168 protein-coding genes and 53 pseudogenes (1 of these 221 cut by a window edge) are annotated in these 230,686 nt (G+C 60.2%); 112 read left to right on the top strand and 109 right to left on the bottom strand.

The window, feature by feature from the left end; translation table 11 throughout:
* A protein-coding gene (locus NLN62_RS51105) for a transposase (RefSeq protein ID WP_371933178.1) crosses the window boundary here: on the top strand, positions 1–755 show its 3' portion. The gene continues 625 nt to the left of window position 1, outside the view; only the last 755 of its 1,380 coding nucleotides appear in the window; its start codon lies off the left edge, out of view; the stop codon is at positions 753–755.
* Here NLN62_RS51105 and NLN62_RS51100 read toward each other — a convergent pair.
* Complete coding sequence (locus tag NLN62_RS51100) at positions 743–1,288, bottom strand: transposase (RefSeq protein WP_254114235.1); 546 nt, start codon at positions 1,286–1,288, stop codon at positions 743–745. The two genes, NLN62_RS51105 and NLN62_RS51100, sit on opposite strands and share 13 nt — an antisense overlap.
* 1,465 nt (positions 1,289–2,753) lie before the next feature.
* Between NLN62_RS51100 and NLN62_RS51090 the strand changes: the two genes are divergently transcribed.
* Both NLN62_RS51090 and NLN62_RS51085 read left to right on the top strand, forming a co-directional pair.
* Positions 2,754–3,005, top strand: coding sequence for a hypothetical protein (locus NLN62_RS51090; RefSeq protein ID WP_254114234.1), 252 nt, complete (start codon positions 2,754–2,756; stop codon positions 3,003–3,005).
* Between the two features lie 1,793 nt (positions 3,006–4,798).
* A complete protein-coding gene (locus NLN62_RS51085) occupies positions 4,799–6,262 on the top strand; it encodes a DUF4041 domain-containing protein (protein WP_254114233.1) in 1,464 nt (487 codons plus the stop codon).
* Positions 6,263–7,259: 997 nt separating this feature from the next.
* Here NLN62_RS51085 and NLN62_RS51080 read toward each other — a convergent pair.
* A pseudogene (locus tag NLN62_RS51080) lies at positions 7,260–8,660 on the bottom strand (trehalose-6-phosphate synthase); the annotation flags it as partial.
* Between the two features lie 384 nt (positions 8,661–9,044).
* Here NLN62_RS51080 and NLN62_RS51075 point away from each other — a divergent pair.
* Entirely contained in the window at positions 9,045–9,497 is a 453-nt protein-coding gene (locus tag NLN62_RS51075; protein ID WP_371933177.1) for a DUF2169 domain-containing protein, read from the top strand.
* 141 nt (positions 9,498–9,638) lie between these two features.
* Here NLN62_RS51075 and NLN62_RS51070 read toward each other — a convergent pair.
* Positions 9,639–9,863 (bottom strand): annotated as a pseudogene (locus NLN62_RS51070) (transposase); the annotation flags it as partial.
* 145 nt (positions 9,864–10,008) lie between these two features.
* Between NLN62_RS51070 and istA (NLN62_RS51065) the strand changes: the two are divergent.
* Together istA (NLN62_RS51065) and NLN62_RS51060 are read left to right on the top strand one after the other, a co-directional pair.
* Positions 10,009–11,119 (top strand): annotated as a pseudogene (gene istA, locus NLN62_RS51065) (IS21 family transposase); the annotation flags it as partial.
* A gap of 708 nt (positions 11,120–11,827) precedes the next feature.
* A pseudogene (locus NLN62_RS51060) lies at positions 11,828–12,274 on the top strand (reverse transcriptase domain-containing protein); the annotation flags it as partial.
* 6 nt (positions 12,275–12,280) lie between these two features.
* On the opposite strand, the gene NLN62_RS51055 reads toward NLN62_RS51060, so the two are convergent.
* The 3 genes and pseudogenes from NLN62_RS51055 to NLN62_RS51045 all read right to left on the bottom strand — a co-directional run.
* On the bottom strand, positions 12,281–14,122 hold the full coding sequence (locus NLN62_RS51055; protein WP_254114230.1) for a recombinase family protein: 1,842 nt from the start codon (positions 14,120–14,122) through the stop codon (positions 12,281–12,283).
* Between the two features lie 33 nt (positions 14,123–14,155).
* On the bottom strand, positions 14,156–16,219 hold the full coding sequence (locus tag NLN62_RS51050; protein ID WP_256575945.1) for a recombinase family protein: 2,064 nt from the start codon (positions 16,217–16,219) through the stop codon (positions 14,156–14,158).
* A gap of 375 nt (positions 16,220–16,594) precedes the next feature.
* Positions 16,595–16,975, bottom strand: a pseudogene (locus tag NLN62_RS51045) (recombinase family protein); the annotation flags it as partial.
* Between the two features lie 368 nt (positions 16,976–17,343).
* Between NLN62_RS51045 and NLN62_RS51040 the strand changes: the two are divergent.
* From NLN62_RS51040 to NLN62_RS51025, 4 genes and pseudogenes are all read left to right on the top strand, one after another.
* A complete protein-coding gene (locus NLN62_RS51040) occupies positions 17,344–17,553 on the top strand; it encodes a hypothetical protein (protein ID WP_254104199.1) in 210 nt (69 codons plus the stop codon).
* A pseudogene (locus tag NLN62_RS51035) lies at positions 17,547–18,326 on the top strand (reverse transcriptase domain-containing protein); the annotation flags it as partial. The gene NLN62_RS51040 and the pseudogene NLN62_RS51035, both read left to right, overlap by 7 nt.
* Positions 18,327–18,578: 252 nt before the next feature.
* Positions 18,579–19,619 (top strand): IS110 family transposase, encoded by a 1,041-nt coding sequence (locus NLN62_RS51030; RefSeq protein WP_254106570.1) that lies wholly within the window; start codon positions 18,579–18,581, stop codon positions 19,617–19,619.
* Positions 19,620–20,017: 398 nt separating this feature from the next.
* Positions 20,018–20,680 (top strand): annotated as a pseudogene (locus NLN62_RS51025) (HAD family hydrolase); the annotation flags it as partial.
* Here the strand turns inward: NLN62_RS51025 and NLN62_RS51020 are convergent.
* The 3 genes from NLN62_RS51020 to NLN62_RS51010 all read right to left on the bottom strand — a co-directional run bounded on the left by NLN62_RS51020 (position 20,643) and on the right by NLN62_RS51010 (position 22,564).
* Positions 20,643–21,656 (bottom strand): serine protease, encoded by a 1,014-nt coding sequence (locus NLN62_RS51020; RefSeq protein WP_254114229.1) that lies wholly within the window; start codon positions 21,654–21,656, stop codon positions 20,643–20,645. The pseudogene NLN62_RS51025 and the gene NLN62_RS51020 overlap by 38 nt on opposite strands.
* Before the next feature lie 251 nt (positions 21,657–21,907).
* Positions 21,908–22,174 carry a hypothetical protein gene (locus NLN62_RS51015; protein WP_254114228.1) on the bottom strand — a complete coding sequence of 89 codons (267 nt, stop codon included), beginning with the start codon at positions 22,172–22,174 and terminating at the stop codon, positions 21,908–21,910.
* A 33-nt stretch (positions 22,175–22,207) separates the two neighbouring features.
* Entirely contained in the window at positions 22,208–22,564 is a 357-nt protein-coding gene (locus tag NLN62_RS51010) for a hypothetical protein (protein ID WP_254114227.1), read from the bottom strand.
* Positions 22,565–22,614: 50 nt separating this feature from the next.
* Here NLN62_RS51010 and NLN62_RS51005 point away from each other — a divergent pair, with 50 nt between their 5' ends.
* From NLN62_RS51005 to NLN62_RS50990, 4 genes are all read left to right on the top strand, one after another.
* Positions 22,615–22,863, top strand: a complete 249-nt coding sequence (locus tag NLN62_RS51005; protein ID WP_371933183.1) for a tyrosine-type recombinase/integrase — start codon at positions 22,615–22,617, stop codon at positions 22,861–22,863.
* Entirely contained in the window at positions 22,860–23,009 is a 150-nt protein-coding gene (locus NLN62_RS51000) for a hypothetical protein (protein ID WP_254114225.1), read from the top strand. Before NLN62_RS51005 ends, NLN62_RS51000 begins: the two co-directional genes overlap by 4 nt.
* A gap of 172 nt (positions 23,010–23,181) precedes the next feature.
* Positions 23,182–23,496: a hypothetical protein gene (locus tag NLN62_RS50995; RefSeq protein WP_254114224.1), complete on the top strand. Its 315-nt coding sequence runs from the start codon at positions 23,182–23,184 to the stop codon at positions 23,494–23,496.
* Positions 23,493–23,933 (top strand): FAD-linked oxidase C-terminal domain-containing protein, encoded by a 441-nt coding sequence (locus NLN62_RS50990; protein WP_254114223.1) that lies wholly within the window; start codon positions 23,493–23,495, stop codon positions 23,931–23,933. The genes NLN62_RS50995 and NLN62_RS50990 overlap by 4 nt, the downstream gene beginning before the upstream one ends.
* A 572-nt stretch (positions 23,934–24,505) precedes the next feature.
* Here the strand turns inward: NLN62_RS50990 and NLN62_RS50985 are convergent.
* The 3 genes from NLN62_RS50985 to NLN62_RS50975 all read right to left on the bottom strand — a co-directional run bounded on the left by NLN62_RS50985 (position 24,506) and on the right by NLN62_RS50975 (position 26,419).
* Complete coding sequence (locus NLN62_RS50985; protein WP_254114222.1) at positions 24,506–25,060, bottom strand: AidA/PixA family protein; 555 nt, start codon at positions 25,058–25,060, stop codon at positions 24,506–24,508.
* 303 nt (positions 25,061–25,363) lie between these two features.
* Positions 25,364–25,867: an inclusion body family protein gene (locus NLN62_RS50980; protein ID WP_254114221.1), complete on the bottom strand. Its 504-nt coding sequence runs from the start codon at positions 25,865–25,867 to the stop codon at positions 25,364–25,366.
* Between the two features lie 270 nt (positions 25,868–26,137).
* The gene (locus NLN62_RS50975) at positions 26,138–26,419 is read right to left on the bottom strand and encodes a LexA family transcriptional regulator (protein ID WP_254113978.1); all 282 of its coding nucleotides are present in this window, start codon (positions 26,417–26,419) and stop codon (positions 26,138–26,140) included.
* Between the two features lie 38 nt (positions 26,420–26,457).
* On the opposite strand from NLN62_RS50975, the gene NLN62_RS50970 reads away from it, so the two are divergent.
* A complete protein-coding gene (locus NLN62_RS50970) occupies positions 26,458–27,588 on the top strand; it encodes an IS630 family transposase (protein ID WP_254113977.1) in 1,131 nt (376 codons plus the stop codon).
* 792 nt (positions 27,589–28,380) lie between these two features.
* Here the strand turns inward: NLN62_RS50970 and NLN62_RS50965 are convergent.
* Positions 28,381–29,469, bottom strand: coding sequence for a medium chain dehydrogenase/reductase family protein (locus NLN62_RS50965; RefSeq protein WP_254114220.1), 1,089 nt, complete (start codon positions 29,467–29,469; stop codon positions 28,381–28,383).
* A gap of 412 nt (positions 29,470–29,881) precedes the next feature.
* Here NLN62_RS50965 and NLN62_RS50960 point away from each other — a divergent pair.
* Positions 29,882–30,109 (top strand): annotated as a pseudogene (locus NLN62_RS50960) (transposase); the annotation flags it as partial.
* 3 nt (positions 30,110–30,112) lie between these two features.
* Here NLN62_RS50960 and NLN62_RS50955 read toward each other — a convergent pair.
* A complete protein-coding gene (locus NLN62_RS50955; RefSeq protein WP_254114048.1) occupies positions 30,113–31,579 on the bottom strand; it encodes an IS4 family transposase in 1,467 nt (488 codons plus the stop codon).
* Between the two features lie 116 nt (positions 31,580–31,695).
* Between NLN62_RS50955 and NLN62_RS50950 the strand changes: the two are divergent.
* Positions 31,696–32,802, top strand: a pseudogene (locus NLN62_RS50950) (DDE-type integrase/transposase/recombinase); the annotation flags it as partial.
* Between the two features lie 760 nt (positions 32,803–33,562).
* Here NLN62_RS50950 and NLN62_RS50945 read toward each other — a convergent pair.
* Positions 33,563–33,979, bottom strand: a pseudogene (locus tag NLN62_RS50945) (transposase); the annotation flags it as partial.
* Here NLN62_RS50945 and NLN62_RS50940 point away from each other — a divergent pair.
* Positions 33,968–34,888: pseudogene (locus NLN62_RS50940) on the top strand (IS1380 family transposase); the annotation flags it as partial. The pseudogenes NLN62_RS50945 and NLN62_RS50940 sit on opposite strands and share 12 nt — an antisense overlap.
* Positions 34,889–35,102: 214 nt before the next feature.
* On the opposite strand, the gene NLN62_RS50935 reads toward NLN62_RS50940, so the two are convergent.
* From NLN62_RS50935 to NLN62_RS53115, 7 genes and pseudogenes are all read right to left on the bottom strand, one after another.
* On the bottom strand, positions 35,103–37,565 hold the full coding sequence (locus tag NLN62_RS50935; RefSeq protein WP_254114219.1) for an AAA family ATPase: 2,463 nt from the start codon (positions 37,563–37,565) through the stop codon (positions 35,103–35,105).
* The gene (locus NLN62_RS50930) at positions 37,562–37,759 is read right to left on the bottom strand and encodes a hypothetical protein (RefSeq protein ID WP_254106432.1); all 198 of its coding nucleotides are present in this window, start codon (positions 37,757–37,759) and stop codon (positions 37,562–37,564) included. Before NLN62_RS50930 ends, NLN62_RS50935 begins: the two co-directional genes overlap by 4 nt.
* Before the next feature lie 380 nt (positions 37,760–38,139).
* Positions 38,140–38,787: a hypothetical protein gene (locus NLN62_RS50925; RefSeq protein WP_254106433.1), complete on the bottom strand. Its 648-nt coding sequence runs from the start codon at positions 38,785–38,787 to the stop codon at positions 38,140–38,142.
* A complete protein-coding gene (locus NLN62_RS50920) occupies positions 38,762–39,676 on the bottom strand; it encodes a DNA-processing protein DprA (RefSeq protein WP_254114218.1) in 915 nt (304 codons plus the stop codon). Before NLN62_RS50920 ends, NLN62_RS50925 begins: the two co-directional genes overlap by 26 nt.
* A gap of 314 nt (positions 39,677–39,990) precedes the next feature.
* Positions 39,991–41,247, bottom strand: a pseudogene (locus tag NLN62_RS50915) (IS256 family transposase).
* Positions 41,248–41,410: 163 nt separating this feature from the next.
* Positions 41,411–42,820, bottom strand: a complete 1,410-nt coding sequence (locus NLN62_RS50910; RefSeq protein WP_254114217.1) for a DUF2130 domain-containing protein — start codon at positions 42,818–42,820, stop codon at positions 41,411–41,413.
* 196 nt (positions 42,821–43,016) lie between these two features.
* Positions 43,017–43,151, bottom strand: coding sequence for a hypothetical protein (locus tag NLN62_RS53115; protein ID WP_256576117.1), 135 nt, complete (start codon positions 43,149–43,151; stop codon positions 43,017–43,019).
* A gap of 250 nt (positions 43,152–43,401) precedes the next feature.
* Here NLN62_RS53115 and NLN62_RS50905 point away from each other — a divergent pair, with 250 nt between their 5' ends.
* Positions 43,402–44,442: an IS110 family transposase gene (locus NLN62_RS50905; RefSeq protein ID WP_254106570.1), complete on the top strand. Its 1,041-nt coding sequence runs from the start codon at positions 43,402–43,404 to the stop codon at positions 44,440–44,442.
* A 290-nt stretch (positions 44,443–44,732) separates the two neighbouring features.
* Positions 44,733–45,502: pseudogene (locus tag NLN62_RS50900) on the top strand (IS110 family transposase).
* A 496-nt stretch (positions 45,503–45,998) separates the two neighbouring features.
* Here the strand turns inward: NLN62_RS50900 and NLN62_RS50895 are convergent.
* The 4 genes from NLN62_RS50895 to NLN62_RS50880 all read right to left on the bottom strand — a co-directional run bounded on the left by NLN62_RS50895 (position 45,999) and on the right by NLN62_RS50880 (position 51,838).
* Entirely contained in the window at positions 45,999–47,453 is a 1,455-nt protein-coding gene (locus tag NLN62_RS50895) for a GntP family permease (protein WP_254114216.1), read from the bottom strand.
* A gap of 1,401 nt (positions 47,454–48,854) precedes the next feature.
* Positions 48,855–51,068 (bottom strand): ATP-dependent RecD-like DNA helicase, encoded by a 2,214-nt coding sequence (locus NLN62_RS50890; protein ID WP_254114215.1) that lies wholly within the window; start codon positions 51,066–51,068, stop codon positions 48,855–48,857.
* Complete coding sequence (locus NLN62_RS50885; RefSeq protein WP_254114214.1) at positions 51,065–51,316, bottom strand: hypothetical protein; 252 nt, start codon at positions 51,314–51,316, stop codon at positions 51,065–51,067. The genes NLN62_RS50890 and NLN62_RS50885 overlap by 4 nt, the downstream gene beginning before the upstream one ends.
* 366 nt (positions 51,317–51,682) lie before the next feature.
* Entirely contained in the window at positions 51,683–51,838 is a 156-nt protein-coding gene (locus NLN62_RS50880) for a hypothetical protein (RefSeq protein WP_254114213.1), read from the bottom strand.
* A 480-nt stretch (positions 51,839–52,318) separates the two neighbouring features.
* On the opposite strand from NLN62_RS50880, the gene NLN62_RS50875 reads away from it, so the two are divergent.
* On the top strand, positions 52,319–52,615 hold the full coding sequence (locus tag NLN62_RS50875) for a hypothetical protein (protein ID WP_254114212.1): 297 nt from the start codon (positions 52,319–52,321) through the stop codon (positions 52,613–52,615).
* Positions 52,616–52,927: 312 nt separating this feature from the next.
* Here the strand turns inward: NLN62_RS50875 and NLN62_RS50870 are convergent, their stop codons facing one another.
* The gene (locus NLN62_RS50870) at positions 52,928–53,512 is read right to left on the bottom strand and encodes a hypothetical protein (RefSeq protein WP_254114211.1); all 585 of its coding nucleotides are present in this window, start codon (positions 53,510–53,512) and stop codon (positions 52,928–52,930) included.
* Between the two features lie 30 nt (positions 53,513–53,542).
* Here NLN62_RS50870 and NLN62_RS50865 point away from each other — a divergent pair, with 30 nt between their 5' ends.
* Complete coding sequence (locus NLN62_RS50865; protein ID WP_254114210.1) at positions 53,543–54,385, top strand: IS5 family transposase; 843 nt, start codon at positions 53,543–53,545, stop codon at positions 54,383–54,385.
* A complete protein-coding gene (locus NLN62_RS50860; RefSeq protein ID WP_254114209.1) occupies positions 54,382–54,816 on the top strand; it encodes a hypothetical protein in 435 nt (144 codons plus the stop codon). Before NLN62_RS50865 ends, NLN62_RS50860 begins: the two co-directional genes overlap by 4 nt.
* Here the strand turns inward: NLN62_RS50860 and NLN62_RS50855 are convergent.
* The 3 genes from NLN62_RS50855 to NLN62_RS50845 all read right to left on the bottom strand — a co-directional run bounded on the left by NLN62_RS50855 (position 54,804) and on the right by NLN62_RS50845 (position 56,834).
* Complete coding sequence (locus tag NLN62_RS50855) at positions 54,804–55,904, bottom strand: hypothetical protein (RefSeq protein ID WP_254114208.1); 1,101 nt, start codon at positions 55,902–55,904, stop codon at positions 54,804–54,806. The two genes, NLN62_RS50860 and NLN62_RS50855, sit on opposite strands and share 13 nt — an antisense overlap.
* Before the next feature lie 12 nt (positions 55,905–55,916).
* Positions 55,917–56,057: a hypothetical protein gene (locus tag NLN62_RS50850; protein ID WP_198024887.1), complete on the bottom strand. Its 141-nt coding sequence runs from the start codon at positions 56,055–56,057 to the stop codon at positions 55,917–55,919.
* 108 nt (positions 56,058–56,165) lie between these two features.
* Complete coding sequence (locus NLN62_RS50845; protein WP_254114207.1) at positions 56,166–56,834, bottom strand: DUF6088 family protein; 669 nt, start codon at positions 56,832–56,834, stop codon at positions 56,166–56,168.
* 166 nt (positions 56,835–57,000) lie between these two features.
* Here NLN62_RS50845 and NLN62_RS50840 point away from each other — a divergent pair, with 166 nt between their 5' ends.
* Both NLN62_RS50840 and NLN62_RS50835 read left to right on the top strand, forming a co-directional pair.
* The gene (locus NLN62_RS50840) at positions 57,001–57,252 is read left to right on the top strand and encodes a type II toxin-antitoxin system prevent-host-death family antitoxin (protein WP_027556463.1); all 252 of its coding nucleotides are present in this window, start codon (positions 57,001–57,003) and stop codon (positions 57,250–57,252) included.
* Positions 57,245–57,652 (top strand): hypothetical protein, encoded by a 408-nt coding sequence (locus tag NLN62_RS50835; protein WP_254114206.1) that lies wholly within the window; start codon positions 57,245–57,247, stop codon positions 57,650–57,652. The genes NLN62_RS50840 and NLN62_RS50835 overlap by 8 nt, the downstream gene beginning before the upstream one ends.
* Before the next feature lie 95 nt (positions 57,653–57,747).
* Here the strand turns inward: NLN62_RS50835 and NLN62_RS50830 are convergent, their stop codons facing one another.
* Entirely contained in the window at positions 57,748–58,161 is a 414-nt protein-coding gene (locus NLN62_RS50830; protein WP_256576116.1) for a TfoX/Sxy family protein, read from the bottom strand.
* Between the two features lie 439 nt (positions 58,162–58,600).
* Between NLN62_RS50830 and NLN62_RS50825 the strand changes: the two genes are divergently transcribed.
* The 4 genes and pseudogenes from NLN62_RS50825 to NLN62_RS50810 all read left to right on the top strand — a co-directional run.
* The gene (locus tag NLN62_RS50825; protein WP_254114204.1) at positions 58,601–58,744 is read left to right on the top strand and encodes a hypothetical protein; all 144 of its coding nucleotides are present in this window, start codon (positions 58,601–58,603) and stop codon (positions 58,742–58,744) included.
* 331 nt (positions 58,745–59,075) lie between these two features.
* Complete coding sequence (locus tag NLN62_RS50820) at positions 59,076–59,606, top strand: DUF1269 domain-containing protein (RefSeq protein ID WP_254114203.1); 531 nt, start codon at positions 59,076–59,078, stop codon at positions 59,604–59,606.
* Between the two features lie 437 nt (positions 59,607–60,043).
* Entirely contained in the window at positions 60,044–60,325 is a 282-nt protein-coding gene (locus NLN62_RS50815) for a hypothetical protein (protein ID WP_254114202.1), read from the top strand.
* A gap of 181 nt (positions 60,326–60,506) precedes the next feature.
* Positions 60,507–61,031: pseudogene (locus NLN62_RS50810) on the top strand (patatin-like phospholipase family protein); the annotation flags it as partial.
* A gap of 25 nt (positions 61,032–61,056) precedes the next feature.
* On the opposite strand, the gene NLN62_RS50805 reads toward NLN62_RS50810, so the two are convergent.
* Positions 61,057–61,341 carry a hypothetical protein gene (locus tag NLN62_RS50805; RefSeq protein ID WP_254113946.1) on the bottom strand — a complete coding sequence of 95 codons (285 nt, stop codon included), beginning with the start codon at positions 61,339–61,341 and terminating at the stop codon, positions 61,057–61,059.
* A gap of 169 nt (positions 61,342–61,510) precedes the next feature.
* Here NLN62_RS50805 and NLN62_RS50800 point away from each other — a divergent pair, with 169 nt between their 5' ends.
* Both NLN62_RS50800 and NLN62_RS50795 read left to right on the top strand, forming a co-directional pair.
* Positions 61,511–62,596, top strand: coding sequence for a transposase (locus tag NLN62_RS50800; protein ID WP_254114201.1), 1,086 nt, complete (start codon positions 61,511–61,513; stop codon positions 62,594–62,596).
* A gap of 15 nt (positions 62,597–62,611) precedes the next feature.
* Positions 62,612–63,825 (top strand): IS3 family transposase gene (locus NLN62_RS50795; protein ID WP_254107226.1). Its coding sequence is split into 2 segments (ribosomal slippage): positions 62,612–62,888 and positions 62,888–63,825, totalling 1,215 coding nucleotides; the frame shifts between segments, so codons are not numbered across the junction.
* 1,053 nt (positions 63,826–64,878) lie between these two features.
* Here NLN62_RS50795 and traG read toward each other — a convergent pair.
* The 3 genes from traG to NLN62_RS50780 are packed head-to-tail and all read right to left on the bottom strand — an operon-like array spanning position 64,879 to position 67,280.
* Complete coding sequence (traG, locus tag NLN62_RS50790; RefSeq protein ID WP_254114200.1) at positions 64,879–66,810, bottom strand: Ti-type conjugative transfer system protein TraG; 1,932 nt, start codon at positions 66,808–66,810, stop codon at positions 64,879–64,881.
* Positions 66,797–67,012 carry a type IV conjugative transfer system coupling protein TraD gene (traD, locus tag NLN62_RS50785; RefSeq protein ID WP_254114199.1) on the bottom strand — a complete coding sequence of 72 codons (216 nt, stop codon included), beginning with the start codon at positions 67,010–67,012 and terminating at the stop codon, positions 66,797–66,799. The genes traG and traD overlap by 14 nt, the downstream gene beginning before the upstream one ends.
* 4 nt (positions 67,013–67,016) lie before the next feature.
* Positions 67,017–67,280, bottom strand: a complete 264-nt coding sequence (locus tag NLN62_RS50780; RefSeq protein WP_254114198.1) for a TraC family protein — start codon at positions 67,278–67,280, stop codon at positions 67,017–67,019.
* Between the two features lie 248 nt (positions 67,281–67,528).
* Here NLN62_RS50780 and traA point away from each other — a divergent pair.
* The 4 genes and pseudogenes from traA (at position 67,529) to NLN62_RS50760 (ending at position 72,473) form a co-directional block, all read left to right on the top strand.
* Positions 67,529–70,827: pseudogene (gene traA, locus NLN62_RS50775) on the top strand (Ti-type conjugative transfer relaxase TraA).
* The gene (gene traF / locus NLN62_RS50770) at positions 70,824–71,357 is read left to right on the top strand and encodes a conjugative transfer signal peptidase TraF (RefSeq protein ID WP_254114197.1); all 534 of its coding nucleotides are present in this window, start codon (positions 70,824–70,826) and stop codon (positions 71,355–71,357) included. The pseudogene traA and the gene traF overlap by 4 nt, the downstream one beginning before the upstream one ends.
* Positions 71,358–71,376: 19 nt before the next feature.
* The gene (locus tag NLN62_RS50765; protein ID WP_254114266.1) at positions 71,377–71,811 is read left to right on the top strand and encodes a hypothetical protein; all 435 of its coding nucleotides are present in this window, start codon (positions 71,377–71,379) and stop codon (positions 71,809–71,811) included.
* Positions 71,754–72,473 carry a nitrilase-related carbon-nitrogen hydrolase gene (locus NLN62_RS50760; protein ID WP_254114264.1) on the top strand — a complete coding sequence of 240 codons (720 nt, stop codon included), beginning with the start codon at positions 71,754–71,756 and terminating at the stop codon, positions 72,471–72,473. The genes NLN62_RS50765 and NLN62_RS50760 overlap by 58 nt, the downstream gene beginning before the upstream one ends.
* 122 nt (positions 72,474–72,595) lie before the next feature.
* Here NLN62_RS50760 and NLN62_RS50755 read toward each other — a convergent pair whose 3' ends face one another.
* Positions 72,596–73,831: a sedoheptulose 7-phosphate cyclase gene (locus NLN62_RS50755; RefSeq protein WP_254114196.1), complete on the bottom strand. Its 1,236-nt coding sequence runs from the start codon at positions 73,829–73,831 to the stop codon at positions 72,596–72,598.
* An 809-nt stretch (positions 73,832–74,640) separates the two neighbouring features.
* Here NLN62_RS50755 and NLN62_RS50750 point away from each other — a divergent pair.
* Positions 74,641–75,046: pseudogene (locus NLN62_RS50750) on the top strand (DNA methylase); the annotation flags it as partial.
* Positions 75,047–75,194: 148 nt separating this feature from the next.
* Complete coding sequence (locus tag NLN62_RS50745; protein WP_254114195.1) at positions 75,195–75,602, top strand: cupin domain-containing protein; 408 nt, start codon at positions 75,195–75,197, stop codon at positions 75,600–75,602.
* A gap of 190 nt (positions 75,603–75,792) precedes the next feature.
* Here NLN62_RS50745 and NLN62_RS50740 read toward each other — a convergent pair whose 3' ends face one another.
* Positions 75,793–76,059 carry a hypothetical protein gene (locus NLN62_RS50740; protein WP_254114194.1) on the bottom strand — a complete coding sequence of 89 codons (267 nt, stop codon included), beginning with the start codon at positions 76,057–76,059 and terminating at the stop codon, positions 75,793–75,795.
* 219 nt (positions 76,060–76,278) lie between these two features.
* Here NLN62_RS50740 and NLN62_RS50735 point away from each other — a divergent pair, with 219 nt between their 5' ends.
* The 4 genes from NLN62_RS50735 to NLN62_RS53850 all read left to right on the top strand — a co-directional run bounded on the left by NLN62_RS50735 (position 76,279) and on the right by NLN62_RS53850 (position 78,006).
* Positions 76,279–76,785: a Spy/CpxP family protein refolding chaperone gene (locus tag NLN62_RS50735; RefSeq protein WP_254114193.1), complete on the top strand. Its 507-nt coding sequence runs from the start codon at positions 76,279–76,281 to the stop codon at positions 76,783–76,785.
* A gap of 323 nt (positions 76,786–77,108) precedes the next feature.
* Positions 77,109–77,495: a hypothetical protein gene (locus tag NLN62_RS53860; protein ID WP_371933184.1), complete on the top strand. Its 387-nt coding sequence runs from the start codon at positions 77,109–77,111 to the stop codon at positions 77,493–77,495.
* A gap of 157 nt (positions 77,496–77,652) precedes the next feature.
* Positions 77,653–77,787 carry a hypothetical protein gene (locus NLN62_RS53855; RefSeq protein WP_371933176.1) on the top strand — a complete coding sequence of 45 codons (135 nt, stop codon included), beginning with the start codon at positions 77,653–77,655 and terminating at the stop codon, positions 77,785–77,787.
* 84 nt (positions 77,788–77,871) lie between these two features.
* On the top strand, positions 77,872–78,006 hold the full coding sequence (locus tag NLN62_RS53850; protein ID WP_371933175.1) for a hypothetical protein: 135 nt from the start codon (positions 77,872–77,874) through the stop codon (positions 78,004–78,006).
* Here the strand turns inward: NLN62_RS53850 and NLN62_RS50720 are convergent.
* Entirely contained in the window at positions 77,998–78,687 is a 690-nt protein-coding gene (locus tag NLN62_RS50720; RefSeq protein ID WP_254114191.1) for a hypothetical protein, read from the bottom strand. The genes NLN62_RS53850 and NLN62_RS50720 overlap by 9 nt on opposite strands.
* 758 nt (positions 78,688–79,445) lie before the next feature.
* Here NLN62_RS50720 and NLN62_RS50715 point away from each other — a divergent pair.
* Positions 79,446–79,784 carry a hypothetical protein gene (locus NLN62_RS50715; RefSeq protein ID WP_254114190.1) on the top strand — a complete coding sequence of 113 codons (339 nt, stop codon included), beginning with the start codon at positions 79,446–79,448 and terminating at the stop codon, positions 79,782–79,784.
* The gene (locus tag NLN62_RS50710; protein ID WP_254114189.1) at positions 79,768–80,004 is read left to right on the top strand and encodes a hypothetical protein; all 237 of its coding nucleotides are present in this window, start codon (positions 79,768–79,770) and stop codon (positions 80,002–80,004) included. The genes NLN62_RS50715 and NLN62_RS50710 overlap by 17 nt, the downstream gene beginning before the upstream one ends.
* A gap of 358 nt (positions 80,005–80,362) precedes the next feature.
* Here NLN62_RS50710 and NLN62_RS50705 read toward each other — a convergent pair whose 3' ends face one another.
* From NLN62_RS50705 to NLN62_RS50695, 3 genes are all read right to left on the bottom strand, one after another.
* Positions 80,363–80,692: a type II toxin-antitoxin system RelE/ParE family toxin gene (locus NLN62_RS50705; RefSeq protein ID WP_256576114.1), complete on the bottom strand. Its 330-nt coding sequence runs from the start codon at positions 80,690–80,692 to the stop codon at positions 80,363–80,365.
* On the bottom strand, positions 80,655–80,930 hold the full coding sequence (locus NLN62_RS50700; protein ID WP_254114187.1) for a type II toxin-antitoxin system ParD family antitoxin: 276 nt from the start codon (positions 80,928–80,930) through the stop codon (positions 80,655–80,657). The genes NLN62_RS50705 and NLN62_RS50700 overlap by 38 nt, the downstream gene beginning before the upstream one ends.
* Before the next feature lie 93 nt (positions 80,931–81,023).
* The gene (locus NLN62_RS50695) at positions 81,024–81,248 is read right to left on the bottom strand and encodes a hypothetical protein (protein ID WP_254114186.1); all 225 of its coding nucleotides are present in this window, start codon (positions 81,246–81,248) and stop codon (positions 81,024–81,026) included.
* A gap of 778 nt (positions 81,249–82,026) precedes the next feature.
* Here NLN62_RS50695 and NLN62_RS50690 point away from each other — a divergent pair.
* Together NLN62_RS50690 and NLN62_RS50685 are read left to right on the top strand one after the other, a co-directional pair.
* Positions 82,027–82,956, top strand: a complete 930-nt coding sequence (locus NLN62_RS50690; protein WP_254114185.1) for an AMP-binding protein — start codon at positions 82,027–82,029, stop codon at positions 82,954–82,956.
* The gene (locus NLN62_RS50685) at positions 82,931–83,251 is read left to right on the top strand and encodes a phosphopantetheine-binding protein (protein WP_371933174.1); all 321 of its coding nucleotides are present in this window, start codon (positions 82,931–82,933) and stop codon (positions 83,249–83,251) included. Before NLN62_RS50690 ends, NLN62_RS50685 begins: the two co-directional genes overlap by 26 nt.
* A 296-nt stretch (positions 83,252–83,547) precedes the next feature.
* Here NLN62_RS50685 and NLN62_RS50680 read toward each other — a convergent pair whose 3' ends face one another.
* The gene (locus NLN62_RS50680; RefSeq protein ID WP_254103045.1) at positions 83,548–83,754 is read right to left on the bottom strand and encodes a cold-shock protein; all 207 of its coding nucleotides are present in this window, start codon (positions 83,752–83,754) and stop codon (positions 83,548–83,550) included.
* 744 nt (positions 83,755–84,498) lie between these two features.
* Between NLN62_RS50680 and NLN62_RS50675 the strand changes: the two genes are divergently transcribed.
* The 5 genes from NLN62_RS50675 (at position 84,499) to NLN62_RS50655 (ending at position 89,983) form a co-directional block, all read left to right on the top strand.
* Entirely contained in the window at positions 84,499–84,846 is a 348-nt protein-coding gene (locus tag NLN62_RS50675) for a hypothetical protein (protein ID WP_254114183.1), read from the top strand.
* Positions 84,847–84,895: 49 nt separating this feature from the next.
* Positions 84,896–85,339: a DUF1842 domain-containing protein gene (locus NLN62_RS50670; protein ID WP_254104121.1), complete on the top strand. Its 444-nt coding sequence runs from the start codon at positions 84,896–84,898 to the stop codon at positions 85,337–85,339.
* Between the two features lie 370 nt (positions 85,340–85,709).
* The gene (locus tag NLN62_RS50665; RefSeq protein WP_254114182.1) at positions 85,710–86,915 is read left to right on the top strand and encodes an HlyD family secretion protein; all 1,206 of its coding nucleotides are present in this window, start codon (positions 85,710–85,712) and stop codon (positions 86,913–86,915) included.
* 122 nt (positions 86,916–87,037) lie between these two features.
* The gene (locus NLN62_RS50660) at positions 87,038–88,885 is read left to right on the top strand and encodes a glycosyltransferase (protein WP_254114181.1); all 1,848 of its coding nucleotides are present in this window, start codon (positions 87,038–87,040) and stop codon (positions 88,883–88,885) included.
* A 9-nt stretch (positions 88,886–88,894) separates the two neighbouring features.
* Positions 88,895–89,983 carry a cache domain-containing protein gene (locus tag NLN62_RS50655; protein WP_254114180.1) on the top strand — a complete coding sequence of 363 codons (1,089 nt, stop codon included), beginning with the start codon at positions 88,895–88,897 and terminating at the stop codon, positions 89,981–89,983.
* A 789-nt stretch (positions 89,984–90,772) separates the two neighbouring features.
* Here NLN62_RS50655 and NLN62_RS50650 read toward each other — a convergent pair.
* The 3 genes from NLN62_RS50650 to NLN62_RS50640 all read right to left on the bottom strand — a co-directional run bounded on the left by NLN62_RS50650 (position 90,773) and on the right by NLN62_RS50640 (position 96,338).
* Positions 90,773–92,356, bottom strand: coding sequence for a bifunctional diguanylate cyclase/phosphodiesterase (locus NLN62_RS50650; RefSeq protein WP_254114179.1), 1,584 nt, complete (start codon positions 92,354–92,356; stop codon positions 90,773–90,775).
* A 1,008-nt stretch (positions 92,357–93,364) separates the two neighbouring features.
* Positions 93,365–94,768: a GGDEF domain-containing protein gene (locus NLN62_RS50645; protein WP_254114263.1), complete on the bottom strand. Its 1,404-nt coding sequence runs from the start codon at positions 94,766–94,768 to the stop codon at positions 93,365–93,367.
* 937 nt (positions 94,769–95,705) lie between these two features.
* A complete protein-coding gene (locus tag NLN62_RS50640; RefSeq protein ID WP_254104139.1) occupies positions 95,706–96,338 on the bottom strand; it encodes an HAD-IA family hydrolase in 633 nt (210 codons plus the stop codon).
* A 122-nt stretch (positions 96,339–96,460) separates the two neighbouring features.
* Here NLN62_RS50640 and NLN62_RS50635 point away from each other — a divergent pair.
* Positions 96,461–96,775 (top strand): annotated as a pseudogene (locus NLN62_RS50635) (transposase); the annotation flags it as partial.
* Positions 96,776–96,987: 212 nt separating this feature from the next.
* On the opposite strand, the gene NLN62_RS50630 reads toward NLN62_RS50635, so the two are convergent.
* The 3 genes and pseudogenes from NLN62_RS50630 to NLN62_RS50620 all read right to left on the bottom strand — a co-directional run bounded on the left by NLN62_RS50630 (position 96,988) and on the right by NLN62_RS50620 (position 98,097).
* Positions 96,988–97,188 carry a hypothetical protein gene (locus NLN62_RS50630; protein ID WP_254104141.1) on the bottom strand — a complete coding sequence of 67 codons (201 nt, stop codon included), beginning with the start codon at positions 97,186–97,188 and terminating at the stop codon, positions 96,988–96,990.
* Positions 97,189–97,218: 30 nt separating this feature from the next.
* Positions 97,219–97,344 (bottom strand): annotated as a pseudogene (locus NLN62_RS53845) (transposase); the annotation flags it as partial.
* A 399-nt stretch (positions 97,345–97,743) separates the two neighbouring features.
* On the bottom strand, positions 97,744–98,097 hold the full coding sequence (locus tag NLN62_RS50620; RefSeq protein WP_254114178.1) for a transposase: 354 nt from the start codon (positions 98,095–98,097) through the stop codon (positions 97,744–97,746).
* Between the two features lie 436 nt (positions 98,098–98,533).
* On the opposite strand from NLN62_RS50620, the gene NLN62_RS50615 reads away from it, so the two are divergent.
* The 7 genes from NLN62_RS50615 (at position 98,534) to NLN62_RS50585 (ending at position 110,533) form a co-directional block, all read left to right on the top strand.
* Positions 98,534–99,493 carry a calcium-binding protein gene (locus NLN62_RS50615; RefSeq protein ID WP_254104143.1) on the top strand — a complete coding sequence of 320 codons (960 nt, stop codon included), beginning with the start codon at positions 98,534–98,536 and terminating at the stop codon, positions 99,491–99,493.
* Positions 99,494–99,679: 186 nt separating this feature from the next.
* Positions 99,680–100,294, top strand: coding sequence for a methyltransferase domain-containing protein (locus NLN62_RS50610; RefSeq protein WP_254114177.1), 615 nt, complete (start codon positions 99,680–99,682; stop codon positions 100,292–100,294).
* A gap of 133 nt (positions 100,295–100,427) precedes the next feature.
* A complete protein-coding gene (locus NLN62_RS50605; RefSeq protein ID WP_254114262.1) occupies positions 100,428–102,662 on the top strand; it encodes a peptidase domain-containing ABC transporter in 2,235 nt (744 codons plus the stop codon).
* Positions 102,652–103,995, top strand: coding sequence for an HlyD family type I secretion periplasmic adaptor subunit (locus NLN62_RS50600; RefSeq protein WP_254104145.1), 1,344 nt, complete (start codon positions 102,652–102,654; stop codon positions 103,993–103,995). The genes NLN62_RS50605 and NLN62_RS50600 overlap by 11 nt, the downstream gene beginning before the upstream one ends.
* A 59-nt stretch (positions 103,996–104,054) precedes the next feature.
* Positions 104,055–106,061, top strand: a complete 2,007-nt coding sequence (locus tag NLN62_RS50595; RefSeq protein WP_254114176.1) for an SEL1-like repeat protein — start codon at positions 104,055–104,057, stop codon at positions 106,059–106,061.
* Positions 106,062–106,203: 142 nt separating this feature from the next.
* Complete coding sequence (locus NLN62_RS50590) at positions 106,204–109,752, top strand: rhamnan synthesis F family protein (RefSeq protein WP_254114175.1); 3,549 nt, start codon at positions 106,204–106,206, stop codon at positions 109,750–109,752.
* Between the two features lie 19 nt (positions 109,753–109,771).
* Positions 109,772–110,533, top strand: coding sequence for a class I SAM-dependent methyltransferase (locus NLN62_RS50585; RefSeq protein ID WP_254114174.1), 762 nt, complete (start codon positions 109,772–109,774; stop codon positions 110,531–110,533).
* Between the two features lie 81 nt (positions 110,534–110,614).
* On the opposite strand, the gene NLN62_RS50580 is transcribed toward NLN62_RS50585, so the two are convergent.
* The gene (locus NLN62_RS50580; protein WP_254114173.1) at positions 110,615–111,346 is read right to left on the bottom strand and encodes a hypothetical protein; all 732 of its coding nucleotides are present in this window, start codon (positions 111,344–111,346) and stop codon (positions 110,615–110,617) included.
* Positions 111,347–111,421: 75 nt separating this feature from the next.
* Between NLN62_RS50580 and NLN62_RS50575 the strand changes: the two genes are divergently transcribed.
* On the top strand, positions 111,422–112,783 hold the full coding sequence (locus NLN62_RS50575; protein ID WP_254114172.1) for a BNR-4 repeat-containing protein: 1,362 nt from the start codon (positions 111,422–111,424) through the stop codon (positions 112,781–112,783).
* Between the two features lie 75 nt (positions 112,784–112,858).
* Here the strand turns inward: NLN62_RS50575 and NLN62_RS50570 are convergent.
* Positions 112,859–113,029: pseudogene (locus tag NLN62_RS50570) on the bottom strand (dTDP-glucose 4,6-dehydratase); the annotation flags it as partial.
* 139 nt (positions 113,030–113,168) lie between these two features.
* Here NLN62_RS50570 and NLN62_RS50565 point away from each other — a divergent pair.
* Entirely contained in the window at positions 113,169–113,606 is a 438-nt protein-coding gene (locus NLN62_RS50565; RefSeq protein WP_028339957.1) for a hypothetical protein, read from the top strand.
* Here NLN62_RS50565 and NLN62_RS50560 read toward each other — a convergent pair.
* From NLN62_RS50560 to NLN62_RS53840, 4 genes and pseudogenes are all read right to left on the bottom strand, one after another.
* Positions 113,607–114,119, bottom strand: a pseudogene (locus NLN62_RS50560) (transposase); the annotation flags it as partial.
* Between the two features lie 127 nt (positions 114,120–114,246).
* On the bottom strand, positions 114,247–115,059 hold the full coding sequence (gene istB, locus NLN62_RS50555) for an IS21-like element helper ATPase IstB (protein ID WP_254114171.1): 813 nt from the start codon (positions 115,057–115,059) through the stop codon (positions 114,247–114,249).
* The gene (gene istA, locus NLN62_RS50550) at positions 115,056–116,525 is read right to left on the bottom strand and encodes an IS21 family transposase (RefSeq protein WP_371933173.1); all 1,470 of its coding nucleotides are present in this window, start codon (positions 116,523–116,525) and stop codon (positions 115,056–115,058) included. The genes istB (NLN62_RS50555) and istA (NLN62_RS50550) overlap by 4 nt, the downstream gene beginning before the upstream one ends.
* A gap of 150 nt (positions 116,526–116,675) precedes the next feature.
* The gene (locus NLN62_RS53840) at positions 116,676–116,957 is read right to left on the bottom strand and encodes a transposase (RefSeq protein ID WP_371933172.1); all 282 of its coding nucleotides are present in this window, start codon (positions 116,955–116,957) and stop codon (positions 116,676–116,678) included.
* Between the two features lie 11 nt (positions 116,958–116,968).
* Between NLN62_RS53840 and NLN62_RS50540 the strand changes: the two genes are divergently transcribed.
* A complete protein-coding gene (locus NLN62_RS50540) occupies positions 116,969–117,994 on the top strand; it encodes an IS110 family transposase (RefSeq protein ID WP_254097556.1) in 1,026 nt (341 codons plus the stop codon).
* Positions 117,995–118,085: 91 nt separating this feature from the next.
* On the opposite strand, the gene NLN62_RS50535 is transcribed toward NLN62_RS50540, so the two are convergent.
* From NLN62_RS50535 to NLN62_RS50510, 6 genes and pseudogenes are all read right to left on the bottom strand, one after another.
* Positions 118,086–118,628 (bottom strand): IS66 family transposase, encoded by a 543-nt coding sequence (locus NLN62_RS50535; RefSeq protein ID WP_254114170.1) that lies wholly within the window; start codon positions 118,626–118,628, stop codon positions 118,086–118,088.
* Positions 118,629–118,773: 145 nt separating this feature from the next.
* A pseudogene (locus NLN62_RS50530) lies at positions 118,774–119,199 on the bottom strand (IS66 family transposase); the annotation flags it as partial.
* Between the two features lie 168 nt (positions 119,200–119,367).
* The gene (locus NLN62_RS50525) at positions 119,368–121,455 is read right to left on the bottom strand and encodes a recombinase family protein (RefSeq protein WP_254108388.1); all 2,088 of its coding nucleotides are present in this window, start codon (positions 121,453–121,455) and stop codon (positions 119,368–119,370) included.
* Between the two features lie 357 nt (positions 121,456–121,812).
* The gene (gene tnpB / locus NLN62_RS50520) at positions 121,813–121,971 is read right to left on the bottom strand and encodes an IS66 family insertion sequence element accessory protein TnpB (protein ID WP_254114169.1); all 159 of its coding nucleotides are present in this window, start codon (positions 121,969–121,971) and stop codon (positions 121,813–121,815) included.
* Between the two features lie 37 nt (positions 121,972–122,008).
* Positions 122,009–124,099, bottom strand: a complete 2,091-nt coding sequence (locus NLN62_RS50515; protein ID WP_254114168.1) for a recombinase family protein — start codon at positions 124,097–124,099, stop codon at positions 122,009–122,011.
* Complete coding sequence (locus NLN62_RS50510; protein WP_254114167.1) at positions 124,077–124,232, bottom strand: hypothetical protein; 156 nt, start codon at positions 124,230–124,232, stop codon at positions 124,077–124,079. Before NLN62_RS50510 ends, NLN62_RS50515 begins: the two co-directional genes overlap by 23 nt.
* 357 nt (positions 124,233–124,589) lie before the next feature.
* Between NLN62_RS50510 and tnpB (NLN62_RS50505) the strand changes: the two genes are divergently transcribed.
* The gene (tnpB, locus tag NLN62_RS50505) at positions 124,590–124,787 is read left to right on the top strand and encodes an IS66 family insertion sequence element accessory protein TnpB (protein WP_254114166.1); all 198 of its coding nucleotides are present in this window, start codon (positions 124,590–124,592) and stop codon (positions 124,785–124,787) included.
* A gap of 50 nt (positions 124,788–124,837) precedes the next feature.
* The gene (locus tag NLN62_RS50500; protein ID WP_254114165.1) at positions 124,838–125,791 is read left to right on the top strand and encodes an IS66 family transposase; all 954 of its coding nucleotides are present in this window, start codon (positions 124,838–124,840) and stop codon (positions 125,789–125,791) included.
* Positions 125,792–126,008: 217 nt separating this feature from the next.
* On the opposite strand, the gene NLN62_RS50495 is transcribed toward NLN62_RS50500, so the two are convergent.
* The gene (locus tag NLN62_RS50495) at positions 126,009–127,034 is read right to left on the bottom strand and encodes an IS110 family transposase (RefSeq protein WP_254103513.1); all 1,026 of its coding nucleotides are present in this window, start codon (positions 127,032–127,034) and stop codon (positions 126,009–126,011) included.
* On the opposite strand from NLN62_RS50495, the gene NLN62_RS50490 reads away from it, so the two are divergent.
* The gene (locus tag NLN62_RS50490) at positions 126,978–127,688 is read left to right on the top strand and encodes an IS66 family transposase (protein ID WP_254114164.1); all 711 of its coding nucleotides are present in this window, start codon (positions 126,978–126,980) and stop codon (positions 127,686–127,688) included. The two genes, NLN62_RS50495 and NLN62_RS50490, sit on opposite strands and share 57 nt — an antisense overlap.
* On the opposite strand, the gene NLN62_RS53835 is transcribed toward NLN62_RS50490, so the two are convergent.
* From NLN62_RS53835 to NLN62_RS50480, 3 genes are all read right to left on the bottom strand, one after another.
* On the bottom strand, positions 127,594–127,794 hold the full coding sequence (locus tag NLN62_RS53835) for a helix-turn-helix domain-containing protein (protein WP_256576122.1): 201 nt from the start codon (positions 127,792–127,794) through the stop codon (positions 127,594–127,596). The genes NLN62_RS50490 and NLN62_RS53835 overlap by 95 nt on opposite strands.
* Positions 127,795–128,051: 257 nt before the next feature.
* A complete protein-coding gene (locus NLN62_RS50485; RefSeq protein ID WP_254114163.1) occupies positions 128,052–129,671 on the bottom strand; it encodes a recombinase family protein in 1,620 nt (539 codons plus the stop codon).
* A complete protein-coding gene (locus NLN62_RS50480) occupies positions 129,668–129,841 on the bottom strand; it encodes a hypothetical protein (RefSeq protein WP_254114100.1) in 174 nt (57 codons plus the stop codon). The genes NLN62_RS50485 and NLN62_RS50480 overlap by 4 nt, the downstream gene beginning before the upstream one ends.
* Positions 129,842–130,162: 321 nt before the next feature.
* Here NLN62_RS50480 and NLN62_RS50475 point away from each other — a divergent pair.
* Both NLN62_RS50475 and NLN62_RS50470 read left to right on the top strand, forming a co-directional pair.
* A pseudogene (locus NLN62_RS50475) lies at positions 130,163–130,354 on the top strand (transposase domain-containing protein); the annotation flags it as partial.
* Positions 130,355–130,401: 47 nt separating this feature from the next.
* Positions 130,402–131,001: a UPF0149 family protein gene (locus tag NLN62_RS50470; RefSeq protein WP_254114099.1), complete on the top strand. Its 600-nt coding sequence runs from the start codon at positions 130,402–130,404 to the stop codon at positions 130,999–131,001.
* Between the two features lie 40 nt (positions 131,002–131,041).
* Here the strand turns inward: NLN62_RS50470 and NLN62_RS50465 are convergent.
* Positions 131,042–132,527: pseudogene (locus NLN62_RS50465) on the bottom strand (IS66 family transposase); the annotation flags it as partial.
* Positions 132,528–132,658: 131 nt separating this feature from the next.
* A pseudogene (locus tag NLN62_RS50460) lies at positions 132,659–133,141 on the bottom strand (transposase); the annotation flags it as partial.
* Positions 133,142–133,209: 68 nt separating this feature from the next.
* Here NLN62_RS50460 and NLN62_RS50455 point away from each other — a divergent pair.
* The 4 genes from NLN62_RS50455 (at position 133,210) to NLN62_RS50440 (ending at position 137,272) form a co-directional block, all read left to right on the top strand.
* Positions 133,210–134,256: an AMP-binding protein gene (locus NLN62_RS50455; RefSeq protein WP_254114162.1), complete on the top strand. Its 1,047-nt coding sequence runs from the start codon at positions 133,210–133,212 to the stop codon at positions 134,254–134,256.
* Positions 134,257–134,492: 236 nt separating this feature from the next.
* Positions 134,493–134,774 carry a helix-turn-helix transcriptional regulator gene (locus tag NLN62_RS50450; RefSeq protein WP_254114161.1) on the top strand — a complete coding sequence of 94 codons (282 nt, stop codon included), beginning with the start codon at positions 134,493–134,495 and terminating at the stop codon, positions 134,772–134,774.
* The gene (locus NLN62_RS50445; RefSeq protein WP_254114160.1) at positions 134,771–136,126 is read left to right on the top strand and encodes a type II toxin-antitoxin system HipA family toxin; all 1,356 of its coding nucleotides are present in this window, start codon (positions 134,771–134,773) and stop codon (positions 136,124–136,126) included. Before NLN62_RS50450 ends, NLN62_RS50445 begins: the two co-directional genes overlap by 4 nt.
* A gap of 225 nt (positions 136,127–136,351) precedes the next feature.
* A complete protein-coding gene (locus NLN62_RS50440; RefSeq protein ID WP_254114159.1) occupies positions 136,352–137,272 on the top strand; it encodes a 3'-5' exonuclease in 921 nt (306 codons plus the stop codon).
* On the opposite strand, the gene NLN62_RS50435 is transcribed toward NLN62_RS50440, so the two are convergent.
* The 7 genes from NLN62_RS50435 to NLN62_RS50405 form a co-directional block, all read right to left on the bottom strand.
* Positions 137,247–137,753: a hypothetical protein gene (locus NLN62_RS50435; protein WP_254114158.1), complete on the bottom strand. Its 507-nt coding sequence runs from the start codon at positions 137,751–137,753 to the stop codon at positions 137,247–137,249. The two genes, NLN62_RS50440 and NLN62_RS50435, sit on opposite strands and share 26 nt — an antisense overlap.
* A gap of 64 nt (positions 137,754–137,817) precedes the next feature.
* Positions 137,818–138,168 (bottom strand): hypothetical protein, encoded by a 351-nt coding sequence (locus NLN62_RS50430; protein WP_254114157.1) that lies wholly within the window; start codon positions 138,166–138,168, stop codon positions 137,818–137,820.
* Between the two features lie 365 nt (positions 138,169–138,533).
* On the bottom strand, positions 138,534–138,884 hold the full coding sequence (locus NLN62_RS50425) for a hypothetical protein (RefSeq protein WP_254114156.1): 351 nt from the start codon (positions 138,882–138,884) through the stop codon (positions 138,534–138,536).
* 189 nt (positions 138,885–139,073) lie between these two features.
* Positions 139,074–139,784, bottom strand: coding sequence for a recombinase family protein (locus tag NLN62_RS50420; protein ID WP_254114155.1), 711 nt, complete (start codon positions 139,782–139,784; stop codon positions 139,074–139,076).
* 17 nt (positions 139,785–139,801) lie between these two features.
* Positions 139,802–141,859: a recombinase family protein gene (locus NLN62_RS50415; protein ID WP_254114154.1), complete on the bottom strand. Its 2,058-nt coding sequence runs from the start codon at positions 141,857–141,859 to the stop codon at positions 139,802–139,804.
* 115 nt (positions 141,860–141,974) lie between these two features.
* Positions 141,975–142,313: a DUF6788 family protein gene (locus tag NLN62_RS53830; RefSeq protein WP_371932974.1), complete on the bottom strand. Its 339-nt coding sequence runs from the start codon at positions 142,311–142,313 to the stop codon at positions 141,975–141,977.
* 55 nt (positions 142,314–142,368) lie between these two features.
* On the bottom strand, positions 142,369–142,641 hold the full coding sequence (locus tag NLN62_RS50405) for a DUF5372 family protein (protein ID WP_256576112.1): 273 nt from the start codon (positions 142,639–142,641) through the stop codon (positions 142,369–142,371).
* 17 nt (positions 142,642–142,658) lie between these two features.
* Between NLN62_RS50405 and NLN62_RS50400 the strand changes: the two genes are divergently transcribed.
* Together NLN62_RS50400 and NLN62_RS50395 are read left to right on the top strand one after the other, a co-directional pair.
* Positions 142,659–143,897: a reverse transcriptase domain-containing protein gene (locus NLN62_RS50400; protein ID WP_254114152.1), complete on the top strand. Its 1,239-nt coding sequence runs from the start codon at positions 142,659–142,661 to the stop codon at positions 143,895–143,897.
* 64 nt (positions 143,898–143,961) lie between these two features.
* Positions 143,962–144,429: pseudogene (locus NLN62_RS50395) on the top strand (transposase); the annotation flags it as partial.
* A 623-nt stretch (positions 144,430–145,052) separates the two neighbouring features.
* On the opposite strand, the gene NLN62_RS50390 reads toward NLN62_RS50395, so the two are convergent.
* Positions 145,053–146,182 (bottom strand): IS3 family transposase gene (locus tag NLN62_RS50390; protein ID WP_254095161.1). Its coding sequence is split into 2 segments (ribosomal slippage): positions 145,053–145,930 and positions 145,930–146,182, totalling 1,131 coding nucleotides; the frame shifts between segments, so codons are not numbered across the junction.
* 739 nt (positions 146,183–146,921) lie between these two features.
* Between NLN62_RS50390 and NLN62_RS50385 the strand changes: the two genes are divergently transcribed.
* On the top strand, positions 146,922–147,653 hold the full coding sequence (locus NLN62_RS50385; protein ID WP_254114151.1) for a hypothetical protein: 732 nt from the start codon (positions 146,922–146,924) through the stop codon (positions 147,651–147,653).
* 44 nt (positions 147,654–147,697) lie between these two features.
* Here the strand turns inward: NLN62_RS50385 and NLN62_RS50380 are convergent.
* Positions 147,698–148,911, bottom strand: a protein-coding gene (locus NLN62_RS50380; RefSeq protein WP_254114101.1) for an IS3 family transposase whose coding sequence is annotated in 2 segments (ribosomal slippage) — positions 147,698–148,635 and positions 148,635–148,911 — 1,215 coding nt in all. Because the reading frame shifts where the segments join, the coding sequence is not laid out codon by codon here.
* 72 nt (positions 148,912–148,983) lie between these two features.
* On the opposite strand from NLN62_RS50380, the gene NLN62_RS50375 reads away from it, so the two are divergent.
* The 3 genes and pseudogenes from NLN62_RS50375 to NLN62_RS50365 all read left to right on the top strand — a co-directional run.
* Positions 148,984–149,244: a hypothetical protein gene (locus NLN62_RS50375; protein ID WP_254114150.1), complete on the top strand. Its 261-nt coding sequence runs from the start codon at positions 148,984–148,986 to the stop codon at positions 149,242–149,244.
* Positions 149,245–149,452: 208 nt separating this feature from the next.
* Positions 149,453–152,053: a hypothetical protein gene (locus NLN62_RS50370; RefSeq protein WP_254114149.1), complete on the top strand. Its 2,601-nt coding sequence runs from the start codon at positions 149,453–149,455 to the stop codon at positions 152,051–152,053.
* A gap of 72 nt (positions 152,054–152,125) precedes the next feature.
* Positions 152,126–152,608: pseudogene (locus NLN62_RS50365) on the top strand (transposase); the annotation flags it as partial.
* A 20-nt stretch (positions 152,609–152,628) separates the two neighbouring features.
* Here NLN62_RS50365 and NLN62_RS50360 read toward each other — a convergent pair.
* The 3 genes from NLN62_RS50360 to NLN62_RS50350 form a co-directional block, all read right to left on the bottom strand.
* Positions 152,629–153,099 carry a hypothetical protein gene (locus NLN62_RS50360; protein ID WP_254114148.1) on the bottom strand — a complete coding sequence of 157 codons (471 nt, stop codon included), beginning with the start codon at positions 153,097–153,099 and terminating at the stop codon, positions 152,629–152,631.
* 451 nt (positions 153,100–153,550) lie between these two features.
* Positions 153,551–155,245: an NEL-type E3 ubiquitin ligase domain-containing protein gene (locus NLN62_RS50355; protein ID WP_254114147.1), complete on the bottom strand. Its 1,695-nt coding sequence runs from the start codon at positions 155,243–155,245 to the stop codon at positions 153,551–153,553.
* Positions 155,246–155,321: 76 nt separating this feature from the next.
* A complete protein-coding gene (locus tag NLN62_RS50350; protein ID WP_254114146.1) occupies positions 155,322–155,585 on the bottom strand; it encodes a hypothetical protein in 264 nt (87 codons plus the stop codon).
* Positions 155,586–156,082: 497 nt separating this feature from the next.
* Here NLN62_RS50350 and NLN62_RS50345 point away from each other — a divergent pair, with 497 nt between their 5' ends.
* A complete protein-coding gene (locus tag NLN62_RS50345) occupies positions 156,083–157,942 on the top strand; it encodes an NAD(P)-binding protein (protein WP_254114145.1) in 1,860 nt (619 codons plus the stop codon).
* 249 nt (positions 157,943–158,191) lie between these two features.
* Here the strand turns inward: NLN62_RS50345 and istB (NLN62_RS50340) are convergent.
* Positions 158,192–158,889, bottom strand: a pseudogene (gene istB / locus NLN62_RS50340) (IS21-like element helper ATPase IstB).
* A 13-nt stretch (positions 158,890–158,902) separates the two neighbouring features.
* Positions 158,903–159,682, bottom strand: a pseudogene (locus NLN62_RS50335) (IS21 family transposase); the annotation flags it as partial.
* 47 nt (positions 159,683–159,729) lie between these two features.
* Between NLN62_RS50335 and NLN62_RS50330 the strand changes: the two are divergent.
* Both NLN62_RS50330 and NLN62_RS50325 read left to right on the top strand, forming a co-directional pair.
* Entirely contained in the window at positions 159,730–160,185 is a 456-nt protein-coding gene (locus NLN62_RS50330) for a DUF5372 family protein (protein ID WP_254114144.1), read from the top strand.
* Between the two features lie 228 nt (positions 160,186–160,413).
* Positions 160,414–161,510 (top strand): annotated as a pseudogene (locus NLN62_RS50325) (IS110 family transposase); the annotation flags it as partial.
* Between the two features lie 4 nt (positions 161,511–161,514).
* On the opposite strand, the gene NLN62_RS50320 reads toward NLN62_RS50325, so the two are convergent.
* Positions 161,515–162,227, bottom strand: a protein-coding gene (locus NLN62_RS50320; RefSeq protein ID WP_371933171.1) for an IS5 family transposase whose coding sequence is annotated in 2 segments (ribosomal slippage) — positions 161,515–161,886 and positions 161,889–162,227 — 711 coding nt in all. Because the reading frame shifts where the segments join, the coding sequence is not laid out codon by codon here.
* 324 nt (positions 162,228–162,551) lie between these two features.
* On the opposite strand from NLN62_RS50320, the pseudogene NLN62_RS50310 reads away from it, so the two are divergent.
* Positions 162,552–163,153: pseudogene (locus tag NLN62_RS50310) on the top strand (IS630 family transposase); the annotation flags it as partial.
* Positions 163,154–163,619: 466 nt separating this feature from the next.
* Here NLN62_RS50310 and NLN62_RS50300 read toward each other — a convergent pair.
* Together NLN62_RS50300 and NLN62_RS53825 are read right to left on the bottom strand one after the other, a co-directional pair.
* Entirely contained in the window at positions 163,620–165,623 is a 2,004-nt protein-coding gene (locus tag NLN62_RS50300) for an HrpF/NolX family T3SS translocon protein (protein WP_305881691.1), read from the bottom strand.
* Positions 165,624–166,328: 705 nt separating this feature from the next.
* A complete protein-coding gene (locus tag NLN62_RS53825; protein ID WP_371933170.1) occupies positions 166,329–166,502 on the bottom strand; it encodes a TIGR02391 family protein in 174 nt (57 codons plus the stop codon).
* Positions 166,503–166,937: 435 nt separating this feature from the next.
* Here NLN62_RS53825 and NLN62_RS50295 point away from each other — a divergent pair, with 435 nt between their 5' ends.
* The gene (locus NLN62_RS50295; RefSeq protein WP_254114142.1) at positions 166,938–168,290 is read left to right on the top strand and encodes a hypothetical protein; all 1,353 of its coding nucleotides are present in this window, start codon (positions 166,938–166,940) and stop codon (positions 168,288–168,290) included.
* 270 nt (positions 168,291–168,560) lie between these two features.
* On the opposite strand, the gene NLN62_RS50290 is transcribed toward NLN62_RS50295, so the two are convergent.
* Positions 168,561–168,950, bottom strand: coding sequence for a DUF2958 domain-containing protein (locus NLN62_RS50290; protein WP_254114141.1), 390 nt, complete (start codon positions 168,948–168,950; stop codon positions 168,561–168,563).
* 271 nt (positions 168,951–169,221) lie between these two features.
* Positions 169,222–169,794, bottom strand: coding sequence for a hypothetical protein (locus NLN62_RS50285; protein WP_254114140.1), 573 nt, complete (start codon positions 169,792–169,794; stop codon positions 169,222–169,224).
* Between the two features lie 262 nt (positions 169,795–170,056).
* Here NLN62_RS50285 and NLN62_RS50280 point away from each other — a divergent pair, with 262 nt between their 5' ends.
* Positions 170,057–170,827, top strand: a complete 771-nt coding sequence (locus tag NLN62_RS50280) for a hypothetical protein (protein ID WP_254114139.1) — start codon at positions 170,057–170,059, stop codon at positions 170,825–170,827.
* Positions 170,828–171,127: 300 nt separating this feature from the next.
* On the opposite strand, the gene NLN62_RS50275 is transcribed toward NLN62_RS50280, so the two are convergent.
* Together NLN62_RS50275 and NLN62_RS50270 are read right to left on the bottom strand one after the other, a co-directional pair.
* Complete coding sequence (locus NLN62_RS50275; RefSeq protein ID WP_254114138.1) at positions 171,128–171,460, bottom strand: hypothetical protein; 333 nt, start codon at positions 171,458–171,460, stop codon at positions 171,128–171,130.
* A gap of 22 nt (positions 171,461–171,482) precedes the next feature.
* Positions 171,483–173,243 carry a methyl-accepting chemotaxis protein gene (locus NLN62_RS50270; RefSeq protein WP_254114137.1) on the bottom strand — a complete coding sequence of 587 codons (1,761 nt, stop codon included), beginning with the start codon at positions 173,241–173,243 and terminating at the stop codon, positions 171,483–171,485.
* Positions 173,244–174,427: 1,184 nt separating this feature from the next.
* Between NLN62_RS50270 and NLN62_RS50265 the strand changes: the two genes are divergently transcribed.
* Positions 174,428–174,613 (top strand): hypothetical protein, encoded by a 186-nt coding sequence (locus tag NLN62_RS50265; RefSeq protein WP_254114136.1) that lies wholly within the window; start codon positions 174,428–174,430, stop codon positions 174,611–174,613.
* Positions 174,614–175,110: 497 nt separating this feature from the next.
* Here the strand turns inward: NLN62_RS50265 and NLN62_RS50260 are convergent.
* A pseudogene (locus NLN62_RS50260) lies at positions 175,111–175,968 on the bottom strand (IS66 family transposase); the annotation flags it as partial.
* 115 nt (positions 175,969–176,083) lie between these two features.
* On the opposite strand from NLN62_RS50260, the gene NLN62_RS50255 reads away from it, so the two are divergent.
* On the top strand, positions 176,084–177,427 hold the full coding sequence (locus NLN62_RS50255; protein WP_254113927.1) for an IS1380 family transposase: 1,344 nt from the start codon (positions 176,084–176,086) through the stop codon (positions 177,425–177,427).
* Between the two features lie 128 nt (positions 177,428–177,555).
* Here the strand turns inward: NLN62_RS50255 and NLN62_RS50250 are convergent.
* From NLN62_RS50250 to NLN62_RS53820, 4 genes and pseudogenes are all read right to left on the bottom strand, one after another.
* Positions 177,556–178,305 (bottom strand): annotated as a pseudogene (locus tag NLN62_RS50250) (transposase); the annotation flags it as partial.
* Positions 178,306–178,358: 53 nt separating this feature from the next.
* The gene (tnpB, locus tag NLN62_RS50245; RefSeq protein WP_254106366.1) at positions 178,359–178,712 is read right to left on the bottom strand and encodes an IS66 family insertion sequence element accessory protein TnpB; all 354 of its coding nucleotides are present in this window, start codon (positions 178,710–178,712) and stop codon (positions 178,359–178,361) included.
* Complete coding sequence (locus tag NLN62_RS50240) at positions 178,693–179,166, bottom strand: transposase (RefSeq protein WP_254106365.1); 474 nt, start codon at positions 179,164–179,166, stop codon at positions 178,693–178,695. Before NLN62_RS50240 ends, tnpB (NLN62_RS50245) begins: the two co-directional genes overlap by 20 nt.
* 82 nt (positions 179,167–179,248) lie before the next feature.
* A pseudogene (locus NLN62_RS53820) lies at positions 179,249–179,342 on the bottom strand (oleate hydratase); the annotation flags it as partial.
* 164 nt (positions 179,343–179,506) lie between these two features.
* Here NLN62_RS53820 and NLN62_RS50235 point away from each other — a divergent pair.
* From NLN62_RS50235 to ltrA, 6 genes and pseudogenes are all read left to right on the top strand, one after another.
* Entirely contained in the window at positions 179,507–179,734 is a 228-nt protein-coding gene (locus NLN62_RS50235) for a hypothetical protein (protein WP_254114135.1), read from the top strand.
* Positions 179,735–180,001: 267 nt separating this feature from the next.
* Positions 180,002–181,876 carry a molecular chaperone HtpG gene (gene htpG / locus NLN62_RS50230; protein WP_254106363.1) on the top strand — a complete coding sequence of 625 codons (1,875 nt, stop codon included), beginning with the start codon at positions 180,002–180,004 and terminating at the stop codon, positions 181,874–181,876.
* Between the two features lie 311 nt (positions 181,877–182,187).
* Positions 182,188–182,352 (top strand): annotated as a pseudogene (locus NLN62_RS50225) (IS5/IS1182 family transposase); the annotation flags it as partial.
* Positions 182,353–182,425: 73 nt separating this feature from the next.
* Positions 182,426–182,605 (top strand): annotated as a pseudogene (locus NLN62_RS50220) (IS110 family transposase); the annotation flags it as partial.
* Between the two features lie 125 nt (positions 182,606–182,730).
* Positions 182,731–183,763: pseudogene (locus NLN62_RS50215) on the top strand (IS110 family transposase).
* A gap of 622 nt (positions 183,764–184,385) precedes the next feature.
* A complete protein-coding gene (ltrA, locus tag NLN62_RS50210) occupies positions 184,386–185,861 on the top strand; it encodes a group II intron reverse transcriptase/maturase (protein ID WP_254106362.1) in 1,476 nt (491 codons plus the stop codon).
* 216 nt (positions 185,862–186,077) lie between these two features.
* Here the strand turns inward: ltrA and NLN62_RS50205 are convergent.
* Positions 186,078–186,894, bottom strand: a pseudogene (locus NLN62_RS50205) (IS701 family transposase); the annotation flags it as partial.
* Positions 186,895–186,992: 98 nt separating this feature from the next.
* Here NLN62_RS50205 and NLN62_RS50200 point away from each other — a divergent pair.
* The 5 genes and pseudogenes from NLN62_RS50200 (at position 186,993) to NLN62_RS50180 (ending at position 202,579) form a co-directional block, all read left to right on the top strand.
* Positions 186,993–187,262 carry a hypothetical protein gene (locus NLN62_RS50200; RefSeq protein ID WP_254114134.1) on the top strand — a complete coding sequence of 90 codons (270 nt, stop codon included), beginning with the start codon at positions 186,993–186,995 and terminating at the stop codon, positions 187,260–187,262.
* Positions 187,263–187,394: 132 nt separating this feature from the next.
* Entirely contained in the window at positions 187,395–188,558 is a 1,164-nt protein-coding gene (locus tag NLN62_RS50195; protein ID WP_254113964.1) for an IS110 family transposase, read from the top strand.
* Between the two features lie 404 nt (positions 188,559–188,962).
* Positions 188,963–190,183, top strand: a pseudogene (locus NLN62_RS50190) (IS256 family transposase); the annotation flags it as partial.
* Positions 190,184–190,992: 809 nt separating this feature from the next.
* Positions 190,993–201,816 (top strand): annotated as a pseudogene (locus NLN62_RS50185) (amino acid adenylation domain-containing protein); the annotation flags it as partial.
* 67 nt (positions 201,817–201,883) lie between these two features.
* Entirely contained in the window at positions 201,884–202,579 is a 696-nt protein-coding gene (locus NLN62_RS50180) for an SOS response-associated peptidase family protein (protein ID WP_254114131.1), read from the top strand.
* A gap of 368 nt (positions 202,580–202,947) precedes the next feature.
* On the opposite strand, the pseudogene NLN62_RS50175 reads toward NLN62_RS50180, so the two are convergent.
* From NLN62_RS50175 to NLN62_RS50150, 4 genes and pseudogenes are all read right to left on the bottom strand, one after another.
* A pseudogene (locus NLN62_RS50175) lies at positions 202,948–203,126 on the bottom strand (IS256 family transposase); the annotation flags it as partial.
* 77 nt (positions 203,127–203,203) lie between these two features.
* A pseudogene (locus NLN62_RS53815) lies at positions 203,204–204,914 on the bottom strand (IS66 family transposase).
* A gap of 44 nt (positions 204,915–204,958) precedes the next feature.
* The gene (gene tnpB / locus NLN62_RS50155) at positions 204,959–205,279 is read right to left on the bottom strand and encodes an IS66 family insertion sequence element accessory protein TnpB (protein ID WP_371930196.1); all 321 of its coding nucleotides are present in this window, start codon (positions 205,277–205,279) and stop codon (positions 204,959–204,961) included.
* A 29-nt stretch (positions 205,280–205,308) separates the two neighbouring features.
* Positions 205,309–205,710 carry a transposase gene (locus NLN62_RS50150; RefSeq protein WP_254106358.1) on the bottom strand — a complete coding sequence of 134 codons (402 nt, stop codon included), beginning with the start codon at positions 205,708–205,710 and terminating at the stop codon, positions 205,309–205,311.
* Between the two features lie 70 nt (positions 205,711–205,780).
* Here NLN62_RS50150 and NLN62_RS50145 point away from each other — a divergent pair.
* Positions 205,781–206,098 (top strand): annotated as a pseudogene (locus NLN62_RS50145) (ribonucleotide-diphosphate reductase subunit alpha); the annotation flags it as partial.
* A 654-nt stretch (positions 206,099–206,752) separates the two neighbouring features.
* A pseudogene (ftsZ, locus tag NLN62_RS50140) lies at positions 206,753–207,805 on the top strand (cell division protein FtsZ); the annotation flags it as partial.
* A 205-nt stretch (positions 207,806–208,010) separates the two neighbouring features.
* On the opposite strand, the pseudogene NLN62_RS50135 reads toward ftsZ, so the two are convergent.
* Positions 208,011–208,661: pseudogene (locus NLN62_RS50135) on the bottom strand (Tn3 family transposase); the annotation flags it as partial.
* 779 nt (positions 208,662–209,440) lie between these two features.
* Here NLN62_RS50135 and NLN62_RS50125 point away from each other — a divergent pair.
* The 9 genes and pseudogenes from NLN62_RS50125 to NLN62_RS50085 all read left to right on the top strand — a co-directional run.
* Positions 209,441–210,214: a MobA/MobL family protein gene (locus NLN62_RS50125; RefSeq protein ID WP_371933169.1), complete on the top strand. Its 774-nt coding sequence runs from the start codon at positions 209,441–209,443 to the stop codon at positions 210,212–210,214.
* A 427-nt stretch (positions 210,215–210,641) separates the two neighbouring features.
* Positions 210,642–210,956 carry a hypothetical protein gene (locus NLN62_RS50120; RefSeq protein ID WP_254106353.1) on the top strand — a complete coding sequence of 105 codons (315 nt, stop codon included), beginning with the start codon at positions 210,642–210,644 and terminating at the stop codon, positions 210,954–210,956.
* 348 nt (positions 210,957–211,304) lie between these two features.
* Positions 211,305–212,807 carry a DUF459 domain-containing protein gene (locus NLN62_RS50115; protein WP_254114129.1) on the top strand — a complete coding sequence of 501 codons (1,503 nt, stop codon included), beginning with the start codon at positions 211,305–211,307 and terminating at the stop codon, positions 212,805–212,807.
* A gap of 2 nt (positions 212,808–212,809) precedes the next feature.
* A pseudogene (locus NLN62_RS50110) lies at positions 212,810–213,442 on the top strand (IS66 family transposase); the annotation flags it as partial.
* A 163-nt stretch (positions 213,443–213,605) separates the two neighbouring features.
* Positions 213,606–214,418, top strand: a complete 813-nt coding sequence (locus NLN62_RS50105; protein WP_254114128.1) for a hypothetical protein — start codon at positions 213,606–213,608, stop codon at positions 214,416–214,418.
* Positions 214,315–214,845 (top strand): site-specific integrase, encoded by a 531-nt coding sequence (locus tag NLN62_RS50100; RefSeq protein WP_254114127.1) that lies wholly within the window; start codon positions 214,315–214,317, stop codon positions 214,843–214,845. Before NLN62_RS50105 ends, NLN62_RS50100 begins: the two co-directional genes overlap by 104 nt.
* Positions 214,842–216,233, top strand: coding sequence for a tyrosine-type recombinase/integrase (locus NLN62_RS50095; RefSeq protein ID WP_254114126.1), 1,392 nt, complete (start codon positions 214,842–214,844; stop codon positions 216,231–216,233). The genes NLN62_RS50100 and NLN62_RS50095 overlap by 4 nt, the downstream gene beginning before the upstream one ends.
* Entirely contained in the window at positions 216,233–217,207 is a 975-nt protein-coding gene (locus NLN62_RS50090) for a site-specific integrase (RefSeq protein WP_254114125.1), read from the top strand. The genes NLN62_RS50095 and NLN62_RS50090 overlap by 1 nt, the downstream gene beginning before the upstream one ends.
* Before the next feature lie 87 nt (positions 217,208–217,294).
* Positions 217,295–217,993: pseudogene (locus tag NLN62_RS50085) on the top strand (IS66 family transposase); the annotation flags it as partial.
* A gap of 79 nt (positions 217,994–218,072) precedes the next feature.
* On the opposite strand, the pseudogene NLN62_RS50080 reads toward NLN62_RS50085, so the two are convergent.
* The 3 genes and pseudogenes from NLN62_RS50080 to NLN62_RS50070 all read right to left on the bottom strand — a co-directional run.
* Positions 218,073–218,435: pseudogene (locus NLN62_RS50080) on the bottom strand (IS66 family transposase); the annotation flags it as partial.
* A gap of 47 nt (positions 218,436–218,482) precedes the next feature.
* On the bottom strand, positions 218,483–218,824 hold the full coding sequence (gene tnpB, locus NLN62_RS50075; RefSeq protein ID WP_254114124.1) for an IS66 family insertion sequence element accessory protein TnpB: 342 nt from the start codon (positions 218,822–218,824) through the stop codon (positions 218,483–218,485).
* Complete coding sequence (locus tag NLN62_RS50070) at positions 218,821–219,216, bottom strand: transposase (protein ID WP_254114123.1); 396 nt, start codon at positions 219,214–219,216, stop codon at positions 218,821–218,823. The genes tnpB (NLN62_RS50075) and NLN62_RS50070 overlap by 4 nt, the downstream gene beginning before the upstream one ends.
* 50 nt (positions 219,217–219,266) lie before the next feature.
* Between NLN62_RS50070 and NLN62_RS50065 the strand changes: the two are divergent.
* Positions 219,267–219,635, top strand: a pseudogene (locus tag NLN62_RS50065) (IS21 family transposase); the annotation flags it as partial.
* A gap of 18 nt (positions 219,636–219,653) precedes the next feature.
* On the opposite strand, the gene NLN62_RS50060 reads toward NLN62_RS50065, so the two are convergent.
* Together NLN62_RS50060 and NLN62_RS50055 are read right to left on the bottom strand one after the other, a co-directional pair.
* Complete coding sequence (locus tag NLN62_RS50060; protein WP_254114257.1) at positions 219,654–220,694, bottom strand: hypothetical protein; 1,041 nt, start codon at positions 220,692–220,694, stop codon at positions 219,654–219,656.
* Positions 220,695–220,850: 156 nt separating this feature from the next.
* A pseudogene (locus NLN62_RS50055) lies at positions 220,851–221,096 on the bottom strand (recombinase family protein); the annotation flags it as partial.
* Positions 221,097–221,727: 631 nt separating this feature from the next.
* Here NLN62_RS50055 and NLN62_RS50050 point away from each other — a divergent pair.
* On the top strand, positions 221,728–223,791 hold the full coding sequence (locus NLN62_RS50050; protein ID WP_256576110.1) for a recombinase family protein: 2,064 nt from the start codon (positions 221,728–221,730) through the stop codon (positions 223,789–223,791).
* Positions 223,792–223,808: 17 nt separating this feature from the next.
* Here NLN62_RS50050 and NLN62_RS50045 read toward each other — a convergent pair.
* The 4 genes and pseudogenes from NLN62_RS50045 to NLN62_RS53810 all read right to left on the bottom strand — a co-directional run.
* Positions 223,809–224,186: pseudogene (locus tag NLN62_RS50045) on the bottom strand (recombinase family protein); the annotation flags it as partial.
* Positions 224,179–224,460 carry a hypothetical protein gene (locus NLN62_RS50040; RefSeq protein ID WP_254114121.1) on the bottom strand — a complete coding sequence of 94 codons (282 nt, stop codon included), beginning with the start codon at positions 224,458–224,460 and terminating at the stop codon, positions 224,179–224,181. The pseudogene NLN62_RS50045 and the gene NLN62_RS50040, both read right to left, overlap by 8 nt.
* Entirely contained in the window at positions 224,457–224,930 is a 474-nt protein-coding gene (locus NLN62_RS50035; RefSeq protein ID WP_254114120.1) for a helix-turn-helix domain-containing protein, read from the bottom strand. Before NLN62_RS50035 ends, NLN62_RS50040 begins: the two co-directional genes overlap by 4 nt.
* Before the next feature lie 164 nt (positions 224,931–225,094).
* Positions 225,095–225,277, bottom strand: coding sequence for a DUF5372 family protein (locus NLN62_RS53810; protein WP_371933168.1), 183 nt, complete (start codon positions 225,275–225,277; stop codon positions 225,095–225,097).
* Between the two features lie 126 nt (positions 225,278–225,403).
* On the opposite strand from NLN62_RS53810, the pseudogene NLN62_RS50030 reads away from it, so the two are divergent.
* From NLN62_RS50030 to NLN62_RS50020, 3 genes and pseudogenes are all read left to right on the top strand, one after another.
* Positions 225,404–226,174, top strand: a pseudogene (locus NLN62_RS50030) (IS21 family transposase); the annotation flags it as partial.
* A gap of 14 nt (positions 226,175–226,188) precedes the next feature.
* Positions 226,189–226,944, top strand: a complete 756-nt coding sequence (istB, locus tag NLN62_RS50025) for an IS21-like element helper ATPase IstB (protein WP_254114119.1) — start codon at positions 226,189–226,191, stop codon at positions 226,942–226,944.
* 128 nt (positions 226,945–227,072) lie between these two features.
* Positions 227,073–227,390: pseudogene (locus tag NLN62_RS50020) on the top strand (transposase domain-containing protein); the annotation flags it as partial.
* 16 nt (positions 227,391–227,406) lie between these two features.
* Here NLN62_RS50020 and NLN62_RS50015 read toward each other — a convergent pair.
* The gene (locus NLN62_RS50015; RefSeq protein ID WP_254114118.1) at positions 227,407–227,733 is read right to left on the bottom strand and encodes a transposase; all 327 of its coding nucleotides are present in this window, start codon (positions 227,731–227,733) and stop codon (positions 227,407–227,409) included.
* Positions 227,734–228,088: 355 nt separating this feature from the next.
* Positions 228,089–229,228 (bottom strand): YncE family protein, encoded by a 1,140-nt coding sequence (locus NLN62_RS50010; RefSeq protein ID WP_254114117.1) that lies wholly within the window; start codon positions 229,226–229,228, stop codon positions 228,089–228,091.
* A gap of 390 nt (positions 229,229–229,618) precedes the next feature.
* Between NLN62_RS50010 and NLN62_RS50005 the strand changes: the two are divergent.
* A pseudogene (locus NLN62_RS50005) lies at positions 229,619–229,825 on the top strand (transposase); the annotation flags it as partial.
* Positions 229,826–230,686 lie beyond the last annotated feature (861 nt).

Genomic DNA, 230,686 nt, shown 5'->3' with positions numbered 1-230,686 from the left:
TCGCCGACAGCGCCTTTGCGGCCATCGAATTCCTTGCCGCAGTCCGCAAGCACGTCTGCGTCGTCACCCGCCTGCGCCTCGATGCCAACCTGTTCGAATTTCCCCGACCAAAGCGCAAAGCTCGTGGCCGCCCTCCAATTCGAGGCAAGCCCCACAAAAAACTCTCTGCCATCCTCAAGGATCGCAACGTGTCCTGGACGCGTTATCGGGTCAGTCTCTGGTACGGCCGAACCAATCGCACCGTCGAGATCGCAACCGGCACTGCGCTGTGGTATCGCGGCGGTGTTCCGCCGGTGCCGATCCGCTGGCTGCTCGTCCGCGACCCAACCGGCGAACTCGACCCACAGGCTTTCCTGGCGACCGATCTCAACGCTCATCCCCGCGACATCCTCGCTTGGTTCGTCAGTCGCTGGCAGGTCGAAGTCACCTTCGAGGAAGTTCGCGCTCACCTCGGTGTCGAGACCCAGCGCCAGTGGTCGGACAAAGCCATTCTGCGCTCCACCCCGATTTTGCTCGGCCTCTACTCCATCATCACTCTATGGACCCACGACCTCGCCAAGGCACGAAAGCTGAAGCCCAGAACCGCAGCTTGGTATCCAAAAGCCACCCTGACCTTTAGCGATGCGATCGCCGCCGTTCGACGCCAAATATGGGCTCATCAGATTTCTTTCATGTCCCGGCCGCGCCGTGACAGCATAGAAATTCCGCGCCATATCTGGCGCCGGATGGAGAATGCGCTCGCCTACGCCGCATAAATCGGCCAAAGTCGAGCTGAGGGGCATAAAAGCGTCAAGACTGGTAGGGCCTTGATGCATTTGGCCCATGGGACCGGGGCAAGAACCATGAAGCTCAACCAGCGCAAGCCGCTGGCTTTGACGAAGTGACCATGACTGGAGCGCACCGGATCGCGATAGATGCCACGGGCGGCAATCTTTGGTCCCCATCGGCGCTCGATAGTGTCATCCATGCCAATCACAATGGGACCGTCGGGTACGAGGCTAGCGACAACGACCGATAGCAGCCGCGAAGCCAGCGTGCGCGGATTCCAACGCGCTCGATTAAGGAGCTGATGGTAGAGGGAAAACTTGCCAGCCTCAGCGCGGCCGGTGATCCGCAAACAGGACGTCACCGTTCGTTTGCCTGGAGACAGGATCGCGCCCATCACCAGGACCAGCAGATGCTCCCAACTGGGTGCGGTGAACCAGGGACGAAACGACGACAGCCACTGGCGAAGGATGTGCGGAACAGGATCTCCAGACCCGACGCAGTTCTCGTTATGATCGGTCATACACCGGTTCGAATCCGGTCAGGCGAAGTAGGCAAGTCAGTGAGAGTGAGACTGCGGCGAATTGATTCACCCCGTTCAAATTGCCACAAAATGAGAGGACCGCGCGCACCTCACGCTGCCAGTACGCGGAAGATCAGCGCCGCCGCTACAAACCTGAAATGCCCAAGGGATTTTGTACAAAGTCAAGCTTAGACTAAGAAACTAAACATTCCCGCCGACTTCTCCTGCGGGAGCGTCAGCCAGCGGAAACTTCGATATCAAATCCCAAGAAGTTTCCGTGAAATAAAATCGTGAAGCGCAACTGTAGGTGCCATCGCGGGCCGCGCGTAAAACTTGACTCCGGTCCTGGCGGTGTCGGCCGCGTCGAGCGCGTTCTTCATCGAGGCGGCTGCGAAGACGGTGATCGAGGCCTGACCTGGAGAGCGTTCGCTTGGCGCGCACGATCTCGATTCGGACGCGCTTAGTTTTCTTCGATTGAGCTTGAGGCTTCCTTCGTCCGATCTGTCCGGTCTTGCGCAAGGAGGTATCGGCCCATCGATGGACAAGAATCGCCGGGGACTTTGAACTCGCGATGCGCGACTGGAGTTGGCAATCAAGTCTTCGACGCTCCCGGTGGCTTTCGGTGGGGGCCGGGACCAATCATAGATAGGGAAAACAGGGCTCGAAGCTGACGCATGTCGCGATCCGCCGCGCGATGATCCGCCGAATCCGCCGAGACCTGCCTCTCTGGCTCGATCTGGTGCGTCCTTACGGCTTCTTGGGAATTTTGCCATGGGAGCGCGTGCTGAGCAAAGCTGCTTGCACGTCCCCTTCTCAGACTTCCGGATTTCCTGGTGCGTCCGCGCGAAAACACGAACGTGCTGGAAGCGGCCATCCTGTTCGATCCGCCGCCCTCGATAGCGCCGGATACCCGCAGGAGAGCCTGAGAAATTCGAAGACGTTGCTCATTGCTGCACGGTCCTATCATGCTGTTCGGCAAGCCGTTCCAGCTGTTCATCGATCTCTGAGGCGGATAGGCCGCGATGCCTGCCATCTTGGTAAACGGCAAGCATGGGGTCGGCCCGCTGGTGGGAGTATCCTGGTCGTGGAGAACCTCGAGGCGACAGACGCGGGAAGAGCGCGAGGTAGGCCGCAGGCTCTTCTTGCTCTTGCAGACGTGTTTGAGTGGCGTGCTAAAACCTAGCTAACACGCGGATCAGGCCCCTCGATCATGTGAAGTGCCCTTCGTGGTTGCGGGAAGCGCTAATTCGCGTTACCGCTTAAAACTAAGCGCGATCGCCTGCGGAGAACAGGTAGGGGCGTCCAGATCGGCGAGCGGTGGCATGAAGCCGAGCTTGCTGCCAGCGACGCATGGATCGCGAAGAGCGGCGAGAGGATAACGTGCGCCAGGCCGTGCCTCGGCTAGTCGAGCTCGGGCTGAGGACGAAGAAGTGAGCAGGAATGCATTGAACGATTTGAGGTGACCATGAAGCTGCTGATCGCGCTAATCACGCTGTTTTTTGCGAACGGCGTTTTTGCTCAAGCTGCTCCACCCGGAGCAGCAAAGATGCCATCCACTCATGTTAAGCCGCAGGCGCCGCTGGGTTGTAAACTAGTCGGGACGGTCAGAGGCACGAAGATCTGGGCAGGTGATTGCGTTGCTGCGACACCCCCAGTGGACACGCCAGCGCCGTCATCCCCGTCAGCCGAAGGCAATGCGCCCGCAGAGAAGCAGTGATGGGCTCAAAGGCGCTCACGCGAGTCGCCGGCTTCGGGCTGAAGGCGAGGAAGGGCTGAAAGGGAGCGATTAGAGCTCGTCATTGGGCCCCCCGGATATGTTTGGTTGGCTTCATAAATCTGCAATCATAGCGTGCTATGCTAATCATCTTGACTTCAAGTTCGGAGTGAAAAAGAGGGCGCAGGTTTTCTTAGTTAGAGACTTATCAACTGGATAATCGGCATATGGCCTACGATTTGGCTACGGTGCAGATGCTCCGCAGAGTCCTTGAGTACTTGTTAGCCCCAGGTTCACTCGGCAGAAAAACCGCTCTGCGCTCGAGATGGCTGAGTACATTCTGTGGCTTGCCTCGCGGGGGGAGCGCGAGCCATCAGCGATCAAACGGCGCGTGCTGGATGAGTTTTTGACGAACGCTAGTAGCTGCAGCGCAAAGCCAAGACTAGTGGGCACGGCTTCGGTAGCGGCTCAGGCGACGGCTGGCCCCGTAAGTTAGCGTGTGGTAGCAAAGCGCCTGATCCCCATACGGCGTTCTGAGCGGCTGCCGTTTCGGCTGTATCCCTATCACGCGGGATTGGCCAACGATGGTGAGAGGATCCACGTCTGAACGGGACTTCCTCGAGCGCGGTCTTTCTGGTCAACAACTAGCAGCTCTGAAAAAGCGCGCGGATAGCCCGGCTGACCATTGGTGGAAGGAGGTACTGGAGAGCAAGGATCTCTTGCAGTCAGAAATGGAGACACCTGAACGCTTGTGTCAAAGGTTAGAGCGTCTGCAAAATTGCTTTCGAAAACGGCGGCAGCAGCGATTGCAGCCAGCTTCCGCGATCCACTAAAAGTATGGTGAAGCTGGAACTTGAGATTAAGGACCCATATGTGTCGTAGCGGTCCAGCGCCGCCGGCGGCGAGCAGAGTGCCGCAAGGGCAAGGGCGAGTTGGCGGCCAAGCGCTTTCGAGCCACTGTGATCACGCCAATGCCGCACGACCGTCGCATGCGGCACACGATCAGGTGACGTGATTGGGATCCGGTCGGATCGTTGGGCGATCGGCGGATGTACCTGATCTCAACGATCCGGGAGAAGCCCCGGCGGGCTCGTTGTCAAGCCGATCGGTTTTAGCCCGCCGGTGCTCGCGAGGGACGGCGACGCTTGTTGAGTGGATAACGAAGGCCGCGACACAACGAGCCCGCAGCCAGCGCGCCAGCCAAAACCATCGCGACCGGCCTCAAAGGCGACCGCTATGCGTGTGATCGCGTGCTAACGAGACGGTAACGTCTTCCTGCACGCGCTGGCGTATACGCAAGTGCACTTTCTGCACCGGATCCTGAAGCAGCCTGGCCTGTTGCCTCGGTATCACCGAGAGCCAGGGAATTGGACGACGTTGCTTTATTGCTGCGCGCTTCCATCATGCTGTTCGGCGAGCACCCACACCTGCCAAACCTAGAGAGCCTGGGCAACTCGTCCGAGCAGATGGCCGGCGGACGTCAAAACCCCCGAGACTCTAACCGTCGCTGGATGAAAACTCAGTGGCAGCTCAGATGTCCTCGTCGGCCACCTTTCCCACCACTGCTTGGTTTCTGCTTTCACAGTGCGCCACCCCTGATCTGCGCCAGCTGCGAGTCGGCAAAATGATCCGCACTTGCGAGCGCTTCGGGCCTCTCGGGCGGCTTCTCCGCTACGCCCAAGGTCGCAAGTCGCAAACACACAACTCTGCTTGAAAGCGGAATGTTGCTCTGGAATTATCCATCAACCTGAGGTCGCGTTGGCGCGGTCCAGATTTTGATTCTTTGGGGTATTTCGATGCAGGAAGTTGCGTACAAGCCAATCCGGACCGTGCCAATGTTCGGTGCTCGCGCCTTTGCCCGCAAACTTCTGGCGGAGGTGGATCAGCTCAACTCACACCTTCTATCCGCCGAGCGGGAGCGGGAGGAAGTTCTGTCGAAAAACGCCGACCTCAGCGCGACTGTCGAACAACTGAGGACCCAGATAGAGCAAGTTCGAGCGGAGCGCGATCTCGGGCGGAAGCAGCTTGAGTCAATCGGAGCCGCTCCGCTCCTCGACATCGACGCGCGGCGACGGGAATTACAGGTGCAGGTGGATGCACTGAACAAACAGCTTGCACAGGCTCGCGCGGACATTGCTGCTGAACAAGCCGCCTTGCGGAAAGAGGTCGAAGAAGCTCGCCAAACTATCGTCGAAACGAGGGAGACTGCCCTGCTTCAAGAAATTGGAATCTATGATTACCGGCACCCTCTCACAGATACGCTGGCTTACAAGAAAGCGTTGGATCGGCTCCAAGATGCCACCAAGGCAACGGCAAAAAAGGATGGCAGCGCGGTACTCGCTGCCACTAGCTGGACGGTCGGCGGCTCCGAAGCTGAAGGCCGCAAGATGACGCTAGAAGTTTCCAAGCTCATGTTGCGCGCCTTCAACGCCGAAGCTGACAACCTTGTGCGGGGCCTGAAACCATACAAGCTGCAAAGTGCAATCGAGCGGTTGAAGAAGGTAGAGGAGACCGTGAGAAAGCTGGGTGCCACGTTGCAGGTGAGCATCTCGCCCGCGTACGTTCAACTGCGAATCGACGAACTCGAACTCACTGCCGATTTTCTCCAGAAGCAAGCTGAAGAAAAAGAGGCTGAACGGCAGGAACGCGAGCGGATGCGAGATGAGCGGAGAGCGCAGCAAGAGATCGAGCGCGAGCGCGCAAAACTGGCTAAGGAGAAGCAGCACTACCAGAATGCGCTGGAAGCAGTTACCATAAATGGCGACCAGCACGGCATGGAGCGGCTTCGGGAGCAAATCGCCGACGTGGATAAGGCAATCGAGAGCGTGGAAGCTCGCGCAGCCAATACACGCGCAGGCTATGTGTACGTGATCTCCAACATTGGGTCATTCGGCGAGAGGATGGTAAAGATTGGAATGACGAGACGGCTCGATCCAATGGAGCGCATTCGGGAACTAAGCGACGCATCGGTGCCGTTCAACTTTGATGTTCATGCACTCTTCTTCTCTGATGATGCTATAGGAATCGAAACTTTGATGCATGATCGGCTGTCGGGCTGCCGCGTGAACGAGGTGAACCGAAGGCGAGAGTTCTTTCGGGCGACGCCCTCAGAGGTGAAGACGCAACTCGGTCAGTTAACTGGGCAACTATTGGAGTTTCGCGAAGTAGCTGAGGCTATCGAATATAGACAGAGCTTGCGGATGCGAAGTGGTACGAGCGGATCAGCTGCGAGCCAGACGGGTGAGCGACCTGCCGATTGACGGGCAACTTCTGGATCTGACATCTGCGTCCTCTTGCGGTCGCGGTAATGCTCCCGCGTGGCATTAAGAACATAGGAGCTTGCGAGAACGCATTGAAAAGTCCAAACACGTCGCTGTCGCTCATCGCGAGCTATCTGCAATGGAGATAGGCTGTTAGCAATTTGGTAGAAAATCGTTAAATGGGACGGTCCCAGAATTATTGCTTCACGCTAATGTCGAATACGGCCTCGATCGGTCCTGTCTCATTTCTCGGGAGAGGGAACGATCCGTGAAGATAATCACCACCTTGTAGTTGCCGGCGTCTCTCAAAGAGAGGCTAGCCGTTGCATGATTGCGGAAATATTCCGCGTCGAATGGAAAGCGTTGCGTCGAGTTACTGTGTTTCGGCGTGGGGTCTCAACCATGATCGGCGTGGGGGTCCCATCATTTCAATTCAATGAAATCAATGGCCTGAAGGGGTCCCGACGACGCCGATGGGGGTCATTTTTCGATCAGCATTCACACACGATGTCGCCAGATTTACGCGGTTCTCGAAAGCCATCGACAAGGTGACGGCAGATAACGACATCGATGACCGACTTTGATAGTAGACCGTTCAAGCAAGAGGTGCCAACTATAACCCACGATGCGTTCAGCCGCCCTTAAGTCGAGGTATGAGAATAACGTTGACGCCTAGCGGATTGTTGGGGGTCACCTCCCTTATCCCTGCAGCCAACTGCGCGATGTAGGGATGACCGTGGATGTAAAAAACTGTCGTGGGCTGGAACGACCTCGGGAAGGCGTCGAATCTATTCAGCACGCCGAGCAGGACGTCCGGGGCCGGTTGAGGACCGTGATTCCAGTCCGAGCCTACGATGTGCGTGAAATCATGGTTCAATCTCCTTGCCCGCAGATCGAACGGCAAATATGACAACTGCCGCGGCAGGTCGTCTTGGCTAGTGCCTCCGGCTAATTTGCCTTCGGTCTTCTCTTTCGAACCGCTGGGTTCCCCCGCATCCTGCGCACTGAACGGCTCCACGAGTTTTTCGGCTCGAATTTTCTCCAACTCCGCAATGAAGTGCGCAGTCCATCGCTGGATGGGATACGCGCGAAGCCTCCCTATCATGTCTCGCCAGCGCCTGTGGCGCTCGCAGGGCGACATCGAAATTGCCGCCTCAATCTTATCTGCTATGTCATCAATGTTGTTCGGATCGACGAGCAGCGCCTGGTCCAACTCTTTCGCCGCGCCGGCAAATTTTGACAAGATCAGCACGCCGGGATCGGTCGGATCTTGCGCCGCAACATATTCTTTCGCCACCAGATTCATACCATCGCGCAAGGGCGTAACCAAGGCGACCTTCGCTGCGCGGTACAGACTCGCAAGTTCGGCTTGGCTGAAGCCCTCTTCGACATAGCTAATCGGAGTCCAGTCGCCTTCACGATAACGGCTGTTAATATCGCAGATGAGGCGGGCGACATTCTTCTGTAGATCGCTGTAAGCTTTAATGCCGCTGCGCGATGGGATCGCGATCTGCAATAGCGAAATAGTGTGCGTGAGATCTGGCCTTTGGGTCCATAAGCGATCTAAAGCGTTGAGGCGCTTGTCGATACCCTTGGAGTAGTCGATCCGGTCGACACCGATTGCAATCTTTTCACTGTTGAGACCGCGCCGTATCCCCGAGATCCATGGCTCCGACGCGGCGACCGCGCTCCATAGCGCGAACGTGTCCACATCGATGCCGATCGGAAACACCTGGCATCGCGTCACGCCGCGACTTGGTGAGAGCACGACACCGTCTCCGCTGACTGTCAGCTCGAGGTCGGCACGAACACAGGCGAGGAAATTCTTCCGGTCATCGTCGGTCTGAAAGCCGATCAAATCGTACGCAAGCATCGATTCGACCAGTTCGCATTGATGCGGCACAAGCAGCATCACCTCAGGCGCCGGCCATGGCGTGTGCAGGAAGAAACCGATCGGCTGCTTGATGCCGAGCTTACGCAGCTCGGCGCCGAGCGTGAGGAAATGATAATCATGCACCCAGAACGCGGTCGGCTCCTTGAACTGGAGCAGTTCTCGCGCCATGATGGCGCTGATCTTGCAATAGCTGACATGGTCCGCTTCCGACGCGTTGATGAGGTCGGTGCGCGAATGCAACGCCGGCCATAGTGCCGAATTAGCAAATCCCTCATAATAGCGGCGATGATCCTCCGCAGGCACATCCACCCTCACAAGCTTGCCTCCGCCAAGTTCCCTGACAGGCGGCTCTTTCTCTTGACCAACCTCCAATGGAGGTGAAGGCCCCACCCAGATTGCTCCGGATTGTTGCACCACGGGACGCAGCGCCGCCTCAAGCCCGCCTATCTTGGGTTCATTGGCATCGCCGCTGGCAACCCGGTTCGACACGACGACGAGAGTCACACGTCGTCCTTTCCCCGTTTGCCCGGCGTTCAATCACCTTGCCAAGGTTGATCGCCGAAGATTTGCGGTCTGACACCCGACTGGCCTCGACGACTTCATGTGCGCTTCGTCGGCTGTTACGAAACACAACGAGCCGGCTCAAATAGCGGGCGTGCCACGCAGGCCGTCGCTGACCCGCAAGACAAATGTGGTCATTCAGGCGCCCAATGCGCCAATGGCTTCGTCTCGCGAAGGCAGCCTGCCCAAGGCCAACCAACGCATTACTAGTTTTCGCAGACAAAACGGCCTGTATTTTTTCGGCGACGCACAAGCCCCTACGCGTCGTCCATCTGGCCGCTCGAGCACCTCCGAGCCGCGCCGCAGGAGAGAATCGCTGTCTCGACGATGAAACCGTCGCGGTGCGGGACGGCCATTTACACAACGCTGAGCTCAATTACTGCCTACCTGACTTGGTATGTGACACAAGGACGCGCTCGCATGGTAGGACCGAACGTCTGCCACGCTCGAGAAATATTGTTAAGAGACAAAAGGCGTCTCGCCCATACCGCAAGCCGAACTGCTCATCGGTGGACATGCGGCGGCGCCGAACGGTCGGCCAACCGAGCTTTGTCACTCGGGCCGATCCAGAAGCATCTTCTGGTGACCGGCGACCGCTATTGGCAGATGACAGGGGCCGGCTGGCGACCGACAGCCGTACAACCATTCAAGCAAATGCCGCTAACGCGACAACGCGCGTTTGGCGGGCCAGACTACGCGGCGAACCAGGTCGGCGCCGGCCATGAGGCGCTCCGCCGCAGTAGGGCCGGCGAACTAGCCCGGATTTCTCACGCTGTCTGACGGCTCCCGGGCGAGCGTTGAGATCGGCGGCGGAACAACGCGCGGCGGTCATTTGGGCACGACTTCTCGCCCGCTGTGGCGGGTTGGCCATGGGCATTCAGAGGATCATGAGGGGCGGAGGTTCTCCTGTGGGCCGGGGGTTCAGAAAGCCGCGCTGTCAAGCGCGGCCCATGCCGTTCGAAAGACATCGGTGTAGGGGAATGCCGACGCCATCGAGAACTTGATCCTGCGAACGCTGATGCGGACCTGAGCGCCGATCTTGAACAGCTTCAGGCGGATGGTACCGCATGTGGCATCAGCGAAGCTGGTCGTGGCCAGGGCGATGCGGCGCAGTGCGCTGATAAGAATGAGAGCGGCGGTGCAAAAGTCGGCCACGGTAGCGGCGGGATAATCCTGCTGCGGGCGGAGTAAAATCCGGCCACCTATTTCTCTTCTGCAATGAATGCAGGAGGGACAGGGGATCTACACCGTGGAATTATATCTCAAGGTTCGCCTGGCGGTCTCGGAAGGGATGACGCAGCGTCAGGCAGCGAAGCATTTCAACATATCTCGCGACAGCGTAGCCAAGATGCTGTCGTATTCGACACCGCCCGGCTATCAGCGGCGATCCCTGATCCGGCGGCCGAAGCTGGATGCGTTTGTTCCGACGATCGAGCATTGGCTGGATGAGGATATGAAGGTGGCGCGCAAGCAGCGGCATACGGCCAAGCGTGTGTTCGAGCGCCTACGCGACGAATGTGGGTTCAGCGGCGGCTACACGATCATCAAGGATTATATGCGCGAGCGGGATCAGCGCCGCCAGGAGGTGTTTGTGCCGCTATCGCATCCGCCCGGCCATGCGCAGGCTGACTTCGGCGAGGCGATGGCAGTGATCGGCGGTGTCGAGCAGAAGGCGCGGTTTTTCGTGCTCGATCTTCCGCATAGCGACGGCTGCTATGTGCGGGCCTATCCCGCGGCGGTAGCCGAGGCCTGGGTCGACGGCCACATCCATGCATTTGCGTTCTTCGGGGCCGTGCCGCAATCGATCGTCTCTGACAACGACCGGTGCCGTGTGGCGAAGATCCTGCCCGACGGCACCCGCAAGCGGGCAGCGCTGTTCAGCGGTTTTTTGTCCCACTACCTGATCCGGGATCGCTATGGCCGTCCGGGGAAGGGCAATGACAAAGGGAACGTCGAGGGTCTCGTCGGATATGCCAGGCGCAACTTCATGGTGCCGATCCCGCAGTTTCCAACATGGGAAGCGTTCAACGTCTGGCTGGAAGAGCAATGCCGGAAGCGCCAGCGCGACAGATTACGCGGCGAATGCGAGACGATCGGCGAACGACTGCAACGGGATCTCGCGGCCATGCGCCCCTTGCCGGCGTCGCCCTTCGATGCGTGCGATCAGGCCAGCGCCAAGGTGACCGCCCAGTCGTTGGTGCGTTACAAGACCAACGATTATTCCGTGCCGGTCGCCTATGGCCATCAGGACGTCTGGATCCGGGGCTATATCGCCGAGGTGGTGATCGGCTGCCCGGGGCGAGGTCATCGCCCGCCACCCGCGAAGCTGGGAACGGGAAGACGTCATCTTCGATCCTGTCCATTACCTGCCGCTGATAGAGCAGAAGATCAATGCGCTGGATTAGCATTACAGTTGGTGCGCCGGGAGACCGGCAAGGAGTAGGTGGTGGAAGTCCACTGCGATGAAGGAATAGCGATCCACATCGGCCCCGAGCCGTGCGCAGGCGTCCGCGAGGATGTCGGCGAAGCGTCGGCAGGGGAGCATGCAGGCCAGCCATTGAGCGTGTGCTGCAGCAGCATAGGAAAGGAGAGTTCGAGATGAACGCCTAGCATGTGCGTAAGCTGCGCGAAAAGATGGGGTAGGCCCCCCGAGATCGGCGTTCAGGCGCGGACCTCAAACCAGTCCAAGCGGCTGCACTCAAAAGGTGTGGTCGTGAGCGTTGGTTCAAAAGTCCGAAGAGAATTCGGGCAGGTGAGCGTTCGCGAGACGAATGAAAATGAACCCTCGATGACGCGTCGAAAGCCGGTGAACGTTGCTAAAACCAGAAGCGCTCAATCTTCTGGGATATGCCTATCGGCAACCTGACTACTGGGTAGGCAGCAACCGGCGTAGAGGGGGCGTGAAGCGGATGCAGGCTTTCGCGTGGAACTGCAGGAACCAGACTCTGGATGCCAAGGGAGAAGCTGAAGCGACCAAAATCGCGAGGCGAGAGCACCAATGCCAAAGTCTGGGGCGGACCGACTCGTAAGAGCTTTGAAGGCTCTGTAATGGGGGCCGGAGCAAAGGGTCGGAACAGGACGGTTGTGATCATGGACCAACTGGAGACAGGATGAATACGACGATCACGATAAACAAGCCGTTTAGCATCGATAAGAGAAGTGTGGTTCGGGCTTATAAAGCGGTTAAATCCAAACGTGGTGCGGCTGGCGTGGACGGGCAGACGCTCGGGGAGTTCGATAAAGATCTGAAGGGCAACCTTTATAAGATCTGGAATCGGATGAGCTCGGGCAGCTACTTTCCACCGTCAGTGCGTGCAGTCTCCATTCCGAAAAAGGGGGGAGATGGCGAAAGGATTCTGGGTGTCCCGACCGTCGGCGATCGCATCGCGCAGATGGTTGTTGCGCAGTACCTTGAACCGATTCTTGATCCACTTTTTCTTCCAGACTCCTATGGTTACAGACCGAAGAAATCGGCCCTGGATGCTGTGGGTGTTACGCGCGAGCGGTGCTGGAAGTATGATTGGGTTTTTGAATTCGACATCAAAGGACTATTGGATGTTGCGTCATACTACACCTTCAGTGTTTTTGAGAGGGTCGAAGAGGTCTGGAGCAACTGCAGGGACTTGAATTCGTATGCCTTTTGCCCGTCCGCGATAGACATGAACGGCCTTAAGCTCGCCGCGCTTTACACGTTGCAAGATGGTTTGCCGCGAGACGCCGAGTAGATTCATGGCCTTGAACATCTTCACGTAACCTTCGGGCGCGCTCTCCACAAAGCGCGACCGCAACTCGTCATTGATACGGATGCGCCACGGCGCACCAGGTGTGATCTGCTCTCCGGCAATGAAGCCATCGTTGAGGCAGCGATGCAAAGTAGAGGGTGCGATCCCGAGAGCGCGTGCTGCTTTCTCGATCGTCATGCACTCGCCGTCCTGCACTTGCTGTTTCGGCTCGAAGCACGGGATCTCCCAGTGCGTCCGCAGGCTCGACACACGATTTGCCGTAAACGACAGTCCTGTGGCCGTTGTACGGCCTTGGCGATTGAGGATGCCGGCGATCTTGGTGTCGGGATAATGTGCAGCTAGTCGCCGCAGCAGATCGATCGTATCGTCGGCGGTGCGGATCGGCGATGGATGCGAGTGCGGCAATGGGACATTAACGTCACTGAAGAGACCGCCGCGCCAACGCAGCGTCAGGTGAGCGTTGTATTTATCGCGCTCAACTCTCAAGGTGACATCGTCGAGCAGCGTGCGGAGCAACTCCTTGCGATCGCGATCGCTCGTCGTGGGAGCTAACCAGATACGCTTGATGTCTTTACCGAGTGCAAGGATCGCGTCGCGTTCTTCCTGCGTAAGCGAGCGCAGTCGGGCATGTTCGCGGTCCGAGAGTTCGGATTCGGCAGTCTTGAGTTCCAGCAGAGCGCTTTCCCATTCTGCTTCGAGTCCACGCGCGACGAGTCTATTCTCCGGGTCCACGGCGCGATAGCGTCGCTCGGCGCGCTGCGCGTTGTAGCGCGCACGCTCGACGTCGCGACGGAACTGCGCGAGAGTCGTCTCGTGATCGGCGTCGAATTGCTCGATCGCCTGGAGCGAGGCTTCCAGGCCTGCGGGCGCGAGAGCCGCAAGGAACGCTTCGGCGACAGCCACATCGATCTGCACACCGCCGATGTTGAGGCAGTACTCGCCCCGGCCGTTGACGATGTTCTTGCCGGCGCAGTGATATCCGGGCGCCGAGAACCGGCCGCTGTAGTGTACGGCCAGGCGCCGACCGCAGTGTCCGCATACGGCGAGGCCTTGCAGGAGTGCTGCGCCTTCTCTCACGGCACCCCCGCTCTGGTGTGGTCGAGGACGGATGTTCTGCGCCAGGCGCCTCTGGTTCGCCTCGAAGTTATTCCACTCGATGTATCCGGCATGATGGTCACGAATGAACACCGGCCACTGCTCGCGGTCGCGTTGTCTGATGCGCTTTCGGATTCGACCGCCCGCATCGAGATAGCATGTCTGCTGGGTGCGGCCATACACATAAACGCCGGCATAGAACGGGTTGGTGAGGACCTGGTGGATCTTTGTGTAAGTGGGGGCGACCCAGCGGAGATCGACAAGGCTGTTGGAGTGCAGCGGAAAGCGCAGGCCCTGCGAGCGGAACCACAGCCACACGCGTCGTGCCGAGCCGAATTCGGCAAAGCGGTCGAAGACAGCATGGATCGCGGCTTGCACCGACTGGTCAGGATGCAACAGCACCTCCCCGTCGGCGTCGCCCCGTACCAAGCCCACCGGCAGCCCGCGGTGCAGTTCTCCGCGTGCGGCCTTGTTGCGGATGCCACCGAGCAGGCGCGCACGCAGCACATGCAGCTCTGCCTCTGACATCGTACCTTTGAGCCCGAGCACCAGGCGGTCATTGAACAAGCCCGGATGATACGATCGATCATGTTGATACCTTCATTTGTTTGCTCTCGGGTCGAAAACGAGGTGATCTCGAGCTCCTGTTTTAAGCTCTCGCAATGCGACAATGCTGGCTTCCGTATCAGGAAAGAGGAATCGCTTGTCCCAAGGATCGCGCTGGATATCAATGGTGCCGCTGCGGATACGTCGCTTGATCCAAGAACTCGAAACTCCCAAACGCTTTGCCATTGCGGTCACCGGCAGCCAGCCAGCAATGTGACGAGCACGCGTTGCGACGCCGTCCTGCAGTACGCGATGGCGCTGCCGCACGATCTGAACGGTTCGTACTGGAACATAATTTCGGCGCGGTGAGCGGTGCCCCTCCTGGGTCAAGGTGTTGGCGATTTCGGCATCATCGAAACCCTGGCGGGCCAGCTCAAGGATCCGTGCTTGCATCTCAGTCCCTCGAGTTAGAGCATGCAGGGCATGGACCCTCGGCTCGACTTCCAATTCGGATATCTCGCCACCACACCAGACGATCCGGACCGCGATTCGATCGCGCGTGATGCGGTGGAGAACAACCTTGTCAATCAGCGTTCGTAATAACTGCTTCTTATCTGCCCGGCTCACATCAGGCCGCCGCCAGAGCTCAGGCAAGTGTGGACCAAGCGCAAGAAACTCATTCTGCTCCTCTGGGGTCAACATGGCTGATTTGCTCTTCGTGGCTCGGCGGGTGGTCAGCGCCTCTTCAGCCTGCCGGAGTTCGCGTAACGCTTTTTCCCATCGTCGCTCCAGCTCAGCGGCGATGAGGCGATTGTCAGGATCGACCCGATTATACTGTCGTTCGGCCAGGAGCGCCTGATAGCGCAGTCGCTCAACCTGCTGCTCTTCGGCGCGATCAAGCGCTTCGTCAGTCTGCTGCCGCGCATTGAGCGCACGCCTCCAGGCCTCCACCTCAGCGGGAGCGATCGCTGCAAAGAATGCAGCCACCACCTGTGCGTCGATCGGATCGGCGGGAAGATGCTGGCATAGCGTCTTGCCTTGGTGGTTCAACAGGGCATTGCAGACGTAGCGAGACCCGCCCTTGTATTGTATCGACATCTTGTGGCCGCACCGGCCGCACCAGGTGATGCCCTGCAAGATAGCGGCCCCCTCTCGGGGCACGCCACGCGTTTGATTGCGTTGGTATTCGGCATGGTTGTCGCGCAACATGGCCTGGATCCGCTCAAAGCCATCCCAATCGATGTATGCAGGATAGCGGTCCTTTACTACTACCTTCCACTCTGCCATTGGGCAGCGGGCCGTCTTCAGTTTACCACTTGCATAGGTCGTGCGGCAGGACCTGGTACGGCCATAGACGAAAGCGCCAGCATAGGCCGGATTCCTCAAAATTCCGGAAATCATGCTGGCCGATGGTGTCCGCCACGCAATATCGCCGAACCGGTCCCGCCGCGGTATGGAGAGCGCACGATCTCGGAATGACCGGATTACCTTGCCTACGGAGCCTCCCTCCAGAAACGTCGTGAAAACCAGTGATATCCGCTGCTGCACCTCCCTGCTTGGATCCTTCGATGCCACGCCATTGGCGTCACGTTCCAAACCCGCCGGTAACAGTAACGTCAACTCGCCGCGCTCGGCCTTGGCGCGCAGCCCCGCCGTCAGACGACCGCGCAGAGTGTGCAACTCCACTTCGGAGATTGTGCCCTTTAAGCCGAGTAACAGGCGCCCATTGGTTGAGCCAGGATCGTAGACGCCGTCGCGATCCGCAATGAGGCATTGCCGGTAGCCGCACAGATCGAGTAGCGGGTACCAATCAGAGCAGTTGCGCGCGAGACGCGTCACCTCGTAGGAGAGAATGATTCCGATTTCACCCAACGTGACGCGAGCGATAACGTCCTTGAAGCCCTCGCGATGCGCTGCTGTCGATCCACTCAATCCAAGGTCGGCATCAACGACATCAACATTGGTATCATCCCAACCGAGATCGGTGGCTCGCTGTCGCAGTGCATACTGCAGTCGCAGGCTCTCCTGGTTGGTCATCACCTGATGAGGCGTGGACTGCCGAATGTAAATTACGGCTCTGCGACACAGGTGGCTCCCCGTCACGAGATCCGACCTCATGGCTCTCCTCCCAGCGAACCACGCGAGCTCGCCAATTTTGATTCGGAGCCGTGCCCTAAAGAATCATTTGTCGGCTGATTCGCCAAGCTCGTCAGCACCACTTCTCTTGAAAGCCGAAGCAAGTCTCGAATGCTTTCGAGCGAAAGCTTGCTTGACGGGACAGACAGCCGCTCGCCATAGAGGTTGGTTGCTGCAGCTCGAACTCTCAGCAAAATGCCGTCGCGATAATGAACGAGAACGCAGCCGCCGGGTCGGAGCGAGCTTCCGGCCGATACCAAATCAAAGCACCGTCCGTATAGTGGATGGGTTGGGTCGGTTACGGTAATCTGCTCCAACTGATCAGATGGCTCCCGAATAGGGGCATCATGCGGTGTGGTCGTAAATCCCATCTCCATCACCGATGAGCGTGTGGGTCAGGCCACATAGATCGAGCAGACGGTACCAATCAGCATTATTGCGCGCTAGTCGCGAGACTTCCAAGCCGAGCACGATGCCAACCTGGCCGAGGCCGACCTCCGCGGTCATACGCGCGAAGCCGGTGCGCTCGGAAAGGCCGGAACCGGAAATACCGAGGTCCTCATCGATGACCTTCACCTGATCGCGTCGCCAACCAAGCCGCGCGGCGCGTTCGGCTAACTCGTACTGACGGGCAGTGGACTCGCGATTATGCTCGACCTGCGTCGTACTGGACTGACGCACGTAGACGATTGCGCATCGGCGTAGGTGCTCAGCGGTGATCTTGCTCAGTTCGTTCATCGTTGTGATCTCCGGCAGTGGCGATTGCTCGGGCGATTAGTCGGGCGAGTCGCAGCACGAGATGTGCGCGCTGCTCTTTATCGAGGGCCTCCCATACGGGTACGGCCCCGCGCTGGGGTGGTGGGTCGAGAAAGCTTAGCTGCTGCATGGCTGTCCTCCGATTCCGGTGGCAGGACAGTATGCGCGGCATCCAATTGCCGCAGCAAAGCGTCGACGATCGTCCGGGCGTGCAGCAGCTCGGCGTGGGAAGCCAGGAATGCCGCTCGAGCGCATTGCGGGCTTGCACGCGGTAAATGTTGTGCGATAGGCAGATCTGTCCACGCGGCCGGTACAAGGGCACGGGTACCATCGGGCAGTACAAGCGTCAGATGAAGTTCGCCGCGTCGATGACACCAGCCAAGCACATTAAGCGCAGATCCCTCGAAGGGATGGCGCGACCGAACGATGGTTACCTGATCGGGATAGTCGTCGAGATGATGAGCGCGGTGGTGGGTAATCTGTCGAGTAGTCTTTCGGGAGTCTCGATCATGATCGGGTCCTCCGGTTTGTCGAACATCGAGTCGGTGATCCGCGCCTGATCAGCTTGATCCGGCGCTGGTTGAAAGCGGGCGTCTTGGAAGACGGAGCGGTGCACCCGAGCGAACAAGGAACGCCACAAGGCGGATCGATCAGTGTACTTTTGAGCAACCTCTACCTTCATTACGTTCTCGACCTCTGGTTCGAACGCGTGGTGAAGGGTCGGTTGCGGGGCGAAGCCCGACTGGTGCGCTATATCGACGACTTTGTGATCTGCTTCCAATATCGATCGGACGCCATCCGCGTACAGGAGGCCTTGCGTCTTCGGTTGGGGAAGTTCGGCCTCACTCTAGAGCCGACCAAGACCAAGTTGGTCGAGTTTGGTCGGTTCGCGCAAAGACACGCGGGCAAACGCGGCAGAAACCGCCCGGAAACAATCTACTTTCTGGGTCTGACGCTCTATTGCACGCGAAACCAAAAAGGCAACTTCAAGGTTGGGATGCGCACCGAGAAATCTCGGCTAAAGCGCAGCCTTATGTCTCTGCAGGAGCTGATGCGGCGAATACGGCATTACAAGATCAGTGACCAGGCCGGTGAAATCAACGTCGTCCTGCGCGGCCACTATGCCTATTACGGCGTCGCCGGAAATCTCCGGAGTCTCGTAAAAGTTTATCGGGCCGTGGAGCGTTACTGGCGCGGAATGCTGCGCAGCCGCAGCTGGGCAGGCCGACGCCTCACTTGGGACGCCTTCAACCAAATCAAAGAACGGACACCGTTGCTGAAGCCTAAGCTGCGCCTCCCTTATCGGGAGCTGCAAGCGCTTGCAGTGCTGTGAACCAACTGTCGAAGAGCGTCGGTGCGGGAAATCCGCACGCCACGTTCTGTGGGAACCGGGGGCGGGCGACCGCCTCCGGTGACCCGGTGGGTGGCGTCGCGAGACGTCCCCCTATCCCGATCAACCGTTCTTATGTGTCGGACGAGATTATGTGGCGGAGGTGTGTTTCGGCGTGTTGGGGTGGACGGCCCCCGACGGCATCGATTGTGCCAGAATGAGGTCGTTGCAGATCTCAGACAAAGGAGACCGTCCGTGGAACAGATTAGCCGAATCGGCATGGATACGTCGAAGCGTTTTTTCCAACTTCACGGGGTGAACGCCGCCGAGAAGGTGGTTTTGCGCAAGAAGTTGCGGCGCAAGGAGATGGTTGAGTTCTTCGAGAAGCTTGCGCCGACGGTGATCGGGATCGAAGCCTGCAGCGCCTCCCACCATTGGGCGCGGCTTTTGCGGTCGTTCGGCCATGAGGTGAAGCTGATCGCGGCTCAACTGGTCAAACCGTATGTAAAGCGCAGCAAGAACGATACGGCTGACGCCGAGGCGCTTTGCGAGGCGATGAGCCGGCCAACGATGCGTTTTGTGCCGGTAAAAACTGCCGAGCAACAGGCGGCCCTGATGCTGGTCAGCCTGCGCGATCGGCTCATCCGCAATCGCACGCAATTGTCGAATGCCATCCGCGGCTATGCCGCCGAGTTTGGCTTTACCGCCGCCAAAGGGATGGTGCACCTCGATCCGCTGTTCGAACACATTCAAGCGGATGAGAGCGTGCCCGACCTGGCTCGCGAGCTGTTCGCGGCCCAGGCTGAAGAATATGCTCAGTTGCAGGCGCAAATCGCCGAAGTCGCCGCCAAGCTCATGGCTTGGCACAAGGCTGATGAATGCAGCCGACGTCTCGCCAAGATCCCTGGCGTCGGTCCGATCGGCGCGGCGCTGTTGATGATGAAGACCCCGGCGCCTGAGCTATTCCGGTCAGGGCGCCAGTTTGCGGCCTGGATCGGATTGACGCCGAAGGATCATTCTACGGCCGGCAAGGTCAGGCTCGGCGCCATCACCCGGGCCGGCGATGAAGCTTTGCGCGCCGTGCTGGTGTCGGGGGCCACCGCCGTGATCAGGCATGCTGTTCGCTGCGGAGGACGCGCCTCGCCCTGGCTCCTCGACCTTCTCAAGCGCAAGCCGCCGAAGCTGGCCGCCGTAGCGTTAGCCAATAAGATGGCCCGTATCGCTTGGAAACTGATGGTCACGGGCGAAAACTACGCCATGACATCCGCGCGCGTCGCTCCGGCGGGCGCGGCATAGAGATCAGCCAGGCACGGGGAGCAACTTAACTGCAACCGTGCTGAGCCGATGCCGGAACTTGCAAGGTGACAAGCAGATGGTGTGATCGATCGATCCTAGACACAAGATACTCCGTGGACCCCATTGACCCCGCAAAGGTCGCCGGCGTGTTTGGAACTCGCGTCGCGGAAACCATCTTGGCCAGCGTTCATGTGCGAGCGCGACAACACGGACATATGGACGCAAGCGATCTGATCAAAACACTGCAAAAAGACCCTTGTGAGGAGAGGGCCGTCCACATATGGGGTCTCAACCATGATCGGCGTGGGGGTCCCATCATTTCAATTCAATGAAATCAATGGCCTGAAGCGGTCCCGACGCCGCCGATGGGGGTCATTTTTCGATCAGCATTCACAAACGACAAGGCCGCGCTCGCGGCGCAGGGCGAGAAGGGTCTGCTTGCGCTACTCGCGGTCTCCTATAGCGGCACGACGACGGACGCCTATGCACAATCGGTCGCCGATTGGCTCGTCCAGGCAAGGCACCCGCGGTTCAATCGTCCCTATAACGAGCTGGTCTATCAGCCGATGCTGGAGCTGCTCGCTTACTTGCGCGCCAACGGCTTCAAGACCTTCATCGTGTCCGGCGGCGGCGTCGAGTTCATGCGGGTGTGGGCCGACAAAGCCTACGGCATACCGCCCGAGCAGGTGGTCGGCTCCTCCGGCGTCACGCAGTTCAAGATTGGCGCCGATGGAAATCCGGTCCTGATGAAACTGGCGAAGATCGACTTCGTCGACAACGGTCCCGGCAAGCCGCCGGGCATCAATCGCTTCATCGGCCGCCGCTCGATCCTCGCCTTCGGCAACTCGGACGGTGACCAGCAGATGCTGCAATGGACCGCGGCAGGACCGGGCGCGCGCTTCCTCGGCATCGTCCACCACACCGACGCGCAGCGCGAATATGCCTACGACCGTCAATCGAAGGTCGGAAAGCTCGACAAGGCCTGGGACGAAGCCGTGCAGCGCGGCTGGACCGCTGTCGCGACTAACTTGATCCCTGCTCTTTCCTACCGCGCTCAATGAGCAAGTTATGGTGGTTCACGGCGGCCACAATACCCGGTCCTTCCAAGATGTCAGTAAGCCGCCAAGCCGGGATTACTCCCATCATTCCCGTATCGGATCGAACATGCATGTTAGGGACGGCGGGACTGCCAGTCACGCTGTTGATCACCGGCACCGTGTCGTAGATATGGCAATAATCGATGCCCAGAAGCCAAGGTCCTAACTGATAGTAGTTCTGCCTTTTCTGATTGTACCCGACCATTTTGAGAAATTCTGGCATCTGCTCTTTGATGTCATCGGATAGGTTCGGATTGACGATGGGCGGCGGACCTGGAGCCGGAGGAATAGTGAGAAAAACGGCAGAGCCACTATAGCCCGGGATAGAACGAGCCTCGATCAAATAGCTTTCCTGCGCAATTCCGTCATCCAAAACAATTGGATCCGCTGGCATTTGCGCAATGGCACCAAATCGAACAGACGGAATATTGCGCGTCTTCCCTTCGCGGCTGGTAAAGCGACCAACAACGAATGTGTCGTCGCCGACGCCCACATCATATTGTTCGATCATCTTCTTGGTGAGAAATGCATCGCTTGAGATGCTGCTGATCTGGTGCAGCGTCGTATAAATGCCAATCGGGCAGACCGCTATATCGTCACCATCCGGATGGTAGTGCCACTTCGCGCCGTCGAGCGGGATGATATCGAACTTGCCATCCGGCGTGTTCACGCGGACGGTGGCCGAGCCTCCGTCTACGACATGCCTGTTGGTGACAACGCACAGCAGTTCCATGTTGGCCGGCCCCAGTCGGATACCGACAAAAAAACCACTCCCGCCCTGTTTCACGCCATCCTCTGCCTCCGCTTCCGAGGGGTAGAGGTACGCCACCGAATTTAGGAAACGGTCGACAATGCGGGGCATTTCAGGCTTCTCAACAAGGTACGGGTATCCCTGCCTTGACAGGCGGAGACCCATTTTGAGGACCGTACCCATGGTCATAGCCTTACTCCTTGTCGTCAAGGCGGTAAATTTGCCCTACCGTCCGCTTAAAACGTTGGCCCCGACGGGATTGCACGTCGGGGCCATTCAAGATCATCGGGCCGGTTACCTCCGCCGTACCTTCCGATCCTTGATGTCGCTGATTGCCTCACGTGCGATCTGTGTAAGTCATGACGGGGCGGAGGCATCTGCGTGATAGTTGGCGGCCAGCTCGCCGGATTGAGCTGACCGCTTATACCGGCGGATGATCTTTACATTCTTGATCCACCGGATCGCGTGAGCAGGCCGAAACGGCGCCGCCACGCGATACGGATCTTCTTTGAGCGTTCGTAGCGCAATTGACGCGCAGTCATGCGAGCGCGAATGCGGTCAATTTCACTGTGACCCTTGAGGGAGGGCATCGCAGCAGCGATCTTCACCGCAACTGAGTTCGGCAGGTGGGTTGGATCATTCCCAACCCAACCGTCAATTCGGGTCAGCGTCCGGTACGGCTCAGCGCCGGGTGGCGCGAATTTCATGAGCTTTCTCCAGATTGCGAGAAGTTAGAACCATTACGATACAAATGCCTTCGGCCGCTTCACGGGATTATAGGTGAAGTGCGGTTCCTGCGGCTGAGCGGGTTCGGGCGCTTGTGCCTGATCATCGCTGCGCGGCAGCGTGGCTGGTGCCGCGCCAGCGACTACCGCATCAGCATGCGCGCGCAAAAGTGTGCTGACTAAGTCCAGCGCCGCAGGCACCTCCGCGCGACAGATCGCCATGAACTTGTCGAGCCCCAGGGCGTCATACACAATCGGAACGGCCTGGTGTGTGTGTTCGGACAGGCGCTCCGCAGCGCGGTTGAATTCTGTGCCGACCTCGGTCAACTTCCGAACGAGCAGTTCGATCTCGGCGGCGGTCTCAGCGCGCACCTTGCACCTCAAATCCCTATTGAAATTGGTGCTGGCGATCGGATGCCCCGATTGGCTCCGCCGCGGTTGTCTGTCGCGCCGCCCATTTCATCCGCAAAGCCGGCATCAGCGTGCCACGAGCCGGTTCGCATGTCCTACGGCACAGTTGTGTGCAGCGCCTGCTAAACGCCAATTTCCCCCTGAAGCTTATCGGCGACTACGTCGGCCACCGCAGCGCCTCGTCCACGCAGATCTATGGGAAGATCGCCGTCGAACAGCTGCGTGAGGTTGCATTGGGCAATGGGGAGGATGTGCTGTGAGCTCCGATGCACATTTTAGTTTTCTCGGCCGCGAGATCGAGGAAATCCTCGCCCACAAACGCTCTTTGCGACGGCGCTATGTTGTCGAAGAGAAGACGCTCGCGCTGTTCGATGCCTACCTGTCGAAGAACGAACAAAATTGGTAGCCTTAGTGAGGTAACCCCGGCAGGCGTCATCGAGAGCCGGCGCCTGCCGGGTTCTGGCGCAGGCCCGAGCCCAGACTGATTAATGATCGGCTCGGAGGGATCGCTCGGGATCATCATAGAAGCGTGGATGCGCCTGCAGACGCGACCGACATTCCGGGAGGGAACGGCTGTCTTGTTCGACGATGTCTTCAAGGCGGCCGAGGCAGTGAGGGTGATCTCACAAGCTTGGCTCTTTCCTGCCAATGTCCGGCTGCTGGATTCGCGCGAGGCCTTCAACAATGGGTTCGGTGACCGGCAACGGTCCGTTGTTGTGCTCGCCTTCGAGAACGCCGATCACCCCGTCGACGCGTGGATGGACCGTGCGCTAGCAATTACAAAGGACTTCGTCGGTAATTCGATCGCGATGATGCAAAGAGCGGCAGCGGACACCGCGCCGGTGCAGCCGAGGCCTGGCGCAACGCCTTTATCCGCATGCCGCACTACATGAAAATCGCCGTAGAGCTGGGGATCATCACCGATACCTTTGAGAGCGCCATCACCTGGGAGCGATTCCCCGAATTCTACAAAGCGATCGTCTCGGCCACGGAGGACGCCTGCCTCAAGGCGAGCGGCCATAAAGGCAGCGTGTCTTGTCGCTTCACCCATTGCTACCCGGATGGGCCCGCATCGTATTTCTCGTTTCAGGCAAAGGGGCGGTACGGCGCACTTGCCGAACAGTGGCTGGAAATCAAGAGTAGCGCGCTTGATGCAGTGATCACTCATGGCGGAACGGTGACGCATCACCACGCGGTCGGACGTGATCACATGCCATGGTACTGTCGTCAGCGGCCCGACCTTTTTGCTTCTGCGCTGCAGGCAGCGAAGGATCGCCTGGACCCGAAGGGACTTTTGAACCCGGGCGTGCTCCTGGCGGCACGGTCCTGAACCGAAGGCGATCGCTTTCGTTCACTGTCCGCTGCGCGCGAAGCCGCGGCGGGCATCAGAGAAACACCAGCATCACGGCTCTCGACCGCCGTCAACTGCACCATCGGAAGCCGCTGGTCGGTCGGTGGCCTGCTTCTTCCATAACGTCTCATTTGCGGATCAGCTGCCGATCGCGACACGCGGGCAATCTCGGATCGCCTCAAGCATATACGCCGCGCAGGGCACAGCCACTCAGCCACGCGACCTTCGCCTTGAAGCCCGGGGTGTGGTTCCGGCGGGTTCTTCTCCTCATTATCGCTCCTGATTCGCAGGCACAGCGTGCCCGCTGTCAGGCAGAAACTCCAATTATCGCCCTGTGCAGAATTCCGGGGCCGGCACTCCCGCGATTAAAGAACATCGACTATTCATTGCTGCGGGTGGCCTTCTCGATCGGCCAGTACCAACCCTCGTCGATACATGAAATTTGAGCCGCTAAACGGGCCGAGCGACATCCCGAGAACTGGCTATTCCAGCAGCTCTCACAGACTCCCAGCCGAGTTCGGGATTGAACGGCCGCGCCGGGAGCGGCCCAACTACGGCACCTCCCTGAGACCCGAGATGTTGATCTGGAGACGCCATCGGAAGTATCCTAGCACCGAGCAGGCCTTGTTCAAGACCATGAAGTTCAGATCGCAAGCCGCCACGCCATCGGCCAACACTTGGCTCCGCCAGAAATGGTCGTCGATGCTTTGGTTACCCGGCTGCAACAAATTCTCGAAGTTGGGCGTCGCGACGGTCAAGGCTTGGCGCAGGACAAGCTCAAAGGGGGAAAGGACATCAGCGTGTTCCTGCGCGATCCCATAAAACAAGACGATATGCTCACCTCTCAAGGCCAAGGCATTTCCACGGATGCGCAGATGGACGCCAGGCGTGACGGCCAGACCGAGATGGCCGTCATTGCTCGCGAGCGGCCCGCCATCGCGCGCGGCCAGGATGTAGAGATGCTCACTGTTGACGCGTACAGGCGCATCGGGCGAGAGACTGACATTCGGATACCGTGACAGCAGTGTCTCTGCGTCTACGATGATGAGAACGGCAACGTGAGACTCGGAGCACTGTCTCTTGGTTGAGGGTCTGTCTTTGGCCATTGCTGTTTCCCTTCCTCCCGACCGCGGGATGCTCGGCAACCGCGGAGCTTGCCAAGTGCTTGGGGCCGGCCGAACTGGATGGTGCTGACTGGCGGATCGGTCTCATTCGAGAGCGACGCGAAAAAAACGACAGCTGGTCGAGAAGGCCGATCCGCCAGGGACGACGGGTGAGGTCGGCACCCGTTTGGACTGCAAGCTCCGCACCTTACCACTTCTTCATGCCACCCTCGGAGTCGACGGTGGTTGGGATCATGGCCGTTGCCCCGCCGCGCCGTTCCTTCGATGCCTTGATGATCATTCGCATCAATTGTGGATGCTGATGAATGGATCCCACGAGAAGTATCCCAACGCGCTGCAATTGCGATCGACGACCATGAAGTTGAAATGGTAGGTGACTCGTCCGATAGCCACAGTTTCCGAGGACCAATAGTAATTGGCGATCGTCTGACATATCGGCACGGACGGATTGCTAGGATTGGGATGCGCGAACGAGGCCTCCGCCTTCCGCAGGGTCGGCGTCGAGAGCAGCTCGTTCCCTACGTTTCCGATGAAGCGGTAGAAGATCACTGACTTCTCGAATCCAAGGGAGAGGCTGGTCTCGCGCCAACGAATCAAATCCCCGACCTGGGCCTTCAGGTCGAGCTCGCCGCCCGCTTGCCCACTGATCACGTTGTCCTGATTGGTGATCATGTAGACATGGCGGAAATCAATGAGAGTGGGGCTGTCCGGTTTTTTGCTCGGATTCGGGTACTTCTGAAGAATGGATTCCGTATCAAAGGCAACAAGAACGTCTGTGACTCTGGACATGATGCTTCTCCATTGCGAAGAGGAATGTTCAGCTTTCGCCGAGCTCAACCCATCGTTGTAGACCATTGCGATGGCTGATAACGCCGTTCGTTGAGTTGCGCTGCTTCGACCGGTTCATCAGGACTTGGCTTGAGCTTCCGCGAGCGGTCCATTCGCGTGATCATAGGATGATTTCTAATCAGGCCGCGCGCGTGCAGGAGAGATGCACTTGCCGTGCCAAAGTGGAGGGAATCAATTGGAGAGCGACAGGATGGCAGCTCTAGTGGTTCATCACAGTGATTTTGACGTTTTGATGCCGAGCCATTGGAGGATGGGCAAGTTTTCGGGTGGCAAGAGGATCTCGATGCTTCGTGCGACGCCAGGCTTGCGACGAATGAACCCGTTGCGTTCGAGGGTGACGATCATCTGGTGAACTGACGGTGGGCTGACGCGGAAGTGGCGCTGGATGTCGGCCTCGGCGGGCGGCTGTCCGAACATGTACGAATAGGTATGGATGAAAGCGAGATAGTGCCCCTGCTTCTCGGTGAAGTGCACGCCTGATTTTTGACTCATAGCTGGATTCGTCCCGGCCTCCGACAAGGAGGCGAAGCATGAATGTACGTTATCGGGTGGAATTGAGCCAAGTCGAGCGGGACGAACTGACGGCGATGCTCGGCGGCGGCAAGCATGCCGCCCGCAAACTCAAACGGGCTCAGATTTTGCTGGCGGCCGATGGGGACAGTTCTGACGCAGAGATTGCCCGAACCGTCCGGGTCAGCCTCTCCACTGTCGGCCGGACCAAGCGCCGCTTCGTGGAAGGCAATCTGGAGCGGGCCTTGAGCGAGGAGCCGCGTCCGGGCGCAGAGCGCAAGCTGACCGGCAAAGAGGAGGCCCTGCTGGTGGCGACCGCATGTGCCAAGCCGCCAGCTGGCCGCAAACGCTGGACGCTGACACTGCTGGCCGACACGATGGTCAAGCTCACCGATCACGACAGCCTGTCGGGCGAAACCGTGCGCCGCCGGCTCACCGAGAACGATCTCAAGCCCTGGCGCAGGGACATGTGGTGCATTCCCCAGGTCGACGGCGAGTACGTCGCCCGCATGGAGGACGTGCTCGATCTCTACGCCGAGGCGCCGGATCCCGAGCGGCCGCTGCTTTGCTTCGACGAGACCCCCGTCCAGCTGATCGGCGAGGTGCGCCAGCCGATCCCGGCCCAACCGGGACAGCGCGAGCGATACGATTACGAGTACCGCCGCAACGGCACCGTCAATCTCTTCGTCACCTTCGATCCGCATCGCGGCTGGCGCAACGTCCAGGTCACCGAGCGCCGCGCCGCCGTAGACTACGCCCACTGCATGCGTGAGCTCGTCGACGTCCATTATCCCGATGCCGCCTGCATCCGGGTCGTGCAGGATAATCTGTCGATCCATACCGCCGGCGCGCTATATCAGGCATTTGCGCCTGCCGAGGCCCGTCGCATCCTGCGCCGCCTCGAGTTCCACTATACCCCGAAACACGCCAGCTGGCTTAATATGGTCGAGTGCGAGATCAGCGTGCTGCAGCGCCAGTGTCTCGGCCGTCGTATCGACGATCCCAAAAGGCTCCGAAAAGAGATCGCAGCATGGCAACGGCAGCGAAACAAAGTCCGAGACCGCATCAAATGGATGTTCACAACCGACAAAGCCCGCGCCAAACTCGGTCGCGCCTATCCGGTTGCTCCCAAAGAGTCAAAACCACAGTGATGAACCACTAGCTGCCATGTCGCATTCCTGAAATCGTCCAATGCGGACCGCGATAATTTCCCGAGAGCAATCAGCCACCCGCCCGACAACAGTTTCCTCTTTCCCACACTCAACAGGGGGCTCGTCCACAGGCACTATGCAACACGGGCAGAAGCCTCACGATATCGAGGGCGTCGTCACTCCCCATCTCGATTCTGGAGCGCTCAGCCGTGGGAGTACTGTAACCAGTGGCTCTGAGCAGGGTAATGTGCCGTATGGATGACAGCTTTCGGTCTTCGTGTTATCCAACTCCGTCGTGTGGGCGCGCATACCACCCCCTCGAGAATGCAGTTAGGCATCGCCGTCACGCGCAAGATGTTCATGTTGTCGCGTTCATGCGTGTCGGACTTAAGACGTTTGGCGGCAAGCGGCCGCAAACGGGCCGCGATTTCACGGTCACGTTACGAAGAAACTGGTTTCGCTCTCGACGCGCGGCCCGCAAAGCGGGGCACGCTACTATTGAAATAGAATAGTGCACCGGCAGCCGTAAACATATCCCGAGAACTTCTGGAAACGGTCCGTGAAGAGCGCCTCACTGAAGGAAGAGCTCCGGCCGTACCAGCGACGATGGCCTCAGCCCTGCAGAAGTAGACCTCGACAGGAGTGAGATTGCCTGCCAGCGTGTCTGGCGCCGAATGTCCTTTAGCACTTGGTCTGCAAGTGCTTTGCCCGGGCCGGATTTCTGCTTCATCTTCGCTCCTGATCGCTACGATGAACCAGAAATCCTCCCTCCGCAAATCCCTTTAATTTGTCTCACAAGACCTGACGGCGAACAAGGTCCTCCACGCCGCGCGCCGTGTCTGGCGGCGCGCCGATCGTGTCGCGTGAAAGATCCGGGCACAGCACGAGCTTGCCCTCGAGACCGCCCGCCTCGAGCCGGCGGTGAGCTTCGGCGACCTCGTCGAAGGCGATCCGCTCGGCGACGCGCGGCCGGATGGCGCCAATTGCCAAGAGCCTGAACAGCCGTTCCAGGTCGTCCTTGAACCAGGTAGGGTGTCGCGCTCGCATCGCATTGACCGAGTAAAAGCGAGCGCGCTTGCCGCTGGGCAACAGTCTCCACAGGCACAGGCGCGCGATCTCCATCAGGATGTGGAACATGCGACGCTGTGCCTGCACGCTCGCAGAGAAGCCGATGGCGCAGAGCAGGCCACCTGGCTTGAGCGCTGCGTATGAGCGGCGATAGCCGTCTTCGCCAACTCCATCGACGACGACGTCGAATCCGTCCGGCACGACGCGCGTGAAGTCCTCATGTTCCCAGTCGATCGGCGTTGCCCCCAGCTCTCGGACGAGCGCCATGTGCTCGCCGCGCACGGTACCCCACAGCTCGAGACCGGCCAGCCGTCCAAGCATGAGCAGCGCCTGGCCGACGGCACCAGCGGCACCGTGGACCAGCAGGCGCTGGCCTCGCTGCACCCGGGCCGCGCGGTGCAGAAGCTGGTACGCGGTCGTCCAGCTCAAGATCAGAGTGGCCGCCTCCGCCGCGTCTACGCCTGTCGGCACGCGGGCCACGTCGTTCGCCCGAAGTGTACGATAGTCAGCGTTTGACCCGACCACCGTCATGTCGGCCACGCGGTCGCCAATCTGAAGATCGTGCACGCCTTCACCGAGCTGATCGATTTCCCCGACGACGTCGTAGCCCATTACGAACGGCGGGCAGAGGCGCATCGTTTGCGGGTATAGATGGCGTCTGATCAATACCTCGGTGTAATTGAGGCTTGACGCAAGTACACGGACCCGCACCTCTCCCCGACCAGCGGTCGGCAGGGGAGCGTCGATCACCTCCAGCCTCTCGGGATCACCGAAGCGGCTGACTTGAACAACTCGATTGCGCGGCTTGATCATGGGTGATCTCCCTGCAATCTCGTAATCCAGCGCAAGCATAGCACCGGTCCGCAGCTATTCTGCGGTCTCATCGTTACGTGACAAAGAATATTGCTGACCTGAAGTTCTGCCTTGATCTGGCTCAAATCAGCCGGTCCGACGCTGTCGCACTAGTCAAGCCAGTCCGCTTCTGTTGGCGCCAAAGCGGGCATGCGGCCGTCCGCGGTTGAAGGCAGCTTCTGACCCCGTGCGGACATTACAGTTGGTGCGCCGGGAGACCGGCAAGGAGTAGGTGGTGGAAGTCCACTGCAATGAAGGAATAGCGATCCACATCGGCCCCGAGCCGTGCTGTTCGCCGTCAGGGCCTGTGAGACAAATTGAATGGTTTTGTGGAGGGAGGATTTCTGGTTCATCGTAGCCACCAGGAGCGAAGATGAAGCAGAAATCCGGACCGGGCAAAGCGCCGGCAGAACAGGTACTGAAAGACATTCGGCGGCAGACCCGCCGGCACTATTCGGCGGAAGAGAAGATCCGCATCGTGTTGGAAGGATTGCGCGGCGAGGAGAACATCTCCGAGCTGTGTCGCCGCGAGGGCATTGCCGCCTCGATGTATTACGGCTGGTCCAAGGAGTTCCTCGAGGCCGGTAAGCGTCGCCTGGCGCTTTCAATTACCCACAATTTTGGGTCCGATCGTGGCGCCCAGCTCGATGTCGGTTAACCGCGATAGCCCGCGCCAGATCACGGTATTTCCTGGAGGCGGATCGCTGGCACGCGCTAAGTACCCTCCAAGCCGCGCGATCTTGACGACATAACGCGAGAGCGTGCTTCGTCGAGAGCGATCGCCACCTCTGTCTTTCACCAAGTGATCAAGAAGCCTGATTTCGGGATCTGTCAGCGCCGTCTGCGGTAGGGTATTCGGCGAGGAACGATTGAGCATCGTCATCCAGAAGACACGCCAACTCACAATGCAAAATACCGCGATCAGATTGACCAGACGCTCAGCGGTTCGCAATTTCGACTCCTCCGCCTTGCAGCCCGATTTGAGGATCTTATGGAAGACTTCGATCTTCCACCTCAACGCGTACCATCCGAGCTTCTCAATAGCGTCCTTGCGCGATTGGACCGGGAGATCAGTGAGGAGCTTCCACTCGATCTTCTTTCGCCGCTTCGGCGTTCCCCGCTCTTGAGCATGGATCACGGTTAGAGTGAGTGCGGGATATTTCTTCTGCTTGCCGATCGGCGGCAGAATTCGAAGCTTGCGGAAACGAATTTCGAGAAGCGCTTCATCCGGATCGCCTTTGTCGTCCTTGACCTCGATCCGATGTAGGCCTTTGACCGTAACCTCGTCCATTTCGTCGGCAATTGTATGATTGCCGTCTCCGGCAAGCCGATCAACACAGGTTCGCACCAGGAAATGCGTTCCAACCTCCTCGGCGAGGCAAAACAGCTCATAGATGTCGCTCTCGCGATCACCGATATGAACACATCGTCCAGGGGCCGCGAGAAGGTCGGTCGATTGCCGTAAATTCTCCAGCCAGCGGATGCTCTCCTTCCGCTCGATCGGAACACGTGTCGGATTGATCTTTCGCTTCAGCGCCGTCGTCCCCTTGAACTTCTTGCGTGTCCAGAACTTGATTGCCGTCAGTCCGAGCGGTAGCCCCTCGGTCGTCACGGCGAGGCTCGAATGCATCAGGATGCCGCACTGTGTACGTACCGCTGTAGGACCTCCTCTGTGTGTTCCAAGGCCGGTCAAGCCCGTAAAGCCAATCAGTTCCGGCCTGTCGCGCTTGAAGCTGAATTCCGTCGTGTCATGGAGCACAAGGATCGGCCCCTCCGTCGTCGTCACGCGACCGCGCGTCGCTTCGAAATGACCGCAAAGAATATCCGCCTCGTTGACCCGCTCGTTGGACAAGAAGCGATAGGCGGCCTTGGTGTTGGCCCAATCCTGACAAACCAGCGGGATGCTCTGACCCATGTCGCTCCCGATTTGTGCGAGCAGTTTGCCGAACCGGCGGCCAAGCCGCTCATCCTTAAACTCGCATCCCGCAACTTCTCGATCAACCCACGTCTCGATACCGGTCCTCGATCGCGGAGCACGCGCCTTCGCGCGCTCCTTCAATACAAAGCCCATCGAGCACCCCGCGCTTCCGAATCAAGTGCTCAACAAGGAATCACAACAGATTCTGCCGATTCAAGATTTTGTCCCGGGAGCGTCGTCTAAATCGGCCGTCAACTGTGGGTAATTGAAAGCGCCTGGCGGGCGACACGGCGCGGGCGGCAACCTCCGGCGAGGTGAAGGATCTCCGCCGGGAGGCCGCCGCCTTGAAGGAGGCCGTGGCCGATCTGACCCTGGAGAACCGCCTGCTCAAAAAAAGCATCAATGGGGCTGGGGAGGAAGAGGCATGAGGTATCCCGCCTCAGAGAAGGCCGAGATCATCCAGTTGGTCGAGCAATCGCATCTCCCGGCCAAACGCACGCTGGACATGCTCGGTATCCCGCGCGCCACGTTCTATCGCTGGTATGACCGCTACCGCGAGGGTGGCGTTGAAGCGCTGGCCGATCACCGGTCTCGACCAAACCGGGTCTGGAATCGGATCCCAGACGATGTGCGAGGCCAGATCATCGATCTGGCACTGGAGCTTCCGGAGCTGTCGCCGCGCGAGCTGGCCGTGCGCTTCACCGACGAACGAAAATACTTTGTCTCCGAGGCGTCGGTCTATCGGCTGCTGAAGGCGCATGACCTTATCACCAGCCCGGCCTATGTGGTGATCAAGGCCGAGAACGAGTTCAGGGACAAAACCACGGCCGTCATTCAAGATCACCGGCTGGGGCTGGTACTATCTCTCGACCGTGCTCGACGACTTCTCGCGCTACATCGTGGCCTGGAGGCTTGGTCCGACGATGTGCGCCTCCGACGTCATGGGCACGCTCGATCAGGCACTCGCAGCGTCCGGCCTCGACCACATCACCGTCACACAGCGACCTCGGCTCCTGAGCGACAATGGGTCGAGTTACGTGGCAGACGATCTGGCCATGTGGCTCGAACAGAAAGGCATGCAGCATGTCCGTGGCGCTCCGTATCATCCCCAGACCCAGGGGAAGATCGAGCGCTGGCATCAGACCCTGAAGAACCGCATTCTGCTCGACAATTACTACCTTCCTGGCGATCTCGAACGACAAGTAGGAGCCTTTGTCGAACACTACAATCACGTTCGCTACCACGAGAGCATCGACAACCTCACACCAGCCGACGTCTACTTCGGCAGGGCCGAGGCGATCCTTGCAGAACGCAACCGCATCAAGCACGACACCATCGCAAACCGACGCTTGCAGCATCGGCTGCAGGCCGCTTAAACTCTAATCCGCGTGAACCAGAGCCTCCCTTCTCAAACCGCCTGATCAGTCTCAAATTATCTGACGACGGACACTCATCGAGATCGACCAGCTTGTATTGACGGCTCGCGATCCAACTCAGGAGCCCACCAACCACGTTGAGGCAACGCCACGTGCCGTGCCGAACGAGTCCCTCTTCGACGAGACGAGCGCCATAGCGCTCGATGAGCAGTCCGTGCGGTCCGCCTCTGAGACGCCGGTACAGCCGGCTTCTGCCCAAGTACTCTTTCGCAATCATACCCTGACCTCCGCTGTTGAAAGCGGAGGTACAAGACAAACTATGCCGAGCCGATTACACGCCGCTCACGGTGAATCTCGGGGAAAACAAGCCCATTCGGCATAGTTCGGCAGTCGGCATAATAGAGAGCGTTTTTAGATTGGCGGCGCGTGGTTCGGTACCCAACACGAGCACTCGCAGGGGCGCCGGTAATCTAAAAACGTGTTGGACGAAGCCGCGGGCACGCCGCTGCAGCTATGGGTGTTGAATCACTGCGCCGTTATTTGTGAAACGTCGTGATCTGAACTGGGGACAAGTCCAAAGCGGACATTATCACGAAAGTACTGGGTGGAAGCGACATCTGGGAAGCGAAGTAGCCGAAAAATGCGAAGCGCCGGAGGTTTGACGTCGGATGAACGACAACAGGGCATCGATCGGCTGCCGCGGCGGCCGATCGAATTGCGAAATGGAAGGTGGTGGTTCTTGGTTGATCGAGGTCTCGCATCAAGAAGTGTCCGGTGAGCGAGCGGCACTGAACGAACCTGGCTGCAAGACCTCGACGCACACCATGTGGCCTTGATGACAGGACGGACATTGACGCAAGGAAGCGGCATTGCAGTGCTCAGCCTTCTCGGGGCAATCGGATGGCGCTTCCGGCTCCGAATGAGCATCGGCGGATATCATTCCGAGCAGTTCACGGCAGCGAGCGAGCTTTTGCTTGCGGTAGCGGTTACCCAGAAATCCATAGTAGCGAATACGTTTGAAGCCTTCGGGCAGGACATGGATGAGGAACCGCCGAATGAACTCCCCGGCGTCCAGCGTCATTACTTTCTGCTGGCTTCCGTGGCGGTAATCCTTCCATCGAAAGCGTACTTTGCCGTCTTCGATATCGATGACACGGCTGTTGCTGATCGCTACCCGCGCGAGCCGGCATCCGTCACGCTCGACATCGATGATACCTGCGATGTCGTCCACGGCCATCAGCAGCTCTCGCTGTTCAATGCTCATTATGACGAACGCTGCTTCCTGCCGATCCACGGCTACGACACGGAGAAGAGCCGGCCCGTGGCGGTCGTGCTGCGGCCCGGCAAGACGCCGGGCGGCGTCGAGGTGCGTGCCCATCTGCGCCGCCTGATACGGCATATCCGGACGCGGTGGCACAAGACGCGAATTACGTTCCGTGGCGACGGGCACTATGCTCGGCCGGAGGCCATGACGTGGTGCGAGAACAACGGCATCGACTACATCTTCGGTCTGTCCGGTACCAAGCCTCTCGCCAGAAAAGTCGACGAGGTCGCCGACGACATTCGCACGCGACGCGCCATCGAGAACCTGCCTGTTCTGCGCGGCTATACCGAGACGCGCCACAAGGCAAAGTCCTGGGATCACGAACGGCGCACTGTCGCCCGTATTGAGGCGACGATGCTCGGCCTCGACATCCGCTTCGTCGTCACCAGCCTCGATGTCGGCTCGGCCGAGTGGATCTACGACAGCCTGTATTGCGCGCGCGGCCAAGCCGAAAATCTGATCAAGCTGCATAAGACGCAGCTCGCCTCCGATCGCACCAGTTGCCGTTCGGCGCTCGCCAACCAGGTCCGTCTCGTTCTCCACACCGCCGCTTATTGGTTGATGCTTACCGTGCGCGGCGCCATTCCCAAAGTCCGGGAATTGGCCACTGCCGAGTTCGCGACGCTGCGTCTTCGTCTCTTGAAAATCGCAGCCCGGGTCGTCGAAACCGCGAGCCGCATTCGCCTTGCGTTCGCCGCGGCATGCCCCGAAGCCGACCTCTTCCGCAGCTTGCCCGGCGCGCTGCTCCCGCTCGGCCCGTAACCGACCGGGCCTGCGCCCGCTCACCCGCCCCACTCCTCCAACGCGTACAAAACAGCTTGATGTAGAACCCGGTGACAAAAGGCCGGACGGTCACCCACGCCAGCCGCCAGCCCCCGTCAGACGTCAAGAACGACCGTGCTCTCGTGAATAGATCGGGCTAAATACGCCAAGAATTGTGTCCTGGTCGATAATTCGACGAGAGCTCACACAGACGTCAGCGCTTACTCAGTGAACGATAGAATTTCTTGGTACCGCCGCCGGGTGGATCTTCGTACATGAAGCATTCGGCGTACTCGTCGATCGCTTGCATCACGCCGAGCAGCGACCCGCTAGAAAAGGCGCTGGTCGATCCGGTAGCGAAGTGAGCGACGAAATTCCCGGTTATGCTCGCCATGTGGGTCTGCAGACCGGCCTCTTGGGCGGCGTCAAGCACGAGGATGCCGGCCGCCTTATGCAGCTTTACAGCGGCTTCGATTGCGGCTGACGCGTTGCCAACCTGCTTATTGTTATCGTCGAGTGCGAAGTCGATCGGCACGGGTATCTTTACCTTCTGGATGACGTCCAATAGCCGATGTTCGAGATACTGCCGAAGGCGCGGTGCGGCATCGTCTACTTGGCCTGCCTGTAGAAAGCGGAGCGTAGCGTCACGAACCCGGTTGACCGCGTCGGACTGCGGCAGCACAGCCGTGCGGGCCGTTCCCTCCAACCGTTGATGTTTCCAGCTTTGGCCGTTGTTCCGGTTGAAGAGCTTCTCTACCAGAGTGTCGTGGCTCAGCAGGATGACTTGCGGGCCGTTGGCTTGCATCGGCCGTGCAAACTGTGTGCGAATGAGCTCCATCAGGTGGAATTGGTGGCCGGCGTCAAAGCTCGAAGTGACGTCGTCAAGCACGATGAAACGCGGTTCGCCGCCATAAAGCGTCGCGGCCGCTAGGTAGACCGACACTGCAAAGGCGTTGCGGAAGCTCTCTGAAAGAAGTGCCTGCGCTGAGACGTTCCTCAAAGTGAAAAACTGCGAAAGCCCGATGGAAAGAGCCTCCGCGCCATCGGCCTTGGCCAGGGACGGTTTGACGGGCTCGTACATGATGGACCCGAAGAACTTCTGGCATAGCGGCTCGACCGCCGCGAGACGCCGCTTTGACAAGTCGGCCTCAGCAGCCGCGAAAGTGTCGCTTGCTTTGTCCAGAAAACCCTTGATGCGATTGATCGCAGCAAGCTTGCTGGTAACCTTGGCGAGGCCGGCCTGTGCGTCAAGAACGTCCTTCCAGGCCTTTTGGAGGCGGCGCGCCGCTTCGACCGCGCTCGTGACGGCGACCAGAGAGGCTGGCAACTCCTTTTCGAGGGCCTCTCGCTTCGTCTTCGTATCTTGCAACGCAGCCGCAGCACGTTCCAGCAAAGTTGAGCGCCACGCCCAGAGGTCGCGCACCTCACTTTCAGTCAACGCTAGCTCCGCTCTCTTGCCGAGCGCCGCGAACATTAGTTGGTCGCCACCTTCAGCATGCGCCTCTTCAAGTTTGCGGAGCTCGCCCCATCCTCCGCCTTTCCATTCGGTCTCAAGCTTTGCTGTACAATCCTCGAGTTCCTGGAACGCCGCCAAACGGGCTTCCAGCCCTGGAAGCAGAGATCCTGCGCTCTCCTGCTCGCACGCCGGGCACTGATTCTTGTTAGGCCACGAATCATCGCACAGAACCGCTCGGCTCGCGGCGTATAGGGCCTTGAGGAGCTTTCCGGCGGTCTGCGACATCGCCTGATCCCGTTCGGTCGCAAGGGAGAGCAGCTTCTTAAAGTTGTCGTCGGATGGGCCTACCGAAATCCGGCTGGCGATCATCGTCTCCTGCCGCTGCAGGCCCGCAAGGCGTGCCGGAGCGTCTCCACCTTCGGCTTTTTTGATGGCCTCGACGCAGTCGTCGATGACAATCTCGCCGAACAGTTTGCCGGTGCAGTGGGGGTTCAGAATCGCAATTTGGTGAAGGGCGTTGTGAGCTTTGAGTACCGCAGCCGCATGATCCTTCTGGTCAAGCAACGACGTCTGGGTCAGCGCCTGGAAGGCGCTGACGGCCTCCGCTTGCTGCTTGATGATCGTCGCCTTCAGTGAGGTATCTTGCTGGTTGAGGGCTTTGACATCGAAATGGTTGTTGAACGCCCTCGTGTTCGAAAGTGCCTGGAGTTCCTGACGAAGCGCCGAGTACGCGGCAAGTCCTAGCAGGCCGGCAAAGGCGCGGCCGCGCTCGAGGGCCTTGTCATCAATGAACGATTGTAGCGTCTTGTGATCTAGGAGCACGAAATCGCGGTTGAGGGAGGCGAGCAACTTTTCGCCGTCAACTCCTTTGGGCGCAGAAACCTTTCGCGCGCCAGCCACGTCGCGCGTGATCGAAATGGTGACGGGCTTACCGGCGCCATCTGGGTGTACGGTCAGCTTGATCGTCCCCGTGCTCTTCGAGTGGAAGCGGTTCAGGTAGTAGCCGTCGCCCCCCTCAGAGGCCGGCAACTCGTCGAGTTTGGGGATACGCTTGCGCAGCGCGTACGTTAGGGCGTCGAAGATCGAGCTTTTGCCGACGCCGTTCGGAGCGGAAACCGAGTTCACGGCGTCGTGGGTGAAATTCAGGACGAGCGGATCACCCTCGTTGTTGATGCCGCGGAAGCCTTCGACTTCAAGACACTCGAGAAACCAGCCGCTCACGACGCCCCCTTCGGGGTCTGCACCAGGGCCGCGAGAAGCTGATCCAGGATCCCGTCGGCGTCGGCGCCGGCGATCAAATCCTCGAGCCGGGCGGCAAGGACAGGTCCTAAGATACCATCGAGCCCGGATACCTCCTTCGCATATGTCGCAAGATTGTCTGGCAACGGTGCGGTGTCGTCGAACTTGAAAGCCATTGATTGCTCCCCCTGCTTCTATCGTCGCTAACCTCAACGCAACTTTCAATAGAACGAAAGGGTTATTGCCCTTCGCCTCGCTGCAGACGGGGTGACCAACGCGACTCGGAGACGGGCGAGCGGAAGCCCATCGAGCATCGAAGCTGTACCAAGATGTGAGCGCTACCGTTAGAGACAGCGCTTGAGGCCACTGGGACTGAAAAGCCTCTGTTAACAACTTTATTAGTCATTCAACTGACTCCATTTGCGACCAAACCTTATCAGTCAGCGAACTGACTCCGTTTGTGTAATTCTCTTATCAGCACCCAACCCGGATGGGCACGTCATTACGATCAGGCCGCGAGCGTCACGCCGGTTCACGGGTCGCCGCGAAGTACCAACTATAACTTCAGCAGATCGTCTTCGGAGAGTTCTTCAAACGGATTTGGAATCGCGCGTCTGGCAACGAAAAGACCGATCACGCGGGCTTGTGGAGCGCGCTCCAAAATCATTTCCTTGATTGCCTTGAAATGGGAGCCGGTCGTGAGAACATCGTCGAAAATCCCGACGATACCCCGCAAGTTTTGCAGCCGATTTTCGACGATCCTATAGTTTTGTTTGAGTTCGGCCGGCGACTTCCTGTGGCCACCCTTGAACGTGTCAGTGGAGGCGATCTGCTCGACTAGCTCCCGAACATCTGGTGGGGTCGCAGCGCGGATTCCTCTGCATACCTGAACCATCCGATCATCGTAAGCCGGGTCGGTCTTCGCCTTCGATGGTGGAATGGGGACAATCGTGGCCTGGTCCAGCCATTCCGCACTCAGAACCGCAGACAAGTCACGAGCACATCTTGCGATCGCTGGCGCCTTGTAATGGTAGCCGCCATCGCCGCGCTTCTTCTGAAGATTGTGGATCAGTTGGTTGGTATCGCCGCCTCGCCAGCCCTTACCTGCTGTGTACTCATAGAGATAATGACAGTCGTCACTCTCGTCGAGGTACCAGTGGTCCCGCCGGTTTGTCTCGTCAATTTGCTGAAGCAGGCGTGCCATCACCTAATACGCCCAAGATATCGGCGAGGTCGCGGACACGAATCGCGCCTCGCTTCTCGAAGCTCGCCGGCCAGGTGATGCCATCCCGCTTGAAGCAAGAATCGAGGATGAACAGCTTGCGGCCCTGCTGAAGTGCGGCACGAGCCTGCGTGAGCGTCCCGCTCGTGTCGCTGGCCTCCACGATAACCGTCCCCTCCGTGAGCGCGCTCATCGTGACATTCCGCTCGGGAAAGAACAGCTTGTTCTGCGGCACATACTGACTAGCGTATCGCAGCACTGGCACCTGCGAAATGAGCAGATGCTGCTCCGCGATCTTGCGTTGGAGAGCCTGGTTTTCCTTCGGGTAATAGATTCCGATCGGCGTGCCGATCACCGCAATGGTGTGGCCCTTCGCCTCGATCGCGGCTGTATGAGCTGCGGTGTCGATACCGGTCGCTAATCCCGACACGACGGTGAAGCCGCGTTCGACCAATGCACGTGAGAGCTTACCCGCACGCAGTTTCCCCTCTTCGCTCGCATTGCGGCTGCCTACGATGGCGACACACCGGGTCTCGACGAGTTCCCAAGCGCCTTGGAAGTACAGCATCTCTACGGGATGCCTCGCGTCTCGGAGCTTCGAAGGATAATTCCCAGTAAGATTCAGCCGGGTGCCAAACCTGCAGATGCCAGCCTTCTTAAGTGCTGCCAGAACCTCCGCAGCGCAAGCGTCAGCTACAGCACCCGGAACGAAATCGGATGGGACGGCAGTCGGATCGGAAGCGAACTTCTCTGCGATCGTTTTGAAGGTCGCGCCCTTCTCGAGCCACAGCGCCTCGTACGCTCCGAGCTCCCTGCGCGGCGAGATCGACCGTACGGCGGGTCCGTCATTCATTCGTGCAAGCAGGTTCATCATCCAACCCTAGCCACCCCCTGCGGCGGCGTCGAATCCACAGTGACGAAGTCCACTAGTTTGAGGAGCCAACATTTGTGGGCAAAAAGTTCAAAAGCCAGTTTAGTGGATGACAAGAACAAATCAAGAACAAATAGATAACTCATTAAGTATCATATGGTTACGTGGTGAACGAGAGGTGAATTCGGTGTCGGGCCCACGGCTTACTGCACCATCATCGCAGCGTCAGTGAAGCATACCAGCTTCGGACACGCGTGATGGGGATGTCCCGATCGCTGTTGAACTAGGTCGGGCCGACGTTGCCGGAATGAATGTTACGCGGCCCTCGTGACGTGGGCAACGGGGTTGATCGTCATGCGATTGTGGCGAGCTTGAAGAGCCGCACGCAGAACCGACAATTGCTTATGCGCCTTCAATCGTCGGAAGCCCTTGTTGGCCTCGATCATGCCGGCTCCCATCGCAAGGCCATACCGGCATCCCGCCAGCGTTTGACGTTGCGCGTGACACGGCGAATGGTGCCCATCATGTTCTCGGCGATGTTGGTACAGGCGAGCGATCGACGAAGCTCCTTCGGCAACTTCAACCGGACGACAGTCAGGATTTCATCGAGGCCTTCGAGGATGCTCGCCGCTACGCCGGGCCGACGCGCGAGATTGCGGATCAGTTTTTCAGCCTTGTCTGCGTCATCGAGCTCCCAGGCCTGGCGCAGCACCCGACGGGTGGCCGCATGATGCTCTTTCGGCAGGCGTTCCATGATGTTGTGTCGCCTTGTGGATCTGGCAGCGCTGGATCGCTGCGGCCGAACCGAAGGTGCGGCGGATCGCCTTCGACAACGCCTTCGCACCGTCGGCGATGAACAGTCTTGGCGCCGTCGGGTCGAGCCCCGCGCGAGACCAGGTTGTCCAGCAGGGTCTGAACCGTTGCGGCATTCTCGGTCGCCCCTTCCACCAGCGCCAGCGGATGCTTGTTGCCTTCGCCGTCAACCCCGATCGCGGCGACCAGCACGAGATCCTCGCCGAGATGCAGCCCGTCGATTTGGACCACCAGAAGGTCGAGCGCGGACAGATCGGCAGCCATGAAGTCGGCCAGCCGCGCCGCCGACAGCGCTACGAACCTCCGCGAGGCCGCCGACTTCGAAACCCCCGATCCGGGCGGTGCCGGCACGTCTCCCTCGGGCAGCCGGACAGCGCGGCCGAACCGGCGCGTCGACACATTGATCAGCATCAGGTTCATCGCCCAGCGACCGAGCCAGTCCTCCTGCGCTGCCGTTTCCCAGCTCGGGATCGTGACCTCGCGGCCGTCCACGCCCCGGACCCGCGGGCGCTCGACCTCGATCTTGCCGCCGTGGAAGCCGATCCGTCCGCGCGTTCGGCCCCAACGGTGCGCCCGCCGCGCCGCATCGCGACCGTGGCGCGGCCCGCAGGCCGCCGTGACATCCGCCTCCATCATCGTGCCGAGCGCCTCGATCCCGCCGCAAGGCAGAACCGATCAAAGCTCGCCCGCACTTCTGTAAACGCTTCGTCGACAGCCCCAGTCGGCGGCCAACCCGCCGGTGTGATATCTCTCGTCATGGCGTTGCTCTCCTTTGAGGAATCAGCACCCCGAGCCTACCGGCTCAAGGTGGGCAACGCCGACCTCTTCAGAAAATCAACAGAACCCGGGACATCCCCGCGACCATCTATTGGTCACCCACAATCTGACGTCACGGTAGTTTCTGCCTGACCTGGCTAGAAATCACTCCGCTGCTTCAGCGGCATGGCTTTTGAGCTCCGCAAACTTCGCTGCCATCGTCGGATTGGAGCGAGTCAACTTCTTGATCGTCACGTCCTGCGCCTTGTCGTTCGCGAGGCGCAGGTTGCGGTCCGCGCCGATCAGCGCATCTTTGGTCTTCTGCAGATGATCAATGGACTTGTCGATCTCGGTGATTGCGGTCTGGAAATTCCTGGAAGCCAGATCGTAGTTCTTCGAGAACGCCGTCTTAAAGGTCTCTAGCTGGCTTTCAAACTGGGTGATGTCGATGTTCTGCGCCTTCACCAGCGCCAGCTCAGTCTTGTACTTCAGCGAGTTGATCGCGGCATTCCGCAAGAGCGTAATCATCGGCAGGAAGAACTGCGGCCGGATGACATACATTTTCGGATAGCGGTGGAAGACGTCGACAATGCCGGCGTTGTAGAGTTCGTTGTCCGGCTCAAGCAAGGAGACCAGGATGGCATACTCACAGCCCTTCTCGGTCCGGTCCCGGTCAAGCTCCTTGAGGAAGTCCTCGTTCTTGCTCTTCGTGGCGGTTTTGTCGCTTTCGTTCTTCATCTCGAACATGATCGAGATGATCTCGGTGCCGGCGTCGTCCGAGTCGCGGAAGATATAGTCGCCCTTGCTGCCGGTCCGCGTGTCATTGTCCTTCTCGAAGTACGCCCGCGGAAAGGCCATCGAGCGCACCCGGTTGAACTCGGTCTCACAGTGCTGTTCGAGGGTCTCGCCAACCATCTTGGTCGAGAGGCGGGCCTTCATGTCCTTCAGGCGCTCGATCGCGTCGTCGCGATCCTTGATCTGCGTTTCGTACTTGTCCTTCAGCGATTGCTCGGAGAGCTGCTTTTCAAGCTGGACCTGCTTGATGCCGTTCTTCAGCTCATCGCGCTCCTTCTCGATGGCACCGACCGCCTCGGTCACGGCGAGTTTCTTCTCAAGCTCAACAGCCTGGAGCTTGGCCTTCAGCTCCTGAATTTCCTTTTCCTTGGCAGCAGACGCCTTGTGCAGCTCGCCGGCCAACAGGGCATCGGCAAGCTCCGAGGCCGCTTTCTTGTCGCGCTCGGACTCGGCCAGCGCGTTTGCCAGCCGGTCACGCTCTTTTTCCACTGTGCTGAGCGCTTCGCTGACGGCGAGTTTCTGGGCGACCTCGCTTCCCTCAAGCTTGGACTTCAACTCCAGGATCTCGGCATCCTTGGTGGCCGCAGTCTTCTGCAGATCGTTGCGGACCTGGGCCTTCGCCAATTCCACGGTGCTCTGCTTGTCACGCTCGGCCAACTCTAGCCGTTCGTGGAGTTGTTGGGCGAAATCGGCGTCGCGGACCTGCTTCAGGATATCCGCGTAGCCGGTCTCATCGACCTTGAAGGCCTTATCGCAATGTGGACAGATGATCTCGTGCATGGTTCCTGTCCGGATCGGGGCGGCTGCAGTTGTGTTCAAATACGGCGCGGCAGAATCGCCCTGTCGCCATGAGAACAGAATTAGAACAAGGAAATTTGGAGGGTCAAGCCGGAAGCAGCGGTTTTGCGCAACTTGCTAGAGGAAATTCTCCACTTCTCGACGCTAATCAGCGGTTTCAACACGGGGATCTCGACGGCTAACGCCAACGTGTCTGCTGATCTTTGAAGCGCTGCGCCGACGTCCGGTCGTCATCTGCCTCTTCGGCCTCTTCGGCCTCCTCGACCTCAAGCCAGAGCATCAACAGCGCGTAACCGTCTTGCTGAGGATACATTTGCCCAAAAAGCTCGGCGCGCTGGCCGGGTTTCAGATCTACCCATTGCTCCGGGCTGATCGCCGAAAGTTCACTTGCGACCCGCTGACGCTGGTCCTTGGCTCGGAAGATCGATGCCCTTGGGACCGGCTTGCCGTACGGGACCGATATCCACGGGTGTGTTTCGGCGTGTTGGGGGGTGGACGGCCCCCGACGGCATCGATTGTGCCAGAATGAGGTCGTTGCAGATCTCAGACAAAGGAGACCGTCCGTGGAACAGATTAGCCGAATCGGCATGGATACGTCGAAGCGTTTTTTCCAACTTCACGGGGTGAACGCCGCCGAGAAGGTGGTTTTGCGCAAGAAGTTGCGGCGCAAGGAGATGGTTGAGTTCTTCGAGAAGCTTGCGCCGACGGTGATCGGGATCGAAGCCTGCAGCGCCTCCCACCATTGGGCGCGGCTTTTGCGGTCGTTCGGCCATGAGGTGAAGCTGATCGCGGCTCAACTGGTCAAACCGTATGTAAAGCGCAGCAAGAACGATACGGCTGACGCCGAGGCGCTTTGCGAGGCGATGAGCCGGCCAACGATGCGTTTTGTGCCGGTAAAAACTGCCGAGCAACAGGCGGCCCTGATGCTGGTCAGCCTGCGCGATCGGCTCATCCGCAATCGCACGCAATTGTCGAATGCCATCCGCGGCTATGCCGCCGAGTTTGGCTTTACCGCCGCCAAAGGGATGGTGCACCTCGATCCGCTGTTCGAACACATTCAAGCGGATGAGAGCGTGCCCGACCTGGCTCGCGAGCTGTTCGCGGCCCAGGCTGAAGAATATGCTCAGTTGCAGGCGCAAATCGCCGAAGTCGCCGCCAAGCTCATGGCTTGGCACAAGGCTGATGAATGCAGCCGACGTCTCGCCAAGATCCCTGGCGTCGGTCCGATCGGCGCGGCGCTGTTGATGATGAAGACCCCGGCGCCTGAGCTATTCCGGTCAGGGCGCCAGTTTGCGGCCTGGATCGGATTGACGCCGAAGGATCATTCTACGGCCGGCAAGGTCAGGCTCGGCGCCATCACCCGGGCCGGCGATGAAGCTTTGCGCGCCGTGCTGGTGTCGGGGGCCACCGCCGTGATCAGGCATGCTGTTCGCTGCGGAGGACGCGCCTCGCCCTGGCTCCTCGACCTTCTCAAGCGCAAGCCGCCGAAGCTGGCCGCCGTAGCGTTAGCCAATAAGATGGCCCGTATCGCTTGGAAACTGATGGTCACGGGCGAAAACTACGCCATGACATCCGCGCGCGTCGCTCCGGCGGGCGCGGCATAGAGATCAGCCAGGCACGGGGAGCAACTTAACTGCAACCGTGCTGAGCCGATGCCGGAACTTGCAAGGTGACAAGCAGATGGTGTGATCGATCGATCCTAGACACGAGATACTCCGTGGACCCCACTGACCCCGCAAAGGTCGCCGGCGTGTTTGGAACTCGCGTCGCGGAAACCATCTTGGCCAGCGTTCATCTGCGAGCGCGACAACAGGCTGATGGAGTGGATGCCCCTCCCGCCGGCATCGCAATGTGCCAATGAGGATATTCGCAATCATCAAGGAAGAAGACATCCATGGAAAATGTTACCATCATTGGGATTGATCTGGCAAAGCGCACTTTCCAGCTGCACGGGGCAGGCGCCGATGGTTCGGTGATCTTCCGCAAGAAACTATCGCGCGAGCGAGTTTTAGGTTTTCTGGACAGCCAGCCGAAGTGTCTGGTGGCGATGGAAAGTTGCGCTACCTCGCACTACTGGGGCCGTGAGATTGCTAAGCTTGGACATGAGGTGAGGCTCATTCCGCCCATCTATGTGAAGCCGTTTGTCAAAAGACAGAAGAACGATGCTGCCGATGCTGAGGCGATCGTTGAAGCCGCCTCGCGCCCAACGATGCATTTCGTCGCCGTGAAAACTGAAGCTCAGCAGGCTCAGAGCATGGTGTTCCGAACGCGAGATATTCTCGTCGGCCAGCGGACGCAGATGATCAATGCGTTAAGAGGCCACCTAGCCGAATATGGTGTGATTGCGCCCCAAGGCACAGTTCATGTGCATCGGCTCGAGCAGGTTATTGAGGATCCAAAGTTCGGCTTACCTGAACAGGTGTCGGAAAAACATCAAAGATGGGCCAGCGCGATATCCGCCGCCTCTTGATCCTTGGCGCAACATCGGTCGTTAATTGGGCTGGACGAACGGGCGTGCCAAAGGGTCCGTGGCTTACCCGGATGCTGGTATGCAAACCGCGCATTCTGGTTGCAACTGCGCTGGCCAATAAGATGGCGCGGATAGTCTGGGCCCTAATGACCAAAAAAGAGAATTACCGCGATCCGGCAGCAGCGGTGGCTTGAGACGCGCCATCCGCCGATAGCGTCGGAATGTGAGAAGGGCAGAAGGACGGGTAAGGGAACACGGTCTTAGAGACGGGATTTGGATAACCAGAATATGTCCAGGAGCTTTGAGCTCGCCAGGCCGATTTGGACCTAATCCGCGTATCGCCATACAGGCCCGCGGCGTGCGAATGCCGCAACTTATGAGGCCGGACACACGACCGCACCTGATCGCATGTTCTCAAGTTCGTCGATAAAAACTTCTTGCATTCCCGGGGGCATCCACACACGGACATATGGACGCAAGCGATCTGATCAAAACACTGCAAAAAGACCCTTGCGAGGAGAGGGCCGTCCACATATGGGGTCTCGACCATGATCGGCGTAGGGTCCCGTCATCTCAAATCAATGAAATCAACGGCCTGAAAGGGTCCCGACGACGCCGATGGGGTCAATGTTCGATCAGCATTCACAGTCGTGATCAAGGAGCCTGCGTCGTGACAAAGCAGGTACCCATTCAAAATGATCCCACTCCGCCGCCGAGCATGATCACGACGGCTAACGCGACGATCGACGGAACGATGCCGACCATGAAAATGTCGAAGTAGCTGTCGTGATGGGTCATGCCGCAGATCGAGAGCAGACTGACCACTGCGCCGTTATGCGGCAAAATGTCAAGCGTGCCTGAGCCGATCACCGCGACACGATGCATCAGAGCGGGGTCGATGCCAGTTTGCGCCGCGATCTCAGCATAAGTCTGGCCGAGTGCGTCGAGCGCAATCGTGAGGCCGCCCGACGCCGAGCCGGTCAGCGCCGCCAGGACATTCGTTGCAACCGCGAGAGAAACAAGGGGGCCGCCCTCGATTGCCAGCACCCAGTCGCGCACGGCTGCGAATGCGGGCAGCGCTGCAATGACAGCGCCGAAGCCGACCAGACTTGCAACGCTCAGCGCCGGCAGTACGGACGCATTCGCGCCGGCATCCATGGTCTGCCGAAGCGCCGGCAGCCGAGGCCAGTTGAGAGCCATGACGGTTATGATGGCAGCGGTCAACGCGACCGCAACCGACCAGACGCCGGCGACGGCTGAAATCGATGTGCCGCCCCAGCGCTCGTCGGCAAGGTAGGAGAAATCAAGCTTCGGCAACACGCCAAGCGACATCAGAAGATTGACGGCGACGACGACCACCAGTGGCAGGATGGCGTTCAGTGCAGGCGGCGGCGCCTTGCTGCGGCGTCCATGCCGGATCTCGGCAGGATCGAACTCGCGGGCGGTGGTCGCACGTTCACGTAACAGCTCATCATCCGGCGTGCCCTCGGTTGCCGCCGGTGCCTCCTCGCCATAACCTTCGCCGGCGGCGCGGGCGGCCCCCTCAGCCCGTCGCAGCCACCACAGGCCGATACCGAGCATGACAAGGGATGCAACGATGCCGTGGCCGGGCGCCGCAAAGGGCGTCGTGCCGAAGAATGGCATCGGGATCACGTTCTGGATCGACGGCGTTCCCGGCAACGCCGACATGGTGAAGCTTGAGGTGCCCAGCACGACGGTCGCCGGCAGCAGGCGGCGGGGAATTGAGGCGGCACGGAACAGCGATTGCGCCATCGGGACGATGACGAAGAAGGCGACGAAGAGGCTCACCCCGCCATAGGTGACGAGCGCCCCCGCCAGCACGACGGCAAGGATCGCGCGGCGCTCGCCGAGGCATCTCGCCATGAAGGCAGCCGCGGAGGCGACTGCGCCGCTGTCATCCATCAGCTTGCCAAAGACGGCGCCGAGCAGGAAGATCGGAAAGAACTGCGCCAGGAAGCTGGCGGCGCTCACCATGAAATTCTGGGTCCAGTTGGCAAGCAACGGCTGTGCGCCGAACGCGGCCGCCACCAGCGCCGCGATCGGCGCGAGCAGCAGGACGCTCCAGCCACGAAACGCAAAGAAGATGAGCAGCGAAAGCCCAACGAGGATGCCCAGCAGTCCCATTCAGCACTCCGTGAGCAGGCTATTCAGGAGCGGGATTCCAGATCGGGCGTCGAGCGCTAGCCGATATCCGTGCCGAAAGCGTCAGTGAACTCCCTTGCTGCGAGCCGTCTTTCCGGGCACATCTCCGGATTTTGGATCAGCCCGGTGTTTGCAGCGGGTTTCCGTCGGCGAGCAGCAGCCCACGCGCGCCCTCGCTGACCGAACCGAGCTTACGGAGATAAGGACTGCACGGACCCGACAGCGCCAACGGCTCGGCGGATTAACTTGTCTGCATTCAAGTTCATTTTGCCTCGCTATGGCGGATTCGACTGCCTTAAGCAAGTCTTCTGCTGCCACCGGCTCTACAACAGCTGCTTATTCTCTCGGATGAGATTGATCTCCGCCACCTGCAAATTCTTGTAGGTTGACCAACATCGTGTTCAGGACTGAATTTCAGGCCTGCACTGGCAGTCATCAGCACAATCAAGACTGAGAAAAAGCCGAAGCGATGTCGCCACTACAAGCAATCGCCAGCTGGCTGGAGTTGGTGATGATTTCGTTGTCCGATTGGCGGCAGAATCAGGGGGCGGGGCGATCATGCACCGATAACGCGGAGTGCGTTGTGCTGACGTCGGGTCGACCTGACCATCCTCTCCGGAATAATAACGTGAGGGAAGCCCATTGTTTTTCATTCAGCCGAAGTCTTCCACTTCACGTGCACCATCTGGAAATGATCAGCACCTCTGCCAGCCATCCACCATCAAATCTGCCAGCATTCCAGATTCGGTGACGACATCTCGAATATTCGCTGGGGCACGCAGCTCTATTAATCGGCGAGCAGTCCTGCGGATCACAGCGGTTGCGGTCTTCGCGTGGCTCTTCGTGCGGCCAGGCCCGAGCGGTTCCCGATTAGCGAAAGCGAGCGCTCCGGCAAGCAGAGCGCTCGTCAATCCGGCCGCTCCTGATGATTTAGACACAAGTTACAGCTCCGTTAACGCTCACTCATTCCCGACCGGACATTGTCGCGTGACGGACTTGGAGTTCAAAAGTGTCGAGTTGGGCTCGAACTATGCAGACGTTGTTTACAGGTTTGGCTGCGCAGGCACTCTCATGTCAAGCGAGATCCAGGAGGGCATCAAGTTTCAGGTGTTTACGTGGAACGACGGGCAGGTCCTGGTGCTCTTCGCCAACGGAAGTCTTCTGATCGCATCACAGTCCGGCTCCTAATGCGAGATTCTGTGACGTAGCGAGCATTTTTTCTGCGGATTGGACGCAAAATGCGGGAGGCGGGCATCGCCAGATGCTCATGCAATAAGTGGGGGAGCCGTCCATGCTGTGATTGTTGTCGTCATCGCCGACCCATCTCGAATTCGCGCTGGCAGGTTGACGATGGTCGGCTCTGTTGCGGTTCGCGCGCCGAGATCAAATGATCGTGCCAATCGGCGCATGGTCGGATGAAGCCTCGCGCAGCCACTCGGCGAGCTTGGACCACCGTCGCCGCCCGGAAACATTCCGTACCGCGATGGCAACGGCCTTCTTCTGTCCAACCAGAACGACCAGCTTCTTGCCGCGGGTGACGCCGGTGTAGAGCAGGTTACGTTGAAGCATCGCGTAGTGCTGGGTCATGATCGGAATCACGACGGCGGGGTATTCCGATCCCTGGCTCTTGTGTATCGTCGCCGCATAGGCCGGGGCCAGAATGTCGAGTTCGCCGAATTCATAAGCAACAATGCGGCCATCGAATTCTGCGGTGAGCTCACCTTCGGCAGAATCGACGTCGACCACCGTGCCTATATCGCCGTTGTGGACCTCCTTATCGTAATCGTTCTCGATCTGCATAACCTTGTCGCCAGGGGCGAAGGTCCAGCCAAACCGTTCGACCTTGCGCTCGCCGGCAGGGTTGAGAGCGGCCTGCAATTCGACGTTCAGAGATCGGGCGCCGACACCGCCCCGGTTCATCGGACACAGGATCTGGATGTCACGAATCGGATTGAGGCCAAATCGCTTGGGGATGCGGGTTTTCACGAGCTCGATGATGCGAGCAACGACCTTCTCTGGTTCATCAGCCTGGACGAAGTAGAAGTCGCTTTCGCCTTCCGGCGGACTGAGATCGGGGATTGCGCCCTGATTGATGCGATGGGCGCTGACAATGATCCGGCTCTGAGCGGCCTGCCGGAAAACCTCGGTGAGCCGCACCACCGGCACGGCGCCGGAGAAAATGATGTCGGCCAGCACCTGGCCGGGACCGACCGAAGGCAGCTGATCGATGTCGCCGACGATCAACATGGCGGCCCCGTCCGGAACTGCCTTCAGCAACGCCCGCATCAGCATGGTGTCGACCATCGAGGCCTCGTCGACGACCAAGAGGTCGCAGTCGAGCAGGTTGTTCTCGCCGCGTTTGAAGCCACCTGTCTTGGGGTCGACTTCGAGCAGGCGGTGAATGGTCTTGGCCTCGAAGCCGGTCGCCTCGGTCATGCGCTTGGCGGCGCGGCCGGTCGGCGCACACAGCAGCAGGTTGGTGCCCTTGGCCGCCAGGATATTCAGGATGCCTTTGACGATCGTGGTCTTGCCCACCCCGGGTCCGCCGGTCATGACCACGACCTTGGATATCAGGGCGAGGCGAACCGCGGCGACCTGGCTTTCCGCGAAGGACATTCCGATTTGCTTCTCCACCCAACGCAAGGCCTTGTCGGGATCGATCGTTGGCCACGGTGGCACGCCGTTGGCCAGATGCAACAGGCGATCGGCAACGGTACGTTCGGCCCGATGAAGAGCGGTAAGGAAAACACACGGCGCATCACCAACCCGCTCTGCGACCACGGTCCCCTCTCGCAGTTCAAGTTCGAGCGCGGCACGGATCAGGCCCGAGGGAACCTCGAGAAGCTTCTGCGCGAGCGGGATCAGTTCGTCAGTCGGTAACCCACAATGCCCGTCATCCATCGCCTCGGTCAGGGCATAGGAGATTCCAGCGCGCACCCGCATCATCGCTGTCTTTTCGACGCCGAGCTTCATGGCGATGGTGTCGGCCGTCTTGAAGCCGATGCCGCGGATATCGCGTGCCAGCCGATAGGGGTTCTCGGTCATCACCTGGATCGCATCGGAACCGTAGGTCTTGAAGATCCGCACCGCACGTGCCGTTCCGACGCCGTGGCTGTGTAGGAACACCATGATCTCGCGGACGGCCTTCTGCTCGGCCCAGGCAGCCAAGATACTGGCGGCGCGGACCGGGCCGATGCCGCCAACCTCGCGCAGCCTGGCAGGGGTCGACTCGATGATGTCGAAAACCTTGTCGCCGAAGGCGCGTACGAGCTTCTTGGCATAGACCGGTCCGACACCACGGATCATTCCCGAGGCGAGATACTTCTCGATGCCGTCAGCCGACGTCGGCGGCGATGTTCGCAGGAACCGTGCCTTGAACTGCTGACCGTGGGTCCGGTCATTGATCCAGTCGCCTGTGGCTGTGATCCACTCGCCCGCGGCGATGGTCGCAGCATGGCCGACGGCCGTCACGAGGTCCCGATGGCCACGCGCCTTGACGCGCAGCACGCAGAAGCCGTTTTCGGCGTTGTGGAACGTGACACGCTCGACGATGCCGGCCAAGACGTCCTGGGATGATGCGTCGCTCTGAGGTCTCAATAATGTCCCCGTTTTAGGGGACTATCGGCTGCGCGTCGGGCCACCTCGCCGGTAGCTTGGCTGAATTGGTGGCGTGGGATATTGATGATGGCGAAGCGTCGGCGCTCCTCCGCCGCTGTCTCTGCGTCCGCTTCGACGAAGATTTCGACAGTCTCCTCGCTCGCATGAATCTCCACGCGAACGGGCGATTCGCCAAAATCGACTTCATGTCGCCGCCCACTTCGACCGCGAATGATCGCAAAGGACATTTGCATATTCTCCTTGGGGATGCCCCGGGTTCTGTTGAATTTCTGAAAAGGTCGGCGTTGCCCACCCTGAGCCGGTAGGCTCAGGGTGCTGATTCCACAAAGGAGAGCAACGCCATGAGGAGGGATATCACACCCATTCAGCATGCAAAATCGATCACGCAGGATGGACTTGTTGGCGGCGAAGCCTTCAGAAAATTGCAGGAAGCCGCCCGTGGTACTTTGGAGACAAAACCCTAATCCGGGATCAACAGAACCTCGCGGCGTCAATCACAGGTTCGTGGCAAAGGCCATCGTGAGAGGCGGTGAATTCTCCTTCAACTCGGCCATGTGGCCCTGCCGCCTCAGCTTGACAATTCGGGCGGCGGATTAGGCGTAGTCAACCAACAGCGGCGCATCGATGGGCTTTAGATGCGTATTGAGTACGAGTGCGGAGCCGAAAATACTTTGCTCAAGCTTCGGCAAGGATGCGATCGGGGTGATCGCCGGTCGCTTGTGGATTGTGTTCGTGAAGGATTTGGTCACAAAGTATCTCAGCGGCTGACCGCATATTCAGCCGGCTGCGACGGCCTTAGACGCGGGCTACGCTGCAGCCCACGTATGACAGCGTGGAATACGGTGAAGCAAAAAACTGGATTGGGTGTCCACCTTCCGGCTGAGAACGAAGCGTCATTGATCGGTCCCTGAACCGTCCCCGCTGCCATCTCCGTCTGCAGCTCCTTCAGCTGATCTGTCACCTGCGTCGCCGCGGCGACTTTCTTCGCCTCGGCTCCTATCTCCCGGAACGCCTTCGCCGGCGCCTTCTTCGTCCTCTTCAGCAACCCAGTAGCGGGGACTAACAGAACTAAGGGGTGTCCACGATGCCTCGATCGAGGGCACCAATGGAGGACAGTCGCTACTTGAAATGACCCTCAGATCTCGGCGCTTCTCAGCGGCGCCCCAATTCGTGAGAGCCTCGCGTGTTAGATAAGTCGCAGCCAATCCATTCCAGGATGTCGCAACACGATGCCAGTTCTCTTTTTGGGCTGGCAAAAGTTGAAGCTTCCTTTGCGCCCTGCGCGCAGCCGCAAACTTTCCGTCGCGCTTAGCCTGTTCCAGAGTCCTGCGCACCAGCTCTTCGGTTCGCTTCCATCCGGCGCCTGCAATTCTACCCTCGGCAAAGTACTCGAAGAAGACTCGGAACGTCAGGGCACGGCCTACGGCGACCCGCGACTCCAATTCTGGCTCGGTCAACCATCCCTGAAGAGCTTCGAGCTGCTCCGGCCCGCCAAGCGTGAGAACGTTACTGTCCCCGAAGATTGAGAATCTCGCGAATGCGGCAACCTCAAGCTGAGTATCCAAGTCTTGTGATTGCAGCCAACGGGTGATTGCTTCTAATGGAGACATGGCTTTATCTCCTTCCTTTGCAGTCCTGGTTGGAGCTTCGCGACTGGCATAAGGGGGCTTGAAAGCGATTCGGCTCATAGAACGCTGCGCTGGTCAACTACAAGAACTTGTAGGTGAGGAGGCCCAGCATGTGTGTGCATCCCAGTCCTACCAATGGTGGACGCTTCGCCCTTGAGGAAACCAGCACGGGATCGTTCCCCACATCCCAGGGGAATCGGGTGAAGGATTTTAGGGTACGATGAGGCTTGCGAGGAAGTCGTCGTCCCAGGCTACGGTCATGCGTTTGAGGCGTTGAGAGTCTTTTCCGGGCACCCTGCGGATCAGATTGTTGGCCATGTGTGTGAATGCTGATCGAACATTGACCCCATCGGCGTCGTCGAGACCCCACGCCGAAACACAGCGGAGGATAGCTACGTCGCCGAGAGCTCCAACACGTCGGCCATCAAGAAGCTGCGCTTCGAGGAACTCGTCGCGCAGCGCACGCCCCACTATCGCCAAGCCGATCTCACCGTCGTTCCGTGCGAAAAGCGAGACAACAGAAACGCAGATGCATGCGTGCAAGCGCTGCACACCCATCTTTGCGAGCAGGGCGCTCCGGACCGGAAACGCCCGGGAGATCAACCACAGGTATAGCGCGACGATCTGGGTAGGAAGCCTGTCTGTTTGGTAAATTCGTGGGTGGATGATTTTGCTGTGAGGGCCAGGAAACGCCACTCGTCGGATTCGCTTGAGTAGCCTGGCCACTTGCCATTGAGAACGGAGGTCTGAGTGTCCGACCGAAAAATAAGTGATATCAGCGAGTTCTGATTCCATTGGTGTTGCGAAGCATCAAAGGGATCGAGAATGTGGACTGATATCACTCGGGCACAGTTTGCCCGAGAGGAGCTGCGTTTGCCAAGCGACTTGACGGATGCGGAATGGGTCGTGCTGGAGAGGTTGCTTCCTGTGCGGGCCAAGCGCGGGCGGCGCCCGAAATGGAGCTATCGGGACATCGTCGAGGCAGTGCTCTATCTGCTGCGCGGCGGGTTGCCGTGGCGCATGCTGCCGCCCACTCTGTTTCCACCAATGACCACGGTGCAGTACTATTTCTACCAATGGCGCGACAGCGGATTGTGGCAATCGATCAACCACGCACTCCTGATGCTGGCGCGCGAGGCGATCGGCCGGGAGGCCTCGCCGACGGCTGGTGTGATCGACAGCCAATCGGTCAAGACCACCGAAGGTGGCGGCCCTCGCGGCTACGACGCGGGAAAGAAGATCAAGGGTCGAAAGCGCCACATCGTCACCGACACCCAAGGGCTCCTGGTCGGCGCGATCGTTCACGCTGCCGACGTCCAGGATCGCGATGGCGCGCCAGATGTCCTGTGCAGCATTCGCTACCGCTTCCCCTGGCTGCGCCATGTCTTCGCCGATGGCGGCTATGCCGGCGAAAAGCTCAAGGCGGTGCTAGAAAAGATCGGCCGGTGGACTGTCGAGATCATCAAGCGCTCCGATGCCGCACAGGGCTTCGAGGTGCTTCCGCGCCGCTGGGTGGTCGAACGAACCTTCGCCTGGCTCGGCCGCAACCGCAGATTGGCCAAGGACTTCGAGCGAACCATCGAAAGCGCAACTGCCTGGCTCTTCCTCGCCTCCGTCCAACTCATGACAAGGCGCATCGCAGCCATAAAAACAGCAATGCAATTTTGAGTCAGGCTCTGAGTGATGCCAACCTTGAGCCGCGGGGAGCTTTCGCGATCACGGCCATCATCGCGGCTAGGATGTGTTGGCTGGAGAGGGCCTATTTCATGCGATACGTTTGCCATATTGAAACGAACGAAGTTCTGCCGATGGATAGGGCGGGTAGGGAATTCACCACCCAACTCGAAGCCGATGACTACGGCGCCCGCGTCGCAAGTGAAGTCGGAATGGATGCTGGCGACTACTCTGACTGCCTGGTGACGGTGGCGGACGAGACGGGCAAAGAGATCGCCCGGCATCCTGTTTATAGATCTCTCGAGCTGACCGTTGTTCGAGCATGCCCTCGCTATGCCTTATGGCTTCGCGCTGATCGCGGCCGGTTGACAGCGACAACGAAAATCCAGATTCTGGCCATCACCCTGTCCTATCAGAAGCCGTAAGACCGCTCGGCCCAGCGCAGCAGCACGCGAGTATCCCGATCAGGTAAGACCACGCGCTGGTCACGCAGGCCCTTGGCGATCGCAAGACCAACCTCTGGCTCGACTCGATTACCATGGGCCATCAAAAAGAACCAACCAAATGGGACACCGACCTCACGGTCGATGGCTTCCACGCGGTCCATCAGGATATGAACCGAGGCGTCGCCAGCGATGAGCCTCTCTTCCGGCAGATGCAGCGGACGCGGCACGAATCCGATCTCGCGCGTGCCTTTGTCGTCATAGTCGTAAATGTCGAGCGCCCAGTGCGCGTACATGCGTTCGGCCAAAGCGCTGGATTCGTCCCAATCCTGGAAAAAGCGATTCTCCCGTGGCACGTACTCGAACCAGTCCGGCACCAATTCCAGGAACGGCGTCTCGGTCGTGCCCTCTCGCGTCACTTCCCGCACCACCCGGCGTTCCATCTCCGGCCGCTGCGCCTCGCGCTTTTCGCGCTCGAGGCGCGCGCACCGCGTCAGGAAGCTCCGGACGTGGACGACGCCGCTTCCGGCGCGGCCAAGCATCCGAAAGACCGGACCTTCGATGACATTGTTATCGGAGATATCGTCGTGCGCGATCCATGACGGGTCAAGCAATTCGTCCTTGCCCCAAGGGCGGTATGTGGGATTGACGATTGGCCCGACGCGCCATTCGACTTCTCGGCCGACACGGATTTGCACATAGTCCGCGGCGCCCGGTCCAGTCGGCGCGAAGGCGTACACGCTGTTGCCGTGCCACTCCGAGATCTGAAGATTGCTCTCGCGCAATCGTGTCCAGAGGGCGCCAATGTCGCCGTTGTCCTTGGCGAGCTCGGCTTCCATCCACGGCCGGTATTCTGCGATCCGTGTCCCGTCGGCGCCGATCACCGAGCGCGTATCGCGCCAATACCGGTCGTCGATGCTGACCGCCGAAAAGGAAAATCCCGGAAATGCCTCCGTCAGCGCGGCGGCCAGCGCCGATTCGTCAGCTCCGGCCGGAAGACGCGCGAGGACCGCCTCGATCGTGGCGGGATCGGGCAGTCGTGCAGGAATATTCTCCGGAACCTCATCCATGACTCAATCCTATCATCGCACCCTGTTCGCCGCGCGCTCGATCTCTTCCATCGACGCCAGGATGTGCTCGAACCGAGGGGCCTCGCCGAAGATCATTGGCGTCGTGTTTGCATAGTCACGCGCGAGCGCGTCGATCATGGCGACGGTCGGCACGAGCGCGAACGATCCCGATCGGCGCACTGAGCCGGTTCGCCGTCGTCAAGAAGAGATCGAGCTTCTCGCCGGGGGCGGCGGAGATGACCTCCGTGTAGGCTGCGCTGCTCACGAGCGATCCTCCGGTTCAGCGTCGCCACGCTCGAGCAACGGTCTAAGGAAATCCTGCATCCAGATCGGCATAGCTGAAAGACCCGCGCGAAGATCGTCGCGAATCTCCTTTCCATGCTGCGGGTTTGCGAACAGCTTGCTGAGGACGTTCTTCGCCGCTTGTCGATCGTCCTCCCTCGTCTTCACGTCCTGCATCCAATAGAGCGCCTGAATGACGCGCATGCCCGGTCGTCCAGCCCAATAGAGGCGGCTGGGCGCCGCCGACTTGAAATGGATGACCTGCTTTCCAAGCTTGATCGGCTTCAGGCGGGCGTCGACCAGGACCTCGATGCGGGCCGGGACAGCCGTGGTGAGGCCAAGATCATTTGCGGCGGTCATACCGTCGACCAGGACGCGGGCCTGGTCGCGACGCGCCACAGCCCTGATTACGGCGCGATAGTCGGGGACCATCGGCTTGCCTGTGAGATTGCTCTTTCGCGGCCCGTCGTAGAGTCCACGGTCGATACGACGCAGCTCGCCAGCCGCGACCAGGCGCTGCAGCGTCTTGTCAACGGCCGCGCGGCTGCCGAGGTCGGCGAAATCGCCGGGTGTCCAAACCTCTGTCGGCGCCGCGTCGATGCGGGCTATGAGCCGCGGTCGGAGATCCGTGATGGGTTGATCAAGCATGTCCGAAATATGATGCAAATTTCGGTCAGTGGCAAGGGCGTCCGAATAATGCAGCATTGTTCGGACGGAGAGTCCGGCATCCTCGATTGCCGTGGCAATTCTAATTCATTCATCTTGCCGAAAACGGCTAATTCACCTATTTTAGGGGGAGAAAAGGAGACGATTGGTGGCCAGCTTCACCCTGACAGATCTCGGTAACCGCTCAGGCGAGGTGGTTGAAGCCGCTTTCAGCGGTCCGGTCGACATCACCAAGCGCGGCAAACGGAAATTCGTGCTGCTGACGGCCGAACAGTTCGACAGGCTGGCCGCCAGCACCGCGCAGAGAGCGCATCGTGTCGAGGATCTCGCCGGCGCCGAGCGCGACGAAATCCTTACCGGCCTCGATGCGATAGCGAAGGACGCGGGCAAGGATGATTGATCCCCGGCACGGGGATGTCATCCTCTATTCTTATCTGTGGGCCCGCGAGCACGACCGGGGCGAGGAAAGCGGCCGGAAGGCGCGGCCCACCTGCGTCATGCTGATCGTGGCGGGGAAGGACGGAAAACCGAAGCCGCTACTGTTTCCGATCACCAGCCAACCGCCGCGAGCCGATGCACGCTCAATCCAGATTCCCGAAACGGAGGCGCGGCGAGCCAAGCTTTACACGCCGGCATGGGTCATCGTCGACGAGTTCAACACTGACGACCTTGCGACGTCCTGGGCGATCGAGGATACAAAACCGCTTGGACAGTTCTCGCGCAAGTTCATGTCGCGCATTGCAGTTGAAGCCGCCGCCGCGATCCGGGCAGGTGCGATCCGCAGCGTTCCGAGGCGCTAGGCGGTCCCCGTTGTGGTGGATGAGAAGGCGGTCACGAGAGCGTAGGATTTCGCTCCCTCTTGCAATCCATTCCAATCGGAAGATTTGCAAAAGCCCTATGATTTTGGGCGACGCGTCCGCTGCTTTCCCGGTTTCCCAGGGCGTCGGTTGCGTCCTGGCGCCGTCCGTTCCCTCTTCACCGCGACCCGCCGCGCTGCCTCCAGCGCCAGTCGCGCCCACGTGACGAGTTCATCGGGCTTGTCGAACAATCGCTCCGGCGCGCGCCAAAAGGAGAGGTCGATGGTGCCGCCCTTCTTTTCGTAGTTGAGGGGCGGAAAGGACTCCGCTTCCTTGAAGGCTGCCCGGCTGTCATCGTCAACCCGGAAATAAAGCGTGTCGTCCCTCACCATGGCGAGCATAAACCCGTCACAGAACACGCCTGTCTTGCCGAACATGCGCCGCATCGCTATGCGCCCGAGTGGAACGAGTTGCTCGCAAAGGAACTCGGCAAAGCTGTCGCTGGAGACCATCAACGTCCCCAAGAAAGAGCGGCATCAAATTCGATGCCGCGCAGATGTTGCGCCTTGCCGCCGAAGATAAGCGACGATCAGCATGATCACTGTAAGCGCTTAGCCGGAACCCTTGCTTCGGGATCGGTATAGCTGTGCGAAAGAAGCCTCCGGCTTGGACGGAGGTTTGGGATGGGATTGGACAGCAAAAAGGACGTCCATTTGGACGGCTCAACGATGGCCCCCGGCCACCAATAATTATCGAGAACAAACATCCTCGCTGCTCCATCGGCAGAACGCCGGAATAGGCTGTTTCATTCTCCGAACGCCTGCGGACGATCACGCCAAGGGAGGCGTACGCACGATCTAGGGTGCAACTACCAACCTTGGCAATTGATGGCAAAGGCGGACATATGGCAATCGTAGTCGTAGAGAAATCGACTCGAACGGGCCAGATGAAATGAAAGACGTCCTGCTCGGCACGGTAGCTCTTATCGCACTCGCCACTTCGGCCTCGGCCGCCGATCTGGCGGCGCGCCCCGACATCAAAGATTTTCCAAGGATCACTCGGATCGACGACCGGAATCGGCAACACGGCAAGTGATCTTCGCATGTGCTCTCGCCGACGGCTTCTGGAATTGACAGCATCATCGACCGTCTGGTCGAACAAGTCGCTGTCAGACTTTCGTAAAGGGCTTGCGGGAAGGACGAACGTTGGCTGGTCACCCTCTTTTGGATGCCGCCGCGCTTTTTTTTGCTCGGCGCGCCAAGGCCGCGGTGCGATCTTGAGAAATGCGAGACGGCAGGTTCGCTCATTCACGTCAGCAGCCCAGGGCTGTTCGGATGCACTGGCTCGCGGCTTAAGCTCGCACTCCCACTATTGAGCGGTTGTCTGGCCCGCGGGCGGCTCCGCCGACAACGCTGAGGAGAGTTTCATGTCTGATCTTGTGGCAATCGTGTACCCGACCGAGGCGGCGGCCGAGAAGGTGCGTCAGCAGCTTCTCGGGCTCCAGAAGGAATATCTGATCAGCCTTGGCGACGCCGTGATTGCGGTCAAGACAGATTCGGGTACCATCAAACTTAACCAGTTGGTGAACACAACGGCCATAGGCGCGGCGGCCGGCAGCTTCTGGGGCCTCCTCATCGGGATGATCTTTCTGAATCCCATCATCGGTGTCGCCCTAGGGGCAGCGTCAGGAGCGCTCGGAGGTGCCTTGACGGATTTTGGCATCGACGATGCTTTCATGAAGGTGTTGTCTGCGAAGCTCGAACCCGGAAACGCCGCTCTTTTCGTTCTGATCAAGAACATGACCGCGGACAAGGTTTTGAAGGAGATCCAAGACGCCGGTGGCGTCGTGCTCAAGACGTCCCTGAATGAGACGAAAGAACAAATTTTGCGCGATGCGCTCGCGAAGGCGGCGCAACCCCTCACCGGGGAGCAACCGCAAGGCGCGGCATCATCCTGAACGATCCTATCGAATTTCGTGGGATGACCTAACCGCATAGACGAAACGGCCTGCAGCCGATTTCTTGCCGCTATTGAAGAGGTGTAGAAAATGAGCGTTCTTAATCGCCGTGCTATTCTTGGCCTCGCACAGGGGGCCCTGGCCGCCGTCGCGGTCGGCGCAATCAGTGTTCATCTTATCGAGAGCGCAGAGGCGATACCGATTTCCACACAATCATCCGGCGCCGAAAAGTCCCCCAGCCGAATGACGTTGGCCCAATGGGGCCCGCCGCCCCACCCGGGTTGGGGACGGTCCCCGCCGCGCCGCCATCGCCGCTGGGTTTGCTGGTGGCATCGCGGCCGTCGAATCTGCCGCTGGCGGTAGGGCCGTTCACGGAGACTGCCGATTGAAGGGCATATCGCGGAGCCTATCCAGCCCTCGCTCAGGGCGGAGCACTTATGCGCAACAAGTCCCAATGGTTTCTCATAGTCATGCTGGCGGCACTTCTCGTCGCCTCGATTTGGTACTGCCTGCAGATCTGGCGCACGACCCCGGCGATGCCGCCGTACGGCAACGTCATTATGAGTTTGACCGCTCTCGTGATGGTCGTGTTCGGATCCGGACTGATCGCACTGATATACTTCAGCGGGCGGAAAGGCCTCGACGAGACGGCACGGATGAGCAGGAGGTCCCGCAAGTGGAGGCCGGCGCGTGATCCGACCCCAGGCCAAGATTCGTAAGCAAAGAGCGAAACATGAGCCTTTCCGACGCTCCGTTCGAACTGGCAGCAATTCTCACCATCACGGCCACCGGCGGTATGGTCCGGACGCAGCCCGGCTGGCCGTCGGCGTCGTGGAAACCACCAGTTCGGATCCAAGTTCGGCAATACGCCAAGTATCAGCCATCCAACGCTTGAGCGCCATGAACCGATCCCCACTCCTGATCGACCTTGCGCTTCAAGGCGGCGGTTCGCATGGCGCGTTCACCTGGGGCGTGCTCGATCGCCTCCTCGAAGAAAGATGGCTTGAGATCGTTGCCATCTCCGGCACCTCGGCCGGCACGATCAATGCCGCGGTCCTGGCCGACGGATGGACGGCAGGCGGCGCCGAGGGAGCTCGCCAGGCGCTTGACGAGTACTGGCGCCGTGTCTCGCGCGCAGCGACCTTCAGCCCACTGCAGCGATCGTCGTTCGACCGACTATTGGGTCGCTGGACGCTAGACACGTCTCCCGCATACATCTTGACCGACCTCGTGTCGCGGCTGTTGTCACCTTACGACCTTAATCCGACAGGCTACCATCCCCTACGCAAGGTGTTGGTTGAAAGCATTGATTTCGAGCGTCTGGCACGCTCACCGATCAAGCTTTTCACCACCGCGACTCGGGTGAGAACCGGGCGTGGGCACATCTTCCGCAACGCAGAGATCACGCCTGACGTGCTCTTAGCTTGACTTTGGCCAATTTTACACTTGTTCATCTTGTACGCGGAACCCTGAACATCGGATCGTTCTCGACGATTTCATGAGCGCTCGTGAGCATGAGTTTCATGCGCCCCATATTGCCAAAGGTCGTCCAGCGCCCCTTCACGTTCGACCAGTAGAAGAGCTCGAAGCGATCGGTATCTGGAATGGGGCGCAGCCGTGCGACCGGATTTGAAGTCCGACGGTTGATAACTAAATAACCGCCACTGCTCTTTTCTATGTCGTGATGCGTGAACTGAGCAGCAATCTGGGCAAGCGTTGGGTCGGATTTTGCCATAGCGCTCAATGTGCTCGATGGGTGCCGCGCGGGCCAGGATGAATCGGTTTGCCGACTCAATTTGTCGCAGCTGGACGAGGTTGCTGCGATTCATCGTGCCGATTCTACCGATGGGATGCAACATGCCCGCCTTCTCCCCCGCTCTTGCGATCCGCTGCCGCCGCGTTTTGTGGCCCGGCTTGCCGTCTTCACCGATCTGTTCACACGCCCCACTTGGCTGAATGTTCTGACGCTGCTCGCCGGCGTTATCCTGGCGCCCGGCCGGCGCACTGTCACGGCGGCGCTGCGCATCTTAGGGCGGGAGCGCGATCGCGATTTCTGTACTTTCCATCGCGTCCTCAACCGAGTGGCGTGGTCGTCGCGGGCCGCGGCAGGCCACCTGCTGCTCCTGCTGATCAAGGTCTTCGTGCCGGCCGGCGAGGCGGTGGTGATCGGGCTCGATGACACCATTGAGCGGCGCTGGGGGCCCAAGATCAGCGCCCGCGGCATCTATCGCGATCCGGTGCGCTCCTCCAAGGGGCACTTCGTCAAAGCCAGCGGCCTGCGCTGGCTTTCTGCCATGTTGCTGGTGCGCGTGCCGTGGGCCGATCGCGTCATGGCGCTGCCTTTCCTCACGCTGCTCGCCCCCTCCAAACGCTTCTATGACGGCAAATCGCGCTCGCCCAAGACGCTGCTCGATTGGGCCCGCCAGGCCGCCCGGCAAATCCGCCGCTGGTTGCCCGATCGATATATCGTACTGGTCGCCGACAGCGCCTTTGCGGCCATCGAATTCCTTGCCGCAGTCCGCAAGCACGTCTGCGTCGTCACCCGCCTGCGCCTCGATGCCAACCTGTTCGAATTTCCCCGACCAAAGCGCAAAGCTCGTGGCCGCCCTCCAATTCGAGGCAAGCCCCACAAAAAACTCTCTGCCATCCTCAAGGATCGCAACGTGTCCTGGACGCGTTATCGGGTCAGTCTCTGGTACGGCCGAACCAATCGCACCGTCGAGATCGCAACCGGCACTGCGCTGTGGTATCGCGGCGGTGTTCCGCCGGTGCCGATCCGCTGGCTGCTCGTCCGCGACCCAACCGGCGAACTCGACCCACAGGCTTTCCTGGCGACCGATCTCAACGCTCATCCCCGCGACATCCTCGCTTGGTTCGTCAGTCGCTGGCAGGTCGAAGTCACCTTCGAGGAAGTTCGCGCTCACCTCGGTGTGAAATGGACCCCGGTTTTGGGACCAGAGGCTAAGTTGGAAAAGGGCCGCTCCGTTTGATAGACGGAGGGCATGATGACGAAGAAGACACGACGGAAGATCGACGCGGCGTTGAAGGCAAAGATCGCGCTGGAAGCCGTGCGGGAGCAGGCGACGGTGGCCGATCTGGCCCAGCGCTATGAGGTTCACCCAAACCAGATCTATGCCTGGAAGAAGCAGCTGCTGGACCAGGCGGCCCGGGCTTTTGACGCGGGTGTCGGGCGCGAGAGCGAGGAAACGCGCGAACGCGAGATCGAGAAGCTGCACGCCAAGATTGGACAACTGACAGTCGAGCGCGATTTTTTAGCGCGGAGGTCCGGAAGATGAGCACGCCGGACCGTCGAGGAATGCTCGATCGCGCCGACCAGGCGCTGTCGATCCGCCGGCAATGCATGTTGCTTGGCATCGCCCGTTCTGGGGTCTACCGGCCGCCACGGCCGGCCAACGACAACGACCTTGCCCTGATGCAGCGGATCGACGAGCTGTTCACCGCCTGGCCATTCCTGGGCTCGCGGCGGATGACCGCGATGCTGAAGACTGAGGGGCTTCAGATCAATCGCAAGCGCGTGCAGCGGTTGATGCGCAAGATGGGCATCGCGGCGCTGGGACCGAAGCCGAACACGACAAAGCCGGCGCCGGGCCACAAGATCTATCCCTATCTGCTGCGCAACATGACGATCGACCGGCCGAACCAGGTATGGGCGGCCGACATCACGTATCTGCCCATCGGCCGCGGCTTTCTCTATCTCGTCGCCATCATCGACTGGGCGAGCCGTGCGGTTCTGGCGTGGCGGTTATCGAATACGATGGAGGTCTCGTTCTGCGTGACGGCTCTGGAAGAGGCGCTGGCGAAGTACGGCACGCCGGAGATTTTCAACACCGACCAGGGCAGCCAGTTCACCAGCGTGGCCTTCACCGGCGCGCTGGCGGCCGCAAAGATCAAGATCTCCATGGATGGCCGCGGTCGTTGGATGGACAACGTCTTCATCGAGCGGCTGTGGCGGTCTCTCAAGCATGAGGACATCTATCTCAAGGGCTATGCCGACGGCCGCGAGGCCAAGGCAGGGATCGCGAGCTGGATCGCCTTCTACAACGATCGTCGCCTTCATCAGTCCCTCGGCTATCGCACGCCGATGGCGGTCTGGCGCGAACGGATGCAGGCCGCGAAGGCTGTGGACATGGTGGACAACGCTGACGCGTTGACCACATGCCCACAGCAACAGCAGCAGACAGAATCTCTGGCTGCGTGATAGAAAGGGATCAGGAGCGATCAGTTTCCAACTAACAAGCCGGTTCAACCGGTCCCGCTTCGCGGGTCCATTTCAGTGTCGAGACCCAGCGCCAGTGGTCGGACAAAGCCATTCTGCGCTCCACCCCGATTTTGCTCGGCCTCTACTCCATCATCACTCTATGGACCCACGACCTCGCCAAGGCACGAAAGCTGAAGCCCAGAACCGCAGCTTGGTATCCAAAAGCCACCCTGACCTTTAGCGATGCGATCGCCGCCGTTCGACGCCAAATATGGGCTCATCAGATTTCTTTCATGTCCCGGCCGCGCCGTGACAGCATAGAAATTCCGCGCCATATCTGGCGCCGGATGGAGAATGCGCTCGCCTACGCCGCATAAATCGGCCAAAGTCGAGCTGAGCGGGCAAAAAATAGACGGCATGCAGGTCGCTGGGCGAGGTGATGATGAAGTCACCGTCTAGAACATTTGGCGGGGCTTATGGATTCACCTTTGGACAATGGCAAGCGTCCGATCACTTGTCCGTCCTTTTTTATCGGGCAGCTATGAGCTCCCTGGGGAACGCGTTGATCGTGGTGCGTTTTGAACAGCCAAAGAAACCTTGACCCAAGCGCAACTGAAGCCGGGTTCTAATAGCCTTGCGGACTGGGGACCGTCATCGCGCAGCGCTCGTTGGCCTATGACCAGCCGCGCAGCAGCGCGCGCATCTGCACATGCGTTCAGAGGGCGTCGGAGCGTGGCTGTCTTCCTCAAACTGAGGGCCGAGACAATGTAAGGAATGATCGGTCACCTCTACGTTCGAGGTTGGTTTTGCACGGGGGACATGGCTTCTTATCGCAAGGCGCGGCGGCCGGTAGTAGCCATGGTAGCGCTGGCTCGCAAACGAGCCGATCGTTGAGCCCGCGGTTGCTGTCGTTGCTGGATGCGCTCCGTCTCGGCTTTCCGTTCCCGGACAATATTAGCTTCGCCGCACGCCCCTTCTTTCTCTGCTTTGGAACCGGCCGGTCTGTTGGAGGCCGGCCACGTCTTTCCCCCCCCATCGCCGCTTTCATGATCATCAGCGACGGCTACTTGCTTCTCGCCGGTAGAACCTGTTCTCGCCGACGCAGGCCCGCATGTCGACGCGCCGGAACCAGATGGCGCGACCGCAGCGTAGCGGCGGGTTGCCCGCCGTGAAGATGATCTGTTCGTCGGTCCGCATGCGCAGCACCTCATGCGGCAGCAGCAGCGGGCGGCGCGCAAGCTGTTTGGACCGCGTCTGGGAGGAACCGGACATCTGCGAGGACCGAGTCAACTGATCAACCTCGACCGTCGTGTCGCCGCAGCGCTTGGAGATGTAGTCGGCAGTTTCGGGATCGTTGATTGCCGCGAAGGAGATCCAGGAGGCGCTCTCGAACCACTTGCTGGTGGCATCACGTCCGCCATAGGCCTCGCGCATTTGGCCGATCGACTGATAGAGCATCAAGAGGGTGATGCCGTACTTACGACCGGCGTCGCGCGCCGTCTCGAGAATGCGTAAGTACCCGAGGCGAGCGACCTCATCGAGCAGGAACAGGGTCCGGCCGGTCGCTTCGCCATTGCGATTGTAGATGGCGTTAAGGAGGGCGCCGATGATGACGCGGGCAAGGCCGGCGTGGTTCTCCAGCGTCTTGAGGTCGAGATTGATGAAGACGTCCGTCCGGCCCTCCGCCAGCTCGGCCGTCGTGAAGCTCGACCCCGACACCAGCGCGGCATAGTTGGCGTAAGAGAGCCAGTGCGTTTCCTTCACGGCGTTGGCGTAGACGCCGCTAAAAGTCTCCGGGGTCATGGCGATGAACGGCGCGACGTTCTCCTTCACGAACTCCGATTCCGAGTTGTCGTAGATCGTCTGAAGCCGCTGGCGCAGCTTCGGCTCCGGCTCGGACAGGTTGGCGCGGACCTGGCGCAAGTGCTGATCTTTCCTGTCCGTATGACCGGACAGACAGACATCGGCGATCAGGGCCGTCAGCAGCTGCAAGGCTGAGGCGCGAAAGAAGTCGTCCCGCGCGGAACCCTGGCGCGGATTGTCGGTCATGATCCATGAGGCGACGGCGGCAATGTCCTCTTCCTTGGTCGCGCCGTGCTGGCCGATCCAGTCGAGCACATTGAAGCCGATCTCTGACGAGCGCGGGTCGAGCACGAAGACCTGCCGGCCTGCGTCGCGTCGGTGCGCGCTTACTATTGGCGCGACCTCGTTGGAGGGATCGAGGACGACGAGGCCGCTGCCCCATTTGAGCGCCGTTGGCACCGTGACGGATACCGTTTTGAAGCCGCCGGACCCTGCAAACACGATGCCGTGCGATGAGCCAAAGGACGCGTCGAAGCAGAGTAGGGGAGATTTGCCGCCGGCGCCCCATGTCTCGGCGTCCTCAGTGCGGAAGGACTGGTCGGCGACTGCATCCCGGTCGACGCGATAGCGCTCCCCGACCACGATGCCGCCTGCCTCCGGGAACAGCCGTGCAGCCTCGGTCATCGCCATCCAGTCGGACTCACCATGGATGGCGCGCCGGCCGCGGATGCGGCGCGGTTCAGCGGCCGCGAAGGCGGCATTGCCTCTCATGGCCACGCGCAACCCGAACACGACCGCGAGCGCCGCGATCGTCGCTCCGATGACGGTCGCGGAATCGGCATAGGCGACAAGCCGGCCTCCGGCCGGCAGAGCATCGGCGAAGGAATGGAGGCGCGTGATCTCGCGCGAGACAGCGATCGCGACCACAACGAGACCGCCGAGCACGACGCTCCAGCCGGCGAAACAGACCGCCGTCGCACCCGCCGCCGCGAACAGGAAGACGACGCCGATCGCCGCAGCTATGAAGTAGGGTAGGGCGATGCCGATCCGGCCGAGCAGCAGGCGCGCGGTCGGCGTGGTCCCGAACTTAGAAAGCCACGCCTCGATGCCGGTGAGGGCCAGGCATAGGCCCACCATCAGCACGGCCGGCGCGATCACCAGCGCGATCTTACTTCCCTTCATGACCAAACGCCTTCGCGCCGATCGCCGTCAGGCGCTCGCGTTCCGCTTCGTTGCCGCGTAAGCGGTTCGAAGCATCGATCAGCAATCCCAGCAACAGCGCGCGCTTCTCGTAGCGCAGCCCGGCCTTGGCGATCAGGCCGCCAAGCTCGATCTTCTCCCGCGTATCCTTCTTTCTGATATCATTGGCATCGAACCTGCGCATGCGCTCAGCCCTTTTCAGCCACGCCCGAAGACGCGCCAGTCGGGACCGTCGCAGGCGCGTTCGCAGGTCGGGAGCCACCACCCTTGCGAAAGCGTTCGGCGATCTCCGCGAACGCTGACAGCAGTGCCCCCTCGTCGACCTCGAACTCCCCGATACCGGCCTTCAGTGCGATCCGGCCGATCCGCTCGGCCTCCCGGATTTCGGCCTGCCTCAGCTGATCCTGCAACCGAGCGATTTCGTCCCTGATCTGCCGCGAGGGCTTTTTCATTCCGAAAGACCTTTCCTTTCAACTTGCCGCGAAGCGTCCGAAGGAAAGCCGGGCTGAGCGCAAAGCGCGACCCGGGTAATTAACGGGGTCGGCGAAGCCGACGCTTTGGAAGATCATCCCGCCGTTCCGAAGGAGCGGTCTAAGGGCGCAGTAATACGTCGCTGACGCGACGTCCTGCTTCTCGCCCCGAATTGGGGGGCCGATCCCGTCGAACGGCATGTTCACTTGTCCGAAGGATCGCTCCAGTCGTGGCTATCACGCATTTCACGCCCCAGCTCATCGGACGCGGCGATGGCCGCAGCGCCGTGCTGGCCGCCGCCTACCGGCATTGCGCAAAAATGGCGTTCGAGGCCGAGGGCCGTACCGTCGACTATTCGGGCAAGCGCGGGATGGTTCACGAGGAATTCCTGGTGCCAGCCGACGCGCCCGCCTGGCTCCGGACCATGATCGCCGATCGCTCCGTTGCGGGCGCGTCGGAGGCTTTCTGGAACAAGGTCGAGGCCTTCGAGAAGCGGGCGGATGCCCAGTTCGCCAAGGAGTTCATCGTCGCACTGCCGGTCGAGTTGACACCTGAGCAGAACATCGCGCTGATGCGCCAGTTCGTGGCCGAGCAGGTGCTGTCGCGCGGGCAGGTCGCGGACTGGGCCTATCACGACGAGCCGGGCAATCCGCATGTCCACCTGATGACGACGCTGCGGCCTCTCACCGAGGACGGATTCGGGCCAAAGCGGGTCGCGGTCATCGGTGAAGATGGGCAGCCGCTGCGCATGCAATCCGGCAAGATCGCCTATCGGCTTTGGGCCGGGGACAAGCAGGAGTTCCTCGCGCAGCGCAACGGTTGGCTCGACCTGCAGAACCAGCATCTGGCTCTGAACGGTCATGAGATTCGGGTCGATGGGCGCTCCTACGCCGAGCGCGGCATCGACGTCGCGCCGATGCCCCATATCGGCGTTGCGGCCAAGGCCATCCAGCGCCGGGCACAGCGCGAGGGGCGCGATCCCGACCTCGAACGGCTGCGCGTGTTTGAGGAGAGCCGGGCCGAGACGCTAAGACGAATCCAGCGCCGTCCGGAGATCGTGCTCGACCTGATCTCGCGGGAAAAGAGCGTGTTCGATGAGCGGGATGTCGGCAAGCTCCTGCATCGCTATGTCGACGATGCCGGAACGTTTCAGCACTTGATGGCGCGGGTGCTGCAAAGCCCCGATGCGCTGCGGCTGGAAGGCGAACAGATCGATTTCGCCACGGGCGCGCGGGCGCCGGCGAAATATACGACACGCGAGCTGATCCGGCTCGAATCCGAGATGGCGCGGCGGGCGGTCCACCTCTCCGGCAGCACGGCTTTTGCCGTGAAGGCACAGATGGTCGCGGCCGTGTCCGCGCGAAACGCCAACCTCTCGGCCGAGCAGCGCACGGCCATTGCGCATCTTGGGTCCGGGCAGCGGATTGCGGCGGTTGTTGGTCGCGCGGGGGCGGGCAAGACCACGATGATGCGGGCTGCGCGGCAGATGTGGGAGGCCGCCGGTTATCGCATCGTCGGCGGCGCCTTGGCGGGAAAGGTGGCCGAGGGATTGGAGAAGGAGGCGGGCATCCAATCCCGCACGCTAGCCTCCTGGGAGTTGCGCTGGAAAAGCGGTCGGGACGGCCTCGATGATCGAACGGTTTTTGTCCTGGACGAGGCTGGCATGGTCGCCTCGCGCCAGATGGCGCTGTTCGTCGAAACAGCGTCTAAGGCGGGAGCGAAGCTCGTCCTGGTCGGCGATCCCGAGCAGCTGCAGCCGATCGAAGCGGGGGCGGCGTTTCGCGCAATCGTCGAGCGCGTCGGCTATGCCGAGCTCGAAACGATCTATCGCCAGCGCCAGCAATGGATGCGCGAGGCATCGCTCGATCTTGCCCGTGGCCGCACGGCGCAGGCCCTGTCCGCCTATCGCCATCATAGACGTCTGTTCGACTCGGAGTTGAAGGCGCAGGCGATCGACAGTCTCATCGCCGATTGGAACCGCGACTACGATCCGTCCAAGTCGACCTTGATCCTGGCGCATCTGCGCCGCGACGTCCGCGCGCTGAACGACATGGCGCGGGCCAAGCTCGTCGCGCGGGGGCTGGTCGAAGACGGATATGGCTTCCGAACCGAGGACGGCGAGCGCCGGTTTGCGCCTGGCGACCAGATCGTCTTCCTGAAGAACGAGGGCTCGCTCGGCGTCAAAAACGGCATGATCGGCAAGGTCGTGGAAGCCGGGCCAGCGCGCCTGGTCGCCGAGATCGGTGAGGGCGAGGGCCGCCGCCGCGTCGAGGTCGATCAGCGCTTCTATCGCAATATCGACCACGGCTATGCGACGACCGTGCATAAGGCGCAAGGCGCGACGGTCGACCGGGTCAAGGTGCTGGCAACGCTGTCCCTGGACAAGCACCTGACCTATGTCGCGCTGACTCGGCATCGTGAGGATGTGGCGCTCTATTACGGCCGGCGTTCGTTCCAGAAGGCCGGTGGCCTGATCCCGATCCTGTCGCAGCGCCGAGGGAAGGAGACCACCCTCGATTAGGAACGCGGCGCTCTCTATCGCGATGCGCTGCGAACCGCGGACTGAACATCGTCAGGGTGGCGCGCACGCTGGTGAACGACCGCCTGCGCTGGACGGTTCGCCAGAAGCAGCGCCTCGCCGACGTGGCGCGTCGGCTGCGGGCGCTCGGCGACAAACTCGGCCTGGTCGACAGTCGCAAGCTCATCATCAGCACCGCACACAAGGAGGCGAAGCCCATGGTCGCCGGCGTGACGACCTTCCCCAAATCCCTCATCGACACCGTCGAGGACAGGATCCTCAGTGAGCCCGCCATCAAGAAGCAGTGGGAGGACGTCTCTACTCGCTTCCGCGTCGTCTTTGCCGATCCCGAGCGCGCGTTCCGCGCGACGAACTTCGACGCCATGCTGAAGGATGCCACTGCTGCAACCTCGACGATCGGCCGTCTCGCCACAAACCCGGAATCCCTCGGAGCGCTGCGCGGGAAGGTCGGCCTGCTGGCGCGCAAGGCCGACAAACAGGAGCGTCAGCGCGCCGAGGCCAATGTGCCCGCGCTCAAGCGCGAGATCGAGCGTTACTTACGCCTTCGCGCCGAGGCTGAGCACAAGCATGAGACTGAGGAACGCGCGATCCGGCAGCGCGTCGCCATTGAGATCCCCGCTCTGTCGCGCGATGCCCGCCGCGTGCTTGAGCGCGTGCGCGACGCCATCGACCGGAACGACCTGCCGAGCGCGCTCGAATTCGCGCTGGCGGACCGGATGGTGAAGGCCGAGATCGACGGGTTCAACACAGCCATCGCAGAGCGCTTTGGCGATCGCACATTCCTGCCGAACGCCGCTAAAGAGCCGAACGGGCAGGCCTTCGAGAAGGTGGCGGCCGGCATGGATTCGGCGCGGCGCGCGCAGCTGAAAGAAGCCTGGCCAACCATGCGCGCAGCACAGCAGCTCGCAAGCGGCGAGCGCACCGCGCAGGCCCTCAAGCAGGCTGAGACGGAGCGTCTAGCCCAACGCCAGGGACAGACCCTGAAATGACCTCTCGACGCTTGCCTGTGATGATCCTGTTGGCTGGCGCCGGTCTCATTGTTGCCCTGACCTGCGCCGGCTGGTGCGCCGGACTGCGCGTCAACATGACGCCAAGTTATCCCCGCGGCCTGTGGCGGATTGAGATGCTGGATCGTGAGGCCGCCGTCGGCGATCTCGTCTTCATCTGTCCACCGCATACGGCCGAGTTCGAACGCGCATTCGCGCGCGGCTACATCCGGCGCGGACTGTGCGCCGGGGGCTTAAGCCCGCTCATCAAGACCGTCGTCGCCATCGGCCGCCAACAGGTCTATGGGGCCAATCGGGTCTCGATCGACGGACGTCCGCTCCCCGATTCCGAGGTCCAGCATGCCGATGCCGCCGGCCGTCCTCTCGCGCCGTTTGCCGGCGGCGTCGTTCCCGCCGGCGAGCTCTATCTCCACTCCGATTTCGCAGGCTCCTATGATTCCCGCTACTTCGGCCCGATCCCGTCATCGGGCATCCTTGGCCTCGCGCGGCCAGTCCTCACTTTCGGCCCATAGCTCCTGGCGGAGCACGGCGATGGCCGTCGCCGCGGCCGTGGTCGGGGCTGTTGCCTGGTGCGGTCATGCGCTCACCCTGCCGCTAGCCTGCGCGTTCCCGACGCTGTGGGCGTTCGCGCCCTCACGGTCGATCTCAGCGGCAGTGAGCGCCGCCTATTTCCTGGCGGCCTCGCGCGGGCTGCCGCAGGGAGCGGTCAATTTTTACGGCACCGATTTCGGCGTCGGCATCGCCTTGTGGATCGGGGCTGCGGCCAGCTTCGTCCTTGTCCACGCCGTGCTGTGGCAAAGCCGGCCGGGATGGGGGAGGGCGCTCTGGTTTGCGCTCGCAGCGATCCTGATGAGCGTGCCGCCTTCGGCATCGTCGGATGGGCGCAGCCGATCACGGCGGCCGGCATTTTGTTTCCGGGATGGGGATGGTGGGACTGGGCGCGACCAGCCATCCTGTTCACCATGACGACGAGAAAGTGGCCCATCGCGGCGATCGTCGGGGCCAGCTTCTGGGCCTGGTCGGCCGCGCACTGGATCGCGCCGTCGCAACCCGACGGATGGGTTGGTCTCGATACCAAGCTTGGCAGCGTGCTTGGCCGAGCTCCGAACCTCGATCAATCCCAGGCGTTGCTCCAGCGCGTGCGCGAAGCGGCCGCGGCTGGAGCGCGCGTTGTCGTGTTTCCCGAGAATGCGGCCGGGCTGTGGACGCCGACCGCGAGCGGCTTCTGGGTGGACGGCCTTCGCGGCAACGACGTCACGCTGATCGTTGGTGCGGCGATCGTCAATCGCGAAGGCTATGACAATGCCATGATGGAGATCAGCGCCGGTCGCGCGCGCCGGCTCTACGGCGAACGCATGCCCGTCCCGGTTTCGATGTGGCAACCTTGGCTCGCATGGACGGGGCAGGGCGGTGGGGCCAGAGCCAGTGGCGGACTAGCGGTGACGCAACTCGTCGAATCGAAGGGCGCCGTCATGATGAAAGACGGTATACCTTCCGGCATCGCGACATCCGGTCGAGTGCTCGTCAAATTCGCCTCCGGCAGCCTGACTGCACTATCGGGAAAGGCGCTCAATTTCAGCAGCAAATCGACCGGCCCAAACAGGTTTGACCTGGAGTTCACGGAGTGAGTGCAGTGGCGCATCGATCCACGAGCATCATGGGAGAGAGACGATGATCGCTCTGATGAATCTGCCCTGCAAGCTCACATGCAAGATCCGTCCAAACTGCCACGTTGATCTCAGCCGTATCCTCAGAGGCTGAGCGCGTTTCGAGCATTTTCGTGCTGATTCCTGATTGCGTCGTCCACTGGCACTCTCGCTGTGGTGTGAGACGCCTTTTGTAGATACTCAATCGTTTCCCCAATGAGAGACATCGAGAGGCAATTGGTGTCCTTTACAAATGTGTGCCGGCCAATCCCGGTGGGCACCACCAAGTTGAGCGCGCCATCTCTGTGTTTCTTTGTGGCCTCAAATGCGCCCTCGACCAGTGATCCGTCCAGTTTTGCATGATAGATCGGCAGCCCCGCGTTAGTGAGCAGGTGAACAATGCGCAGCGCCTCCCGCTCTGTTATCAACGACAATCGCGACGCCAGAATTGCGCTGAACGCAATGTCAATTGCGACGGCGAAACCGTGATGCAGTTGGTAACCTGTCGCTGCTTCCAATGGATGGCTTAAGGTGTGACCAAAGTCGACTGCACGCTCCAATGTTACCGTCTCGAAAGGGTTCTCGCTGAGCTGAGTAAGCATTCCCGAAATCGACCGCCTCAGAACCCTCTTTGCGACGGCCTCTGGCTCTTGAAATCGCGTTCGCGTCAGATCGGTGACCGTCGCCTCAACATCCTCGAACAACGCGCCATCACAAACGCACGCGAGCTTCACGATCTCGGCGATGCCCTGGAGGATGCCATCTTCGCTGAGGGTTCTAAGGAATGTCGGAATGACAGCGACCGCTTTCGGCGGGTAAAAGCAACCGATGTAGCTCTTGAGGACGCCAAAGTTGACACCGCCCTTGAGTCCGATGCCCGCGTCCACCTGCCCGATTAGGGTGGTCGGAATCCGCACATGAGATATACCCCGTCGCAGAAGAGACGCGGCGAGACCAACGATGTCGGAGCACACGCCGCCGCCGATCGAAACAAGAACACCGCGGCGATCGATATCCGCTTCTTGGGCCTGACGACAGACAGCCATGACAGCATCAATAGATTTTGTTATTTCTGTGCATGCCAGCACGAACACACGCGGCTCGACGTCTAGCACCGACCAACAAGCGCTGAGCTGTTGCGAATAAAGGCGATAAACGGTTGGCGTCATAACGACGAGGATACGATGGTCGTTCAGATGAGTCTTGATCCATCGCGTGAAAGAGGCTGAAGTGACATCCTCAAACACGTCGACTCCAAAGCGGCAAGAGCGGCTCGCTTCAAGCTCCGGCGCAGCGACGTCGGGATGTTCAGTCGGCGAAACGGCCAGCGAAGGTTTCATGTCGATCTCCTGGTAGTCCTCTAACTTGGCGATTCTTTCGATCAGTCGCCCGAGAAATGAGCATTGTCACCAAGGGTCCTCCGATGGTGGTGCGCTCCGACAGCTGCGAGCGAAGGTGCCTTGGATGCTCCTTGAGGTGGATGTGCCGCGTGATCCGGTAAGTGCCGTCGTTCAGACAATCGGCTGTGGATCTGACAAGTTCCCGCGTGCAACCGGCACGCTTCAGTGACTGCAAGGATTGAGTTCGCGCGGATTCCTTGCATGGCTTCGAATGCCGCCGCGAACAGGTTGACACGATGTGAGTGTTTTCCAACCTTGATGAAAGGCTTGGCACCAGCGCCAAGCACACGTCCTGGCGCTTGTTTGTCGACACGCAGAATGGAGAGGCAGAATGGAGAGAAGGTGTCAGCCATCACTGTCGGACCTATTGTGGGACAGCAGCCGGACGCAACCCGACGGCTCCACAGCTTGCATGGTACAACGACAGGGGATCGCAGATGTTGGAGATCATTGATGCCGATCTCCAAGTCGCTTAAAATAGATTCCGTCCAATCAAGCCGCTCCTCAACGACACGCAGGCGCAACCGAACCATTTGGGTCGGCGGCTGGGCCTACGCTCTGCGACAGAACGACCAAGCGCTACGTCGTGCATAAATCCTGCTTCAGTTGATCGGATTTCGAGAGCTTCAGCACCTGCAAGATTTGGTAGGCGGAGCCCCAAAGTGGCAAGCGAACCCGATCGCGATTGCCGCGCGCCATGGAAAGTTGTCCCCCCCCCGGCGACATGAGGAATTGCCCCCTCCTTGGATAGCCGAGGAGGCACCGACCGCTGGCACGCCGGCGAGTTGCTCGCCGACGCGCTCAACAGCAGGGTCCCGCCGATCTTCGACACCATCAAGGAGGAGAGGAGCGAGCGGCGCGTGCTCAATGTCGTCGACACCGAGGCCGCGAAAGCAAAGCTGCAAAAGATCAAGGACGCCTTCCAGCGCTGGATCTGGTCCGATCCGGATCGCACCGATCGCCTGGCCAGAGTCTATAACGATCGCTTCAACAACATCGCGCGAAGAGCCCTTCGACGGCTCCCACCTGAAGCTTCCGGGTGCCTCTGGCGCCTTTGTTCCTTATGGGGACCAGAAGCGCGGCATCTGGCACATTGTCTCGGCCGGATCGACGTATCTCGCCCATGCGGTCGGAGCCGGCAAGACCATGCCGATGAAATAAACCCGAACCCGATGACCGTAATACGATTCCGAGGGTTGCGGTCACTTCAAAATCAAACCGCCGTCACGGCGACGATTTTGCCCTCGTTTGCCCTCAGCTTGACATCCCGGTAGTAGTACATATTCAACACAAAGATAACGCGATGCGGTTTGAGAAGGTCGTCATGCCTGACCCTGATCTTTTCCCAAAGACATTTGATCGCTGCAATTTGTTCGAACTGCCTCTCGAGCGAGAATGCGCCCACTGCGGGGAGGGGGACGTGTTTGCGCGTCGCATTGCTGTACCGTGCAATTTTGCAGGCACGTGCAATTATATTGATTACGCAGAAGTCCCTCCCGGCTCGTCCATTGGACGGCATCGGCATGAACCGGATGAGGAGGAGTTCTATCTCGTTCTTGATGGGCATGGTGAAATGTGGAGAGACGGCGATGTCTTTCCTGTCCGCGCTGGCGATCTGATCCGCAACAGCCCAGGCGGAGCGCACGGTCTGAGGAACGTTGGTTCAAAAACCATCCGTCTGTTTGTGTTCGAGCTGGCGGTAGCGCCATGATCTCGCAAGAAGATCGAACGGCGCTTATGGCCGACGCGTAGGAGCGGATTTGTGCCTTTTGGCGCTCGCGCGGACATAAAGACTGAAGTACGCCATGACAGGTGTGAATACTGATCGAACATTGACCCCCATCGGCGTCGTCGAGACCCTTTCAGGCCGTTGATTTCATTGATTTGAGATGACGGGACCCCTACGCTGATCGTGGTCGAGACCCCACGCCGAAACACACCAGTCCCGTCAGTTGTCGATGCAGGCCATATCCGCAGGGGCCGGCTTCGTAACAAAAACTTACCTGCCGGTCGCCCTTGCCAAGCTTCTTCGCCAGCTTGTCGATTTGATCGGCGCTATTAGGGATGATCCCCAAGTTACGAACTTCACCGCCGCGCATCGCTTCGGCCACTGCGACCGAAATCGTCGCCTTGGGCACATCCAGTCCCACAAAAATGCTATTGTTCATCAGGCCCGCTCCCCATGCTTGGGGCTCGGCGCCGGACCATCCGGCGCAACCCTCGATGGAGCTTGCCGCGGGGCGGGCCGCCCGTCACCTCAGAGGGCAAACATAGGGTCTAGAGAGCTTATAGAGGTTCACCAACCTGTGAATGTATTGTTGATCTCTATCAACCAGTTTCCGTCGTCTTAGGTGCAGCGTTCCGTCATGGCAATCCAGGAGTTTGCGATGATCAAGAAAGTAGCCGTTGCAGCAGCTGCGGTTCTCGTAACAGCGTCACCCTTAGCGTACGCGGCAGAGACGTCTTCCTCTGTCGGAGTGACGCATCCTAGCGTTACCGACCTGAACGCCTTGACGGATGTGCGTGTGGCAACAATCAAGGCTGCCTTGCAGCTAACACCCGACCAGGAAAAGTACTGGCCGGCCGTGGAGGATGCCATACGGGCCAGAGCAAAAAACCGGCAAGCTCGATGGGAACGGGTGGCGGAACTGCGCGATAGCAGCTCGCCGGAAGCTCTTCACGAACGCAATCTGGTTCAGCTGATGCAGCGTCGGGCTGAGTCACTGAGCCAACGTGCTTTAGATCTCAAGAAGCTCGCCGATGCTTGGGAGCCACTCTATAAGACGTTAAGCCAGGAGCAGAAGAAGAGGATGGCTTTCGTGACACTCGTCGCCACACGCGGAATACGAGATAGGATTGAACATCGTATCGATTCCGAAGATGATGACGAGTAAGGGTCCAGGAGAAGACTAGCCCGTCATATTCATCAGCGGATTGTTGAGAGGCTGGCGAGCGTGGCGTAAGCCGCTGAGGTGGCGTAGGATTCGGTTGCTGACACCCACCCTCCGCGCATGCGGGCCGCCGCCACACTCGCCATGACCGACAATACGAGTCTACCGTTCTCATTTCCAGCCGTTTCCCGCAAGAAGATCACAGCCGCGTTTGAGGGCGGCAGGCTGACTGTGTTTCGGCGTGGGGTCTCGACCATGATCGGCGTAGGGGTCCCGTCATCTCAAATCAATGAAATCAACGGCCTGAAAGGGTCTCGACGACGCCGATGGGGGTCAATGTTCGATCAGCATTCACAGTCACACCCGCCAACACCGACGATCGCGCCGAGATTGGCCGGATCGCCAAGACGATTCAGGCCGAGACTGGTCAGAGCGTCGAAGGCATCGACATCAATTCGGCTGCGACGACGCAAATGGGCTACACGTCGAAGGACTTCGCGACCGATCAGCCCTTCTCGTATCGGCGGATCGACCAGCAGATCGCAGGCGGCAAGGTCGAGCTGAAGGGCAGCGTCAACATCAAGCTTTGGACCGAGGGCCCGGGCGTCAAATACGACGCCAACTCGGACGGCTTTTTCCAGTCGACCGGCGTGCAGCGCTACAAGCAGATGGAGCGCTCGTCGACCGATAGCGGCGCGAGTGGCGGTGGCTGATGCGAATCCGAGACATCCACAATCCGTGTCGCGATCGATATCAGTCCGCCTCGTTCCGTGGTGCGTTCTTCCACGTTGACACCGACGCCATGGCGAGCGGCCGGCGACCGGTGCCGCACACCAATATCCGACGCCCGACGATCCCTATACCGAGGACATGGGCCGCGCGATGCGGCGCTTCCAGATCAACGGCTATCTGATCAGCCCGAACCATCTCGTACTCAAGGACATCTCGAAGCCGATGGCCCGGGCACGCGGCGCCTGCCACTGCCCTACATGGCGAGGATATTGAGGTGATGGCGGGGCAGTACACATCACCGAGGCGCGCGAGAAAGGCGGCCTCGGCACCGCCGAGATAGAGTTCTACGAGTACGGCGTGCCGGTCTTCCAGACGGTCTTCAATGACACGCAGGGTGCGATCCAGAACTCGGAGAGCGCCGTCGAGCGGCTGACCGCGCAAACCATGATAAGGAGCCTGCGTCGTGATAAAGCAGGTAACCATTCAAAATGATCCCACTCCGCCGCCAAGCATGATCACGACGGCCAACACGACGACCGACGGAACGATGCCGACCATGAAAATATCGAAATAGCTGTCGTGGTGGGTCATGCCGCAGATCGAGAGCAGGCTGACCACCGCGCCGTTATGCGGCAAAATGTCAAGCGTGCCTGACCCGATCACCGCGACACGATGCATCAGAGCGGGGTCGATGCCAGTTTGCGCCGCGATCTCGGCATAAGTCTGGCCGAGTGCGTCGAGCGCAATCGTGAGGCCGCCCGACGCCGAGCCGGTCAGCGCCGCCAGGACATTCGTTGCAACCGCGAGAAAAACAAGGGGGCCGCCCTCGATTGCCAGCACCCAGTCGCGCACGGCTACGAACGCGGGCAGCGCTGCAATGACAGCGCCGAAGCCGACGAGACTTGCAACGCTCAGCGCCGGCAGTACGGACGCATTCGCGCCGGCATCCATCAGCTTGCCAAAGACGGCGCCGAGCAGGAAGATCGGAAAGAACTGCGCCAGGAAGCTGGCGGCGCTCACCATGAAAATCTGGGTCCAGTTGGCAAGCAACGGCTGTGCGCCGAACGCGGCCGCCACCAGCGCCGCGATCGGCGCGAGCAGCAGGAACGCTCCAGCCACGAAACGCAAAGAGATGACCAGCGAAAGCCCAACGAGGATGCCCAGCAGTCCCATTCAGCACTCCGTGAGCAGGCTATTCAGGAGCGGGATTCCAGATCGGGCGTCGAGCGCTAGCCGATATCCGTGCCGAAAGCGTCAGTGAACTCCCTTGCTGCGAGCCGTCTTTCCGGGCACATCTCCGGATTTTGGATCAGCCCGGTGTTTTACCGCGGTTTTTCCGTCGGCGAGCAGCAGCCCACGCGCGCCCTCGCTGACCGAACCGAGCTTACGGAGATAAAGACTGCACGGACCCGACAGCGCCAACGGCTCGGCGGATTAACTCGTCTGCATTCAGGTTCATTTTGCCTCGCTATGGCAGATTCGACTGCCTTAAGCAAGTCTTCTGCTGCCACCGGCTCTACAACAGCTGCTTATTCTCTCGGGTGAGATTGATCTCCGCCACCTGCAAATTCTTGTAGGTTGACCAACATCGTGTTCTGCAGGACTGAATTTCAGGCCTGCACTGGCAGTCATCAGCACAATCAAGACTGAGAAAAAGCCGAAGCGATGTCGCCACTACAAGCAATCGCCAGCTGGCTGGAGTTGGTGATGATTTCGTTGTCCGATTGGCGGCAGAATCAGGGGGGCGGGGCGATCATGCACCGATAACGCGGAGTGCGTTGTGCTGACGTCGGGTCGACCTGACCATCCTCTCCGGAATAATAACGTGAGGGAAGCCCATTGTTTTTCATTCAACCGAAGTCTTCCACTTCACATGCAGCACCTGCGAATGATCAGAACCTCTGCCATCTGAACGAGTAGCCCAACTCATCTTGAACCTGCGCGACAACCCAAGTCGAGTCTGTCGAGTGATAAGGGTTTTCCATCGAGATCATTTTGCCACGCTCCGGCCTGCTCAACTTGTGGTCGTCCATGGTCGTTCGTTCGAGTGGCTGGACATCCGCACCGAGACGGTCGCTCAGCTGCGCGATCCGGTGACGCTCGAACGAGCGTGGGTGCCCCTCGCCGCGATTACCGTTCCGACGCGGCCAAAATGGTCGCCCACGCATCCTGCCGTCACCGAGGCCCATCGTCCGGCTTTTTATCGCCGGTTTATTCATCGGAGAAAATCAACTTCTCGCGCCGAAGCGGACGATGCTGAAGAATGTTGATTACAGGCTACGCAATTTACTCGTCGATCGGCTCACGATCGCCGACTGGTTGCACGACTGGAATGGGCGCCGCGATCACCTTCCCGGATTTACGGCGTTCGGCGCCGTTGCCCCCGAGAACTATCAAGGACAATTGGTCGTTCGTCTTGGAGGCGATCTCGGCGCAGCCGGGGAACCCCACGAGAAGGATCGCCGCAGCTTCGACGCGAACCGCTGGTAACCGGCATGAGGCATCCACCTCGCGATCCTTCGGCTTTGCAATACAGCTTGGCTTGAGCTGACCGGTGGAGGTGGAGCGATGTCAAATGCCATGCTTTGATGCCAGACAGGAAGGTGACTGCCGATTCCGAGATTATCGCACGCACCGTACCGATTTGCTGCCGCGCGGGGTTCCGAAACGATCGCGCGCAGTTTCGCATGGTGTGAGGCCTGATCGTTGAGCCAATTCTCCGGTTGGAAACAGCTTGGAGAATTGGATATGGCGCGGCGATCTGGGTCGGACGAGCACGGCAATCAGGGATTCTTCCGCATATTTGGTGCAGGTTCCTTTTGCTTTTCATCGAGCGCATTGTGCATTATCATCTTTGTAGGTCGTCCTCAAAATTGAGCCCTGCGTAGGCAATGGTAACGATTTCCACTTGAGCTTTCAGGACGCGGAAGGCGATGGTGACGCGACGTTCAAACCCGATTGTGCGCAGGTCGGGCAGAATATCGTCGCGACGCGTGCCACGCTTCGGCAACGTCGCAAGCGCCATGCAGGCTTCCTCGATACGATCGAGGTAGCCGCCCGCAACTCTGTAGCCGGACCGCTCCGCGATGTACTCATAGAGGCCGACCAAGTCGGCTTCCGCTTCGGGACGGAAAACGACCTTAAGCGCCACGCTTGGCGGCCTTCGTGTTTCTTGCATGGCGTGTGCGCAGGCGCTTGAACACGTCGGCTGCTGGGACGCTCGACCGGGGATCCTTGATCGAGGCCTGGACCTTGGCGCGCAGGTAGTCGTCCAGTGCGGCATCCTGGCGGTCAAGGGCGCGAAGGGCCGAGCGCACGACCTCGCTGGCCGAGGCGTACTCGCCTGACTTCAGGCGGGCCTCAAGGCTTGCCATTTGCGGGCCGAGGGTAACGGTGATTGGCTTGCTGGTGCGCATGTCAGTTCTTTCCTTCAGGTCCTTATACCACATTCTGTGACAGTGTCACACACCGTTCGTGATGGGGTGTGGCAGGAATCCCACGCCAGAGGGCTACAGCCCGACTCCGGCGGCAAAGGTGACGGCGTGGCTGCCTGTTATGGCCGCCATTCTCCTTGCCAGCTTGACTTGTCCATTCCCTGTGTGGGGTCTCTCCCGGCTCTGCTTGGCTTTGGAGCGCGCCGCGCGCGCGATGTCCAACACCCGCAGCCTCACGGTCCGGCTACGGTCGGACAGCGCGGCTCCGACCTTGCCAGCGATCGTTGTGATCTTCTTCATGGTGCGGATCAGCACCCGAACACCGTCTCGCCGGTGACCGGCAATTTGCTGGTCAGCTTCTGGCGGGCCCAGAGAGCTTGCTCGCGTTTCATCCGCAAGAATGAATCAGCGGCAGCGACCAACGTCAGCTGCAATTCCGTCCGACCTAGCAGTTTTAAGCCCACCGGCCGATTTCTATTCCAAGGCTAACCGGACCGAATTTTGCGCCGGAAAGTAGAATCGAGCATCCGACGATACCTGCCTCCTGCAGCGGGTTGCGTCCAATGCGCAGAAAAAATGCTCGCCAACATCACAGAATGTCGCATTAGGAGCCGGACTGCGATGCGATCAGAAGCCTTCCGTTGGCGAAGAGCACCAAGACCTGCCCGTCGTTCCACGTAAACACGTGAAACTTGATGTCCTCCTGAATCTCGTTTGACATGAGAGTCCCTGCGCAGCCAAACCTACCAACTACGTCTGCGTAGTTCGAGCCCAGCTCGACAGTTTTGACGTCCAAGTCCGTCACGCGACAATATCCGGCCGGGAATGAGTGAGCGTTAACGGATCTGTAACTCGTGTCTAAATCATCAGGAGCGGCCGGATTGACGAGCGCTCTGCCCGCCGGAGCGCTGGCTTTCCCTGGCCGGGAACCGCTCGGGCCTGGCCGCACGAAGAGCCACGCGAAGACCGCAACCGCTGTGATCCGCAGGACTGCTCGCCGATTAATAGAGCTGCGTGCCCCAGCGAATATTCGAGTCGTCACAGAATCTGGGATGCTGGCAGATTTGACGGTGGATAGATGGATCTGGCGGCGGCGGCGCCGGGGTGGGCAACCCTGCCGGCCACCGATCCGGACCCGCATGCGCTCGGCCTGAGCGCGCGCCATCTCGCCTACGTGATCTACACCTCCGGCTCAACCGGCACCCCCAAGGGCGTCATGGTCGAGCATCGGGGAGTGGTGCGTCTGGTGGCGGGGAACGATTTCGTCGCGATCTCGCCGCAGGATGCCTTTCTCAATGCCTCCTCGCCGACATTCGACGCGACCACGTTCGAGCTCTGGGGAGCCTTAGCAAACGGTGCCAGTGTTGTGCTCTATCCTGAGCGCTACCTCTCGACGGCAATGCTGGCCCAGATCATCCAAGATCAAGGCATCACCATCGCCTGGATGACTGCCCGGTTGTTCGATACCGATATCGGAGAGGGGCACAGCACTGATCGACTGCAGCAGTTGCTGGTCGGAGGCGAAGAGGTCTCCGTCGCTTCCGTCAGAGCATGCCAGAAGCGACATCCGACGCTGCGGATCTCAAATGGCTACGGCCCGACAGAGAACACCACCTTTAGTCTCTGCTATCCGGTGCCTGCTGGCTTCGATGACCAGCAACGAGTGCCGCTGGGCCGACCAATTCGAAACTCGGTGGTCTATCTGCTGGACGGTGATGGTGCGCCTGTTCCGTTTGGGGCGGTAGGGGAGATCTATATCGGCGGGGCGGGGGTTGCGCGCGGCTATCTGAACCGGCCGGCGCTGACGGCGGAGCGGTTCATCGCCAGCCCGTTTGTGGATGGCGACCGGCTGTACCGGACCGGGGATCTTGCGCGGTACCTGCCGGACGGATGGGCCCGAGACAGAATCGAACGAGGCAGATGGCGGCGCGCTGGCGGCCGCCTTGCGCGCGCACTTAAGTGCGCACCTGCCGGACTACATGGTGCCGGCCGCGTTTGTGCGGCTTGAGGCGCTGCCGCTGACGGTGAACGGCAAGCTGGACCGCCAGGCGCTGCCGCCGCCTGCGGATGCGGCCTATGCGCGGCGGAGCTATGCGCCGCCGCAAGGCGAGATCGAGACGGCGCTGGCGCAGATCTGGGCCGAGCTTCTGGGTGTGGAGCGGGTCGGGCGCCACGACCACTTCTTCGAACTGGGCGGCCACTCGCTCTTGGCGGTGCAGTTGCTCAGTCGCGCAGTCGATCTCGGGCTAAAGTTCAGCGCCGCCGACCTCTTCATGTTCACTTGGGTCTTGGCCTGGAAATAGCCGCAGCCCCGGCCGAAGCGCGACGAAACCGCGCGCTCTCGTAAACGGTTGCAAGGCTCGACGCTGACGGAAGACACGTTGGTCGATGAGGAATAGTTCGTGATCCCTTGGGTTTTCGTGCCCACGGTTGCGCTCGGCCTTACAAACCCGAATTGCTCAAGCTCCTCCCGAAAGCGCGGACAACGAACCTGCAAACCGTGCTGCCGTGGCTCTACTGCACCTACCATCAAAAGCCCGACACGGACATAGACGCAAAAAAACGGCGAACAACCGTCAGTCCAACGCGGCGGGCGTGATCAGACCCGCAGGTTTTCAGCGCTGTTCTTGCCACGCTTGGGGTCGACTTTGACTTCATAAGAAATCTTTTGGCCTTCTGCCAACCCAGAGAGTCTAGCGCGTTCTACGGCGCTAATGTGGACAAAAATGTCGTTTCCGCCGTCGTCTGGAGCGATAAATCCGTACCCCTTTTGATCATTGAACCACTTCACAGTACCTGTTGCCATACGATCACGTCCTTTGCCGCTGCGCCCAGTCCGAGCGCGGGTGGGTAATGGTGCCGAGAAACAGAGCAATTGGCGTGCCGGACCGAAAATGCTGATCCCACAGTGATGGTGAGCATCGGGTCGACGTCAATGGACGCAAAGCTGACAACCGTGCGCGACTGCTAACATTCTCAGGCTAGCTCGATCAGTGTCGATTACTCGAAGGCATCACACGGCGGGATCGGTAAACGTCCGGTTCGCCTCACTGGGCTCCCATCACCCGCCGCTCCGGATCAGATCGGTACGTCTTCGAGACCAGCACAGAACGCCGAGTTCTCGATGAATGACATCGAATGTGAATCGGCGATTGCCGCGAGGTTCTGCAACGGCATGATGCGAGCGCCGTGTGCGGCAGTTGAATGTGCTCGACCCGATTAGCTCGCATATAACCGGGTTGTCTTAGGCTGGTCGCGCAGAAGGTTGACGCCGGTGTCGTCGTATTCATCCGTGTCAGGTCGATGACACAATATCCGCAACTCGACGCTGAGCCGCGGGGCTCGCACCAGCGAGACTGCACCTTTCTGTCGCCATTAAAGCTTTCACTGCGCAACTTTTTCAGGTGGCACACTCATTGCTAGTTAGGTCCCAGATCCCTGCTGGAATGAACGCGTTTGCGGCCGCCGGCGGACACCAGCCCAGCGCCGCACTGGTCATTAGGCGGCGGGGATGGCTGCGCGGCGTCGCCAGCTCAGCAGGAGGAGAATCATGGGTTTCTATCAGACGGAGCCGTTTAACACGGCAAAAGCCAGCTTCATCCACGGACCCGACGGATTCGGGCTATTTCTGGTCGAGGTTGGGGGTGATGCGCCGAACTTCACGACAGGAATTGCCCTAGTGCGCGATCCGCATTGGGTCGGCGGCCTGAAGATCGACGTGATGGGCTGGACGGGACCGCTCGGTGAAGGGTCCACGCCCTTTGCGGTCAAGGGCAGCTTCCCCGGCCATTATGTGCCGCAAATCGTCGTGTCCGGTAGCAATGGCACGCGCCTGATTCCGGTGAAGGCGATCCCGGCGGAAGAATCTGACGACTACGTGCGGCAGTTGGCCGGATGACCACAGCCGATCACCCGATCAATCCCCTTAAATAGGAAAGGATAGCTCTATGCCCGATACGACAACCAAAGACCACGTCGGATTGTTTCACGCCTGCTATCAGATTGGCGAAAGCCGCCCCGGAGGCAGAATCTTCAAGCTGGATCTGGTCGTCGACACGCCGAACAGGCGGATCCAAGGCTTCGGCAGCATCACCCAAGCTGTTAATCCGCCGCTCGATGTCACCACCTCCCTGCAAGGCAATTACAGCCAGCTGCCGACGCTCCCGCCGGCTCCGGCACTACTTTTAGTACTCCTTACTGGCTACCCGCCAATCCACTGGCCGACGCATGGCGGGCTTGGACCGCAGATTCTGCCCAACGTCGATCTGCGCATGACCCTGGTCCCGAACTGGCAATCGGGAATCGCCTCCTACCGCTATCGCAGCGGCCACGGCGATTGGCAGGAGATCGAGGCCGCGCCGGTCAAGCTGGTGTCTCCAGCCATCGCATGAACGATGGGCGGCGGCGATCAAGGTGAGAACGACGACTCGCGGCTGCCGTCACAGAAGAAGGCGCCGAGAGTGGCCGACACGGTTTTGTAAAGGACACCAAGCGCCTATCAGCGTCCCTCGTTAGGGAAACGATTAATTGCCTAGAACGGAGTCTCGCACTGCAGGCAAGGCAACCAGGGAACAACACATGTCAATATGGACCACCCAGAACTAGAGTCTTGCGTCCTTTGGGGCGAGCGATGCGATTGTAACGGCAAAACAAAATCGCACTCAAAGTCAGGCTGAATTAGCGAGTTCACTTGCTTGCTTCCACAAGGTCACCTGTAAGTTGCCTTACAAAAGGCGCTGGGAATGCGGTTGGAAGTCTCTCATGAAGCTCGTACGTGTGATCATTGGCTTGGTTCTCCTGGCCGGCGGGCTGTACGTCATCATCGGCGAGCACTTCGCTGGAACTTCGGCAGACGCCACGGTAAATGCTCGACTTTACGTCGTGCGTGCCCCGATCGACGGCCGGGTAACGCTCGCTGTCAAGAGCATTGGGACGCGCATAAACGCGGGGGAACTCGCGGCTGAAGTCACCGATGAGCGCTTCGATATCGCTCGACTTCTTGAGCTTGAGCGCGAGCGGGACAATCAACGCATCGAACTCAAACGGATTGCGGGGCAGCGTGACGCGCTATCGCGGTCGAGAGCCGGATTTGATGCGCAGTCAACCGACTATCAGCGTGGCAGGATTCGGCAGATTGAGGCGCGGATCGCTGAGACGAAGGCGACGCAGGATGCAGCAGCTGCACGCCTGCGCGAGGCGGACGCCGAATTCAAGCGCGCCAATGAATTGAACAATCGCGGCGTTCAGACGGTGGCCAACCTGGATCGGGCGCGCGCGACCTTCGATGTCGCGCAGCAAGACCTGGAAAGCGCGCAGCAGCGGGTCAACTATTTCGAGACGGAACTCGCCTCGGCCCGCACCGGCGTCTTCATAGGTGAATCCTACAACGATGCCCCCTTTTCGACGCAGCGCATTCGGGAACTCGATCAGCGACTGGCTGAACTGCATGTCGACGAGGAGCAGATCAAGGCGCGCATCGCTCAATTCGATCAGCAAATCGATGCCGAGCGTCTGCGCGTCAATCGGCTGACGTCCGCGACGCTCAGTGCCCAGGTCCCGGGTCTGGTCTGGGATATCCTGGTGGACGATGGCGGGTATGCACGGCGCGGACAAGACCTGGTCAAGCTCGTCGACTGCAACAGCCTCGTCGTCACCGCGGGCGTATCCGAATCGCTTTATGACAGCGTTTCCGTCGGCGCGGCGGTGCAGTTTCGGCTTTTCGGCGACGAGCGAATTTTCGATGGAACCGTCACCCGGCTCGGCGGAGCCGGTGCGTCGCCGCTTTACGCAAATCTCGCGGTGGGGCCCAGTCCGCAGCATCTGCAGCGCTTCGACGTGACAGTGACTGTGCCGGGCCTCGCACAACAAGCCGATCTTGGCTGCGCCATCGGGCGCACCGGGCGTGTTGTGTTTTCGAGCGGCCCGATCGCCCAATTCCGTCGCTTTCTCACACGGTACGGCCTCTAATGCTTCTGCTATCGCCACTCCTCGCCGCCCTAGCCTTAGGCGCCGTCATCATCGGGCTCCGCCTGACGGTTCTCCCACTGCTTAACCCAAGTCGATGGTACTGGCGCACCCTTCTGCTTGGAATGGCGGCGCTTCTCTCATGGCGCTACGTTGTATGGCGGTTTACCGAGACCTTGGTGCCGCTTGACTGGACCCCGGATGCCCTGGTCAGTTGGGGCTTCGCAACTCTCGAGGGCCTGACTGTTCTCTCCTCGTCAATCGCATTCGTGATCCTCTCGCGGGTGAGGGAGCGCACGGCAGAGGCCGACGAATACGCAGGATGGTGGTCACCTGGAGAAGCGCCAAGCGTAGACATCTTCATCACGACCTACAATGAACCGCTTGAGATACTCGAGCGGACAATCATCGGGGCCAAAGCCGTGCGCTTTCCAAAACTTCGCGTCTTTGTCCTTGACGATGGCCGCAGGGACTGGCTCCGGCTCGCCTGCGAGCGGCACTCTGTGGGATACATTGCGCGCTCCGACAACGCGCACGCCAAGGCGGGAAACATCAACCACGCACTTGCCGAGCGTGCCCGGGATCCAGATCGATCGGATTTTGTCGCCATCCTGGATGCGGACTTTATTCCACACGTCGATTTCATCGACCGCACAGTGGCACTGTTTCACGATCAAAGTGTTGGCCTGGTTCAAACGCCACAGCACTTTTTCAATCCGGACCCGATCCAGCACAACCTCGGTATCAGCGCCGGGTACCCGGATGAGCAACGACACTTCTTTGACAATGTGGAACCGGCAAGGGATGCCTGGGGAATCGCGATCTGTTGCGGCACCTCGTCCGTGATGAGGGTGCGAGCAATACAACAGATCGGCCTGCTTCCGACGCAAAGCGTGACCGAGGACTTCCTGCTCACGCTCAAGCTCGCCGAAAACGGATGGCAAACCGTCTATCTCAACGAACCGCTGACCGAGGGTTTGGCTCCGGAGGGACTCAAGGAATACATCGTCCAGCGGGGCCGCTGGTGCCTCGGCCTGATGCAGATTGTGCGCAACTGCTACAATCCATTTGGTTCCCATCGATTAGGTTTGATGCACCGAATCAGTGTCATCGATTCCGTTCTCTATTGGCTAACAACCTTTCCCTTCCGCTTGGCGAGTCTGATTTGTCCGCTTCTGTACTGGTGGCTCGGTATTACGATCATGAATGCCTCGCTCGTCGATATCATCAGATACTATGTCCCGTACTACGTCATGGTCCTGGTGGCCCTGAACTGGCTCTCGAAGGGGCTGTTTATCCCCATTGTCAACGATACGGCGCAGGTGATCGCCGCTTGGCCGATCTGTCGGGCCGCGGCGATCGGTCTCTTGACGAGAGGACCGCATAGATTCTCGGTGACAGCCAAGGGCGGCGACAGAACGAGGGTCGTCGTCCAATGGTCATTGATGCAACCGTTTCTAATCCTGCTTGGATTGACCCTTGGTGGCCTGATCGTGCCGCTGAATTCCGATTTCGTCTTCAATACCTCGTCGACAGCCAGCGACGGTGTCGCCATCGTTCTGTTCTGGACGGTCTACAACGTCCCAGTCTTGCTGGTGGCGATCGCGGCGTGCATCGAACGACCCAGATATAACCGACCGCAGCGCCAGGTGCTTGAACCGATCACGTTGACGATCGGAGATGATCGACACCGTGGCTGGCTCGTGAATCTCGGGCCGGAAGGCGCTCGCATCAGCGGACCATTCGGTCTTTCGGTAGGGGCGATAGGCAAACTGACCATCCCAGCTATCGGCGATGTCGAGGCGCGAGTTCTTGCGGTAACTCGTGACGGTTACCGGCTAAGATTTTCGCCGAGCACCGAACAGCAGGCCCAAATTATCAAAAAGCTCCACACCGCCCGGGCCCTTCCGGGATCCGATCGCGGCGACCTCGTTCGCATCATCCGCGAGTTGGCCCGGGCTCTGACCCGTTGAGGAGGCGTGATGGCGAACAGACGAATGAGCTTGCGCACGCTCGTGTTCTTTGGCGGTGCAACGTTGATGCTGGTGCCGGCTATGGTGACTGCGACATTGTACGCCGCGATCTTGGAGCAGCGCGGCGAGGAACTGCAGGTCGAAAAGTTGACAACCCGCGGCGAACTGAGCGCGAACCTGCTGGCGCGCCGCATCTATGGGGTTTGGATGGACGTGGCCCGACTGGCGGAGCTGATCGATCCTACTGACCTCGCGAACGCTCGCGAGCACATCCAATTCCTGAGCCGCCTGGATGGCCGCTACTCATGGCTCGGCATAGCCGATCTTGAGGGAAAGGTGCTGGCGGCCAGGAACGGGATGCTTGAGGGCGCAAGTGTTGCGCAGAGGCCATGGTTCAGACGCGGCCTGGATGCGCCGGCTGCGGTCGATGTCCACGAGGCGCAACTCCTGGCAAGCCTCTTGCCTGCGTCCCCTGAACCCTATCGGTTCGTCGATCTGGCTGCACCCGTGCGGCATGATAGTTCCGTTGTCGGCGTGATCGGAGCGCACCTCAATTGGACATGGGTGGAGGAGGGGATGGCTGCTTTGCAGGCGCCTGGAATCGATGTGCTGCTGCTGTCGCGGGACCGAACCGTGCTGTTTGGCCCGACCGATCTCGTCAACAAGCGGCTAAGCGTCGGCTCAGCGCTTGCCGCCAGCCGCGTCACCAGAGCGTTTTCGAACGAGCGGTGGCCTGACGGCAAAGACTATTTCACAGTGATCGTTCCGAGCATTGGTTTTGCAGATCTTCCGAGCTTCGGCTGGTCTCTCCTGGTCCGACAGAACGCCGACGACGCCATGTCATCAACCCGCGAACTGATCCGATCTTTCTGGATCACTCTCGGCGCTGGCGCGGTTGTCGCGCTGGCGCTGCTCCTATGTGCCGCCCAATGGATCAGAACGCCGCTGCGCCGGCTCTCGGAATCCGCCGAGGCCATCCTGCTCGATCCTGACTCGCCTCCGCCGCACCAGGAGACCAGGTTTGAGGAAGCGGCAAGGCTAAGTGATGCGCTGGCTCACGTGCAGTCCAAGCTGATGGGGCGTCGCTCCAACTCGTAGTTGCAGTCCCATGAACGAGAGTGGAGCAGCGCCGTGACTCGAACGATGATAGGAGGGACCTTTGTCAAGCGCGCTTGACATTGTGGGCCGCGCCTTTCGTTGGATTGCCCCCTGCATGGCAATCGTCGCGCTTCGCGGCCGCAGGAGTGGCCGCGACCAGGCGTATTTCCCGCATCACCGCACGGCCCGCTTGACGTCGGCACGCGCGAACGGCCAGTTCTGGAGCGCATCGTCCGTCAAATCTCCGGCAACGGCCAACGCAGCCCAGCCGCCGCGGCGCGCGTCAGATTGTCCGGACGTTACTGCCGGCGATCCCCAGCATTGCCGCAATCTCGCGGGCGCTGCTTCCGCCTCTGGCACGCCGCAGCACGCAGCATCTGTCTCAATTGTCTCATGGTCAGTCTTCTCTTTGCCGGCATCAAGCTCTCCTCGTTCGCCACGAGGCGCTTGATGCCAAAGTTGCTGACCCAGGGCGGGTTCGCGGCCTCTCCCGCTTCATCGGCTCCGCATCAATGCGAGACCAGACGACGTGCGAGTGTTTGCGCCCAATCTCTTCATGGAAGCCACCCTGTGTTTCTGCCCCCTTTCGCGATGGCCCGGAGTTCATCCGGCGACAGCTCAATCCCTATCGGCCGGTTTGGCGCGTGATGACTGATTTTCGAATCAGTCATCACGCGCTATCTTCTTGTTTGAAACATGACTTTCTCGGAAGGCCGATATCCACCTTTCCGGGGCATGCTCAAGGAGCCGTCATATGCCGATGCTCCCCGAACAACCGAGCACGTCGACTCACCCATGCAGGCTTCTTGTCCCATCTTCAGCAACCACCGTGCGGCCAGACTCGCGATTAAGCAGCGCGTGGATACCGGCGGCCGGGACGGCAGCACTGAACAAGTAGCCTTGTCCTTCTGTACAACCATTGGCCACCAGATAGGCGAGCTGGCCTGCGTCTTCGATGCCCTCGGCCGTGGTCGTCAAGCCAAATTCCTTTGCAAGGCGAAGGATAGCACGAACGATCACCCGGCTGTCGGTACTGTCGTCGAGATGCGACACGAAGCTGCGGTCTATCTTGATCTTGTCGAGACGAAACGAAAGCAGCTTGCTAAGCGTAGCATAACCCGTTCCGAAGTCATCGAGCGCGATGCGGACGCCCGCTTGGCGGAGTACATCAATCACGGTCTTCGCAACCCCGATCTTTTCCACAAACGCGCTCTCGGTAATTTCAATCTCCAGGCGACGCGGACTGAATCCGGTTTGCCCAAGGATCGATAAAATGCGCTGTCCAAGCGCGGGATCACGCAACTGAATGGGCGAAATATTGAAGGCGAGCGTAAGCGTCTCCGGCCACGCATTGGCATCGAAACAAGCGCGACGAAAAAGTTGATCTCCAAGAGCGTTGATTAGGCCCGTTTCTTCTGCAATCGGAATAAACACGTCGGGCGGAATATGCCCAAATGTCCTGTTTTCCCAACGCGCCAGCGCCTCGAACCCGTTAATGCAATTACCCTTGAGCGAAACCAGCGGCTGGTAGTGCAGCTCGATAATATCGGCCGTGATAGCACTGCGAAGTTCTCGCTCGATCTGGATGCGCCGCTCGACATGCATGTCCATCTCTGGTTCGAAAAATCGAACACACGACCTGCCATCGCCTTGTGCGCGATAAAGTGCACGCTCTGCGCGCCTGACCAATTCATGGAGATTGAGGCCGTCGATCGGAGCGATGGCGACACCAATTCCAACACCAAGCTCGGCCATCGCAAAGGTGTCGGCGGCGGACGCCACAATACGGCGCGCCAGATTGGTGGGATCCTCAGGGGAGCTAATGTCTGGCAGGACAATCCCGAATTCGTCGCCTCCAATCCTCGCCAGGACGCCATCCTTGCGCAAGATGTCGGTGAGCCTGTTGGCAAATTCGCATAGCGCCTTGTCCCCAGCTGCGTGGCCATGCGTGTCCTTGATCCTCTTGAAGCCATCAAGGCCAACCATCAGAACGGCGACTTGGTGGTGCGTGTTGCCGGCGATGCCAAGGCACGCATCAAGTTTTTCATCAAATAAGCGACGGTTAGGCAGGCCCGTCAATGGATCGTGTCGCGCCAGATCGCGCGCTTCTCCTTCCGCAATGGCTCGTGCTTTGGTTTCGCGCACGAGATCTCGATAGCGGCGGACACTAAAAATTGTCAGCGCAACGCTCAGGAAGAACGCGACGAATACGATGTCGTCGAACGCCGAATCCGCATAGCCGCGTCCGAGCTGAAACAAAAGAGAGCCAAGCTCATAGACATGCGCCGAGATCGAGGCAAGAACGACGCCCCAAAAAAGAGCAATGAAATCCCTCGCGGCAGAACTACGCCAATCGAACCAATCAGCGCGCAATATCCGTGATCGTGGAGTTGAGAAACTCATTACAGTCGAACCTTCGCTGACGCTGGTTGTTCCAGAGCGCATCCTCAGAGGTCGTATATACGATAACGTACCACCAGAGAATGTGTCGAGTTCGAAGCTCGAGCAACGGCTTCGCGAGCCGCGGCGATAAACGGCCGTCGGATCGCGATAGTCGTTCCCGGCAAGTGTTTTCGAGCGACCCTGCAAGGTGCACAACGCGGCCGAAGCCACGATTCGCACACTCAAGATGCCACTTCAAGCCTTTGAGGGCTCTGGGCCGCGCGAGTGGCAAGAGCGAATGAAGGGCAGCTGCATAATGGCTTACCTGGCGCAGCGCGGCATAGGCGACCTCCAGCAACTGCATGTTCCTAGGTCTTGAGCAGCGAAGAATACGGCGCGCCTGCTCGACCAGCTCCAGCTCGAACCTTGCGACCGCGAGCCATTGTCCTACTCGCGACGTTGATGGATAGGGCGGCTCGCTCGACCGCGAAAAGCAAGACGGGATCTACGATATTCGCCGTCACGGTGGTCCGAAGGCAGCAGGAGCACCATGGTCGCGACCCGCGAACCTTCTCGGTATCGCGATGGTCGACGAAGAACCTTCCGGTATCGTCGATGAGAGTCTTATAGAAGTCGGACGCCACCGGCTCGCTCACACCAAGTTCGCGTGCGACATCCGCGATCGGTCGGGTTAGAGTGTTGTCCCAGTGGCCCTCCGATCCAGAACTTGACGGCGCGACTTGCCAGGTTCTCCGGACCTCGCGATCGACAACAGCCGCTTCTCTCGCCCAAAAGAAGGCGGCTTGCGATCGCGACAAGTTGCTCGCCCTGGATTGGCAGAATCGGAAAGGCGACCCTGCCCACGCCGTCGACATCGATCGCCGGCATGCAGATCTCGCGCTTCCCGCCAACGGCAGAAGTCACCTGAACGCGTGACGGAACGAAAGCTGTTGAACAACGCCGTACCGACTAACGACATGGCAATTCCCGGCAAACAGCCTACGCGACAATCACACGATTGCGACCTTCAAATTTTGCGCGATACAGCCGCTGATCGGCGACGTTCAGGAATCCGTCAAGCGTGTCTCCATCGCGCCCGAACTCCGAAACCCCAACACTGATGGTGAGGCCGACCGACGGTTGAGCTCCGACGTCGAACGCAGCCCCTTCAATGGCCGATCGAAGGCGCTCGGCTACCGTGCAAGCCGCGTCAAGCGTCGCTCCCGGCAGCAACACCATAAATTCTTCACCGCCAACGCGCGCGACAGAGTCGTAAGGGCGGATCGCCTCCAGACACTTTCGCACGAATGCGCGGAGAACCTCATCGCCGACACTGTGGCCACGTGAGTCGTTGATATGCTTAAAATGATCGAGGTCGATCGACAGAAGAGATAATGGAGCACCGCTTCGTTTGGTCCGCGCGATCTCGTCGCCGATATGCTCGATGAAATGGCGCCGATTTCCGGCACCGGTCAGTGGGTCAGTGGCGGCAAGGCGTTCCAACCTTTGATTGCTCAGTTGCAATTGCTGTAGCGCTCTTTGGGTCTCGGCCATCGATTCGGCCAAGCGGGCCGTCATTTCTTCCTGGCTATAGATGGTCGAGAATGATTGCGTCGTTCGGAAAGCCTGGACAACGCCATAGCTTAGCAGGAAGAACCCGCCAGCAAAAATCGCGTGGGCGAGCCACCACATATGATTCCAAGGCGTCGCAAGAATGAATGCGAGCGACGATAACGCAAACCACGCGACCGAAATGCCGAAAATAAGCATGAGCGGGGAGTGAATCCGCCTCGTCAGCATAGCCGCGACGTTCAGCGCGCTGAATACCAGTGCGCCGCCCTCCATGGACAAGCGTACCGAGGGATGTCCCGCATAGGGGGAGTAGGCGATCAGGGCGACGGCTATGTCCATCGTTAAGAACAGGCCGATCCATATCAGCCATGCGCGCGCATCGGAACGCTTCTCAACCTCGTCTGACGGCTGGTTGTAGCTGAGTAGCCCAACGAAGAGCAGAATCGACATCACAAGACGCGACGCTGGCCCATAGAGCAGAAACAGCCAAATATTGCGGTGTGCCATCCCGGTGAAGGCGCCGTGCGGCGAATAGATCAGCACGAAACCGAGAAAACCCAGCGTCAACCAACGCAACAGAGGTTCGCCTGAAGACTGGTAGCAACGCCACGTCACATAGGTGACGAACAGACCTTCGAGGGTGGCGACGGCAATCGCGAATTCGTGGAACAGGTGATTTTCGAAGGTTAGCGTAGGATCCTGATGGAAATACAGATAGGCGGTGAACTGGGCGGGCATCAGGGCGAAAGCGATGAGGAGAAGGCGCATATACGCCTGTGTGACCAGCCGGAGCGCCTTGGTCGGTTCGTGTACAGCAAGACTGGTGTTCATATGCATATACCGTCTCCCATGATGACCTGCGGTCGTTTCATGGACTCTTGAACGTCTCCGAGGGATACTCTGTCCCAGAGCACCGTTGGTCCCTGCTGTACTACCCAAATGAAGGAGCCATGGAGCGTCGCGGTCGGAAGGCCATACATGCCAACGCGCGCGGTCACCACTGGCCGGTGCTTTCCGTCCATCTGCTGCACCCCGTCGAACAGTCGGCGGCGTCGATAGGATCCGCCTTGTCGTCCAGGATCTGCCCAGGTCCCGCCGCTGGGATCAGCAGACCGTAGGCTACATTTGGCTACATTTATGTGTTCGAGCCCATCACGTTCAGCCTGCCCGCTCCGCTGACAGTCAGCGTGTCGTGTGTGTTCAACAGATGGTCCCAGCTGCTGCCGCGAGTTGTTACGGTCTGCGGGGCGTTCGAAAACGCACCATCGTAAGACGAGATAATCACGAGCCCGTTGAGGAAAGGTTCTGTGTATGACGTACTCATCCGTCTGCCCGCCGCCCGCGCCGCGGCGACATCGGTCCGCTACTGGTTCGGCTCCGAACCAACACGTTTGATGAGCAACGCCGTAAGCGTCAGCACACTTGGATTGACAAGTGTCTTGTAGACCATCTGAGGCCTCCTTCGTGTGGAATATGCCCGCATTGCACACCAAGGCTGTTAGCATACCTAAGCCTGTTGAGTTAGCCGCCTGCCAAACCTTGTAGGATTCTAACGCAACGAGATCTGCCGGCAAGCGCTACACTTGCGATGCTGGCACGCAACTTGCTGGGCTATGACGACATCACCGAATTCCTTTCCAGCCACCATCCACCCGCGGTGATGTAGGGCGGCCTCGCCTCAGGCGGGTCCGCTCGCTCAAAGATGCATGCTTGTGTTGCGTGTAAGCGACGTTTTGACCCCACCTTGGGACAAGCGCCTGATAAACTCTCAGGTCCATGTCCGCGCGATTTGCTCATTCAGCTGAGACATGTCGTGAAGCGCCGTCGCGTCTTGGTGGGCGGATGACGGATCGTGTGGTAGGTAGTGGAACGCCACCATTCCAGCCGCGATTGCGGCTTGGATACCAACATCGCTGTCCTCTACCACCGCACATTGGCTTGGCGTAAAGCCCCTTTCTTGTGCGGCATGGAGAAAGAGGCCAGGCTCGGGTTTCCAGATGCCGATATCATAGGAGCTGAAGGTGCGGTCAAAGTAGGATGCAAGTCCGCTTATTTCGAGCGCCTGTAGCATCTTCGCTGGAGGTCCATTGGATGCAACGCACTTGGAATGGCTCAAGTTATCAAGCATCGCTACAACGCCGGGCATAGGCTTTAAATCGCGCGCAAATAACTCTGAGACGCGCCCGCGGTGGTTGTCTTCAAACGTATCGGGCAGGCGTCTGCCGATACGATGTTCGATGTCGGCGAGAATAGCCGAGAGCTTTTTGCCGCGGTATCGTTTGACCAATACCTCGCCAGGATCGCTCAATTCCGGCAGCAGGTCGAGAAAGGCTTGACTACAAAGGGTCTCGCTGTCAACGAGCGTGCCATCCAGATCAAAAATGACGCAGATATCTGGCATCTGCAAAAACTCCCACTGCCGTTTCAAGTCGTCCCAACCTTAGTGTCCGACCGAAAAATAAGTTGAGTGATATCAGCGAGTTCTGATTCCATTGGTGTTGCGAAGCATCAAAGGGATCGAGAATGTGGACTGATATCACCCGGGCACAGTTTGCCCGAGAGGAGCTGCGTTTGCCAAGCGACTTGACGGATGCGGAATGGGTCGTGCTGGAGAGGTTGCTTCCTGTGCGGGCCAAGCGCGGGCGGCGCCCGAAATGGAGCTATCGGGACATCGTCGAGGCAGTGCTCTATCTGCTGCGCGGCGGGTTGCCGTGGCGCATGCTGCCGCCCACTCTGTTTCCACCAATGACCACGGTGCAGTACTATTTCTACCAATGGCGCGACAGCGGATTGTGGCAATCGATCAACCACGCACTTCTGATGCTGGCGCGCGAGGCGATCGCCGGCGCCCCTCGCGAGTGCTCGTGTTGGGTGCCGAACCACGCGCCGCCAATCTAAAAACGCTCTCTATTATGCGGAGCCGATATCGTCCAGAACCGAGCAAAACCGCCCATCTTCGTGTCGACTCCGCATAATCATGACCGCCGCATAGTTGCGGAAGTCGACCGGCTTGGTCGCCACCATCACTCGAACCGTTCCGGATGGACCAATCACCGGCCAGCCTTCAGCGCGTGAACGATGGCCGCGATCATCGTCGCATCCGCGCCACGGCCGACCCGGATCGTGACGCCGTCGACCTCAATCTCGATCATTCCGACGTCGGACCTGGACTTGCATCGCGGCGGTTTGGGCTCGTTGCCAAGAACAGGCGTCTGCGCGACCGCGCCCACCACCGCCGGCACGAACTGCAAGTCTTCCGATCGGGAACGCTCGGCCGCGGCTTCTCTCAGTTGGCGGCGCCAACCAAACAACTGCTGCGGCGATAATCCATGGCGCCGAGCCACGGCACAGACCGAGTCACCACCCGCAACGATCTCGGCAACAATCCGCGCTTTGTCTTCGTCGCTCCACTTCCGCCGTAAGCGTCGTTCCGCTTGGCTCTTTGCCGCTTACACCTTCTGGATGACGATGCTCAATTGTTCCGCTCCAGACGCGCCGCCAACCCTCGCGGTTGACCGCGACTGGAATGGGCGTGCTCGATCGCCTCGTCAACGACAAACCAAAAGCGAGACAGAAAACGCTCTCGCACAATCTCATCAAGATCGCCTAGCTCGGCAGTCATCTCGCCAGCGCCAGCGATCCGCCCCCCGGCAATACGGTCTTTTGGCGCGGGCTGTCGCGCCTCACCGACATCGCGGTGGGCGCGACGGTCAGTCGGAGAAGAAATTGATACGCACGTTCAGCTCAGCATCTGCATGATTTGGAGCGATGGGGCATCTTTGACCAGTGAGATGAACAAACTTGGGTCAGGGATTGTGTGCTCGGCCAGCCGCTACGCTCGGTGGCCAAGCCTCCTCGAGTTTCATCTTTTCGAGCATAAGATCCGTGACAAGTTTGCGCAGGCGCCGGTTCTCGACTGCGAGTTCTTCCAATGCACGACGCATTTCATCTATGCTAGGGGGAGGCGAACTCGTGCCCGCGTTACGCCCCTCCGAAGATTGCCCCTCGTCCTTGCTGAGCGGCAGTTTGCGCCAACGATGGAGCGTCATGATGCTCACGCCAAGCGTCTTGCAAATGGCCACCTGCGAACTGCCTCCTCCGGCCAGTTCATTTGCCTGAGCGAGTTTCAGTTTGATCTCTTGATGAGAATGTTTCTTCATTCGGACCACAAAACAATTCCGAGTAACTCGCCGCCAGCTTGAGCAGGGGGCAGGCCAATGTCAAATAACATACATGCAACGTTAGATAACTTACAAATGTCACTCAAGTGGCGATAAAGGAGTGGCGATAAAGCTGCCATATATTGGTGGTCCTAGGTGATAATCGCCAATTAGTAGTTGGTTTGATGTTGATAGGTGCTGCAGCGAGATGCAGCTGCCGCTCGCCGCGAACCGTCGTCGAGCAGATGGGTCGACTTCATCCTTGACAGGGATGGAATGCGGACATAACATTCGTGCTAACAAATAAGAGCGCATTCGTTATGCGTTGCCGATTGCGGGGCGAATGCAAGCTCTTAAATTTGGCTCAAGTTAGAGTATATTCAGCACGTTCAACGGCTCGTCGCATCTTCCTCAGTAAAACTTGAAGGGGGGGCCCATGGCCGTCTCGTACCTGACGAAAACTGAACTCGATGATTTTCTCCACCATAGCGGAAACCACATCGAGCCGAGTGTTAGGTCGGCATTGATCGACTCGCTCCAGCATAGCGGAGTATTTAGTGATTATCCCGGGGATGCCTCGAAGGCTGTGTTTCAATCTGGGCCGTTCTCGGGAGGGAGCGTTGCGCCGGGTGTTCAGATCCTTGACGTTTCGCAGTCAACGACCGTCGAGACCACGTCAGACCTGAAGGCGATTATTTTGAATGACGCTGGCGGCAAGAGGCTCGATGTGATTGGCGGGCATAATGATGTGTTCATCGCTATGGGGAAAGGTTCCGATAGCGTAAACTTATATGATTATGGGAACGATACGGTCTATGGAGGTAGCGGCAACGACGTTATCCGCGGCGGACACGGTAACAGCTCACTGTGCGGCGGCGCGGGTAACGACAGTATCTATGGTGGTAGCGGCAACGACACTTTGGTCGGCGGCAGCGGTAACGACTATCTTGAGGCGGGCACCGGCGCTCAGCTGCTCGAGGGCGGCAGCGGCAACGACATTCTGCGAGATTTATCGTCGGGCCACAGCACCCTTATCGGTGGTGATGGTAACGATACGCTAATTGGCGTCCAGGGCGATGTCTTTGAGGGCGGTGACGGCAATGACGTCTTCTGGGTCTACGGCGGCGAGTCAGGAGCGAACTCGACGCTGCGGGGAGGAGACGGCAACGATACATTCTATCTTCAGACCCACACTGGAAATGATACGATTATAGGCGGCGCAGGCTCGGACACCGTGGATTTCGCCGATCGCTCCTCCCTTGATGTCACCAAGGTCGATGTCGACGAGAAGACAAAATCCTACACGCTGCACTTCGAGGACAGTCAGACGGTGGTGGTCAGTGACGTCGAATATCTCCACTTCACCGATGGAGACGTGCAGTTGCCGAAGCTCTGAACCGGCGCCTGCAAGCTGCGCCGAGAAAGCTCCGCTGCTGAGAAAGCCCCCGCTCATGGCGGGGCTTTGCCTTTGAGCTGAGCGGCTTTCGCATCTTATGTACGCTGGTGCCTGTGTTGTGGTTTGCTAATGTTGTCATCTGGCTCTCTCGCCGCGACTGGTGCGGGCGCGGATTAGTCTCTCACGATGAAGCGATTGCTCAACGCGGGCTCAGGATCCGGTACGGCGCAGCGCATCGCCCCGATGATGCTCGAACACGGTTGGGAAGAGACCCGGTTCGACATTGACCCGAACGTCGAACCAGATGTGATCGGCTCGATCCTTGAGTTGAGTGGCGCGTTCAAGCCTCAGTCCTTCAACGCGGTGTGGACATCGCACGTGCTCGAGCACCTGTATGCCCACGAGGCCTATCCTGCATTGCGGCAGTTCCATCAGGTCCTTAAGCTCGATGGTTTTGCCTTGATCATGAGCCCGGATCTGCAGTCGGTCGCTCAATTCATAGTCGACCATGGCATCGGCGCAATAGCCTATCATTCGCCGGCGGGGCCGATCAGCCCGCTGGACATGCTCTATGGCCATTCGCGCGCGATCGAGAAGGGGCGCGTCCATATGGCCCACCGCACCGGATTTACGGCCGAGCGGCTCGGTAATCTCCTGCTGATGGCCGGGTTTCCGACCGTTTCGATCATCAGCCGAAATTTCGAGATCTGCGCGCTCGCGCTTATGCCCGAGACCGACGGTGAGGCCGTCCAGAGGTCTTTGTTAGAATCCGGCTTCAATTTTCAGGAAGCCCAAGCGTGAGGTATCCGTGAGTGCGGCCAAGCCATCCCTTACAATTTGAACGATAAGTGCGGTTGGCTTTTTCCGCCGTTCAATGTTATTATGGTAGCTGAATGTTAGTGTCCTAACATAATTGGCAGATCACTTGACCCCCATGACCGCCCACGGTGCCGATGACCGGAACCTGGCCGATGCGGCGCCCGCATCGGCACTGGGGTGCCTGATTATCATCGCACGACAGCACGGGCTGCACCTCACGTCCTCACAGCTCATCCAAGACAACCTGCTGCCGGACGAGAATGTCACAGTGCATCAGCTTGTCCGCTGTGCGGAGAAAGCGGGCATGCGCGCGAAGTGCGTCAAGCTCAATTGGAGCGGGCTCTCTCATCTGAAGAAGGCGCTCCCGGTCATCGTTAGGCTTCGCAATGGGAGCCACATGGTACTCCTGCGTGTGGAGGGAGGCGTCCACGATACGCGCATCGTGCTGAGAGATCCGAATGCCGCGGAAGACGCGCTGCTCGTTGTCGACCAACCACGATTTGCAGATATCTGGTCCGGCGATATCGTCCTGATCAAGCGCAACTACGAGATATCGGACGAAGCGCAGCCGTTCAGTTTCGGCCTGGTAGCCGCGCTGTTATTTCGCGAACGCCGCATGGTCCGCGACGTCGCGATGGCCGCATTGATCCTCGGGCTCCTCGGCCTGGCGCCGATCATGTTCTGGCGCTTATTGTCGGACAAGGTGATCTTCTACAAGGCGTACAACACGTTCTATGTGCTCTGCGTCGCGATGCTGGTGGTCATAGCCTTCGAGGCGACGTTCTCGTTCTTGAAACAGTTCCTTGTCCATCGCTTGACGACCAGGCTGGACGTCAAATTGTCGACCTACGTCTTCGAAAAGGTCCTCAATCTTCCCATCGACTATTTCGAGCAGACGGCCGTCGGCCTCGTCGCGCGCGACATTCGCGAAGTCTTTCGCATCCGCGCGTTCTTGATGGGGCAACTGTTCGGCACCATTCTCGACTCTACGACGCTGGTGTTCTTCCTGCCCGTCATGTTCTTCTTCAGCCCGGTCATGACGTTCGTGGTTCTCGCGTTGTCGACATTGATCGTCGCGTGGCTCGTCCTGATGTTGCCGAATTATCGCAAGGCGTCGACTGCCGTGCTGGCTGCGGAGGGCGCGCAGGGTGCATTCTTGGTTCAAACCTTGAATGGCATCCGGACGATCAAGTCGCTCGCGCTAGATACGCGGCAGCGCCACATGTGGGATGTTTTGGTCGCACGCGTCGCCAAGGCCCGGCTCGTGGAAGGCATGACTGGAAACGCCATCCAGTCGGTGGTGCGTCCGCTGGAGCGGCTGGCCGTCAGCGGCTCCTATGCGCTCGGCGTCTATCTCGCGCTCGAGAGCAACGACCCGGTCTATATCGGGGCGCTGTTTTCATTCCTGCTGCTGTCGCAGCGCGTCTCGGGTCCGCTGATGCAGATGGCACAGCTCATCAATCAATACGACGAGGCGCGAAGTGCAGTTGCAATCGTCGGTAATCTCGTTAACCTTCCAGCGGAAGAGAACCGTTGCGGCCATGGCGTGCGGTCGCCGCTCGAGGGCAAAGTGGAGTTTTCCGGCGTCACCTTCAAATACAAGGGAGCGCTATCGCCGACGCTGAACAACATCTCCTTGGAAATCCCGCTGGGGACTACTTTGGGCGTGATGGGCAAGAGCGGATCCGGCAAGACCACGATTACGCGTCTGCTGCAGCGGCTGCATTCCGACTATGAGGGATTGATCAAGATCGATGGCGTTGATGTTCGCGAGTACGACATCGACCATCTCCGTCGTAACGTGGGTGTGGTGCTCCAGGAGAATTTTCTGTTCAGTGGGACCATCCGCGAAAACATCGCTGCGGCCAAGCTGGACGCGTCGTTCGATGAGGTGGTCAGGGCGGCTAGGCTGGCGGGTGCGCAGGAATTCATCGACAAGCTGCCGCGTGGCTACGAGACGCATATCTATGAAGGTTCGCCGAACCTCTCGGGAGGGCAGCGGCAGCGGCTCGCGATCGCGCGTGCATTGATCGTCAACCCACCCATCCTGATTCTCGATGAGGCGACAAGCGCGCTCGACGCCGACAGCGAGGCGATCGTGAACGCCAACATAACGCGCATCGCGCATGGCCGGACTCTGATTATCATATCGCATCGCCTGTCGTCCCTGACAAAGGCCGACGCAATTCTCGTGCTTAATCGTGGTGTGGTCGACGATATCGGGCGGCATGAGGAGCTCTTGGCGCGCAACGATATCTACAGTTCGCTGTGGTATCAGCAGAACGCGCATTTGATGCCGGCAGCCGGCAACGATCGAGCACGATTCGGGAGGCCGACGCTTGTCTCCTAATGGAGCGCTTGCGACCGTTCGCCAATTTCAATCGGAAACGGATGCGATCCGAGAGGAGGCTGAGCCTCTGGTCGCACGAGCAACACTGTTTGTGCTCTCGGCCTTCCTGGTCACGATCGTTGCCATTCTGGCTCTGACGCGGATAGATCGCGTCATCACCAGCGTTGGGGGGCGGATCGTGCCGGTGGGACAGATCAGCGTCCTTCAGGCGCTGGATCCATCGATTATTAAGACGATTGACGTGCGGGAAGGCGAGCAGGTCCAACCGGGACGGCTTATTGCAACCCTGGACGCGACCTTTACGTCGGCGGACCTGACCCAGGCGAAGTCGCAGATCGCTAGCCTCGAGACTCAGGTGGCGCGCGATGAAGCCGAGCTGAACCAGCATCCGCTGGTCTTTGCGAGCAAACCAGGCCCGGACTACCAGAAATACGCAGCCTTGCAGAAGGCGCTCTATGATCAGCGGATGGCGCAATATACCGCTCAGATCAATAGTTTCGATTCGAAGATGAAGCAGACCCAGGCGACCATGGAGAAACTTCGCGGGGATGATGCGCGATATCGGCAGCGTGACGAGATCTTGCAGAAGATCGAGACCATGCGCACGACGCTGGCCGACCACGGCACGGGCTCGCAGCTCAATATGTTTATTTCCCAGGACACAAGGCTTGAATTGCTGCGGACCCTGGAGAACACCCATAGCAGCCTAATCGAAGCCCAGAATACGCTCGCCGCGTCAATCGCGGACCGTGACGCCTTCAAACAGCAATGGTTTGCGCAACTGAGTCAGGATCTCGTGACGACCCGCAACAAGCTCGATGAGGCGAGAGCCTCTTATGAGAAGGCGCTCAGGCACCAGGATCTGGTCCGATTGACCGCCGCCGAAGACTCGGTCGTGTTGACGATCGCAAGGCTCTCGGTCGGGTCGGTGCTGAAGCCCGGCGATCCCTTCATTACCCTGATGCCGACCGACACTAGGCTCGAGGCTGAAATTCGCATCGCCTCGCGCGATGTCGGTTTTATCCGGCCCGGAGACCCCTGCACGATGCGGATCGATGCGTTCAATGCCGCCGAGCATGGTACAGCCGAGGGCAAAGTGCGCTGGATCAGCGAGGGCGCCTTCACCGCCGACGATGATGGAAGGCCTATCGAAGCCTACTACAAGGCGCGGTGCTCCGTGGACTCGACGAACTTCAAGGATGTCCCGAAAAACTTCCGCCTCATTCCTGGCATGACGCTTGCGGGAGACGTCCATGTCGGCACGCGGTCGGTCGGAATGTATCTGCTTGGCGGAATGCTGAAGGGCATCCGGGAGGCCATGCGTGAGCCATGACGGCATTGACTCGATCGCTCCTCCAATGGCTTTGGCGCGCCTCTCGCAGCTCTGACGAAATGCGGCGTGGTCCGGCTGAGGCAGCGTTCGAGCGCGGCCACTATCTGGAGGCACTAAAGCTCTGGAAGCGAGCTTCGCAAAACGGCGACGCGGAAGCGGACTATCGGATCGGCATGCTCTACGCCAAGAACCAGGGAGTAGCGGGCAGCATTCCCGATGCCGCGGTGTGGTACGAACGTGCGGCGCAGCGAGGTCACGCCGAGGCGCAATATCAACTCGGCCTGATATATCTGTACGGAGTTAACGCCAGCCTCGGACCGAATAGGCCGGAGACCTGGCGTCAATCCTCCGCCGCGCGATTGGGCGATACCGCGTCGAATGTGCATCACCTGATATTCCCGCACGGGACCAGTGTCGCTAAGGACATTTGCGCCGCGTTTCGCTGGATATCGGCCGCGGCCGAAGCCGGCAAAGCGGATGCTCAGACCATCCTGGGCAATCTCTACAGCGAAGGGCGGGGGTGCGTGAAGGACTTCGCTGCTGCACTTCGATGGTATCGGGCGGCAGCCGATCAGAAATTTGCACCAGCCGAGTTCGCGCTCGGCGATGTCTATTATCAGGGGCGCGGCGTACTCGTCGATTGCGCGCAGGCTGCGATCTGGTATGGCAAGGCCGCCGCGCAGGATCATGTGAGGGCACAGATTGGGCTCGCATTCATGACGTTGAAGGGTATGGGCTTGCCCGAGAACCCGACTGAGGCTGCTCGCCTGTTCCAGAGTGCGGCCATGCATGATGATCCGATCGCACTCTACAACATCGGCTTGCTACGGCTTAGCGGCAAGGGCGTCGCCAAAGACATCGATCGCGCCGAGACCGCGCTGCGCGAGGCGGCGCGGAAGGATTACCTTCCGGCAATTCAGGCACTCGCGGGATTCTATTCGAACGGAGCCGATGCTGAGCCCGATTCGCGGGAGGCGGCGGCTTGGTGCGAGAAGGCCGCTGAGCGGGGCGATGTGCGGGCGCAATTCCTAGTCGGCCGGTTCTATGCGACTGGTGTCGGTGTCTCGCCCAACATTCGTCGGGCCGCAAAGTGGTTCGAGCGCGCGGCCGAGAACGGTCACTTCACTGCCGCGTTCAACCTTGCAATCTTCTATCTCAATGGCTCCGGCGTTCAGCGCAATGTGGAGGCCGCGATCAAATGGTTCGAGCGCGCTGCCGATGGCGGCTTCTGCGCGGCGCAGGTGCAGCTCGGAAAGCTCTACTCGATGGGGGCGGGCGTTCCGAAAGATCAGGAAATGGCGTCCGAATGGCTGAGCAAAGCCGCCGGCAGCGGAGATCCTGACGCCAAGACCGCCTATGCGCTCTTCCTGCTTCATCAGAATGCGTCCGATGATGACGTTGCACGCGCGCACTCCTTATTGGGAGAGGCCGCCGAGGCCGGTCATCCCCCGGCGGCGTTTCAACTAGGCGCGCTGAAAATGGGTAGGTTCGGCGGGACCGTCGATATGCTAGGTGCCACCCCATGGCTCACGCGCGCAGCGGATGCCGGCCATGTCGAGGCGCAGTATATGCTGGGACTCCTCCATCTGGATCCGAAGAGCGGCGCCGAGAATGCGCAGGCAGCAGCATCATGGATGGCCAAGGCGGCGCGCGCGGGGCATGCAGCCGCACAATTCCGGCTCGCCGTCATGTACTGCACGGGCTACGGGGTGGGCCTGGATCTTGCAGAGGGTGTGAACTGGTACGAGGCCGCTGCAGAGCAGGGACATACGGTTGCGCAGTACAACCTTGCCGTGATGCTCGGGAGGGGACAGGGGCGCGAGGCTGACGTGACGAAGGCGACGGAATGGTTTCAGAGGGCCGCCGAGCGTGGCATGGCCGAAGCGCAGGTTGCGCTGGGCGACGCGTTGATGTCGGGCCGGGGCACCACGCGGGATTGCGACGCTGCGGTGAACTGGTATCAACACGCGGCGAGGCAGCGCAATGAGGGCGCCGTGCGCCGCCTCCGGTCGATTGGCGCGACAAGCGACAGGACCTTCACACGGGAGACAGAATCTCTGCGCTAGTCATCCTTCGAGTCTTAGACCTTCAATCTTACGACTCGACGTCGTTATTCAGTGCATTCTGCTCGACTTCTGAGGCTCAGTTCTTGCATCGCAGTCGTCGTGCGGCGCAATAGTCGCGTTGGTGATTGATCGAAAAATGGGAATGTCCAAATATACGTCCTTCGCTGAGATCGAAGGCTTGCTTGATGCCACGCCGTACTTCGATCCGGAGTGGTACGTCCGGCATAACTCGATCACCTTGGCACCCGATCAAACTCCCGAGCAGCATTTTAGGGACGTGGGGTGGGCCGCCCATCTCCAACCGAGCTTCTATTTTTCGCCCAGATGGTACTTGTCAAAGTATCCAGACATCAAAAGGGCTGGGATGAATCCCTACTCTCACTTCTTGCTGAGGGGGATCAACGAGGACAGAGAGGCCGCCGAATTTGTGAAGAGCGGAGAGCTGACTTTTGACGCATCAAAAGTGAGGCAGATTGTAAAGGAGTCAGGTCTTTTCTCCTCTGAATGGTACGTTTTCAAAAATAAGGACGTTGCGGGAGCAGGTATCGACCCTCTCTCTCATTTCAACGGGAAGGGATACCGCGAGAACCGGACGCCAAATCCAATTTTCGATTTGAAGTTCTACAAGTTGGCCAACAGCGATTTGGAGGCTTTCGGCTGGAATCCTCTTCTGCACTACATATTTGTTGGCTCGCTGAAGGACCGATCTCCGAACGCGCTGTTTTCTCATGCATGGTACTCAACCAAGTACGGTCCATTCAACGAAGATCGAACGCCCTTGGCTGACTTTTTATTGCACCTGGACGATCGGGATCCTAGTCCATTCCTCAATTCGGATTGGTATCTGAAAACGCATCCCGATGCTGCGGGCTACCCCGGAGGACCGCTTAAGCATTATCTGGAGATCGGATTTCTAGAAGGACGCGATCCATCGCCAGATTTCGATACTAACGGCTATATCAATGCAAACATGGACGTGAAGGCGTCCAAAGCAAATCCTTTGGTTCATTTCCTTCTGTTTGGGCAAAAGGAGGGGCGGGCTCCAAAACCGGAAGCCCGCAACCGACAAACCACACTATTTCGTGTCGGTGTACCCGAGTATGGCCCATTCGAGCAGGTGTTCTCATACGATCGAAAGGTTGTGGGATCTCCTAAGATCGCAGTCCACCTCCACTTGTTCTACCCCGAGCTATCCGAGGAATTGGCCGACTATCTAGCTAACATTCCGATCGATTTTGACCTCTACATATCTGTGCCTAAATCGGTCAATGACCTGCTGAGCATAGAGGCGCACTTCCGAATGCTTCTTCCGAATGTAGATCTGATCGACGTTTGGCATTGCGAAAATCGTGGTCGAGATATGGCGCCCCTTTTTGTGGATCTGGCTGATGAGATCCCAAAGTACGATCTGCTTTGTCACCTCCATTCAAAACGTTCGGCGCACAACTTCGCACATGGCGATTGGCGACGGTTTCTCTGTCACCATATTCTCGGATCGGAGGAACTCGTAAGATCTATTCTCAATCAATTTGAAACGCGGCCTGGTCTCGGACTGTTGCATCCGCCATACCATGGGGCGCTTCGCAGCCAACCAAATTGGGGCAAGAACCGAGCCGTTGTGGACGCTGCGCTCGATCGTATAGGCCTGGAGTACACCGGAGACGTGTGCCCGGATTATCCAGCCGGTTCATTTCTCTGGGTACGGCCACCTGCGATTGCGCCAATCTTAACCGCAAAGCTCACACTCGATGAGTTTGCTCCCGAAGAAGGACAGCTAGATGGAACGTTTGCCCATGCGCTTGAAAGGCTTTTGGGCATTGTTCCATTGACCCTTGGATACCAGGTAAGCTGCATCTCTGTCGACGTTGCGCACAACCTCACGAGCTACTATCACCCGAAGAGGCTCTATAAGCCTCTCGAGCGAGATCGTACGGAGGATATCCTGCAATATCGCGCCAGCCGGAAGAATAAGGGACGTGGGCGAACTGCTGTTTGCACAGCCGTGTTTGGAGATTTCGATACTCTGCTTCTTCCAGAAATTTTGGAGGACGATTGCGACTACTATTGCTTCAGCGATAATCAAGTCGATGGTTATGGCGTATTCAACATTATACAGGCAGACTACCGCGATCCTGATCCGCGACGAAGCGCGCGTTACGTCAAAACGCACTTGACTAATTATTGCGTCGACTACGAGAATTTCGTCTGGGTCGATGCAAACGTCCTTATTCGGCGGACCCTCCAGCCCTATTTGGATATGCTAGGAGGCGATATTTCTCTGGCGGCAATCGCCCATCCGCTTCGAGAGACTTGCTTCGAAGAAGCGTCAATCTGCAAAGAGATGAAGCTGGACGAAGCCGATCTTATCAACGAGCAAGTCCGGAGGTACGTGACGATCTCCGAGTTGGCGTCAAGCCAACTGATCGAAACAAACTTCTTCTGCTTCCTCGGACAGCGCAAAGAAATTCGAGAGATGTTCAGGGTTTGGTGGACCGAAATGGACCGCTTCAGCCGCCGAGATCAGATTAGTATCAACTACGCGATCTTTAAGAGTGGCGTTAATTGGAAGCCTGTGTTCGCAGATCGACTCTCGCTTCGGGATGCTCCCGATTTCTGCCTCTTTGAACACGGCATGAATAAATGGCCCGGCCGGCCACTCTCGGATCAACCGTGGTACAGGCCTGCGAGAGTATCCTTTGCAGAGGGGGCGCCCTTGGACCGGAGGAGGGGCGCTAAAGAAAAGACGGCAGCCAAGCGCTCCGGCGTGCGCGAGCCGACAGTGGATATCATTGTCTGCGTCCATAACGCGCTAGACGACGTCTTGAAGTGCATTCGGTCGTTGGTCGATCAGGCGGATCACAACTTTAGACTTATTTTGGTTGATGACGCATCTGACAAGCCAACCAAATTGGCGATCGAGCGCTTTCAGTACTCTTGGCTAGAGCATACGATCCTACCACTTGCTGCGCGCGGCGGTTACACGAGGGCGGTGAATGCAGCACTGCGCCAATCGAAAGCGGATGCGGTCGTTCTACTCAATAGTGATACGCTCGTTCCTCCTACAGGCATTAGGAAGTTGCGCAGTGCTCTTTTCAGCTCGGATGCTCGCGGAATAGTTGGTCCACTCTCAAATGCTGCAAGCTATCAGTCCGTGCCTAGCGTTAAGGGAGCTGTTGGACAAACGGCCATCAATCCTTTACCCGAAGGCATGACTGTTCACGATTTGGATCAGCATCTTGAAGCGAGCTGGAATGGGATCTATCCGCTGACGCCCCTAGTCCACGGGTTTTGTCTGTGTATCCGACGAGCAGTGCTCGAGGCGATTGGCGAGTTTGATGAGAGTGCGTTTCCATTTGGATATGGAGAGGAGAACGATTTTTGTTTTCGTGCGGCGGATGCTGGCTTTGAACTGGCCATTGCCACGAACACGTACGTTTTCCATGCAAAGTCCAAGAGCTACTCCGATGCCGAACGAACCAAGTATATGGAGGCAGGCGCTGAGGCATTGTTCAAGAAGCACTCGAAACGGCGGGTAAAGGCTGCCGTGAAGTTTATGGAAGAGAATCCGCTCTTGAACAGCGTTCGTTCCCTGGCTGCTGCACTGTTTGATGATAAGGAAAAGCAGGTTAGCCAGGCACAAGCAATTAAGGAAAACGTTAGCCTAGGGCTGGAGGTTGTTGGGAAGTTGTGAGTTAGGTGGAGCTAAACCGATGGAACGACCCGTGTTGGAAGTGGACGGCAAAGTGCTTCCTCTTCCCCCGAGAGACTTGCTATTTATGAACGAAACTTGGGAGAGCTTTCCCAAGAATGGAGCGGGTCTTCTTGCTTTGGGCACTCGGGTTCTGCAGCTTCGCGGACGACCGGTTATCGACATTGGTTGTGGCTTCGGCCGTATCGCATACGCCCTAGCGGCAAAGGGATATCGCGGCAATTATTGGGGCGCGGACGTGCTTGCGCCTCAGATCAACTGGCTGCAATCCAATTTGTCTCCGGTGCTGCCAAATTATGAATTTCATCACTTTGACGCAATGAACGATCGCTACAATGCGTCGGGCAAGCTAGAAACGGAAGACTTCAGAATAGATAGGCGATACGCATCTCCTGATGCGATCTTTGTCCTAAGCGTCTTTACACATATGTATGAAGCGGACGTGATCACCTATCTGAAGGAAATTGTATCGGTCATGGATGAGAAGAGCGTGATATACGCTACATTCTTTCTATCGAATGGCGAGAGTAGGCGTTTGGAATCGTTCAAGCAGTCTTCATATCCAATGAAGTATGTGTTGAATGATCACTGTTCCTATTTCAACGCGGACGATCCGTTGCACGCGATCTCTTTTGATGAGATCTGGTTGCGAGAGGTCCTGGCTGAATTGGGCCTTCACACTGCGGCCGCATTCTATGGTACTTGGGCGGGAAGAAAGAGCGTCTTAAGCTTTCAGGATTCGCTCTTTTTGATGAAGGCTTAGCTTCCAGGAGGCCGTAGTTGGCCGGAGGCCGGTTGGCTGCAATCTTGCTGCCGAAGGTCGCAAGCCGTGGGAGCGCCTAGGTCAGGTCTTAGCTACACCCACAATCTTGGTACGTAATCTCTTTGGGGGCGGATTGGTGCCCAATCGAAATATCATCATGCTGTCGAGTAGCTCGATTGAGACCAGCCTACGTCGCAGGTCGGATATTTCAGTCTGATGTTGATTGATCCATTTGGCATCGTCGAATGATTCAGACGTTCCGGCTGCAACGAACCACTCATGCAATGTATCGAACTGTTGAATCAGAAAATTCGACAGGTCGGCCTTGCTTGGAGGTGCCTGCCAATACGCGGCATGAGTGTCCTCAATGACGTAGGCGCATCTAGTTGATCGTATGAGTGCCTGGAACGATGCGATCTGGTCGGAGACGAGGTGACTTCCATCGTCGATAACGATGTCGAAGCCCCCAAATTGTGCCGAGAGGTCTGACAAGAACCGTTGATCGCCCTGGTCTCCGATTGCGACCTTTATATTCGCTTTTTCGTACGTCTTGCAGTGTGGATTCTTGTCGACGCCTACAATAACGCTATCTGATGAAAAGTATTCACTCCAGAGGCGAAGAGAGCCACCGCGGTAGACGCCAATCTCAAGCAAGGCAACTTTTGGTGGAAGTCCGAGAAACAGTTCAGAGTACTTAGTGATATAATGTTCCCACTTATCGATGTCAGGGCGCGAATGCTTGTAGAATCGTTCCGCCAGTGTCGGCGATCGATTGTTAAAAGCGCGCGAAACAAGTCGACGTAGTCGCATCACAATCCATTCTGCAAACGTTGACTCTTTGAAGCGGTCGGCACCTATACTGCCTTCCCTATGGAGACTATATTACCAATGCTAGAGTTGCAACGAACTCTGTTGCGCTTCTGGAAAGCGATTCTTGTATTCGCGGTGCTTTGCGTTCTCGGACTTGCTTGGGCTGCAGATGAGAAGCGGCCCGCGATTGTGCTGGTAGATACTGTTTGGACCGGCACGAATTCACGATTTTCAAGTTTGACCGTGGGGGAGCGCGCGTTCATCGTATACTACAGCGCACAACGAAAATTCCGCGTTGCTTCCATAGATCTTGTCTCGGGAGCGGTGCAGCGTATTGAGCTTCCAGGTCGAACGCCTGGCTGGGACAGCCACGATGATACTAAGCTAGCTCTTGACGACCATGAAAGGCTGCATGTCATCTTTGTGAACCACGCTCAGCCTTTGAAATACTTTCATTCAGCGTCCCCGCTTTCGATCACAGACTTGTCACCGGCGTCAATGACGGGAAGAAACGAGGGGCACGTGACCTATCCCTCTTTTCAGAGGCTTGGAAAACGTCTGTTTATGGTCTTTCGGAATGGGGTAAGTGGTAATGGGGCGTGGTACGCGAATGTACTCAATGGTAGGAACTGGAGTCGCCTTTCCGAAGCGCCCCTCTTCTCTGATAGGATGGAAGATAAGTCCGTGAGTGCATACCCGACGCCGTTCGTAGCAGGGCCGAACGGTGAGATCAATGTCGCGATTGTCTGGCGGAAAACCCCGGACGTGGCATCAAATTTCAGAGTTTGCTTTGTCAAAAGTGGCGACCTTGCTGCTTGGAACAGAGCTAACGGTGATCCACTCTTCGGCTCAATCAATCCAACGAATTGCGATGTCGTAGATGATGTGGGTGAGGGGCAAGGCCTAGTCAACAATGCCCAACTGAACGTAACCACGGAGGGTACTCCGCTCATTGTCTACACAAAGTTCGATGAAGGCCGGAGAAATGGTATATACCTTGCGTATAAGATGGGAGGTTGGAGAACTGTAAAGCTGATTTCTTCCAGTAGCTCAACCGATATTGTTGGGAGGGGATCGCTCCCTGGACTTCCATCGTTCTCAGCGCCTACCATCGCAGGCGGAGTTGGCAAGATTCGCGTGAACTTTCCGAGTGAGGCAGCCGCTGACGTGAGCTTCAACGCAAGCGCTCTCGGTCTTGCCGATACCAAATCAAACGATGTTCCCAGGTTCCAATTTCCCGCAATATCGACCGACGATCTCTACGAGCCAGTAACGCTTTCGTCAGTTGCGGAGCCCTATCCTCCGCACAGGTACGACGTCGTTTTTCGCTGGGTCTCGCAAGGACCGCATTCAGACATTCCTCGATCTTGCACCGATTCTCAGCCGCACGCTTGCATGCCGAGACCTGCACAGCTGTTGGCCTATATCTTCAAGCGTTAGACGACTTGGGCAAGCGCGGGAGGACTTGGCCTGCCAGTCTCGTTCGCTTCGCCGCACGCGGGAAGCCTACGGCAGCTACTCGGTCAACCCCAGCCGGTTCGCGGTATACCGACGCTCCAGGATCGCGTGCCACCACGGCTTCTGCTCGATATACCAGCGCACCGTCTTGTCGATGCCGCTCTCGAAGTTCTCCACAGCGCTCCAGCCGAGATCGCGTTCGAGCTTGGAGGCGTCGATGGCGTACCGTATGTGAGCGTCACGGGAAGCTCACCGTGCCGGGCCTTGACTCGCGCGGAATGCTCTGGATAGCGCGGTCGGGATGATTGACGCCGCAGGCACGCGGTGATGGGGTGATCCCGGTTCGGAGCGGGCAACGGGAATCAGAATGACCAGCGAGTCTCAGCTGCGCGAGAAGCTTCGGAAGATCGAGGCGTTGTTCGTGGGTGCGGGCACTGCTGGTGAGCGCCTTGCGGCGGAAGCCGCGCTGCGGCGGGTGCGGGCCCGGGTCGAGGAGCTCGCTCGCCACGATCCACCGATCGAACAGCAATTCTCACTTCCCGACCAATGGTCGCGGCACCTGTTCTTGGCGCTTTGCCGTCGCTGCGGGCTGCGGCCGTTTCGTTATCACCGCCAGCGACGCAACACGGTGATGATCCGCGCGTCACGAGGCTTCGTCGACAAAGTGCTGCTGCCGGAGTTCACCGAGCTGGAGAGGGCGCTGCAAGTCTATCTGCACGAGGTGACACTGCGCGTGATCCGCGAGGAGATCTATGACGACACCAGCGATGCGCAGGAAGTTCCAGATGCCCTGCCGTCGAACTGATCAGGCGGCGAGCTTTGCCGGCGAACTGTCGCGCTCGGCCTTCCAATTCCACGGCAGCAGCATGTGCAGCTGATTGATCTTGGTACGTCCAGAGATGATGCGCTCGAGAACATCGGTCAGATAGTGCCGCGGGTCGATGTCTTGCAGCTTTGCCGAGTTGATGAGCGAGGCGAGAATGGCCCATGTCTCGGCGCCGCCTTCACTGCCGGCGAACAAGTAGTTCTTCTTTCCCAGGCCTATCGGCTTGATGCTGCGCTCAACCGTATTGCTGTCTATTTCAATGCGTCCGTCGTCGATGAAGCGGGTCAGGCCGTCCCAATGGTTGAGGGTGTAGCGGATGGCTTTGCCCAGACCGGACTTCTTCGAGACTTCCAGCAGCCGCGCCTCAAGCCAGGGTTTGAAGTCCTCGATCAACGGCCTGGTGTCGCTTTGCCGCATAGCAGCCCGATGCGCCGCCGGCAGACCGCGGATGCGATCCTCGATGGCGTAAAACATCGCGATCCGTTGCAGCGTGTAGCGCGACGATCTGGGAGAGAGGTGCGCGACAATCTGGATGAGAATCTGGTGTCGCGGCGGGTGTGATGATCGCGGCTTTGATTGACGCGCGCAAGTGCTTTGTCAGGTTGATTGTCGCGCCGCGTCAATCAGGGGCGATATCGGCGGGTGTGGCGTATGACGCTGGGCGCCCGGGCCCCTTTTTGCGCTCAACGGCCTGGCGGCGCCGGTAGCTTTCGACATTCATCTCGAAGATGGTCGCATGATGAACGAGCCGGTCGACCGCGGCGAGCGTCATGGCGGGGTCTGGGAAGATCTTCCCCCACTCGCCGAAGGGCTGGTTGGCGGTGATCAGCATGGAGCGCCGCTCGTAACGGGCGCTGATGAGCTCGAAGAGCACACTGGTCTCGGCCTGGTCCTTGGTGACGTATGCGAGATCATCGAGGATGAGCAGGTCGAACTTGTCGAGCTTGGCCAGCACGCTCTCGAGGACGAGGTCGCGGCGGGCCTGCTGCAGCTTCTGGACGAGATCTGTGGTGCGGGTGAACAGCACCCTGTAGCCGTTCTCGATGAGGGCGAGACCGATCGCCGAGGCGAGATGGCTCTTGCCGGTGCCCGGCGGGCCGAACAAGAGCAGGTTTGCGCCTTTCTCCAACCAGGTGTCGCCGGCGACGATGGCCATGACCTGAGCCTTGGAGACCATCGGTACAGCGTCGAACTCGAAGGCGTCGAGGGTCTTTCCGGGCAGAAGGCGGCCCTCTGTGAGGTGCCGCTCAATGCGGCGGCGATCGCGCTCGGCCAGTTCGTGCTCGGCGAGCACAGTGAGGAAGCGCGCGGCGGGCCAGCCCTCCTTGTCGGCCTGCTCGGCGAACTGTGGCCAGATCACCTTGCTGGCGGGCAGTCGCAGCTCGTTAAGGAGCAGGCTGAGCTTGGCGGGGTCAATCGAGGCGCTCTTCATGCTGCGTCTCCCAGGCTGGCGCCGATGAGCGCTTCGTAGGCCTGAAGCGGCGCAAGGCGGACGACCACGTTGGGCAGGCGCGCGGGATCGGGCGCGAAGCGGGCACGCACCGCGGCCATGTCGGGGAGCCGGTGATTGTCGAGGCAGATGGACAGCTCCTCGGCCAGTTCGCTCTCGCAGCCGCGCTCGTGGGCGAGGCCAAGAAGCTCGACCATGATGCGGCAGGCCTGGCGCTCGGGCAGACGCTCGACGAGGAGATCGAAGGTCCGCCGGTAGGCCTCGCGCGGGAAGAGCCGGTCGCGATAGACAAGATTGAGCAACGCCATCGGCTTCCTTCTGAGCGAATGGATGACGTGCCGGTAGTTGACGACCTGGTCATGCTTGCCGGACGGGGAAGCACGCCCGCGCGGTAGCGTCATGAGATGGGTGCCGCCGATGAAGACATCGAGCCGATCGTCGTAGAGGCGCACACGCAAGCGATGGCCGATCAGGCGCGAGGGCACGGTATAGAAGACCTTGCGCAGCGTGAAGCCGCCTGAGGAGGTGACGCGCACGCTGAGTTCCTCATAGTCGGTGGTGCGCCGCTCAGGTAGTTCCCGAAGCTGGGCGCGCTCGGCATCGATGCGCTTGGCGTTGCGGGCATTGCGGCGGCCGACGATCTCGTCGACGAAGCGGCGATAGGAGGCGAGATCATCGAAGTCGACGGTGCCACGCAGCAACAGTGCATCCTCGATCGCCCGCTTGAGATGGCCGTGCGGGCCCTCGATCGAGCCGTTCTCGTGGGCGATGCCGGCATTGTTGCGTGACGGCATCATGCCGTAATGGCTGCACAGCTCGTCATAGCGGCGGGTGAGATCCTCGCGCGCGTCCTTGTCCAGGTTGCGGAAGGCGGCCGACAGGCTGTCCGAGCGGTGCTCGCGCGGCACCCCACCGAGGGACCAGAGTGCGTTCTGTAGGCCTTCCGCCAGCGCCACGAAGCTCTCGCCGCCGAGCACGACATGGGCGTGCTCGAAGCCCGAATAGGCGAGCCGGAAATGATAGAGCCGGTGGTCGAGCGGCTGACCGGCGATGGCGACGCCGAACGAGGCCACGTCGGTGAAGTCCGACAGACCGAGCCTGCCGGGTTCGTGCGCCTGGCGGAAGATGACCTCCTGCTCCTCACCGTGGACGGCACGCCAGCCTCGGATGCGCCGTTCCAGCGTCCGGCGCACTCCTTCGCCCAACTTGGGATGGCGCCGCATCATCTCCTCGAAAATGGCCACGGGCCGGATGCCGGGCGCTGCCCGCAGCAGCGGCACAACTTCAGCGTCGAAAATGTCGGCGAGCGGATCGGGACGCCGTCGTCCGCGCGGCTCCTTCTTCTGCGAAGGTAGTATCGGATCCTTCTCGATCCGGTAGGCCGTTGCCACGCTGATCGACGCCTTCGCCGCGGCGACAGGCGTCGGATGGGTCTTCCTGAGCTTCATGTAGAGCCTCAATTGATGGTCGGTTATGTGGCGGCCGGGCACAAAAGTGATTCCTCCGAATCGGAAAAACCACCGGCATACCGGCCGACCGCGACCACCAGAGAAAGGCCTCGAAAAGGCCGCCGCCGCTGGACGGAAACTCCGGTCGGGCTACGCCCTCCCTACGTTCCCGTCCAGCGGCGGCATTCTCATCTTGATTGACGCTGCACTCTCACTTTGATCGCCGCGCCGCAGCAGCGCTTCCGCGGCAATCGGCGACTTGGTCGCGACGTGAACGTCCCAGAACTTCCGCCGCGCATGCGCGAAGCAGAACGCCAGCTGCACCAGATGGCCGCCGTTCTTGATCAGGCCCTTGTAGGCGGCATAGCCGATGGAGTGGACGCCCCCCGACGGCATCAAATGTGCCATAGTGCGGGTGTTTAAGACCGGCAAGGAGGACGTCCGTGGACGAGATTAGCATCATTGGTTTGGATTTGGCAAAAAACGTATTTCAGATCCACGGCGCAAGGCCAGACGGGAGCGTCGTTCTGCGCAAGAAGCTCAATCGCGGCAGATTGCTCGAGTTTTTTGCCAGCTTGCCGATCTGTGTGGTCGCGATGGAGGCCTGCGCAAGTGCCCATTACTGGGGACGAGAGATCGGCAAATTTGGTCACGATGTCCGGCTGATCAACCCCTCCTACGTGAAGCCCTTCCTCAAGCGCCAGAAGAACGATGCTGCCGATGCGGAAGCGATCGCCGAAGCCGCGTCTCGATCAACGATGCGCTTCGTCGGTGTCAAGAGCGCCGAGAAGCAGGCTTCTTCCATGGCATTCAAGGTTCGCGACCTGTTGATCCGGCAGCGCACGCAGACCGTCAATGCGTTACGCGGACATCTTATGGAATACGGCTTGATCGTCCCTCAGGGCATCAGACACATCCCCCGTTTGAAAGAGCTGATGGCAACCTATCCAGACCTGCCCGATCTCGCCCGGGGTCTTTGCCAGGATCTCCTGAAGCATGTTGAATCCCTGTCGGAGCAGATCGCAGAGCTGGAGAAGGGACTACGGGCTCGTGCCAGACAGGACGATGTCGCCTCACGCTTGATGACTATTCCGGGGATCGGCGCAATCTGCGCCACAGCGATGGAGGCCTTGGCACCCTCGGCGGAGACTTTTTCCAAGGGCCGTGATTTTGCGGCCTGGATTGGTCTCACGCCCAAACAGAATTCATCCGGAGGTAAGGACAGGCTCGGCCAAATCTCCAGGATGGGCCAACGAGATCTCCGACGCCTGCTTGTTCTTGGTGCAACCGCCGTGGTGCGATGGGCAAGACGATATGGAGCGCCAGCCGGATCCTGGCTGGCGAGAATGGTTTCGAAGAAGCCCCCAAAGCTGATCGCAGTCGCTTTGGCAAACAAATTAGCGCGTATCGCTTGGGCCTTGATGGCCCGCGGTGGCGTTTATCAAGCTCCGGCGTCTGTCACTGCATAACGCAAAGCCAGAGGCCGCGAGACGTCGGGAATGTGGTAAGGTCTAACGGAGGATTATGGGCAATCGGTCAGAGACGGGATTGGAAGAATCATTAGGTGGATGAGTGCCAACAAGCACGCTTAGCCGAATTGGATCCGATCCACGCATTCCATAAGGGCCCGCGACGTGTCGAAGTCGCATCACGAGGCCGGACACACGTCAGCACCCGACCACATGCCTGTACCGAAGTGAGATTTTGCTTGCATTTACTGGGGCGTCCACACACGTCGACCTGCAGGATGCCGTGGTAGTCCCCGAACAGCTGCTTGGCGCGGATCGCCTTGCGATCCTCGGCAAACATGTAGACCACCGCCGGCGGCGCTGGGCCACCCCACGGACGGTCATCGGTGGCGATCGCCCAGAACTGGCAGACTTTGGTCCGGCCACGGCCGGGATCGAGAACCGGCAGCGGCGTCTCGTCGGCAAACAGCCGCGGGTAGGACATCACTGTGTCGCGCAACAGCGTGTGAAGCGGCTTCAGCCACCAGGCGGCGCGCCCCATCCATGAGGCCAGCGTCTGCCGGTCGAGCGTGATGCCTTGCGCAGCGAACATCTGTTCCTGCCGATACAGCGGCAACTGGTAGCCGTATTTCAACCGCGATGTGGGCCAGCAAGGCTTCCGTCACCATCCCGCCGTCGATCGCCTGGACCGGCGCGGGTGCCTGCAGCACACCCTGGCGGCATCCCCGGCAGCCGTACCGCGGACGCACTATGCGCTTGACCCGGTACTGCATCGGAATGACGTCGAAGGCTTCCTTGACGGTCTCCCCGATTTTGTGCAGCCGCTCGCCGCAGCAAGGGCAGATGTGGCTCTCGATATCGATCACGACGTCGATGCGCGGCAAATGCTCCGGAAGCTTCCCCCGGTTGCGTCGCGCCGGTCGCTTTCCACGGCCCTCCGCTCCGTCAGGCAGCCCGTCTCCGGTAACGTCGTCGTTGGCGGCGGCACCAGCCGCCTGCGCCGTGATGGCGAAGAGAGGCAGCTGTCTGGGATCCAGTGTCTCAGAGCGGGGACCGAAGATCGTGCGCTTGTACTGGGACAGGATTATCTGGAGCTTGTCGTTCTCCTGGACCGCAGCGTCGCGTTGGGCAATCGCCGCATCACGCTCGGCCGCCAGCGTGCCGCATTCCGCCGACAACGCCGCAAGCCGTGACGACAGCGCCATCACGGCTTGTCGGAGCAATGCTGGATCAGAAGGCAAATCACTCATGCAGAGTGATTCTACAACAACTCCGCATGAGTGACGAACTACTCTTGATACGGATCAACCAGCTCGTGCTGGCTGATCCACAACCCGCATCGGCACACGCTTCCAGTCTGAGCCATCGAGCGATTACGCATGTTGATGCCCCTCCTGGTGAGGCGGACAGATTCTGAGATCTACGCGACTGAGAGTGTGGTTTCGCAGGTTTTGGATTGCCTTGAGCACTGACGGCTTGTCGGGGAAGAGGTAGGCTCCTGTTGAATGACGATCGATCAGAAGACGCTTGTGCCTGATCTGCACATAGAGCCAGTTGACGGGAATCTTCAGCTTGGCAGCTAATTCCGGCGGGCTAAGCAAGTTGGATGCGTGGGACCACCTATTGCGCTGCACGGCGACCCTGATTCCGGCGGCAAGCCGAGTCCGCTGCACCGTGATTGGCAGAACCCTGTCGGCACAGTTTGGCGAGCGATGCCCCTCGCTGGTTAGGACGGCGGCGATCTCATCGTCGGGCATACCGTCACGGGCCAGATCGAGCAGACGATTGCGCATTTCCATCCCCCGCGTGAGCATAGCGAAGGAGTTGACCTTCATCTTCACTTCGAGATTGCTTACTGCGCCGCCGCGCCAGACGATCCTGACCCGAGCGATGTCACGTTCACCGCGATCAAGAACGACCTTCTCAACGAGGCAGCGCAGCAGAGCTTTGCGCTGCGCGTCGGTCGTCGATGCGTCCGTCCATATCTGCGGCAGACGGCCGGCGAGACTAACAACCTTGCTGTGGAGGACCTTGCCTATCACCATTGAAGCGACGGGCTGGGGAGGAGCTTGTCGGGTGAGTTCTTCCTCGGCCGCCCGGACTTCGTTCAAGGCTGCCTCCCATCGACGCTCAAGTTCACTGGCAACAAGCCTATTGTCGGGATCGACCCGATTGAACTGACGCTCGGCCAGTGCCGCAGCATAACGCTTCCGTTCGAGTTGGCGTTCGGCGCTGGCGCGCAGCGCCGCATCCGTCTGATGCTGGGCACGCCTGGCCTTCGAGAGTGCGTCAAGTTCGGCCGGTGCGAGCGCCGTCAAAAACGCATCAGCCACAGCCGCGTCGATGCGCGCGGCACGGATGTGCTGGCATGCCGGCAAGCCCTTGTGGGTGTGCAGGTGATTGCAGACGTATTCACCGCCACTCTTGTAGCGCACGTACAGTTTGTGGCCACAGCGTGCACACCAGGCAATGCCATGTAGCAGAAGATCACCGTCGCGAGGAGCTCCTCTTGTTTTGATACGCATGTATTCGGCTCGGTTGTCTCTGATGATAAAGCGGATCTTTTCATACGTCAGCCAGTCGATATAGGCGGGATATCGATTCTTAACGACAATCCGCCAGTCCTCCATCGGTCGGGCGATTTTGATTGATGAACGACCTTCACGTCTCCCAGCGCGGGTGCGGGTTCGTCCGTAAACAAAGGCGCCAGCATAGGCGGGATTCCTCAGGATCGTCGATACCGCCGCCAGTGTTGCTTGTGCCCAACGTAGATCGCCATGTCGGTCGCGGCGTGGTAGGTCGAGTTTGCGATCGTTCAATACACGCATGACCTTGGCCACGGTACGGAAGCTCAGGAACATCTGGAACACGAGCCCAAGCCGCTCCTGGACCGCGATGTCGGGATCCTTAACGACCACACCGCTCGGATCACGTATGAAGCCGATCGGCAAGGTGAGCGCGAGCTCGCCGCGCTCGGCCTTTGCAAGAAGTCCGGCCGTCAGGCGGCTACGGATCGTGTGTAGTTCGAGCTCCGATATCGTCCCTTTCAACCCAAGCAGCAGGCGACCATTCGCACTGCCGGGATCATAGACACCGTCTCGATCCGCAATGAGACAACCCTGCAGCCCGCAGATGTCCAGGAGTGGATACCAGTCGGAACAGTTGCGCGCCAGGCGCGTCACGTCGATCGACAGGATCAAACCTACTTCATTGAGCCCGACACGACCAACAAGCTCCTTGAAGCCACTCCGCTTAGCCGCAGACGCGCCGCTCAGACCGAGATCAGCGTCAATCACCTCGATATCAGCCTTATGCCATCCAAGTTCGTGAGCGCGTTGCTGAAGCGCGTATTGTAGTCGCAGGCTTTCCTGATTGCTCACCATCTGGTGGGGCGTCGACTGTCGAATGTAAACGACCGCTTTGCGCGCCAGGTGCATCGGTTTGACCAGTTCGGACTTCATGAAAGACCTCCGCCAGAACCGCGGCGACATCGTCGATGATCTGACGCCGCAAGGCCGGCGTTAGCAGCATCCAGAGATCCTTTGGGTCTACACTCATGCTCGTTGAGACATTCAGCCACTGAAACCAGATCCTGCAGCGACTCGATGCTCAGTTTGGTCTGATTCTTCGCTAAATCACACTGTTCTGTCGCCGCAATCGAGATGAATAAACTCGACCCTCTCCGGTGCTCGACTTCATAGGATGGCGGTAGGTTGCCGCCCACATGGGTCGAACGGCGGATCACACGGAATGTGCGCCCATACAGAGGATGTCGCGGATCCAGAACCTGGATCACCTCAGCCGATGATTCATCAGACTCACCAGCAGGGATATCCCCATATGCATTCGAGCAGCACCGAGAGCTGAGCATGAGATAGCGGCATGACGCCTTCCTTGATCGGCGGCCAGGTGAACTGCCCCTCGATTCTCTTGTAGTAAAGGACAAGGCCGCTTCCGTCCCAAGTCAGGATCTTCACGCGATCTCGCCACTGCGTTTCATAAAGCATCACTCCGTTAGATGCCGGGAAGACGGACAACTTTATCATATTGATAGTCTTCAAAAATTTTCGGGCGTCGCTCGATCACTTTCTGCACTCCTATCCGAACCGCTTCGGTGTCGAGGACTTCGACTGGTACAAGCCATGGTGCTCCCTTCATGATCTGTTTGCCTGGCAGGACGCCCTTTTCAGCCAAGGTTCGCGCCGACCCAAGGCATATGCCGAGGCGCTCGGCGGCCTTGGCGAGGCTGATGAACTTCCCATCGCTTTTGCTAGGGTCATATTCCGGTAGCCCGAGCCGTTCACGCATGTCGCGCACTCGCACGGTCGTCCAGGTTTCTCCGTCGCTGGTTCTGCACAGCATCCGATTGAGCGAGACGGCGAGTTCTCGATCCGGCCAATGCCCAGCCAGCTTGCGAAGTGCTTCGACCGCGGTAGGGACATTGTCTTTCGGATAGCGACCGGTTTTAACCCGGGCCACCCGTACCTCACTGTGGCGTCCTCCAACCCAGTGGACGAGAAGCAGAGCTTCGTTCGTGGCGTCATCGAGTTCGAAGATGATCTCTTTGACCAGCGTGTGGATCAACCGCTGCTTCGTGCGTGTATCGGTCGATGGCATGTTCCAGACGGCAGGTAGATCCTGTGCGAGCTGGAGGAGCATTGTACGATCGATTTTCGGTTGTTTCGCCAGGCTGGCACGTTTCTCTTCAATGCGCTTCTCCAACTCCGTAATGCGTTCCAGGGCGGCATTCCAACGCGTTTCAAGTTCCCGCGCGACGTGCCGCTTGGCTGGATCGACCAACTCGTATCGCCGCGCGGCAAGTCCCGCTTCGTAACGTGCGGCCTCAAGATCGCGTTCAATCGCAGCGATGATGTCGTTGGTCGAACGCGCTACTTGGTCTGACGCAAGAATCGCTGCCTCCACAGCCCGGTCTGAGACAGCGTCAAGGCAAGCTAATGCGATCGCCTTGTCAACGCGCACGCCGCCGATGCCGATACAAAGCCCTGCGCCGACATGGGCGTCGTCGCCGCGGCATTGGTAGCGATGCGCATTACCCTTTGCCATACCGTAAAACACGCGCATCATTCGTCCACAACGGCCGCAGCGCATCAGCCCAGTCAGTAAGGCCCGTCCGCCGCGTCCCGACTTTCGGTCGCAATTCTTTTTCATGTGGGCGTTCTCAAGGAGAAGACGCTGATTCTCTTCATACTCCTGCCAGCTAATATAGCCTGGATGATGATCACGGATGAGCGTTGACCATTCGCCCCGCGGCTTTTTGTGGCCGTTAGTTTTTCGCGACCGTCCGTCGACTATACTGGTGCGCTGTCCCACGCGGCCAAAGGCGTAGGCGCCAGCGTAGAGCGGATTGTGCAGGATTTGCATGACGCTGTGGTAGGCCGGCGCCTTCCATTCCATCTTGCAGACATCGACATTCCGGCGCATCGCCGCCATCTTGACGTTGGCCGTTCGAAGCCAGAGGAACACCTGACGCGCGCTACCGAGTTCTCTGAACTTGGCAAACACCAGACGGACCGTCTCCTGCATATGCTCGTCAGGGTCGATCTCAATCATGCCAGCTTCATTCCAGCACAGACCAGGCGGAAGGGCGAACCTATATTCGCCCCGGCTTACTTTGGCGTCGCGCGCAGCCAGACCACGCTGCCGGATCAGGCTAAGCTCGTACTCCGACATCGTCCCTTTCAACCCGAGCAACAGGCGATCGTTGATTAGCCGAGGATCATAGGCGCCATCGGGATCGATAACCAGCGTGCCTGCGAGCGCGCATAGATCGATCAGATGATGCCAATCGCGACCGTTGCGCGCCAGGCGCGAAGCCTCAATGCAATAGACCGCCCCGACGTCTCCAGCGCAGACCATCGCGACGAGCTTTTCGAAGCCGGGCCGTTCCATGCTGCCCGAACCCGAGCGACCAAGATCCGCGTCGATGACCGTTACCGATGCAAAGCTCGCACTCTTCGCCGCACCGGCAAGGTCATATTGGCGACGTTGACTCTCCAAATTGCCTGTCACCTGGGACATGGTCGATTGGCGTACGTAAACAACGGCGCCACGTGAGAGGTGGTCAGGCGTGATTTTGTTCGTCATCCACGCCTCCCTCGACCATTGTTGTTCCGGCCGCTTCCAGCAGAAGATCGGCCAGCGTTTCCACCACGCCCTTCGGACGCATGCCATCCAATGGATTCGGTGCCGGCGGGTCGAACTGCAGCTTGAACTGCAACCTGTTCTGGTCTCGGATTGCTCGCACGTTGTTTCTCCTTCGATTTCGAAGGAGGCGATGATGCCCGACGCTTCCGATTCTCCCTTAACGCCGTCAGTAATTTCGCCAGCTCTGTGAGGCCGTCGATGCTAATCTCGGGAGGCCCCTGGACCATGCTTCCGCAATACTCGGTATCGAACATCCACAGCGGCGCCTCTCGTGAATAACCCGGCAACTGCTCGGTGATGAGCTGCTTCAGTTGCTTGCCACGGCGGAAAGGCGCGACCTGTAGTTCCACTCCGAAAAGCGGATGCCACGGATACGCGATCGTGTCGCGACGCAAAGCGTATGTTGAATGTTGGTAAGAGGGCGGATCGTTTGAAGCTACTGGTTTTTGACGGCTCGGGAATGGTTCTAGCGACGAAGTGGCTCGAGAATGGGAGCTTCGCCTGGCCACCTGTTCGCGAGGGTACGATGCCGGTGACGGGGGCACAACTGGTGATGCTGATCGAAGGTCTTGCGGAGTGGTCGCGTGTGGTCCCGAAGGTGACGAAGCGGCCGACGAAAGTTGCCTGAATCGTCTTGTTTTGCTGGCGATTGCGAGTGTGTTCATGTAGCTCTGCGATATGGCGCTTCGCCCTGAAGATCTCCCCTCTGACCCTGCGGCTCTCGCCGAGATGGTGCTGGCTTTCGAAGGCGAGAACGACGATCTGCGCGCAGAGATCGCCACGTTGAAGAGCCTGATCTTCGGCGCGCGATCGGAGCGCTCGGCGATCGTCTGCGCCGAACAGATCGCGCTCGATCTGGAACGGACTGCGGGCGCGCAGCCTCCGGCCAATGACGACAAACCGGACGCGCGGAAACCGAAGCGGCGCAAACCCAGGCGCAACATCGGCGCGCTACCGGCGCATCTGCCCCGGGTCGAGCGGGTGATCGAGCCGGCGTCCACGCTCTGCCCGTGCTGCACGGGACAGATGCATCGGATCGGCGAGGAGAGCAGCGAAGCGCTCGATCGGGTTCCCGCGTGGTTGCGTGTACTCCGCACGATCCGTCCCAAATATGCCTGCCGCGCCTGTGAGGGCCCGATCGTCCAGGCCCCGGCACCGGTGCGGCTCGTCGAGGGCGGCATGGCGACGACGGCGCTGATCGCGCATATCGCCGCGGCCAAATATGCCTGGCAATCGACGCTCTACCGCCAGACGCAGATCCTGGCGGGCCAGGGTGTCGTCGTCGACCGTCAGACGCTGGCGCGCTGGATGGGGAGCGCGGCGTGGCTGGTCAGGGGCCTCTACGATCTGCAACTGAAGACCATGCATGGCTTCGAGCGGCTGTTCTGCGACGAGACGCCGATGCCAGTTCTCGATCCGGGACGCGGTCGTACGAGGATCTGCCAGTTCTGGGCGCACGCGACGGACGATCGGGCGTGGAAGGGGCCGGCGCCGCCGGCGGTCGCCTACGTGTTCGCAGGCGGTCGCGGCAAGAAGGAGATCGTGGCGCAGTTGGCCGGCTTCGAAGGCGTGCTGCAAGTCGACGTGTGTGGACGCCCCGGTAAATGCAAGCAAAATCTCACTTCGGTATAGGCATGTGGTCGGGTGCTGACGTGTGTCCGGCCTCGTGATGCGACTTCGACACGTCGCGGGCCCTTATGGAATGCGTGGATCGGATCCAATTCGGCTAAGCGTGCTTGTTGGCACTCATCGACTTAATGATTCTTCCAATCCAGTCTCTGACCGTTTGCCCATAATCCTCCGGTAGACCTTACCACATTCCCGACGTCTCGCGTCCCCTGATTCTGCGTTACGCAGTACCAGAAGCCGGAGCTTGATAGACGCCACCGTGGGCCATCAAGGCCCAAGCGATACGCGCCATTTTGTTTGCCAAAGCGACTGCGATCAGCTTTGGGGGCTTCTTCGAAACCATTCTCGCCAGCCAGGATCCGGCTGGCGCTCCATATCGTCTTGCCCAGCGCACTACGGCGGTTGCACCAAGAACAAGGAGGCGTCGAAGATCTCGTTGGCCCATCCTGGAGATTTGGCCGAGCCTGTCCTTACCTCCGGATGAATTCTGTTTAGGCGTGAGACCAATCCAGGCCGCGAAATCACGGCCTTTGGAAAAAGTCTCCGCCGAGGGCGCTAAGGCTTCCATCGCTGTGGCGCAGATTGCGCCGATGCCCGGAATGGTCATCAAGCGTGAGGCGACATCGTCCTCTCTGGCACGAACCCGTAGTCCCTTCTCCAGCTCTGCGATCTGCTCCGACAGGGATTCAATATGCTTTAGGAGATCCTGGCAAAGGCCGCGGACGAGATCGGGCAGGTCGTGATATGTTTCCATCAGCTCCTTCAAACGAGGGATGTGTCTGATACCCTGAGCGACGATCAAGCCGTATTCCATCAGATGTCCGCGTAACGCATTGATCGTCTGTGTTCGCTGCCGAACCAACAGGTCGCGAACCTTGAATGCCATGGAAGAAGCCTGCTTCTCGGCGCTCTTGACGCCGACGAAGCGCATCGTTGGGCGCGACGCGGCTTCGGCGATCGCTTCCGCATCTGCAGCATCGTTCTTCTGGCGCTTGAGGAATGGCTTCACGTAGGAGGGATTGATCAGCCGGACATCGTGACCGAATTTACCGATCTCCCGTCCCCAGTAATGAGCACTGGCGCAGGCCTCCATCGCGACCACACAGCTTGGCAAGCTGGCGAAAAACTCGAGCAATCTGCCGCGGTTGAGCTTCTTGCGTAGAACAACCTTCCCGTCTGGCCCCGCGCCGTGGATCTGAAAGACGTTTTTTGCCAAATCCAAACCAATGATGCTAATCTCGTTCATGGACGTCCTCCTTACCGGGTCTTAAACACCCGCACTTTGGCACATTTGATGCCGTCGGGGGGCGTCCACTCCATCGGCTATGCCGCCTACGCCTCGCTGGTGGGCGATGCGAAGATGTCGGGCCAGATCCAGCTGGCGTATTGTCTCGTTCACGCGCGCCGCAACTTCGTGAGGGTGCACAAGACGACGAACTCACCCTTCGCCGCGGAGGTCATCGAGCGCATCGCAGCCGTCTACGCGATCGAGGAGAGGATCCGCGGTCTCGGCGCCGGGGAACGCCGCGCGGCGCGACAGGCCGAGACGAAGCCGCTCATGGAGGCGTTGAAGGCTCGTCTGATCGCGGTGAAGGACGGGATCTCCCGCCGCTCGACGCTCATCAAGGCGATTGATTACATGCTCGAACGTTGGCAGGGTCTGATGGCGTTCCTGGATGACGGGCGGATCGAGCCGGACAGCAACACGGTCGAGCGATCGATCAGGCCGATTGCGATCGGAAAAAAGAACTCGTTGTTCAGCGGCCACGACGAGGGCGCTTCATACTACCCATCTGTCTATCTCCTTATAATTCAAGGCATTTCTGGTTGGCGTCGCAAGACGGCGGACTGCGGCGCGATCGCCTGCGAGAGGCATCTTGGCGCACGTCCGGTCGCGTGAGATCAGATTGTTTGATGATCCATGTCGAGCCCTTGCATAAATGCTCCGCAGGCAATCGTCCCTCAATGATCATGCGACGTATCGTCGATGGACTGACGTCGAGCATCTCTGCTGCTTCGATTAACGAGCGCTCACCTCTATCCTGGCGTTCCCCCTCACGATAACGGGCGATCTCGCGGGTTCTGCGCAACGAACATACGCTCGTCCTCGTCCAGGACGCCCCGTGCGGGGTTGTTTTTCCGGAGCGATTAAGCAAGGCGGCGATCGAGTAGTCAGGCATTTGACGTGCGAGCATGCGCACAAGATCCACTACCTCGATGTCGGTCGTCCAACGCGTCACGCCGACACGGTTCTTCTTAACTTTCAGGCGGGTGTGATCGCCACCTTGCCAATGATGATGAGGTCCAGATGCTGATTGTCCTGATCCAGGTCGACGACGATTTCCGACAGCACTGTACGCAGGATCTTCTTCTTGATCTCCGACGTAACACCGGGGCGCTGCCAAGCTCTATTCAGATCGTCCCCGAGCTTAAGCAGCGCTTCGCGATCGCCGGCGCTAAGTCCAGGAGAAGGCGAACTGGCCAAACTCTCGATTTCTCGCTCAATTGTACGCACAGCTTGGATGCGCTCGTTCCAGCGACGCTCAAGTTCACCAGCGACGTGACGATTGTCGGGGTCGACCGCGTCATATTGGCGATACGCTCGGTTTGCTTCGTAATGCGCCTGTTCAAGAGACCTTTGGAGCTGAAGCAGTTTTTCCGACTGTTCGGCGCCCTGAGTTTTCATTGCATTTAGCGCAGTCTCAACGCCAAGCGGTTGAAGCCGCTCCAGCACCTCTCGCGCCACCATCCGATCGAGGCGCATTCCACCGAAGCCAAGACAGGCTGCGACGGCCGCCTTGTTGAAGTCTCCGCGGCAGACATATCTCTGCGTGTCGCCGCCTCTGCCGGAATACTGAACGTATAACCGCCGGCCACATCGCGCGCAGCGCAAAAGCCCAGGGAGAAGTGCTTCGCCGCGTCGGACGGCTCCTCGACCCAGGTAGCTCTTGCCGTTGGCATTGTCCGCAATGAGGCGCTGGTTTCGAACAAACTCATCCCAGGAGATGTAGCCCTCGTGATGGTCGCGGAGCAGCACGTCCCAGGCTTTCCAATCTCGTTGGGGATTTCGCTTTACCTTCTTCCGACCGTTCTCGACCGTCATCCGGACACCCCGTCGTCCGAACACGTAGGCACCGGCATACACAGGGTTGGTGAGCATGTGATTCAACGTCGTGTAGCTTGGTGTACGCCATTCGATTTTCGGATCGTGCGAACCTCCCGCGGCGAAGGGTAGTGCGATCTTCTCCTGGAGCAACCAGAGCAAGACCTGCCGGATCGATTGGAGCTCCACAAACTTCCTGAAGACAAGATCCAGGGACTCGCGGACACGTACGTCCGGGTTTTTCTCGATTCGATCATCCTTCGTCTTCACATACCCGACCGCGACCGTCGTGAAGTGCTCGCCGCGCCGGGCCTTTTGTTTGACGGCTTCGACTGATCGCTGTCGAATGACGCTGAGCTCCAGCTCGCTCATCGTGCCCTTCATCCCCAAGAGCAATCGATCGTTAATCGACCGAGAATCATAGACGCCATCTTCGTCGATAATGAGCGTGCCGACCAAGCCGCAAACTTCCAACAACGTGTGCCAGTCTCGACCGTTTCGAGCGAGGCGGGAAGCCTCGATTGAAAACACCGCACCGACGCGCCCCTCGCAGATTAACGCCAACAACCGCTCGAATCCACGTCTTGCAACGCCGCCGCCGGACTTGCCGAGATCATCATCAATAACCTCGACATCGCTCCAGCCGAGTGCGCGTGCGCGTGCCTCAAGGCCGTATTGCCTGCGTTGGCTCTCCAGGTTGTGGACAACCTGGTCGACCGAGGACTGTCGAACGTAAACCACGGCGCTACGCGCCAGGTGATCAGTGGTGTTCTTCGTCATGATCCACCTCCTGACTTGTGGGCGGGTGGGGCAGACACCTTTGCTACGGCTTCGTTGAGCAGAAGCGACAGCAACTTGGCGGCCTCGGCTTGCACCACCTGAGGCAGATGCTCCGCTCGCGCCGTCGCGAACAGATCCGGTTGCCGTCTTTTTTGCATCGCCTTGGACATGGGCTCCTCCTCCCTCAACGGGAGGTGATTCCTCCCAACGCGAGGCTACGAGGACGTCAAGGAACGTGCGTAGCTCAAGAAGCCGGTCCACCGGGAGAAACGGATCAGCTACAATTTTAGCCGATGCTGATTCGGGCTCTGTCATCCATGCCGGCAAAAGATGGAGACGGCCGTTCTCGCGGCGAACCGTGAAGTGGCGATGACCATCGTGGATTTGTTCGCCGAGCACGACCAGGTCTCGGCCAGCGTCAGGATGGAATGGATATGTTACTCGAACTTCGTTGCCCGGAATCCCTGCATTATGCGGCCCCTTCGGAAGGCGGGGGCGAGACATGGGCGGTACTCTCTTCGCTTCTTAACACGGCCAAATTGAATGGCCTCGACCCCGAGGCCTATCTCGTCGACGTTCTCGAACGCATGGTGAGCGGCGCCACGAAGACCCACCAGCTTCACGAACTTCTGGCCTGGAACTGGAAGGCCGCGCGCGAAGCCGAAAAGCGTGCCGTGGCATGACGAAGCGGAAGCAACGGCGAGTAACGCGTAAGCCGGTCAAGAGGACGATGGCGGACTATGCCATGTCATTCGAGCGGCTCGGGCAATGGATGAGCGAGCGCGCCAGGTCGCCGACGCTTCGGCATCCGCGGGCGACGTCGCTCTCCATGCTCGACGGCGCAGTGGCCGCTGTCGTCGCCGGGCCGGTCTCGATGGCCTCCGAGGAATGGGTGTGCCCGCTCCTCGGCGTCGATCCCGACGCCTTCAATCACGACACCGAGGAGTTCTCGGCGATCGCTGCCACGCTGATGCGCCACAACGCGATCAGCGAGACGCTGTCGACGAGACCGGAGAGCTTCGAGCCGCTGTTCGTGCGATCGCCGGACGGCGACGTCGACCCGCAGCCTTGGTGCATGGGCTTCTACGCCGTCATGAAGCTTCGGCTTCTCGTCTGGTCGCGGCTTCTCTCCCCGAACGGAACCGAACACCTTATGCTGCGGCCGATCCTGGTCCATTGCATCGATGACGCCGGTCGGCCCTTGCTGCCCCCGGCCCGGCGCACACTGGGAACACAACCCATCGTCCAAAACGCCTGGCGCGACATTCCAGCAACCGTCGAGGCCCTGCGACAGTTCTGGATGCCTATACGCTTCAAGCGTGGCGCGTAGGCCGTCCGCGCCAAGTCCGTGGCCCTCTCGTACCGCTTACGTTGCGCCTGCCCACAGCCACGCCGCGCAGCGCTCTTTCTGCGGCATTGTTCGTCAGGCAGATTCTACCGTCGTCGAGGAAGCGGGCGAAGTCGTCCCAGCGGCTGAGCATGTAGTTCATTGGTTCATTGGCTTCAGGACCTCGGAAGAACGCGAGAGGGTTTCGCGCTCGCGCAGCAGTCAGGCGTGCAGTTCGTCGAACAACGGCTTGCTCCTTTCCTGGCGCACGGCACGCCGCTCGGCGGCTGTCTTGCCGTTGATCCCACGTTCGATCTCGAACAAGGCGTCGAGCCGTTTGACGGCCTCCAGCGCGATCGGGGAGATCGGCTTGCCCTTTCCGCCGTCCCGGGCATTCTTCTCGATGTCGGCCAGCTCGAAGAACCCCCTGCGGGCATGGGCCATGCAGAAGGCGGGCGTGAGCGGCCGGTCCTTCCGCCGCTCGTCGAACAACGGATTGAGACCGCTGTAACAGTCAGCCTGAAGGATGCCCTGGTACCCAACCAGGTGTTTCTGGGGATGTTCACCCCGTCGGTCGCTCGAGGCGTAATAGACTGCAGCTGGCGGAGCGGTGCCCGCGAAGGGCTTGTCATCCCGAACATAAACCCAGATGCGTCCAGTTGTGCACTTGCCCTTCGCCAGGATGCGGATGGTGGTGTCGTCGCCGTGAAGACGCTCGGCCGCGAAGACATGCTTCTCTATCAGCTCGGAGATCGGAGCCAGGGCGCGAAGGTCCCGTGGCCGACCTGGTCGGCCAGCGTGGTCACCGGCATGTCGATGCCCTCGCATTTGAACCGGGAGCTCTGGCGGTTGAGCGGGATGTGCATGCCGTACTTGTCGAACAGGATTGTCGCCAGCAGCTGCGGACCAATGAAGCCGCGCGGCGTGGCATGGAACGGCGCCGGTGCCTGGCTGACCTGCCCGCAATCGCGGCAAGTGAACTTCTCGCGGACCGTCTCGATCAACTTGAACCGGCGCGGGATCTCCTCCAGCGTCCTGTTTGCATCCTCGCCCAGCTTCGACAGCCGCGACCCGCCGCAACAGTGGCAGGCCGTTGGAGGATCGATGACGATGCGCTCGCGCTCGATGTCGTCCGGCCAGGGCTTGCGCACCGGCCGCTTGCGCGTGAAGGCGCGTACGCTCTGCGTCTTCGCCGCTGCAGCGGCCGCGGCGAGCTCGTCCTCGGTCGCCGACATAACAACATCTTCAAGCTGCAGTTCCAGCTGGTCGATCAGTCGCGCCCCGCGCTCGGAGCGCTGCCCATAAAGCTCGCGTTTCAGCGTCTCGATGCGCAGCTCAAGATGTGCAATCAGCGCTTCGTTGCCGGACAGCTTTGCCAGCGCGTTGGCTGCTTCGGCCTGCGCACTCGCAGCCTTCGTCTCGGCTTGCTGACGCGCTTCTCGTTCGGCCCGAAGAGCCTCGCGCTCAACCCGCAACGCCGCCAGGGCGCTCGCAAGGTCAGAGGGAAGATCGTCCGTTTTCGATGTCACGAAGCCATCGAATCAGATCAGCACAAATATGCAATCGCAAAATGCTATCCGACACGCGTCGGGCGCCATGTTTCCTGCGGATGACGCCAATCTATTCCGAGCTATGGCTGATTCTGGGGGACGTGGCCTGATCAGGCGGCGTGGCTTTCAGCGGTCGGAATGACCTCGATGCCGTCGGTGAACTTTACACCGGCGATGACCTTCGGCAACTGATTTGTTCCTTTCAGTCGGCGCCAGGTCTTCGATGCGGCGTCGATCAACTTGAACACCATCAGCTTGGCGGTTTTCGGCGAGAGCGATCCTTTCGTTCGCACCGTCCGGTGCCGCACCGTGGCGAACACGCTCTCGATCGGATTCGAGGTGCGCAGATGAACCCAATGCTCGGCAGGGAAGTCGAAGAACGCGAGCAGCGCCTTACGATCCTTGATCAAGCACTCGACCGCAGGTCCGTATTTGGCACGGTATTTCTCGACGAAGGTGTCGATCGCGGCTTCGGCTTTCGCCCGGCTCGGCGCCAGATAGACGTTCCGCAGATCGTTCTTCATCGCGCGCTGCACGGATTTGGCGACCTTGTCGAGCACGTTGCTGACTTTGTGGCACCAGCACCGCTGGTGGCGCGCAGCAAGAGGTCGGGCGGATTGGGCTGCTGCCGGCCGCTGAGCGGGCGTATCTGCTGGAGGAGGTGAACCGGACGGCGGCGGCGTATCCGTCGGAGAAGTGCATCCACGAGTTGTTCGAGGCGCAGGTAGCCAAGGCGCCGGAGGCGGTGGCGGTGGTCTGTGCGGAGGAGCGCGTGAGCTATGGCGAGCTCAATGCGCGGGCCAACCGCCTGGCGCATTATCTGATCGGGCTCGGTGTGAGGCCGGACCAGCCGGTGGCGATCTGCCTTGCGCGCAGTCCGGCGATGGTGGTGGGGCTGTTGGCGATCCTCAAGGCGGGGGGCGCGTATCTGCCGCTGGATCCGGCCTATCCGTCGGCGCGGCTGCGCCAGGTGCTCGAGGATGCGGCGCCGCCGCTGCTGCTGCTGCTGGCCGATGCGGCCGGCCGCGCCGCGCTGGGCTGCGACGCGCTGGCCGGTGTGAGCGTGGTGGATCTCGACACGGCAACAACGCCGGCCTGGGCGACCCTGCCGGCCTCCGATCCGGACCCGCGCACGCTCGGCCTGAGCGCGCGCCACCTCGCCTACGTGATCTACACCTCCGGCTCCACCGGCACGCCAAAGGGCGTCATGGTCGAGCATGCGAGCACCGTGAACCTGCTGCAGTGGAGCAGTGCCGTGTTTGCGGAATCAGAGATCAGCCGCGTGCTGTTCTCCACCTCGATCAGTTTTGACCTGTCGGTCTATGAGTGCTTCGTTCCGCTGTCGCAAGGCGGCACGCTGTATGTTGTCGAGAATGCGCTGGCGCTGGCGCAAACGTCATTGGATGTCACGCTGATCAACACAGTGCCTTCGGCGCTCGCCGCTCTGCTCGACAAGAACGCAGTGCCGGCTTCGGCAAGCATCATCAATCTGGCGGGTGAGCGGCTGAAGGCGAGCCTCATAGAGAAGGCTGTGTTTCGGCGTGGGGTCTCGACCATGATCGGCGCAGGGGTCCCGTCATCTCAAATCAATGAAATCAACGGCCTGAAAGGGTCTCGACGACGCCGATGGGGTCAATGTTCGATCAGCATTCACACGCCGACGGCGGTCGACCGGGTTTTGCTCCGTCCGGACGCCTGCTGCGGCTGACCAGATTCTGGAGCAACTGCTACGGTCGCCGGCGCCGCAACATCCTAGGCCCCGAGGCTGATGGGATTTACCGATCGGTAAATTCATCTTTTGAACGGCCTGTTGGACGCATAAAATTCCCGCTCGGGAAATTTGCGGCATCGGAACTCCTTCCAGCATCTAAAATTTCCCGCTCGGGAAAATCAAACTTGTCATTCCACCAGTTCCGGGCATATATTCCCGCTCGGGAAATTGTCATGACGATCGCAACCACGACAGAACTCGGCGAACTGATCCGGGCCCGGCGTACCTCCTTGGGGCTCCGGCAGCAGGACGTCGCCCTGACGGCCAACGTCGGTGTCCGCTTCATCGTCGACATCGAGAACGGCAAGGAGACCAGCCAGGTCGGTCTGGTTCTGCGCCTGCTGCAGGCGCTCGGCATCCGGCTGAATCCGGAGATGAGCCCGGTGCCGACGGCCCGGCCGACGGACGAGGACTCCGAACCGTTCGACCCCGACAATTTCTTGCCCACACCATGACCGGCAACCCGAAGCCCGGCGAGGCCGGCGAGACCCTCGAAGTCCGGTACGGTAGTCTGCTCGTCGGCCTGCTGCGCCGGTGCTCGGAGGAGATCCAGGACATCGAGTTCGTCTACGACGAAGCGTGGACGAAGGATCCGAAGGCGTTCGCCGTGTCGACCCGCATGTCGCTCGCCAAGCGCGTCCACGAACCGGACGTCGTGTACCGATGGTTCCTGAACCTGCTGCCCGAAGGCCGCACGCTGAAGACGGTCGGCACGATCCTCAAGATTCCGGAGGCCAACGTCTTCGCGCTTCTTGAAGAGTTAGGAGAGGACCTTCCCGGCGCGCTCGAAGTCTATCGGCCCGCCGACCAGAGGCCGAAGCGGACGCCGCGCTACAAGCGTCTCTCCGAAGCCGAGCTCGCCGCGGCCATCCGCCGCCTTCCCGAGAAACCGCTCCTGGTCGGCGAGGAGGGCATCCACATGTCGCTCGCCGGCGCGCAGGACAAGCTTCCCGTGGTCCGGTATCCGGACGGAGGGATCGGCCTCGCGCTCGACGGTGCGCCGACGACGCACATCCTCAAGCCGGCCAACAAGCACTTCAACAACGCGGTCGAGAACGAAGCCTTCTGCCTCCGCCTGGCGGCGAAGATGAAGCTGGACGTCGCCGAGTGCACGATCGGCAAGGCCGAGGATCTCGACTACCTGCTGGTGAAGCGCTACGACCGCGTTCCCGAGGGACGCAGCCTGCGCAGGCTGCATCAGGAGGACTTCTGCCAGGCCACCGGGCACATTCCTTCCACGAAGTACGAAGCCAATCCGGCGACGAGGCTGCGCGGTCCGACCCTGAAGGACTGCTTCGACGTCATCCGGAAGACGGAGAACGGTGCGGCCAACGCAGCGCGCTTCCTGGACTTCTTCGTCTTCAACGTCCTCTGCGGAAACGTCGACGCGCACTCCAAGAACTACTCGCTGCTACTGCTGCCCGGCGGCGGCGTGTCCATGGCGCCGCTCTACGACGTGATGAACGGCGACATCTATCCGGACGTGACGCGGAATCTGGCCATGAAGATCGCCGGCAAGAACCGCGGACACTACATCCATGCGCGCCACTGGGACCGGATGGCGGAGGAGAACCAACTCTCCGGCGCTCAGGTCAGGCGCCGCGTCGGCGAGCTCTCCCAGGCGGTGATGGATGCGCTGCCGTCCGTCGTCGAGGAATTGAACGCGCTCAAGGAGTCCCCGGTCTATCAGCGTATCTCCGACTGCGTCGCCGGCTATTGCCGCGACATGCTGCGGAATCTGAAGAGCGACGTCGACGACGAGCCGGAGGAAGATCCGGAGCTCACGCGTCCGCCGGGCTTTTCCTGAGAGCTTCCGCAGGAGCGGATTCGCGCGTTCAAGCCGTCGGCCGTGACCCGCGCCGCGGTACGCCGGGCCGAACGTTCCTCCTATTTCCATGCGCGGCGCAGCGCGTCCTTTGCCAATAGGAAATCGCCGGGTTGCCCGTAGCGCGCCCGAGCATGTCCGAAAACGCCGTGAATCGCTTGTTTTACAGGTACCTCGTGGAGGTTTTGATCGGTATTGTGGGGGCCGATGGATGCACTGACCCAGCCCCTCCGAGACGAGCATTTTCCGGACCTGGCCGCCATGGCCGAAGCGCTCGGCCGGTCGGAGGACTATCGAGTCCTTCGGCGCTTGGTTGCCCGAGCACCGTACACGCCGATGGCCGGGCAGGAGGTCAAGACCGGCATCTTGCTCGATACTGAGACTACCGGCCTCGATCACGCGAAGGACGAAATCATCGAGCTCGGGATGGTCAAATTCGACTACTTGGCCGACGGGCGGATCGCCGGCGTCCGCGACACGTTCTCCGCCTTCAACGAGCCTTCCTTTCCGATCCCGACAGAGATCATCGCGCTCACCGGCGTCACCGACGACATGGTCGCGGGACATCGGATAGACGAAGCCGCCGTGGACGCGTTCGTCGACGACGCCGTGATCGTCATTGCGCACAACTCCGGGTTCGATCGGAAATTCTCCGAGCGCTATTGGCCGGTCTTCGAGCGGAAGGCATGGGCATGCAGCGCGACCGAGGTCGACTGGCGGCAGCACGGCTTCGACGGCGCCAAGCTTGGGTATCTACTGAATGGTGCCGGCTACTTCCACCACGCGCACCGAGCGGTCGACGACTGTCACGCCCTGCTGGAAATCCTGGACTTCACGTTGCCGACGACGGGGGCGCCGGCGCTCGCGCTCCTGCTGGAGACGGCTCGCAAAAGGACCGTCCGCGTCTGGGCCGAGCAGTCGCCGTTCGAACTGAAGGATGCGCTGAAGAAGCGCGGTTATCGCTGGAGCGACGGCACGGATGGCCGCCCCAAATCTTGGTACGTCGACCTCGGCGAGGAAGCGGTCGGTGACGAGATTGCCTTCCTGAGGGCCGAGATCTACCTGCGCGAGGTCGACCTGCCGCGGCAGACGCTGACGGCCTTCACGCGGTTTTCGGCGCGGGTTTGACGCCGGAGGAATCGTCGTCCTCTTCGAGCTTAGACCCGAGGCTGTAGCTGACGAGCCTGGCACTGCGGTAGCGGAACTTCGAGCCCCTCATCACCAGATACTTCAGACGGCTGGCGCCAAGGACCTGCAGGACCGATGGCAGCATGTCCGCCGGGATCGAAATGCGCGCGTCGAGCCTGTCCGGATAGGATTCGATGGAGCCGACCGCGATCGGTTTGAGCTCCCTCCGTCGCTCCTCCAGCAGGTTCGTCGACGGGAAAAGGGACACCGTGACGCTATCGGTCTGCAGACCGGCCGGCCGCAGCAGCCGCCCCCTCATCTCCACGTCCCTGTGCTCATGGTAGGGATCGGGATCGTTCCGCATCGTGTTCAACGCCAGCCAATAGTTGAAGTCCCAGCCGTCAACCTCGACGATCTCCCCGGGCGGCTTGCGCCGCCGCTTCGCTTTCCTGGACGTCTTCGGCTTCGGCTCGGTGACCATGCTTATCGCCGCTTCTTTTAGCGGAGTGCAGGTTATCCGAGTCGCCGCGCCGGCGCGAAGCGGCCTACGCGCCGTCCTCTGCGACCAGCCTACGCAAGATGGCCAGCCGACCGTCGGGCCCGACGAGATCCTCGGCGGCGACCTCGAATTCCTGACGCTTCATCTTGGCGAAGCCGTCCCACCACTCGGCTGCCCAGCGCGGCTCGACGATGTTACCGAGCGCGAGGACGAACTGCGTGCTCACGACGTCATGCTCGCGGAGCCGGTCGCGCAGCACGGGCACCGCTCCGGCGGCCTCGCCGATGGCGGCAGCCCTCGATGTCTCGTCGTCCAGGGCCTCCTGAATCTTCTCTTCGATGAAGTCCAGAAGGTCGAGAACGAAGGCGGCGAATTCGGTTCTTCGGCGGCTTGTCATCACGTGCGCCATGGTTTCGATCCGGAACGTCTAGCCGCCGAAGGTTTCACATGGGTCTCACCCGGAGCTCTGCGGCCAAATTTGTTGACCGGAACCGTCGTCTTGAAAAGTTAGCTTCCCAACCGCTGGAGAAAATTGCGTAGAGCGACCTAGGGGAAGCTCTTTTGTGTTGAAATTCGATTCCCAGATCCTGCAGGATTTGCCCGCGGAGCTCCGGCGATGGCTTCCGCGAATTCCGTTGTGTTTCGCTCCGTACCGCGTCGCGACAATGCAACCGAATTTGTGGAAAGAGGGATGTCCCCCGTTCGAGGTTTCTTGATTGCCTGCGTGATCGCGCTTGTCGCGACGGTGACGCGAAGCAGTCTTCAGGCGCAAACCGCCGATTCATCCAGTCGTCCGGCCGGTCCGGAGGTGTCGTCATCAGTCTCGCCCGCATCGCGCGCTCCTGTTTTGGAGGGGGAGCCCCCAAATGATCGACGAGCCTCGGGCATCCACCAGCTGGCGCCCTTAGCCACGGTCGATCCCGATCTCTTAAACAAACCGGCAAATACGAGCAGATCCCGCCACCCTCCGGACTTCGAGGAGGAGGCGATGCGGTGGCCGTGGATCGACGACGTGCCGCTCTTCGTGGGCTCCGTCCCCACAGGCGACATCGGCAGGCACGTGGTCTTCAAAGCGAAGGTCATCCGCTTCATCACCACGTCGGAATGCAGCATTTCGCATCTGGACCATCCGATCGAGCAATCGCGTCAGACTGAGCCCAACGACTCCGCCCTGGTCGAAGTTCTCTCCGTCGAGAAGGGAAATCTCGACGCCAAGACAGTCATGCTGTGCTCCGGGTCCGCCAACCGAAATTGGGGGAATTTCTCAATTGGGCAGACCGGACTTGTCTATGGGACTGCAGGTCAAAATCTCGACGGACGTTGGAAGGCCCCCTTGCGCGGTACACCCGAGTGTCCTGCCTCAAAGCGGCAGATGTTATCCGCCAGTCGCCCCTGGTTGGCCATGAACTCCTCCCAGCCGATATAGCCTGGGTGAGCGGCGTGGAGGCATACCGCCCAATCCGCGATCGCCACCTTGACCGTTCCCGTCAGCGATCCCGGCCGGCATCGGCTCGGATCCTTTTGCCGGCGGCCATAAACATAAGCGCCAGCATAGGCCGGATTCTGAAGGATATTAAGGACGCGTGTACTATCTGGCGCACGCCAGACGATCTCGTGTGGAGACGGTCCAAGCAGCGGTCGAGCCGGCAAGAACAATCCGTTCCTGTCCAAGTAACGCATCACACGGCGAGCGCTTTGCAGTTCCCGGAACTTGGCGAACACGAGATGCAGACGAGCCTGCACCTCCTCATCGGGATTGAGAATAATCATGCCTGCTCGATCGTAGGCGAGCCCGGCTGGCAGAGGTAGCCGCAGTTCGCCCCGCGCCGCCTTCTGGCGCTCCCCTTGGTGAAGGCGCATCCGAAGTTGATGCAACTCCGCCTCGCTCATGATGCCGGACAAGCCCAACAGCAGGCGGTCGTGGTAGGCGCGTGGATGAAACGGATGAACGACCTCCGCCGATCCCAAAGGCTGTTTGGAAAGAAGTGCAGTTAGCTGGGGGTGTCCAGGCATAATGCACCTCACACAGTTTACGTTGGGGATGCTGGGTGGAGATGGCTCGAGTTTGCGACCCATTCTCGCAGTCGTTGATCAACATTGTCGTCGATTTTGATGGCATATGGCGCATTTGATTTTCGTTGTGTCGCCGAGACAATGCCACGTTCGATCCAATAATGGACAACCCACAGGCTGACGCCATATCTCGCGCGGACCTGGCGGACATTGAGTGTTCCATCGGGAAGCAGCGGTCTGGAAATGCGATGCTTGTAACGGGTCCAGCTTATCATGCTGGCGGTGAATAGTTTACCGGTCGAGCTCGTCAAACCTTCTGCTTTGAGGCGCGCAACGATCTCCGTGTCATCGTATCGTTCCGCCATGGTGCGGATTTTAGCAACGAATGCGTCGGGATAGCGGAGCACATCAGGGTAGCTCGGCCGCTGCTGAACTTCGGTTGTTTCCGTCGCCCCTCCCTGCCAGCAGATCTGCAAGCGGAGCAGCTTTGGTTGTGGGGCCTTGCTGACGGTAATATCGCGGATCAGCAGACGGAGTATGCGCTTGCGGTCGCGAGCCGAGGTGGTTGGTGCCTTCCACAGTCGAGGAAAGTCTCGACCGAGCCGCAGAATCTGCTGCTTCTGCTCAGCCGTAACGCTGCGCATTGATTGGCGTTCGAAATGCGCCAGTTCGGCTTCCAGTTCAATCACCCGCTGCATCGCGTCGTTCCAGCGTTTCTCGAGTGTAGCGGCGACGAGCCGGTTGCTGGGGTCAGACTCCTCGTAACGGCGCTCCGCTAAATCAGCTTCGTAGCGGGCCCGCTCGATTCTTCGACGCCATTGCGCAGAAATCGTTTTGTCGCGCACTTCCAAGTTGTTCAGCGCCTCGAGCGCTAATTTGATTGTCAGTGGCGTAACGGCGGTCAACAAACGCGCCGCAATGGCATCATCCAACGGCTTTGCCGGCAAAGACATGCAGTGGCGAAGCGGCGATGCGTCCCGACTTCTCGAATTGCAGTCATAGCTCGGGTAGAGACCGCCGTTGCCGGCATAACGTGTACTCAGACGCCGCCCGCAAATGCCACAAAGCAATACGCCTTGCAGCAAACAGAGACCTTCGCGAGCAGGCCCAGCGAGAACCTCGCTGTTGGTCCGGTTCGCTGCGAGGTGACTACGATTGGCAAGGAATTGAGCCCAGGTGATGTAGCCCGGATGGTGGTCCGGAATAACTACACGCCACTGATCTTGTGGCATCTGGCGCGATTGAGTTGAGATTTCGCCGGCGGGACCGATCTTCTTGCAGGATTGATACCGACCAAATACGTAGGTGCCGGCATAAGACGGATTCGTGAGAACGCCGAGAACTCGTGAATGGGTCAACCGACCCCAGATAAGCTTGCCATTCCAGACACCGCCGTACGACCGACGCGGAAAGAGAAGGCCGAGTTGGTGGAAGCGTTGAACGACACCGTAGGCGCTGTTCTCCTGCTCAAACAGTTCGAAGGCCGCTCGAACAGCGCCTTGCACTTCTTGGTCGGGGTCGAGAACGATTTTGTCGCCGTCGAATACCAAACCAACCGGCAGAGGAAAACGCAACTCGCCTTTGTGCGCCTTATTGAGTTTGCCGCCGTGGAGACGCGCGCGAATGATGTGCAGTTCGGCCTGAGCGAACGTGCCCTTCATCCCAAGAACGAGGCTGTCGTTGAAGTCGGATGGATCGTAGCAACCATCGCCATCGAACACCAAGGTCTTGGTAATGGCGCATAGTTCCAGCAATCGGTGCCAATCCTTGTTGGAGCGCGCCAGGCGCGACGACTCCAACGAGAAGATGGCACCGACTTGCCCCATCGCTACGTCGGTCACAAGGGTCTTGAAGTCGTCGCGCTTGGTTGTCTGTTGCCCCGACTGGGCAAGATCCCCGTCGAGAATCCGAATCTGTTCTGGGCTCCAGCCGAGCGACTTCGCTTGGTCTGCCAGATTGTACTGACGCTCTGTGCTCTCCTGGTTGAACCGCACTTGCGCCATCGTCGACTGGCGAATGTAGATACAAGCGTGCCGCGTCAGATGATGATCGGCAATCTTCGCATTCAACAGCATGTTCGGCTCCTTCCGCACTGAGCGGCGAGGCGCCGGCAGCAAGATAGGATTCGATCATGTTGGCGATGATGGCGCCCGCCTTGGCAATATCGAGGGCTGCGATCGCCGGGTCCATTTAGTCGAGACTCTCGCGGCGGCGCAGAAGCTCGGCATTGATCGCACAAATCTCGTTGAGCATCTCCTGAAGCGTGCGGTAATTGCCAAGAAACTCTGCGACTTTTGGGTAGATCGCATTTGGTACATAGCCGAGCCGTGGTCGCTCGCCGGTTCGCGCAATTGTCGATAAATATCGCTTGGGTCCGTGTCCAGGTCCGTCGATACAATGACAACTGGGACGGCCACAACGCTTGTAGGTCTCGATCAGAGAGCCACGTACGATCTGCTCGATTGACGGCAAATCCCGCACCAGCTTGCGTCGGCGTCGGCGTAAAGCAGCGGAGGAAGCCTTTTCCATATCTGCCGGACCGAATCAATTTTATGTCCGATTGATTCAGAGCTGGAGTCATCGGTCAAGCTCTCGTTTTGTGCTTTATCGAGACGACGAGATCCGCGAGTGCTAACAGTCCGGTGACATCAATGAGCAGCGGCAAATTTGCCTCGGTGGGCTCACTCGGGGTGCCAGGGGGTGCCCAGTCGGTCCAATCGCGACGGACAGCAAAAGAACCCATCGAGGCATGACGCAGGCTCAACGTCTCAACGCCGGACATCCTTCTGATCTTCAGAACAACGAACCGTTGGCCGCGAAGCGGATGAAAAGGATGGGTGATCTCAGCCGATCCCAAAGTCTGACCAGGCCGAAGTGCAGTTCGAAGCAGCCGTGCCGATCCTGCTGGACCGCATCGTCCAGCGGGCGATGCTGATGGCCATGGAGCCGATCTGGGAGAGCGACTTCCACTCTGGCTCCTACGGCTTCCGTCCCGAGCGCAGTGTTCATCATGCGGTTCGTACAGTGAGGATGCAGTTGCAGGATGGCTCTGACTCGAAGGGCCGCTGGATCATCGAAGGTGACCTGGCGAGCTACTTCGACACTGTCCATCATCGGCTGCTCCTAAAATGCGTACGTCGTCGCATCAGGGACCTGCGATTCATTGATCTGCTCTGGCGAATCCTCAAAGCCGGTCACGTTGATCGTGGCTTATTCTTCGCAGCAAGTGAGGGCGTTCCGCAAGGCGGCGTTCTGTCGCCGCTCCTATCCAACATCATGCTCCATGAGTTTGATTGCTGGCTGGAGGCGAAATACCTGAACAAGAAAGCGAGGAAGGATCGTTGGGCGTGGAACTTCGGCATTCAACAGGGGCGTCCGATCACGGTTCGAGAGAACCGCGAGTGGAAACCTGCCGTAGCCTATTGTCGCTATGCCGATGACTTCGTTGTCATCGTCAAAGGGACGAAGGCCCATGCCGAGGCCGTCCGCGAGGAGTGCCGTGCCTTTCTGGAAGGCAAGCTGAAGTTGACGTTGAATATGGAGAAAACCCATATCACCCACGTCAATGACGGCTTCGTCTTTCTGGGGCATCGGATCATTCGCAAGCGGGGATCAAGCGGACGGATGGCGGTCGTCACGACCATACCCAAAGAGAAGGCCAAGGCATTCGCGCGAAGATTGTCGAAGGTCCTCTCCGGTGACCATGATCTTGCCAAGGTCGATATGGTGGACCGCCTGAACCGCCAACTGCGGGGCTGGGCGGCCTTCTACAAATACACGGACTTCACTGCGACCACGTTCCGGCACGTCGATCATGTCGTGTTCTGGAAATTGGCGCACTGGCTGGCGAGAAAGTATCGGAGCCGCATCAAACCATTGATGCGGAGCTGGTATCGAGCACCAGTCGCTGGGCAGGCCAAGACCTGGTTTGTCTACGGGGTCAGTGAACGAGGCCATCGTGTCGGGAAAGCATTGCACCGATTGGTATCCAGTCCAAAGGGGCAGTTCCGATGGAGAAACCCGGAAGCAAATCCCTACATCTACAGGGAGGAGCCCAGGAAGACCATCACCTCGCGATATCAGGATGTCGCAATGGCCATGGGCCAGACTTGAACGGAGAGCCGTATGCGCTGAAAGGTGCCCGTACGGTTCGGGGAGGAGAAGCGCTTATGCGCTTCTTACTCCATTCCCGATGGCACGAGGCTTCGTCTATCTGGCCGTGGTGCTGGACTGGGCGACCCGCCGGGTGCTGTCGTGGCGGCTGTCGATCACCATGGAGGCTGCATTCTGCGTCGCGACACTGGAAGATGCCCTGGCCCGTCACGGCAAGCCGGAGATCTTCAACACCGACCAGGGCTCGCAGTTCACCGGCGCGGCGTTCACCGGCGTGCTCGCCGGCAACGGCATCGCCATCAGCATGGACGGCCGGGGCGCCTGGCGGGACAACGTGTTCGTCAAGCGGCTGTGGCGCAGCGTCAAATACGAGGGGGTCTATCTGCGGGCCTACGACAGCGTCAACGAAGCTCGCGCCTCGATCGGCCGCTATTTGGACTTCTACAATTGCCGCCGTCCACATTCGAGCCTTGACGGCAGCACGCCGGATCAAGCCTACTTCACCTCGCTGCCGCTCCGCACGGCAGCCTAAACCCGGCAGAGGCTCCACTTATCGATGCGGAGTTTCTGTTCAGACAACCGGGACCAGCTCAATCCAAGTCTTGTGATTGCAGCCAACGGGTGATTGCTTCTAATGGAGACATGGCTTTATCTCCTTCCTTTGCAGTCCTGGTTGGAGCTTCGCGACTGGCATAAGGGGGCTTGAAAGCGATTCGGCCCATAGAACGCTGCGCTGGTCAACTACAAGAACTTGTAGGTGAGGAGGCCCAGCATGTGTGTGCATCCCAGTCCTACCAATGGTGGACGCTTCGCCCTTGAGGAAACCAGCACGGGATCGTTCCCCACATCCCAGGGGAATCGGGTGAAGGATTTTAGGGTACGATGAGGCTTGCGAGGAAGTCGTCGTCCCAGGCTACGGTCATGCGTTTGAGGCGTTGAGAGTCTTTTCCGGGCACCCTGCGGATCAGATTGTTGGCCATCTGTGTGAATGCTGATCGAACATTGACCAGAGCTGGCCCCGGTTGTTTGGACAGCGCCCCGCGAAAATTAAGTGGATTCCTGCCGGGTTATGCTGAAGGCGGGGCTTTACGATTTTGCTGTGGCGTCGGGAGGGCGTAAGCCCGACCAGAGCCGCAGCAAAATCGTTGGCGACGATCATGCGGCCGTCACCATCGTTTGCGCGCCGAAGTAAGCCTCGTCGGGCGTGCGTTCGTCAAGGCTCGAGTGAGGACGTCCTCGGTTGTAGAACGCCAGATATTTGGAAATCGATGCTCGCGCCTCGAGCACGCTGTCGTAAGCACGCAGATAGACTTCCTCGTATTTGACAGTGCGCCACAGCCGCTCGACGAACACGTTGTCGCGCCAGGCACCCTTGCCGTCCATGCTGATGGCGATGTTCGCGTCCAGCAGCACGCCGGTGAAGTCGAGGCTGGTGAACTGGCTACCCTGATCCGTGTTGAAGATCTCGGGCCTGCCGTGCTTCGCCAACGCCTCCTGGAGCGCTTCGACGCAGAATATCGTCTCCATCGTGATCGATACGCGATGGACCAACACCCGTCGGCTGAACACATCGACGACCGCCGCGAGGTAGACGAATCCACGTCGCATCGGAATGTAGCTGATGTCCATTGCCCAGACCTGGTTCGGCCGCTCGATCTTCAATCCGCGCAATAGGTACGGGTAGATCTTGTGGCCCGGTGCGGGCTTGCTCGTGTTCGGACGGCGATAGATCGCCTCGATCCCCATGCGCTTCATCAGCGTCGCGACGTGGCGGCGGCCAATCTGCATGCCCTCACGCTGCAACAGCGATCGCAGCATGCGCGCCCCTGCGAAGGGATAATCGAGGTGCAGCTCATCGAGCCGGCGCATCAAGACAAGGTCCTCGGCCGAAACCGGCCGAGGTTCATAGTAAACCGTACTGCGGGCAAGGTTCAGGACCTTCGCCTGGCGCACGACAGACAGATCATGGTCGCGGTCGATCATCGCTTTGCGCTCAGCAGGCCCGCCTTGGTGAGCGCGCCGGACAAAAAATCGTTCTCCAACGCAAGCTCGCCGATCTTGGCATGTAACGCCTTCAAATCGACCGGCGCCTCGGCCGGTCCGTTGTCCTGCCCAAACACTCCGGCGGCGCCTTCCAGGAGTTGGGTCTTCCAGGTCGTGATCTGGTTCGGATGGACATCAAACAATTGCGCCAGCTCGGCCAACGTCTTCTCCCCCTTCACGGCCGCCAAAGCCACCTTTGCCTTGAATGCCGGAGAATGCGTCCGGCGACTCCTCTTCGTCATCTTCGCTCCTGATTCGCGGCAAGAAGCCTCGCCGCTCTCAGGCAGAAAATCCACTCAAGCTACTGTCCGAATTTGCGGAGCCAGCTCTACCCCCATCGGCTCATCCTCGACACTCCCCGGCACTGAGGAGGAATATGATGCACGAGGGCGACAAGGATAGTTTGGGAGCGACTCGCAGGACAACGGGTCAGATCGGTTCGCCTGTCCAAGCGGATCTCGACGAGAATGCACAGTTTCCATGAGCGATGACTTTGACGATCCTGACGACGTACCACCGTATCGCGACCGCGCCGATATCGGAATGAACGAGCTTGTGGGTGCCTTCGACTCCTTTCAACTGATGGATGATCCGTATCTGAGCATCCAAACTTACAATTTGGCGCTTGTCGGACGACGAAGACGAGACGGAGTGTGCTCACCCTGATCGCCGCCGCCCAGCTTTGGTAGGTCGACAATTCTACGGTCTGTGTGAATGTGGGCCTGTTGATGAATGGAGCCAGCGTAGCTGGCGCTGGGCGTCATCTCTGGTCTAGTCATTGGTCCGGGCCGCGCCAAGGCTGGATCTGAAGATTTGTCAATCGGCGGGTCAGCGGCAACCAGAGTGGGCATGCCAACCAAGCACAACGGTGCCAACCCGAATGCCTTCGGCTTTCGATATTGACCTCTCAAATCCGCTCGATGACGCAGCGCCCGGGCGTACAGCCAGGCGCCTACGGCCAAACGATTAGGGAATTCAACGATGTCAAATGCCAACATGCGACTGACCGTTCCAGAAGCTTTTTCTTCTCCTCTGACCAAGTCGAGTTATCTGCGCCTCGGCTCTTATTCGGACGAAGAGGCAAAACTTGTCACTGGTCTCGCGGCGACGGTCAACGATGATCCGGCAGTGACCCGCGAGCATGAGAGCGACAACGTTGGCATACTTGCCTTCACCAACAAGGACTTCCAGACAAATGTCGAAGGCGCGGCACTGTTGAAAATCGGGTGCGGCCAAACGATGGAGGTCACGAACGGCAACGTCCAGCACAAGGTGCCAAAAGGCATCTATGAGATCTCCGCCGAGAATGGCGTGTCAATCACTGCTGGCAGCGCTGCGACGTCCGCAGACATCACCCTGACGGCTTCGAACCGGGTCAAATTGGTCAATAAGGGTGACAAAGTAGAAACGACCACTGGCAACACCGAAAAGCGGATTATGGGCAATACCGAGGAATTCTTCGACGGAACAAAACTCACTTGTATGCGCGGCGCGGCTACCCAGCTGACGATGGCCAGGAAAGTATCAATCTTCTTTGGAGAAGCGTTCGCCTATAAGATTTCAAGAGAATGTGCATTTAATCTGAGCGATAAGCAATCTGTCACGGTTGGCAACAACCTCAACATTGTCCAAGGCGACGACGTCAAGCACGTGATCGGCAACTCGATTAAGTGTGTCTTGGGTGAAATGGACCCGCGGAGCGGGACCGCTTGAACCGGTTTGTTAGTTGGAAACTGACCGCTCCTGACCCCTTTCTATCACGCTGCCAGAGACTCTGTCTGCTGCAGTTGCTGTGGGCATGTGGTCAACGCGTCAGCGTTGTCCACCATGTCCACAGACTTCGCGGCCTGCATCCGTTCGCGCCAGACCGCCATCGGCGTGCGATAGCCGTGCGCCTGATGAAGGCGACGATGGTTGTAGAAGGCGATCCAGCTCGCGACCCCTGCCTTGGCCTCGCGGCCGTCGGCATAGCCCTTGAGATAGATGTCCTCATGCTTGAGCGACCGCCACAGCCGCTCGATGAAGACGTTGTCCATCCAACGACCGCGGCCATCCATGGAGATCTTGATCCCTGCGCTCGCCAACGCGCCGGTGAAGGCCGCACTGGTGAATTGGCTGCCTTGATCGGTGTTGAATATCTCCGGCGTGCCATACTTCGCCAGCGCCTCGTCCAGAGCCGCCACGCAGAACGAGACGTCCATCGTGTTCGACAACCGCCACGCCAGAACCGCACGGCTCGCCCAGTCGATGATGGCGACGAGATAAAGAAAGCCGCGGCCGATGGGCAGATACGTGATGTCGGCCGCCCATACCTGGTTTGGCCGGTCGATCGTCATGTTGCGCAACAGATAGGGATAGATCTTGTGGCCTGGCGCCGGCCTCGTCGTGTTCGGCCTTGGTCCCAGCGCCGCGATGCCCATCTTGCGCATCAACCGCTGCACGCGCTTGCGATTGACCTGAAGCCCCTCAGCCTTCAGCATCGCGGTCATTCGCCGCGAGCCCAGGAACGGCCAGGCGGTGAACAGCTCGTCGAGGCGCCGCATCAGGGCAAGGTCGTTGTCGTTGGCCGGCCGGGGCGGCCGGTAGACCCCAGAGCGCGCGATACCAAGCAACATGCATTGCCGGCGGATCGACAGCGCCATGTCGGCGCGATCGAGCATTCCTCGACGGTCCGGCGTGCTCATCTTCCGGACCTCCGCGCTAAAAAATCGCGCTCGATTGTCAGTTGTCCAATCTTGGCATGTAGCTTCTCGATCTCGCGTTCGCGAGCGTCCTCGCTCTCGCGCCCGACACCCGCGTCAAAGGCCCGGGCCGCCTGGTCCAGCAGTTGCTTCTTCCAGGCATAGATCTGGTTCGGGTGAACCTCGTAGCGCTGGGCCAGATCGGCCACCGTCGCCTGCTCCCGCACGGCTTCCAGCGCGATCTTTGCCTTCAGTGCCGCGTCGATCTTGCGTCTCGTCTTCGTCGTCATCATGCGCTCCGTCTATCAAACGGAGCAGCCCCTTCCAACTAAGCACGTGGTCCCAAAATCGGGGTCCATTTCATGGGACCCGACTTCAAGTCGGCAGATAGTAGTCAAACAATTCTCAAAACAAGCAGTTTCAAATACGTACCCGTTGAGGACCTGAAGGTGGTCGGCCGCGACACCAAGGTCTGCAAGACCAGCGTGTCCGTTACAGAAGAAGATGTGAGGCAGGGCAAGTCAAGCACGGCGCAGCACGAGCTTGTCACCCGAGCAGCAGAGACCATGTCCAGCACCGGTAAGAAGGAAGTCATACAAAAGGACCAGATCATCTTCCTGTAGCTGACCAGAGAGCAAGAATGACGATGTGAATGCTGATCGAAAAATGACCCCCATCGGCGTCATCGGGACCCCTTCAGGCCATTGATTTCATTGAATTGAAATGATGGGACCCCCACGCCGATCATGGTTGAGACCCCACGCCGAAACACACTTTTGGCGCTGAAGTGGAGAACTTGCGACGATCTAGCTTCGGACGCGGGAGATTGGCGTGGACCCAGACAATTTCAATCCATTCGATCCATTCGATCCAGGTTGGCTGCAGGCGTACTACGCCATGTTGCAACAACAGGCAGAGCCGGCCGCGCCAGGAGCGGTAGACCAGGTCGCGCACGAGGACTCTGAGCAGCACTTGGCCGAGGAGCGCCAAGGCGGTGCTACTCCCATCGCAGGGGGCCGCCCACCGCGCTCAAACCCTGACTATCCTCATCTGTCCGATAACGACGAGAACCTCATCAGCTCGGCTCTCGAGGCCGGGGTTGTGCGCGGGAATCTAACAGAAGGAACAGTACGCAAATACGCTGGCGTTCTTCGTCGATTGGGCGATCATCTCGGGGCGCGAGGGCAAGCCATTGATGCAATCGATCATGATTCTTTGGTCGCTCACGCCCAAGAGTTTTTTTCGGATGTCTCTCATGTTGGCTCCGCATTGACGTCCCTTAGGAGATATCGTGAGCTTGGACCAATTGATGTGGGTGCTGCCCCCATCGCAGGGAGCCGCCCACCGCGCTCAAACCCTAACTATCCTCATCTGTCTGATAACGACGAGAACCTCATCAACTCGGCTCTCGAGGCCGAGCGCGGGAATCTAACAGAAGGAACAGTATGCGTTTACGCTCGCGCTCTTCGTCGATTGGGCAATCGTCTAGGGGCGCGAGGCCAAACCATTGATGCACTCGATCATGTTTCCTTGGTCGCTTACGCCGACGAGTTTTTTCCGAAAGACCCGCATGTGGGTCCCGCGTTGACGATCCTTCGGAGGCATCGCGAGCCTTTCTCTGTGGAAGACGAGAGTCTCATCGACCGGGCCATCGAGGCAGCTGCTGGGCACCGAGACTGGCACAGCAAGACCGCCCGGCGGTATAATCGCACTTTGCGTAACTTGGCGAATTCTCTCGGGCCAAGTCAAACGATTACTGCACTCGATCACGAATCGCTGCTCGACCACGCCCACAGGGTATCACGGTGTGCCCGCCACCTGACGGACCTGAAAACCGCCTTGCAAGCGCTTCGTGAGTATCGTGGCTCAAACACATTAGCTGAGCGCGGGCCTCCACATCACAGTTCCACGGCAGAACGCGGACATATCATCGATGATGCAGCTCGTTCCAACCAGCGAACAGCGACTACGCCGTCTATCGGCCTGATACGTGAGTCCGGCAACAGTAGCCTCGGGGACGGTGCTTCGGGCGCAGTCGGCTCCTGGCAGATGGGGGAACAGGCAGCCCATTCGCCATTGCAAGCTGTCGATCCGGGGGAACTCTGGCAGGAAGTGGACCAAGCTGGCCAGCTGCCCGCCGACAGTTGGGACCTCGCGAACTTTTGGGCAGGCATGCCGTCTTCCTTAAGCCTGTCGCAACAATCATCCGCTCCGGCAGCCGCCCTACCGGCTCGGCCGCCGCCGCGTGATTTCGGATATCTCCTTCCCCTGCAATTTGATCCCTCGCAATTCAATGGCCCCCAACCGGCCCCCGGCGTCCTGATCGGAGCACTGGACAGAGCAGGGCTCCTACCGAGGCCGTCGCAGTGGCCGACGAATTTGTCTATTAACACTCAGCCTTACACGGCATCGTTCGATAGCCGAGCGTGGGAGCCGGCCGTAAACAATCCGCTAGGCAGACAAGTTATTATTCAGCCGGTCCACGATCCTGGCGGATCCTCGGCCGGTGGAGCATCCCGTCCGCCGCTCGCGGATATCGGGCCGCTCATCCGCGCGGGATGGGAGCACGGCGAAAGCTGGCTCCCAAACCATGCCGAGCCGCAAGTGGCAAGTTGCGATCAGTCGCAGCTTGGGCGCGAGGCGAACCAGATCGCGGCACAGGTACCTGCCGGCTGGAGCTCAGCGTGGCCATTGCAGTCCGCGCAGTCGGACCGCAATGAGCACGGCTACGCGCACGGCGCACAATCGTGGAGCGCGCCGAGTTACCAAGCCAGCGACACACGACCGATTGGCGCACAGGACTGGGGTGGCACCAGCGGTGCCGAAAGCATGGGACCATCAGAGATGCCCACGGGCTTTTGGGGGCGTCATTTCGAAGAGAACATCGTCAGCGATCCTTGGCAACACACCAGTACTTCTGGCTCCGATCGGCACAGCGCCGCCGCCATCGGAGGGCCGCCCGCGGCACATCACCAGGCGCCCTCACAGGCACTCGCGGGCGCATCGCTGCCTGCCTTGTCTGTCGGCCCGTTGAGCGACACGCTCCAAGCATTTTTGGCGCGATTCAATGCCTACGTGGGACAAGCCAGTGGCCAAGGACTGAATTGCCTGCTGGAAACGGTTCTTCAATTGGCCAGCAACACGGAGCGACAGGACGACGAAACGCCGCAGACTCAGCAACTTCAGCAACAGGCTCAGTTGTTGCGGAATAGCCTGGTTCAAGACGGCACGGTCGATCCGCATGGCGAAATCGACCTTTACGGCGCTGGTGTCGGGGTCGTGCTGGCGACCAGTTTTGGCCTGCGCATTCAAGCCATCGAGGCACATGCGAATGGCGGGTGGACCGTGCATCCTGTCCTGGGTCAGGAAGGTCGACTGGTGCACATTTTGCACACGCCGGGGCATTTCCAGCCGCTGTGGCCTCGGCACTAAGAAAGAAAAGCCGAAGCCCGCGCGAGCTCGGTACTGCAGCCCCAGCGCATGCGACGGCGATGAGCGCGCAGACACCGGCGGTGCTGGTGCCACAAAGTCAGCAACGTGCTCGACAAGGTCGCCAAATCCGTGCAGGGCGCGATGAAGAACGATCTGCGGAACGTCTATCTGGCACCGAGCCGGGTGAAAGCCGAAGCCGCGATCGACACCTTCGTCGAGACATACCGTGCCAAATACGGGCCTGCGGTCGAGTGCTTGATCAAGGATCGTGAGGCGCTGCTCGCGTTCTTCGACCTCCCTGCCGAGCATTGGGTTCATCTGCGCACCTCGAATCCGATCGAGAGTGTGTTCGCCACGGTGCGTCACCGGACGGTGCGAACGAAAGGATCGCTCTCGCCGAAAACCGCGAAGCTGATGGTGTTCAAGTTGATCGGCGCCGCATCGAAGACCTGGCGCCGATTGAAAGGAGCAAATCAGTTGCCGAAGGTCATCGCCGGTGTGAAGCTTACTGACGGCATTGAGGTCATTCCGACCGCTGAAAGCCACGCCGCCTGATCAGGCCGCGTCACCCAGAATCAGCCATAGCTCAATTCCTTTCCGTCAGTGAGAGCCTTGAGCGTCAGGCGAGTCGAAGCCAGTTCATTCCAGGATCTCGCCACCTCACGCCATCTTGCTTGTCGTGTGGGCAATAGCTCAAGCATCCTTTGCGCCTTGCGTGCAGCCGGGAACTTCCCGACGCGCTTAGCCTCGTCCAGGGTTTTGCGCAGCTTTGCTTCGGTTTGTTTCCATCCGCAGCCGGTCGTTCTGCCCTCGACGAAGTAATCCATGGAGATACGGAAGGTCAGAGCACGGCTTGCGGCGGCGTGCGATTCCAACTCGGGTTCGTTCAACCATTGACGAAGCGCTTCGAGCTGGTCCGGCATGCTAAGCGAGGAAACGTCGCCGTCCTCGAAGATCACGAATGAGGCGAATGACGCGACATCGAGTTGCAGGTCCAGATCTTGCGATTCCAGCCAACTAGCGATTGCTTCAATTGGAGACATCACGTTGGCTCTCCTTCTTGACGGTCTGATTGCGCTTGATGCCCCTAAACAGGTAGTGCTCATCGTGAGCGCGATTCGGCCCGAAGAACGTTGCACTGGTCAACTACAAGAATTTGTAGGCCGCGCTGGTCAATGGCTGGCGATGAGGGCCTACCTCCCCTCGAAAGTTTCGACGTTCTCATGAACGCTAAGTCGGTTTCGAAGAGCGGACATTCGGAGAGAACCGCGTCCGCCGGCGCCCCCCGAACGACGCAATCAACGTGCCGCTTGAAATTGGAGGTTCTTACCGGTCGCTTCGCACTGCATACCGGCACTATTCCTTGCCGGCCTTCCCGCGCACACTCAGTAAGACTAGCGCGATCTCCGGCTTGGTCCGGATCCAACTTCGGCAGGAATGCCCCCTTGCGCCGCCGATCGCATGGAAACAGGATCCCCCCGCATACGGAGCGCCACTTCATAACTCGAGACCGCGGTCCCCGAGCACCTTGCGCATCAACGCGCCCTTGATCTCGCGGGTGATTTCTTTGAGGAGATCGGGTCCGAGCCCCTGCGCGGCTTCGGCTATGAGCTGCGGCGCGGCATCGGTCAGGTGAAGATCGGCGAGCCGTTGCTGCAGGCGCGTCTCGAACTCCTCGCCCATCGCATCGGCGAGCCGTTCCTGCATCGCTGCATAAGCCTCGGGTGCAATGCGGCTCACCACGGTTTCCAAGGGTTGCCAGCGGGTTACCAGATAGTCGGCGAATCCTGCCGCCTCTTCGTCTCGCACGCGTGTCTCGGCCGCAATGAGGTCGTCCTCGGTGACGTAGGAGACGGTGAAGAAGCGCATGTCCGGAGCGATATGCCGCAGCTTGAGCCGCTCGCGCAGCTTGATCTGATAGGCGAGATAGACCTCGATCTCGTCGACAAAGCGGAGCGAGCTGACTTTCTGCCGGGCGATCTTCTCGAGCTGGTCCAAGCGGAACAGCACGCGGGCTTGCTCGATGAGCTCGTTGAGCCGCTCGTCATAGGCCCCGTCCTCGACATCAGCGTTTAGACGTACGGACTGCATGCCGTTCCAGGTCAAAGTGATGCGATCCTCGCAGGTCTCGCTCGCCCCGAAGGCCAGTTCGAAGTACTGCTCGCGCAACCGAGGCCTGATTGCCGCCTGCCGCAAATCCTCGGCCACCGCCTGCCGGAACTCGGGGTTGCCATAGTTCACGGTGTGCCGCAGCCTGTCGAGGAAGAAGGCATACTGCTGGGCGCTCGGTTCATCAGTGACGGTCTGCCAGGCGGCCACCACCTGCGGCTCGCCCTCCAGCCAGTCCGCGACGACCTCGGGCAGAGGCCGCGGCGGCGCTTGCTCCGATCCTTCGCCTCGCGAGAAGAAGAGGTATGGGCCGGCATAGCCCGGGACGTCGCAGGCTGCCGCCAGATTGGTCCGTACCCGCTCGGATAGCGGATTACCCGTCAGATCAGCGACGCACTCAGGGCCGAGCCGCGTCAGCAGCGTCTCGGGCAGGCTGGTCAGCTGGTTGTTGCTTGCGCCGAGAAATTCGAGCCCGGCCGGGAGGCGGGCCGGCAGATTGGTCAGCCGGTTGAAGCTAGCGTTGAGCTCCAGAAGCGTGGCCGGAAGGTTATCGGGCAAAGTAGTCAGCTGATTGTCCTGGACGTCGAGGCGCAAGAGCCCGGCCGGGAAGGCGGCCGGCAGGTTGTTCAGCTGGTTGCGCATGGCGTAGAGCACATGGAGGCCGGTCGGAAGGACGTTGGGCAAGCTGGTCAGCTGATTGTCCTGGACCTCGAGGCGCAAGAGCCCGGCCGGGAAGGCGGCGGGCAAGGCTGTCAGGGATAGGAACGAAAGGTCCAGCGGCGCATGGGCCGCGGCGGCATCAAGCCAGGCTCTCGTTCGTCTTACGGCCTCTTGCCGATTCTCCTGTTCACCCTGTCCGTCGTCGGCAGCCCAGCCCTCCAGAACCTGGTCCTGCGCCGTTTCGCGAGAAGCCCGAGCCTCGCGGTTCGTCGGATCGCCAGCGGCAGAGATGCGCGCCCTGGTCAAGGATCCAACCCACTGCGTTGCGGCCCGGGAGAGCGTGGATAGGCAGCCTGGCTGTTGGTCTCGTTCGGAAGAGACAGCAGTAACGCCGTCCTCCTGTTGGTCCTGTCCTGGGTTCATCGATGCCGTCTCTCCGGTCGCCAAAACAAAGGGAATGCAAGGGAGCGGCGCTTCTCGATGCCCGTAGCCCACAATTTTACAGCTTCAACCTCGCATTGATCAGGATCAATCGAGCAAGTCTCATTGTGTAATCGTGAGCCGCGGTGATGCGTGCGACGTCCTTCAATTGCTGGTTATTCGTTCCTGCAATCGGCATGCCGCACGCGAAAGAGTTGCTGCTGTCGATGGCTGTCGAGAACCGCGTAAATCTGGCGACATCGGACGCGGGCAGAGCATCCAGGCGGTCTAAGTCGTCGAACCGATGGTGGCCAACGACGGCTGGGCTGGCCGCTGCTGTCAAGGCCGCCAGCCGCCGAAGGCGGTGGCCGCAGGCCAGCCGTTACAGCGGCGACCGGCCCAACCATCCTCCCTCCGAGGGTTGATGGCCTCGATGCGAGAGGTTCTTGAGCGGACCGCGGTGCGGATGTTGCAAAACGCAGCGACAACACGAGAACGCACAGCGTGCCGCGCGGAATGCTCTGATGACATCTGCAGGTTATTTTTGTGCGCCCGTTGCCGCGTTCAGGTTCTCGTCGATTGTTTAGCTATGCGATTTGGAAGTCTGATGCCTCACGCGTATTGATTTTGAACTATTACCGACACGGCCGCGTTATGTCTCTAAACGCATCCGTGCGGAAGGGCGGCGGCTTTTTGCCCTTGGCACGGCGCTTGCTGGGTGCCATGGCCACTGAATGAATAATCCAGTTCAAACTCGCGCTGACCACACCCATGAATTGCTCCTTCCAAACCGGACGAGGGCAGCATGAAACAGTATGTTCGCGCTTCGGCAGTATTCGAATGATTACGCGCCGCGATTTTCTGGCAGGTACTGGCCTTGCCATCGTCGCCGGTATGGCCCCTATCGACTTCCTTCGGGCTCAACAGTTCTCACCCTACTATCCACCATCTCTGACAGGTCTACGCGGCAGCCATCCTGGCTCATTCGAGGCGGCACACGCACTTGGACGCGAGGGTAAGGGTTTCCAAGCTGCACAAACGCCTGTGGAGGAAACTTACGATCTGGTCGTTGTCGGCGGCGGCATCAGCGGCTTGTCTGCCGCATGGTTCTATCGACGGAAACACGGTGCGGACAAGTCAATTCTCATCCTTGAGAACCATGATGATTTCGGCGGACACGCCAAGCGCAACGAATTCACACTCAGTGGCCGGTTAATCATCGGCTATGGTGGCACGGAAACCATCGATTCTCCGCGCACCGGCTATGGCGAAGTCGCAGCCGGCCTGCTGAAATCGCTGGGCATCGATCTCGATCGATTCACCGCGGCATTCGACCGTACTTTCTACGCATCCAGGAATCTGAGCCGCGGTGTCTTCTTCAACAAGGAAAACTGGGGCGAGGACAAGCTCGTAACCGGCGATCCGTTCTGGATGGCAGATGACGACCAACTTCCCAATCGACTCAACGCCCGCCCGCTAAAAGACTTCATCGCTGATTTTCCACTCGCGGAAGCTGACAAGGCGGCTCTTGTTGCCTTCCATGAAGCGCCTATCGATTATCTCAAGGGAATGGCTTTGGATGCCAAGGAGAAGATTCTCGCCAGAACCAGCTACCGGGACTATCTCATCAAGCATGCCGGGCTGAGCGAGAGGGCTGCGCAGTACTTCCAAGGACGTTTTAACGACCTCTTCGCGTCAAGTTCCGACGCAGTGTCGGCGCTGGCTGCAATGAACACCGGCTTTCCGGGCTTCGATGGCCTAGGCATGAATACCGAACGGGCCACCGACAAGGACGCGGATGATCCCTATATCTGCCATTTCCCGGACGGCAATGCCTCCATCGCCCGCCTACTGGTCCGCAGCCTCATCCCTGGTGCGGCGCCGGGCACGACAATGGATGACATTGTCCTTGCACGGTTCGACTATAGCAGGCTCGATGAAGCCACTTCGCCGGTGCGGCTCCGCCTCAATAGCATCGCGGTGAATGTTAGGAACTTCGATGATCATGCAGATGTCAGCTACGTGAAAGGAGGTACGCTACGCAAGGTTCGCGGACGCAAATGCATCCTCGCCGGATACAACATGATGATCCCATTCCTTTGTCCTGAACTGCCGGAGGAACAGAAGCTAGCGCTCCGAAAGAACGTCAAGATGCCACTGATCTCTACAAACGTGGTGGTGCGGACTTGGAAGGCGTTCCTTGAGCTCGGCATTCACGAACTCTATGCGCCGACCGGAACATGGGCCCGCGTCAAGATGGATTTTCCAGTCAAGCTCGGTGGATACCAACATCCGAAGGATCCGTCAGAGACAATGTGCGTTCACATGTACTGTGCTCCAACCACGCCGAATCAGGGTCTAGATGCACGCGACCAGTCGAGGCTTGGGCGCCAGAGATTGCTGGAGACGCCCTTCGAGAAGTTGGAGCACGATATCCGCGACCAGCTCAGTCGCCAGCTCGCTGGCAGCAGCTTCGATGAAGGACGGGATATCCAGGGCATTACCGTCAATCGCTGGCCCCATGGCTATGCCTACTCTCCGAACAGCCTATTCGACGACCCGAATGAGATGGCGCACACGATGACGGTGGCGCGGCGCCCCTTCGGCAATGTTGCGATTGCCAATTCCGATTCCGGCTGGGAACCCCTTACCCAAGCGGCGATCTATCAAGCTTGGCGTGCCGTCGGCGAGATCGACTAGCCGGCAGGAGTGACTGGCCTATGTGCGGGCTAGAGCATTCGGCGGCTGAGTTGAATCGATTGTGATGGCCGGGGGGATTCCCGAACTGCCGCGAATATGAGTCGCTGGGCTCCACCAGATTTGGGTGCTGATTCCGACGAAGCCGCCCCTTTAGTCCGATTTGATCGCGCCCCCGGATTCCGAGATGATCTCGCCCCCGGGGTACGAGGCTCTGCTGGCGTACTTTTGTTATTTCGTTCGCATGAGGTGTCAAGCTTTCTTGGTTTGCTTTCGGCGCAAGCTTTCGCCGGCAAGATCGATGCGGTGGGCGTTGTGCACCAGTCGGTCGAGGATCGCGTCGGGGGGAGTTGGCTGGTAACAATGGTGGAGCGGCGACCGTATCGGTCTTCGAGTATTTCAAGGAGGTCGTGACGAGCCGGATCGTCGAGCGGCTCCAGACCCCAATCGTCGAGTATTAGGAGCTGGACACTGCCGAGCTTGCGCTGCAGTCGTGCGTGGCGGCCATCGCCGCGGGCGAGCGCCAGATTGGCAAACAACCTCGGCACACGTTGATACAGCACGGAGCGATCGTCACGGCAGGCCTTATGGCCGAGCGCGCAGGCCAACCAACTTTTGCCGACGCCTGATGGCCCACAGATGGCTAGATTGTCGTGAGCGTCGATCCAATCGCCGGCGATGAGCTTGAGGAACAGAGCTCGGTCGAGGCCGCGCTCACTGCGATAGTCGACATCCTCGGGGGCGGCCTGATGACGCAATTTTGCAAAGCGCAGGCGGGCGGCGAGCTTACGGTCGTGGCGGGAGCTCCATTCCCGATCGATCAGCAAGCCCAGCCATTCAGCATGGTTGAGCTGTTCGGCCTCGCTATTGGCGATCAGTTCATTAAACGCTTTGGCCATGCCGATCAGGCCCATGGCGTTGAGGCGATCGAGAGTGGGATGGGTAAGCATGCTTGTTCTCCTGTCAATGGTAGTAGCGGGGACCGCGGATGTTTGGATGCTCGATCGGCTTGGCCGACGTCGCGCGTGACGCCGGCGCCTGGTCGAGACGGTTGTCCAGGATGGAGCGTACCGAGCCGTAGGTTCGTGCGCCGATCTCGAGTGCGCGTCCGCAGGCAGCATCGACTCTTTCTCGGCCAAAGCCCTTGGCCGGGCGGATAATGCCCAGACAAGCGCGGAAGCCCTGCTCGGGATGTGGCCGCTCGGCCAAGATCTTCTCGACGAGCAGCGCCGTATCGGAGCCGATGGCCGACGCTTCCCGCTTGATCCGCTCGATGGTCCAGTCGGCGAAGCGCCGATGCGCCGACGGCATGTGTTCGGCCACGGTGCTGTGCTTTCCATTGCCGCTGGAGCGCCGATGGACAGCGATCCGCTCGCCCTTGCGGAACAGCTCGATCGTGTTAGCCGTGATCCGAGCTTCGACCTGCTCGCGCGCGAAGCGCCAAGGAACCGAGTAATAATGACGGTCGATTTCGACATGATAGTCGAGGCCAGCCCGGCGGATCCGCCGTTCAGCGTAGACATAGCGCTCCGCCGGCAGGGGCTTAAGCGCCGGCCGGTCGATCTCCTCAAACAACTGCCGCCGGGTGCAGCCGACCCGGCGCAGCACCCGACGATCATTCAAATCGGTTAGAAGCGCGAAGATCGACGCATTGACCTCGGCCAGGCTGTAAAAGACACGGTGGCGCAGCCGACCCAGAAGCCAGCGTTCGACAATGCGCACCGCCGCTTCGACCTTGGCTTTGGCAAAAGTTGTCGACTGCAGGTCATGCGGGTACGACCCAGCAAAAGGTGCGGATCACGCATCCCTTCCATCCGCTTTGCGGTCGCAAGTTCGAGCTGATCTGTCGGCGCCGTCATTGGGGCGAAGACCGGGTGGTCTATGAGGGTCAGAACGGTCGACTTTGTACGATCGCGAGCGCATGGACCGATATCGATCCACCCGATGAGTTCCGGCTGATCGCTACGGGTAGAGCAGCCTTTTGCGCGGTTGAGCGGAACGATGCGACCGGCAGTATCAGCCCGACGCCGCGCGGTGGCAGAAGCCGGTCTCCGTTGGAGCCGCATCGAGCCTGGTTGCTGGAACTCAACGCCAAGGAACCGGATCTGACCTTGGTAGAATTGGCGCAGCGCATACAGCAGGCGCTGGGGCTGCAGACGACGGAGGGCTCGATCCGTCGCTTCTTCAAGCGCCATGGCATCAGCTTCAAAAACACCATCTCGGACAGCGTCCGCCTGTGGGCGTAGAAACGGCTAAGGTCCATCCTCGTCACGGAAGGGAGCGGCCGGCGGCTTTTTGGTGGCAAGTTACCCCGCAAAAAAACATGGTCCATGGGTTGTTGCGCACGTGAGAGTGGTGACGCCGTCAGGCGATCCCGTTTAGGAAATTGATCATCAGTGCAGCCCAGCCCTTCCGGTCTCATGGGAGGATTGGCAATGCGACGGAACAAATCGAACAACCAAGGTCGCGGCACGATGTCGGTGGTGCATCCAAATGCGGCCGCGATCGACGTCGGGGCCACGATGCACATGGCCGCCGTAAATGCAGATCGCACACCTGAGCCGGTACGCAGCTTCGGTACCTTCACAACTGATCTGCATCGGCTGATTGACTGGTTTGTAGAGTGCGGCGTCGATACGGTCGTCATGGAGTCGACCAGCGTCTATTGGATCCAGATCTTTGAGCTCCTCGACGCTCGTGGCTTTGCGGGTTCCTTGTCAATGCGCGCGATGCCAAACATGTGCCCGGACGCAAGACCGACGTCAGTGATGCGCAGTGGCTGCAGCGACTTCACTCCTTCGGTCTGCTGCGCGCAAGCTTTCGGCCCAAGGGTCAGATAGCTGAATTGCGTGCCTACCTGCGTCAGCGTGAGCGCCTGCTGGAGTATGGGGCATCTCATATCCAACATATGCAGAAGGCCTTGACTGAGATGAACGTGCAGCTCCATCACGTCGTCGCCGATATTACCGGTTCGACCGGCTTGCGGATTATCCGCGCGATCCTTGCCGGTGAACGCGATCCCGCAGTGCTGGCGTGCATGCGGGATCGGCGTTGCCACGCCACTGCCGAGACAATTGAGAAAGCGCTCGCCGGTAACTACCGCGTTGAGCACCTGTTCGCCCTCGAACAGGCGCTCGCTCTCTACGACACGTACCAACAGAAGGCATTTGCCTGCGACGCTCGGATCGAGGCCGTCTTGAAAGAACTGAGCGTCCGTCGCGGTCGCAAAGGAGGTAAATTGCCTGCGGCCCGTCAGAACAGATCCCGGCAACAGAATTCATTGCTGTTTGATGTTCGCGCAGCGCTCTTCGCGCTACTGGGCAAGGACCTTACCCAGATCAATGGTCTCGGCCCCTATCTCGCGCTCAAGCTCATCGCCGAGTGCGGCGACGACCTCTCCGCTTGGCCGAGCGCGAAGCACTTTACGTCCTGGCTCTGCTTGGCTCCGAGCAACAAGATCTCCGGTGGCAAAGTGCTCTCGGCGCGCACGCGCCGCTCGGGGAGTCGGGCCGCGGCGCTTCTGCGGCTTGCTGCGGCAACTGTGGGACGAACCGCTACCGCGCTAGGGTCCGGACTCAATTGAGCCAATAGGTGACTGCGGCGGCGATGAAGGCTGCACTGAGGTAATTCCTGGCGAGTTTGTCGTATCGGGTGGCGATGCGACGCCAGTCTTTGAGTCTGCACCACATACGTTCGACGCGGTTTCGCTGCTTGTAAGCGCGTTTGTCGTAAGGAATAGGGCTGCGCCTTGATGTGGTCGAGGGGATGACCGGTTCAGCTTTGCGGCCCTTGATCAGGTGGCGCAGGTGATCGGCGTCGTATCCGCGGTCGGCGATCAGGCGGCGGAAGGGGCCGATAGCGCGGACCAGATCGGCGGCAACGGTGATGTCGTTGACATTGCCGGCGGTGAGCAAAAGTACCCGAGGCCGCGAGCGGCCGATACCTTGCGCGAAGTCCCCCCTTTTGCGCCAGCGGCGGAGCGGTGGGCTTTGACGTGGGTGCTGTCGATGGCGACGGTGCCGAAGATGCCGCTATGACCGGTCAGAGCCTTGAAGATGTCGTGCCAAATCCCCTGACGGCTCCAGCGATTATAGCGATTGTAGATCGTCGTGTAGGGACCATACCCCGCCGGGCAATCGCGCCAGCGACCGCCCGAACGCAGCATGTAGACGATCCCGCTGATCACCCGGCGATCGTCGACGCGACGCGCTCCACGCCGACCACGGGGCAACAACGGCTCGATCCGCCGCCATTCCGCATCGTTCAAAAGGTAGAGCGCCTTCGCCATCCCGGCCTCCAAATCATCTTCGGAGACCTTGAATCACAAACCGGGCTCAGCCGGAATCCTTATTGAGTACAGACCCTAGGCGCCTTTTACAGGCGGCTCTCGGCACGCATCGGCAAAGCCAAAGCAGTGACCGCCACAGCGCGCAAGATTGCAGTGCTGTTTTACAACGCAGTGCAACACGGGATGAACTATGTAGACCCTGGCGCGTCCTATTACGAGACCCGATACCGCGAGCGGGTGATTGACAATCTGCATCGGCGAGCGAAGGCCTTCGGCTTCGTACTCCAGCCCGTTGGCCCACCCCCCGGCGTGGCCGTTTCTTAGGAAAGCCTGCACGCCGCCGAACAGGATCGGCCCGACGTTGCTCAGGCGCGTGAGCAATGGCGGGTCCGCCAAACAGGCCTTGATCCCAAGAAGCTGGTCTTTGTCGACGAGACTGGGACCAATACCAAGATGGTCCGTGGCTATGGACGCTGTCCCAGAGGCCAGCGGCTGATCGGCAAGCAGCCTTGGGGACATTGGAAGACAACCACCTTTACCGCTGGCTTGCGCTGCGACGGCATCAGCGCCCCTGGGTCTTGGATGGCCCCATGAATCGCGACGCCTTCCTCACCTATGTTGAGGCAGTGCTCGCTCCCACCCTCGCGGCGGGAGACATGGTGGTGATCGACAACCTGCCAGCTCACAAAGGCGAAGAGGTGAAGAAAATCATCCAGGCCAGGGGCGCAACGCTGGTCTTCCTGCCGCCTTACTCACCCGACCTCAACCCCATCGAGATGCTCTTCGCCAAGCTCAAGGCTCTCCTGCGCAAGGCCGCCGCGCGAACCCGCGACGCACTCTGGGACAAGATCGGCGAGGTACTTGATGCCTTCTCAGCACAGGAATGTGCAAACTACTTTCGACACGCAGGCTATGCGTCAACTTAAGTGACGAATGCTCTAGGTTCGCCAGCTCCTGCGGACTAAAATGAGAGAGCCCTTGCTCGCGGGCGCGGCGACAGAGTTCTGTGGCGATGTTGGCTGTGGCTTGGCGACAGACCGCCTCTTCCGGCCATTTGCTGAAGCCGTTCACCAAGTTCGCCACGTCCTGGTGATTAAAATTAGACAGCCCACCCCCTCCGCGGGCGGCGCGGCGACCGTTGAGCACATGGTCCCCTCGAGCGCGCAATGAAACGTGGCGGACCCGCAACCCAGGACGAGTCCATATGGTGCGTCGGTCCCGATGTCACTCTTGTCGGAGACGCTGGGTGCGCCGACGGACGATTTGAACGCGAAAGCCAATTCAGATTCGACGCAAGGAAAACTAACGCTCTCGCGCTTTCTCCCTCACAGCGAGTTAACCTGAATCATCAGCAGTGCACAGCCCTCCACGTCGAGGAGTGCAATGCGCCCGTCAGGCCACCTTCTGCGACGATGCCGTCGTGCCAACCTGGCTCGGAGCGTATGCGGCTTGCATTGGACTGGCCTCGAGGCGCTCCTTCAGGTTATTCAAATAGTCCTCGGCATAGGATTGCGCCTGCGAGACCGCCAAATCGACCCCGGCATTCGCGGCCCTTTCAATGAGTTCTTTCGCTAGCCCCTCGCGCATCGCGATTTTGACCTCGGGCCCGGAGATACAGCCCACCACCTGCGCCGCGTCACTGAAGCCGGCCTCTTCGAGCGCCTGTGTAATATCGCCTCCGCTAATGGCGGCGTGAAGAACATTCGCCGCTTGCGACTCCCATTCGAGGCCCATTGATGCAAGATCGGCCAATTGGCCCAGGCCCGGAATGAAGCCGAGCGCGCCAACCGCTGTGGCGGCCCAGTGAAACGCCTTCGCTTGAGAAGTGAGCACGTGGTCGAGTGTAGTCTTCGCGTCGTTGAGCCCCTGCTTCATCGCCTGCTTCATATTGTCTCCGTTAACGGCGGTGTGGAGAAGATTCGCCGCTGCCGACTCGCATTCGAGGGTCAAGGATGCAAGGCTGAAACCCTGACCCAGGGCTGGAATGAAGTCGAGCACGCCAACCTCTTTGGCGGCCCAGGCAAGCGTCTTCGATCCAGCAATGATCACGTCGTCGAGGGCGTGCATGAGGGCGCCGCCGTTCTTCTTCACAGACTTGATATCGGGCTGGTCGGCCACGCCCATCATCATGTCCGCGACCGCGGACTGCTCGGCCGCGGTTTTGGGAACATGGGTCTTGGTCTGCTGAACGGTGCGGTTCGCAGCCGACATGTTGCTGTAGAAGTTCGTGAAGTCGTTGTTGCTGATGTTACCGGAATCGACCCTATGTCCGCCACCGAAGTCGAAGAACTTATGATGGGTCTTGTAGCCCGTAATCGAATTGTTCAGCAGTGCGAACAACAGCGGATCCGAGAGCAGCTGCGACGCCGCTTGCCGTACCTTCGGATCAAGACTCTTGTCCTCGGCCATGCTCGCCAACTTGTCCCGGGTCAGCACGCCGCCTCCAAAGAAGGCGCCCTGATTCTTGTTGATCGTGTCGAGCGTGCTCAGCTCGGTTCGCGTGAGGCCCATCGACGATGAAGCGACTTGAAGGAAATCCTCTTTGTGGACCTGATCAATCGCACCACCGTACAGCTGCCTCCAGGCATCCGGGTGGTCGAGGAAGTATTGAGCCGCCGCGATCACCTGCGGCGGGCTCTTGCCAGTATGCGCGTTGCCGTCGACGATCTGCTTGAAATCCGCCAGGCTCAGGTTCTTGGGCAGGTAGTCGGAATACCGGTAAAGCTCGCGCATTGCGTCGTTCACGGTCATGACTGACGGTTGGCCATTTCCGGTAGCATCGGAGGGGATGTAGTTCTGCTCGTAGCTGTGCGCCTGCTGCTCCTGGAATGCGGCAACTTGCGGATGATTGCTGCAGAAGCTGGACAAACGATCGGCAACTCTATAGGACCTCCAGTCGGATGTCCCTCCGAGCGCAGCGAAGAGCTTGCGGTCCTGGTGCAATCCTTGGATTGCGGCTTTCAGATCCGGCGGCACTGATGGATCGAAGTCGGTGGGCGTGATGTGTCCCCACCAGAGGGGCAACTGATCCTTATGGCGGTTCAGCACTGCCACGATCTGCAACTCGGCATTGGTTAGCGTGCCGTCATTCCACGTGACATTCGACATTTCCGGTGCGGGAACGCCCTCCTCCGCGGCCTTAACCGCCGCCTTCACATTCGCCGGCAGCAGATCCAGGGGATCCTCCGGCACAGGCAACTTTGGGTCCAGCAGTTCCGGTGGTGGGGACGGCAGCTCGGATTTGGCTTCCCGCGCGCAACTGGACAACATGGCCTCGAAGGGGTCGCCTTGCTCACCGGGCGACTGCACGGAAGGACCCAAGGCCGTAGTTTCCGGAGCAAGCACGAACAGAGCTGGAACCGCGCTGGCGGATGACGAAGAGGTGTTGAGCTGCATAGCACTATACTCGGATGTGAGGGTGGAGGTCGTTTGAGGAGCCCGAGTCCAACCTATCGGTCAGAAGGATGCCGAACTTTTGGGTTACGTCGACATTTGAGCGACTGTTCATTTCGTAAGGCGCTCACTCAACTGCCTCGCGATCCAAAGTTCGAAAATGCGCTTTGCTGGGTCAGGCCCGGCGTCTGCGCAGAAGGTCCCAGAGCCAACGTGGCCCCGGGGTAAACGCCGGCTGAGGCTGATTTCGGCTGCTGGCTGGCGAAAGGTTACTGAGCGACATGGTGCATCCCCGGATGTGACATTGATGACCGTCACAAGTGCGTCTTGTGCGCCGCCGTGTTCACGACGAACAACACGCAAGACCTGATGGAAATGTTGACCGGGACCTGGCCCACTGCCTGTCGGCTCACCAAAAATGTCGCCACCATGTCCTGCGCGTCAGGCCCGACGTTCATTTCCGTTACGGTCAATAGGCGACAGCGCCGTCTAGAGACCCACGTTCTCATGTTAGGAGAGCTAGCTTTCGAGAAGCTGACGCGTCTGAAAGCGATCCACCAATGACGATGGCGAATCTATGAGTTCTGCCAGAAGCTGCAGCATACTCTCGACGTGTCAGCTCATGCTCAGGCGCGGGCTTGATGCTGTGTGTTGACACGGCGCATCGGATTCTCGGTGCCGGTCGTCGAAGAACTGGCGAGTGCGACATCAAGCGAATTTCGTAAGCTTTGCCGGCACGATCATTCTGCGGCTTGTCCCTGCTGGGAGTTTCGAGGCATCCCGCACGGCGACCTCAACCGCGTTCATCGCTTCGAACACGGCCGTATCGAATTTTCCCCCGTGATGATGGGCCCAAACGTCTTCTCTGATCGCAAGATGCAAGGACTCCTTGGGCAGCCTCCTTGCGCCGAAGGAACGAACAGGGTCGGGCTCTTCTCCCAGGCTTCAGCGCGCGGCGACTGAGCACACGAAGCGTATTGGGCTCAAGGTATCCGGGATGTGGGATCGGAAGGGCGGCACCTTCCAGCCAGTACCAGGCCTCCCGAATAGCGCGCTTAAGCTCGTCACGCCTGTCGGCAGGATGCGCACCGTTTGGTGACTTCGGGTGACCAAGAACGGAATTGATGAAGGTGCCAAGCTCAAGCTGGTGTAGATGCGAAGGCCACTTCGAAACAACCTGAACGACCCTGATTGCCGAGCGGCCGCCGCTCCGGTTCAGCGCTCCCTCTGCGTAGGCTGCTTGTCAGCTCCCCGACAGCCGGCCCGAGTAGCATCTTGGCCGCATGCTTACGTGATCGACGAACGTAGGAGACTAAGATGGACCGAGACAACTTCAATCTATTTGGATTCGACCCAAATGCGTACTACGCCATGGTGGCACAGCAGGAGGAGCGGCAGGCGGAACAACCCGAGCAGGCTGCGCAAGGCAACTTTGAGCAGCACCTCGAAGAGGCTGCCCAGCCGGGCGCTCCGGATGATGGAAGGCGGTATAGGCGGTATAGGGCAACACCTGAAGACGAGGACCTCATCGAGAGGGCGGGTCATGCGGCACGGACGGCACCGAACAGAACCATAAGCGAACCAACTTTAGTTCACAACAGATCGGGTCTCCGTATGCTATCTGAAAGGCTTCACGACCTTCACGGGTTGTCTCTCTCTCGGCTCGACGACGAGTCGCTGAAGATTTATGCCGAGCAACTATTCCCGGGTGAAGCCAAGATCAGGAAGGGGCTGAGCATGCTTCGGCTGTACCGTGGGACTCCTGGTACTCGGGTAACTCCCGAAGACGCCGATCTCATCGAGAGGGCAGGTAATGCGGCGCGCGAGAGGCGATCGACGAGCATCATGCGGCGGATCCGCGGGGGGCTTGCGACGAGCTCCATACAGCAGCACAGTTCGGGCCTCCGTAAGCTATCTGAAAGGCTCCGCGATAATTACAATTTGTCTCTCGCTGCGCTTAGCGACGATACGCTGAAGGACTATGCTGAGACGCTGTGTCCAGGTGACGTCCACGTCAGAGGGGGGCTACGCATGCTTAAGCAGTACCGTGAGACTCTTGGAGAAGGCACCTCGGGTGCTGCGGAGGGGAGTGCGAGCCAGCCAGTGCAGCAGCCATCCCTGTCGCCAGTCCATGAGTCACCCCCGTCGCCAGTGCATGAATCATCTCCGTCGCGGGTCTCAAGTTACAACCAGGACGAGCTTTGGGAAGCGGCTGATACGGTGCCGCTGCGCGGCGCTTCTCCGGCGGCCAGTTACAATTCGGCGGAGTTTTGGGCGGGGGTGGATCAGCGGGGCCAGGTGCCTGCCGAGAGTTGGGGCAACACGTCGAGTTTTTGGCGCGGAATGGAGGCACCTTCGCCAGCACCAAGCGTCAATCAGCCAAGCCCATCGTGGGAGCAAGGCGCCGAGGCATCGATTTTTGGGGCTCCATACATGCCTCCCGCGCAGCCAGCCGCGCCGGATCTAACAATGTACGTCCCGGCCTGGCAACACGGCGATCAACGGGCGCCTGAGCATCTCATGCGTGGAATGCACTACATGGGCGTGTTGCCGAACAACGACGACCGGCAGCAGACGAATTTCACCATTGGTGGCGTGCCATACACGGCAACGTTGGGCCCGTCACGTAAGCAAAACGACATTCGGGTCTTCCTAGCGCGTCGCACGTAATGGCTGTGGCCGCGACCCGTCCGACAGCCGCAACAAGGACTGAGCGAGACCGCTGACTTCGGCCGAGCCACGAGCGCCACCTTGTCAGCCGGGGAAGGATCTAGGTGTTTAGTCCCGTACTTTGGCCGCCGATAGGCTCAAGAGAGACGGTCGGATGAGATGCCGACCGCTGGTCGCTATCCGCGACAAAGCGGACGTAGCCTTCGTCGGCGTCTGTCGCAAGAAAAAATGGCCGCGACACCATTGGTCGCGGCCATCTCAGGAGCTAGATCAAGCTTCGTCTTTTGCGTCACCTCGATCGATATTTTCGACGATGTGTCCAGCCTTGCTCGCCGCCTCGATATAGCGCGAGATCGGCCCGCGCGCCTTGAAGTGCAGGTCGCGTTCGATGCCCAGGCCAAGGCGTCCGCGATAAGCGGCAAGCTCGGTCAGGTTGACAGTCCCGAATTCCGGAAACCCCATACCTAGATCGCAGAGGCCCCAGGCGACCGTCTCGTCAGACGGATCGATCTCGGTCAGCAGCCAGGTGGCGGCGCCACACGGATTGAACAGTTTGACGACGGGCTCGAAGTCGATCTCGTCAGGCGTGCCCTTGACGGAGACCTGACGTCGGCCATTGTCGATCAGCTTCTGGCGCTGGGCGGAAGTGAGGAGTTTCATGGTCGGTCCTTCGGCTACGGACCGCCGTGATTGGCGATCGCGTTGCCGTTCGGACGCGCAAGGCGGAATGAGCGAAGCGGTCAAAAGCGCGTAGCGCCTCGCCGTAATGGGAGGCAGGCCGTAGGCGGGCACCATTCGGTTTTGACGGCGAGCGCCGCCTTGCAGGCTGAACGGTAACGATGAGAGATCGCCACACCTGGCGGTTCTGCCCCGAGAAGCGGGCGCCACTGAAACTCGCCCGAGCTGGACCATTGGAAGAGCCGACCGTCGGCTACTTCACCCAGCCGGTCACTTCGGCTGTGACCTTGATGAAGCGCACCGCCAGAGCGAATATGAGGAGCAACGGCCAGAGCGCATAACGGCCGAGCCCCTCAATGGCGGGTACGAATCCGGCTGGCTCCGCGGCCTTGACGCTTGTGCCCTTCCCTGACGGCGCGGCCCCTTCGGTCCGGACGATCTTTTCCATCGACCGAACGATGATACGTGCCGCGTGGCCTGCCATTCTTTGCAGATCGAGCGTCAGGCGTGCGCGGCCTGTGATTGACTTGGTATCGACGACATTGCGCCGGGGGTTTTCATCCTGGAACGAGATAACGAAGGATGCGAAGAGGGCCCACCAGCTATCCCACCCCTCCTTGTCGATGACGCGTTGGCTGTCTTTTATCCGCAGATCGAGATTGGCCGGGCTGGGATTGCTGGCAAGAAAGGATCTGGTGGAAGCTATCCACTGACAATAGCTGTCCGGCATGAACTCCCGAGAATCGGCAGTGCAAGAGCCTTCCTCCCGCTCAACGAATGTCAGGAGGCTCGCACGGTCGGACGGAATGAAGGTCTCGTCCAGCATTTGCGCGTATTGGCTGTGTTTCGGCGTGGGGTCTCAACCATGATCGGCGTGGGGGTCCCATCATTTCAATTTAATGAAATCAATGGCCTGAAGGGGTCCCGACGACGCCGATGGGGGTCATTTTTCGATCAGCATTCACACCTATGCACTCGCACAAGACTGCCCTGATAGACAATCGGGTCAGCATGGGTTCGTCGTCGAGCGCGGTGAGCAGCAAAAGAGTGAAATCTTTCACGGCGAAGATGGCGTCGTCCGAAATGTCATGCGCTACGCCGGAGAGACTCTGCTCGAGCTTGTCCTGTATGAAGGCTTGTTTGAACTCGATCGGCTGGACCGCGGCCGAAGAACCAAGTTCGAGCCGCAATCGGATCTGAAAAAGCTCTTTCCGCTAAGGTCAGGTCAGGATGTCAGCGCAAAGTTCACCACGGAAAGCGACGGCCAGCGGGGGCAATTGCACGTTGAGCTGGCGGTGAAAGGCGAAGAGCAATTTTCCGTTGGTGCCTGCAAATATTCCGTCCTCAAAATCGAGCGCCGGCAATCGGACACCACTGCCCACCCGCGGCTTGTCTCTGTCGATTATTACTCTCCAGAGCTCAAACTGATCTTGGCCAAAGCGTGGGGTAGCAGCGATCTCATCAGATTCGATCGTATTTATCCGCTGAGGCAGCCGCAAGCTGAAGCACAAACCAAGGCCAAGCGATCGCAGGATGACGCTCAAACCACACCGTGTCGCAGCGAGCAACCGGTGAACTCGATTCCGGAGCTGTGGCCCTCCCTGGCGCCTTGCTGGCGTGCTCCAGCAGGTACGGAAAGTATGGAGATCACGCTGGTTTTTTCGCTTCGACGCAACGGAACCCTGATTGGCAAGCCGCGCATAAGCTATTCGAAGCTTGATGGCGACGAATCACTGCAGCGCGCCTTCGTTGCTTCCATACTCGAGGCGCTCGATCGCGCGCTCCCGATCCCACTAACTGACAGCTTCGCAAATGCCTTGGCTGGGAAACCGCTGGCGGTTCGCTTTACCTCCAAATGAGTCTTTGACCTCGTTAGGCCGCCGAGCATTGCAGTTGCAATTGCTTGTTATGAGGCCTTGCGCGCAGTTGCCTGATGAGCCCTGCGCCAAAACGATCATGCGAGGACGCGGGCGTGCGGGTTGCGCCGCTGGGGCAATTGCTAGAGCCAACATTCCCGCATGCGCTTCGGATGGTAAAGCACAGACCGCGCGGGCCACGGACGGGCTCGAACGCGTCAGTCAGCCACACGACCGTCGTGCCCTGCGAGCCAGGAACCGGTCCGATCAAGATCGGCGGCAGATCCTTATTCCCTGCGCCGGTTATTCATCGGATTTAGCGTTCCCCGCAAGGGTCGTCACGAGCGTCATGGTTGTCCTCGAAACCTCTGAAAGCACGCTGACCAGTTCAACATGCGCTCGGACTCGTTTTTCGCGCAACGCATGTTGCAATCTCTCGTCGGAAACGTTGTCTATCATCCTTTCGGCCTGGACTGCGAGCTCGATCAGCACCCCGATTTGATGGCGAACCTCAAGGCAGCCGGATATGGCGCGCTTCAGCTCCTCCTTCGATAAGCGGTGATAGTCCTCCGGAATATCCTCGTCGGGCGCGAGAGAGAACAGGTCCGCGCGTTGCAACCGAATGACTTGTCCCATAGCGGGTCCCCAGCTCTCGAAATTATGCTGCACGCACGTTCGTCAGAAACCGCGCGACTTGATCTTTCAGGCGGCCGCTGTCGTATGACAACGACTGGGCCGCAGACAGCACTTGAGCTGACGCCGATCCGGTCTCCGACGCGCCTTGCTGGACGTTGACGATGTTGCTGCTGACTTGCATGGTACCCTGGGCCGCCTGCTGAACGTTGCGGGAGATCTCTTGAGTAGCAGCCCCCTGTTCCTCTACGGCAGCGGCGATCGTCGATGAGATCTCTGACAAGCGCTCGATGGTTCCCGAGATGTCCTTGATCGCAGCCACCGAGTCTGCCGTCGCAGCCTGGATGCCCGAAATCTGCTGACCGATTTCACCCGTCGCCTTCGCGGTCTGCTCGGCGAGCGCCTTGACTTCCGAAGCGACGACGGCAAAACCCCTCCCTGCTTCGCCGGCGCGAGCAGCCTCGATCGTCGCGTTGAGCGCGAGAAGATTGGTCTGTCCGGCGATCGTGTTGATGAGCTCGACCACGTCGCCGATCCTCGCGGCGGCCTTCGACAGTTCGCTCACACGGTCAGTTGTGGACCGGGCCTGGCCCACCGCTTCGCCCGCCATACGCGCGGATTCCTGGACTTGGCGGCTGATTTCATTGACCGATGATGACAGCTCCTCCGTTGCGGATGCAACGGATTGGACGTTGGTCGAGGCCTCCTCTGATGCGGCGGCGACGACCCCAGCCATTTCCCCTGCCCGCTCCGCTGTTGCGCTCAGGGTGCCGGCCGACGCCTCCAGTTCTGTCGAAGCACAGGAGACCGTCTCTACGATTTCGCCGACGGCGCTCTCAAATTGATCAGCGAGACGATTCATGTCAGCCTTTCGTCGCTCTGCCATGATCCGATCCTGCTCCGCTTTGGCGTCGGCTTCGGCATGAGCCTTCTGTTCGGCCTGGACTTTAAACGACTCAACGGCGTTCGCGATGTCTCCTATTTCATCCTTCCTTCCGAGCCCGGGCAGTACAACAGAAAAATTGCCGCCGGCGAGTTCACGCATGGCCGCCGTCAGTGCTTGCAGAGGCCGTGCGATGGTGACAACTGAAAAGACACATGCACCAATGAGTAGGAAAGTGACCGCGGCCCCAATTACTAGGGAATTTCGTTCAGCCGATGACATCTCCTGCCGCGACATCGTCCGAGCCTGTTCGGCCCGCTGTTTGGCAAATTCGACGATCTTGTCTGCGAGTGCGCCCAGCTCGACCGCGAGAGGGCCGGTCTTCTGCTTCGCAAGCCGGCTCTCCTTCTCATCGAGCGCTGAAGCCTTTGGGATGAGGCCAGTTTGATCAGCATTGGCAACCGAGAGTTGTTGATGAAGGTTGATGATTTCAGAGCGAAGGCCTCCGCTCTCTCTCACGCCTTCGACGTATTCTTGTGTTAAAATCTTGATCTTCTCGGCTCGCCCGCGGTTCTCCGGCGATCGCGCAAGCTTCAGAATTTCATTAGCGAATTTCGTGGCGCTATCTTGCCGTTCGTTCAGGTACAGAAGCGCGGACTGAAGCTCTTCCGGCGTCTTCGCCAGCCTCACGTCGCGGCCGGCAATCTGCATACCGCGGGCAGAGGCTTTTGCGTCGATCGCATTTTGGACGATCGTGGACTGCTCGATAACATATTCATCGGCTCTGCGCGTTGAGGTGTTGCCGTTGACTTGGACCCAAATCATCCCGCCGACCAGAAGGAGGCTGATAAGTGAGGAGATCGCAAGCTTCGTACCAATCCGTAGATTTTGAATGCTTCGCATCGTGTCTCTCTAACTATTTATCGCTGCGTATCGGCTAGCATCCGAAAAATGCAGATCCTGGATCAGGCCGAGCAAAGAATGCAGTTAAAAGCAGAAAGAAGTTATTAATAGGGGCGATCGTCAAAAAGCGAAAACCCATCCGAACTACGGCGGAGTTGTTCTTTTCTGAGTTTATGTTTCCCGGCGTGCTCCATGTGCGCGATCGTGTCAAGAGCGATGCCCCGTACTTTTACGGGGAGTCGTCAGCTAATTCGAGACGGATCAGGCGTTTCGAAAACGGAGGCTCTGGCTCATCAGGGGGTTGAGTTTAAGCCGCTTGCAATTGATGCTGCACGCCACGGTTGGCAGTGGTGTTGCGCTTGATACGGTTTCGCTCAGCTAGGAGCGCCTCAGTCCTACCGAAGTAAACATCGGCCGGCGGGAGGTTGTTGATGCTCTCGTCATAGTGGACGTGATTGTAGGTTCGACGAAGACCTGTATCTTCCGTTCGAGGTCGCTGGAGAAGGGTAGTAGTTGTCGAGCAGAATGCGGTTCTTGTCCGTGAAGAAATACGAATCGGTAAGAGAAATAAGCAGAATTGGTCTTGATACAGTATTCGCTTTTGCAGGAAAGCGGGGTGTTGGACCACGCTTTCTGGCGTTTTTGGATTTTGCCTTTGGGCGATTCGTGATTCCCTGATGCCGTCGTCGACATTGGGGAATGCGATCATCCACTCGGAGCATGCACGGTTTTTCTGTCACGCCCGCTGGATATCGCCGACGGCAACTCGGCGATCCTGGCCGCTCCGGAGCATTTGGTGCTCCTGCCCAGAACCCATCGTTCAGCGGCAGCGGCAGAATCAAAGCTCCCAACTAATAGCTCCAAACGGCCATCAGCCCGTAGCTCCTGGATGATATAGCGACCGGAAGGATGCCTGCAGATTGCGTAATCAGACTCTCTGTCGAAGGGCATGACTGTATCAGGAAAGAGTATCGATTGGTTAGCTGGTTCAGGCTCGCAAAATATTGATTCATAAGTTAAGTGCGCAACGTGCCATGTCCATACATACGAACGTTTGCTCCCGTCGATCGAGGCGCCGAAAGTGCTTCGGATCACGCATCTCATTCGGCCTTGATCGGCGAGCTGCGCCGGGCGAGACCGCGCCGGTTCCGGAGGGCCTGCCGATGGTGCTTTAGCATTCGAAGATGCTTGAGAGCGACGACTTCGTAACGGCGGAATCGTTCGACTACTGGCGGTTCGAGAAGTTCATGAGGCGCGCCCGGTTGCTGCTCAACACGTTCCAGCAGTTCAGGACGATGTGCGAGATGGCGATCGCCGAAGAGAAGGCGGCGCGAGCCGCCGCGGCCACGGGCTTTACCGCCACAGCATGATCAGCAGGGCGACGAAAGCGAGCAGTCCCAGGATGCCAGTCAGCAGCGGGTAGAACCGGGAGGGTAGGTCGACGGGCTGCGGCTTCGGCGGCGATATGCGAAGCTCCTTTGCGGCTTGGCGGCGCGACTCGCGGCGGCTCCGCTTCCCGGCCCCCCGCCTCAGATGAGCGGCATCACCTCGGAACGGCCGCGTACTTGTCCCAGATGAGCCGCAGGCCGGATTCGAGGGGCGGCTTGATGTCGAACATCTCGGCGCCATTTTGAAAGTGGAAGACCCTTCGGACACGGTAGGTCGACGGATTTTGGGCGGCCACTTCGTACTGGGTGCGGGACAGCCAAGAACTGCGTCCGCGCGTGCCCATTGGTGGTCTTGATCTCGAGCCTTCGACTGCTCGCGCCGCTGCGCTATCTCCAGATCCGTCATCCGGAAAAGCGTAAGCGCGGATTTCGATGCACGTCGTAGAGCGGGGTAATGCGGCGGCGGCAGTGGTGGCGGCTCAGGCTGGCAACTTTTTGAAGTTGAAGGGCAGAAGATCCTGGACATCGGCTTCATCGGGGCGTGTCGGCAACTGGGCGAGGACGTGCTTCAGCCATGCGAAGGGCTCGATGCGACAGGCCCGACAAGTCAGCATCAGACTATAGATGACGGCACTGGCCCTGGCTCCCTCCACGGTAGCGCTGAAGAGCCAGTTTTTCCTGCCGCAGGCAAAAATCCTGATATCGCGTTCCAGAAGGTTGTTGTCGATCGGCATGCTGCCGTCCTTGGCGTAGCGCGTCAGATATTCCCATTGGTTGAGCGTATAGGAGACCGCATCCTCAAGCTTGGTGTCGGGCACAACCTTGGGAGCGATTGCATCGAGCCACGCCTTGAGGGCGTCCAGGACCGGGAGGCTGTGTTTCTGGCGCAAGCGGCGTATGTAATCGACCTGCGTTTCGCCGTCGCCGGGCTTTTCGTCCCGCACCTGTCTTTCAATCCGGTAGAGCTGGTCGAAGAACTTGAGGGCTTGGGCCGGTGGCCCACCCGGTTTCTTCCTGGCCTTGAGGGCGTCGACAAACTTCCGTCTGGCGTGGGCCATGCATCCGACGTGCGTGGCGCCTTTCAATGTGCGCCAGGCCGCGTAGCCATCGCTCATCAGGATGCCACGATAGTCGCCAAGGAAGGCCTGCGGGTGTTCCTGTCCGCGACCAGGCTGATAATCGAACAGCACGATCGGCTGCTCGCTATCCTCGCCGCTGCGATAAGCCCACATATACGAGGTGCTGGTGGGGTCCTTGCCCGCTTCTTTCAGCACCTGAACGGTGGTCTCGTCGCCATGGATGACGGTCTGCGACCGCAACCGTAGCTTTAGCCCGTCTTATTCGCGAGAGGGCGCCTGAGAGGCTGGCGAGCGTGGTGTAAAGCGCTGATGCGGCGTAGGATTCGGTTGCGAAGCCAATCCCATCACCTCAACCGCGAACGCCACGCCCGCCATGACCGATGATACGATTTTGCCCTTCTCGTTTCCAGCCGTTCACGCCAAGAAAGTCACAGCTGCCTTCGATGGTGGACGCCTAACCTCGAATGGGGGCGTGATGCTTCTGGCGATGGCCGAGCGGCGTCTCGGTTTGGCCGACAATTTGGCCCGGGTGTTCCCGGATCGGCGCGATCCGACGCGGGTCGTGCACAGCCTTGTCGATATGTTCCGCGCGCGCATGTTCGCGATCTGCTGCGGCTACGAGGACGCCGACGACCTCGATCATCTGCGGTCCGATCCCGCATTCAAGCTGGCCTGCGGACGGCTGCCGGACAGCGGTCGCGATCTGTGTTCCCAACCGACGCTGTCGCGCCTGGAGAATGCTCCGCGCCTGCGCGACGTGATCCGACTGACCTACACTTTGGTCGACGCATGGATGGATAGCTACCCGCGCGAGCCGGCATCCGTCACGCTCGACATCGATGATACCTGCGATGTCGTCCACGGCCATCAGCAGCTCTCGCTGTTCAACGCTCATTATGACGAACGCTGCTTCCTGCCGATCCACGTCTACGACACGGAGAAGAGCCGGCCCGTGGCGGTCGTGCTGCGGCCCGGCAAGACGCCGGGCGGCGTCGAGGTGCGTGCCCATCTGCGCCGCCTGATACGGCATATCCGGACGCGGTGGCACAAGACGCGAATTACGTTCCGTGGCGACGGGCACTATGCTCGGCCGGAGGCCATGACGTGGTGCGAGAACAACGGCATCGACTACATCTTCGGTCTGTCCGGTACCAAGCCTCTCGCCAGAAAAGTCGACGAGGTCGCCGACGACATTCGCACGCGACGCGCCATCGAGAACCTGCCTGTTCTGCGCGGCTATACCGAGACGCGCCACAAGGCAAAGTCCTGGGATCACGAACGGCGCACTGTCGCCCGTATTGAGGCGACGATGCTCGGCCTCGACATCCGCTTCGTCGTCACCAGCCTCGATGTCGGCTCGGCCGAGTGGATCTACGACAGCCTGTATTGCGCGCGCGGCCAAGCCGAAAATCTGATCAAGCTGCATAAGACGCAGCTCGCCTCCGACCGCACCAGTTGCCGTTCGGCGCTCGCCAACCAGGTCCGTCTCGTTCTCCACACCGCCGCTTATTGGTTGATGCTTACCGTGCGCGGCGCCATTCCCAAAGTCCGGGAATTGGCCACTGCCGAGTTCGCGACGCTGCGTCTTCGTCTCTTGAAAATCGCAGCCCGGGTCGTCGAAACCGCGAGCCGCATTCGCCTTGCGTTCGCCGCGGCATGCCCCGAAGCCGACCTCTTCCGCAGCTTGCCCGGCGCGCTGCTCCCGCTAGGCCCGTAACCGACCGGGCCTGCGCCCGCTCACCCGCCCCACTCCTCCAACGCGTACAAAACAGCTTGATGTAGAACCCGGTGACAAAAGGCCGGACGGTCACCCACGCCAGCCGCCAGCCCTCGTCAGACGTCAAGAACGACCGTGCTCTCGTGAATAGATCGGGTTAGCGCGTCGTAGATACGAACGAGGTGCTTCTCGCTCGAACCGATCACCCAGTGGCCCAGAGCGCCGCGGCTGACGGGAACACCAGCGCGCTCGAAGGCCTTCGCCAGACGATAGAGCGGCGTGCCATCGACATATTTATGGACGAGTGCGAAGGCCAGCGTCGAGGCCGTAGCAATGCTGCCCGGCAAGGGTTGTGCAGGCATCGGCGCGGTCACGACCGGCGTGTTGATGTCGGTACGGTCACAATGGCGGCAAGCATATTTGAACCGCACATTCTGCAAAACCTTCGCCTTCACCTCGATATGAAGTTGCTCGCTAACGGTCTCGCCCATGCGATGCATCTGGTGACGGCAGCAAGGACAAGCCTTCTGGTCGTCGGGAAGGTCATACTCGACGCGTTCGCGCGGCAGGTTCTCTGGCAAGGCCTTGCGGCCGCGCTTCCTTCCCGTCGCCCCCTCGGTCGCCGGCAAGCCCGTGTCCGGCAGAGCAATGACATCGTCATCTTCGTTGTCGGCGGGGTCCTCATCCGCAGCCTGTTCGGTTTCATTGAAGAGGCGGTCAATGTGCTTTTCACTGCGCGGCGCAAAACGATGCAGTCGTGCAAGCGCCAGCTCTTCCTCGAGTCTGACGACGCGTTCGGTGAGTTGACGGTTCTCTGCCTGCAGCGCAGCAATGCGCGCCATCAACTCTTCAACAGCCGGTTCGCCGGGTCGATTCATCAGATTCTTGAATCGAAAGCATGCCGCCGCGTCAACCGCTCAATTCGAGGCCCTCAACCAGCAACCTGATATTGCCGCACCGGATGGCGGACCATCGCATCGATATCGATCCCGTCGAGGATCCAGTGCAATTGCTCGGTCGTAAGCGTGATCACCGCTGCCTCGCGGCCCGGCCACCGGAACTTGTCCTCGGTCAGCCGCTTCAGGATCAGCACAAAGCCGGACCGATCGAAGAACAGGAGCTTCATCCGGTCACGACGGCGATTGCAGAACGCAAAAACCGCCGGAGCAAACGGATCGAGCGCCATCGTTTCCTGGACCAGAACCGCAAGGCTGTTGATGCCGGCCCGGAAGTCGATCGACTCACGATGCAGATAGACTTTCAGGTCAGCGCCCAGTCTGAACATGTCCCAGTGCTCCGATGATCGCCGTCAATACATTCACATCACCGCATTCCAGCGTCAGCTTCACGCCGTTCGACAGTGACGCGCTCACCTTGGCTGGAGAGGAAAACGTCGCAGCCCTTTCCGGTGCCGATCCACGCACCCCATCACAAGTCGCCGGCAAATCCACCGCATCCATGCGGCTCTGTCCCGACAGTGCCCGATCAGCAGTCCCTTCAATCTGAACCGGGATGAACGCCGCTGGTGAGGACGGCCGGACAGACAGCGTCTCCGTGCGCTTCTTTACCCATTTCCGAAGAAGGTTCGCATTGACCCCATGTTCGAGCGCAAGTCTCGATACCGACACGCCAGGCGCAAGGCAGGCCGCGACAAGGCGGTCCTTCGATGCGGCGTCGTAACGGCGTCGACCGTTCCGACCAACAAGCCTTACCCGCAGTTTCTGATCATCGTCTGACATCACAAGGTGTCCACCTATTTTGGTGGACACCTCATGCATCAGAGTACTCAACAGCAAAAGGTGCGGGGAAATTCGTGCTTACTAACGAGTAGTTCGGATCATCCTTGTTGAGCCGATAGAACTCATCGAGCACGCTGGCGCCGTCCACTTTCCAGCGATGGGATCGACCTGAACATATAGCGCTTTTCCCGAACAGCCAGGGCGCTTAGGCCGTAGCCCGTCGATCGTGCTCCACGGCGACCTCAACGATCCGCCGAGTCCGATCAGTCGACGCGTCTACTTCCGGCCGGTGATGTACGCGCCGACGTTGGGAGATGAAATCTTTGACAACGACAGGCTCGTGGTCGACGTCATCGTGGAGGCCGTTATGCAGATGCGCGCGAATGGCGGCCCGAATGTCATTGTGGTCAGTCTCTTGCTCGGCGATCGCACGAAACCATTCGCTGGCAAGATATCGACCTGGGGCCGCGCCTTGGACTATTTGGCCTTCACCTACAGCATCCTCTTCCTCGTGAGCGCAGGCAACGTCAATGATGGAATCCCGTTGGGGCGCTCAGAGCGCGATTAGCAAGGGACGGGTACTGCTATTCTGCAGACCGAACACGCTAATAAACTCCGACCTGGGCTGCGAATAGGTAAGTTCGGCGCCGCGACTTCACGTGCAACGCAACCGCGTCTGAATCCCGAGCTCGGGCGTGCTCCAAAACACCTAGGAGACGGGGAAGTTGCGGTGGGCGGCGTCTCGAAATTGGGGCCGCCCCATCACATCCCCTTGATCCTCTGGCTCCTCGCGCTATATCCGGGTTTCTTCCTCTTCGATAAACCGGGTGAACGCATGACGACCACAGATACGGCTGTGCACACGCTGCCCTTCCAGGCCGAGGTTTCCGAGCTCCTGCACCTGATGGTGCACTCGGTCTATTCGGAAACCGATATTTTCCTGCGCGAGTTCGTCTCCAACGCCTCGGACGCCTGCGACAAGCTCCGCTACGAGGCGATCGCCAATCCGGCGCTGCTGGGTGAGGGCGACGCGCTCAAGATCCGCATCATTCCGAACAAGGCGGCCCAGACGCTCACGATCGCCGACAACGGCATCGGCATGGAGCGGCAGGAGCTGATCGACCATCTCGGCACCATTGCCCGCTCGGGCACCAAGGCTTTCGTGGCGAAGCTGAAGGAGGCCAAGGACGGGCTCGGCCTGATCGGCCAGTTCGGTGTCGGCTTCTATTCCGCCTTCATGGTTGCCGACAGGATCCTCGTCATCAGCCGCAGGGCCGGCGAGAGCGACGTCTGGACCTGGACTTCGTCGGGCGGCTCGGGTTTCGAGATTGCGCGGGCGAGCGACGAAGATGCCGCGCGCGTGAGCCGTGGCACGGAGATCGTGCTGCATCTGAAGGAGGATGCGAAGAAGTATCTGGAAGACTACGAGATCCAGCGCATCGTCTCCGCCTATTCCGACAATATCCTCTTCCCCATCGAGCTCGTGCCGGCAGAAGGCGAGCCGCGCCAGATCAATTCGGCGAGCGCGCTGTGGCAGCGCTCGAAATCGGAACTCTCGGCTGACGACTACAAGAAGGCCTATCAGCAGATCGCCACCGCCTTCGACGATCCCGCGATGACGCTGCATTATCGCGCTGAAGGCCGCTATTCCTACGCCGTGCTCCTGTTTGCGCCGTCGACGAAACCGTTCGACCTGTTCGAGCCGTCGCGCAAGGGCCGGGTCAAGCTTTATGTCCGGCGCGTCTTCATCACCGACGATGCCGATCTGTTGCCGGGCAATCTGCGCTTCATCCGCGGCGTCGTCGACAGCGAGGACCTGCCGCTCAACATTTCCCGCGAGATGCTGCAAAACAACCCGCAGCTTGCGCAGATCCGCAAAGCGGTCGCCACCCGCGTTGTCTCGGAGCTCGAAAGCCTCGCCGAGAAGGACGCGGAGAATTTTGCGAAGATCTGGGAGGCCTTCGGCGCCGTCCTCAAGGAAGGCATTTACGAGGACTTCGAGCGCCGCGAGAAGCTCTTGGCGCTGTCGTGCTTCACGACGACCTCGGGCGAGAAGCGCTCGCTGAAGGACGTCGTCGCCGACTTCAAGCCGAATCAGACCGAGATCTATTATCTCGTCGGCGACAGCATCGAGCGGCTGAAGTCCAGTCCGCGCCTGGAGGCGGCGGCTGCCCGCGGCATCGAGGTGCTGTTGCTCACCGATCCCGTCGATGCCTTCTGGACCTCGATGCCGATGTCGTTCGACGGCAAGCCGCTGAAGTCGCTGGGCCAGGGCGATCTCAATTTCGACCTGATCCCGCGGCTCGACGAGAAGGACGAGGCGAAGAAGGACGAGCCGGCCGCCGATGAGGCTTCGACCATCGCCGTGATCAAGGTCTCGCTCGGCAAGCGCGTCAGCGACGTCAAGGCCTCGACCCGCCTCACCAGCTCCGCGTCCTGCCTCGTCGCAAGCACCGAGGGCCCGAGCCGCGAGCTCGAGCGCATCCTGGCGCAGCAGAACCGCGGCATGCGCACCAAGCCGATCCTCGAGATTAACCTGCGCCATCCGATGGTGGCGGCGATCACCAGGGCCCAGGCCGGCTCAACAACGGTCGACGACCTCAGCCTGCTGCTGCTCGAACAGGCGCAGATTCTGGACGGCGAATTGCCGGAAGACCCGGCGGCGTTTGCCGCGAAGCTGAACCGGCTGGTGCTGCAAGGGCTCGGCTAACGGCCCATCGCATTGCCTCGCCTTAATTGTTACCGGATGCTGAACCGTGGCCTCACGTAAATTGCTCCCTTGGAGGCGCTACCGCCCCGGCTCCTCGAGCGCAAGGCCGGGACGTACGAACTCATCCCACCGGTCAAAAGTGGCAGACAGCACACGCGATAGAGCAGCCAACAGGCGTAGATGACATCGGCGGAGCAGCGCTGCCCCTCCGACAGCGGCCCGTGAGCCACGTCGTGGCGGAGCGTCGGACCCGGTTGGAGGTTGAAGATGCGGTTCAACTCGTCGAGCAGCGGCTCGCCCATCTCCTCGAGCAGCGCAAGATCGAGGGCCAGCCAGCACTGGAGAACGCGTTCGCTCTCCCGCTTGGCCGAGCCTTGCAGATCCGCTCGCAGCGCCAGCGCGGCTGGAAGCTCTGTTCCTTCCATGCCCCGGAGGTGGAGTGCATCGGCAAGGGCAAGGCCGCTGCACCTTACGAGTTAATGGCATGGACCACGCCCGCTCTCAGCGGCAACGTGGAGCCCCGGCGGGGCAGCAGCAGGAGCGCAAGCCATGTCGAATACGAACATTGTCACGATCGGAATCGATCTCGGGAAGAACACATTCCATGTTGTTGGTTTCGATGCCACAGGCGCAATCACGCTACGCAAGAAGCGGTCGAGAAATCAGCTTGACCAGTCGCTGGCCAATGTTCCGCGTTGTCTGATCGGAATGGAGGCGTGTGCAGGCGCAATCATCTAGATGCCGTAATGGGCCGGCCTTCGCGAGGCTAGCCAGGTTAGGTGGCTGTCCCTCAGAATGATGATGTTGAAACGGAGTCCGAATGATCGGCTCCAGGCATCAAGTGAGGAACAGCCATGGGCTATTATGCGGGGATCGACGTGTCTTTGAAAGAGAGCAGCATCTGCGTTGTTGACGGGACTGGCAAAGGTCGTCCGCGAGGTCAAGGTCGCCAGCGAGCCTGAGGTGCTTATTGGCTATTTCGACGAGCTGGAATTACCTGTCAGCCGCATTGGGCTCGAGGCAGGGCCGTTGTCGCAGTGGCTGCATGCCGGGCTTGTGGCCGGCGGACGCGATGCGGTTTTGCTCGAGACACGGCATGTGAAAGCAGCACTCTCAGCCATGACCGTCAAGACCGACCGGAAGGATGCCCGCGGGATCGCTCAGTTGCTGCGGATGGGCTGGTACCGTCCGGTTCACGCGAAATCGGTGCCTTGCAAGAACACCCGCGCCCTTCTCATTGGGCGCAAGCTTCTGCAAGGCAAGCTTCTCGACGTCGAACTCAGCATCCGCGGGATTCTGCGTGGCTATGGGCTGAAGGTCGGCGAAGTGAGCCGTGGACGGTTTGAAGCGCGCATTCGGGAATTGACAGCGGGGCACGTGACCCTGGAAACGGTGATTGGCGCGATGCTCGCTGCGAGGATGGCATTGTGGAACGAGTTCACCAGGCTGCATCGCGAGATGCTGAAGATCGCGCGGGCCGACAAAGTTTGCCGGCGATTGATGAGCACACCTGGTGTCGGTGCTTTGGTCGCCCTGACATACCGCTCGGCGGTAGATGATCCATCGCGGTTCGTAAAATCCAGTACGATCGGCGCCTACTTCGGGCTCACGCCGAAAAAGTATCAGTCGGGTGAGACCGACCGGGACGGCGTCATCAGCAAGGTCGGCGACGCCATGGTGCGCACCGCGCTCTTTGAAGCGGCGCATATCATGCTGACGCGTGCGACACGCTTCTCGAGCCTGAAGCGCTGGGCACTCGAGGTTGCGCGACGGCGCGGCATGAAGCGCGCCAAAGTGGCCCTTGCTCGCAAGTTGGGCGTTGTGCTGCATCGCATGTGGGTGGACGCGACCGCGTTCCGCTGGAGCAAGACCGCTGCGGCTGCATAGGAGATAGAGAAGATTCGGAACGAGCCGGAAACGGTACGTTCTCCTGAGGGTCCCGTCGCCGGGACGAGGGCTTGGCAAGGTCGTGAGTAGTGCTGTGAATGCTGCGGCAGATCACGCGTCCTAGATTGACCTGTCGGCTCTGGATCTGATGGCATGGTGTGGCGGTCTTCGTGCCGACCACGGACAGAAGCATGATCCTGGCGATGAGATTTGTTCAGAGGGACTTGACGAACAAAGGCCCATTACAGAAGCATTACAGTTGGTGCGCCGGGAGACCGGCAAGGAGTAGGTGGTGGAAGTCCACTGCGATGAAGGAATAGCGATCCACATCGGCCCCGAGCCGTGCGCAGGCGTCCGCGAGGATGTCGGCGAAGCGTCGGCAGGGGAGCGCATAGGCCAGCCATGGAGCCGCGAAAGAATGTTTTCCCGAGAGCCGACGCTGTCAACTGAGCGGAAGGCAATACGAAAGGGTGCGATATCGCGAGCGCCCAGTCGCGGCGTGGTCACAGACCCTGGCATGTGCAGAAGCTTCTTGTACGGGAACCGGGAGGTCTCTTGGTCGGCCAGATGCTCATGGAAGCAGTCTGGTCCGCGGCGGGAAGGCGAGGAGCTGTAGCCGCCGATGAACGATCAGGAGAAGTCTGACTCCGCCATAGTAGCAATGAAGTCGCCGAACAAAGCCGGAGGTACGGTGGCGGAGGCGATGGAGCGAAGGGCGGGGACCAAGGGAAACGCGAGACAGCAAAGCACATTCCGGACACAGGGCCGGGATCGTGTGATCCAGGAGCTTGATCGCGTACGGCAAGCCGCAAGGCAGAGGAAGAAGGAGCGGTTCACAGCGCTTCTCCACCATATCAATACCGACACGCTCCGGATGGCTTTCTACGCGCTCAAGCGCAAAGCAGCCCCCGGCGTGGATGGTGTGACATGGCAGGACTTCGAGACAGATCTGGAGCCCCGGCTTGCGGATCTGCACCGACGGGTCCACACAGGAGCGTATCGTCCCCAACCGTCACGTCGGACGTATATTCCGAAGGCGGACGGCCGGGAGAGAGCGCTGGCGATCGCGGCTTTGGAGGACAAAATCGTCCAAGGCGCGACCGTCATGGTGCTCAACGCCATCTACGAAGGCGACTTCGTCGGTTTCTCCTACGGGTTTCGACCCGGTAGGGGCCCACATGATGGGTTGGACGCCCTGGCGGTAGCGATCACCACGCGGAAGGTGAACTGGATACTTGACGCCGACGTGCAAAACTTTTTCGGAAGTGTGAACCAAGACTGGCTGGTCCAGTTCTTGGAACACCGCATCGGCGACAAGCGCATCATCCGCCTGATCCGTAAATGGCTGAAGGCGGGCATTCTCGAAGACGGGGTCGTTACCGTGGACGACAGGGGCACGGGGCAAGGATCGGTGATTTCGCCGCTGCTCGCCAATGTCTACCTGCACTACACGTTCGATCTTTGGGCCGAACGCTGGCGACGGCAAGAGGCCCATGGCGACATGATCATCGTGCGCTATGCCGATGATCTCGTGGCTGGCTTCGAGCATGAGGACGACGCTCGCCGTTTCCTTGATGCAATGCGTGAACGGTTTGAAGCATTCGCGTTGACACTCCACCCAGACAAGACCCGCTTGATTGAGTTTGGTCGCCGTGCGGCGGTCAACCGCAAGGGGCGCGGCCTTGGCAAACCGGAGACCTTCATGTTTCTGGGCTTCACCCACATCTGCGGTAAATCACGCCGAGGAAACTTCCTGCTCGAAAGGAAGACCCGTCGCGACCGTCTGCGGAGGAAGCTTCAGGACATCAAGGAAAAGCTGCGGCGTCGGATGCACCAACCGATCCTCGTCCAGGGTGCATGGCTGAGACAGGTCGTCGCCGGCCACTTCGCCTACTACGCGGTTCCTACAAATGGGCGGACGCTCTCAGCGTTCCGCTACTATGTGACCGATCTCTGGCGTCGAACGCTTCGGCGGCGAAGCCAACGAGACCGCTTCACGTGGGACCGCATGACGAAGTTGGCGGATGAATGGCTCCCTCAACCCCGTATCCTCCATCCCTGGCCACAACAGCGCTTCGCCGTCACATACCCAAGGTAAGAGCCGGATGCCTTAATTGGGCTCGTCCGGATCCGCGCGGGGGGCGCTCAGCAATGAGCGTCCCTACCGCAAACCGTTTTTTCTTGAGATGGGCTTTGCGCGCGTTGGCCTGATGGGCTCTGCGCCAGGACGACCATGCGAGGATGTGGGCGTGCCGGATGCGCCGCTGGGCAAGCTTCATGGCGATGCGGCGGATTTCCTGGATCGACCAGCGGATCAAAAGCGAGGCTTCGGTCGAGGCCGCGGTCGCGTTTTTTTGAGCGATGGCCCGGTGTTGGCCCGATGACGGATGACGGCCATCATGGCGAAGGCAAGCATGACGAGTGAGACATGGCGATGCCAGCCATGCCAGGAGCGGGTTTCGTTGTGATCAAGGCCGAGCTCGTTCTTAGCAGTTTCGAAACTGTCCTCGATGGCCCAGCGATGGCCTTCCACCGACACCAGCTTCTGTATGGACGTACCCTTGGGGCACCATGTGGAGAAAAAGGCCAAGCTGCCGTCGGCGATATTGCGGCGGACCAGAAGACCCCGCGTCCATTCCCCGGCAAGCTCGTCGTTGTGTTCACTGACTTCGAGATCGGCCAATTCGAGATAGGCCCAGTCGTGCCAGCGCGGACCTTTGGTCCCTCCGCCGGACGACAGGCGGCGCCAGGCCTTCTTGGGAAGGTTTTGCGCGATCGTGGCGGCGGTGCCGGCGACAGGCTGCTGCTTACCCCAGGACCGGAACACATGATTGGAAGCAACACCCAGAACATAACCTTTGCCCGCCTTGCGCAGCAGGGTTTCGATCTCTCCGGTGCCATACACTGTCCGCCGCCACGAACGAGAACGGCACCTTTGCGACGATCGCGCGAGTGATCATTTGACGCGCGATCTTGGGCTTCGTCGCAAAGCCCACATCGCTCGGTACATGCGCTGCCTTCAGGCGAGCGGGGTCGTCCGTCCATTCCTTTGGCAGGTAGAGCGCCCGGTCGATGAAGGCATGGCCATGCCGCGACACTTAGCAGCCGAACACTCCGATCTGGCAGACCGTATGTTCGTTGTCCGAGAGGTGGCTCGTCCGCAGTATGCGATGAGCGAGGGTTGCGCCGGGTGGGCCGGGGCCGAGCCTCTCACATAGGAGGACGAGCCGTGCGGCAGGATAGCAAAATCTACGTGGGACTGGATACGTCGAAGCTGAAGATCTCGGTAGCCGTAGCCGTAGCCGAGGCGGGGCGCGATGGCGACGTGCGCTTCATCGAGATCGACAGTGCGCCTGATGCGGTGGAGCGATTGATAACGAAGCTCGCCAAAAGGCACCGGGACCTCGCCTTTTGCTACGAAGCCGGCCCGACCGGCTACGGTCTACGGTCTACGGTCTCCATCGTCAGATCACACGGCTTGGTCACGACTGCATCGTGATGAGCTATGGCCGAAACTGGGTGATGACGGGTTGAGAGAGGCGGCGTATCGAGATCCCATGGGTGGATGGTAGCCGGCATTTTTGGTGCAGAATGTGGTTGCCAATAACACACATGCTGAGGGACCATGCTTATGGCCGCACGATCCGAACAACCGACTACCATCCGCACTGATCTTAGCGCAATTTTCGTTTCCTTGGAGCTCAGTCGCTCGACCTGGTTGATCACGTCGTTGTCGCCGGGAAGCGGCGAGAAGATGTCAAAATATTCGATGTCGGCTGGCGACGTTTCGGGATTGTTCGCGTTATTTTCGAAGCTGCGCGAGAAAAGTCGTGCCAGGACCGGACAAGCCTATCCGATCGTGGCCATTCAAGAGGCCGGCCTGGACGGCTTCTGGATTCACCGGGTCCTTGAGAAGGAAGCTATTGAAAGTCACGTCGTGGATCCGGCCTCAATTGCGACGTCGCGCCGATCCAGGCGAGCAAAGACCGATCGTATCGATGGGGAGGCGTTGTTGCGGACCCTAATGGCATACAAGCGAGGAGAGCCGCGCGTGTGCTCCATGGCGCGAGTTCCTTTGCCTGAGGAAGAGGACAGACGCAGGATCACTCGCGAGCGCAAGGCTCTGATCATCGAACGTATCGCACACGTCAATCGCATCAAAGGTCTATTATTCTCGCAGGGGATCGCCAATTATGAGCCGCTGCGCAAGGATCGACGACAGCGGCTTGCCGATCTGCAAACTGGCGATGGACGTATGCTGCCAGCGCATATGAAGGCGCAGCTCTGCCGGGAGATCGATCGGCTCGAGCTCTTGCTAAAACAGATCAAAGCGGTTGAGGACGAGCGCGATGCGCTCATCGCTGCGGCACAATCTGCTGCAGCAACGCCGGAACCTGTCGCGATGCTGCTCGACCTCAAGGGCGTCGGCACCGAGTTCGCCGCCGTTTTGTGGTCTGAAGGGTTGTTTCGCCATTTTGACAATCGTCGTCAAGTTGCCGCTTACGCGGGGTTGACGCCGACGCCTTGGCAGAGCGGATCAATTGATCACGAGCAAGGGGTATCGAAAGCGGGTAACCCAAGGCTACGGACGACAATGATCCAAATGGCTTGGCTGTGGCTACGACATCAGCCTAATTCCGCGTTGGCTCAGTGGTTCAACGAACGTGTTCGGCGCAATGGCGGTCGCTTGAAGAGGTCTACGATTGTAGCGCTCGCGCGCAAGCTACTCGTTGCACTCTGGAAGTATGTAACTGCGGGCATCATTATCGAAGGCGCCGTCCTGAAGAACAAGTAAACATCGGCTGCAGCTCAAACATCAACTTCTTCTAGAAATCTACCAGGACTCGATCTGTCTTGGCGGATTCAGGTCGGCGAACCGTACCCGCCTCTGGCGAAATGCCGTTTTTCGAGAGTGGTTTCGCCACCCTGAGCCCCGCCCGCGCGCAAGCGGGATATTGGTGCAGCCGCAATGAGCGGCGACCGAATGTGAGGTTGACCAGGCTCGGCAAACCAGCCGCGTCACGCAATCGGGCTCAGAACTTGAATGCCGTTTTGGAGAATTGCTCATGCTTTGCGATGAATGATCTTGACACGGCGCGCCCCCATGTGAGGCGGGTGTCGAGCCTGCCAGAACCTCAAGGAGAGCGATACGCCATGAACGAGACTACCAAGATTCTCCCCTTCCGTCAGCGGTCGGCGGTTGACGATCCACTGACAGAAATCCTGCGCAATGGAGCCCGTGATCTGCTCGCCAGGGCGGTCGAAATCGAACTGCAGGCGTTTCTGGAGACGACGGCGGAGCTGAAGCTGCCGGGTGGCCGCGCCCGTGTGGTCCGGCACGGCCATGGCCCTACGCGCAAGGCTGCCACGGGGATCGGCGCAATCGAGGTCGCCCGGCCCAAGGTGAGAGACCGCGGCGCCAGCTCAGCCGATCGGATCCGCTTCAGCTCGGCGATCCTGCCGCTGTGGGCGCGGCGGACGAAGAGCCTGGATGCCCTGCTGCCGATCCTTTACCTGCGCGGCATCTCGACCGGCGACTTCCAGGAGGCGCTGTCGGCGCTGCTCGGCAAGGACGCGCCGAACCTGTCGCCGTCGGTGATTGCACGCCTGACGGCCGACTGGCAGGCCGAGTACGAGCGTTGGCAGCGACGTGACCTGTCGGCGCGGCGCTACGTCTATCTGTGGGCCGATGGGGTTTATTTGCAGGCCCGGATGGAGGATCACAGCGAATGTATCCTGGTGCTGGTCGGCGCGACGCCGGAGGGCCGCAAGGAATTGGTCGGCTTCCAGGTCGGCGCCCGCGAGAGCGCCCAGAGTTGGCGTGAGCTCTTGATCGATGTGAAGCAGCGCGGCCTGCGGATCGCTCCCCAAGTGGCGGTCGGTGACGGCGCGCTGGGGTTCTGGAAGGCCCTTGATGAGGTCTTCCCTGGCACGCGCCACCAGCGGTGCTGGTGCCACAAAGTCAGCAACGTGCTCGACAAGGTCGCCAAATCCGTGCAGCGCGCGATGAAGAACGATCTGCGGAACGTCTATCTGGCGCCGAGCCGGGCGAAAGCCGAAACCGCGATCGACACCTTCGTCGAGAAATACCGTGCCAAATACGGACCTGCGGTCGAGTGCTTGATCAAGGATCGTGAGGTGCTGCTCGCGTTCTTCGACTTCCCTGCCGAGCATTGGGTTCATCTGCGCACCTCGAATCCGATCGAGAGCGTGTTCGCCACGGTGCGGCATCGCACGGAGCGAACGAAAGGATCGCTCTCGCCGAAAACCGCCAAGCTGATGGTGTTCAAGTTGATCGACGCTGCATCGAAGACCTGGCGCCGACTGAAAGGAACAAATCAGTTGCCGAAGGTCATCGCCGGTGTAAAGTTCACCGACGGCATCGAGGTCATTCCGACCACTGAAAGCCACGCCGCCTGATCAGGCCGCGTCACCCAGAATCAGCCATAGCTCCATCGTGACACCATCACTGATCCCGAAGCGGCCTGGAGAACGGCTCTGTCGAATGAAGCCTCCACCCTGTCTGCTGCACCGAACGGCATGCAGGCCTTCGATTCTGATAGCGTAATCTGGAAACGACACCGGCACCACACACTTGTGGATCGCAACCACAGCCTATGATGGGGCGGTATCCTGGCTCCAGAATCGCATGACAATGACCCGCTCGCCGGGGCTTGGTCATGAAGTCCCCCTCGGTACATCATCCTTGAGCAGACATTCAACTTCGGCGTTAGGGGCGATCGTCGCCATCGGTCCGTGTTGTTGTGTTGAGCTGTGTCCGGCTCAAGACGTCAATGTCCCTTGCTCGACAGTAAGGCGGCGGTATTCCGCCAGCGAGGCGAGAAGCGCATCGCTTCTTCAGGAAGAGTTTGCAGAACGTCTTTGGCACACCGATTGCTGAGACGCGGGGATCCGTCACGACCATGACGGTCTCTCAGCCCCCGCCCAAGAGTTCAGATGAAACTTGTTCGATTGATCCAAATCAGCGTCATGCTGATGCCGCCGCGTCCGTCGTGCTCCTCTTTCCGTGTTCAGACTCGGCGGCCAAACGCTCAGGCGTGTCACAGGGGACCAGATAGATCGCTAATTGTTGCAGATCCTATGGTCCTGAGCGGATTTTGCGGAGCTAGGCGGTCAATCACGGAACAGTTGAAAGCAGTGGTTTGCCACGCAAGTGGCATACGTGGAGGTTTCGTCCATGGGGGCGGACTACGAACATCGCGATACATGTGTCGAGATCGAGACCGCGCTGGCAGATCTGGGCCGAGCTTCTGGGTGTGGAGCGGGTCGGGCGCCACGACCACTTCTTCGAACTGGGCGGCCACTCGCTCTTGGCGGTGCAGCTGATGGAGCGGCTGCGGCGGCTGGCGCTGGGGGTCGAGGTGCGCACGCTGTTCGCCAAGCCGGTGCTGGCGGATCTGGCGGCGAGCCTTGGCAGCCATCAGGAGGTGGCGGTCCCGGCCAACCTGATCAGCGAGCAGAGTACGGCGATCACGCCAGAGATGCTGCCGCTGATCGAGCTGACGCAGGAAGAGATCGACCGGATCGTCGCCACGGTGCCGGGTGGGGTCGGCAACATCCAGGACATTTATGGCTTGTCGCCGCTGCAGGACGGCATCCTGTTCCATCATCTGTTGGCGGCAACGGGCGATCCGTACCTGCTGGTCAGTCAGATGGCGTTCGCCGACCGTGGGCTGTTGGAGCGCTATCTTGCCGCGGTTCAGCGGGTGGTGGACCGGCACGATATCCTGCGGACGTCGTTTGTCTGGGAGGGGCTGTCGCGCCCGGCCCAGGTGGTGTGGCGCAAGACGCCACTGGAGGTGAGCGAGGTCGCGCTGGATGGGCGTTGTGGTCCGGGCCATGCGCAGCTCAGGGAGCGGTTTGATCCGCGCCGGCAGCGCATCGCTCTTGGCCGGGCGCCGCTGTTGCGGTTTGTGATTGCGCGCGAGCCCGGCAGTGCGCGCTGGCTGCTTTTGCAACTGCAGCATCATCTGATCGGGGATCACACCACACTGGAGGTGATGCATGCCGAGGTCCGGGCCGTGCTGGAGGGACGAGAGCATGAGCTGGCAGCGCCGCAGCCGTTCCGCAACCTGGTGGCGGCGGCGCAGCTGGGCGTTGATGCCAAGGCGCACGAAGAGTTCTTCCGGACGATGCTGGCCGACATTGACGAGCCGACGACGCCGTTTGGCTTGCGCGAGGTGCGCGGCGACGGTCGCGGGGTTCATGAGGCGCAGCGGCTGCTGCCGCCGGCGCTCCACGCGCGGCTGCGGGTGCAGGCGCGGCGGCTTGGGGTGAGCCTGGCGAGCCTGTGCCATCTGGCCTGGGGCCAGGTGGTGGCGCGCAGCAGCGGCCGCGAGCAGGTGGTGTTCGGCACGGTGCTGTTCGGCCGCATGCATGGCGGCGCCGGTGGCGACCGCACCATGGGCCTGTTCATCAACACCCTGCCGCTGCGGCTTGATCTTGATGGCACCGGGGTCGAGGCGAGCGTGCGGACCACGCATGCGCGGCTGGCCGAGCTGCTGGCACATGAGCATGCCTCACTGGCGCTGGCGCAACGCTGCAGCGGCGTTGCGGCGCCGGCGCCGCTGTTCAGCGCGCTGTTGAACTACCGCCACAACACGCCGGCGGCGATCTCCGCCTCCGCAGCCGATGATGTGCTGTCCGGCGTGGAATGGCTGGGCGGGGAGGAGCGCACCAACTATCCGCTGACCTTGTCGGTGGAGGATTTTGGCGAGGCGCTCGGGCTGACGGCGCAGGTGGCGGAGGGCGTCTCAGCGGATCGGGTCTGCGGCTACATGGAACACGCGCTGGCGCAGCTGGCGGAGGCGCTGGAGCGGGCGCCGAACACGCCGGTGCGGGAGCTGGACATCCTGCCGTCTGCTGAGCGGGCGTATCTGCTGGAGGAGCTGAACCGGACGGCGGCGGCCTATCCGTCGGAGGCGTGCATCCACGAGCTGTTCGAGGCCGCGGTGCGCCGTGCGCCGGAGGCGGTGGCGGTGGTCTGTGCGGAGGAGCGCTTGAGCTATGGCGAGCTCAATGCGCGGGCCAACCGCCTGGCGCATCATCTGATCGCATTTGGGGTGAAGCCGGACCAGCCGGTGGCGATCTGCCTTGCGCGCAGTCCGGCGATGGTGGTGGGGCTGCTGGCGATCCTCAAGGCGGGTGGGGCGTATGTGCCGCTGGACCCGGCCTATCCGTCGGCGCGGCTCAGGCAGGTGCTCGAGGATGCGGCGCCGCCGCTGCTGCTGGCCGATGCTGTGGGGCGCGCCGCACTGGGCGGCGATGCGCTGGCCGGTGTGAGCGTGGTGGATCTCGACACGGCAACAACGCCGGCCTGGGCGACCCTGCCGGCCTCCGATCCGGACCCGCGCACGCTCGGCCTGAGCGCGCGCCACCTCGCCTACGTGATCTACACCTCCGGCTCAACCGGCACGCCAAAGGGAGCACAGAATGAGCACCGCGCCATCATCAATCGCCTGATCTGGATGCAAAGGGCCTACGCTCTCAAGGCAACTGATGTTGTGTTGCAGAAGACGCCGTTTGGCTTCGATGTCTCGGCCTGGGAGTTCTTCTGGACCTTGCTTGAAGGCGCGACCCTGGTACTGGCGCCACCGGATGCGCACAAAGATCCCGATGCATTGGTCGACTTGATCGTTAGCCAGCGCATCACGACGGCTCACTTCGTGCCATCCATGCTGGTCAGCTTCTTGGATACGAAGGGGATTGAGCACTGCACATCGCTGCGGCGTCTTGTGTGCAGCGGCGAGGCGCTTGCGGCCGTCAGTGTACACAAGGCTCGGCGCGTATTGCCTTGGGCTGGTCTGCACAATCTCTACGGTCCGACGGAAGCTGCGATTGACGTGACAGCATGGAGTTGCCCGGCAGAGTTTGATGGGGCCATTGTCCCGATTGGCCGTCCGATTGCGAACACGCGGGTGTACCTTCTGGACGGTGATGGTGCGCCCGTTCCGTTTGGGGCGGTAGGGGAGATCTATATCGGCGGGGCGGGGGTTGCGCGCGGCTATCTGAACCGGCCGGCGCTGACGGCGGAGCGGTTCATCGCCAGCCCGTTTGTGGATGGCGACCGGCTGTACCGGACCGGGGATCTGGCGCGGTACCTGCCGGACGGCAATCTGGAGTTCCTGGGCCGCAACGACGAGCAGGTGAAGATCCGCGGCTTCCGGATCGAGCCCGGCGAGATCGCGGCGCGGCTTTGCGAGCACGGCTGGGTGCGCGAGGCGGTGGTGGTGGCGCGCGAGGACCGCAGCGGCGATAAACACCTTGTCGGCTATGTGGTGTGTGGGCCCGAGACAGGATCGGACGAGGCAGATGGCGGCGCGCTGGCCGGCGCGTTGCGCGCGCACTTAAGTGCGCACCTGCCGGACTACATGGTGCCGGCCGCGTTTGTGCGGCTTGCGGCGCTGCCCTTGACGCCGAACGGCAAGCTGGACCGCCAGGCGCTGCCGCCGCCTGCGGATGCGGCCTATGCGCGGCGGAGCTATGCGCCGCCGCAAGGCGAGATCGAGACGGCGCTGGCGCAGATCTGGGCCGAGCTTCTGGGTGTGGAGCGGGTCGGGCGCCACGACCACTTCTTCGAACTGGGCGGCCAGTCGCTGCTGGCGGTGCGGCTGTTGAGCCGGCTGTCGCAGGCGCTGGGTGTAGAGCTGCCGCTGAGGACGTTGTTTGCCAAACCGGTGCTAGCCGATCTGGCGGCGAGCGTCGTGGAGGAGTTGAGCCGCTCCGGTCCGCAACACCTGCCGGCGATGGTCGGCGGGTCGCGCGAAGCGCCGCTGGTGCTGTCGTTTGCGCAGCAGCGGCTGTGGTTTTTGGCGCAGCTGAATCAGAATAGCACGACCTATCACATGCCGCTGGCGTGGCGGCTGCGCGGCGTGCTCGATCGCATCGCCTGGCAGCGCAGCCTTGACCGTGTGTTGGCGCGTCATGAGGCGCTGCGCAGCATCTTTGTCGCCTCGGAGGGCAAGCCCCGGGTTGAGATTCTGCCGCCGGATGCGGGGCTGCCGGTCATAGAGCACGATCTGCAGGGTATGCCGGATGCAGACGAGGCGCTTTTGGATCTGTGCCAGGAAGAGGCGCGCACGCCGTTCGCTCTGGCACGCGGCCCGCTGATCCGGGGCCGGCTGATCCGGCTGTCGGACGAGGAGCACGTCTTCCTGCTGACCCAGCATCACATTGTCTCGGATGGCTGGTCGCTGGGCGTGTTGGCGCGTGAGCTCAATCAGCTGTACCGGGCGTTTGAGGCTGGAGAGGACGATCCGCTGCCGCCGCTTGCGATCCAGTATCCGGACTATGCCGCCTGGCAGCGGCAGTGGCTCTCGGGCGAACGGCTCTCGAACCAGGCGCAGTATTGGCGCAACACCCTGTCGGGCGCTCCGGCACGTCTGGCGTTGCCAACGGACCGGCCGCGGCCGGCGCAACAGTCCTTTGCCGGAGCCAGTGTGCCTGTCGTGATCGATGCAGATCTGACGCGGGGCTTGAGGCGGCTGAGCCGGCAGCATGGCACGACCTTGTTCACGACGGTGTTGGCGGCGTGGGCGGCGGTGCTGTCGCGTCTATCGGGGCAGGACGACATCGTGATCGGGGTGCCGAGCGCCAATCGCGGTCGCCGTGAGATCGAAGAGCTGATTGGCTTCTTCGTCAACACCCTGGCGGTTCGCCTCGACCTGTCGGGCGAGCCGAGCGTGGCGGAGCTGTTGGCGCGGACGCGGCGCACGGTCTTGGCGGTGCAGGAGTATCAGGACCTGCCGTTTGAGCAGGTGGTGGAGATCGTGCAGCCGCCCCGGCATCTTGATCACACGCCGTTGTTCCAGGTGATGCTGGCTTGGGAGAACAACGCCGGTGGATCCTTCGATCTTCCCGGGCTGATGGTGGAGATGGTGGGGAATGGTTACGATCAGGTCAAGTTTGATCTGGAGCTGAACCTTGGCGAGCATGGCGAAGTCATCGCCGGGACGCTGGGTTATGCCACGGCGTTGTTTGATCAGGCGACAATCGAGCGGCAGCGAGGGTATCTGCTGGCGCTGCTGCGGGCGATGGTTGCCGATGCGCAGCAAGAGGTCGGGCGGATTGGGCTGCTGCCGGCCGCTGAGCGGGCGTATCTGCTGGAGGAGGTGAACCGGACGGCGGCGGCGTATCCGTCGGAGAAGTGCATCCACGAGCTGTTCGAGGCGCAGGTAGCCAAGGCGCCGGAGGCGGTGGCGGTGGTCTGTGCGGAGGAGCGCGTGAGCTATGGCGAGCTCAATGCGCGGGCCAACCGCCTGGCGCATTATCTGATCGGGCTCGGTGTGAGGCCGGACCAGCCGGTGGCGATCTGCCTTGCGCGCAGTCCGGCGATGGTGGTGGGGCTGTTGGCGATCCTCAAGGCGGGGGGCGCGTATCTGCCGCTGGATCCGGCCTATCCGTCGGCGCGGCTGCGCCAGGTGCTCGAGGATGCGGCGCCGCCGCTGCTGCTGCTGCTGGCCGATGCGGCCGGCCGCGCCGCGCTGGGCTGCGACGCGCTGGCCGGTGTGAGCGTGGTGGATCTCGACACGGCAACAACGCCGGCCTGGGCGACCCTGCCGGCCTCCGATCCGGACCCGCGCACGCTCGGCCTGAGCGCGCGCCACCTCGCCTACGTGATCTACACCTCCGGCTCCACCGGCACGCCAAAGGGCGTCATGGTCGAGCATGCGAGCACCGTGAACCTGCTGCAGTGGAGCAGTGCCGTGTTTGCGGAATCAGAGATCAGCCGCGTGCTGTTCTCCACCTCGATCAGTTTTGACCTGTCGGTCTATGAGTGCTTCGTTCCGCTGTCGCAAGGCGGCACGCTGTATGTTGTCGAGAATGCGCTGGCGCTGGCGCAAACGTCATTGGATGTCACGCTGATCAACACAGTGCCTTCGGCGCTCGCCGCTCTGCTCGACAAGAACGCAGTGCCGGCTTCGGCAAGCATCATCAATCTGGCGGGTGAGCGGCTGAAGGCGAGCCTCATAGAGAAGGCCTTCGGGAGCAGTCGCATCGAGAAGATATGTAATCTGTACGCGCCTTCCGAGACCACGACGTACTCGACCTGGATTTGCATGCGACGGGGAGAGGCTGTCGTTGAGACGATTGGCCGTCCGATTGCGAACACGCGGGTGTATCTTCTGGACGGTCATGGCGCGCCTGTTCCGTTCGGGGCGGTGGGCGAGCTTTACATTGGCGGGGCGGGGGTTGCGCGCGGCTACCTGAACCGGCCGGCGCTGACGGCGGAGCGGTTCATCGCCAGCCCGTTTGTGGATGGCGACCGGCTGTACCGGACCGGGGATCTGGCGCGGTACCTGCCGGACGGCAATCTGGAGTTCTTGGGCCGCAACGACGAGCAGGTGAAGATCCGCGGCTTCCGGATCGAGCCGGGCGAGGTCGCGGCGCGGCTTGCCGAGCACGGCTGGGTGCGCGAGGCGGTGGTGGTGGCGCGCGAGGACCGCAGCGGCGATAAACACCTTGTCGGCTATGTGGTGTGTGGGCCCGAGACAGGATCGGACGAGGCAGATGGCGGCGCGCTGGCCGGCGCGTTGCGCGCGCACTTAAGTGCGCACCTGCCGGACTACATGGTGCCGGCCGCGTTTGTGCGGCTTGCGGCGCTGCCCTTGACGCCGAACGGCAAGCTGGACCGCCAGGCGCTGCCGCCGCCTGCGGATGCGGCCTATGCGCGGCGGAGCTATGCGCCGCCGCAAGGCGAGATCGAGACGGCGCTGGCGCAGATCTGGGCCGAGCTTCTGGGTGTGGAGCGGGTCGGGCGCCACGACCACTTCTTCGAACTGGGCGGCCACTCGCTCTTGGCGGTGCAGCTGATGGAGCGGCTGCGGCGGCTGGCGCTGGGGGTCGAGGTGCGCACGCTGTTCGCCAAGCCGGTGCTGGCGGATCTGGCGGCGAGCCTTGGCAGCCATCAGGAGGTGGCGGTCCCGGCCAACCTGATCAGCGAGCAGAGTACGGCGATCACGCCAGAGATGCTGCCGCTGATCGAGCTGACGCAGGAAGAGATCGACCGGATCGTCGCCACGGTGCCGGGTGGGGTCGGCAACATCCAGGACATTTATGGCTTGTCGCCGCTGCAGGACGGCATCCTGTTCCATCATCTGTTGGCGGCAACGGGCGATCCGTACCTGCTGGTCAGTCAGATGGCGTTCGCCGACCGTGGGCTGTTGGAGCGCTATCTTGCCGCGGTTCAGCGGGTGGTGGACCGGCACGATATCCTGCGGACGTCGTTTGTCTGGGAGGGGCTGTCGCGCCCGGCCCAGGTGGTGTGGCGCAAGACGCCACTGGAGGTGAGCGAGGTCGCGCTGGATGGGCGTTGTGGTCCGGGCCATGCGCAGCTCAGGGAGCGGTTTGATCCGCGCCGGCAGCGCATCGCTCTTGGCCGGGCGCCGCTGTTGCGGTTTGTGATTGCGCGCGAGCCCGGCAGTGCGCGCTGGCTGCTTTTGCAACTGCAGCATCATCTGATCGGGGATCACACCACACTGGAGGTGATGCATGCCGAGGTCCGGGCCGTGCTGGAGGGACGAGAGCATGAGCTGGCAGCGCCGCAGCCGTTCCGCAACCTGGTGGCGGCGGCGCAGCTGGGCGTTGATGCCAAGGCGCACGAAGAGTTCTTCCGGACGATGCTGGCCGACATTGACGAGCCGACGACGCCGTTTGGCTTGCGCGAGGTGCGCGGCGACGGTCGCGGGGTTCATGAGGCGCAGCGGCTGCTGCCGCCGGCGCTCCACGCGCGGCTGCGGGTGCAGGCGCGGCGGCTTGGGGTGAGCCTGGCGAGCCTGTGCCATCTGGCCTGGGGCCAGGTGGTGGCGCGCAGCAGCGGCCGCGAGCAGGTGGTGTTCGGCACGGTGCTGTTCGGCCGCATGCATGGCGGCGCCGGTGGCGACCGCACCATGGGCCTGTTCATCAACACCCTGCCGCTGCGGCTTGATCTTGATGGCACCGGGGTCGAGGCGAGCGTGCGGACCACGCATGCGCGGCTGGCCGAGCTGCTGGCACATGAGCATGCCTCACTGGCGCTGGCGCAACGCTGCAGCGGCGTTGCGGCGCCGGCGCCGCTGTTCAGCGCGCTGTTGAACTACCGCCACAACACGCCGGCGGCGATCTCCGCCTCCGCAGCCGATGATGTGCTGTCCGGCGTGGAATGGCTGGGCGGGGAGGAGCGCACCAACTATCCGCTGACCTTGTCGGTGGAGGATTTTGGCGAGGCGCTCGGGCTGACGGCGCAGGTGGCGGAGGGCGTCTCAGCGGATCGGGTCTGCGGCTACATGGAACACGCGCTGGCGCAGCTGGCGGAGGCGCTGGAGCGGGCGCCGAACACGCCGGTGCGGGAGCTGGACATCCTGCCGTCTGCTGAGCGGGCGTATCTGCTGGAGGAGCTGAACCGGACGGCGGCGGCCTATCCGTCGGAGGCGTGCATCCACGAGCTGTTCGAGGCCGCGGTGCGCCGTGCGCCGGAGGCGGTGGCGGTGGTCTGTGCGGAGGAGCGCTTGAGCTATGGCGAGCTCAATGCGCGGGCCAACCGCCTGGCGCATCATCTGATCGCATTTGGGGTGAAGCCGGACCAGCCGGTGGCGATCTGCCTTGCGCGCAGTCCGGCGATGGTGGTGGGGCTGCTGGCGATCCTCAAGGCGGGTGGGGCGTATGTGCCGCTGGACCCGGCCTATCCGTCGGCGCGGCTCAGGCAGGTGCTCGAGGATGCGGCGCCGCCGCTGCTGCTGGCCGATGCTGTGGGGCGCGCCGCACTGGGCGGCGATGCGCTGGCCGGTGTGAGCGTGGTGGATCTCGACACGGCAACAACGCCGGCCTGGGCGACCCTGCCGGCCTCCGATCCGGACCCGCGCACGCTCGGCCTGAGCGCGCGCCACCTCGCCTACGTGATCTACACCTCCGGCTCAACCGGCACGCCAAAGGGCGTCATGGTCGAGCATCGGAGCCTGGTCAATCTCGGGCTGGCTCAGATCAGGCTTTTTGGCGTTTGTTCAAATAGCCGAGTAGTGCAGTTCGCCTCCTTCGGTTTTGATGCCAGCGCCTGGGAGCTCGTTATGGCATTCGGCGCAGGAGCCGCATTGCATTTGCCTGCGGATGAGCTCCGTCAAGCGAGTAACAAGCTGTCGGATTACCTGCGAAACGAAGCCATCACCCATGCCACGTTACCTCCCGCATTGCTTCAGGGAAGCCAGAATCTGGAATATTTTGCGTCGCAAGTTCTCATTCTTGCTGGAGAGCTGCCGAAGGCTGAACTCATCCGACGCCTGCCTGCAACATCTATTGTCAACGCCTATGGACCTACCGAAACAACAGTCTGCGCGACGGTTTGGAGTTGCCCGGCAGAGTTTGATGGGGCCATTGTCCCGATTGGCCGTCCGATTGCGAACACGCGGGTGTACCTTCTGGACGGTGATGGTGCGCCCGTTCCGTTTGGGGCGGTGGGTGAGCTTTACATTGGCGGGGCGGGGGTTGCGCGCGGCTATCTGAACCGGCCGGCGCTGACGGCGGAGCGGTTCATCGCCAGCCCGTTTGTGGATGGCGACCGGCTGTACCGGACCGGGGATCTGGCGCGGTACCTGCCGGACGGCAATCTGGAGTTCCTGGGCCGCAACGACGAGCAGGTGAAGATCCGCGGCTTCCGGATCGAGCCCGGCGAGATCGCGGCGCGGCTTTGCGAGCACGGCTGGGTGCGCGAGGCGGTGGTGGTGGCGCGCGAGGACCGCAGCGGCGATAAACACCTTGTCGGCTATGTGGTGTGTGGGCCCGAGACAGGATCGGACGAGGCAGATGGCGGCGCGCTGGCCGGCGCGTTGCGCGCGCACTTAAGTGCGCACCTGCCGGACTACATGGTGCCGGCCGCGTTTGTGCGGCTTGCGGCGCTGCCCTTGACGCCGAACGGCAAGCTGGACCGCCAGGCGCTGCCGCCGCCTGCGGATGCGGCCTATGCGCGGCGGAGCTATGCGCCGCCGCAAGGCGAGATCGAGACGGCGCTGGCGCAGATCTGGGCCGAGCTTCTGGGTGTGGAGCGGGTCGGGCGCCACGACCACTTCTTCGAACTGGGCGGCCACTCGCTCTTGGCGGTGCAGTTGCTCAGTCGCGCAGTCGATCTCGGGCTAAAGTTCAGCGCCGCCGACCTCTTCCAAGCCCCCGTTCTAAAGGAACTTGCATCAAAGATTCATTTGGAACCACAGCCCAGCAGCTCGGGAGTGATTTGTGTTTCTCGAGAAACCGGATCGCAGCCGCCGCTGTTCTTTGTTCCCACAGGTTTGGGCGATTGCTCCTATGTCCTTAGTTTGGTGCAGGAGATGGACACAGGATGTCATGTCTACGCTTTGCCATGGCCGCCATTTAGTGAAGTTCAATTTCCAACTCTTAAAGAGATGGCCTCGCAACTCAATTTGGCAATCCGAAAGATCCAGCCACGAGGTCCATATCGCCTCGCTGGATACTCATCAGGAGGAATCTTGGCTTACGCAATTGCGCAACGGTTACTGGATCACGACGAAGCTGTTTCATTCATCGCCCTAATTGACGTTGTGCTATCTTCGAATCCATCAAGCGTATCGCCCACCCAAATGGTACAAGAAGTGCTCCTGGAATCTCTCGAACTAGACGACGAGAGGTTCGAACTACTTGAACGCTTCTTCTCTGGGCGAAGTTCAATTTCTCAATTCCTTGAAAAGGCACAGAAAATTGGAGCGATCCCTTTGGATCGCAATCTGCACAATGACATCCTGACGTATGAAAGGGCCATACAGTTCCAACGGGCACTGGACTCGTATCAAGTTCCGTCCCTCCCCATCGAGGTATACCAGTTCTATGCCAATGAACCTCTTCGCCACCGGGCACGATCTCGCAAAAATTCTATAGGTCCAGAAGCACGCTCGCCTTTGCGGGGGTGGGACCGAATTTTGAGTGCGGAGGCCATTCATGCCGTTCCAATTCCAGGTGACCACATAACTATGATGAATGTCCCGGCGAACCGCCAAGTTCTGGCTCGATGCCTATCAACGGCTCTTGGCCAGTCAGCGACGGGCGCCGAATAAAGGGTTCGGCACAGACGGAAACGTATGCCCATGAAATCGCTCTGAAACTACAAAGTGATTGGAGTATATGAATCTCATCAAAGGCGTGGCTTGTGGAAACAAGCAAGAAGAGGTCATGATGATGCGCATTCCCAGCACCCGTTGGCCGAAGAGAATCAGTCGCAGGGCCCCAACGAACCCAGATCACCGGGAAAGCCACGTTCCTGCGGGGGCGCCAGCGGGGAGTCGAACAAGAACGGCGCTGGTATTGCGTTTACATCCAGATACCGGCGCGCAAGTAGAAACGCCAATGCGCTGGGGATTGATCCCGCACTACGCTGACTGCCATCCCGAACTTCAGCCGCTCTACGCCCCCGCGGAAACTCTACCTCAGCAGCGCATGTTTCGCGAAGCTTATCGCAAACGACGATGCGTCGTGCTTATGAAACAGTTCTATCAGAGAGATCGACAGCGTAGGCGTAAGATGATCGTGCATAAGAATGGCGAACATTTATGTCTCGCTGGAGTATGGGAGAACTGGCGCGACCCTGACACCGACGCATGGGAGCGTACATTCGCTATCGTAACGATAAAATCCGACGGAGTGATTGCAAGGGTGCACCAGCGAATGCCTGTGATTCTGAGCCAGCCCGATCTTACTCGCTGGATGAGCTTGGAAAGCGATCCACGGGAGCTCCTAACACCGCGATCGACCGCAGTTCCAATAGCTATCATTGATGCCAATATAGCTAGCTACTTTCCGGCGCAAAATTCGCGGTTTTGAAGAGACGGTCAACCGTACAACAATAATAAACCCGCCGAAGGCCGGCGGGGCGATGGAAGCAAGGGAGAGGCGGTACGAACCGTTATCGAGGCGACTGCTTCTCCATCACTCGGCCGATATTGATGAGGTTGTCGGCAAGGACGCCGAGCCCGACCCAGCGCTTCATTCCGGCACTTCCCTTGTAGCGGCATCGATTTGAGGCTCGCCGCATCCATGTCGACAAAGGGTACCGCGGCCACAACCACCCGCATCGGTTCAGGGTCTGGATCTCGGGGCAGGTCAGAGGTGGCTCGGCAAATTCGGACAGTAGCTTAAGTAGATTTTCTGCCTGACAGGAGCTATGGCTGATTCTGGGTGACGCGGCCTGATCAGGCGGCGTGGCTTTCAGCGGTCGGAATGACCTCGATGCCGTCGGTGAACTTTACACCGGCGATGACCTTCGGCAACTGATTTGTTCCTTTCAGTCGGCGCCAGGTCTCCAGGTCTTCGATGCGGCGTCGATCAACTTGAACACCATCAGCTTGGCGGTTTTCGGCGAGAGCGATCCGTATGCACACGAGGAGGGCCGCGTGATCGGCTGGTGCGCGCGTAAACAGTCCGCTCTATGATCGTCGCGTGTGAGGTTCAGGCCGCCCGCTGATCGGCAGTGGCCTGTTTTTTAGCTTCGAGCAGGCGCTTCCACTCCCAGGGCAGCAGTTCGTGCAGACGCGAGGCGGGCAGATCAGCGATACGGGCCAGGACGTCGGCGAGCCATGCTTTGGGATCGACGTCGTTCAAACGGCAGGTGGTGATCATCGTCAGCATGACGGCGCAACGTTGAGCGCCGCGCTCGCTGCCTGCAAAGGTCCAGTTGCGCCTGCCCACAGCCACGCCGCGCAGCGCTCTTTCTGCGGCATTGTTCGTCAGGCAGATTCTACCGTCGTCGAGGAAGCGGGCGAAGTCGTCCCAGCGGCTGAGCATGTAGTTCATTGGTTCATTGGCTTCAGGACCTCGGAAGAACGCGAGAGGGTTTCGCGCTCGCGCAGCAGTCAGGCGTGCAGTTCGTCGAACAACGGCTTGCTCCTTTCCTGGCGCACGGCACGCCGCTCGGCGGCTGTCTTGCCGTTGATCCCACGTTCGATCTCGAACAAGGCGTCGAGCCGTTTGACGGCCTCCAGCGCGATCGGGGAGATCGGCTTGCCCTTTCCGCCGTCCCGGGCATTCTTCTCGATGTCGGCCAGCTCGAAGAACCCCCTGCGGGCATGGGCCATGCAGAAGGCGGGCGTGAGCGGCCGGTCCTTCCGCCGCTCGTCGAACAACGGATTGAGACCGCTGTAACAGTCAGCCTGAAGGATGCCCTGGTACCCAACCAGGTGTTTCTGGGGATGTTCACCCCGTCGGTCGCTCGAGGCGTAATAGACTGCAGCTGGCGGAGCGGTGCCCGCGAAGGGCTTGTCATCCCGAACATAAACCCAGATGCGTCCAGTTGTGCACTTGCCCTTCGCCAGGATGCGGATGGTGGTGTCGTCGCCGTGAAGACGCTCGGCCGCGAAGACATGCTTCTCTATCAGCTCGGAGATCGGAGCCAGGGCGCGAAGGTCCCGTGGCCGACCTGGTCGGCCAGCGTGGTCACCGGCATGTCGATGCCCTCGCATTTGAACCGGGAGCTCTGGCGGTTGAGCGGGATGTGCATGCCGTACTTGTCGAACAGGATTGTCGCCAGCAGCTGCGGACCAATGAAGCCGCGCGGCGTGGCATGGAACGGCGCCGGTGCCTGGCTGACCTGCCCGCAATCGCGGCAAGTGAACTTCTCGCGGACCGTCTCGATCAACTTGAACCGGCGCGGGATCTCCTCCAGCGTCCTGTTTGCATCCTCGCCCAGCTTCGACAGCCGCGACCCGCCGCAACAGTGGCAGGCCGTTGGAGGATCGATGACGATGCGCTCGCGCTCGATGTCGTCCGGCCAGGGCTTGCGCACCGGCCGCTTGCGCGTGAAGGCGCGTACGCTCTGCGTCTTCGCCGCTGCAGCGGCCGCGGCGAGCTCGTCCTCGGTCGCCGACATAACAACATCTTCAAGCTGCAGTTCCAGCTGGTCGATCAGTCGCGCCCCGCGCTCGGAGCGCTGCCCATAAAGCTCGCGTTTCAGCGTCTCGATGCGCAGCTCAAGATGTGCAATCAGCGCTTCGTTGCCGGACAGCTTTGCCAGCGCGTTGGCTGCTTCGGCCTGCGCACTCGCAGCCTTCGTCTCGGCTTGCTGACGCGCTTCTCGTTCGGCCCGAAGAGCCTCGCGCTCAACCCGCAACGCCGCCAGGGCGCTCGCAAGGTCAGAGGGAAGATCGTCCGTTTTCGATGTCACGAAGCCATCGAATCAGATCAGCACAAATATGCAATCGCAAAATGCTATCCGACACGCGTCGGGCGCCATGTTTCCTGCGGATGACGCCAATCTATTCCGGACAGAAGATAACTCAGCTGCGCCGGCGATATTGGAACAGCGCCTCCATCAACGGTAGGCCAGATGAACTTCCCACGTTCCAATCTTTTTGTAAAAAGGCATGCGCCCTGGCCATCGTGCCAGATGCACTTCAAAAGCGAACCACTGCGACCGCGGAAGACGAAGAGATTGCCCTCCATCGGGCTCATTCGGAGCACCTCCTGTACCCGCAACGCAAGAGACGGGAATCCACACCGCATGTCGGTATAGCCCGTCGCTAGCCACACACGCACGTTCTGGCCAGAGGGAAGCGATATCACCGCAGCGTCTCCAGACCACGCATGATCCGAATCAGCACGTCAACATCGACGCCCCTATCCACAATCACCCGACAACCGTTAGAAGCCACAATCTCCATACGACTGCCGGCCGCGCTCGTCATCGGCGTCGCGGGCGCCGCCGGAACCTCCGGCACGATCACCGCTGGCACAAATCCTTCAACCGAAGTCGAACCAAAACGCCCGGCCCGGGCTGCGTTACGCCAATCAGCCAACTGCGAGCGCGTGATCCCGTATTTGCGGGCCGTGGCCGACCCTAAACGGGGCAATGAATAGCTCTCGGCGACGATTTTCAGCTTGGCCTCGTCGCTGAACCGACGTCGACCGCCCCTATCAACGATCTCAAGCCGACTGACAGAATTGACTGTATGCACGTCCATACAGGCGATTTCTCACCTGTTCGCCAAAATTCACAACGCGCAATTCAGCGGTCATGGTCGTACGCGTACCAAGGTCTCGACCTCCAACCTGTGCAGCGAGATTACGCTGCCGACCGGCATCGATCATCGCGACGAGGAGCGCACCGCAGTGTGCTGCCTGTCGTCGCTCAACCTCGAGACTTGGGACCAGTGGAATAAGGAGCCCGGCTTCATCGAGGACGTCATGCGCTTCCTCGACAACGTGCTCACCCACTTTATCACGGTGGCGCCGGACGGCATGAAGCGTGCCCGCTACGCCGCCCTGCGCGAACGCTCCGTTGGCCTCGGCGTCATGGGCTTCCACTCGTTTCTCCAGGCCAAGGGCATTCCGATGGAGAGTGTCTTGAGCGGCGCCCCTCCCGAGGTCAGTTGGTTTGACGCATCCTCGGCGCCCCGCGCTCAAACCCCGCCATCGGTCGGCAGGCGCGTTAACGCTCTCTTAACCATGGCGGCTTAGCCTTTGGCTATCAGCGCACATTGCCCGGTCCGTTCCCAGGAAGACAGCCGATGCCCACTGAGAGACTGACATATGTCGCACTTGCTGCCCACCGAAACTCTGCCTGTGGCGGCTCGTTCCCCTGCCAAGCGGCGCCAATCGCCGCGCTCACTTTCGGATAATGGCTAGCTTTGATGAGCGTTGACCTCGCTGGAAACGCATATGCCACCGCGAACAGGCGGACGACAGCCAAGGAACCCTACGAGTGGAAAGTATCGTGACATTGTAGGCAGAGATCATGCGGCTCGAGGCGACCGCAGCCAGTGATCGGGCAGATTTTGAGCGCGAGCGTGCTTATCGCCTGATGGCCGAAGTGCTGCGGGCAACTGCTGAGGCTTCGGCTGCCAAAGGAGAATGACGGCCGGCTTAGAAGGCTCTCTGCGAGCTGGCGTCCCACCGCGACGGACAAGCCGGAGCCCCTGGGCCATCTAGCCGCGGACAGCAGATCGCAAGGCTTGTAGGTAGCAATTCGAGTCCTCTCATACCCTACGCAATCGTGAGGCGGAAATGATCAACATCACCGATGTTCGCGAGCTGAGGACGCGCATTATCGTGTTCGGCGTCGGCGGTGCCGGCGGCAATGCCGTCAACAACATGATCGCGGACGGGCTGCAAGGGGTCGACTTCGTCGCCGCCAATACTGACGCACAGGCGCTCACCATGTCGAAGGCCAAGCGCCTCATCCAAATGGGCACCGAGGTGACTAAAGGACTGGGCGCAGGCTCGCAGCCCGATGTGGGGCGCGCCGCAGCCGAAGAGGCAATCGACACGATCCGCGATCATTTGACCGGCGCACACATGGTGTTCGTCACTGCCGGCATGGGCGGCGGCACCGGCACCGGGGCAGCGCCCGTTATCGCCAAGACGGCGCGTGAGCTTGGCATTCTCACGATCGGCGTAGTCACAAAGCCATTCCAATTCGAGGGCCAGCGCCGCATGCGCCTTGCCGAAGCCGGCATCGCGGATTTGCTGAAGACAGTGGACACCCTGCTGATCATCCCAAACCAGAACTTGTTTCGGGTGACCACCGAGAAGACTACATTCGCCGAAGCTTTCGCCCTGGCCGACCAAGTGCTCCATTCGGGAGTGGCCTGCATCAGCGACCTTATAGTCAAGGAGGGCCTGATCAACCTCGATTTTGCGGACATTCTCTCCATCATGCGCGAGAAGGGCAAGGCCATGATGGGCAAGGGCGAGGCTTCCGGCGCATCGCGCGTGCTTAAGGCCGCTGTAGCAGCGATTTCCAATCCGTTGATCGAGGACCCCTCGATCAAGCGAGCCAGTGGCCTCATCATCTCTATCACTGGCGGCAACGACCTAACACTATTCGAGGTCGATCAAGCCGCTAGCCGTATTCGCGAAGAGGCCGACCAGGATGCCAATATCATCGTCGGCGCCACGTTCGATGAGAGGCTGGAAGGTGCGGTCCGCGTCTCGGTGGTGGCGACTGGTATCGATAATCTTGACCCCTCGTGCCAAGTGCAAGCGGCGGAAGGCGCATTTTCGGATCTGGCCGGTAGACTGGGCAACGAGTTGTCGCATCGCCGACCAGATCGAGCGTAGTGCACTGCTGCCGCCGCCGATGGAGAGGCCGCCAAGGCGGCCGATAACGCGCTACCCCGCAGAGATCGGCAACTCCGATTTCGGAATATGAACGCAATGCGACCCCGCAAGTTCTCGCGGGGTGAACTGTCGTCAGAACCAAATTGGGGTCAGAACAAGAGCTGCTCAAAATCCTACGGTAAGGCCGAATGGGGCATGAACATCAAGCCGCTCGTTGGATTGGCGCTGGCAGCCGAAGCGATCTGAAGCCTTCGGGCATTTGGTGCTCAGTATCCCAGGTAGGATGCCGGCCAGGTTGATATGTTCCCAACTGAGCGGCCGTGCTTGAGCAGCGTGTCGGGAACGTTTCTGCCCTCTCGCTTCAGATGAGTGACAGCGCGGTCGAGGTAAAAGTATTCCAGTGCACGATGGCGCTGACGACGAGATTAAGACCGGAAGCGCGGAATGCCTGGCTTTCGAATGATCGGCCACGGATTTCGCCGCGCTCGTGGAAGAACACCGCACGCTTGAGTTTCTGCGCTGCCTCACCCTTGTTGAGGCCAGCTTGGCATCGCCGGCGCAAGGCCGGACTGGAATACCATTCGATCATGAACAGTGATCGTTCGATGCGGCCGACTTCCCGCAGCGCCTTCGCTTGCCCCGCAGTGTCGGTAAAGTGCTGGATCGTGTCCTGGTCGAATAAACCATCCAGCACATAGGCCGCTTCGCTTTCCGTCGGGCTGATGGGCAGGATGCTGAAATAGCCGTACTGGTCCGATAGGTGGCTGTAAAACGTCGATCCCGGTTCGCTGCCATAGTGCAGATTGACGTCGCCGCGTTTGCCGCTCGGCGCGCTGGCGCGAAAGAACTGCCCTTAGGTCAACACGGCGATCGGCGAGTTGCTCACCAAGCTCAACGAGGAGCGGCCGATCCAGCGGCTCGGTGTGACACGGCCGTACGTCCGACTCTTCCAGTGAAGTTTGCTCGCCCTACACTGTGCGTCCGAGGGTTACTCGGACATACCGAGCCGATCCTCATCACAGCAGGACGAGCCGTGGCAGACATTTGTCGGAATCGACGTCCGCCGTCGCAATCACGAAAACAGGCCAGGAAGGAGAGGTTCGCTTCTTCGGTGAGGGCGATGCGTCGGCGACCTGTTACGAGGGCGGCCCGACTGGCTATGGTCTTTATCGCCTGCCCCGGTCGCTTGGCCATGACAGAGTTGGCGCCATCGTTGATTCCAAGGAAGCCGGGATCAGGTGAAGACGAACCGCCAGGACGTCGTTTCCCTCGCCCGGTGCTTGAACCTGACGTTACGTCACGTTGTATGGAGATTGGCCTGCCTCTGGGCTTACAATTCGGCGCTGCGCGCGTCGGTCCACACATGCAGCCAGACCAACCTTCAACAATTAAGGGGTTCAAGCGATGCTATTCTTCTTTTTGCTGTCGACCGCTTTCGCTGTCATCGGCACAATTTACGCCGTGAGCGCATGGCTCTCCCGCCGCCAGCGTAGCCGCAACTTTCTCTTCGTTCGTCCCACACAAACGCCTAAGCGGAGAGCGTTCTAAACTGACAATCAAGCAAGGTACCTCGTTGCGATACTCTCGATAAGGGAAAATGCCATTGTTGCCTCCTCTTGAACATTCCAGTTCGTGGTCGAGCAGGTGCTGTCGCGTGAGCAGGTCGCGGACTGGGTCTATCACAATAAGCCGGACAATCCGCATGTCCACCTCATGACGACGCTGCGGCCTCTCACCGCGGACGGATTCGGGCCAAAGCGGGTCGTGGTCATCAGTGAAGACGGGCAGCCGCTGCGCATGAAATCCGATAAGATCGCCTACCGGCTCGGGGCCGGCGACAAGCGGGAGTTCCTCGATCAGCAAAACGGTTGGCTCGACTTGCAGAATCAGCATCTCGCCCTGAACGGCCTCCAGATTCGTGTCGATGGACGGTCCTATGCCGAGCGCGGGATCGACGTCGTGCCGACCACCCATATCGGCGTCGCGGCCAAGGCCATCCAGCGCCGGGCGGAGCGCGAGGGGCGTGATCCCAAGCTCGAACGGCTGCGTGTCTTTGACGAGAACCGGGCCGAGACGTTGAGGCGGATCCAGCGCCGTCCGGAGATCGTGCTCGACATGATTCGCGCGGGGGAGAGCGTCTTTGACGAACGGGATGTAGGCAAGCTTTTGCATCGCTATGTCGACGATGCCGAAACGTTTCCGCGCTTGATGGCGCGGGTCCTGCAAAGCCCGGATGCGCTGCGGCTGGAAGGCGAGTCGATCGACTTCGCGACGGGCATGTGGGCGCCGGCGAAATACACGGCACCCGAGCTGATCCGGCTCGAAGCGGAGATGGCGCGGCGCGCGGTCCACCTTTCAGGCAGCACGGCCTTTACGATCAAGGCACCAGTGTCATCGCGGCCGTGACCGCGCGCGGCATCGTCTTGCGCGCGCAGCTCGCGGTGATGCTCAATCACATCAAAGATCGAATCTAGTTCATTTCGCCATGGTGCATTTGCCCCAGGCGGCACCAACCAATCCTGGTAGGTGCTTGCAGCACTCCTCCGCGATACTCCTTGGTAGGGCCCCGTGGATTACGTGCCACTCCAACCCCAGCGGCCAAGGTAGTCAGTCTTGCTAGTCCAAAGGCGAAGGCTGGCCACGAAGTTTGCGACGCGTGGTAGGGACAGCGCTTCAGGGTCGGTCCACTACGCGAGCGTCGAGTCATCGCCGCAAACGTCGCTGGCAGCGCGGGCGCGGTAGGGACAGCGCCGGGTTTTGACTCACCCACGGCGCCGAGTCACGTCCGCGCTGCCTTCAGTCCGCGCGTGCGCCGCAGAGCGGAGCAACTACGATGCCGAGATTTATTGCCTCGTACGATCTGAATGAGACCAAACCAGACGCGCACGAAAAGCTTATCAATAAAGCTATCGAGCACGGATGGCCTCCATGGGTTCTGGACCACGAGCACACCAGCCTGTTTACTCTTCCGAACGCCACCTTGCAGGGTTCGTTTGTCGATCAAACGCAAGCGGTCGCAGCTCTCAACGCAACAAGGGCGGAGACGGGAAAAGACCTTGGGACCAAGGTCATAATGGAAAAATGGATCGTCGTTCGATACGACGCCGAACCAGACTTTGACTCCAACGAAAGAGAGAAGGCTGGCTAGAGCGTTAGCCGATCAGGCCGCAGGTATCCGGCGACGGTGAAGTAGTTTGTCGATACGGCGGCGCGCCGAAAGCCATGGTACGTTCCGTGGTCGCTAGCCAGGCAGCCCATGCATCGGAGCCAAATCAGAGCACGAATGAACAATAATTCTGCCCGCGCGGCAAGCCATCATCAGGTGAAGTGAGCAAGGGCGGGCGTTCACCGAAAAAGCCGTACGTTCCGCGGCGGAAATGTGCATGCGCGACTTGAGCGGACGCTACCGAATTGACGAGACGCACTTCACGGTGATCTGAGACGCGTCACAGAGCCTTAGTGATACAATGTTGGGGTCTTAGTGCGGTTAAAGAGCATGTCCGACAAGCCCAAAAAAATGGGCGTCTTGACCGGAAGCCGTCCGCTGATCGCGTTGGCAATTGCGGCGGTGCTCAGCGTTGGCGGGCCCGCCTCGGCGCAGTTTTTCAATTTTGGCGGATTTCAGCAGCGGCCGCCGCCACAACGCGGTGGCGGCGGGATCGGTGGCGGCTGGTTTGGTAACGACACATTTGGTCCGTTTCAGCAGCCCGCTCCCCAGCCTCGGCGGAGGGCCCCGCCGCCCGTGCGCGAGGATTTTTCGAGGGCCCCGCCGCCTGAGAAGCGCGACATGGTGCCCGAACGCTACGTGCTCGTGCTCGGCGACGCCATGGCCGACTGGCTCGCTTACGGCCTTGAGGACGCTTACGCCGAGCAGCCCGCCATCGGCGTAATCCGGATGGTGAAAACGATCTCCGGCCTGATCCAGTACCAGCCCAAGGGGGCGCCTGCCGATTGGACCTCAGCTGCAAGGAACATCCTCGCCAACGAAAAACCCGACGTCATCGTGGTGATGCTAGGCCTCAACGATCGTATGGCGATCCGCGAGCCGGCCGCCGAGAAGAGCGACAAGCCAGCCGACAAGAACGACAAGAATGAGCGAAGGCCGGACAACAAGCCTGCAGATGCGAAGTCGAAGGACAATTCGGGCAACACCGCAGCCAAACCCGACGACAAGGTCGCCGTCAGCGAATTGCCGGCGGACGATGCAGAGAATACCGACGCGCCGCGGGTAGCGCTGGAGAAGAGCACGCGTTCGCCGAATGGCATCTATGAGTTTCGCGACAACCGCTGGGTCGAGCTCTACACTAAGAAGGTCGACGAGCTGATCGCGGTCGCAAAGTCGAAGGGCGTGCCGGTGGTCTGGGTGGGACTGCCCGCGATCTTCGGACAGAAGAGGACCTCGGACATGCTGTTTCTCGACGCGCTCTACCGCGATGCTGCGGGGCGCGCTGGGATCACCTATGTCGATATCTGGGACGGATTTGTCGACGAGGCGGGGGCCTTCCTGCAGAAGGGCCCGGATCTCGAAGGCCAGATCCGCCAATTGCGCACCTCTGATGGCGTTTATTTCACCAAGCCCGGCGCGCGCAAACTCGCCCACTATGTCGAGCGCGAGATCAGCCGTCTTCTCGCTGCGCGCTCGGGACCGATTGCGCTACCCACCGAGCCTGCGACTCCCGACTCCAATGTGGCCCCCGGTCAGCCCGCGCCGCGTCCGCTGGCCGGGCCGATCGTGCCGCTGGTCGCCGCCACCATTAACAGCGACCGATTGCTCGGCGGCCCGGAGGCGCCGCCGGCCCCGGTCGACGCGCTTGCCGCGCGGGTCATGATTAAAGGTGAGCCTTTGTCGCCGCCAGCTGGTCGCGCCGACGACTTTACCTGGCCGCGTCGCGAAGTCGAAACGCCAGTAGCATCGGCGTCACCCAATGGCTTGGGCGATGTCCGCGCAGAGATGACGGCGCCGGCTGCGTCGTTAAAGCCGAAAAAGCATCGCCGCTGAGAAGTAGGGACCGCCCGCGCGGTCTTTTGCCTAAATTGGCGGAACGCGAGCGCGTCATCATTGAGGCTCCAACGACCTGCGCCTGCTGCGGTGGATCGCGGCTGGCGAAGATTGGTGAGGATGTGACCAAGACGCTGGAGGAGATCCCGCGCCGCTTCAAGCTGATCGAGACGGTACGCGAGAAGTTCACCTGCCGCGATTGCGAGAAGATCAGCCAGCCGCCCGCGCCGTTCCATGCCACGCCGCGCGGCTTCATCGGCCCACAATTGCTGGCGACGATCCTGTTCGACAAGTTCGGCATGCATATCCCACTCAACCGCCAGAGTGCGCGCTTCAAATGCGAGGGGATCGACCTGCCGTTGTCGACGCTGGCCGACCAGGTCGGCCACGGGACCTTCGCCGTCATGCCGCTCTTCCACTTGATCGAACGCCATCTGCTCGCGGCCGAGCGCCTTCATGGCGATGACACCACCATCCGTATCCTGGCGAAGGGCAAGTGCACGACCGGGCGGATCTGGACTTATGTGCGGGATGACCGGCCCTTCGCCGGGCCCGCGCCACCGGCGGCGGTCTATTACGCCTCGAGCGACCGACGAGGCGAGCATCCCCAGAAACATCTGGCCGCCTTCGCCGGCTAATGTTCACCTCTCCATTACCCCTTTAATCGCGAGGTGGCGATAATGTGAAGGAACGTCGGCTCGGCGCGTGAACATCGAGAGATTCCGCCGATTCGGTACGGGCTTTGCTCCGCATTATTTCTCGGCGACCTTTGCAGTCTTTTGACCAGCAGAGGAATCGATGATGCTGAAATCCAATGAAGACCTGATCGCCGAGCTCAAGGCCGTTCTGGCCGGCCAGCGCTATCACCCGAGGACGATCAGTAACTACTGCGGGTGCGCGCGCAGATTCCTTGATTATCTCGAACGGCGGGAAATCCAGGTTGAGAACGTGACCGAGGCGCAGGTGTCGACATACATGAGCCGTGCGAGGGGGATATTGCGCAAACGCCATGGTCGATCAGGGCCACACCAGCCCCCGATCCCGCGCGCCGGAATCCATGCTCTGCTGCAGCTTGCGCAGGGCCAGTGGCCACCCCCTCCGAAAGCAGCTTGCGCCGCCGAGGCCGAGCGATTTGCGATCTGCGACGAATACGAGGTCTGGCTTCGTGAGGCGCGAGGCCTCGCCCCCGCCAGCATCAAGGATTTGATCTGGGAGGCCCGGCACTTCCTGACCTGGCAGTTCGAGCGGAACGGTGACAACAGCCTGACGAGCCTGGGGGTGGACGACATCGACCGCTATATGGATATGCGCGCGCCGAAGCTGACGCGCAAATCGTTGAGCGCCGTCGCACACCGCTTGCGCTCTTTGTTGCGGCATCTGCATCGGGTCGGCCGTACCGCGATCGACCTGTCGCCGCATGTCATCGGTCCGCGGATCTACGCCTATGAGGGGGTACCCTCGACCCTCGATTCTGGAGCGAGATCAGGTTGCCGCTGTCCTGAAGACTGTGAGAAAGGACAAAGCCCCGAGGGGGTTGAGGGACCATGCGATCCTGCAACTGCTCGCGACCTATGGCCTGAGGTCGAGCGAAATCTGCAACCTGCGGCTTGAGGACATCAACTGGCGGGCGGAATCGATCCGCATCCGGCACACCAAGACCAAGGCCTGTTCCTTCCTGCCCCTGATGGAGCCGATCGGCGAAGCGGTGCTTGCTTATTTGCGTACGGGGCGGCCGGCGATCGACGCCCGCGAAATCTTCATCCGCGCGCGTGCGCCCTATCGCAAGCTCAGGATGTTGGACAAGATGGTACGGCGCCGACTGCACCAGGCCGGTATCAAGCTGCCGGGCAAGAGCGGGGCCCATGTCTTCCGACATGCACGCGCGGTCGAGATGTTGCGCGCATCGGTCCCGCAGAAGGTCATCGGTGATCTGCTCGGGCACCGGTCGGCGGAGTCCACGGCACCCTATCTCAAGCTCGCCACCGAGGACCTCAGGGCCATCGCACTCGACGTGCCGGAAGCGGAGGTGCTGTCATGACAACATGGCCCGATCCCGAACGGCAGTTGATCGCGCGCTATCTGGCAGGCCTTAACCTGCGACACGCCGACAGCTGCGCCTCTTACAGGCAGGTGCTGAACAGCTTCCAGGACGTCGCTGAATGCCATGCCGAGTTCGGCAAGGATGTTCTGGTGGCCTGGCTGCAGACATTGTCCGACCATTGGATGGCGACGACGCTGCTGACTCGAACCCGCATCATCGATCGGTTCCTCGATCACCTTCTGAACATCGGAGCGATCGAGCGCAATCCCGTCACCACCTTGTGCGAGGCATGCAATATCAAGCGATGTCGGCCGATCTGGCGCGCACTGGCGTCGCATGACCCCGAACAGGCCCTTGCCGAACTCCGCCAGCCCAAGCCGTTCGGCAGCATGCTGGGCGGGATCATGGCCGAGCACGTCGCGCTGATGCGCAACAGAGGATACAAATACACCTCGCAGCTCGCATGGTTCTTGCGGTTCGATCGGTTCCTGCAGTTGAATCCTGCGCTGCAAGATGAACCGATCGAGGTGATGCTGGAGCATTGGAAGAAGGCAAAAACGACACTCAATCACGCTGCCGAATGTGAGAAACTGGAGCGGATCCTTGCGAGGGTCCTGCGTCATAAGAATCCGTCGCTCCCGCCGCGCCGCCCGGACCCGCGACCGCAGACGGAATTAGCGAAGCAGTGGCGCAAGCCTCATATCTATACACCGACCGACATACGGCAGATGCTCGATATTGCCCGTTCCTATCCTTCGCAACGGGCCCCGCTGCGTGCGTCGAGCCTCCATGCCATGCTCCTACTGGCCTATTGCGCGGGTCTTCGGCGGGGCGAACTTGCCCGTCTCGATCTTGGCGACGTCGACTTCCGCGTCGGCACAATCACGATCCGGCAGACCAAGTTCTACAAGACGAGGATCCTGCCGTTGTCTGACAGCGTGATCGCCGAGCTTCGGGCTTATCTCGATGCGCGGCGGCAGGCCGGTGCACCGCAAGACCCGCACTCCGCCCTGTTCTGGCACGAGGGGCGCAACGCCCGCTACACAAAGCAGGTCATCGCCTTGTTGCTCGTCGACGTGATCCGTCGAGCAGGGCTAAAGCCGCCAGAAGGGCGAACGGGGCCCCGTCTTCATGACCTGCGGCACTCGATGGTCGTGCACCGTATCGTCGAATGGTACCGCTCGGGCATCAATCCGCAAGACCGGCTGCCGTTCCTCGCGACATATCTTGGCCATAAGGATATCCACTCCACCCTTACCTACATCACCGTTACACAGGACCTGCTTCATCACGCCAACGAGCGGTTCCGGGTGCTGGGCGTCCCATGCCTCGATCTGGGGCAGGAGATGCGGCCACGAGCAAGGCGAACGCGTTCCCGAATCTGATGCGTGCGTTCTTCTACGAATGGCTCGTCGAACAACGCAACGCATCCATCCACACGGTCCGATCCTATCGTGACACCTGGCGGCTCTTCCTGCGGTTCGTCGCACAACGCACGGAAAAGAAGGTGGCGGTGATCACGCTGGCCGATCTGAGCGCCGGCGAGGTGGCTGCCTTCCTCGGTCACGCCGAGCACGACCGCGGCGGCACGATCGGCACGCGCAACTGCAGGCTTGCCGCGATCCGCAGCTTCTTCAACTTCGTCGCGACGAAGGACCCCGCATCGATCGCTCAGTGCGTGGAAATCCTTCACATCCCGGTCAAGCGGGCGCCGGTATCGGAACCCTGTTATCTGGACCCGGCGGAGGTGGCAGCGATCCTTGCCCAGCCAGACCGCTCTACGCTCGAAGGCATGCGCGATCACGCGCTACTCTCGTTCCTCTACAATAGCGGGGCACGGATACAGGAAGCTCTCGAGCTGTGTCCCAAGGCGATCCGGTTCGATAGCCCAAGTTGCGTTCGCCTTACCGGCAAGGGTCGCAAGGAACGCATCTGCCCGCTCTGGCCGGAAACCGTGCTGTTGCTGAAAAAGCTGCTGGAGCGACAGCCGCGAGCGCCGGACCAGCGGCTGTTCGTCAACCGCTATGGTGAGCCGCTCAGCGCATCCGGCGTTCGGTTCAAGCTTGCGGCCTATGTGAAGGCGGCGGGCGAAACCACGCCAACGTTGCGGATTAAGCATGTGACGCCGCACAGCTTCCGACACGCCACCGCCGTACACCTCATCTCGGCAGGCGTCGACGTTACCGTCATTCGCAGCTGGCTTGGTCATGTGAGCCTCGACACCACCAATCACTACGCCAGGGCCAATCTCGAAACGAAACGAAAGGCACTGGAACGGGTCAGCCCTCCGGAAACCGCACGACATCCCCCGTCATGGAAGCGGGAGACGAGCCTGCTCGCTTGGCTCGACACGCTCTGAAATAATGCGAAGGAACGTCAATCAGAAACAGCATCAATCCTGGATCCGGTGACCTTCCTTCACATTATCGCCACCTCGCGATTAGCCGGTATCCTGCAAGCCGATTGCTACAACGGCTTCGAGCCGCTGTTCGACCCGCAGAAGAAGGTGCGGCCGATCACACCGGCGTTTTGCTTCGCCCATGCGCGGCGGGGGTTCTTCGAGCTGGCCGACATCGAGAAGAATGCCCGGGAAGGCAAGAGAGGCAAACCGGTCTCCCCGATCGCGCTGGAGGCTGTCAGGCGCCTCGACGCGCTGTTCGAGATGGAGCGCGCCATTAACGGCTGCGGCGCCGACGAGCGGCGCGCCGTGCGCCAGGAAAAGAGCAAACCACTCCTCGACGACATGCACGCCTGGTTGCTGCGTGAGCGCGAAACCCTCTCGCGCTCCTCCGAGGTCCTGAAGCCGATCAACTACATGATCAGGCGCTGGGACGACTTCGCCCGCTTCCTCGACGATGGCAGGATCTGCTTGACCAACAATTGTGCTGAGCGCGCATTGAGAGGCATCGCATTGGGAAGGCGCAACTGGACCTTCGCCGGCAGTCAGCGTGGCGCCGACCGTGCCGCCATCATGCTGACGATGATCACGACCTGTCGCCTCAACGACGTCGATCCCAAGGCCTGGCTCGCCGACGTCCTCGCCCGTATCGCCGATCTTCCGGCATCGCGTCTGCACGAACTGTTGCCCTGGGAATGGAAGCTCCTGCGTCAAGCCGGCGAGCCCGCCGATTACCAGGCCGCCTGACCTCCACGCAACACCATCATAGAGTTCGCCGTCCCCGCGCGCATGCGTCAATCAGGCGGTCTTCGTCGTATGCGTACGCGATGTCATCCGGCCATGGCTTACGCACCGGCCGCTTGCGCATGAAGGGGCGGACGTTCTGCGTCTTCGCCGCTGCGGCCTGCGCGGCAAGCTCATCCTCGCTCGCCGTGGTGACGAGTTCTTCGAGCTCCAACTCCAGCTGCTCGAGCAACCGTGCCGTGCGCTCGGAGCGCTGCCCGTACAGTTCGCGTTTGAGCTTCTCGATCCGCAGCTCGAGATGCGCGATCAGCGCTTCGTTGTCCGACAGCTCCGCCCGCGCACTGGCAGCCACCGCCTCGGCTCGCAGCCGCGCCTCACGCTCGGCCTGCAGCGCCGCCAGGGCACTCACAAGGTCCGATGGAAGATCGTCCGGCTTCGATATCATGGAGCCATTGAATCAGATCAAGCAGCAGATTCAAACCGTAAAAGCGGCTATCCGACCCGCGTCGGACGTTGGGTTTCTTGTGGGTGCCTCCAGTCGATGCCAGACAGCAAGTAAGACAACTGCGCCGGCGAGATCGATACCGCGCCATCCGCCGCCGACGGCCAAATGAATCGCCCCCGTTCCAAACGTTTCGTAAATAGGCAGGCACCCTGGGAGTCGTGCCAGATCACCTTCAGCAGGTCACCTCTGCGACCGCGGAAGCAGAATAAATGGCCGCCCAGCGGGTCCTTGCCAAGCACTTCCTGAACCTGCAGCGCCAAGGAGGGAAATCCTCTGCGCATATCCGTGTAGCCCGTCGCCAGCCACACTCGCACGCCCGTCGGGATCATTGGCGCTCCAGTCCACGAGCAATTCGAACCACGGCCTCGACGTCCGCGCCGGAACCGAAGACCACGCGCAACCCTTTCGGGCTCACGATTTCGATCTGGCCCGCCTCGACAGCTTCCGTCGCTGGCGGCGTGCCCGGCACAACTATCGCAGGGACGAATGTCGAGCCGATCGAACCCTCGCCAGCCCGATGAGGGGAGGCCAAAGCCTTGCGCCAATTCAGCAGAAGCTGACGTGAGATCCTGTACCGGCGAGCGGTCGCCGAAACCAGTCGTGGTCCCGCCAAGCTCTCCTCTACGATCCTGAGCTTCTCCGCACGCGTCCAGTGTCGCCGCCGACCGGTCTCGACCACCTCTATGCGGCTCAGCACCGCACTGTCCTTATGCACGTCCATAAGGACAGTCAGCTACACAGCCGAACTTTTCACAAGGCGGCATTGCTCGGATGCGTACGGAGCATGTGGCCGGCGACAAGGTCTTTGTCGACTATTCAGGCAAGAAGATCGCAATCGTCGATCGCCGCACCGGCGAGATCCGCGAGGCCGAGCTGTTCATCGGCACTCTCGGCGCCTCTAGCTTCACCTATGCAGAGGCAAGCTGGACCCAGGCACTGTCCGACTGGATAGGCGCACATGTGCGCATGTTCCGCTTCTTCGGCGGTGTCCCGCGCCTGATCGTCCCCGACAATCTGAAGTCGGGTGTCAACCGGGCGAGCTTCTACGACCCGGAGATCAATCGCAGCTATGGCATGATGGCGGCCCATTACGGCGTCGGCGTACTGCCGGCGCGGCCGCGGCGTCCGAAGGACAAGGCGAGCGCTTCATACTGCACCTCATTCCCTTGATGGCGCGGTGATGGCGGTGAGCTGCGCCGGACGGGCGCCGCGTCCACCGCAGCCCTTGCGGATCGTCATGCCAGGCGGGACCTCCCACAGGCCGCGGTTCAGGCTGTCGGTATAGCATTTTGTGATGAGCCCCTGGCGACCCCACGTGTGTACGGCTGTCTCGGAGACGCAGAACTTGGCGGCGATCTCGCGCGTCGTGAGCATACCACGCCGACGCAGCCGCTCATATCGGCTCGCAAGTTTGTAGGCGCAGCGAATGAAGGCAACCTTCTTCAGATTGAACGCCTTTGCCTCCCATGTACGCCATCCGTGATTATTGAGAATCTCGGCGACTTCGCGATCGCAATGATGGTCAAGAAGACGATCAACCTCGGCGACGAGTTCAGGTTTGAACTTGCGGATCTGGGCAATGGGCAGCGGCCGGTCGAGCACCAAGGTACGCGTGGCGCCGCCAGACAGGCGCACATGGGCCGTGATGGTTTGCGACTTGATTAAGGTTACGTCGTCGATGAGCAGACGCACGATGCGCTTGCGCTCGCGGGAGTCAACTCGCGGATCTTGCCAGATCCGCGGAAGCTGCTCGGCGAGGTCAAGGATGCGTCGCTGGGCTTCTGCACTGAGTGCCGCAGCCTGCTGTTTGCTCCGGCGCTTGTAGTCTTCGGCGGCATCGGCATGACGGCGCAGCTTGTCGTTCCATTCGGCCTCGAGTGAATCGGCGACGAGTCGGTTGTCCGGATCGACCTTCATGTAGCGTCGACGCGCAAGCTCGGCTTCATAGCGCATCCGCTCGACATGCTGGCGACGCGCTGCGTCGGTCTCTGCGGCGCGCACCTCAAGCTCGCGCTGCACCTCAAGGGTGACGGCCAGCGTCATCGGCGTCATCAGCTCGATCATCAAATCTGCGATCCCTGCATCGATGATCTTCCCGGGAACCGTTTGGCAGGTCCATCCCGCGCGGCGTACCGCGTTCGCCTGGCACAGATAGGTTGGGACGGTGCTGCCGTGCTCCTGGCTGTAGCGCACACCCATGCGTTCGCCACACAGGCCACAGACCACGCGACCTTGGAGGAGCGCCGGTCCCTCGCGCGACGGTCCCGACCGCCGCTCGCCACCGAAGGCACGAGCGTTGTCGGCGAGCCGCCGCTGGTTGGCCTCGAAGCGCTCCCAGTCGATGTAGCCCTGGTGCATCCCCGGCATGACGAACTGCCAATCGGCCCTGGCAACCTTGACGACACTGGTGCCACCGTCGGGCCGGTGCCGTATGCGCGTTCGGCCATACGCAAAAGCGCCGGCGTAGCGCGGATTGTGGAGCACCTGCAGAACGCGCGCATGGTGCGGCGCCGCCCACAGGAGATCACCCTTGTTCGGTCCTGTCCGGAGTCGGCGCGGGAACAGCAAACCTTGCTCCCGGAAGAATCGGACTGTCTGCATCGCACTTCCGGTCTGTTCGAAGGTATCGAACACAAGACGGATTGCGTTCTGCACCTGGAGATCGGGATCAAGGCCGATCGTCCGATCGTTCCGGTAAACCAGCCCGACCGGAGGACACATCTCGAGCTCGCCGCGACGGGCCTTGTTGAGCTGACCACCACGCATGCGTGCTTTGAGGATGTGCAGCTCGGCCTCGCTCATTGTACCTTTGAGGCCGAGCAAGAGGCGATCGTTGAAGTTGGCTGGATCGTACGACCACACCGCATGATGCCCCTATTCGGGAGCCATCTGATCAGTTGGAGCAGATTACCGTAACCGACCCAACCCATCCACTATACGGACGGTGCTTTGATTTGGTATCGGCCGGAAGCTCGCTCCGACCCGGCGGCTGCGTTCTCGTTCATTATCGCGACGGCATTTTGCTGAGAGTTCGAGCTGCAGCAACCAACCTCTATGGCGAGCGGCTGTCTGTCCCGTCAAGCAAGCTTTCGCTCGAAAGCATTCGAGACTTGCTCCGGCTTTCAAAAGACGTGGTGCTGACGAGCTTGGCGAATCAGCCGACAAATGATTCTTTAGGGCACGGCTCCGAATCAAAATTGGCAAGCTCGCGTGGTTCGCTGGGAGGAGAGCCATGAGGTCGGATCTTGTGACGGGGGGCCACCTTTGTCGCAGAGCCGTAATTTACATTCGGCAGTCCACGCCTCATCAGGTGATGACCAACCAGGAGAGCCTGCGACTGCAGTATGCACTGCGACAGCGAGCCACCGATCTCGGTTGGGATGATACCAATATTGATGTCGTTGATGCCGACCTTGGATTGAGTGGATCGACAGCCGCGCATCGCGAGGGCTTCAAGGACGTTATCGCCCGCGTCACGTTGGGTGAAATCGGAATCATTCTCTCCTACGAGGTGACGCGTCTCGCGCGCAACTGCTCTGATTGGTACCCGCTACTCGATCTGTGCGGCTACCGGCAATGCCTCATTGCGGATCGCGACGGCGTCTACGATCCTGGCTCAACCAATGGGCGCCTGTTACTCGGCTTAAAGGGCACAATCTCCGAAGTGGAGTTGCACACACTGCGCGGCCGTCTGACGGCGGGGCTGCGCGCCAAGGCCGAGCGCGGCGAGCTGACGTTACTGTTACCGGCGGGTTTGGAACGTGACGCCAATGGCGTGGCGTCGAAGGATCCGAGCAGGGAGGTGCAGCAGCGGATATCACTGGTTTTCACGACATTTCTGGAGGGAGGCTCCGTAGGCAAGGTAATCCGGTCATTCCGAGATCGTGCGCTCTTCATACCGCGGCGGGACCGGTTCGGCGATATTGCGTGGCGGACACCATCGGCCAGCATGATTTCCGGAATCTTGAGGAATCCGGCCTATGCTGGCGCTTTCGTCTATGGCCGTACCAAGTCCTGCCGCACGACCTATGCGAGTGGTAAACTGAAGACGGCCCGCTGCCCAATGGCAGAGTGGAAGGTAGTAGTAAAGGACCGCTATCCTGCATACATCGATTGGGATGGCTTTGAGCGGATCCAGGCCATGTTGCGCGACAACCATGCCGAATACCAACGCAATCAAACGCGTGGCGTGCCCCGAGAGGGGGCCGCTATCTTGCAGGGCATCACCTGGTGCGGCCGGTGCGGCCACAAGATGTCGATACAATACAAGGGCGGGTCTCGCTACGTCTGCAATGCCCTGTTGAACCACCAAGGCAAGACGCTATGCCAGCATCTTCCCGCCGATCCGATCGACGCACAGGTGGTGGCTGCATTCTTTGCAGCGATCGCTCCCGCTGAGGTGGAGGCCTGGAGGCGTGCGCTCAATGCGCGGCAGCAGACTGACGAAGCGCTTGATCGCGCCGAAGAGCAGCAGGTTGAGCGACTGCGCTATCAGGCGCTCCTGGCCGAACGACAGTATAATCGGGTCGATCCTGACAATCGCCTCATCGCCGCTGAGCTGGAGCGACGATGGGAAAAAGCGTTACGCGAACTCCGGCAGGCTGAAGAGGCGCTGACCACCCGCCGAGCCACGAAGAGCAAATCAGCCATGTTGACCCCAGAGGAGCAGAATGAGTTTCTTGCGCTTGGTCCACACTTGCCTGAGCTCTGGCGGCGGCCTGATGTGAGCCGGGCAGATAAGAAGCAGTTATTACGAACGCTGATTGACAAGGTTGTTCTCCACCGCATCACGCGCGATCGAATCGCGGTCCGGATCGTCTGGTGTGGTGGCGAGATATCCGAATTGGAAGTCGAGCCGAGGGTCCATGCCCTGCATGCTCTAACTCGAGGGACTGAGATGCAAGCACGGATCCTTGAGCTGGCCCGCCAGGGTTTCGATGATGCCGAAATCGCCAACACCTTGACCCAGGAGGGGCACCGCTCACCGCGCCGAAATTATGTTCCAGTACGAACCGTTCAGATCGTGCGGCAGCGCCATCGCGTACTGCAGGACGGCGTCGCAACGCGTGCTCGTCACATTGCTGGCTGGCTGCCGGTGACCGCAATGGCAAAGCGTTTGGGAGTTTCGAGTTCTTGGATCAAGCGACGTATCCGCAGCGGCACCATTGATATCCAGCGCGATCCTTGGGACAAGCGATTCCTCTTTCCTGATACGGAAGCCAGCATTGTCGCATTGCGAGAGCTTAAAACAGGAGCTCGAGATCACCTCGTTTTCGACCCGAGAGCAAACAAATGAAGGTATCAACATGATCGATCGTAGATACCGTCTTCGTCAAGGATGAGCGTCGCCGTCAATGCGCAAAGCTCGATGAGCCGGTGCCAGTCGGCCGAGTTGCGCGCAAGGCGCGAGACCTCCAGCCCCATGACAATACCGGCCTTGCCGAGCGCCACCTCGCTCACCAGTTGCTGGAAGCCGTCGCGTGCTGTCGTACTTGAGCCGGACTTGCCGAGATCGCGATCGATAACGTGAACGCGCTCGACCGGCCAGCCGGCCACAACTGCTCGATCCCGCAACCCATATTGGCGCTCGGTGCTCTCGCCGTGCTCGGCGACCTGGCGAAGGGTCGATTGGCGGACATAGAGGTAAGCGTCGCGTTTGAGATGGTCGGCAGTGACTTTAAGCTCAGGCATGGAAGGGCTCCATTGCGATGGCGACGAGAATGCCGGCGATGAGGCGCGTGACGTCGCTTGTTGCGGGCGACGGATTGTTTGGGGCCGAGTGCGCGAGCCGATGGTCGTGGCAGGCCGCCTCGGTATCGGCCTCCTGTCCGCGTGCTCGGATCCACGCTGCCAATCCCCGTCGACGAAGAATGGTGAGACCCGGGCAGGCCGTGAACTCGGCGCGCAATGCGGCGGCGCGTAGCTTCTCGTAGCTGTCCGCTGCGTCCGCAGGCGCGACGATCAAGCTGGGTTGAGTCGTTTTTTTTTGCGCGCCAGCGCCCGCTCCAGGCTGCGTCGGTGCACCTTGATGCCGAACCGCGCCTCGATCGCATCGAGGCAGTGCGACGTCGTCAGTTCGTGTCTTGCAGCTTTGAGAGCGGCGACGAATGCAACGACCTCGGCGGAGACCTTGTGGCCGCCTTTGGGGCCTCGCCGGTTCGGCAACAGCCCGGCGAGCCCGGCGGTCTGCAGAGCGCTCTGCGCCTTGTAGAAGGTCGGCCGCGTGACGCCGAATGTCTCGGCGGCCTCGCTGATCGCAACGCCGTCGACCTGGTGACGTCGCACCATCTCGTAGCGCACCTGCACCAGGTCCTTCGCATCGAAGAATGGGTTGCTGACGAACGAGGGGTCGCGGACGGCTTCCGGATTTGGATTGAGGACGCCGTCTTGCGCCAGCGCCTCGCTCTTCGGATCCTGCTTCTTCGCCCTGGCCATGCTCAGCATCAACCTTACGTAAATATAAATATGCCTCTACATATTGAGTGTCAATGGAGGCGTCGACGCAATATGAAGATATTGTGTGGATGTTAACGTAGAAGTACGCCGCACCGTGTCCACGGCATGGCGTTATTATCTTTACATGTGCGGCGTATTTATATTTACGCATCGCTGGCGCCCATGCTCTCCGCGAGCCGGTCCAGCGCGTCACAAAGCGCCAACAGGTCAACCACGCAAAAGGCTGCTCTACCCGCAGCGATCAGCCGGAACTCATCGGGTGGATCGATATCGGTCCAGGCGCTCGCGATCGTGCAAAGTCGACCGTTCTGGCCCTCATAGACCACCCGGTCTTCAATGACGGCGCCGACAGATCAGCTCGAACGTGCGACCGCAAAGCGGATGGAAGGGATGCGTGATCCGCACCTTTTGCTGGGTCGTACCCGCATGACCTGCAGTCGACAACTTTTGCCAAGGCAAAGGTCGAGAACGCGGTGCGCTTTGCCCAGAGCTGCATTCTCGGCCGGCTGCGCAAGCAGACCTTCTTTTCGCTCGCCGAAGCCAATACGGCAATCACCGAAGCGCTCGACCGCATCAACGATCACATCATGCGACGACTCGGCCTCAGCCGCCGCCATCTTTTCCAGACAATCGAGCGCGCTGCGCTCGCGCCTCTGCCGGCAGAGGACTACGAGTTCGCCGAATGGCGGCTTGCCCGGGTCTCGACGGATTACCATGTCGAGTTCGAGCACTTCTTCTATTCCGTGCCGCACCGGCTCATCCGCCAGCAGGTCGATCTGCGCGCGACGGCCCGCACCATCGAGATATTCTATCGCGGCCAGCGCATCGCAGCTCATCAGCGTCGCTACGGCGGCTCCCGCTTTGGAACCGATCCCGACCATATGCCGTCCTCCCACCGCCGCTACGCCGAGTGGACGCCCGATCGCTTTCGCCGCTGGGCCGCCACGATAGGCCCGCACGCCGAGAACCTGATCATCGCCATCCTGGCCAGCCGCCCGCATCCCGAACAGGGCTTCAGAACGTGCCTGGGCGTCCTGCGCCTGTTCCGCGACATCGACCGCAGACATGCCGAGGCTGTCTCGGCTCGCGCCGTCGCCATCGGCGGGCTGACCTGCAAAAGCATCGCCTCGCTCATCGCCACTTTCAAAGCCTCGCACCAGACGGGCGAGGCCGCCGCCGTCATGGAGCACGCCAACCTGCGTGGCCCCGGATATTTCCATTGAGGAGACAATCGACAATGCTGAACAACCCTACCATCGACCTGCTGCGCGATCTCGGCCTGCACGGCATGGCTGCCGCCTTCCAGAACCTGCAGATCCAGCCGGAAGCCCGCAGTCTCGAACACGGCGAATGGCTCGCCCTCCTCATCGAAAGCGAGGTGACAACACGCCGTCAGAAGCGTTTCGAGGCCCGCGCCCGCGCCGCCAGGCTGCGCCATGACGCCCAGGTCGAGAATGTCGATTTCCGCGCCGCGCGCGGTCTCGACCGTAACCTCTTCCTCAAGCTCGCGGGCTGCGACTTCATCCGCCAGCATCACAATCTTCTGCTGATCGGGCCGGCCGGCGTTGGCAAGAGCTGGCTCGCCTGCGCACTCGGCCACCAGGCCTGCCGCGAGGATTTCTCCGTCGCCTATCACCGCGTGCCACGCCTCTTTGCCACGCTGGGTCTCGCCAGAGGCGACGGACGCTACGGCCGCCTGCTCAAGGCGCTGGCAAAGCCGGACCTGCTCATCCTCGACGATTGGGGGCCGGAGAAGCTCAGCGATGAGCAGCGCCGCGATCTCCTCGAGATCATCGAAGATCGATACGCCTGCCGCTCGACCCTCGTCACCAGTCAAATCCCCGTCGATCACTGGTACGACATCATCGGCAACCCAACCATCGCCGACGCCATTCTCGACCGCCTCGTCCACAATGCCTACCGCATCGAACTCAGCGGCGACAGCATGCGAAAGCAGCGCCCAATGCAACCCGAGGCGGCAGCGACCGCTTGACCTTCGCTCACTCCCGTTCCAAACCTCAAGGCGATCCAGGCGCAGACCGAAATCCGTCCGGAATGAAATCGGAACGCCTGGCCGGCTTCGCGTCGGAATCAGTGGCCGGCTTCATCGGAATACGCAGCTGGGACGACTTCGCCCGCTTCCTCGACGATGGCAGGATCTGCTTGACCAACAATTGTGCTGAGCGCGCATTGAGAGGCATCGCATTGGGAAGGCGCAACTGGACCTTCGCCGGCAGTCAGCGTGGCGCCGACCGTGCCGCCATCATGCTGACGATGATCACGACCTGTCGCCTCAACGACGTCGATCCCAAGGCCTGGCTCGCCGACGTCCTCGCCCGTATCGCCGATCTTCCGGCATCGCGTCTGCACGAACTGTTGCCCTGGGAATGGAAGCTCCTGCGTCAAGCCGGCGAGCCCGCCGATTACCAGGCCGCCTGACCTCCACGCAACACCATCATAGAGTTCGCCGTCCCCGCGCGCATGCGTCAATCAGGCGGTCTTCGTCGTATGCGTACGGCGTGCCCGGCACAACTATCGCAGGGACGAATGTCGAGCCGATCGAACCCTCGCCAGCCCGATGAGGGGAGGCCAAAGCCTTGCGCCAATTCAGCAGAAGCTGACGTGAGATCCTGTACCGGCGAGCGGTCGCCGAAACCAGTCGTGGTCCCGCCAAGCTCTCCTCTACGATCCTGAGCTTCTCCGCACGCGTCCAGTGTCGCCGCCGACCGGTCTCGACCACCTCTATGCGGCTCAGCACCGCACTGTCCTTATGCACGTCCATAAGGACAGTCAGCTACACAGCCGAACTTTTCACAAGGCGGCATTGCTCGGATGCGTACAACCGTTATCGCTGTGCGGTCGACTGAACCTGGTTTGCGGGCGAGCGTGCGGGGGCGGCTCGAAATAGGTACGCGTCCGGCGACGGCCCCGGTTCGGCCGTTTGGATCGTTTTCTGACTATGCGCGAAAGCTTTTCCGATGGTCACGTCTTGAAACACTAGCAGCGAGCCTCAATTGGGAGTAGGAAGCCGCCAAACGCGTCTGATGCGCCCCGATAACGGCGCGGAGCGCCGAACTCGCAGGTAGACCAAGGCCGCGCACATAAAAGCACGCCGGCAGAACGGGTTGTGCACGGCTCTACCGAGCTGGTGCTCGCATGGACGCCGGTTGTTCCGGCAGCTTCAACCTGGACCCCGTCTCGGTCAGCTTGCCGCCAGCGAGGTCAAATACCTGCAGGTCCCTGTCGACATAGTTGGCCACATAGAGGTAGTCGCTGTTTGGACTGTAAGCGACGCCCTCCGGCAGGCGGCCAAGCGGCGCACGCGCTGTTACCGTCAGGCTACCGCCAGTGCCGATCGACATCAGAACGAGTTCGCCCCTCTTAGTCGAACTGCCAAGCAGCAGCGGGGTAGCTGCAGTCTTCCCATCGGGCGCTATCGCGAAACCTTCCGGTCCGACACCGGGGCTCATCAAGTCGACCACGTGGGGATGTGGGCCGGTTGCTTCGATAATCACCGCCGCATCAGCGTTGTTCTTCAGTGCGCCGGTGTTTGAGGCAATGACGTATTTTCCGTCCGGCGTGATGTCGATGTTGTAGGGATTGAATGCTGAAGGAATGTCCATCGAATTGTCGTAGGCCACGTCTTGTCCATCGATTGCCAACACGCCGATTTTGTTCGCAAGATTGAGGCAGACGAAGGCGCGCTTGCCGTCAGGCGCGATGACTACGGCCGCGGCCTGCTGCTCCAGCGGCACTTCGCGGACGGCTTTGACCGTCGTACCCTGGATCGAGACAACAGAGACACTTTTGCCCTCTCGGTTGGCAATCAACGCGAGATCGCCCTTCTTCGAAATCGACAGGCCCGACGGCTGCCGTCCGACGGTAACCGCATCGATCACCTTCGGCGGGGCCGCAGTGAGGTCAATCACGTACAGTTTGTCGTCGGGGACCGTTTTCCAAGCGTTGCCCTCCTGAATGTGAACCACGGAATTGGCGACTAGGCCCAACTTGCCGTCCGGTGTAATCTGCAAATTGGTGGACGGCCCCAGCAGGGAGTTCGCCACCGGCACGCTGGCGCGAATCTTGGGTTTGGCGGGGGCGGAAACATCAATGACCAGCACGGCGTCGTTACCCGGAGCGCCCTTCGTTTGGCCTTCAGGACCATAGGTGATCTTGCTGTCAAGTCCGATCAGGATATCGTTGGTTCCGGCCTGCGCCGAGCCGCTGCCGATCAGGCCAACAAGGCATATGGCACACAGAGCATTGCGTAGGTTCATGATGCGTTTTCGTTGCGCCATTTCTAAGTGAGCCTTCACCGTTCACGCAGTATTAATAACTGGTACCCCTTACCGCGCTCAGGCCGCGCAACCACGCGACCGCCTCGGGTCATGAACGGTAAGCATCGAGTGAGCACATTGCGTCTGCTCTTGGGCGGATAGCATTCCCCGCTCCGTCTGCGGTCCCTAGTCCTGTGAATGTACAACGAAGGCGATTGAAACAGAAAAGTCCACCTGCCAAAAATGAGGGGGAATGATAAACCGGAGTCACTGCACATGATCGTCGCGGCATCACGAAGTGGCCCAGTCGGCCATCGCTCCAAGAAGAAGTTGAGTCAGGTGAATCGGTTGTGATTCTGTGATGGCGCTTGATTCGGGATGGAGCGTCTAATGTGGAAGCCTGAACACCGGTGCGCGGCTGAACGGCACGGGCTTCGTTATCCGAGTGATTTTACCGAGGCGGAATGGGCGATCATCGCACCGAGGATTTCGCCGGCCAAGCGGGGCGGCCGGCCGCGGAATGTCGATGTCCGCGAGGTTCTTTAACGCGATCTTCTACGTGTTGTGGACGGGTGTCAGTGGAAGGCGCTGCCGAAAGCAGATTTACGCGACTATTTGGATGTTGCGTCATAATACACCTTCAGTTTTTTGAGAGGGTCGAAGAGGTCCGGAGCAACTGCAGTACTTGAATTCGTATCGAGGTCAGGTGGCTCGGATACCTGATCTTTCCACGAAGCGAGGTCTCCTGGGAGAGTGGCAGGTTCGCGCCTTCGGCGGGGCTTCGGTCCCGCGCCTCCGCTACCTTAGGAGGGCTATGTAGTCCCTGTGGAGGCAAGTTGGTCTTGCCCCGCCATCAAACCGTACGGTGATGCCGGTGGTACGAAGACTGACTTCGACGACCGTACCGGTCTTCATAGCGAGATCGGGGCACCGAAGAGCACCAAGCTTGCTCAGCTGGAAACGGGCGCCCACGACGACTTTGTCGGTCTTTTGAGCAATCATTTCATAATCCGAATTAATGAAAATCTGTGGTTCCAAAAAACAAGCAGACAATACCCTCAATCGTGATCATCTGCAACTTAGGGTGAATATGGCCGAAAACGCGCGCGTTCCGAGAATGGAACCCGCCGAACGTCTGCGTTTCCAAAGCGTTTGGAGTGGAGCGAATTTCATGACGGGAGGAGATCCGCGGCGAGAGGACGCTGTCGCTGTCCGCCCGCGCTGCCGAGAAAACTAGCGGTCACATGACTGCCGCACGTGTGCGTCACACGCCGCTAACTTCCATAGTCAACGATAGCTGAGCGCGATGCTGACCAGCTGCGGGGAGAAGCAGCCCCGGGCATTACCAAGTCTTGCACCCTTCGTGCCAAGATCAGATCCACAGTTCGCATCATGTTTGCGTCGGATCTGTCAGCTTTTTGACATGCCGATGTCTCGGTGTCGACGCCGATACGGATT

The sequence above is a fragment of the Bradyrhizobium sp. CCGUVB23 genome (assembly GCF_024199885.1).
Classification (GTDB): Bacteria; Pseudomonadota; Alphaproteobacteria; order Rhizobiales; family Xanthobacteraceae; genus Bradyrhizobium.
Note: the sequence above shows the minus strand (reverse complement) of the source record. Positions and strands in the feature narration are given on the sequence as shown.

Coding starts and splice junctions, on each gene's coding strand:
- NLN62_RS51100 (WP_254114235.1), bottom strand. CDS start 1,288: ATGACCGATCATAACGAGAACTGCGTCGGGTCTGGAGATCCTGTTCCG.
- NLN62_RS51090 (WP_254114234.1), top strand. CDS start 2,754: ATGAAGCTGCTGATCGCGCTAATCACGCTGTTTTTTGCGAACGGCGTT.
- NLN62_RS51085 (WP_254114233.1), top strand. CDS start 4,799: ATGCAGGAAGTTGCGTACAAGCCAATCCGGACCGTGCCAATGTTCGGT.
- NLN62_RS51075 (WP_371933177.1), top strand. CDS start 9,045: ATGAAACCGTCGCGGTGCGGGACGGCCATTTACACAACGCTGAGCTCA.
- NLN62_RS51050 (WP_256575945.1), bottom strand. CDS start 16,219: ATGAGGTCGGATCTCGTGACGGGGAGCCACCTGTGTCGCAGAGCCGTA.
- NLN62_RS51040 (WP_254104199.1), top strand. CDS start 17,344: ATGAAGTTCGCCGCGTCGATGACACCAGCCAAGCACATTAAGCGCAGA.
- NLN62_RS51020 (WP_254114229.1), bottom strand. CDS start 21,656: ATGACCATGGGTACGGTCCTCAAAATGGGTCTCCGCCTGTCAAGGCAG.
- NLN62_RS51015 (WP_254114228.1), bottom strand. CDS start 22,174: ATGAAATTCGCGCCACCCGGCGCTGAGCCGTACCGGACGCTGACCCGA.
- NLN62_RS50990 (WP_254114223.1), top strand. CDS start 23,493: ATGAAAATCGCCGTAGAGCTGGGGATCATCACCGATACCTTTGAGAGC.
- NLN62_RS50985 (WP_254114222.1), bottom strand. CDS start 25,060: ATGGCCAAAGACAGACCCTCAACCAAGAGACAGTGCTCCGAGTCTCAC.
- NLN62_RS50980 (WP_254114221.1), bottom strand. CDS start 25,867: ATGTCCAGAGTCACAGACGTTCTTGTTGCCTTTGATACGGAATCCATT.
- NLN62_RS50975 (WP_254113978.1), bottom strand. CDS start 26,419: ATGAGTCAAAAATCAGGCGTGCACTTCACCGAGAAGCAGGGGCACTAT.
- NLN62_RS50970 (WP_254113977.1), top strand. CDS start 26,458: ATGAATGTACGTTATCGGGTGGAATTGAGCCAAGTCGAGCGGGACGAA.
- NLN62_RS50965 (WP_254114220.1), bottom strand. CDS start 29,469: ATGATCAAGCCGCGCAATCGAGTTGTTCAAGTCAGCCGCTTCGGTGAT.
- NLN62_RS50955 (WP_254114048.1), bottom strand. CDS start 31,579: ATGGGCTTTGTATTGAAGGAGCGCGCGAAGGCGCGTGCTCCGCGATCG.
- NLN62_RS50930 (WP_254106432.1), bottom strand. CDS start 37,759: ATGGCTTTCAAGTTCGACGACACCGCACCGTTGCCAGACAATCTTGCG.
- NLN62_RS50925 (WP_254106433.1), bottom strand. CDS start 38,787: ATGGCACGCCTGCTTCAGCAAATTGACGAGACAAACCGGCGGGACCAC.
- NLN62_RS50920 (WP_254114218.1), bottom strand. CDS start 39,676: ATGAACCTGCTTGCACGAATGAATGACGGACCCGCCGTACGGTCGATC.
- NLN62_RS50910 (WP_254114217.1), bottom strand. CDS start 42,820: ATGCACGAGATCATCTGTCCACATTGCGATAAGGCCTTCAAGGTCGAT.
- NLN62_RS53115 (WP_256576117.1), bottom strand. CDS start 43,151: ATGTATCCTCAGCAAGACGGTTACGCGCTGTTGATGCTCTGGCTTGAG.
- NLN62_RS50895 (WP_254114216.1), bottom strand. CDS start 47,453: ATGGGACTGCTGGGCATCCTCGTTGGGCTTTCGCTGCTCATCTTCTTT.
- NLN62_RS50885 (WP_254114214.1), bottom strand. CDS start 51,316: ATGTCCTTTGCGATCATTCGCGGTCGAAGTGGGCGGCGACATGAAGTC.
- NLN62_RS50875 (WP_254114212.1), top strand. CDS start 52,319: ATGCCAGTTCTCTTTTTGGGCTGGCAAAAGTTGAAGCTTCCTTTGCGC.
- NLN62_RS50870 (WP_254114211.1), bottom strand. CDS start 53,512: ATGGAATCAGAACTCGCTGATATCACTTATTTTTCGGTCGGACACTCA.
- NLN62_RS50865 (WP_254114210.1), top strand. CDS start 53,543: ATGTGGACTGATATCACTCGGGCACAGTTTGCCCGAGAGGAGCTGCGT.
- NLN62_RS50855 (WP_254114208.1), bottom strand. CDS start 55,904: ATGGATGAGGTTCCGGAGAATATTCCTGCACGACTGCCCGATCCCGCC.
- NLN62_RS50845 (WP_254114207.1), bottom strand. CDS start 56,834: ATGCTTGATCAACCCATCACGGATCTCCGACCGCGGCTCATAGCCCGC.
- NLN62_RS50835 (WP_254114206.1), top strand. CDS start 57,245: ATGATTGATCCCCGGCACGGGGATGTCATCCTCTATTCTTATCTGTGG.
- NLN62_RS50830 (WP_256576116.1), bottom strand. CDS start 58,161: ATGGTCTCCAGCGACAGCTTTGCCGAGTTCCTTTGCGAGCAACTCGTT.
- NLN62_RS50825 (WP_254114204.1), top strand. CDS start 58,601: ATGAAAGACGTCCTGCTCGGCACGGTAGCTCTTATCGCACTCGCCACT.
- NLN62_RS50820 (WP_254114203.1), top strand. CDS start 59,076: ATGTCTGATCTTGTGGCAATCGTGTACCCGACCGAGGCGGCGGCCGAG.
- NLN62_RS50815 (WP_254114202.1), top strand. CDS start 60,044: ATGCGCAACAAGTCCCAATGGTTTCTCATAGTCATGCTGGCGGCACTT.
- NLN62_RS50805 (WP_254113946.1), bottom strand. CDS start 61,341: ATGGCAAAATCCGACCCAACGCTTGCCCAGATTGCTGCTCAGTTCACG.
- traG (WP_254114200.1), bottom strand. CDS start 66,810: ATGAAGGGAAGTAAGATCGCGCTGGTGATCGCGCCGGCCGTGCTGATG.
- traD (WP_254114199.1), bottom strand. CDS start 67,012: ATGCGCAGGTTCGATGCCAATGATATCAGAAAGAAGGATACGCGGGAG.
- NLN62_RS50780 (WP_254114198.1), bottom strand. CDS start 67,280: ATGAAAAAGCCCTCGCGGCAGATCAGGGACGAAATCGCTCGGTTGCAG.
- traF (WP_254114197.1), top strand. CDS start 70,824: ATGACCTCTCGACGCTTGCCTGTGATGATCCTGTTGGCTGGCGCCGGT.
- NLN62_RS50765 (WP_254114266.1), top strand. CDS start 71,377: ATGGCCGTCGCCGCGGCCGTGGTCGGGGCTGTTGCCTGGTGCGGTCAT.
- NLN62_RS50755 (WP_254114196.1), bottom strand. CDS start 73,831: ATGAAACCTTCGCTGGCCGTTTCGCCGACTGAACATCCCGACGTCGCT.
- NLN62_RS50745 (WP_254114195.1), top strand. CDS start 75,195: ATGCGGTTTGAGAAGGTCGTCATGCCTGACCCTGATCTTTTCCCAAAG.
- NLN62_RS50740 (WP_254114194.1), bottom strand. CDS start 76,059: ATGAACAATAGCATTTTTGTGGGACTGGATGTGCCCAAGGCGACGATT.
- NLN62_RS50735 (WP_254114193.1), top strand. CDS start 76,279: ATGATCAAGAAAGTAGCCGTTGCAGCAGCTGCGGTTCTCGTAACAGCG.
- NLN62_RS53860 (WP_371933184.1), top strand. CDS start 77,109: ATGGGGGTCAATGTTCGATCAGCATTCACAGTCACACCCGCCAACACC.
- NLN62_RS53855 (WP_371933176.1), top strand. CDS start 77,653: ATGGGCCGCGCGATGCGGCGCTTCCAGATCAACGGCTATCTGATCAGC.
- NLN62_RS50720 (WP_254114191.1), bottom strand. CDS start 78,687: ATGGGACTGCTGGGCATCCTCGTTGGGCTTTCGCTGGTCATCTCTTTG.
- NLN62_RS50710 (WP_254114189.1), top strand. CDS start 79,768: ATGCTGAAGAATGTTGATTACAGGCTACGCAATTTACTCGTCGATCGG.
- NLN62_RS50705 (WP_256576114.1), bottom strand. CDS start 80,692: ATGCAAGAAACACGAAGGCCGCCAAGCGTGGCGCTTAAGGTCGTTTTC.
- NLN62_RS50700 (WP_254114187.1), bottom strand. CDS start 80,930: ATGCGCACCAGCAAGCCAATCACCGTTACCCTCGGCCCGCAAATGGCA.
- NLN62_RS50695 (WP_254114186.1), bottom strand. CDS start 81,248: ATGAAGAAGATCACAACGATCGCTGGCAAGGTCGGAGCCGCGCTGTCC.
- NLN62_RS50690 (WP_254114185.1), top strand. CDS start 82,027: ATGGATCTGGCGGCGGCGGCGCCGGGGTGGGCAACCCTGCCGGCCACC.
- NLN62_RS50680 (WP_254103045.1), bottom strand. CDS start 83,754: ATGGCAACAGGTACTGTGAAGTGGTTCAATGATCAAAAGGGGTACGGA.
- NLN62_RS50675 (WP_254114183.1), top strand. CDS start 84,499: ATGGGTTTCTATCAGACGGAGCCGTTTAACACGGCAAAAGCCAGCTTC.
- NLN62_RS50670 (WP_254104121.1), top strand. CDS start 84,896: ATGCCCGATACGACAACCAAAGACCACGTCGGATTGTTTCACGCCTGC.
- NLN62_RS50665 (WP_254114182.1), top strand. CDS start 85,710: ATGAAGCTCGTACGTGTGATCATTGGCTTGGTTCTCCTGGCCGGCGGG.
- NLN62_RS50660 (WP_254114181.1), top strand. CDS start 87,038: ATGGCGGCGCTTCTCTCATGGCGCTACGTTGTATGGCGGTTTACCGAG.
- NLN62_RS50655 (WP_254114180.1), top strand. CDS start 88,895: ATGGCGAACAGACGAATGAGCTTGCGCACGCTCGTGTTCTTTGGCGGT.
- NLN62_RS50645 (WP_254114263.1), bottom strand. CDS start 94,768: ATGAACACCAGTCTTGCTGTACACGAACCGACCAAGGCGCTCCGGCTG.
- NLN62_RS50640 (WP_254104139.1), bottom strand. CDS start 96,338: ATGCCAGATATCTGCGTCATTTTTGATCTGGATGGCACGCTCGTTGAC.
- NLN62_RS50620 (WP_254114178.1), bottom strand. CDS start 98,097: ATGAAGAAACATTCTCATCAAGAGATCAAACTGAAACTCGCTCAGGCA.
- NLN62_RS50615 (WP_254104143.1), top strand. CDS start 98,534: ATGGCCGTCTCGTACCTGACGAAAACTGAACTCGATGATTTTCTCCAC.
- NLN62_RS50610 (WP_254114177.1), top strand. CDS start 99,680: ATGAAGCGATTGCTCAACGCGGGCTCAGGATCCGGTACGGCGCAGCGC.
- NLN62_RS50605 (WP_254114262.1), top strand. CDS start 100,428: ATGACCGCCCACGGTGCCGATGACCGGAACCTGGCCGATGCGGCGCCC.
- NLN62_RS50595 (WP_254114176.1), top strand. CDS start 104,055: ATGCGGCGTGGTCCGGCTGAGGCAGCGTTCGAGCGCGGCCACTATCTG.
- NLN62_RS50590 (WP_254114175.1), top strand. CDS start 106,204: ATGTCCAAATATACGTCCTTCGCTGAGATCGAAGGCTTGCTTGATGCC.
- NLN62_RS50585 (WP_254114174.1), top strand. CDS start 109,772: ATGGAACGACCCGTGTTGGAAGTGGACGGCAAAGTGCTTCCTCTTCCC.
- NLN62_RS50575 (WP_254114172.1), top strand. CDS start 111,422: ATGCTAGAGTTGCAACGAACTCTGTTGCGCTTCTGGAAAGCGATTCTT.
- NLN62_RS50565 (WP_028339957.1), top strand. CDS start 113,169: ATGACCAGCGAGTCTCAGCTGCGCGAGAAGCTTCGGAAGATCGAGGCG.
- istB (WP_254114171.1), bottom strand. CDS start 115,059: ATGAAGAGCGCCTCGATTGACCCCGCCAAGCTCAGCCTGCTCCTTAAC.
- istA (WP_371933173.1), bottom strand. CDS start 116,525: ATGAAGCTCAGGAAGACCCATCCGACGCCTGTCGCCGCGGCGAAGGCG.
- NLN62_RS50525 (WP_254108388.1), bottom strand. CDS start 121,455: ATGAAGTCCGAACTGGTCAAACCGATGCACCTGGCGCGCAAAGCGGTC.
- NLN62_RS50515 (WP_254114168.1), bottom strand. CDS start 124,099: ATGACGAACAAAATCACGCCTGACCACCTCTCACGTGGCGCCGTTGTT.
- NLN62_RS50500 (WP_254114165.1), top strand. CDS start 124,838: ATGGCGCTTCGCCCTGAAGATCTCCCCTCTGACCCTGCGGCTCTCGCC.
- NLN62_RS50495 (WP_254103513.1), bottom strand. CDS start 127,034: ATGAACGAGATTAGCATCATTGGTTTGGATTTGGCAAAAAACGTCTTT.
- NLN62_RS53835 (WP_256576122.1), bottom strand. CDS start 127,794: ATGCTCGACGTCAGTCCATCGACGATACGTCGCATGATCATTGAGGGA.
- NLN62_RS50485 (WP_254114163.1), bottom strand. CDS start 129,671: ATGACGAAGAACACCACTGATCACCTGGCGCGTAGCGCCGTGGTTTAC.
- NLN62_RS50480 (WP_254114100.1), bottom strand. CDS start 129,841: ATGTCCAAGGCGATGCAAAAAAGACGGCAACCGGATCTGTTCGCGACG.
- NLN62_RS50470 (WP_254114099.1), top strand. CDS start 130,402: ATGGCGGACTATGCCATGTCATTCGAGCGGCTCGGGCAATGGATGAGC.
- NLN62_RS50450 (WP_254114161.1), top strand. CDS start 134,493: ATGACGATCGCAACCACGACAGAACTCGGCGAACTGATCCGGGCCCGG.
- NLN62_RS50445 (WP_254114160.1), top strand. CDS start 134,771: ATGACCGGCAACCCGAAGCCCGGCGAGGCCGGCGAGACCCTCGAAGTC.
- NLN62_RS50440 (WP_254114159.1), top strand. CDS start 136,352: ATGGATGCACTGACCCAGCCCCTCCGAGACGAGCATTTTCCGGACCTG.
- NLN62_RS50435 (WP_254114158.1), bottom strand. CDS start 137,753: ATGGTCACCGAGCCGAAGCCGAAGACGTCCAGGAAAGCGAAGCGGCGG.
- NLN62_RS50430 (WP_254114157.1), bottom strand. CDS start 138,168: ATGACAAGCCGCCGAAGAACCGAATTCGCCGCCTTCGTTCTCGACCTT.
- NLN62_RS50425 (WP_254114156.1), bottom strand. CDS start 138,884: ATGCTGCATTCCGACGTGGTGATGAAGCGGATGACCTTCGCTTTGAAG.
- NLN62_RS50420 (WP_254114155.1), bottom strand. CDS start 139,784: ATGCCTGGACACCCCCAGCTAACTGCACTTCTTTCCAAACAGCCTTTG.
- NLN62_RS50415 (WP_254114154.1), bottom strand. CDS start 141,859: ATGCTGTTGAATGCGAAGATTGCCGATCATCATCTGACGCGGCACGCT.
- NLN62_RS53830 (WP_371932974.1), bottom strand. CDS start 142,313: ATGGAAAAGGCTTCCTCCGCTGCTTTACGCCGACGCCGACGCAAGCTG.
- NLN62_RS50385 (WP_254114151.1), top strand. CDS start 146,922: ATGTCAAATGCCAACATGCGACTGACCGTTCCAGAAGCTTTTTCTTCT.
- NLN62_RS50375 (WP_254114150.1), top strand. CDS start 148,984: ATGGGACCCGACTTCAAGTCGGCAGATAGTAGTCAAACAATTCTCAAA.
- NLN62_RS50355 (WP_254114147.1), bottom strand. CDS start 155,245: ATGAACCCAGGACAGGACCAACAGGAGGACGGCGTTACTGCTGTCTCT.
- NLN62_RS50345 (WP_254114145.1), top strand. CDS start 156,083: ATGATTACGCGCCGCGATTTTCTGGCAGGTACTGGCCTTGCCATCGTC.
- NLN62_RS50300 (WP_305881691.1), bottom strand. CDS start 165,623: ATGCAGCTCAACACCTCTTCGTCATCCGCCAGCGCGGTTCCAGCTCTG.
- NLN62_RS50295 (WP_254114142.1), top strand. CDS start 166,938: ATGGACCGAGACAACTTCAATCTATTTGGATTCGACCCAAATGCGTAC.
- NLN62_RS50290 (WP_254114141.1), bottom strand. CDS start 168,950: ATGAAACTCCTCACTTCCGCCCAGCGCCAGAAGCTGATCGACAATGGC.
- NLN62_RS50285 (WP_254114140.1), bottom strand. CDS start 169,794: ATGCTGGACGAGACCTTCATTCCGTCCGACCGTGCGAGCCTCCTGACA.
- NLN62_RS50280 (WP_254114139.1), top strand. CDS start 170,057: ATGCGCTACGCCGGAGAGACTCTGCTCGAGCTTGTCCTGTATGAAGGC.
- NLN62_RS50275 (WP_254114138.1), bottom strand. CDS start 171,460: ATGGGACAAGTCATTCGGTTGCAACGCGCGGACCTGTTCTCTCTCGCG.
- NLN62_RS50270 (WP_254114137.1), bottom strand. CDS start 173,243: ATGCGAAGCATTCAAAATCTACGGATTGGTACGAAGCTTGCGATCTCC.
- NLN62_RS50265 (WP_254114136.1), top strand. CDS start 174,428: ATGCTTGAGAGCGACGACTTCGTAACGGCGGAATCGTTCGACTACTGG.
- NLN62_RS50255 (WP_254113927.1), top strand. CDS start 176,084: ATGACCGATGATACGATTTTGCCCTTCTCGTTTCCAGCCGTTCACGCC.
- tnpB (WP_254106366.1), bottom strand. CDS start 178,712: ATGTTCAGACTGGGCGCTGACCTGAAAGTCTATCTGCATCGTGAGTCG.
- NLN62_RS50240 (WP_254106365.1), bottom strand. CDS start 179,166: ATGTCAGACGATGATCAGAAACTGCGGGTAAGGCTTGTTGGTCGGAAC.
- htpG (WP_254106363.1), top strand. CDS start 180,002: ATGACGACCACAGATACGGCTGTGCACACGCTGCCCTTCCAGGCCGAG.
- ltrA (WP_254106362.1), top strand. CDS start 184,386: ATGAACGATCAGGAGAAGTCTGACTCCGCCATAGTAGCAATGAAGTCG.
- NLN62_RS50195 (WP_254113964.1), top strand. CDS start 187,395: ATGGCCGCACGATCCGAACAACCGACTACCATCCGCACTGATCTTAGC.
- NLN62_RS50180 (WP_254114131.1), top strand. CDS start 201,884: ATGAATCTCATCAAAGGCGTGGCTTGTGGAAACAAGCAAGAAGAGGTC.
- NLN62_RS50150 (WP_254106358.1), bottom strand. CDS start 205,710: ATGGACGTGCATACAGTCAATTCTGTCAGTCGGCTTGAGATCGTTGAT.
- NLN62_RS50120 (WP_254106353.1), top strand. CDS start 210,642: ATGCCGAGATTTATTGCCTCGTACGATCTGAATGAGACCAAACCAGAC.
- NLN62_RS50115 (WP_254114129.1), top strand. CDS start 211,305: ATGTCCGACAAGCCCAAAAAAATGGGCGTCTTGACCGGAAGCCGTCCG.
- NLN62_RS50105 (WP_254114128.1), top strand. CDS start 213,606: ATGATGCTGAAATCCAATGAAGACCTGATCGCCGAGCTCAAGGCCGTT.
- NLN62_RS50095 (WP_254114126.1), top strand. CDS start 214,842: ATGACAACATGGCCCGATCCCGAACGGCAGTTGATCGCGCGCTATCTG.
- NLN62_RS50090 (WP_254114125.1), top strand. CDS start 216,233: ATGCGTGCGTTCTTCTACGAATGGCTCGTCGAACAACGCAACGCATCC.
- tnpB (WP_254114124.1), bottom strand. CDS start 218,824: ATGATCCCGACGGGCGTGCGAGTGTGGCTGGCGACGGGCTACACGGAT.
- NLN62_RS50070 (WP_254114123.1), bottom strand. CDS start 219,216: ATGGACGTGCATAAGGACAGTGCGGTGCTGAGCCGCATAGAGGTGGTC.
- NLN62_RS50060 (WP_254114257.1), bottom strand. CDS start 220,694: ATGGGTGTGCGCTACAGCCAGGAGCACGGCAGCACCGTCCCAACCTAT.
- NLN62_RS50050 (WP_256576110.1), top strand. CDS start 221,728: ATGAGGTCGGATCTTGTGACGGGGGGCCACCTTTGTCGCAGAGCCGTA.
- NLN62_RS50035 (WP_254114120.1), bottom strand. CDS start 224,930: ATGGCCAGGGCGAAGAAGCAGGATCCGAAGAGCGAGGCGCTGGCGCAA.
- istB (WP_254114119.1), top strand. CDS start 226,189: ATGCTGAACAACCCTACCATCGACCTGCTGCGCGATCTCGGCCTGCAC.
- NLN62_RS50015 (WP_254114118.1), bottom strand. CDS start 227,733: ATGGACGTGCATAAGGACAGTGCGGTGCTGAGCCGCATAGAGGTGGTC.
- NLN62_RS50010 (WP_254114117.1), bottom strand. CDS start 229,228: ATGAACCTACGCAATGCTCTGTGTGCCATATGCCTTGTTGGCCTGATC.